General features: G+C 62.3%; 146 protein-coding genes, 1 tRNA gene and 3 pseudogenes (1 of these 150 only partly in view). 93 read left to right on the top strand and 57 right to left on the bottom strand.

The genetic code is table 11. The features are described 5' to 3' along the window. Positions 1–169: 169 nt before the first annotated feature. From MKI86_RS21115 to pdxR, 3 genes are all read right to left on the bottom strand, one after another. A complete protein-coding gene (locus tag MKI86_RS21115) occupies positions 170–763 on the bottom strand; it encodes a general stress protein (RefSeq protein WP_241605013.1) in 594 nt (197 codons plus the stop codon). Between the two features lie 21 nt (positions 764–784). Continuing rightward, positions 785–1,102, bottom strand: a complete 318-nt coding sequence (locus MKI86_RS21110) for a PepSY domain-containing protein (protein ID WP_241605010.1) — start codon at positions 1,100–1,102, stop codon at positions 785–787. Positions 1,103–1,503: 401 nt separating this feature from the next. Further along, positions 1,504–3,030, bottom strand: coding sequence for a MocR-like pyridoxine biosynthesis transcription factor PdxR (gene pdxR / locus MKI86_RS21105; RefSeq protein WP_241605008.1), 1,527 nt, complete (start codon positions 3,028–3,030; stop codon positions 1,504–1,506). A 205-nt stretch (positions 3,031–3,235) separates the two neighbouring features. On the opposite strand from pdxR, the gene bcsN reads away from it, so the two are divergent. The 6 genes from bcsN (at position 3,236) to MKI86_RS21075 (ending at position 14,486) form a co-directional block, all read left to right on the top strand. Next, positions 3,236–4,195: a cellulose biosynthesis protein BcsN gene (gene bcsN / locus MKI86_RS21100; RefSeq protein WP_241605006.1), complete on the top strand. Its 960-nt coding sequence runs from the start codon at positions 3,236–3,238 to the stop codon at positions 4,193–4,195. Between the two features lie 81 nt (positions 4,196–4,276). Continuing rightward, positions 4,277–6,445, top strand: a complete 2,169-nt coding sequence (bcsA, locus tag MKI86_RS21095) for a UDP-forming cellulose synthase catalytic subunit (protein ID WP_241605004.1) — start codon at positions 4,277–4,279, stop codon at positions 6,443–6,445. After that, positions 6,442–8,790 carry a cellulose biosynthesis cyclic di-GMP-binding regulatory protein BcsB gene (locus tag MKI86_RS21090; RefSeq protein ID WP_241605003.1) on the top strand — a complete coding sequence of 783 codons (2,349 nt, stop codon included), beginning with the start codon at positions 6,442–6,444 and terminating at the stop codon, positions 8,788–8,790. Before bcsA ends, MKI86_RS21090 begins: the two co-directional genes overlap by 4 nt. A 155-nt stretch (positions 8,791–8,945) precedes the next feature. Next, a complete protein-coding gene (locus MKI86_RS21085; RefSeq protein WP_241605001.1) occupies positions 8,946–11,111 on the top strand; it encodes a cellulose synthase in 2,166 nt (721 codons plus the stop codon). Between the two features lie 144 nt (positions 11,112–11,255). Further along, entirely contained in the window at positions 11,256–12,536 is a 1,281-nt protein-coding gene (locus MKI86_RS21080) for an efflux RND transporter periplasmic adaptor subunit (protein WP_241604998.1), read from the top strand. A gap of 9 nt (positions 12,537–12,545) precedes the next feature. Beyond that, entirely contained in the window at positions 12,546–14,486 is a 1,941-nt protein-coding gene (locus MKI86_RS21075; protein WP_241604996.1) for a MacB family efflux pump subunit, read from the top strand. A 12-nt stretch (positions 14,487–14,498) separates the two neighbouring features. Here the strand turns inward: MKI86_RS21075 and MKI86_RS21070 are convergent, their stop codons facing one another. Then, positions 14,499–15,824 (bottom strand): MFS transporter, encoded by a 1,326-nt coding sequence (locus MKI86_RS21070; RefSeq protein WP_241604994.1) that lies wholly within the window; start codon positions 15,822–15,824, stop codon positions 14,499–14,501. Positions 15,825–16,088: 264 nt separating this feature from the next. Here MKI86_RS21070 and cyoA point away from each other — a divergent pair, with 264 nt between their 5' ends. The 7 genes from cyoA (at position 16,089) to greA (ending at position 23,253) form a co-directional block, all read left to right on the top strand. After that, complete coding sequence (cyoA, locus tag MKI86_RS21065; protein WP_241604992.1) at positions 16,089–17,225, top strand: ubiquinol oxidase subunit II; 1,137 nt, start codon at positions 16,089–16,091, stop codon at positions 17,223–17,225. Positions 17,226–17,326: 101 nt separating this feature from the next. Beyond that, on the top strand, positions 17,327–19,330 hold the full coding sequence (gene cyoB, locus MKI86_RS21060) for a cytochrome o ubiquinol oxidase subunit I (protein WP_241604990.1): 2,004 nt from the start codon (positions 17,327–17,329) through the stop codon (positions 19,328–19,330). Positions 19,331–19,333: 3 nt separating this feature from the next. Continuing rightward, positions 19,334–19,954 (top strand): cytochrome o ubiquinol oxidase subunit III, encoded by a 621-nt coding sequence (gene cyoC / locus MKI86_RS21055; RefSeq protein ID WP_241604988.1) that lies wholly within the window; start codon positions 19,334–19,336, stop codon positions 19,952–19,954. Further along, the gene (gene cyoD / locus MKI86_RS21050) at positions 19,951–20,343 is read left to right on the top strand and encodes a cytochrome o ubiquinol oxidase subunit IV (protein WP_241604986.1); all 393 of its coding nucleotides are present in this window, start codon (positions 19,951–19,953) and stop codon (positions 20,341–20,343) included. The genes cyoC and cyoD overlap by 4 nt, the downstream gene beginning before the upstream one ends. 14 nt (positions 20,344–20,357) lie before the next feature. Beyond that, positions 20,358–21,098, top strand: a complete 741-nt coding sequence (locus MKI86_RS21045; RefSeq protein ID WP_241604984.1) for an SURF1 family protein — start codon at positions 20,358–20,360, stop codon at positions 21,096–21,098. A gap of 129 nt (positions 21,099–21,227) precedes the next feature. Further along, complete coding sequence (locus MKI86_RS21040) at positions 21,228–22,685, top strand: CYTH and CHAD domain-containing protein (RefSeq protein WP_241604982.1); 1,458 nt, start codon at positions 21,228–21,230, stop codon at positions 22,683–22,685. Positions 22,686–22,770: 85 nt separating this feature from the next. After that, a complete protein-coding gene (gene greA / locus MKI86_RS21035; protein ID WP_241604980.1) occupies positions 22,771–23,253 on the top strand; it encodes a transcription elongation factor GreA in 483 nt (160 codons plus the stop codon). A gap of 37 nt (positions 23,254–23,290) precedes the next feature. On the opposite strand, the gene MKI86_RS21030 is transcribed toward greA, so the two are convergent. Together MKI86_RS21030 and MKI86_RS21025 are read right to left on the bottom strand one after the other, a co-directional pair. Further along, positions 23,291–24,529: a saccharopine dehydrogenase family protein gene (locus tag MKI86_RS21030; protein ID WP_241604978.1), complete on the bottom strand. Its 1,239-nt coding sequence runs from the start codon at positions 24,527–24,529 to the stop codon at positions 23,291–23,293. A gap of 37 nt (positions 24,530–24,566) precedes the next feature. Next, the gene (locus MKI86_RS21025) at positions 24,567–25,667 is read right to left on the bottom strand and encodes a carboxynorspermidine decarboxylase (RefSeq protein WP_241604976.1); all 1,101 of its coding nucleotides are present in this window, start codon (positions 25,665–25,667) and stop codon (positions 24,567–24,569) included. A 523-nt stretch (positions 25,668–26,190) separates the two neighbouring features. Here MKI86_RS21025 and MKI86_RS21020 point away from each other — a divergent pair. Together MKI86_RS21020 and MKI86_RS21015 are read left to right on the top strand one after the other, a co-directional pair. Then, a complete protein-coding gene (locus MKI86_RS21020; RefSeq protein ID WP_241604974.1) occupies positions 26,191–28,419 on the top strand; it encodes a heavy metal translocating P-type ATPase in 2,229 nt (742 codons plus the stop codon). Next, positions 28,419–28,985, top strand: a complete 567-nt coding sequence (locus MKI86_RS21015; RefSeq protein WP_241604972.1) for an SCO family protein — start codon at positions 28,419–28,421, stop codon at positions 28,983–28,985. Before MKI86_RS21020 ends, MKI86_RS21015 begins: the two co-directional genes overlap by 1 nt. Before the next feature lie 46 nt (positions 28,986–29,031). On the opposite strand, the gene MKI86_RS21010 is transcribed toward MKI86_RS21015, so the two are convergent. Next, positions 29,032–29,448 carry a MerR family transcriptional regulator gene (locus MKI86_RS21010; RefSeq protein WP_241604970.1) on the bottom strand — a complete coding sequence of 139 codons (417 nt, stop codon included), beginning with the start codon at positions 29,446–29,448 and terminating at the stop codon, positions 29,032–29,034. A 344-nt stretch (positions 29,449–29,792) separates the two neighbouring features. Here MKI86_RS21010 and MKI86_RS21005 point away from each other — a divergent pair, with 344 nt between their 5' ends. Together MKI86_RS21005 and MKI86_RS21000 are read left to right on the top strand one after the other, a co-directional pair. Further along, the gene (locus MKI86_RS21005; RefSeq protein WP_370880032.1) at positions 29,793–30,836 is read left to right on the top strand and encodes a hypothetical protein; all 1,044 of its coding nucleotides are present in this window, start codon (positions 29,793–29,795) and stop codon (positions 30,834–30,836) included. 16 nt (positions 30,837–30,852) lie between these two features. Further along, on the top strand, positions 30,853–31,602 hold the full coding sequence (locus MKI86_RS21000; RefSeq protein ID WP_241604967.1) for a L,D-transpeptidase family protein: 750 nt from the start codon (positions 30,853–30,855) through the stop codon (positions 31,600–31,602). Between the two features lie 73 nt (positions 31,603–31,675). On the opposite strand, the gene MKI86_RS20995 is transcribed toward MKI86_RS21000, so the two are convergent. After that, positions 31,676–34,237, bottom strand: a complete 2,562-nt coding sequence (locus MKI86_RS20995) for a GcvT family protein (protein ID WP_241604965.1) — start codon at positions 34,235–34,237, stop codon at positions 31,676–31,678. Between the two features lie 286 nt (positions 34,238–34,523). Here MKI86_RS20995 and chrA point away from each other — a divergent pair, with 286 nt between their 5' ends. The 5 genes from chrA to modC all read left to right on the top strand — a co-directional run bounded on the left by chrA (position 34,524) and on the right by modC (position 39,503). Then, positions 34,524–35,933, top strand: coding sequence for a chromate efflux transporter (gene chrA / locus MKI86_RS20990; protein ID WP_241604963.1), 1,410 nt, complete (start codon positions 34,524–34,526; stop codon positions 35,931–35,933). Positions 35,934–36,079: 146 nt separating this feature from the next. Then, complete coding sequence (locus MKI86_RS20985; protein WP_241604961.1) at positions 36,080–36,226, top strand: DUF1127 domain-containing protein; 147 nt, start codon at positions 36,080–36,082, stop codon at positions 36,224–36,226. 528 nt (positions 36,227–36,754) lie between these two features. Beyond that, positions 36,755–37,528: a molybdate ABC transporter substrate-binding protein gene (modA, locus tag MKI86_RS20980; RefSeq protein ID WP_256465754.1), complete on the top strand. Its 774-nt coding sequence runs from the start codon at positions 36,755–36,757 to the stop codon at positions 37,526–37,528. A 203-nt stretch (positions 37,529–37,731) separates the two neighbouring features. After that, positions 37,732–38,433 (top strand): molybdate ABC transporter permease subunit, encoded by a 702-nt coding sequence (gene modB / locus MKI86_RS20975; protein ID WP_241604959.1) that lies wholly within the window; start codon positions 37,732–37,734, stop codon positions 38,431–38,433. After that, the gene (modC, locus tag MKI86_RS20970; RefSeq protein WP_241604957.1) at positions 38,430–39,503 is read left to right on the top strand and encodes a molybdenum ABC transporter ATP-binding protein; all 1,074 of its coding nucleotides are present in this window, start codon (positions 38,430–38,432) and stop codon (positions 39,501–39,503) included. The genes modB and modC overlap by 4 nt, the downstream gene beginning before the upstream one ends. A gap of 3 nt (positions 39,504–39,506) precedes the next feature. On the opposite strand, the gene MKI86_RS20965 is transcribed toward modC, so the two are convergent. Beyond that, positions 39,507–39,866, bottom strand: a complete 360-nt coding sequence (locus tag MKI86_RS20965; RefSeq protein WP_241604955.1) for a winged helix-turn-helix domain-containing protein — start codon at positions 39,864–39,866, stop codon at positions 39,507–39,509. Between the two features lie 59 nt (positions 39,867–39,925). After that, positions 39,926–41,263, bottom strand: coding sequence for an omega-aminotransferase AptA (gene aptA, locus MKI86_RS20960; RefSeq protein WP_241604953.1), 1,338 nt, complete (start codon positions 41,261–41,263; stop codon positions 39,926–39,928). Between the two features lie 238 nt (positions 41,264–41,501). Between aptA and MKI86_RS20955 the strand changes: the two genes are divergently transcribed. Further along, positions 41,502–42,050 (top strand): cupin domain-containing protein, encoded by a 549-nt coding sequence (locus tag MKI86_RS20955; protein WP_241604951.1) that lies wholly within the window; start codon positions 41,502–41,504, stop codon positions 42,048–42,050. A gap of 44 nt (positions 42,051–42,094) precedes the next feature. Here MKI86_RS20955 and MKI86_RS20950 read toward each other — a convergent pair whose 3' ends face one another. The 4 genes from MKI86_RS20950 to MKI86_RS20935 all read right to left on the bottom strand — a co-directional run bounded on the left by MKI86_RS20950 (position 42,095) and on the right by MKI86_RS20935 (position 43,455). Beyond that, positions 42,095–42,283, bottom strand: coding sequence for a YegP family protein (locus MKI86_RS20950; RefSeq protein WP_134649001.1), 189 nt, complete (start codon positions 42,281–42,283; stop codon positions 42,095–42,097). Positions 42,284–42,418: 135 nt separating this feature from the next. Then, positions 42,419–42,907: a hypothetical protein gene (locus tag MKI86_RS20945; protein ID WP_241604949.1), complete on the bottom strand. Its 489-nt coding sequence runs from the start codon at positions 42,905–42,907 to the stop codon at positions 42,419–42,421. Next, complete coding sequence (locus tag MKI86_RS20940; RefSeq protein ID WP_241604947.1) at positions 42,904–43,191, bottom strand: hypothetical protein; 288 nt, start codon at positions 43,189–43,191, stop codon at positions 42,904–42,906. Before MKI86_RS20940 ends, MKI86_RS20945 begins: the two co-directional genes overlap by 4 nt. Before the next feature lie 190 nt (positions 43,192–43,381). After that, positions 43,382–43,455 (bottom strand) — tRNA-Gln (locus tag MKI86_RS20935). Positions 43,456–43,730: 275 nt separating this feature from the next. Here MKI86_RS20935 and MKI86_RS20930 point away from each other — a divergent pair. The 3 genes from MKI86_RS20930 to MKI86_RS20920 are packed head-to-tail and all read left to right on the top strand — an operon-like array spanning position 43,731 to position 46,374. Then, positions 43,731–45,278: a Ppx/GppA phosphatase family protein gene (locus tag MKI86_RS20930; RefSeq protein ID WP_241604945.1), complete on the top strand. Its 1,548-nt coding sequence runs from the start codon at positions 43,731–43,733 to the stop codon at positions 45,276–45,278. After that, positions 45,275–45,991 (top strand): RlmE family RNA methyltransferase, encoded by a 717-nt coding sequence (locus tag MKI86_RS20925; RefSeq protein WP_241604943.1) that lies wholly within the window; start codon positions 45,275–45,277, stop codon positions 45,989–45,991. Before MKI86_RS20930 ends, MKI86_RS20925 begins: the two co-directional genes overlap by 4 nt. Next, positions 45,991–46,374 (top strand): VOC family protein, encoded by a 384-nt coding sequence (locus tag MKI86_RS20920; protein ID WP_241604941.1) that lies wholly within the window; start codon positions 45,991–45,993, stop codon positions 46,372–46,374. The genes MKI86_RS20925 and MKI86_RS20920 overlap by 1 nt, the downstream gene beginning before the upstream one ends. Before the next feature lie 5 nt (positions 46,375–46,379). On the opposite strand, the gene MKI86_RS20915 is transcribed toward MKI86_RS20920, so the two are convergent. Continuing rightward, positions 46,380–47,789, bottom strand: a complete 1,410-nt coding sequence (locus tag MKI86_RS20915; protein ID WP_241604940.1) for a DHA2 family efflux MFS transporter permease subunit — start codon at positions 47,787–47,789, stop codon at positions 46,380–46,382. A gap of 239 nt (positions 47,790–48,028) precedes the next feature. On the opposite strand from MKI86_RS20915, the gene MKI86_RS20910 reads away from it, so the two are divergent. The 4 genes from MKI86_RS20910 to MKI86_RS20895 all read left to right on the top strand — a co-directional run bounded on the left by MKI86_RS20910 (position 48,029) and on the right by MKI86_RS20895 (position 51,727). Continuing rightward, entirely contained in the window at positions 48,029–49,030 is a 1,002-nt protein-coding gene (locus MKI86_RS20910) for an MBL fold metallo-hydrolase (protein WP_241604937.1), read from the top strand. A gap of 181 nt (positions 49,031–49,211) precedes the next feature. Next, positions 49,212–50,708: an IMP dehydrogenase gene (guaB, locus tag MKI86_RS20905; RefSeq protein ID WP_241604935.1), complete on the top strand. Its 1,497-nt coding sequence runs from the start codon at positions 49,212–49,214 to the stop codon at positions 50,706–50,708. Between the two features lie 141 nt (positions 50,709–50,849). Further along, complete coding sequence (locus MKI86_RS20900; RefSeq protein WP_370880031.1) at positions 50,850–51,209, top strand: hypothetical protein; 360 nt, start codon at positions 50,850–50,852, stop codon at positions 51,207–51,209. Between the two features lie 98 nt (positions 51,210–51,307). Further along, positions 51,308–51,727 (top strand): MAPEG family protein, encoded by a 420-nt coding sequence (locus tag MKI86_RS20895; RefSeq protein ID WP_241604933.1) that lies wholly within the window; start codon positions 51,308–51,310, stop codon positions 51,725–51,727. A 31-nt stretch (positions 51,728–51,758) separates the two neighbouring features. Here MKI86_RS20895 and MKI86_RS20890 read toward each other — a convergent pair whose 3' ends face one another. Both MKI86_RS20890 and MKI86_RS20885 read right to left on the bottom strand, forming a co-directional pair. Next, complete coding sequence (locus MKI86_RS20890; protein ID WP_241604931.1) at positions 51,759–52,331, bottom strand: GNAT family N-acetyltransferase; 573 nt, start codon at positions 52,329–52,331, stop codon at positions 51,759–51,761. Continuing rightward, positions 52,325–53,278, bottom strand: coding sequence for a LysR substrate-binding domain-containing protein (locus MKI86_RS20885; protein WP_241604929.1), 954 nt, complete (start codon positions 53,276–53,278; stop codon positions 52,325–52,327). The genes MKI86_RS20890 and MKI86_RS20885 overlap by 7 nt, the downstream gene beginning before the upstream one ends. A 275-nt stretch (positions 53,279–53,553) precedes the next feature. Between MKI86_RS20885 and MKI86_RS20880 the strand changes: the two genes are divergently transcribed. Next, on the top strand, positions 53,554–53,850 hold the full coding sequence (locus MKI86_RS20880) for a YjiS-like domain-containing protein (RefSeq protein ID WP_241604926.1): 297 nt from the start codon (positions 53,554–53,556) through the stop codon (positions 53,848–53,850). A 266-nt stretch (positions 53,851–54,116) separates the two neighbouring features. Further along, positions 54,117–56,366 carry a methyl-accepting chemotaxis protein gene (locus MKI86_RS20875; protein WP_241604925.1) on the top strand — a complete coding sequence of 750 codons (2,250 nt, stop codon included), beginning with the start codon at positions 54,117–54,119 and terminating at the stop codon, positions 56,364–56,366. Between the two features lie 74 nt (positions 56,367–56,440). Here MKI86_RS20875 and MKI86_RS20870 read toward each other — a convergent pair whose 3' ends face one another. From MKI86_RS20870 to MKI86_RS20845, 6 genes are all read right to left on the bottom strand, one after another. Further along, positions 56,441–57,283 (bottom strand): DUF937 domain-containing protein, encoded by an 843-nt coding sequence (locus MKI86_RS20870; protein ID WP_241604923.1) that lies wholly within the window; start codon positions 57,281–57,283, stop codon positions 56,441–56,443. Positions 57,284–57,368: 85 nt separating this feature from the next. Further along, positions 57,369–58,742 carry a glutamate--cysteine ligase gene (locus MKI86_RS20865; protein ID WP_241604921.1) on the bottom strand — a complete coding sequence of 458 codons (1,374 nt, stop codon included), beginning with the start codon at positions 58,740–58,742 and terminating at the stop codon, positions 57,369–57,371. 136 nt (positions 58,743–58,878) lie between these two features. Next, on the bottom strand, positions 58,879–59,616 hold the full coding sequence (locus tag MKI86_RS20860) for a 16S rRNA (uracil(1498)-N(3))-methyltransferase (RefSeq protein ID WP_241604919.1): 738 nt from the start codon (positions 59,614–59,616) through the stop codon (positions 58,879–58,881). Positions 59,617–59,626: 10 nt separating this feature from the next. Next, on the bottom strand, positions 59,627–61,129 hold the full coding sequence (locus MKI86_RS20855; protein WP_241604917.1) for an inorganic phosphate transporter: 1,503 nt from the start codon (positions 61,127–61,129) through the stop codon (positions 59,627–59,629). Between the two features lie 71 nt (positions 61,130–61,200). Continuing rightward, a complete protein-coding gene (locus tag MKI86_RS20850; RefSeq protein WP_241605033.1) occupies positions 61,201–61,713 on the bottom strand; it encodes an NUDIX hydrolase in 513 nt (170 codons plus the stop codon). Positions 61,714–61,796: 83 nt separating this feature from the next. Next, complete coding sequence (locus MKI86_RS20845) at positions 61,797–62,591, bottom strand: FadR/GntR family transcriptional regulator (protein ID WP_241605031.1); 795 nt, start codon at positions 62,589–62,591, stop codon at positions 61,797–61,799. A gap of 141 nt (positions 62,592–62,732) precedes the next feature. Between MKI86_RS20845 and MKI86_RS20840 the strand changes: the two genes are divergently transcribed. Next, positions 62,733–64,010 (top strand): DUF3422 family protein, encoded by a 1,278-nt coding sequence (locus tag MKI86_RS20840; RefSeq protein WP_241604915.1) that lies wholly within the window; start codon positions 62,733–62,735, stop codon positions 64,008–64,010. Positions 64,011–64,025: 15 nt separating this feature from the next. On the opposite strand, the gene MKI86_RS20835 is transcribed toward MKI86_RS20840, so the two are convergent. After that, positions 64,026–64,535, bottom strand: coding sequence for a hypothetical protein (locus MKI86_RS20835; RefSeq protein WP_241604913.1), 510 nt, complete (start codon positions 64,533–64,535; stop codon positions 64,026–64,028). A 15-nt stretch (positions 64,536–64,550) separates the two neighbouring features. Beyond that, positions 64,551–65,447: a LysR family transcriptional regulator gene (locus tag MKI86_RS20830; RefSeq protein ID WP_241604911.1), complete on the bottom strand. Its 897-nt coding sequence runs from the start codon at positions 65,445–65,447 to the stop codon at positions 64,551–64,553. 106 nt (positions 65,448–65,553) lie between these two features. Here MKI86_RS20830 and MKI86_RS20825 point away from each other — a divergent pair, with 106 nt between their 5' ends. Genes MKI86_RS20825 through glcF form a run of 3 tightly spaced genes read left to right on the top strand, consistent with a single transcriptional unit; the run spans position 65,554 to position 69,524 of the window. Continuing rightward, on the top strand, positions 65,554–66,990 hold the full coding sequence (locus MKI86_RS20825) for an FAD-linked oxidase C-terminal domain-containing protein (RefSeq protein ID WP_241604909.1): 1,437 nt from the start codon (positions 65,554–65,556) through the stop codon (positions 66,988–66,990). After that, the gene (locus tag MKI86_RS20820) at positions 66,987–68,186 is read left to right on the top strand and encodes an FAD-binding protein (RefSeq protein ID WP_256465753.1); all 1,200 of its coding nucleotides are present in this window, start codon (positions 66,987–66,989) and stop codon (positions 68,184–68,186) included. The genes MKI86_RS20825 and MKI86_RS20820 overlap by 4 nt, the downstream gene beginning before the upstream one ends. 15 nt (positions 68,187–68,201) lie before the next feature. Further along, on the top strand, positions 68,202–69,524 hold the full coding sequence (glcF, locus tag MKI86_RS20815; RefSeq protein ID WP_241604907.1) for a glycolate oxidase subunit GlcF: 1,323 nt from the start codon (positions 68,202–68,204) through the stop codon (positions 69,522–69,524). Positions 69,525–69,560: 36 nt separating this feature from the next. Here glcF and MKI86_RS20810 read toward each other — a convergent pair whose 3' ends face one another. Together MKI86_RS20810 and MKI86_RS20805 are read right to left on the bottom strand one after the other, a co-directional pair. Beyond that, positions 69,561–70,265, bottom strand: a complete 705-nt coding sequence (locus tag MKI86_RS20810; protein ID WP_241604906.1) for a L,D-transpeptidase — start codon at positions 70,263–70,265, stop codon at positions 69,561–69,563. Positions 70,266–70,457: 192 nt separating this feature from the next. Then, complete coding sequence (locus MKI86_RS20805; protein ID WP_241604904.1) at positions 70,458–71,198, bottom strand: L,D-transpeptidase; 741 nt, start codon at positions 71,196–71,198, stop codon at positions 70,458–70,460. Positions 71,199–71,409: 211 nt separating this feature from the next. Between MKI86_RS20805 and MKI86_RS20800 the strand changes: the two genes are divergently transcribed. Together MKI86_RS20800 and MKI86_RS20795 are read left to right on the top strand one after the other, a co-directional pair. Beyond that, the gene (locus tag MKI86_RS20800; protein WP_241604902.1) at positions 71,410–72,039 is read left to right on the top strand and encodes a DNA-3-methyladenine glycosylase I; all 630 of its coding nucleotides are present in this window, start codon (positions 71,410–71,412) and stop codon (positions 72,037–72,039) included. A gap of 157 nt (positions 72,040–72,196) precedes the next feature. Then, on the top strand, positions 72,197–72,430 hold the full coding sequence (locus MKI86_RS20795) for a hypothetical protein (RefSeq protein WP_241604900.1): 234 nt from the start codon (positions 72,197–72,199) through the stop codon (positions 72,428–72,430). 111 nt (positions 72,431–72,541) lie between these two features. Here the strand turns inward: MKI86_RS20795 and copM are convergent, their stop codons facing one another. The 3 genes from copM to MKI86_RS20780 form a co-directional block, all read right to left on the bottom strand. Continuing rightward, positions 72,542–72,910, bottom strand: coding sequence for a CopM family metallochaperone (gene copM / locus MKI86_RS20790; RefSeq protein WP_241604898.1), 369 nt, complete (start codon positions 72,908–72,910; stop codon positions 72,542–72,544). 70 nt (positions 72,911–72,980) lie between these two features. Continuing rightward, positions 72,981–73,295, bottom strand: a complete 315-nt coding sequence (locus MKI86_RS20785) for a hypothetical protein (RefSeq protein ID WP_241604896.1) — start codon at positions 73,293–73,295, stop codon at positions 72,981–72,983. A 39-nt stretch (positions 73,296–73,334) separates the two neighbouring features. Next, positions 73,335–73,772 carry a hypothetical protein gene (locus MKI86_RS20780; RefSeq protein ID WP_241604895.1) on the bottom strand — a complete coding sequence of 146 codons (438 nt, stop codon included), beginning with the start codon at positions 73,770–73,772 and terminating at the stop codon, positions 73,335–73,337. Between the two features lie 288 nt (positions 73,773–74,060). Here MKI86_RS20780 and hisS point away from each other — a divergent pair, with 288 nt between their 5' ends. The 6 genes from hisS (at position 74,061) to MKI86_RS20750 (ending at position 82,786) form a co-directional block, all read left to right on the top strand. After that, a complete protein-coding gene (hisS, locus tag MKI86_RS20775) occupies positions 74,061–75,650 on the top strand; it encodes a histidine--tRNA ligase (protein ID WP_241604893.1) in 1,590 nt (529 codons plus the stop codon). 205 nt (positions 75,651–75,855) lie between these two features. Further along, positions 75,856–76,989, top strand: coding sequence for an ATP phosphoribosyltransferase regulatory subunit (locus MKI86_RS20770; RefSeq protein WP_241604891.1), 1,134 nt, complete (start codon positions 75,856–75,858; stop codon positions 76,987–76,989). After that, complete coding sequence (gene hisG, locus MKI86_RS20765; protein WP_241604889.1) at positions 76,986–77,681, top strand: ATP phosphoribosyltransferase; 696 nt, start codon at positions 76,986–76,988, stop codon at positions 77,679–77,681. The genes MKI86_RS20770 and hisG overlap by 4 nt, the downstream gene beginning before the upstream one ends. 102 nt (positions 77,682–77,783) lie before the next feature. Further along, on the top strand, positions 77,784–78,491 hold the full coding sequence (locus MKI86_RS20760) for a glutathione binding-like protein (protein WP_241604886.1): 708 nt from the start codon (positions 77,784–77,786) through the stop codon (positions 78,489–78,491). A gap of 91 nt (positions 78,492–78,582) precedes the next feature. Then, entirely contained in the window at positions 78,583–79,800 is a 1,218-nt protein-coding gene (locus MKI86_RS20755) for an NAD(P)/FAD-dependent oxidoreductase (RefSeq protein ID WP_241604884.1), read from the top strand. 187 nt (positions 79,801–79,987) lie between these two features. Then, a complete protein-coding gene (locus MKI86_RS20750) occupies positions 79,988–82,786 on the top strand; it encodes a bifunctional diguanylate cyclase/phosphodiesterase (RefSeq protein WP_241604882.1) in 2,799 nt (932 codons plus the stop codon). Positions 82,787–82,794: 8 nt separating this feature from the next. Here MKI86_RS20750 and MKI86_RS20745 read toward each other — a convergent pair whose 3' ends face one another. The 3 genes from MKI86_RS20745 to groES all read right to left on the bottom strand — a co-directional run bounded on the left by MKI86_RS20745 (position 82,795) and on the right by groES (position 85,721). Next, positions 82,795–83,241, bottom strand: coding sequence for a hypothetical protein (locus MKI86_RS20745; RefSeq protein ID WP_241604880.1), 447 nt, complete (start codon positions 83,239–83,241; stop codon positions 82,795–82,797). Positions 83,242–83,730: 489 nt separating this feature from the next. Beyond that, positions 83,731–85,371: a chaperonin GroEL gene (gene groL / locus MKI86_RS20740; RefSeq protein ID WP_241604878.1), complete on the bottom strand. Its 1,641-nt coding sequence runs from the start codon at positions 85,369–85,371 to the stop codon at positions 83,731–83,733. A 53-nt stretch (positions 85,372–85,424) separates the two neighbouring features. Further along, positions 85,425–85,721: a co-chaperone GroES gene (gene groES / locus MKI86_RS20735; RefSeq protein WP_134648963.1), complete on the bottom strand. Its 297-nt coding sequence runs from the start codon at positions 85,719–85,721 to the stop codon at positions 85,425–85,427. A gap of 318 nt (positions 85,722–86,039) precedes the next feature. On the opposite strand from groES, the gene MKI86_RS20730 reads away from it, so the two are divergent. The 6 genes from MKI86_RS20730 (at position 86,040) to MKI86_RS20705 (ending at position 92,806) form a co-directional block, all read left to right on the top strand. Then, positions 86,040–86,888: a TIGR01459 family HAD-type hydrolase gene (locus tag MKI86_RS20730; protein WP_241604876.1), complete on the top strand. Its 849-nt coding sequence runs from the start codon at positions 86,040–86,042 to the stop codon at positions 86,886–86,888. Positions 86,889–86,907: 19 nt separating this feature from the next. Next, the gene (locus MKI86_RS20725; RefSeq protein WP_241604874.1) at positions 86,908–87,888 is read left to right on the top strand and encodes a bifunctional riboflavin kinase/FAD synthetase; all 981 of its coding nucleotides are present in this window, start codon (positions 86,908–86,910) and stop codon (positions 87,886–87,888) included. Then, positions 87,830–88,249, top strand: coding sequence for a hypothetical protein (locus tag MKI86_RS20720; protein ID WP_241604872.1), 420 nt, complete (start codon positions 87,830–87,832; stop codon positions 88,247–88,249). Before MKI86_RS20725 ends, MKI86_RS20720 begins: the two co-directional genes overlap by 59 nt. 297 nt (positions 88,250–88,546) lie before the next feature. Then, positions 88,547–91,525 carry an isoleucine--tRNA ligase gene (gene ileS / locus MKI86_RS20715; protein ID WP_241604870.1) on the top strand — a complete coding sequence of 993 codons (2,979 nt, stop codon included), beginning with the start codon at positions 88,547–88,549 and terminating at the stop codon, positions 91,523–91,525. A 176-nt stretch (positions 91,526–91,701) separates the two neighbouring features. Beyond that, positions 91,702–92,316 carry a hypothetical protein gene (locus MKI86_RS20710; protein WP_241604868.1) on the top strand — a complete coding sequence of 205 codons (615 nt, stop codon included), beginning with the start codon at positions 91,702–91,704 and terminating at the stop codon, positions 92,314–92,316. Between the two features lie 4 nt (positions 92,317–92,320). Beyond that, positions 92,321–92,806 (top strand): GNAT family N-acetyltransferase, encoded by a 486-nt coding sequence (locus MKI86_RS20705; RefSeq protein WP_241604866.1) that lies wholly within the window; start codon positions 92,321–92,323, stop codon positions 92,804–92,806. 7 nt (positions 92,807–92,813) lie between these two features. Here MKI86_RS20705 and MKI86_RS20700 read toward each other — a convergent pair whose 3' ends face one another. Together MKI86_RS20700 and MKI86_RS20695 are read right to left on the bottom strand one after the other, a co-directional pair. Beyond that, the gene (locus MKI86_RS20700) at positions 92,814–93,116 is read right to left on the bottom strand and encodes a hypothetical protein (protein ID WP_241604863.1); all 303 of its coding nucleotides are present in this window, start codon (positions 93,114–93,116) and stop codon (positions 92,814–92,816) included. Positions 93,117–93,121: 5 nt separating this feature from the next. After that, complete coding sequence (locus MKI86_RS20695) at positions 93,122–93,565, bottom strand: nucleoside deaminase (protein ID WP_241604862.1); 444 nt, start codon at positions 93,563–93,565, stop codon at positions 93,122–93,124. Positions 93,566–93,634: 69 nt separating this feature from the next. Here MKI86_RS20695 and MKI86_RS20690 point away from each other — a divergent pair, with 69 nt between their 5' ends. The 3 genes from MKI86_RS20690 to MKI86_RS20680 are packed head-to-tail and all read left to right on the top strand — an operon-like array spanning position 93,635 to position 96,964. After that, positions 93,635–95,500, top strand: coding sequence for a pseudouridine synthase (locus MKI86_RS20690; RefSeq protein WP_241604861.1), 1,866 nt, complete (start codon positions 93,635–93,637; stop codon positions 95,498–95,500). A 6-nt stretch (positions 95,501–95,506) separates the two neighbouring features. Next, entirely contained in the window at positions 95,507–96,067 is a 561-nt protein-coding gene (gene rsmD, locus MKI86_RS20685) for a 16S rRNA (guanine(966)-N(2))-methyltransferase RsmD (protein WP_241604860.1), read from the top strand. Between the two features lie 27 nt (positions 96,068–96,094). Continuing rightward, positions 96,095–96,964: a patatin-like phospholipase family protein gene (locus MKI86_RS20680; protein WP_241604859.1), complete on the top strand. Its 870-nt coding sequence runs from the start codon at positions 96,095–96,097 to the stop codon at positions 96,962–96,964. Positions 96,965–96,984: 20 nt separating this feature from the next. Here the strand turns inward: MKI86_RS20680 and MKI86_RS20675 are convergent, their stop codons facing one another. Further along, positions 96,985–98,769 (bottom strand): monovalent cation:proton antiporter-2 (CPA2) family protein, encoded by a 1,785-nt coding sequence (locus tag MKI86_RS20675; RefSeq protein ID WP_241604858.1) that lies wholly within the window; start codon positions 98,767–98,769, stop codon positions 96,985–96,987. 108 nt (positions 98,770–98,877) lie between these two features. Between MKI86_RS20675 and MKI86_RS20670 the strand changes: the two genes are divergently transcribed. The 6 genes from MKI86_RS20670 to lpxK all read left to right on the top strand — a co-directional run bounded on the left by MKI86_RS20670 (position 98,878) and on the right by lpxK (position 104,653). Further along, entirely contained in the window at positions 98,878–100,224 is a 1,347-nt protein-coding gene (locus MKI86_RS20670; RefSeq protein WP_241604857.1) for a TldD/PmbA family protein, read from the top strand. Between the two features lie 4 nt (positions 100,225–100,228). Continuing rightward, positions 100,229–101,032, top strand: coding sequence for a 3'(2'),5'-bisphosphate nucleotidase CysQ (locus tag MKI86_RS20665; protein ID WP_241604856.1), 804 nt, complete (start codon positions 100,229–100,231; stop codon positions 101,030–101,032). Between the two features lie 59 nt (positions 101,033–101,091). Beyond that, positions 101,092–101,328, top strand: a complete 237-nt coding sequence (locus tag MKI86_RS20660) for a DUF4170 domain-containing protein (RefSeq protein ID WP_241604855.1) — start codon at positions 101,092–101,094, stop codon at positions 101,326–101,328. A 107-nt stretch (positions 101,329–101,435) separates the two neighbouring features. Then, a complete protein-coding gene (gene waaA / locus MKI86_RS20655) occupies positions 101,436–102,752 on the top strand; it encodes a lipid IV(A) 3-deoxy-D-manno-octulosonic acid transferase (protein WP_241604854.1) in 1,317 nt (438 codons plus the stop codon). 11 nt (positions 102,753–102,763) lie between these two features. After that, positions 102,764–103,495, top strand: a complete 732-nt coding sequence (locus tag MKI86_RS20650; RefSeq protein ID WP_241604853.1) for an HAD family hydrolase — start codon at positions 102,764–102,766, stop codon at positions 103,493–103,495. A 111-nt stretch (positions 103,496–103,606) separates the two neighbouring features. Beyond that, a complete protein-coding gene (gene lpxK, locus MKI86_RS20645) occupies positions 103,607–104,653 on the top strand; it encodes a tetraacyldisaccharide 4'-kinase (protein ID WP_241604852.1) in 1,047 nt (348 codons plus the stop codon). Here the strand turns inward: lpxK and MKI86_RS20640 are convergent. Next, on the bottom strand, positions 104,650–104,886 hold the full coding sequence (locus tag MKI86_RS20640) for a DUF2093 domain-containing protein (protein WP_241604851.1): 237 nt from the start codon (positions 104,884–104,886) through the stop codon (positions 104,650–104,652). The two genes, lpxK and MKI86_RS20640, sit on opposite strands and share 4 nt — an antisense overlap. A 125-nt stretch (positions 104,887–105,011) precedes the next feature. After that, a complete protein-coding gene (gene mutL, locus MKI86_RS20635; protein ID WP_241604850.1) occupies positions 105,012–106,808 on the bottom strand; it encodes a DNA mismatch repair endonuclease MutL in 1,797 nt (598 codons plus the stop codon). A 267-nt stretch (positions 106,809–107,075) separates the two neighbouring features. On the opposite strand from mutL, the gene MKI86_RS20630 reads away from it, so the two are divergent. The 3 genes from MKI86_RS20630 (at position 107,076) to MKI86_RS20620 (ending at position 110,747) form a co-directional block, all read left to right on the top strand. Continuing rightward, entirely contained in the window at positions 107,076–108,818 is a 1,743-nt protein-coding gene (locus MKI86_RS20630) for a response regulator (protein WP_241604849.1), read from the top strand. Between the two features lie 141 nt (positions 108,819–108,959). Further along, positions 108,960–110,315: a putative bifunctional diguanylate cyclase/phosphodiesterase gene (locus tag MKI86_RS20625; RefSeq protein WP_241604848.1), complete on the top strand. Its 1,356-nt coding sequence runs from the start codon at positions 108,960–108,962 to the stop codon at positions 110,313–110,315. A gap of 96 nt (positions 110,316–110,411) precedes the next feature. After that, positions 110,412–110,747, top strand: coding sequence for a PilZ domain-containing protein (locus MKI86_RS20620; protein ID WP_241604847.1), 336 nt, complete (start codon positions 110,412–110,414; stop codon positions 110,745–110,747). A gap of 69 nt (positions 110,748–110,816) precedes the next feature. On the opposite strand, the gene MKI86_RS20615 is transcribed toward MKI86_RS20620, so the two are convergent. The 5 genes from MKI86_RS20615 to MKI86_RS20595 all read right to left on the bottom strand — a co-directional run bounded on the left by MKI86_RS20615 (position 110,817) and on the right by MKI86_RS20595 (position 114,958). Continuing rightward, positions 110,817–111,479, bottom strand: a complete 663-nt coding sequence (locus MKI86_RS20615) for a PRC-barrel domain-containing protein (RefSeq protein WP_241604846.1) — start codon at positions 111,477–111,479, stop codon at positions 110,817–110,819. Between the two features lie 206 nt (positions 111,480–111,685). Further along, positions 111,686–112,570, bottom strand: a complete 885-nt coding sequence (locus tag MKI86_RS20610; RefSeq protein WP_241604845.1) for an SMP-30/gluconolactonase/LRE family protein — start codon at positions 112,568–112,570, stop codon at positions 111,686–111,688. Beyond that, positions 112,567–113,205, bottom strand: coding sequence for a 2-dehydro-3-deoxy-6-phosphogalactonate aldolase (locus tag MKI86_RS20605; protein WP_241604844.1), 639 nt, complete (start codon positions 113,203–113,205; stop codon positions 112,567–112,569). The genes MKI86_RS20610 and MKI86_RS20605 overlap by 4 nt, the downstream gene beginning before the upstream one ends. Before the next feature lie 53 nt (positions 113,206–113,258). Further along, the gene (locus tag MKI86_RS20600) at positions 113,259–114,194 is read right to left on the bottom strand and encodes a 2-dehydro-3-deoxygalactonokinase (RefSeq protein WP_241604842.1); all 936 of its coding nucleotides are present in this window, start codon (positions 114,192–114,194) and stop codon (positions 113,259–113,261) included. Then, on the bottom strand, positions 114,194–114,958 hold the full coding sequence (locus MKI86_RS20595; protein ID WP_241604840.1) for an SDR family NAD(P)-dependent oxidoreductase: 765 nt from the start codon (positions 114,956–114,958) through the stop codon (positions 114,194–114,196). The genes MKI86_RS20600 and MKI86_RS20595 overlap by 1 nt, the downstream gene beginning before the upstream one ends. A gap of 97 nt (positions 114,959–115,055) precedes the next feature. Here MKI86_RS20595 and MKI86_RS20590 point away from each other — a divergent pair, with 97 nt between their 5' ends. From MKI86_RS20590 to MKI86_RS20565, 6 genes are all read left to right on the top strand, one after another. Then, complete coding sequence (locus MKI86_RS20590; protein ID WP_241604838.1) at positions 115,056–115,847, top strand: IclR family transcriptional regulator; 792 nt, start codon at positions 115,056–115,058, stop codon at positions 115,845–115,847. A gap of 260 nt (positions 115,848–116,107) precedes the next feature. Further along, positions 116,108–116,845, top strand: a complete 738-nt coding sequence (locus MKI86_RS20585; RefSeq protein WP_241604837.1) for a helix-turn-helix transcriptional regulator — start codon at positions 116,108–116,110, stop codon at positions 116,843–116,845. An 84-nt stretch (positions 116,846–116,929) separates the two neighbouring features. Then, positions 116,930–117,673, top strand: a complete 744-nt coding sequence (locus tag MKI86_RS20580; RefSeq protein ID WP_241604835.1) for a LuxR family transcriptional regulator — start codon at positions 116,930–116,932, stop codon at positions 117,671–117,673. Positions 117,674–117,796: 123 nt separating this feature from the next. After that, complete coding sequence (gene apbC, locus MKI86_RS20575) at positions 117,797–118,978, top strand: iron-sulfur cluster carrier protein ApbC (RefSeq protein WP_241604833.1); 1,182 nt, start codon at positions 117,797–117,799, stop codon at positions 118,976–118,978. A gap of 180 nt (positions 118,979–119,158) precedes the next feature. Then, complete coding sequence (locus MKI86_RS20570) at positions 119,159–120,142, top strand: magnesium transporter CorA family protein (protein ID WP_370880030.1); 984 nt, start codon at positions 119,159–119,161, stop codon at positions 120,140–120,142. A gap of 14 nt (positions 120,143–120,156) precedes the next feature. Beyond that, positions 120,157–122,058 (top strand): potassium transporter Kup, encoded by a 1,902-nt coding sequence (locus MKI86_RS20565; RefSeq protein WP_241604831.1) that lies wholly within the window; start codon positions 120,157–120,159, stop codon positions 122,056–122,058. Positions 122,059–122,274: 216 nt separating this feature from the next. Here MKI86_RS20565 and MKI86_RS20560 read toward each other — a convergent pair whose 3' ends face one another. Further along, positions 122,275–123,915, bottom strand: a complete 1,641-nt coding sequence (locus MKI86_RS20560; protein ID WP_241604828.1) for a recombinase family protein — start codon at positions 123,913–123,915, stop codon at positions 122,275–122,277. Between the two features lie 275 nt (positions 123,916–124,190). Between MKI86_RS20560 and MKI86_RS23975 the strand changes: the two are divergent. The 5 genes and pseudogenes from MKI86_RS23975 to MKI86_RS20540 form a co-directional block, all read left to right on the top strand. Beyond that, positions 124,191–124,745: pseudogene (locus MKI86_RS23975) on the top strand (flagellin N-terminal helical domain-containing protein); the annotation flags it as partial. Between the two features lie 936 nt (positions 124,746–125,681). Further along, a pseudogene (locus tag MKI86_RS23970) lies at positions 125,682–125,957 on the top strand (flagellin); the annotation flags it as partial. A gap of 309 nt (positions 125,958–126,266) precedes the next feature. Continuing rightward, positions 126,267–126,632 carry a hypothetical protein gene (locus tag MKI86_RS20550; RefSeq protein WP_241604824.1) on the top strand — a complete coding sequence of 122 codons (366 nt, stop codon included), beginning with the start codon at positions 126,267–126,269 and terminating at the stop codon, positions 126,630–126,632. Between the two features lie 72 nt (positions 126,633–126,704). Next, positions 126,705–127,031 (top strand): hypothetical protein, encoded by a 327-nt coding sequence (locus MKI86_RS20545; protein ID WP_241604822.1) that lies wholly within the window; start codon positions 126,705–126,707, stop codon positions 127,029–127,031. After that, positions 127,028–128,128 (top strand): ImmA/IrrE family metallo-endopeptidase, encoded by a 1,101-nt coding sequence (locus tag MKI86_RS20540; RefSeq protein WP_241604821.1) that lies wholly within the window; start codon positions 127,028–127,030, stop codon positions 128,126–128,128. Before MKI86_RS20545 ends, MKI86_RS20540 begins: the two co-directional genes overlap by 4 nt. A gap of 5 nt (positions 128,129–128,133) precedes the next feature. Here the strand turns inward: MKI86_RS20540 and MKI86_RS20535 are convergent, their stop codons facing one another. After that, on the bottom strand, positions 128,134–129,051 hold the full coding sequence (locus MKI86_RS20535) for an alpha-glutamyl/putrescinyl thymine pyrophosphorylase clade 3 protein (protein WP_256465755.1): 918 nt from the start codon (positions 129,049–129,051) through the stop codon (positions 128,134–128,136). Between the two features lies 1 nt (position 129,052). Continuing rightward, a complete protein-coding gene (locus tag MKI86_RS20530; RefSeq protein ID WP_241604817.1) occupies positions 129,053–130,042 on the bottom strand; it encodes a thymidylate synthase in 990 nt (329 codons plus the stop codon). 428 nt (positions 130,043–130,470) lie between these two features. Between MKI86_RS20530 and MKI86_RS20525 the strand changes: the two genes are divergently transcribed. Next, a complete protein-coding gene (locus MKI86_RS20525; RefSeq protein ID WP_241604815.1) occupies positions 130,471–130,917 on the top strand; it encodes a DUF6641 family protein in 447 nt (148 codons plus the stop codon). Between the two features lie 327 nt (positions 130,918–131,244). Further along, entirely contained in the window at positions 131,245–132,039 is a 795-nt protein-coding gene (locus MKI86_RS20520; RefSeq protein ID WP_241604812.1) for a DUF2958 domain-containing protein, read from the top strand. A gap of 29 nt (positions 132,040–132,068) precedes the next feature. On the opposite strand, the gene MKI86_RS20515 is transcribed toward MKI86_RS20520, so the two are convergent. Beyond that, complete coding sequence (locus MKI86_RS20515) at positions 132,069–133,466, bottom strand: hypothetical protein (protein WP_241604810.1); 1,398 nt, start codon at positions 133,464–133,466, stop codon at positions 132,069–132,071. A gap of 94 nt (positions 133,467–133,560) precedes the next feature. Here MKI86_RS20515 and MKI86_RS20510 point away from each other — a divergent pair, with 94 nt between their 5' ends. From MKI86_RS20510 to MKI86_RS20495, 4 genes are all read left to right on the top strand, one after another. Continuing rightward, entirely contained in the window at positions 133,561–133,836 is a 276-nt protein-coding gene (locus MKI86_RS20510) for a DUF6626 family protein (RefSeq protein ID WP_241604809.1), read from the top strand. 70 nt (positions 133,837–133,906) lie between these two features. Continuing rightward, on the top strand, positions 133,907–134,923 hold the full coding sequence (locus tag MKI86_RS20505) for an ABC transporter substrate-binding protein (protein WP_241605027.1): 1,017 nt from the start codon (positions 133,907–133,909) through the stop codon (positions 134,921–134,923). 410 nt (positions 134,924–135,333) lie between these two features. Then, entirely contained in the window at positions 135,334–135,873 is a 540-nt protein-coding gene (locus tag MKI86_RS20500; RefSeq protein ID WP_241604807.1) for a hypothetical protein, read from the top strand. Positions 135,874–135,893: 20 nt separating this feature from the next. Next, a complete protein-coding gene (locus tag MKI86_RS20495) occupies positions 135,894–137,276 on the top strand; it encodes an ImmA/IrrE family metallo-endopeptidase (RefSeq protein WP_241604805.1) in 1,383 nt (460 codons plus the stop codon). 390 nt (positions 137,277–137,666) lie between these two features. Here the strand turns inward: MKI86_RS20495 and MKI86_RS20490 are convergent, their stop codons facing one another. Next, positions 137,667–138,998: a hypothetical protein gene (locus MKI86_RS20490; protein WP_241604803.1), complete on the bottom strand. Its 1,332-nt coding sequence runs from the start codon at positions 138,996–138,998 to the stop codon at positions 137,667–137,669. Between the two features lie 132 nt (positions 138,999–139,130). Here MKI86_RS20490 and MKI86_RS20485 point away from each other — a divergent pair, with 132 nt between their 5' ends. Continuing rightward, the gene (locus MKI86_RS20485; protein WP_241604800.1) at positions 139,131–141,683 is read left to right on the top strand and encodes a hypothetical protein; all 2,553 of its coding nucleotides are present in this window, start codon (positions 139,131–139,133) and stop codon (positions 141,681–141,683) included. A gap of 41 nt (positions 141,684–141,724) precedes the next feature. Here the strand turns inward: MKI86_RS20485 and MKI86_RS20480 are convergent, their stop codons facing one another. Then, positions 141,725–142,294 (bottom strand): tyrosine-type recombinase/integrase, encoded by a 570-nt coding sequence (locus MKI86_RS20480; protein ID WP_241604798.1) that lies wholly within the window; start codon positions 142,292–142,294, stop codon positions 141,725–141,727. Between the two features lie 350 nt (positions 142,295–142,644). Here MKI86_RS20480 and MKI86_RS20475 point away from each other — a divergent pair, with 350 nt between their 5' ends. Both MKI86_RS20475 and MKI86_RS20470 read left to right on the top strand, forming a co-directional pair. Continuing rightward, positions 142,645–143,637 carry an SIR2 family protein gene (locus tag MKI86_RS20475; RefSeq protein ID WP_241604796.1) on the top strand — a complete coding sequence of 331 codons (993 nt, stop codon included), beginning with the start codon at positions 142,645–142,647 and terminating at the stop codon, positions 143,635–143,637. Further along, a complete protein-coding gene (locus MKI86_RS20470) occupies positions 143,630–145,471 on the top strand; it encodes an ATP-binding protein (RefSeq protein ID WP_241604794.1) in 1,842 nt (613 codons plus the stop codon). The genes MKI86_RS20475 and MKI86_RS20470 overlap by 8 nt, the downstream gene beginning before the upstream one ends. Before the next feature lie 84 nt (positions 145,472–145,555). Here MKI86_RS20470 and MKI86_RS20465 read toward each other — a convergent pair. Both MKI86_RS20465 and MKI86_RS20460 read right to left on the bottom strand, forming a co-directional pair. Beyond that, positions 145,556–146,397, bottom strand: a pseudogene (locus MKI86_RS20465) (ABC transporter permease). Positions 146,398–146,499: 102 nt separating this feature from the next. Beyond that, positions 146,500–148,404: a recombinase family protein gene (locus MKI86_RS20460; RefSeq protein WP_241604790.1), complete on the bottom strand. Its 1,905-nt coding sequence runs from the start codon at positions 148,402–148,404 to the stop codon at positions 146,500–146,502. A 313-nt stretch (positions 148,405–148,717) separates the two neighbouring features. Here MKI86_RS20460 and MKI86_RS20455 point away from each other — a divergent pair, with 313 nt between their 5' ends. The 6 genes from MKI86_RS20455 to MKI86_RS20430 all read left to right on the top strand — a co-directional run bounded on the left by MKI86_RS20455 (position 148,718) and on the right by MKI86_RS20430 (position 152,849). After that, positions 148,718–149,839 carry a cell wall hydrolase gene (locus MKI86_RS20455; protein ID WP_241605026.1) on the top strand — a complete coding sequence of 374 codons (1,122 nt, stop codon included), beginning with the start codon at positions 148,718–148,720 and terminating at the stop codon, positions 149,837–149,839. 265 nt (positions 149,840–150,104) lie between these two features. Next, complete coding sequence (locus MKI86_RS20450) at positions 150,105–150,500, top strand: AtpZ/AtpI family protein (protein WP_241604788.1); 396 nt, start codon at positions 150,105–150,107, stop codon at positions 150,498–150,500. A gap of 61 nt (positions 150,501–150,561) precedes the next feature. After that, positions 150,562–151,314, top strand: a complete 753-nt coding sequence (locus MKI86_RS20445) for a F0F1 ATP synthase subunit A (protein ID WP_241604786.1) — start codon at positions 150,562–150,564, stop codon at positions 151,312–151,314. Positions 151,315–151,381: 67 nt separating this feature from the next. Then, on the top strand, positions 151,382–151,609 hold the full coding sequence (locus MKI86_RS20440) for a F0F1 ATP synthase subunit C (RefSeq protein WP_241604784.1): 228 nt from the start codon (positions 151,382–151,384) through the stop codon (positions 151,607–151,609). 90 nt (positions 151,610–151,699) lie between these two features. Beyond that, entirely contained in the window at positions 151,700–152,353 is a 654-nt protein-coding gene (locus MKI86_RS20435) for a F0F1 ATP synthase subunit B (RefSeq protein WP_241604782.1), read from the top strand. A gap of 10 nt (positions 152,354–152,363) precedes the next feature. Then, positions 152,364–152,849 carry a F0F1 ATP synthase subunit B gene (locus tag MKI86_RS20430; protein WP_241604780.1) on the top strand — a complete coding sequence of 162 codons (486 nt, stop codon included), beginning with the start codon at positions 152,364–152,366 and terminating at the stop codon, positions 152,847–152,849. Positions 152,850–153,051: 202 nt separating this feature from the next. On the opposite strand, the gene rnhB is transcribed toward MKI86_RS20430, so the two are convergent. Then, a complete protein-coding gene (rnhB, locus tag MKI86_RS20425) occupies positions 153,052–153,702 on the bottom strand; it encodes a ribonuclease HII (protein WP_241604777.1) in 651 nt (216 codons plus the stop codon). A 267-nt stretch (positions 153,703–153,969) separates the two neighbouring features. Continuing rightward, positions 153,970–155,127 (bottom strand): PA0069 family radical SAM protein, encoded by a 1,158-nt coding sequence (locus tag MKI86_RS20420; RefSeq protein WP_241604775.1) that lies wholly within the window; start codon positions 155,125–155,127, stop codon positions 153,970–153,972. 171 nt (positions 155,128–155,298) lie between these two features. On the opposite strand from MKI86_RS20420, the gene MKI86_RS20415 reads away from it, so the two are divergent. Continuing rightward, on the top strand, positions 155,299–155,835 hold the full coding sequence (locus MKI86_RS20415; RefSeq protein WP_241604773.1) for a glycosyltransferase family protein: 537 nt from the start codon (positions 155,299–155,301) through the stop codon (positions 155,833–155,835). 6 nt (positions 155,836–155,841) lie between these two features. Here MKI86_RS20415 and moaB read toward each other — a convergent pair whose 3' ends face one another. The 4 genes from moaB to MKI86_RS20395 form a co-directional block, all read right to left on the bottom strand. Then, a complete protein-coding gene (gene moaB / locus MKI86_RS20410) occupies positions 155,842–156,390 on the bottom strand; it encodes a molybdenum cofactor biosynthesis protein B (RefSeq protein ID WP_241604771.1) in 549 nt (182 codons plus the stop codon). Beyond that, a complete protein-coding gene (locus MKI86_RS20405) occupies positions 156,377–157,273 on the bottom strand; it encodes a 4-(cytidine 5'-diphospho)-2-C-methyl-D-erythritol kinase (protein WP_241604769.1) in 897 nt (298 codons plus the stop codon). The genes moaB and MKI86_RS20405 overlap by 14 nt, the downstream gene beginning before the upstream one ends. Positions 157,274–157,277: 4 nt before the next feature. Beyond that, positions 157,278–159,131 carry a tetratricopeptide repeat protein gene (locus MKI86_RS20400; protein ID WP_241604767.1) on the bottom strand — a complete coding sequence of 618 codons (1,854 nt, stop codon included), beginning with the start codon at positions 159,129–159,131 and terminating at the stop codon, positions 157,278–157,280. Positions 159,132–159,296: 165 nt separating this feature from the next. Beyond that, positions 159,297–160,313 carry a polyprenyl synthetase family protein gene (locus tag MKI86_RS20395; RefSeq protein WP_241604765.1) on the bottom strand — a complete coding sequence of 339 codons (1,017 nt, stop codon included), beginning with the start codon at positions 160,311–160,313 and terminating at the stop codon, positions 159,297–159,299. 107 nt (positions 160,314–160,420) lie between these two features. On the opposite strand from MKI86_RS20395, the gene MKI86_RS20390 reads away from it, so the two are divergent. From MKI86_RS20390 to MKI86_RS20375, 4 genes are all read left to right on the top strand, one after another. Then, on the top strand, positions 160,421–160,642 hold the full coding sequence (locus MKI86_RS20390) for a putative signal transducing protein (RefSeq protein ID WP_241604763.1): 222 nt from the start codon (positions 160,421–160,423) through the stop codon (positions 160,640–160,642). Further along, a complete protein-coding gene (locus tag MKI86_RS20385) occupies positions 160,639–161,445 on the top strand; it encodes a tRNA1(Val) (adenine(37)-N6)-methyltransferase (protein ID WP_241604761.1) in 807 nt (268 codons plus the stop codon). Before MKI86_RS20390 ends, MKI86_RS20385 begins: the two co-directional genes overlap by 4 nt. A 76-nt stretch (positions 161,446–161,521) precedes the next feature. Beyond that, positions 161,522–162,397, top strand: a complete 876-nt coding sequence (locus tag MKI86_RS20380) for a S49 family peptidase (RefSeq protein ID WP_241604759.1) — start codon at positions 161,522–161,524, stop codon at positions 162,395–162,397. 26 nt (positions 162,398–162,423) lie between these two features. Beyond that, a protein-coding gene (locus tag MKI86_RS20375; protein WP_241604757.1) for a hypothetical protein crosses the window boundary here: on the top strand, positions 162,424–162,608 show its 5' portion. The gene runs 7 nt beyond the window's last position; the window shows 185 of its 192 coding nt (coding positions 1–185); its start codon is at positions 162,424–162,426; its stop codon lies off the right edge, out of view.

The following is a 162,608-nucleotide window of genomic DNA, read 5'->3' as shown; positions in this document are numbered from 1 at the left end:
AGGCCGCAGGTTCAAATCCTGCCCCCGCAACCAAATCAAAAAGCCCCGCAGGCGTAAGCCGCGGGGCTTTCTCGTTTTTAAAGCACAAGAGCGAACCACAAGACCGCGGCGTCGTCCTCGCTCGACGCTAAAAGGGGAGGGCGGGATGCCCCAACCCCTTTTTTTCGAGTTAACGCCTGTAGCGCAGGCGTTCCTGCTCGATTTCAGCCGGACCATAAGGGTCGAGGGTGTCGTCGAAGCGGGTCCAGCCACTCTCTGCATAGGCCGCGCGCCGCTGGTCGGGATCGACAAGGTTCGAGTTCCGGAGAATGGCTTCAGCTTCGCTGTAGAGACTTTCGTCGACCTTCGCCGTCACCAATGTGCCGCCGCGGCGTACGCCTTCAGCATAGACATGCGCATGGTCTTCGGGAACGCCCGAGTCGGTGAGTGCACCGATAAGGCCGCCCGCCGCGCCGCCGGCGACCGCGCCTGCAACTGCGCCCGCGGCAGTGGCGGCGAGCCAGCCGGCCGCGACCACAGGGCCGACACCGGGGATGGCCATGACGCCGAGCCCGGTCAGAAGGCCGCCGACGCCACCGACGGCAGCACCGATGCCCGCGCCGGCTCCGGCACCTTCAGCCGCATTGCTTTCCCGGTTATGGCGTTCGTCGGCATTGTTGGAAACGATGCTGATGTCGCTGGAGGGCACGCCGCGTGCCTCAAGGGCGCTGACGGCAGCGCTTGCATCGGAATAGTCGTCGAAAAGTCCTGTAACGGTTTTCATGGAAATCTCCTGAATGTGTGATTAGTTGGCGACGATGTTGCCCTGATAGTCGAGGGCCACGCCGACGGCCTTGCCGTCCTTCATCGCCTTGGCCTGCCAGACACCCTTGTCGTCCAGCATCAGGCCGGTGATGTCGGCATAGCCGGCTTCGGACAGACGTTCCTTGGCCTGCTCCTCCGTGAAGCTGTTCGCACCCTCGACAGGAGCAGTCGCGTTCTTGGTGTCGGGCGTGGCGACGGCAGGCGTATCGCCATCCGTGGCGGGAGCGGTGGTCGTCTGGGCAAAGGCGCCAAGTGCGGATGCGCCCATAAAGGCGGCGGCTAGGAGAATTTTTTTCATGATCGTATTCCTCGTTGGAGCCTGAGAGCAGGCCCCTAAGGAACACGCTGCGGGTCGCATGGTTCCGAGGTGCGAGAAATAGAAATAGCGACTCCAGGCATGGAACGGCGAGTAAATCAGTGCGTTACATGCGCATATCGCGTGTATTCTCGTGCGTCATTGGAGATTTTAATGGGACGTGGTCTTCTTTTCTGGCTTTTGGGCATTCCTCTTCCCATCGTCATCCTGCTCGTCCTCTTCTTGAGTTAAACAAAAACAGACAAGGCATCCGTAGTGTGCTTGAGGCATTGCTCGCCAGGTGCGCTGCTTCTGTCGCGGGCCTCACCGCCGGTGCGCCCGGCTTGTTGATGGCCGCTCGTAGCGCGTCACGTTTACCGGCACGTAACCGCGCGCTGCTCCCGCTAAAGGACAGCCTTCGGGGAACTCGCCGAAAGGCCGTTTCGTTGGCTGGCCTCCTGAAGCGCATGCGCCAGTTTTCGGACAGCACGCTCGATCTCATAAGGGGTGTAGGCGGCAAAACCCATGAGGAAGCCGGGTTTTCCGCCCGCGCCGGCATGAAGGGTCGAAAGGCCGAGAAGCGCGATTTCCACCCGCTTTGCCGCGTCCACCACCGCTTGTTCGGGCAGGTCGCAGGTCAGCACACAGGGCATCTGCAAGCCTCCGATGGGCACCTGCGGTTCGATGAAGTCCGAAAGATGCCGTCGGACGAGTGTGGTCAGCACGTCCAGCCGCTCTGTATAGAGGCTGCGCATCGCGCGGACATGCGCGCCGAAATGCCCGGCTTCCATGAAGCGCGCCAGCGTCAGTTGCGTTAGGGAGGCGGTGTGACCGTCCAGCAGGGTGCGCGCTACAGTCATCGGTTTGACGAGCTGGTGCGGCAGGACGACATAACCGATCCGCAGGCCCGGAAAGAGCGCTTTCGTGAAGGTCCCGACATAGATGGTGCGGTCGTGCGGGTCGAGACCCTGTACGCAGGCGGTTGGCTTGCCGGCATAGCGGAACTCGCTGTCGTAATCGTCCTCGATGATCCATGCCTGGTGCCGCGCGGCCCATTCGATCAAGGCGAGGCGGCGATCCAGCGAAAGTGTCGCCCCTGTCGGGAACTGGTGGGACGGCGTGAGGAACGCCGCTTTCGCCTTGCGTGGCGCGGCGAGGATGTCATCGACAACGATACCCTGACGGTCCACGCGAATGGGAATGCAGTCCAGGCCGGCAGCATTGAACGCCTTCCGCGCGCCGTAATAGGCGGGATCTTCGATGAAAATACGCTCTCCGGGGTCAAGGAGCACGGTCGCGCACAGGGCCATGGCCTGTTGCGAGCTGGTCAGTACCAGCACACGGTCGGCCGTGGCGCGTGCACCACGCTCCAGATTGACGTGGTCGGCAATGGCGCGGCGCAGCGGTTCGGCCCCCTGCGGATCGCCATGCAGCAGAGCCTGCGTGCCGGTCTCCTTCAGCACCTGCCGCTCCAGCCGTTCCCAGAGTGCGAGGGGAAAGCTGCGCGTTTCCGGTACGCCGTGCGCGAAAGGTCTTGGCGAAAGCGTTTCCGCCACGCCCCCGTCGCGGAACATGGCGGCACCGCGCTTGCTGAGACTTGGCGCCTGGTTGCGAGGGCAAGTGTCTCGCCGTGTTATGTGACGCCCGGCCGAGAAATCCGTTATCTGCGCGACGAAGCTTCCACTTCCCACGCGCCGATCAATGAAGCCTTCCGCATGCAGCTGGGCATAGGCGGCTTCGATGGTATCGCGGGAAACGCCAAGCGATTTGGCGAGCGCGCGTGAGGCCGGCAGCGGCTTGCCGGCCCCCAAAGCTCCATCGAGGATCAACTGGCGGATGGCGCGCTGGATGCGCGCGTGCAGTGGCATCGCCGCGTGTGCGGGATGAGCGAGCGAGGCCTTTACCGATTCCAGTTGCGAATGCTTGAACAAATGGTCTGCGCTTCTCTCATCAAATGACAAAGGTATCAGGCCATTTGCTTGTCGGGAGTCAAGCCACTGAGCGCAATCGACCTTTTGAGATCATGCAAATCCCCCACCTCGAAGATGCGGTGTCCGCCGTGATGACGCGGCCCGCTCTGGCATGACATTAGATCTTGGGATTTCTATTTGCGGCGCGGCGAAATATGACTAGGGCATGGATGATTCGGCGGCGATTCTGATTTCCCGTCGTGGTGGCCAGCTGCTTCGTGCAGCATCGCTGCTGACGGCCCTTGCTGCGCTGGCCGGCGCCGGTTGCGCAGCGCGTCCGGGCGCGGGTGTGGACTCGATGTCGACCACGGTTCCCGCGACGAGCGCGCTTGTGCTGCCCGCACCGGGCACGCTTTCGATCGTCAGCGTCATTCAGCGCCAGTATACCAATGCCATCGAACAACAGATTGCGCTTTCGACGACCGCCGCCTCATCCGGTCAGAATTTCCTGAGCATCCAGGCCTTCGGCCCGGCGGAAACGGTGGCGCGGCCTGCCGGCGCGCTCGCCTTCAAGCCCGTGCAGCACGGTGCGATCCGCGGCGAAATCCGCAAGTATTTTCCCGGCCGCCAGCTCGTGATCTCCGCCAATTTCGTGCGGAACAGCTATGGTCCCTTTGGCTATGCCTATGGTCGGGGCGCGGGCAACGACGGTTGCCTCTACGGATGGCAGCAGATTCGCTCCGATGTGGCCGATCGCGACAGGCTGCGCGAGCTCGGCATGCTCCAGATCCGTCTGCGCGTTTGCCAGTCGGGCGCCTCTGAGAAGGAACTGGTCGAGCTGATGTACGGCTATACGGTCGTCGGCGGGTTCGCTGGTGCCGCCTGGAACCCCTACGGCAGGCCAGCTCCGGTTGACAGCCAGATCGGCGGCGGCGAGCCGGTGCGGCCGGTTTTCGAGGAGCCGAAGACGGCGGCGGTCACGCAGAACGTCAATCGTGCGGTCGTGACGCGGCGGCCCGTGACGGAAACGCCCGTGCGCGAGACGCAGGCGGCGGTGGACACCGGCGGGAATGCGGTTGTCGTTCCCTCGCCGTCGGGCGGCGCAACCGTTTCGGGCGGCGAAGCCGTCGTCGTGCCGTCGCCTGTCTGTGCGACGGGAGAGGCGGGCGCGGTGAGCTGCAATTGATGTCGGTTGAGCCCTAATTTCTCCTTAACCGTCTTGCGGGTAGTGTCTCGCGATCGCGCCATGACGGCGAAGGGTGGGTAAATGAGACATAGCGGTACCGTCGTATTGTGGGCATGTGTGTCCGCTCTCGTGATTCTCGTAATCACGCTTCCCATCAATCTCCAGACCCAGCTCGTCGCCAGCATAGCCGTCGTGACCTTCATGGCGGTGATCAAGGTTCTGCGCGCCGAGGGCATCTGGCGACTGATCGCACTCGCCTTCGGCACGGCCATCGTCCTGCGCTACGTCTACTGGCGCACCACCAGCACGCTGCCCCCTCTCAACCAGCTGGAAAACTTCATTCCCGGTTTTCTGCTCTATCTCGCCGAAATGTACAGCGTGATGATGCTGGCGCTCAGCCTGTTCGTGGTCGCGCTGCCGTTGCCTTCGCGCAAGGGCAGTGTCACGCCGCTTGAAAGGCTGCCAAGCGTCGATGTGTTTGTGCCCAGCTACAACGAGGATATCGGCCTTCTCGCCAACACGCTGGCTGCTGCCAAGGCGATGGACTACCCGGCCGACAAGATGACGATCTGGCTGCTGGATGACGGCGGCACGGAACAGAAGCGCAATGCGGCGGCTGTCGTGGAGGCGCAGGTCGCGACGGCGCGTCACGCCGAGTTGCAGGCGCTGTGCCGCGATCTTGGCGTCAATTACCTTACGCGCGCGCGCAACGAGCACGCCAAGGCCGGCAACATGAACAACGGCATGCTCCATTCGAAGGGCGAGTTGATCGCGATTTTCGATGCGGACCACGCGCCGGCCCGGGACTTTTTGCGCGAGACTGTCGGCTATTTCGCAGACGATCCGAAACTGTTCCTTGTCCAGACGCCTCACTTCTTCCTCAATCCCGACCCGCTGGAGCGCAACCTGCGCACCTTCGAGAAGATGCCGAGCGAGAACGAGATGTTCTACGGCATCATCCAGCGCGGCCTCGACAAATGGAATGCCTCCTTCTTCTGCGGTTCGGCGGCGGTCCTGCGGCGCACCGCGCTCAATGAGGCGGGCGGCTTCAGCGGTCTGTCGATCACCGAGGACTGCGAGACGGCGCTGGCGCTGCATTCGCGCGGCTGGAACAGCGTCTATGTTGACAAACCGCTGATCGCCGGGCTCCAGCCCGCAACCTTCGCCAGCTTCATCGGCCAGCGCAGCCGGTGGGCGCAGGGCATGATGCAGATCCTGCGCTTCCGCTTTCCGCTCTTCAAGAGCGGTCTCTCGCTGCCGCAACGCCTTTGCTACATGTCGTCCATGCTGTTCTGGCTGTTTCCGTTCCCGCGCACGATCTTCCTGTTCGCGCCGCTTTTCTACCTCTTCTTCGACCTGGAGATTTTCACGGCATCAGGCGGCGAGTTCCTTGGCTATACACTCGCCTACATGCTCGTGAACCTGATGATGCAGAACTATCTCTACGGCTCGTTCCGTTGGCCATGGATTTCGGAACTGTATGAATATGTGCAGAGCGTGCATCTGCTGCCCGCCGTGGTTTCCGTGATGCTCAACCCCACGAAACCGACCTTCAAGGTGACGGCGAAGGACGAGTCGATCGCGGTGGCGCGGCTTTCGGAGATCAGCCGGCCGTTCTTCGTCATCTTCGCCGTGCTGTTCGTTGCGTTCCTCATGAGCATCTACCGGTTCTATGCCGAGCCCTACAAGGCTGATGTCACGTTCGTCGTCGGCGCCTGGAACCTGCTCAACCTGCTGATTGCCGGCTGTGCGCTCGGCGTCGTCTCCGAGCGCAGCGAAAAGGCGGCAAGCCGGCGCGTTACCGTCAAGCGCCGTTGTACCTTTCTCAGCGACGGCCGCGAATATCCTGCCACGCTCGAAAACGTTTCGGCGAACGGCGCGCGCGTGCAGGTCTTCGGCCTTGAGGATCACATTGCGACGGGCGCCGAGGGTGCCCTGCAGTTCAAGCCCTATGGCGGGGATCACGAGGAAGCGCTGCCGGTTGAAATCCGCAACACCGAAACGGCCGGCAATGTCATGGTGATCGGCTGCCGGTTCACGCCGCAGGACGCCCGGCACCATTCGCTCGTCGCCGACCTCATCTTCGCCAATTCCAACCAGTGGAGCGATTTCCAGGTGTCGCGCCGCTACAATCCCGGCATCTTCCGCGGCACGCTTTGGTTCCTCGGGATTGCCGCCTATCAGACGAGCCGGGGGCTGATCTACTTCGCGCGCAGCCTGGGTGGGCGCAAGGGGGAGGCGACGTCGTGAGGTTCGCTCCAGCAGCGGCCGTGGGGCTCGGCCTGTTTCTCGCGCTTTCGGCTTCCACGGCTTTCGCGCAGGAGGCCGCGGTTCCCTTCGACATGACGGGCGAACGCGGTCCGACCGCCGATCAGAAACCGTCCGAAGGCAACAGCGGTACGGCCACGCCAACGACGACACAGGTTGAACAGAAACCGGTCGTGAAGCCGCCCGCGCGGCGTTACATCGTCTCTGCCCCGTCGCTGATGCTGGAAGGCGAGGTCGCCAGCCGCTCTTTCCCGATCTACCTCACAAAAGATGAGGCGGCAGGTGCCGATGCGCTCAACCTCGGCTATTCCAACGCCGTTGTCGTCGCGCCGGAGGCTTCCCGTCTGACGGTCGTGATCAATGACGTGCCCGTCGGAGAAATGCCCGTGCAATCCGCCGAGGGCACGAAGGAGGTGCGGCTCAACCTGCCGGCCGGCCTGCTGCGTCCCGGTATCAACCGCGTCACGTTCAACGCGACACACCGCCACCGGACCGATTGCACCATCCGCTCGACCTATGATCTCTGGACGGCGGTCGATCCGGCGCGCACGTTCCTGACGCTACCGGACGCCCCGACGAGCCGCTTGCAGACCATGGATGATATTCCGGCCATTGGCGTCGGGCCGGCCGGCCAGACGAAGTTCATCATGGTCCTGCCGGAAATGGGCCAGCCTGCTGCCACGAACGCGCTGATGCGCCTCAGCCAGGGCCTCGCCATGATGGCGAAGATGCCCAACCAGACCTTCGATGTCGTCGACACGATGCCGGCGACACTCGGCGCCGGCGAACTGGCGGTGGTGTTGGGCACGGCCGGCGATCTTGCGCCGATCCTGCCGCGCCTGCCCGCGACGGCCGCAAGCTCCGCCGTCGCGACCTTTGTGGATGCGCCGGCGGGGAACGGAAAGGTCCTCGCCGTCAGCGGTCCCGACTGGCCGTCCATCGAAAGTGCCGTGGAAGGCATCGTCTCGCCCATCGACCGGCCGCTCGGGGTTATGCGTGAGGCGCTGAGCGTTCGCCAGCGCAACGCCGCCGAAATGCCGCTCGTTTCTGGCGAGACCACACTGACGCTTGCTGCGCTCGGCGTGCGCACCGGCGAATTCAGCGGCCGCCGTTTCCGCACGGGCTTCGATATCGGCATTCCCTCGGATTTTTATGCCGATGCCTATGGTGAGGCGACGCTTCTGCTCGATGCCGCATATGCGCCCGATGTGCTGCCCGGCAGCCATTTCGATGTTTATGTCAACGGCAACCTCGCCTCCACGGTGCCGTTCAACAGCCGGAACGGCGGCATCTTCCGTCACCTTCCCATTCGCGTGACGATGCGGCACCTGCGGCCCGGCCCCAATCGTATCGATATCGAGGCGATCCTCCTGACGGAGGCCGACGCCGTCTGCGCGCCAGGCGCCAGCGCGCTGCAGGAGCCACGTTTTGCGCTATTCGATTCCTCCGAACTGCGCGTGCCGAACTTCGCCCGTATCGGGCAGATGCCCAGCCTTGCCGCCCTGTCGGGAACCGCGTTCCCCTATAACGGTCAGACCGATCCGGCGGCACTCTATCTCGACCGGCTGGATTCCGACACGCTTTCGACGGGGGCAACATTTCTAGGCCGGCTTGCCGTGTCGGGCGGCCGGGCCTTGCAGGTTCGCCCCGAATCCTCGGCGCTTGCCATCGGCGATCGCAATGCCATCCTGATCGGCACGCTGTCGCAGCTTCCGCCGCTCGTGCTCAGCCAGACGCATATCGCCGCCGAGAGTGCCTCGACCTGGGGCGCGCCCGTGGCGGGCGACAACCAGCGGGCTGGCACGCAGGAAGCCATCGACGAATGGCAGTCACGCGTGCGCGGCGGGGCGTGGCGCAGTCAGGTGGCGGCGTTCCAGACCTGGCTGCAGGAAACTTTCGACATCTCGTTTTCGTCGCTCCGGTTGTTGCCTGGCGAAGAGCAGGAGGTGGTGCCCGACGATAGCGCCCAGTTCCTCATCGCCCAGGGTGACAGCCCGGACCATACGGCGACGTGGACCGTGCTTTCGGCACCGACCGGTGCGAGCCTCAAGGCCGGCATGGCGGCAGTGGCGCAGGATGCCCGCTGGCAGCAGCTGGATGGATACGCGACGCTGGACGACAAGGCCTCCGACAGCCTCGACACGCGTCAGGTCAGCCGCGCCCGGTTTGTGCCCACGCAGCCATGGAGCTTTTCGAACATGCGCCTGATCGCGGCGAACTGGCTGTCCTCCAATATCCTGTCCTATGCGTTGGCGTTCTGCGGCCTCTCTCTGCTCCTCGGCATGGCGACCTGGGGTCTGTTGCGTCGGTTCGGACGGCAATCGTGATCGGTATGTTTACCGTCGGTTAACCCTACTGGGCTTTTATCGGTGCGAGTTGGCTCTTTATGGCGGACACGGAGACGTTGCCGCCGTTCATGACGCATGGTGTCGTCACGGGTAAGCCGGAGCCGGATGTGGAAAATGACCGAAGGAAATTCGGGATGAAGTCGATCCTGATGGCGCTCGTCCTTATTTCCGCCGGCGCGGCAAGCGTCGCCGGCTTGTCATTCCGGCTGCCCGGCGATCAGCCGCAGGATGTGCTGCGCATGGCCGCGGGTGGAGACACGCGCGGAAAGGCGGAAAAGAGCCCCCGCGTGGAACTCGCGCAAGCCAACGGCGGCGCGCAGCACGTTCCGGCCAACCAGAACACGACGGCGGACCAGCCAACCGATACGACGCAGGCCAAACCTGCGGTAGACGAGAGCGCCCTGCGCTACTTCGCGTCCCGCGGCGACACGGTCCGGCTGAACGCCGAGATCGCCCGCCTGCGCTCCCTCTACCCGACCTGGACTCCGCCGGAAAATCCGCTCGCCATTCCCGAGAACGAGGACAAGCAGCTTGAGGCGATGTGGGCGCTCTACAGCCAGTCCCGTTATGCCGATGTCCGTGCGGCGATCGCCAGTCGTCAGAAGGAAGATCCCCAGTGGACGCCGCCCGCCGACCTCGTTGAGCGTCTCGATATCGCCGAGAAGCGGACAGCGCTGATTGCTGCTTCCAATGCGGGCAACAGTCAGGAAGTCGTGCGTCTTGGTGCAGAGACGCCAAGCCTGCTGACCTGTAGCGATGCGGATGTGCTCTGGCGCGTTGCCGAAGCCTTCGTGAAGGTCGATCGGGTGCCGCGCGCCAAGGATGCCTTCGGCTACATGCTCGACAATTGCACGGATGGACCGATCCGGCTTGCGACCGTGCAGAAAGCGGCCGCCGTGCTTGGCTATGCCGACATGCAGGACCTGCTGGCGCGCGAGCGGATTGCCGCGGACGGCGCCAAGGAATTCGATACGCTGCGTCCCGATCTCGCGCGCCGTTTCGTCAGCGAAGGCGACAATGAGCCGAAGCTGACCGTCGCGCCGGAATATCTGAAGATTGTCGAGAAGCTTCTGACCGATGACGGTCTCGCGTCCGATGCGCTGCTGCTTGGCTGGTATCATCTTCGCCGCGACGAGAATGCGCTGGCCGAGCCGTTCTTCCGCAAGGCGCGCTCGATCGAGGATTCCGCCTCGGCCGCCCAGGGCCTGTCGCTCATCTTGCTGGCCCGCAAGCAGCCGGCGGAAGCGGAGGACGTGATGTATGCCTGGCGCACCAGCTCCGACCAGGCGATGGAAACCTATCTTGCCGCCACTGCCAACCTGATGGCGCTCGATCCGATACCGACCCTCGACGCCACGGTGCTCAACCGCATCGCTCAGGTGACGGTGGAGGAAAAGCATCCCGAGACAGGCGAGCAGTTCGGCTGGTACGCGCTCGCGATGGACCAGCCACGCACGGCGGAGGAGTGGTTCTCGCAGGTTCTGCGCTGGAAGGCGGACTACGAGCCTGCTGCCTACGGTCTGGGTGTGGCGCGTCTTCGTCTTGAGGACAAGGCAGGTCTTGCGGCAGTCAAGCAGGCTTGGGCGAACCGTTCGCAACGCATTGCCCGGCTGGGCGAGGCCGATACAGGCAACGACGCGGCACCCCTTCGCCGCGAGCGGGAGCAGCGCCCGGTGGCTGTCGACCGACGCGTGCCTGAACGCGAAGTCGTGGCCGAGGCGCGTCCGGCGCTTGTCGAGGACGTCTCAACGAGGACACAGCGCACCGGCCGTACGACGGCACGCAGCACGGCAAGCGCAGAATGCCGCGCGACACGCGATCCCGCGGGCCTTCCGCCGGCCCGCGCCCTGTCGCTGGGCTGGTGCCTGATGGAAAAGAACCGCCCCATGGAGGCCGCGCAGGCCTTTGAAGTGGCGCTGGGCGGACAGGGCTCGGTGCGCAGCGATGCGGCCTATGGCCAGAGCCTTGCCTATCTCCGTGCCGGCCTGACCAGCGATGCCGCGGTCGCCGCCACCAAGGCAAAGCTCGAGCAACGGCGCGGCGCCGAACTCCAGTCTGCCATCCTTGCCGACCGTGCCGTTGCCAGCTTCCGTGCGCAACGCTACCGCGAGACGCTGGCCTATCTCGATCAGCGTCGGCAGGTCCAGGCCGAGCCGGCCGACCTGATGGTCATGCGCGCCTATGCCTACAAGAATCTCGGCATGCGGGGAGACGCCTATCGTCTCTTCGAGGCACTTGGCGAGACGGGCCGGCAGGATGCAATCCGTGCGCTGGCGGAATTGCGCGACGAGCGTCGCTAAGTTCGGCCCGGCCAGCGCCTGAAGGCATACTTACAGGAAACATTACGAAAATATAATGATCCCAAAGGGTTCTCCTTTCGGAGCATCGGTGCCACATGTCTTTGTAAGGGACATGGAGGCACGGCCTCGACCATTGGAAGACGGATGAGCAAGAGCGCACGACCGAAAGAGGATGCAAGGGCCGCCGATGATGCGGGCCGGACCAATGTGACATTCATGCCAGGCGCGGTGCCGCCGCGGCGGCGCAAACGCTCGCGGACATGGCTGTGGCTGGGGCTTGCCGTCCTTCTCGCCGGCGCCGGTTATTACGGCTGGCGGACTTACACGCCGGCCGAGACGGCAGCCGCCGTCGTTACCGAGGCCGTGGTGCGTGGCGATATCGAGAATGCGGTCACCGCCGTCGGTACGCTGGAAGCGGTCAAGTCCGTCGATGCTGGCGCGCAGGTCTCCGGCCAGCTGAAGGCGCTGCATGTCGCCATTGGCGACAAGGTCGACAAGGATACGCTCCTTGCCGAGATCGATCCCGCGACCATCGAGAACCGCATGGAGATCAACCGTGCGGAGCTTGCCAATCTTCAGGCCCAGCTCGAATCCAAGAAAGCGCAGCTCACCTTCAGGCAGGCCAATATCGCCCGCCAGCGCAATCTCGTGGCCGGCAGCGCCGCCGCTCAGCAGGCGCTCGATCAGGCCGTAGCCGATCTGGCAGCCGCCGAGGCGGACGTGAATGCGACCGAGGCGCAGATCCGCAAGCAGCAGGCGACGATCGCCGGCGACGACGTGGACCTCAGCTACACCAAGATCTATGCGCCGATGGCCGGCACCGTCGTTTCCAACCCGGTGAAGGAAGGCCAGACGCTGAACGCCGCCCAGTCGGCACCCACCATCGTCACCATCGCGGACCTCTCGACCATGACGGTGCGCGCCGAGGTCTCGGAGGCCGATGTCGGCCGCCTGAAGGTCGGCATGGAGGCCTATTTCACGCTGCTCGGCCAGCCCGGCAAGCGTTTCACCGGCACGCTCCGCCAGATCGAGCCGACGCCGACCGTCGAGAACAATGTCGTCCTCTACAATGCGCTGTTCGACGTGCCGAACCCGGACGGCGAGTTGATGACGTCCATGAGCGCGCAGGTCTTCTTCGTGCAGGCGGCTGCCCGCGATGTGCTGATCGTGCCGAACGGTGCGGTGAGCATGAAGCGCGCCGAAGGCGGCGGCAAGCCGCAGGCGCAGGTGACCGTCGTCAAGGCCAACGGCGCGACGGAGACCCGTTCCGTCGAAACAGGCATCCGCAACCGCGTCAGCGTCGAGATCAAGAGCGGGCTGGAAGAGGGCGAACGCGTCGTCGTATCCCCGACGTCCGAAGGCGGCTCGGCCCGTGGCGGCAGGGGCGGACAGGGTCGCGGCATGCGCATGCCGTCGATGTTCTGAGGTGCTGACATGGCACCGCTGATCTCGCTTCAGGACGTCACCAAGACCTATTTCAACGACGGCTTCGCCGTGGAGGTGCTGCACGGCGTCTCGCTGGATATCGAGGCCGGCGAGTTCGTCGCGATCATCGGTCAGTCCGGTTCCGGCAAGTCGACGCTGATGAATATCCTCGGCTGTCTCGATCAACCGACGAGCGGCGATTACCGCATCGACGGCGAGCCGGTTTCCGACATCGACAGCGACGACCTCGCGGCGCTCCGACGCCGCACCTTCGGCTTCGTCTTCCAGAGCTACAACCTCATCCCGACGGCAAGCGCCCTGGAGAATGTCGAGGTCCCCGCGATCTATGCCGGACTTCCCGCGCGTGATCGACAGGAGCGCGCGGAAAGGCTGCTCGGCTCGCTAAAGCTCGGCGACCGGCTGGATCATCGCCCCAACCAGCTTTCAGGCGGCCAGCAGCAGCGTGTTTCGATTGCGCGCGCGCTGATGAACGGCGGCCGCGTCATTCTCGCTGACGAGCCGACCGGCGCGCTCGACAGCCAGAGCGGCGAAGAGGTCATGGCGCTCTTGCGCAAGATGCACGAGGACGGCCACACGGTCATCCTGATCACCCACTCGCGCGAGGTGGCGGAGGCCGCCGACCGGTTGATCGAGATTCGTGACGGCACCATCATCTCGGACCACGCGCGAAAGCCGCGATCCGCGTCATCTGCTGCCGCCGGCCTGCAGAAGGCGGTGCGCGACGGATCGGCCGCGATTGCCGATCTCTCCGAAGCCGTGAAGATGGCCTTCCGGGCCCTGCACGCCAACCTGTTCCGTACCGTGCTGACATTGCTCGGCATTGTCATCGGCGTCGGATCGGTCGTGGCGATGCTGGCCATTGGTACGGGCGCACAGAACTCCGTGCTCGACCGTATCTCCGCGATGGGATCGGACCTGCTCCTTGTCCGTCCCAGCATGGCCAACTTTCGGGGTGGTGGAAGCGCGCCGGTGACCCTTATCCCGGCGGATGCCGACGCCATCCTCGAGGTGCCGAACGTCGCCTTCGCGGTGCCGGAAATGACGAGCACGCTCACCGTGCGCTACGGCAATGTCGATTACCAGACCACCGCAAACGGCACGGTGCCGGCCTTTCCGCGCGCGAAATCCTGGGCGGTGGCGTCGGGCGAATTCATCAATGCCGAGGATATGAATACCTATGCCCCGGTGGCCGTGCTCGGCCAGACGGTTGCGAAGACGCTGTTTACCAACGGCGAAAACCCGCTTGGCCAATATGTGCTCGTGAACAAGATCCCGTTCCAGGTCATTGGCGTCATGGCGGAAATGGGCGCGACCGCCGGCGGCAACGATCAAGACGACGTGATGCTGGTGCCGCTGTCGACCGGCAGCATGCGGCTCTTCGGACAGCGCAACGTGCGCACCATCACCGTGCAGGTGCAGGACGCCACCGCCATCGATCAGACACAGGACACCATCCAGGCGCTGCTCGACGAGCGCCACAAGGCGCAGGATACGCAGATCACCAACATGTCCTCGGTGCGCGAGGCCTTCACCGAGACGTCGAACACGATGAAGCTGTTCCTGGGCTCGGTTGCGGCGATCTCGCTGCTCGTTGGCGGTATCGGGGTGATGAACATCATGCTTGTGAGCGTGCGCGAGCGTACCCGCGAGATCGGCGTGCGTATGGCCACGGGCGCGCGTCAGCGCGATATCCTGTTGCAGTTCCTCATCGAGGCGCTGGTGGTCTCGGCGATCGGCGGCGCCATCGGTGTCGTGCTGGGCCTGTCCATCGGCGGCATCGCACAGGCTTTCGGCATGCCGGTGAGCTTCACGGTCGGGCCGGTCGCGCTCGCCTTTGCCTGCTCGTTCCTGACCGGGCTGGTCTTCGGTTATCTGCCGGCCCGTAACGCATCGCGCTTGCAGCCGGCAGTCGCGCTGAGCGCAGACTGATGTCATCCGGCCTCAGTTCCGGTCTAGCGCCCTTGTCAGCGTGAGGGCTGCAATGGTGCAGATCGCGCCTGAGATCAGGTAACCGCCGATGAAGATGATGCCGAAGCTGCTGGCGAGACCAAGCGCCACCAGCGGTGCAAAACCCGCGCCGACCAGCCAGGCGAGGTCGGAGGTGAGGGCGGCACCGGTATAGCGGTAGGGCTGCGAGAAGCGTGAGGATACGGCGCCGGAGGACTGGCCGAAGCTCAGCCCCAGAATGAAGAAACCGATCAGGATGAAGGCATCCTGCCCCTTGCCACCGGCATCCAGCAGGAAGGGCGCCGAGAACGAGAAGATCGCGATCAGGATCGCACCGGCCATCAGCTGGTTGCGCCGGCCGATCCGATCGGCAAGCAGGCCCGACAGCACGATGCCGACGGCGCCGAGTGCTGCACCCGCAACCTGCACCCACAGAAACTGTGCCGCCGACTGCCCGCCCGTCAAAGTGACCCAGGAGAGCGGGAAGATGGTGACGAGGTGGAACATCGCAAAGCTTGCCAACGGCACGAAGGCGCCGAGAACGACGTCGGTGCTGTGCTTGCTCAGCATTTCGAACACCGGCCGCGCCTGCAGCTCCTGCGCTTCCATCGCCGCGCCGAATTCCTTGCTGGCGACGATGCGCAGCCGCGCGAAGAGTGCCACCACGTTGATCGCGAAGGCGACTAAGAACGGATAGCGCCAGCCCCAGGAGATGAAGTCCTCCTGCGAGAGCGTGCTGACGAAATAGCCGAACAGGACGCTGGCCAGCGCAAAGCCGATGGGCGCGCCGAGCTGCGGGATCATGGCGTACCAGCCGCGCCGGCTTTCCGGGGCGCTGAGATTGAGCAGCGAGGCGAGACCGTCCCATGCTCCGCCGAGCGCGAAACCTTGCCCCAGGCGGAAGAGCGCCAGCAGGGCGACGGCCCAGTAGCCGATCGTGTCATACCCCGGCAGGAAGGCGATGGACGCCGTCGAGCCGCCGAGGATGACGAGCGCGGTCGTCAGCTTCGTGCCGCGGCCGTAATTGCGATCGATCCACATGAAGACGAAGGAGCCGATCGGGCGGGCGAGGAAGGCCAGCGGGAACAGCGCGAAGGACATCAGCGTCGCGACCACCGGATTGGGCGCGAAGGGGAAGATCAGCTTGGGAAAGACCAGGATAGACCCGAGGCCGTAGACGAAGAAGTCGAAGAACTCGGAGGTTCGGCCGATGACCACGCCGATGGCGACGCTGCCGGGCGACAGCGGCTTGTCGTCCTCGTGCATGCGGCGCGCGTCGCGCTCCATACCGGACGAGGTGGGATTGATGGCCGAACTCATGAACTCCTCCGTGTGGATTTGCGTCATGTGGTTAGAATGTTGATCAATCGGTGGCCGATGGCAAGGACTACCTTGCGAATGAGTCATTGGTCGCCAAATTGACAGAGGGCATTTCTATTGCGCTAGTACAATCGCGCATCGACAGATAGTCCCTTATTGACTACCCTCCTGCGACAGAATGCTGCGCTGCGACGATGGACCTCATTTCCAAAGCCGCCTGTGCGCGATTATTGCCGACTAGACAGAACGCAAGTTGAGGCCGAAATGCCGAAGCAATTCAGTTTAGCCAGTCGATTCACCGTCTTTGCCCTTATGCTCGCCACTTTGAGTGGTTGCGATCTCGTGGTCATGTCTCCATCAGGTGATATTGCGGCGCAGCAAAGAGATCTGATCGTCATCTCGACGATCCTGATGCTGGTGATCATCATTCCCGTGATTTTTCTCACGCTGTTTTTCGCCTGGCGATACCGCCAGTCGAACACGGCCGCCACATATGATCCGGAATGGCACCATTCCACCGGCCTGGAAGTGGTGATCTGGTCGGCGCCGCTCGCCATCATCATCGCGCTCGGGGCGATCACCTGGGTCAGCACCCACAAGCTCGATCCCTACCGTCCGCTCGATCGCATCGACGCGGCGCGGCCGGTGACGGAAGAGATGAAGCCGATCACCGTAGAGGTGGTCGCGCTCGACTGGAAATGGCTGTTCTTCTATCCGGATTACGGCATCGCCACCGTCAACGAGATGGCGGCCCCCGTCGATGTGCCGATCAACTTCAAGCTCACGGCCTCGTCCGTGATGAATTCGTTCTACATCCCGGCGCTTGCCGGCATGATCTATACGATGCCGGGCATGGAGACGAAGCTGCACGCGGTCATCAACAAGCCGGGCGAGTATGACGGCCTCTCGTCCAATTTCAGCGGCGATGGCTTTTCGCATATGCGCTTCAAGTTCCACGGCGTCGACCAGGCCGGCTTCGATGCCTGGGTCGCCCGCGTCAAGCAGAACGGAACCGCGCTCAACCGCGACGCTTACCTGAAGCTCGAAAAGCCGAGCGCGAAGGAACCCGTTCGCTACTTCGCCACGGTCGAAAACGGTCTCTACGAGGCCGTGCTCAACATGTGCGTGCGCGAAGGCCAGATGTGCATGAAGGACATGATGCACATCGACATGATGGGCGGCGGCGGCAAGGACAGCCACGACAACAAGGAACGCCTCCGGCACGACGACCGCTTCGTCAGTGACGCGCGCCCGAAGGCCGACATCCCGGTCGAGCAGCTGCTTGCGTCCCTTGAGCAGGATATCTGCCGCACCGAGCCGGGCGAAGCCCTGACGCTGGATGCGGACGGCAAGCTGCCGGCGACCGAGTTCATGAAGTACAGCCCGCGCGCGACGCAGTAGCGCCCGCGCCTTCCGGAACCGGCTCCCGCGGTTCCGGCGCATCTGTAGAAACCCATGGCCTGCCAGTCCCGGGCCGCAGTCTGTAAAGTTTGGACCACCCCATGTTTGGTGACATCAGCCTCACGCAATTCATCTTCGGCCGGCTTACCTGGGAAGCGATCCCCTATCATGAGCCGATCCTTGTCGTGACCTTTGCGGTCGTGGCGCTCGGCGGCCTCGCCATCCTCGGCCTGATCACGAAGTTCAAGCTCTGGGGCTATCTCTGGCACGAGTGGTTCACCAGCGTCGATCACAAGAAGATCGGCATCATGTACATCATCCTTGCCATCATCATGCTGCTGCGCGGCTTTGCCGACGCCATCATGATGCGCATCCAGCAGGCAATCGCCTTCAATGGCAACGAGGGCTATCTCAATCCACATCACTACGACCAGATCTTCACCGCCCATGGCGTGATCATGATCTTCTTCGTGGCGATGCCTTTCGTCACCGGCTTCATGAACTATGTCGTGCCGCTTCAGATCGGCGCGCGCGACGTCTCGTTCCCGTTCCTCAACAATTTCTCCTTCTGGATGACGACGGCCGGCGCCGTCATCATCATGATGTCGCTGTTCGTGGGCGAGTTCGCCCGCACCGGCTGGCTCGCCTATCCGCCGCTGTCGGGCGCGGATTACAGTCCGGGCGTCGGCGTCGATTATTACATATGGGGCCTTCAGGTGGCGGGCGTGGGGACCACGCTTTCAGGCATCAACCTCATTGCGACCATCGTGAAGATGCGCGCGCCCGGCATGACCTTCATGAAGATGCCGATCTTCACCTGGACGTCGCTCTGCACCAACATCCTGATCGTCGCCACCTTCCCGATCCTCACCGCCACGCTCGCGTTGCTTTCGCTCGACCGCTACGTCGATACGAACTTCTTCACGAATGACCTCGGCGGCAATCCGATGATGTATATCAACCTCATCTGGATCTGGGGCCATCCGGAAGTCTACATCCTCGTCCTGCCGGCCTTCGGCATTTTCTCAGAGGTGGTCGCCACCTTCAGCGGCAAGCGCCTCTTCGGCTATGCCTCGATGGTCTACGCCACCTGCGTCATCATGATCCTGTCCTATCTCGTGTGGCTGCACCACTTCTTCACGATGGGCTCGGGCGCGTCGGTGAACGCCTTCTTCGGCATCACCACCATGATCATCTCGATCCCGACGGGGGCGAAGATGTTCAACTGGCTCTTCACCATGTATCGCGGGCGCATCCGCTACGAAGTGCCGATGCTGTGGACGATCGGCTTCATGGTGACCTTCGTCATCGGCGGCATGACGGGCGTGATGCTCGCGATTCCGCCGGCCGATTTCGTGCTGCACAACTCGCTCTTCCTCATCGCCCATTTCCACAACGTCATCATCGGCGGCGTGCTGTTCGGCCTGATGGCGGGGGTCGTCTACTGGTTCCCGAAGGCCTTCGGCTACAAGCTCGATCCCTTCTGGGGCAAGATGAGCTTCTGGTTCTGGCAGATCGGCTTCTTCTTCGCCTTCATGCCGCTCTATGTGCTCGGCCTGATGGGTGTCACGCGCCGCGTCAGCCAGTTTGAGGACCCGTCGCTGCAGATATGGTTCATCATCGCCGCCTTCGGTGCTGCGCTGATCGCCATCGGCATCGCCTCCTTCATCATCCAGCTCGTCGTCAGCTACCTGAAGCGCGACCAGTTGCGCTGCGACACCGGCGATCCGTGGAACGGCCGCACCCTGGAATGGTCGACGTCCTCGCCGCCGCCGGACTACAACTTCGCCTTCACGCCGGTCGTGCACGATCATGACAGCTGGTACGACATGAAGAACCGCGGCTACGAGCGCCCGCTTGAAGGCTTCAAGCCGATCCACATGCCGAAGAACACCGGCACGGGCATCATCCTATCCGGCATCAGCATTGTGCTGGCCTTCGCTCTGATCTGGTACATCTGGTGGCTGGCGGCTGTCTCCTTCATCACGCTCATCGCGGTGTCGATCGCCCATACGTTCAACTACGACCGCGACTTCTTCATCCCCGCCGAGACCGTGACGGCGACGGAAGATGCGCGCACGAAACTGCTTGCAGAACGGACCTGAGCCATGAGCGCGACCCAAGTCCAAGAGACCGAAAAGCCGCAGTTCTATCTGACGGACGACCATCACCCGGAAAACAGCACCAATCTGGGTTTCTGGCTCTACCTGATGAGCGACTGCCTCATCTTCGCCGTGCTGTTTGCCACGCACGGCGTGCTCGGCCGCAACTATGCGGCCGGCCCGTCGCCGGCCGATCTGTTCGACCTCAACCTCGTCGCCATCAACACGGCGCTGCTGCTCTTCTCCTCCATCACCTATGGCTTCGCCATGCTGCAGATGGAGCGTGGCGCCAAGATGGAAACGCTCGTCTGGCTCGGCATTACCGGCGTCTTCGGCGCGGCCTTCCTGGCGGTGGAAATCTACGAGTTCCACCATCTCATCGCGGAAGGCGCGGGCCCGACCCGCTCGGCCTTCCTGTCGTCCTTCTTCACGCTGGTGGGTACGCACGGCCTGCACGTCACCTTCGGCATCATCTGGCTGATCACGCTGATGGTGCAGGTGTCGAAACGTGGCCTGATCCCGGAAAACCGTCGCCGGCTGATGTGCCTGTCGATGTTCTGGCACTTCCTCGACGTCATCTGGATCGGCGTCTTCTCCTTCGTCTATCTGTTGGGAGTCCTCGGATGAGCTCGAATCATGAAAGCGCTTCTGACGTGCACCACGCCCACAGCCACGGTCACGAGGCCGCCCACGGGTCCTTCAAGAGCTATGTGACCGGCTTCATCCTGTCCGTCATCCTGACGGCCATCCCCTTCTGGCTGGTCATGGGGGGTGTGCTCGATAGCAAGCTCCTGACCGCCGTTCTCGTCATGGGCATCGGTGTCGTGCAGATCTTCGTGCACATGATCTATTTCCTGCACATGAACACGCGCTCCGAGGGCGGCTGGACGATGATGGCGCTGATCTTCACGCTCGTCATCGTCGGCATCGCGATTGCGGGCTCCCTCTGGGTCATGCATCATCTCAACACGAACATGATGCCCATGACCCACGAGATGATGAAGAACATGCCCTGACGGGCGGAGCCGACATGAAGACGGATGAGGAAGGGCTGCAGGACGGCGGGCAACCATCGCCCCGCGCCCGCAGAGTTCTCACGGCATTCCTCCTGCTGCTCGTCGCCGTGTTCGTGGGGCTCGGGTCCTGGCAGGTGCAGCGGCTCTTCTGGAAGCTCGATCTGATCGCTCGGGTGGATGCCCGCGTGCATGCCGATCCGGTGCCGGCCCCGGCCGGCCCGGTCGATGCGGCCGCGGACGAATATCGCCATGTCACTGCCACCGGTCTTCTCGAACACGACAAGACCGTGCTCGTACAGGCCGTCACGGAGCGCGGCGCGGGTTTTTGGGTGGTGACGCCGCTGCGGACAGATGGCGGCGGTCCGACGATCCTCATCAATCGCGGCTTCGTACCTGCCGACCGCAGCGGCGAGGATGCGCGTCTCGCCAGCGCGCTGGCTGCCGGTCCGGTCACGGTCACGGGCCTGCTGCGGATCACCGAGCCGGGCGGCGGTTTCCTGCGCGCCAATGATCCCGCGGGCGACCGCTGGTTCTCGCGAGACGTTGCCGCCATCGCCGCGGCCAAGGGGCTCCGGAATGTCGCGCCCTATTTCATCGATGCGGATGCAACGCCAAATCCGGGCGGTCTTCCAGTCGGCGGCCTGACCGTCGTGACCTTCCGCAACAGCCATCTCGTTTATGCGCTGACCTGGTATGCGCTGGCGCTCATGAGCGTGGTCGCGGCCTACAGCGTCCACCGTCGTCGCTTCGTCTAAAAACTCCGCTACATCTGCCTGCAGAATCAGTCGCCGGCTTGCCGGCGGTGGTTGAATGTGTCGCTTGCCTTGCAGGGTCGAAGGGAAGATCCTGCTGATGGCTCTGGCGTGGGATGATGGGAGCAAACTTTGGGACAGGATGTCGAACTGAAGCTCGATCTCGCCGGTGAGGAGATCGTCGATCTCGTGGCGGCCGGTCTTGTGTCCGGTGAGCCCGTCGTGCTTGCGCGGCATGTTGTCTATTACGATACGCCGGATCGCGCCCTGCGCGCCGCCGGCTTTTCGCTTCGCATCCGCAAGGATGCGGAAGGGTATGTCCAGATCGCCAAGGCTGTCGGTGGCGGTATCGCAAGTGTCTTTGCCCGCCCGAAATGGGAGCGAAACGTCGAGAACGATACACCCGTTCTCGATGACACCACGCCGATCCGGGCGTTTCTTGGCCGGCGCGCCGATGAGATCCAGCCTGTCTTTGAAGTCGCAACCGAGCGTCGCCGCTGGTCCGTCCTCTGGGAAGGGACGCGCATCGAGATGGCTCTCGACCGGGGCAGTATCGTGGCCGGCGACCGGAAGGCGCCTATCGCCGAGATCAAGTTGAAGCTGGAGGACGGAAAACCGGATGGCCTCTTCTCCTTTGCCCGACGGTTGGGCGCGGTCATGCCGCTGCGGCTGGGTGTGCTGAGCAAGGCGGAGCGCGGCTACGGGCTGACGGCGTCCCCGGCGCGCGCGGTGAAGGCCGATCCGGTCGCGCTTGTTGCCGACATGAGCGTTTCCGCCGCCTTCCGCACCATCGCGCATGCCTGCATCAGGCAGTTTCGCATGAACGAGGACCTGATGGAGGACGGGGGAGAAGACGCGGTGCATCAGGCGCGTGTCGCCCTGCGGCGGCTGCGCTCTGCGTTCTCCGTGTTCAATCTATTGCTGGAGGGCGAGACCGGCGCGCGCCTGGCCGATGAGGTTAAATGGCTGGCGGGCGTGCTCGGCAGCGTGCGCGATCTCGACGTGCTGGTGGCCCGCTGCAAGGATGATGCGTTGCGCGCACGGCTGGCAGAGGCGAGGGCGACCGCGTTCCGTGAAGCCGCCGCCACTCTCGCCGGACCGCGTGCCCGCGCACTGATGCTGGACGTTGAAGAGTGGCTGGTTTGCGGTTCCTGGCAAACGCAACGTCGCACACGCGAAATTCGCACGCAGCCGCTAGCGGATTTCGCCGCCGGTGCGCTCGATCGGCTGCGGCGCAAGGTCAAGAAGGGTGGCCGCGATCTGGCCGACGTGGACGACGAGGCCCGTCATGCCGTGCGCAAGGATGCCAAGAAGCTTCGCTATGCCGCAGGTTTCTTCGCCGCCTTGTTTGATCGAAAGCGCCAGAAGCGGCGGTATGGCCGCTTCATCGATGCGTTGGAAGCCTTGCAGGATCGTCTGGGCGTGCTGAATGACACGGCCGATATGCCGGAGGTTCTCGCTCGCCTCGGCTTTGACGAGAAAGCGCTTACGGCCTTCACCAAGACGGAACCGCAAAGCTCGGCGGGTATGCTCGCCGCAGCGGCGGAAGCGCATGAGGCGCTGATCGATACCAAGCGCTTCTGGCGCTAGACAGGCGATGGATTGCACGCATTGCTTTGCAAAGTAGCCCGCACTTCCCTACATATTGGCGTTGGTCGTCAAACGGAGTTCAGGCGTGAGCGTCGCATTCGTCAAGGAAGAGAGCGCGGAAACCGCAGCGGAAACCCAGCTGCCGGATCGGCCCATCTCACCGCATCAGAACCTCGTGACGGAAACGGGTCTGAAGGCGCTCGAAGCGCAGTTGCAGGCGGCGCGCGAGGCTTTCGAGACGGCCAATGCGCTCGAGGATGTGAACGAACGCCGCCGCCAGACAGCCGGCCCCTTGCGCGACCTTCGGTATCTTGTCGAACGGCTGCGCACCGCCCAGCTCGTGCCGGCGCCGACGGCAAACGATGTCGTCGCCTTCGGCAGTACCGTGACTTTCAGCCGGGATGACGGGCGCGTGCAGACCTACCGTATCGTCGGCGAGGATGAGGCCGACCCGAAGGCGGGTTCGATTTCCTATGTCTCGCCCGTCGCGCGCAAGCTGATGGGCAAGGCGGTCGGCGATGTCGTCACGGTGGGCGAGCAGGAACTCGAGATCGAGACGATCGCCTGAAACCAAAAAGGGCCGGCTTGCGCCGGCCCCTTGAGGCTTAGAAGCTGACGGCGCGGTCGCCGTCTTCGTCCTGGATGCGCGTCGGCAGGCCGATGCGGTTCAGGAGGTTGATGAACGGCTTTGGCGGCAGTTCTTCCACATTGGCCATCTTCTTCACGTCCCACTCGCCGGTTGCGACGAGCATCGCGGCGGCGACGGGCGGCACGCCGGCGGTGTAGGAAATGCCCTGCGAACCGACTTCCTCATAGGCTTCCTTGTGATCGGCCACGTTGTAGATGAAGACGGTCTTTTCCTTGCCGTCCTTCAGGCCCTTCACATAGTCGCCGATGCAGGTCTTGCCTTCGTAGCCGGGCGCCAGCGACGCCGGATCGGGCAGCACGGCCTTGACGACCTTGAGCGGCACGACTTCCTGGCCTTCGGCCGTCTTGACCGGCTGCTCGGAAAGCAAGCCGAGGTTCTTCAGCACTGTGAACACGTTGATGTAGTGATCGCCGAAGCCCATCCAGAAGCGGACATTGGCCCCGTCCATGTTCTTGGCAAGCGAATGCACTTCGTCATGGCCGCACAGATAGGCGCGGCGCGTACCGACGACCGGCAGGTCGTAATCCTTGCCGATTTCGAACATCTTGTTCGTCTGCCACTGGCCGTTCTGCCAGGAGTAGACGACGCCGGTAAATTCGCGGAAGTTGATTTCCGGATCGAAGTTCGTGGCGAAATACTTGCCATGGCTGCCGGCATTGATGTCAACGATGTCGACGTCCGTCACCTTGTCGAGATATTCGTCCTTGGCGAGCTTGGCATAGGCGTTGACGACGCCCGGGTCGAAGCCGGCGCCGAGGATGGCGGTGATGCCCTTTTCCTCGCATTCGGCGGCACGCTTCCACTCGTAGTTACCGTACCACGGCGGCGTCTCGCAGATTTTGCCCGGCTCTTCGTGAATCGCGGTGTCGATATAGGCGACGCCGGTATCCATGCAGGCGCGCAGCACCGACATGTTGAGGAAGGCGGTGCCGACATTGATGACGATCTGCGCCTTTGTCGAGGTGATCAGCGCCTTGGTGGCTTCGATGTCCAGCGCGTCGAGCGCATGGCCTTCGAGAACGCCCGGCTGCTTCATCGCGTTCTTCTCATGAACGGACGCGATGATCTTGTCGCACTTCGCCTTGGTGCGCGAAGCGATATGGATGTCGCCGAGCACGTCGTTGTTCTGAGCGCATTTGTGCGCCACGACCTGTGCAACGCCGCCGGCGCCGATGATGAGCACGTTTTTCTTCATGTCCCGGAATAGCTCCTTCTGGGTTTGATGAGGGGATTTAGGAAAGGCTTGCTTCGTAGTCCGCATAGTCGAATTCGCGGACGGTGCGGATGCTGCCATCCAGTTCACGGATGGCAATCGCCGGCATTTTCACGCCGTTGAACCAGTTCTTCTTGACCATTGTGTAGCCGGCCGCATCCTGAACGGAGATGCGGTCGCCGACCTTCAGGCGGTTCTCGAAGTTGAACTCGCCGAAGATATCGCCGGCCAGGCACGACTTGCCGCAGACCATGTAGCGGTGCGGTCCGGTGTTGGGCGAAAGCTTGGCATTCTCGCGGTAGATCAGCAGGTCCAGCATATGCGCCTCGATCGATGAGTCGACGATGGCGAGGTCCTTGCCGTTGTTGAGGATATCGAGCACCGTCACTTCCAGAGAGGTCGATTTGGTGATCGAGGCCTCGCCGGGCTCGAGATAGACCTGCACGCCATATTCGCCGGCAAATCGCTTCAGCCGCTCGGCGAATTTTTCGAGCGGATAGTTCTCGCCGGTAAAGTGGATGCCGCCGCCGAGGCTTACCCATTCGGCCTTCTTCAGGAGCGGTGCGAACTTCTCCTCGATCGTGCCCAGCATGCGGTCGAACAGGTCGAAATCACCGTTTTCACAGTTGTTGTGGATCATGAAGCCGGAGACGCGGTCCATAACAGGTTCGACCTTTTTCACGTCCCATTCGCCGAGGCGCGAGAAGGGGCGGGCAGGGTCGGCAAGGTCGAAGCTCGATGAGGAGATGCCGGGATTGAGACGCAGGCCCCGCACGATGCCGGCCGCCTTGTCGGAGAACCGGTCGAGCTGGCCGATCGAGTTGAAGATGATCTTGTCGGCGTGGCTAATCACCTCGTCAATCTCGTAATCGGCATAGGCCACGGAGTAGGCGTGGGTTTCCTTGCCGAACCGCTCGTGCCCCAGACGCACTTCATTCAGCGACGAGGAGGTCGTGCCGTCCATGTAGTCGCACATGAAATCGAAGACCGACCAGGTGGCGAAGCACTTCAGCGCCAGCAGCGCCTTCGCGCCGGACAGTTCGCGCACCCGCGCGATCTTTTCCATGTTGGCGAGAAGCTTCGACTTGTCGATCAGATAATACGGCGTTGTAAGGGACATGCGGGACCTGTCTTGTGCGGTGGATGGCCGCCGGCTGAGACCGGCAACGCGACGAAAACGCGAAGAGGGAGGCGCAAACCGTCCGCTTCGTGTGGCTCAGGAAAGGGAAAAGCCGCTGTTACGGTATCGTCGTGCGGACACGGCGATGTGACAGCGCCTTGGCGCTGTTGCCCCGGTCGCGATACCTGGCGAGAAAGAGATTGGGCAGGCGTGACGTCTTCACCGGGCGCAACGATGCGGCCGGCGTAACGGCATAAAAGCCAGACCGTGCCCCATGGGCACTGATCGAAAAGCGTTCTTCCGTTCGGGGGGCATCCGAGCCCATCCCCGATTGGAAGAGGGCGTGCCAAGACATGGCGTCCTCCCCAACCAGCAGATGAAACCTGCAACAAGTGGCGCTCTCTAGCACAGGGCGGCCGGAAATATCAATGTGGCTTCGGTTGCGATTTTTTCGATTTCGCTCTTGCACCTCTAGTCGCTAGAGGTCGTAGACCATCCTCACGACAATGAAGAGGATTGTATGATGTCCGATATGAAAGAGACGCGGTTCCGGGTCGAAGGCATGGATTGCGCGTCCTGCGCCAGCAAGATCGATACGGCGGTGCGCCGCATGCCGGGCGTGTCCGACGTGTCGGTGTCCGTCACCGCAGGCACGATGCGGGTGCAGCACGATCCGTCGAGTGACCTCGACGCGATCCGCAGGAAGGTGTCGGGCCTTGGCTACGTCGTGACGCCCGGTGCCGCCCTGGCGGGGGACAAGCCCGCACCGGAACACGCACATGGGCCGAACTGCGATCATGCGCATGCGCACGAGCATGATCATGGACACAGCCATGACGTGAAGGCTGCCGCCATAGAAGGCCTGCACGGCCATGATCACGGCCCTTCGGAAGGTCCCTGGTGGAAGGGCAAGAAGGGTAGGCTGACCATTCTCGCCGGCGGCGCGCTTGTGGTCGCTTACGGCATCGGCCATCTCTTCCCCGCCATCGCATCCTACGCCTTTCTCATCGCCATGATCGTCGGCCTGGTGCCGATCGGGCGGCGCGCCATCATGGCGGCCCTTGCCGGCACGCCCTTCTCCATCGAAATGCTGATGACCATTGCCGCGATCGGTGCCGTTGCCATCAATGCGACGGAAGAGGCCGCGATGGTCGTCTTCCTCTTCCTCGTCGGGGAGCTTCTGGAAGGTGTGGCCGCCGGCAAGGCGCGTGACAGCATCCGTTCGCTTTCGACCCTCGTGCCGAAGACGGCGCTGCTGGAGGAGGACGGCCGCACCAAGGAAGTGCCGGCCGAGTCGCTTCCCGTCGGGGCGGTTATCCTCGTTCGCCCGGGCGACCGGATTTCTGCCGACGGCACGATCATCGAAGGCGAAAGCGCCATCGACGAGGCGCCGGTGACAGGCGAGAGCACGCCGGTCCGCAAGGAGGCCGGTGATGCGGTCTTCGCCGGCACGGTGAACGGCGATGCGGCATTGCGCATCCGTGTGACGGCGGCAGCCGCCGACAACACGATTGCCCGCGTCATCAAGCTGGTCGAGGAAGCTCAGGAATCCAAGGCGCCGACCGAGCGCTTCATCGATCGCTTCTCGAAATATTACACGCCCGGCGTCGTCGTGGTCGCCGCGCTCGTCGCGATCATCCCGCCGCTCGCCTTCGGCGGCATCTGGAGCGAGTGGGTCTACAAGGGGCTCGCCGTGCTGCTGATCGGTTGCCCCTGCGCGCTCGTCATCTCGACGCCGGCGGCTATCGCTGCGGCCCTGTCCGCCGGTGCCCGCCGCGGCCTGCTCATGAAGGGTGGCGCCGTGCTGGAAGGGCTGGGAAAGCTGACCGCCATCGCCTTCGACAAGACCGGAACGCTGACCGAGGGAAAGCCCGTCGTCACCAATGTCGTTGCCTTCTCGTCGCCGGCCGAAGAGGTGCTGCGCCTCGCCGCAGCTCTGGAGGCAGGCTCCAGCCATCCGCTGGCGCTCGCCATCCTCGCGAAGGCCGCCGAGGACGGCATCGTGCTCCCGGTCGCCACGGGCTCGCATGCGCTGGGCGGCAAGGGCGTCGCCGCGACGGTCGAGGGCAGGGACGTCTTCCTCGGTTCGCCGAAGGCTGCTGCGGAGCGCGTCGCTTTGTCCGCAGAGGTACAGGCTGCGACCACGGCACTCAACGATGACGGCAAGACTGTCTCCATGCTGATCGTCGATGGTGTGCTGGCCGGTGCCATCGCCATGCGCGACGAGCCGCGCGCGGATGCCGCTGCCGGCCTGAAAGCCCTGAAGGACCTCGGCATCAAGACGATCATGCTGACGGGTGATAATGCCCGCACGGCCAGGGCCGTCGGCAGCCAGCTCGGCATCGAGGTGCGCGCCGAACTGATGCCGGAAGACAAGCAGCGCATCGTTGGCGAGCTTCAGCGCGAAGGCTTCGTCGTCGGCAAGATCGGTGACGGCATCAACGACGCGCCGGCGCTCGCCGCCGCCGATGTCGGCATCGCCATGGGCGGTGGAACGGACGTTGCATTGGAAACCGCCGATGCCGCCATCCTGCATGGCCGCGTCGGTGACGTCGCGCTGATGACGGACCTCTCGAAGCGCACCATGCGCAACATCGTCGAGAACATCGTGCTCTCGCTCGGCCTCAAGGGTGTCTTCCTCGTCACGACCATCGTCGGCATCACCGGCCTGTGGCCCGCAATCCTCGCCGATACCGGTGCAACCGTGTTGGTCACGCTTAATGCGCTGCGTCTCCTCAGGCCGATCAAGTGATGCGGCGCAGGAAAATCCTTGGCCTCTGCGTGCTGGCCGCGATCGTCGGTGCGACGGTCGCGGCGCAGATGCCGACCGCCGGTCCATCGAAAGAACGGACCTTCACATTGATAAACGTCGACGGAACGCCGTTCGGTTCCGCCGACCTTGCCGGCAAGCCCTATCTCGTCTTCTTCGGCTTCACCCATTGCCCGGATGTCTGCCCGACGGCGCTGTTCGAGCTCAGCGGTCTCCTGAAAGACATCGGCCCGGCGGCGGATCGCATCACGCCGCTCTTTGTGTCGATCGATCCCGAGCGCGATACGGCGGAACTCCTGAAGCTCTACATGACGTCCTTCGATCCCCGTATCGTCGCGTTGCGGGGCGATGCGGCTCAGACGAAGCAGGCGGCGGAAGCGTTTTCGGCCACATACAGGAAGGTGGAAACGGTGTCCGACAGCTACACGATGGATCACACCGCCGGGCTGTTCCTTGTCCGCGCGGACGGGCGTCTTCAGGGCATGCTCGACATGCACGAGCCGCGCGCGGTCCAGCTCCAGAAACTGAAGCTGCTGGCCGAGACCTAAAGCATGTCCAGCCAAAGCGGTATCGCTTCGGCTTCGGATAATGCGGCTAGTCGTGCTCGTCGTGGCAAAGCTCGTGGTTGGCCAGCGCGCGGATGACGTAGCAGTCGCGCACCTGATCGGAATGGCAATGGCTTGTGATGCGCACCAACTCGGCTTCCAGCTTCTGGAGCCGTGCGATCTTGCGGCGCACGGCGGAAAGCTGTTCGGCGGCGATGCGGTCGGCATCGTGGCAGGGGCGCTCGGGATGCTGGCTGAGATCGATCAGCTCACGGATGGCGTCGAGGGTGAGGCCGAGGTCGCGCGCATGGCGGATGAAGGCGAGCCGGTCGCGTTCGTCGTTGGAGTAACGCCGCTGGTTGCCTTCGGAACGTTCGGCAGGCGCGATCAGGCCCATCTGCTCATAGTAGCGGATCGTCGGAACTTTGACGCCCGTTGCCCTGGAAAGATCGCCGATGGTCAGCATCGTTTCGCCTCGTCGCGTGCATTTGCTCACAGATGGACGCGAAGGGCGCGAAAATCAAGTTTTCCGGCTTTCCGTGCCATGCGGACAGCGCGCGGCAAGGTTCTGACGTTTTTTTGTACGTGCCGTGATCGTTGGACGAAAGAATGCCGCAAATCTGGGGTTGAAGCTCTGATGGCGAGAGGGTTTAAGCTCCTGCCAAACAAGGCCGGCCCTCAGCGTCGACCGCGGCATGAGGCCGCAAAAGCAACAAGATTAACGAAGTTCTAAGCAATCGCTTGGACTCTAGACGAAACCGGCGCCGCGCGATTGCGGCGCGTCGAACTTCCAACAACCGAAACAGACCCATGTTTGTGCTTCGCCCACGCTCCGATACCAAATCCGCCCGTCCGCGCCTTTCGCTGCTCGCGCGTCTCGCCGCCGCAACGGTTGCCGGTGGCCTGCTTGCCGGCTGCATGGCCATGGACGTCGCCTCGCTCGCGGAAGCGCCCAAGCTTTCCAACAAGGTGAAGGCGGAAATGTCGAAGAAGAAGATGCGGCCGGAAAGCCCCGTGCTCGTGCGCATCTTCAAACAGGAAAGCGAGCTGGAGGTCTGGAAGGTCGACGCCAGCGGCAAATACGCGCTGTTCAAGACCTACCCGATGTGCCGCTGGTCCGGCAAGCTCGGCCCCAAGATGAAGAGCGGCGACCGCCAAGCGCCCGAGGGTTTCTACCATGTCTCGGCCGGCATGCTGAATCCGAACTCGCAATATTACGTATCGTTCAATCTCGGCTATCCGAACCGCCTGGAATCGGCGCTCGGCTATACCGGCGAGGCGCTGATGGTGCATGGCGCCTGCTCGTCGTCAGGCTGCTACGCCATGACGGACCAGGGTGTCGGCGAGATCTACGCCATCGTGCAGAAAGCGCTGGAAGGCGGTCAGCAGCGTTTCCAGGTGCAGGCCTTCCCCTTCCGCATGACGACGGAGAATATGGCTAAGCATCGCGGCGACCCGAACATGCCCTTCTGGCGCACACTGAAGGAAGGCTACGACGCCTTTGCTTTCACGCGCCAGCAGCCGAAGGTTTCCGTCTGCAGCGGACGCTATGTCTTCAACCGCGAATTCGTGAATGGCGAGCCGAGCGATCCGCTCGCCCAATGCCCGGCCACCACCGATGGCGTACAAAATGACGTGATCGCGAAAATCGGTGCGGAACAAAAGAAGCTGGATGCGGCTTTCGCCGCTGCCACACCGGTTTCGAGCTTCGCCTATGTGGACGGCGGCATGCATCCCAGCTTCCGCTCGCTTCTGAAGCAGCAGGGCGCGAAGGGCATGGCATCACGCATCTCTCGCACCAAGTATCCGGTGAGCCGGCCCGATGCCGCGCTTGCCGATCCCTATGACAAGTAAGGTGTGAGGGCGTCTGTTGACATTTGAAAGCGTAACCCGCCGGTCTTTCCTCCTGGGCAGTGCCGGACTGGCGACGACGGTGCTGGCCGGCTGCACCACGGCGCGCGAAAGGGTCGAGGTCAGGCCTGAGCCCGTCGTCGATAACAGCATCTATGCGGCCATGTACGGGCCGAAGGATGACGAGCAGTTCCCGTTGCCCGCCATTCCCTACCAGAAGATCGATCCGCGCTTCTATCGCCAGATGGTGCCCAACCCGACCGGCGAGCGTCCCGGCGTGATCGTCGTCGATACGGCGAACCACTTCCTCTACCTGACCTATGAGAACGGACAGGCCATGCGCTATGGGGTGGGTCTTGGCCGCGCCGGTTTCGAATGGGCAGGCCGCGGCGTCATCCAGTACAAGCGCGAGTGGCCGCGCTGGACACCCCCGGACGAGATGATCGCGCGCCAGCCGGAATTGGAGCCCTACAGCGCCCGCAACGGCGGCATGGAGCCGGGCCTCAAGAACCCGCTCGGCGCCCGTGCGCTCTACATCTTCCGCGACAAGCAGGACACGCTTTACCGCATCCACGGCTCGCCGGAGTGGTGGACGATCGGCAAGTCCGTCTCCTCAGGCTGTGTGCGCATGATCAACCAGGATGTGGTCGATCTTTTCAATCGCGTGCAGAGCGGCACGCCGATCGTCGTGTTGGGTGCCGCCGCGCCCGCCATGGCGGCGGTCGATCAGCCGATGCCTGTCTATGATGAGGCCACGCCGGTTTACTGAAATTCGCCTGGCGCAATAAAAAAGGGCGTGCCCGCAACTGCAGGCACGCCCTTTTGCTTTTCCGCGAAGCCGCTTAGGTGCGGGGCTTCAGGTTTTCGGGGTCATAGAGCGGCTTGTAGCCGATGCTGACCACCTCGACCGGGTAGGTCTCGTCGAAATACGAGATGTTGAGCTTGCGGCCTTCCTGGCAATAAGCATGCGGCAGGTAGGCCAGCGCGATGTTCTTGCCGATGGTCGGGCCGAAGGCGATCGACGTCGTGTAGGAGCGGCGGCCGAGCTCGTCGATCAGCACTTCGCCGGTTTCCGGATCCATGACCGGCAGGTTGCCGAGCGGATAGCGCTTCACACCGTTTTTGTCCGTATTCTCGGTCATGACCAGCGTGCAGAGCATGGCGGGCTGATGGTCGCGCGCCTTGTACTCCAGATGCTTTGCCTTGCCGCGGAAATCCGCTTCCTTGACCTTCGGACGGGCCAGATCGGCCTCGATGAGGTTGTACTGGGTCAGGAGGTCGGCGTTCTGGAGACGCAGGCTCTTTTCCATACGGCGCGAGTTGGCGTAGGTCTCGACGCCGACGGCCATGGCGCCGGTGGAGCGCAGCGCATCCCATACGGCCAGACCGTCCTCGTACTTCATGTGCAGTTCCCAGCCCTGCTCGCCGACATAGGAGATGCGGAAGGCGGTGACATGCTTGCCGGCAATCTCGATCGGCTTGATGGCCGCGAACGGGAAGTTCTCGATATCAAGGCCGGCCGGATCCGCGACGACCTTCTTGAGGTTTTCGCGGGCATTCGGCCCCCAGATGCCGATGGTGATGTACTTTTCCGAGGTATCGGTGATGGTGACATCAAGGCCGCGATCTTCGGCAACGCGCTTCATATAGTGGAAGTCGCGCGGGCCGGCATCGGCGCCGTTCACGAGCCGGCAGCGGTCGGCCATGCGGAAGACCGTGAAGTCGGCGCGCACCATGCCCTCGTCGTCGAGGAAGTGGGTGTAGATGCCCTTGCCGATATTGCCGTCACCGCCAACCTTGGCGGCGCAGAGCCATTCGAGAAGCTCGACGTGATCGGGGCCCTCGATATCCACCATGTGGAAGTGCGAGAGATTGATGATGCCGCAATCCTCGCTCAGCGCGAGATGCTCGGCGTTGGAAACACGCCAGAAGTGGCGGCTGTCCCACTCGTTCTCACGCACCGGAACGCGGTCGCCATACTTTTCCAGCAGATGCTCGTTGGCCTTGTAGCCATGCGCACGCTCCCAGCCGCCGAGTTCCATGAAGTAGCCGCCAAGCTCCACTTCGCGCTCGTAGAAAGGCGAGCGCTTGACGCCGCGGCTGGAGGCGTAGGGCTCACGGTTGTGTACGGCAGGGAAATAAATCTTCTGCGCGGCCTCGAAGGTGCGGTTCTCGATAAACTTCTCTTCCAGCTGGTGCGGGTAGAAGCGCGAATAATCGATCGAGTTGTGGTCGATCTCCGTGCGTCCATCCGTCATCCAGTCGGCGATCAGCTTGCCGTAGCCGGGGCCGTCCTTGACCCAGATGGCGACGCAGTACCAGAGGCCGCGCACCTTCTGGCTTTCGCCGCAGGACGGGCCGCCGGCGGCCGAGACCTGGAGGAGGCCGTTGAAGGAATGGCTTTCATTGTAGCCGAGTTCGCCGAGGATCGGCGTCAGTTCCATTGCCTTTTCGAGCGGCTCGAGGATCTGCTCCATGTCGAGATCGCGCTGCGAGGGCGAAAGGCGGGCTTCGTTCTTCTCGAGAATGTCGCGCGGGTGGCAAAGCCGCGGATTGGTGGTTTCGTAGTAACCCCACTCGATCTGGCCGCCTTCCGTGGTCTTCGGGTCGCCGGTGTCGCGCATATAGGCCGAGTTGCCCTGGTCACGCAGCAGCGGGTAGCCGATTTCCTTGCCGGTGCCTTCGAATTCGTTGTACGGGCCGAAGAAGGTCAGCGGATGGTCGACCGGCATGACCGGAAGGTCCTCGCCGACCATTTCGGCGATCAGGCGGCCCCAGATACCGGCGCAGACGATGACATGGTCTGCCATGATGGTGCCACGATGGGTGACGACACCCTTGATGCGTCCGCCCTCGACGATCAGCGACTTTGCCGGCGTGTTCGCGAAGGCCTGCAGCTTGCCGGTCTTTTCGGCGGCATCGACCAGCTTGCCGGCAACGGTCTGCGAGCGCGGGATGACGAGGCCGGCATCCGGGTCGAACATGCCGCCCTGCACCTGGTCTTCCTCGATCAGCGGGAACTTTTCCTTGATCTCGGCGGGCGACACGTAGTGCGCTCGCGTGCCGAACGCCTTGGCGGAGGAAAGCTTACGCTTGATCTCTTCCATCCAGGCATCGTCGCCCGTTCGCGCGACTTCGAGACCGCCGATGCGGGCGTAGTGGCCCATCTTTTCGAAGAAGTCGATGGAATACTGTGTCGTCCAGACCGAGAGGTAGTCGTGGCTGGTCGTGTAGCAGAAGTCCGAGGCATGCGCCGTCGACCCGATGTCGGTCGGGATGCCCGACTTGTCGATACCCACGATATCGTCCCATCCGCGCTCGATGAGATGATGGGCGATGGACGCACCCACGATGCCACCCAAACCGATGATGACGACCTTCGCCTTTTGCGGAAATTCTGCCATTTGCTGGACCCCGATGAGAAATTTGAGGCTGATTTTAGGGCCTCGTTCTGCGCCATTGCAGCCTGTCTGCGACGGCGCCGCGACCAGTTCCGACAGTCGCCGGAATGGCAGTACGACCCTAGCCGATCGTCCCGCCGACGCAACGCAATTCATGGTGTCAGGCGTTGGTCGAGTTTTGTTCGGGCGCGCTTTTCTTTGGAAAACCATGCCGGTGCCGGGCATGTCACATTTGCTATACATCGGCAGGCTAGAGCGCGGATGCGCATAGACGGGGAGGGGCAAAAATTTGGCAGGCGATACGGCGGCCCGGACGGGCGCTCCGTCCAGCGACCACACGCACGGTGTTCCCATCGGCGAGGCGATCAGGGTCTGGGCTCGGGTGGCTGCGCTCAGTTTCGGCGGCCCGGCCGGACAGATCGCCGTCATGCACCGCATCGTCGTGGAGGAGAAGCGCTGGATCGGCGAGAGCCGTTTTCTGCACGCGCTGAACTACTGCATGCTACTGCCGGGGCCAGAGGCGCAGCAGCTTGCCGTCTATATCGGCTGGCTGATGCACCGCACGCTGGGGGGCCTGATCGCCGGCCTGCTGTTCATCCTTCCCGGTTTCCTCTCCATTCTGGCGCTGAGCTATGTCTATGTCGTCTTTGGCGATGCGAGCGTGGTGGAGGGGCTGTTCTTCGGCCTCAAGGCGGCGGTACTCGCCATCGTCGTGCAGGCGGTTTTCCGCATCGGCAGCCGTGCCCTGGTCAAGCCGGCAATGATCGCGATTGCCGGCGCGGCCTTCATCGCCATCTTCGCCTTCAAGGTGCCGTTTCCGCTTATCGTCGCTGCCGCTGCCTTCATCGGTTATCTCGGCTCGAAGTCCGGGATGCGGCTTTTCCGCGTGACCGCCGGCCATGCTGCCACGCGCGGCGCGGTGCTGCAGGACCGTGATTCGCTGCTGGGCGAGGCGACGCCGGCCCATGCCCGGCCTGATCTCCGTTGGTCGCTGAAGATATCGGCCGTGATTCTCTGTCTGTGGCTCGGCCCCGTCGCGCTGATCTGGGTCGTTGCCGGTGGCGAGAATGTCTTCACGCATATCGGCGTCTTCTTCAGCAAGATGGCGGTCGTGACCTTCGGCGGCGCCTATGCCGCGCTGGCCTATGTCGCGCAGGAGGCCGTACAGCACTATGGCTGGCTGCAGCCCGGCGAAATGCTGGACGGGCTGGGCATGGCGGAAACGACGCCCGGGCCGCTCATCATGGTGCTGCAATTCGTCGGCTTCCTCGCCGCGTATCGCGATCCGGGTGGCCTGAGCCCGATGGTGGCGGCGACATTTGGCGCGATCCTCACCACCTGGGTCACCTTCGTGCCGTGTTTTCTCTGGATTTTCCTGGGCGCCCCGTTCATCGAGAAGCTGCGCGGCAATGCGGCGCTGTCCGGTGCCATGTCCGCCATTACGGCCGCAGTGGTCGGTGTCATCCTGAACCTGGCGGTCTGGCTTGCCGTGCACACCCTCTTTCGAGCCGTAACCGTGCTGTCGGCCGGGCCGTTGCATATCGAGGTGCCGGTGCCGTCAACGCTCATTCTGCCATCGGCCTTTCTTGCTGCTGCGGCAGCTTTCGCGCTCTTCAAGCTCAAACGCTCCGTGCCGATGACGCTTGGCCTGTCTGCCTTTGCCGGGATTGGCTGGATCCTGCTCGCTGGCGGCGGCTGACCTGGTTTAACCCATGCGCTGATTGCATGGGTGGCGTGCGGCCTTTGCGCTGTACCGCAGTGCAGCATTGCGGTAAAACATACCCATCGAAAGACGCGGCGCCACGGATCGGTGCCGAACAGAGAGCCTCACGAAAGGGGATCATCATGAACATGGCACGTTCCTTCAGCAATTGGCGCAAATATCGTCAGACCGTCACCGAACTCGGCCGCATGACCGAGCGGGAACTCAACGATCTCGGTATCGCACGCTCGGATATCAAGCAGGTCGCCCGCAGCGCTGTCGGCCTCTGATCGAGAGGCCGCACGACGGCAGGAATTTGGAAACGCCCGCTCTCGAGCGGGCGTTTTTGCGTTGCGAAGACCACAGGCAGAAACGGGTCTGCCAAGGCACCTTCAGTCATTCGATAAGCGCATAGCGCATGGCTGCTTTGCAAAACGATGCCTATGAAATCATCAGGAATCGGATATAGTCATACCTATCGAAGCAACGTACCTCCTCCCACGAAGCTTCGATGTTTGCAGAAGGCCTACTCCTCCTCCCAAGGCCGACTGCGGGAATGGCGACACTCCTCCTCCCAGTCGCCATTCGGTTCTATCGGAAAGCCTGCCGCACCTCCTCCCGCGGCAGGCTTTTCCATTTCTGGCCCCGGCAACGCCGCTCCCTTTCTTTTCCCCGGATTTTCCTACGCTTCCCTCTGCCGGCCTTCTGCCCGCGTCGGCACCATTGTGTTCTCGAAAATATAACGCTAGCAAAATTGCAGGCAGCGATATATTCACCGAGATATCACGCTGCCGGAAGGTGGAAATGGGAGAACAGGAATGAACCGTCGTCTGCTTTTGAAATTCGTCGTCGCTGCCTTTGCCGCGCTGCCGCTTGCCATGCCGGCCGCGGCCGCCGAAAAGGTCACGGTCTTTGCCGCCGCCAGCCTCAAGAACGCGCTGGATGCGGCGAACGCCGCCTGGCAGGCGGAAAGCGGCAATGAGACGGCCGTCTCCTATGCCGCAAGCTCGGCACTCGCCAAGCAGATCGAAGCGGCAGCTCCCGCCGATCTCTTCATCTCGGCCGATCTTGCCTGGATGGATTATGTGGCCGAGAAAAAACTCATCAAGGATGACACCCGCTCCAACCTGCTCGGCAACCGCATCGTGCTCGTGGTGCCGAAGGACAAGGCGGAAGCGGTCGATATCAAGGAAGGTTTCGACCTGGCCGGCCTCGTGGGCGACGGCAAGCTTGCCATGGGCGCGGTCGACAGTGTTCCGGCCGGTAAATACGGCAAGGCCGCGCTCGAAAAGCTCGGCGTCTGGTCGTCCGTCGAGGGCAAGGTCGCAGGAGCCGAAAGCGTGCGCGCCGCGCTTGCGCTCGTGTCACGCGGCGAGGCGCCCTACGGTATCGTCTACGAAACGGATGCCGCCGCCGATCCGGGCGTTGCCGTCGTCGGAACCTTCCCGGAAGAAAGCCACCCGCCGATCATCTACCCCGTCGCCATCCTCTCGGAATCCCGGAGCCCGGCGGCGGCCGCCTATCTCGACTTCCTGAAGTCCGAAAAGGCCGCGCCGTTCTTTACCCAGCAGGGTTTTACCATCCTGAAGTAGGGTGAGCCCATTCCGTAGGCCAAGGCACGTGTTCCCGGTTGTCTAGTGGAGGTTTGCTCACCGCTTCGGGCTGCCCCTCATCCCGCTGCCGCGACCTTCTCCATGTAAGCGGGGAGAAGGTGCCGGCACGCGGATGATGGGCTTTCGCAACGCCGGGCTGGAAACTAGGGTCTCGGTCATCGAATTTTGCAAAGGAAAATGCCGTGGACTGGCTAGCGCTCAGCGCCGAGGAATGGACCGCCATCCGGCTGAGCCTTCGGGTTTCGTCGGTGGCGGTGCTCGTGAGCCTGCCGCTCGGCATTCTGGTGGCGCTGGCGCTGGCGCGCGGCCGCTTCTGGGGCAAATCGCTGCTGAACGGCGTCGTGCACCTGCCGCTCATCCTGCCGCCGGTCGTGACCGGCTTCATCCTGCTCATCCTGTTCGGCCGGCGCGGCCCGGTCGGATCCTTCCTCGATGACTGGTTCGGCATTGTCCTGTCCTTCCGCTGGACGGGTGCGGCGCTCGCCTGCGGCGTCATGGGCTTTCCGCTGATGGTGCGCTCCATCCGGCTCTCCATCGAGGCGGTCGACCGCAAGCTGGAGGAGGCGGCCGGAACGCTGGGGGCAAGTCCGCTCTGGGTTTTTCTGACGGTTACGTTGCCGCTCATCCTGCCCGGTGTGCTGGCCGGCATGATCCTCGCCTTCGCCAAGGCGATGGGCGAGTTTGGCGCCACCATCACCTTCGTTTCCAATATTCCCGGTGAAACGCAGACCCTGTCGGCTGCCATCTATACCTTCACGCAGGTGCCGGGCGGCGATCAGGGCGCGATGCGTCTTACGCTCGTTGCCATCGCCATTTCCATGGTGGCGCTGCTGGCGTCGGAAGTCCTCGCCCAGCGCATCGGCCGCAAGGTGCACCTCGAATGAGCCTCGTCGTCGATATCCGCCACCGTCTCGGCGAATTTTCGCTCGAGGCCGCCTTCTCCTCCGATGGCGGCGTGACGGCACTGTTCGGGCGTTCCGGCTCGGGCAAGACCTCGCTTATCCGCATCATCGCCGGGCTGGCGCGCCCTGCGGACGGCCGCGTCCAGCTCGATGACGACGTGCTGGTCGATACTGCCGGCCGCCGCTTCGTGCCGCCCCATCGCCGCCGTTTCGGTTATGTCTTTCAGGAAGCGCGCCTGTTCCCGCATCTGACGGTGCGCCGGAACCTCGATTACGGCCGCTGGTTCGCGCCGAAGGGCGCACGAACGGAACACCCGGATCGCATCATCGATCTGCTCGGCATCGCAAACCTGCTCGACCGTCAACCTTCCAATCTCTCGGGCGGCGAAAAACAGCGTGTCGCCATCGGCCGTGCGCTTCTGTCTTCTCCGCGACTTCTGCTGATGGATGAGCCGCTCGCGGCCCTCGACGAGGAGCGCAAGGCGGAAATCCTGCCCTATCTCGAGCGCCTGCGCGACGAGGTCGGCATTCCCATCGTCTATGTCAGCCACTCCGTCGCCGAGGTCGCCCGTCTTGCCGACAAGGTGGTGCTGATGGCCGCAGGACGCATCGAGGCCATTGGCCCCGCGTCGGACGTGCTGGGCGGCCCGCGCCTTGCCTCAACCATGGAGCGCCGCGAAGCCGGCAGCGTGCTGACAGGTCGTGTCGAGGCGCAGGACGCGGCCCACGGCCTCGCCACCATCCGCCTCGAAGGCGGCGCGGCACTGCTGGTGCCCGGCGCAAAGGTCTTGCCCGGCGAGGCGGTGCGCCTGCGCATTCCCGCGCGCGATGTCATGGTGGCGACGGTGCGCCCTGAAGGACTGAGCGCGTTGAACATCCTTGAAGGCACCGTGGAAGCGATCGAGCCGGACGGGGAGGGCATGGCCAGCCTGCGCATCGCCTGCGGCGGCGATCATGTCCGCGCTCGCATCACCGCGCTTTCGGTCGAACGCCTTGGCCTCACCCCCGGCCTGCCGGTTCATGCGGTCATCAAGACGGTGGCGTTGGAGTAGCCGTCACTCCGCCAGGTTGCCAATGATCCAGTCGATATCGTCGGAGAGGGCGGCCTGAGCCTTCTCTTCCATGGCGTGATAATGCGCGATCAGCGCCTCGCCGAACGGTGTCACCACCGCGCCGCCGCCCTGCTTGCCGCCGCGCTGTGATTCGACCACGGGTTCGCGAAACAGCCGGTTCATCTCGTCCACCAGAAGCCACGCGCGCCGATAGGACATGTCCATCGCCCGGCCCCCGGCGGAAATCGAGCCGGTTTCCCTGATATGCGTGAGAAGCGCAATCTTGCCACGCCCGATGCGACCCTCCGGCTCGAACTGGAGGCGGAAGATGAGTTTCGGTTCGCGCTTGCCGGCTGCTGACATGAAAAGGGCCCGTGCTGATGACGGGCCCAGATATAACAGCGTTTCTCGCGCTGGAAAGTTTATGCTGCGCGGTTCAACGCCTCGCCGAGGATCGAGACGATATCCTCGAAATGCTTCTTTTCGGCAATCAGCGGCGGCGAGAAGGCGATGATGTCGCCGGTCACGCGGATCAGCAGGCCCTTTTCGAAGCAATCGACGAAGACATCATAGGCGCGTGCGCCCGGTGCGCCGTCGCGCGAAGCAAGCTCGATGCCGGCGATGAGGCCGATCGTGCGAATGTCGATGATATGCGGCAGGCCCTTCAGCGAATGCATCGCCGCGTGCCAGTCGTCCTGAAGCTCCGCACCGCGAGTGAACAGGTCCTCGTCACGGTAGATGTCGAGCGTGGCGATACCGGCGGCGCAAGCGGCCGGGTGGCCGGAATAGGTGTAGCCATGGAAAAGTTCGATGGCATTTTCCGGGCCGTGCATCAGCGCATCGTGCACCTTGCGGCTCGAGAACACCGCACCCATCGGGATCGCGCCGTTGGTAAGGCCCTTGGCCGTGGTCACGAGGTCGGGCGTCACGCCGAAATAGTCAGTAGCGAAGGCCGCGCCCAGACGGCCGAAGCCGGTGATGACCTCGTCGAAGATCAGCAGGATACCGTGCTTGTCGCAGATCGCCCGCAGCTTTTCGAGATAGCCCTTCGGCGGGATCAGCACGCCGGTCGAGCCGGCGACCGGCTCGACGATGCAGGCGGCGATGGTTTCCGCGCCATGCAGTGCGACGAGGCGCTCGAGGTCCTCTGCAAGCTCCGCGCCGTGCTCCGGCTGGCCCTTCACATAGGCGTTCCTGGAGAGATCATGTGTGTGGCGCAGATGATCGGCGCCGGCAAGCTGCGGAAAGACGCGGCGGTTGTTGACGATGCCGCCCACCGAAATGCCACCGAAGCCGACGCCGTGATAGCCGCGCTCGCGGCCGATCAGGCGCGTGCGCGTGCCCTGGCCGATGGCGCGCTGGTAGGCAATGGCGATCTTGAGCGCCGTATCGACCGATTCCGAGCCCGAGCCGGTATAGAACACGCGGTCGAGCTTGGCGCCTTGCGGGCCGGGCGCGATTTCCGCGAGGCGCTCGGCAAAATCGAACGCAATCGGATGGCCCATCTGGAAGGAGGGTGCGAAATCCATCTGCATCAACTGGCGCTCGACGGCTGAGGCGATCTGCCGGCGGCCATGCCCGGCGTTGACGCACCACAGGCCCGCGGTGCCGTCCAGAACCTGCCTGCCGTCGCTACTGGTGTAATACATTCCTTCGGCAGCGGCGAGCAGGCGCGGGGCGGCCTTGAACTGCCGGTTGGCGGTAAACGGCATCCAGTAGCTGTCCAGCACCGGCGCATTGGGTTTGTTGTGCACGTTCATGGCGAAGTCCTCCAGGGCGGTTCCGGCAAGGAGCGTGGCGGTTCGTGGCCGGAACTGCGTGAAACGAAAGGGTAGAACTTTCCGCAACGCGAAAAGCGGAAATGCTCTGGCTGGAGGATTGTCGTCATGATTTGCAAGGCCGAACAAGTCCTTTTCTTGTTGACGCCAAGCGATTGAAAAGAAAGGATACGGAGAAGGAAAGTTTCGCTATTTCGAACATCTAGAACAGGCAGATGCCATGTCGGTCGATATCGGGGGCAGGCTGCGCTATCTGCGCATCGCTCACAACCTCTCCCAGCGCGAACTCGCCAAGCGCGCCGGCGTCACCAATTCCACCATCTCGTTGATCGAATCGAACGCCTCCAACCCGTCCGTCGGCGCCCTGAAACGCATTCTCGACGGCATCCCCATCGGCCTTGCCGAGTTCTTCGCCTTCGAACCGGACCGGCCGAAAAAGGCCTTCTACCGCGCGGACGAGCTGACGGAGATCGGTAAGGGTGGCATTTCCTACCGGCAGCTGGGCGACAACCTGTTCGGCCGCAGCCTGCAGATACTGAAGGAGTGTTATCAGCCCGGCGCCGATACGGGAAAGGTACCGCTAGTGCATGATGGCGAGGAGGGCGGCATCGTGCTGTCGGGCCGCCTCGAAGTGACCGTGGACGACGAGCGGCGCATCCTCGGGCCGGGCGATGCCTATTACTTCGAAAGCCGCCGCCCGCATCGCTTCCGCTGCGTCGGCCCGGTGCCTTGCGAGGTCATCAGCGCCTGCACGCCTCCGACCTTCTGAACAACAAAAAGCCCGCCGGTGGCAGGCTTTCTGAAGACGGCCGATCAGGCCTTGGGGGCGGTGTTGTCTTCCACCGGCGCGTCGGGGCCATTCTTCTTGATCGAATCGATGGCGTTCTGTGCGCTGGCCTTGCTGGAGTAGCCCTCCGTGGAGAACATCACTTCGCTGTTGTACTTGAAGCGAACACGAAACTCGCCGGCCTTGTCCTTGTAGATCTCAAACTTGTGCGCCATGGGCTTCCCTCTACGCAGTTGTGAATCAAGCAACCACAACGTGCCAGCCGCCGCCTGCGCTGACAAGAGGCCCATCCGTGCCGGTCCACCTGTTTATTAGAGATAAAGCAAGAAGAACGCCTCGTCTCGGCAGCGTTAAGGCCGAATGCTGGGAAGATCGGCGATTATCGAGGCGGGGTCGCAGGAGAGGCGGGTGACTTCATTGCCCTTCACGTCATTCGTGAAGGCATCCGTCGAATTGTAGACGCGGATTTGCGCGTCGCGGATGCGGTCGTCGAGGCGCTTATCCTGCGTCACGACGAAGGCATAGACGTAGTCGCCGCGCGCATAGCCCAGTGCCATGGTGAGATCCGTGGGGTGATCGACGTCGGTGTCCTTGGTCGAAAACCAGGTCGAATCGGTTTCGAAATACAGCTCCGCGGGCTGTGTTCCCACCACATAGGTATAATAGGCTTCCTTCTTGCCTGGATGCTGCGCGGGCTCGGCGATGCGGCAGAATTCCGCTCGGGCATCGCGTTCCGGGATGGCGCAGGCGAACTGCGTCTGCCAGGGCGGAACGCAGTTCGCCAGCGCGGGCGATGCCAGCAGCAAGGTTGCGGCCACAACCCAGGCGCGCCGCATCACGCGGCCTTTTTCTTTCGCAGCGAGAAAAAGGTGAGCGCAGCGGCACCCAGCCCGTAAAGGGCCCATTCGACAGGCAGAAGGTCCGCCGTTTCGCTGCGGATCGGCAGGTAGGCGACGGTGCCGGGCCGTGTCTCGAGGCCCGCCTTGCCCTCTGCCTTGGCCTGAGCGATCTCCTGGGGAGAAACTTCCCATTCCGCGCCGCTCCACTTGTCATACGCCATCTTTCCGGCCCCGACGACAACACCCACGACGGCGGCAATGACAAGGTTCTTGACTGTCGACATGCTTGATTTCCCTCATGATTCCGCAGGGAAAATAGCCACGACCCGCCGCGCCGGCAAGGCCAATATGACGTGGCCTGCCACTCCATAGAAGGAACGGCACAAGAAGGTCGCCATGACCGTTATGCCCAATACGGGCGTTTCCCGACCGGCTGGACGAAGTTTTTGGATGTGTGGTTTTCGGAAGAAAAATTGGCTGGGGAACCTGGATTCGAACCAAGATTAACGGAGTCAGAGTCCGTCGTTCTACCGTTGAACTATTCCCCAGCGTGGCTGTTCCCGGCTTGGCCGGCGCCTGTGAGGCGGGCTTATAAACAAAAGATGGCGAGATGCAAATGGTTTTTTCGGGAAAATCGCGTTCGCGCTGTCGGGGCATGGACGATGGGCGCGCGCCGTCGCGCGCATGATCTGCCGGACTGTCGTCGTGGCGTCACAAAAAGAATTTGGCGAACGGGGCGGGCGCTGGTAATGTCGACCCAACGAAGATCGAGAGAGCGCCTGCTTGCAGCTTCAAGGCTTTGCGCGGCGCCATAGGCAGTAACGTGAACGACCCCGACAGCGGCGAAAAGCCGTCCGTTTCCGGGGCGCGAGTTGCGGGAGAAGCGGGGCGACCGAAGCGGTCGCGCCGTCGAAAGGGAAAGCAGAAGGGCGCGACAGCTCCCTCTGTCGCTTCCCTGTCCGCAGGCCAGGTGGACGGTTCGACCGGATCCGCTGAGCGCCCCCAGTCCGCCCCCAATGGCAGCAGCAATGCGCGCCGCAACAAGCGCCGCAGGCACGGTAAGGTCGCCGGCGGCGCAAATGTGCGCCCGCTTGTCCCGGTAGGACAGAGCGAATCGCCGGATCCCGACCAGCGCCATGCCGAGGGCCGGCGAAACCGTCGCAAGAACCGTGGAAAGAAGGCGTCTGCGCGCGTCTCTCAGCCCGTTTCCGATAGCGCCGTCGCGCAGCCGGCCGCGCAAGCCTTCATCGAGCAACGCCCTGCCACCACGCACGAGCCGCGGCGCGATACGGCTTTTGCAACCCGTGGCGGCGAGCGTGACGGCTTCGAGATGCCGCTTTATGCGGCCCTCGACCTCGGCACCAACAATTGCCGGCTTCTCATTGCCCAGCCCACGCGGCCCGGGCAGTTCCGCGTCGTCGATGCCTTCTCGCGCATCGTGCGGCTCGGGGAGGGGCTCGGAGCGAGCGGCCGGCTTTCCGAAGAGGCGATGGATCGCTCCGTCGAGGCGCTCAAGGTCTGCGCCGCCAAGCTGAAGAGCCGCAACATCCGCCGCGCGCGCCTCATCGCCACCGAAGCATGCCGTTCGGCCGAAAACGGCGAGGCCTTCCTCGTCCGGGTGAAGGAAGAAACCGGCCTCGATCTTGAAATCATCAACCGCGAGACCGAAGCGCGGCTTGCGGTGTCGGGCTGCTCGTCGCTCGTCGGGCGTGAGGCGAAGTCCGTCGTGCTCTTCGATATCGGCGGCGGTTCGTCGGAAATCGCCGTCATCCGCATCGGCGACAACCGGTCGAGCCGGCTTGCCAACCACATCACCCACTGGACCTCGCTGCCCGTCGGTGTCGTCACGCTCTCCGAGCGTCATGGCGGGCGGGACGTGACGCCGGAAAGCTTCCAGGGCATGGTCTCGGAGGTCGAGGGCATGCTGGCGAATTTCGATTGCCCCGGCGATATCGTGCATGCGCCGGAGGATTTCCATCTCATCGGCACCTCGGGCACCGTAACGACGCTGGCCGGCGTGCATCTCGACCTGCCGCGTTACGATCGCCGCCGTGTGGATGGCGTTTGGCTCTCGGACGACGAGGTCTCTGCCATGCAGGCGCGGCTGCTGTCCTGGGATTTCAACGCGCGCGCCGCCAATCCCTGCATCGGGCCCGACAGGGCCGATCTCGTTCTCGCGGGCTGCGCGATCCTTGAGGCGATCCGCAAGCGTTGGCCGTCGCGGCGCATGCGCGTGGCCGACCGCGGCTTGCGGGAAGGCCTGCTCACCGACATGATGGCCGACGACGGCGTGTGGCGCCGCGGCCGCCACCGCCGCAATCACCGCGCCGGCCCGCGCAATCCGGCAAAGCCCGAAGGACAGGCATCATGACAAAGCCCCCTATCGGCCGAAAGATCGGCCAGAAGGTCAAGAAGGGCAAACTGAAAGCCTCTTCGCGGCGCTGGCTGGAGCGCCATATCAACGATCCCTATGTGCAGCGCGCCAAGCTGGAGGGTTATCGCGCCCGCGCGGCCTTCAAGCTGCTGGAGATCGACGAAAAGCACAACATTCTCGGTGGCGCCCGGCGCATCATCGACCTTGGCGCTGCGCCTGGCAGCTGGTCGCAGATCGCCGCCAAGGTGACGAATTCCACCGATGCCGATCCGCGCGTCGCCGCCATCGACTTCCTGGAGATGGACCCGCTGCCGGGCGTGCGCATCCTGCAAATGGACTTTCTCGATCCCGATGCCCCGCGGCAGCTTATCGAGGCGGTCGGCGGCACGCCGAACCTCGTCATATCGGACATGGCGGCCCCGACAACCGGCCACCGCCAGACGGACCATCTGCGCACCATGCATCTTTGCGAAGTCGCCGCCTATTTCGCCGTTGAGGTGCTGGCAGAGGGCGGTCACTTCCTCGCCAAGACGTTCCAGGGTGGCACGGAGCGCGACCTGCTCAACATGCTCAAGCAGAATTTCCGGCAGGTTATCCATGTAAAGCCTGGGGCTTCCCGCGCCGAATCGGTGGAGATGTTCCTGCTCGCCAAGGGCTTCAAGGGCCGCAAGGCGTCCGAAACAACCGATGCGGCCGAAGCGGACGCCTGATGCTGCTCTACACCACCGTCGGCACGAACGATCTTGAGCGGGCCGGCCGCTTCTACGATGCCATCCTGCCGCTCATCGGCTATGGCAGGCAGAAGCAGGCACCGGGCGAGATCGGCTATGCGGCTGATGGCGATGTGCGCTGCCGCTTCTGGGTGGTGGAGCCGTTCAACCGTGAACCGGCAACCTATGGCAACGGCGCCACAATCGCATTCGAGGCGCCGGACCGGGCCTCGGTGGATGCCTTCCATGCGGCGGCGCTTGCTCAGGGCGGCGTGGACGAGGGCGCACCGGGCCTTCGGCCGTTCCATGCCAGCTTCTATGCGGCCTTCGTGCGCGATCCTGACGGCAACAAGCTCGTTGCCGTCTGCGAAAAGCCTGTCTGAGCGGCCTACTTCACGCCAACCGTTTCCTCTTCCGCCGCCTTCAGCTTGTGGCCTGAAACCGATTCGCCGGCATTCTTCGCCATGGAGATAAAGGGCAGGACCGCCAGCAGCGTCAGCCCGGCAATGATCATGAAGGCAATCTGGAAGTCGCCAAGTTCGAGCGGCGAGCCGGTGAGTGTCGTCTCTATTTCCAGAATGGCGCCGGCTACCGCCACGCCCATGGCGAGGCTGATCTGCTGGATGACCGCGCTCATCGACGTGGCCTTGCTCGCGTCCGCATCGGCGATGTCGGCGAAGGAGAGCGCATTGACGCTGGTGAAGAACAGCGAGCGCGCGAGGCCCGCCACCAGCAGCACACCCGCCATGAACCAGAACGGGGTGGCCGGTGTGAACAGGCCGTTGGCGAAGGTCAGCGCCGCGCCGCAGATGCTGGCGACGATGAGCGTGGTGCGGAAGCCGGCATAGGTCAGTACGCGCTTTGCCATGAACTTCGTTGTGATCGCGCCGATCGCGCCGGTGAAGGTGACGAGGCCGGATTCGAAGGGCGTGAGCCCGAAACCCACCTGCAGCATCAGCGGCATGAGGAAGGGCACGGCACCGACGGAGATGCGAAACAGCGTACCCCCAATGGCGGCGGCGCGAAACGCGCTATCGCGGAAGAGCCTGAGGTCGAGCAACGGCGCGGGATGATGGCGCGCATGGCGCACATAGAGCACGCCGCAGACGATGCCGGCGATGGTGGCGGCGATGCCGATGACGGGCGGCAGGGCGGGCAGGCTGACCACGGAAAGGCCGAAGATCGTGCCGGATGCCGCGACGGCGCTGAGCAGGAAGCCGATCCAGTCGAGCGGCGGCGGCGGTGTCGCCTCGGTCTCCGGCAGATAGATGCCCGAAAGCACATAGCCGACGATGCCGACCGGCAGGTTGATCAGGAAGATCCAGTGCCAGGTGAAATAGGTGGTGATGAAGCCGCCGAGCGGCGGGCCGGCAAGCGGCCCCACCAGCGCGGGGATGGTGAGCAGCGCCATAGCCGACACCAGTTCGGAGCGCGATGTGCTGCGCACCAGAACGAGGCGCGCCACCGGCGTCATCATCGCCCCGCCCATGCCCTGAAGGAAGCGCGCGACCACGAAGGACAGCAGGCTGCCGGACATCGCGCAGAAGATGGAGCCTGCAACGAACACCAGGATCGCCAGACGGAAGACTCGCTTGGCCCCGAACCGGTCCGCCATCCACCCGCTCAGGGGAATGAAGGTCGCAAGCGACACCATATAGGCGGTGAGCGCGAGCTTGAGCGTGATCGGCCCCACGCCGAGATCGGCGGCGATGGCCGGCAGCGAGGTGGAGATGACGGTGGAATCCATCTGCTCCATGAAAAGCGCGACGGCAAGGATAAGCGGAACGATACGGTTCATCGGCATGTCGCGTGCGAGGTCCCGGGCGGACCCGGAGGGCAGGGCTGCGGCTTGGCATATGCAGCTGCAAGCCGAAACATTCGGCAATATCTGCGCCTCGTACTGCGTTCTGTCAAACTGTGAGCTGCGGCGTTTGGGCATCACAAGCGCGTGATAGGACGGGACCGCAATGTGTGAGCGCCCTAGTTTACGCCATGGCATTCTTGCCCAGCCCCTTCATGCATGAAAGAGGAACAACCATGGGAAATCCTTCGACCATCTCGCGCCGGACGCTTTTCCTGGCCGCAGGTGTGGGTACGCTTGCCGCGCCCGTACTGCTCGGCCGGGCAGCTGCAATCGCGCAGACCCAGACCGCAGAAGAGGCGACCGACATGCGTGTGAGTCCGCTCCAGGCGCGCAGCCTCAAGCTCGGCAGCTTCCGTATCCTGACGGTGCGCGACGGGATACGTTCCTCGGGCGCACCCAATGAGACCTTCGGCACCGATCAGTCCGCCGACTCGGTCGGCAAGCTGCTCACCGAAAACTTCCTGCCCGCCGACAGCTTCGTCAACAGCTTCACCCCGGCGCTGGTGGATACCGGCTCCGAGGTGGTGCTCTTCGACACCGGCATGGGCGAGGGCGGGCGCGAGGCCGGCATGGGCCGCCTTATGGAGGGCCTGAAATATGCTGGCTACACGCCCGATCAGGTGTCGGTGGTCGTCATCACCCATATGCACGGCGACCATATCGGCGGGCTTCTGGAGGGCGGCAAGCCGGCATTCCCCAATGCGCGTTATGTCACGGGCCGCACCGAATACGATTTCTGGGTCAATCCGGAGCGGATGGGTACGCCGGCCGAACAGGGCCATCAGGGCGTGCTCGCGAAGGTGCAGCCTCTGGCCGAAAAGCTCACCTTCATCGAAAACGAGGGCGAGGTCGTGCCCGGGATCACCGGCCTCGATGCCTTCGGCCATTCGCCGGGCCACATGATCTTCCGCGTGGAATCGGAGGGCAAGGCGCTGATGCTCACCGCCGATACGGCCAATCATTATGTGCTTTCGTTGCAGCGGCCGACCTGGGAGGTCCGCTTCGACATGGACAAGGCGGCAGCGGCCGCGACCCGCAAGAAGGTCTTCGATATGATCGCGACCGACCGGCTTCCCTTCATCGGCTATCACATGCCGTTTCCGGCGGTTGGCTTCGTGGAGACTGCGGGCGAGGGCTATCGCTTCGTACCGGCGAGCTACCAGTTCGACATCTGAGCGACACCTTCGGGATGCGCGCAGTGCCCGGAAGCGATTCCGGGCATTTTGCTATTTGCAATCCGTCATGAACGTGTTACCAGCCCTCGCCAACTTCCAAGAATTTCTTGCAAGCGACCGAGGCGGACAACTCCCAATGTTCACCTTGGTGCGTAAGCTTTACCCTGAAGGAACTTGGCCCATGGCGCGCATCATTGAAACGGCAACCGGTCTCGAAGCCCTGACCTTCGACGACGTTCTCCTGCAACCCGGTCACTCCGAGGTCATGCCGGGTCAGACGAACATCGCCACCCGCATTGCCCACGATTTCGATCTCAACCTGCCCATCCTCTCCTCCGCGATGGATACCGTCACGGAAAGCCGTCTCGCAATTGCCATGGCGCAGGCCGGTGGCCTCGGTGTCATCCACCGCAACCTCACGCCTGCCGAGCAGGCCGAGGAAGTCCGCCAGGTCAAGAAGTTTGAAAGCGGAATGGTCGTCAATCCGGTCACGATCGGCCCAGATGCCACGCTGGCCGAGGCGCTTTCGCTGATGAAGACGCACGGCATTTCCGGCATCCCGGTCGTCGAGAACGGCGGCAACGGCAAGGCCGGACGCCTCGTCGGCATCCTGACGAACCGCGACGTGCGCTTCGCTTCCGATCCGGCACAGAAGATCTACGAGCTGATGACCCGTGAAAACCTCATCACGGTCAAGGAAACGGTCGACCAGCAGGAAGCCAAGCGCCTCCTGCACCGCCATCGCATCGAGAAGCTGCTTGTGATCGATGGCGATGGCCGCTGCGTCGGCCTCATCACCGTCAAGGACATGGAAAAGTCGCAGCTCAACCCGAATGCCTCGAAGGACTCGCAGGGCCGCCTGCGCGCCGCCGCCGCCATTTCCGTCGGCGATGATGGCTTCGAACGCGCCGAGCGGCTGATCGATGCCGGCATCGACCTCATCGTCGTCGATACCGCCCACGGCCACTCGCAGCGCGTTCTCGACGCCGTTGGCCGCGTCAAGAAGCTCTCCAATTCCGTACGCATCATGGCCGGCAATGTCGCGACCGCCGACGGTACCAAGGCGCTGATCGATGTCGGCGCGGATGCCGTCAAGGTCGGTATCGGCCCGGGCTCGATCTGCACCACGCGCATCGTCGCCGGCGTCGGCGTACCGCAGCTCGCGGCCATCATGTCCTCGGTCGAGGCCGCGCAGGCAGCCGGTATCCCGGTCATTGCCGATGGCGGCATCAAGTTCTCCGGCGACCTTGCCAAGGCTATCGCCGCCGGCGCCTCCGCCGTCATGGTCGGCTCGCTGCTGGCCGGCACGGATGAAAGCCCGGGCGAAGTGTTCCTTTACCAGGGCCGCTCCTTCAAGGCTTATCGCGGCATGGGCTCGGTCGGCGCCATGGCGCGCGGCTCGGCGGACCGCTACTTCCAGGCGGAAGTGCGCGATACGCTGAAGCTGGTGCCCGAGGGCATCGAAGGCCAGGTGCCCTACAAGGGCCCGGTCTCGGGCGTATTGCACCAGCTCGCCGGTGGCCTGAAGGCTTCCATGGGCTATGTCGGCGGCAAAGACCTGAAGGAATATCAGGAGCGCGCGACCTTCGTGCGCATCTCGGGTGCGGGCCTGCGCGAAAGCCACGCGCATGACGTGACGATCACCCGCGAAAGCCCGAACTACCCGGGCGCCGTCTGATCCCGCCCGCTCAGGTGACAGAATAAAATGCCCGGCTTTGCCGGGCATTTTCGTGTTTGGACGCCCGCTCTCCCATTTCGTTCCTGCGAGTATGTGCATAGAGTGAAATAGCGGCAATTTCGCCGTTATCCGGGGGACATCATGAAAACTATTCTGGCTGGCGTGCTTTTCGGGCTTGCGCTGGTTGCGCCCGTCCAAGCGCAGACCGTCAATGCCGGCACCTACAATGTCGAGGGCACGAACCTCGATGGTTCGGCTTATAATGGCACGGCAACGATCACGCTGACGAGCGAGACGACCTGCGCCATCGAATGGAACACCGGTGCCGTCACTTCGAACGGCATCTGTATGCTCTACGACAACGCATTTGCCGCCGCCTATGTGTTGGAAGACGCGGTCGGGCTCATCGTCTACCAGGTGAAGGCCGACGGTTCGCTCGAAGGCGCCTGGACGATCAGCGGCAAGGACGGGTCCGGTTCGGAAATCCTGACACCCCAGTAAGACGATGCCTTCGGCTTGTCGGATCGGCCGCTGCGGGTTGAGGCCTTGGCCATAACCGCCTATGAACGCGGGACGAAACGACAAGCCGAAGGATTTTCATGTCTCCCACGGAAGCCACGATCTGGCCGATGATCGCGCATGTCGCGCTCGTCTTCGCATTGTATTTCCTGCTTTCCGCGCGGCGCATACGGGCTGTCCGCAGCGGTACGGCCCGAGCAGAGCAGTTCCGCGAGAACCGGGAAGAGCCGGCCGAAAGCCTCACCGTCAGGAATGCCATCGCCAACCAGTTCGAGTTGCCTGTCCTCTTTTACGCGGTCAGCATTCTTCTCTACCTGGTCGATGCCGACAATCCGGTGACGGTTGCCGGCGGCTGGCTCTTCGTGGTCCTGCGCTATGCCCATGCCTGGGTGCATGTCACGAACAACCGCCTGCGCTATCGTCGGCCGCTGTTCATTGCCGGTTTTTTCGTGCTGATGGCTCTCTGGGCCTGGCTCGGAGTCTGGCTCGCCTTCACCTGACACAGGCGGCGCCGGTAACGGCGCCGCATTTTCAGGCGTTCACATCCAGCCGCATCGCGCATCGCGTGTCGCGCGAAAGCCCGTCGGCATCCTCGCGGTCCATGAGGTCAGTCAGGCGCGGGGAGAATTCGCCATCCTCCAGAATGCGGAAGCCGAGCCGCTCGTAGAACGGGCAGTTCCACGGAATGGTGCGAAAGGTCGTGAGCGTCACCGCCTCGAGGCCGCGCGCGGCGGCATTTTCGATAGCGTGTTCGATCAGCTTGCGGCCAAGGCCGAACCCCTGGTGGAGATGGCTCACCGATATCTCGCAGATATGAAGGTCCTCGTCGGCGACTTCTGCGCTCAGGAAGCCGAGCGGTCGGCCGCTGCCGTCCGCCGCCACCCAGTTGGTGCCGGCGGCGGTGAGCCTGCGATGCGTTTCAGCACTCTGCACATCGCCGACCGACAGCCATGAGAAAGCCTCGATCAGCCGGAAGGCCTGCGCGGCCGACCGTTCGATCTGGCAGAGCGTTTCCGCCTCGTCGTTGCGGGCCAGCCGGATTGTTACACCGGTCGGCCCGTTCTTGACGAGAGGGGCGCCGTCAAGCGGGAGCTGCGTTACCATCCGGGCAGGATCTGCCCCGGCCGATGCCGCGGAAGGCGCGGAAACACTTTGACTTCGGCATCCGTGAGGTCGTCGGCAGCCGCCAGCGGCGTGATGTTGTCGAGGCAGGCGGTAATATGGCTGGTAATGGCGTTGGAAAGAGACGGCGACAGGCCCGGCCGGCGCATGATGCCGATCTGGACCGGCGCCAGAGACGGAAAGCCGTCGGCCTGCGTCAGCACCTTCATGCCGGGTCGCAATGCCGATTCCGGCAGAACGGACACCGCCATGCCGGCCATGACGGCGGCGGCGACGACAGTCGAAGACCAGCTCGTGAACAGGACCTGATAATCACGCCCCACCGAATCCAGCGCCCCGCAGGCGATCTGCCGCCACTGGCAGTCGCGCCGGCCCACGGCTAGCGGCACTGGTGCGTTTTCCGGCAGCGGATGGTTCGCCGACATGACCCAGCAGAGCGGCTCTGTCCGCACGACATCGGAGTGGCGCTGGCGCGGGTTGTGGGTGACGAGCGCGATATCGAGTTCGCCCTTCGCCATCTTCTCGGCCAGATCCACCGAGGGCTCGCAGACGATGTAGAGCTCGACATTCGGATGCGTCTTGGCGAACCGCATGATGATCTCGGGCATGTAGCGGTCGGCATAGTCGTCCGGCGTGCCGATGCGCAGCATGCCTTCGAGCCGGTTGTCGTCGAAGGCGGCGATGGCCTCGTTGTTGAGGCGCAGCATGCGCCGGGCGTAGTTGAGCAGGCGCTCGCCCTCTGCCGTCAGCCGGTTGCCGCGGCCGTCCTTCATGAAGAGCTGCTTGCCGATGCGCTCCTCGAGGCGACGCATCTGCATGGAGACGGCCGACTGGGTCTTGAACACCCGCTCGGCGGCGCGTGTGAAGCTGCCGGTGTCTGCAATCGAGACGAAGGTCTGCAACTGGTCAATGTCGAGCGGAGCGGACATGGGTCTTACTCATCAGATTGTTTGATTGATACTATTAGAAACATTCGTTGGACTGATCAATGGGATTCTGCGAAAAAGCAATTGTTGAACGATTGCTCCGTCCGCCGGGCCTTCGTTCGGCAGGATATGCAGCTCGCTTCGACCTCCCGCGGGCGTTCCTGATGAGACCGAGACCCTGAACCGCCGTCCGATCCCTGCGGATGGCGAACGATCATTGGCGTCCTGCGAAACCCCATCGAAGACGATGGAACGCTGCGCCGGAAAGGAGAAGTGCCATGCGCATGATCGACCGTAATTTTGAAATAGAGACGAGAGCAGCACGCCGTCCGGCCTCGACCTTCGTGGCAAGTGTCCGTACCGTTGCATCCGGATTTTTCCGCGCCTGGCGCAATCGCCGCATGGTCAACCGGCTCAACGAACTCGAGGATCACCAGCTCCTGGATATGGGGCTGCGCCGCAGCGATGTGAGTGCGGTACGGGCCGCTTCGTTCTTCTCCGATGCCGGCCTTCATCTGACGCTTGCCTCGCGCGAACGCGCCCGCCGTCACCTGCGCGCCGGTCGATCGGACTGATTCTCCCGGGCACGCCCACTATCGCGAGGGCGCCGCCAGACTTCCCCGCAGGGTGAGAGCCAATAACCCTGCTGCTTGCCCGGCGTGCAACTCCCAAGGTTCGCGCCGGGCTTTTTTCATGCCGCCGGCCCGCAATTGGCTTTACCTGACGTAAACCACACTTGGGTAGCGTTTTCGCGGCAGTCGTGGAGCGCTCCACGGGCATGATGCCGCCTGCCTTCCGGATGAACCGGGTCACCGCCTCGTTTTCTATTGGACGGATCGTCATGCGGATTTCCCGGAAACTGCCCCTGGCCGCAGCCGTGCTCACGCTGCTTTCCATCGGCGCCGCAAGCGCGGTCTCGCTCATCGTCAGCGCCGAGACGGTGACGGACCAGGTCATGCAGAAGCTGGAGGCGACGGCGGACGGCCGGCGCAATGAAGCCCGCGCCTATCTTGAAGGCATGAAGCTCGATCTCATCAGCATGTCCAGCGCCATGCCGACCACGCAGGCCTTCTACGGGTTTGCCGGCGCGTGGAGCGCGCTTGGCACGGAGCCTTCGAAGGAACTGCACAAACGCTACATCACCGACAATCCGAACCCGCCTTCCCAGCGCTATCTTCTCGATACCGCCAAGAAGGATAATTTCGACCGCTCGCACAAGCAGTATCACGCGACTTTCCGCAAGCATCTCGAATCGCTCGGCTACGCGGATATCTACATGATCGACCCCAAGGGCAACGTGCTCTATTCTGTGGCCAAGGCCGAGGATTTCGGTACAAACCTCGTTGACGGTCCCTTCAAGAACAGCGGCCTCGCAAGAGCCTTCACGCAGGCCATGGCGCTGAAGGAGCCGGGGTCGGCCGTCTTTTCCGACTTCGCCGAATATGCGGCCCTCGGCGGCGCGCCGGCAGCGTTTCTGGCAGCGCCCATCACCATGAATGGCCGCACGCTCGGCATCATGGCGATCCGTGTGCCCAACGCCAAGCTCGACACGATCTTCGCCAACAGCAAGGGCCTCGGCGAAACAGGGGAAACGGTACTCGTTCGCGCTGACGGCACAGTGCTTACGGATGCCCCCCGCACGCCCGAATACGATGCACTGAAGGTGCGTCTCGACATGACGAACCTGCCCGTCGGCAGTGAAACCCATGGCACGATCACCGATGCGGCCGGCACCGAACTCTTTGCCGCTACCGCGCCGCTCTCCTTCGGCAGTGCCGAATGGTCCGTCGTGGCGAAGATCAGCCGGGCGGAAGCGACCGCCGGCCTCATGCGCGGCACGCTCATCGTGCTCGGCGTCACCGCCGCCATCATCGCGCTTGCCATCCTTGCGGCCACGATCTTCTCGCGCGCCCTGACGCGTCCCATCCACCAGCTCGTCAAGGCTATGACGGCGCTTGCCGCCGGCAACACCCAGATCAACCTGCCCAAGGAAGGCCGCGCCGACGAGATCGGCGACATGGTCCGCTCCGTCGCTGTCTTCCGCACGGCCGCGCTCGAAAAGGACGCACTCGAGCGGTCTACCGCCGAAGCGCGCGCCTCTTCCGCCCGCGAACAGGCGGCGCAGGAAGCGGCCAAGGCCGCACAGCAACGCGAGGTTCAGGAAGCGGTCGCGACGCTCGGGGCGGCGCTTGAGCGCCTGTCGGCCGGCGACCTCTCAACCGTCATCGACCGCGCGTTCGCGGACGGACTGGATGAGCTGCGCGCCGATTTCAACACGTCCGTCCGCCGCCTTGCGGAAACCATTGCCGCCGTCTCCTCCAGCGCCCGCTCGATCGACAGCAAGGTCGTGCATGTCGATGCCGCCGCCCGCGACATTGCGGAGCGCACCGAAAGCCAGGTGGCGGCGCTGGAGCGCACGTCCGGCGCCGTGGGCCAGATGATGGAGGCCATTCGCAATTCCACCGAGCGCGCCGACGAAGCTTCGCGCATGGCGACGGACGCCAAGCGCAGCACGAATCTTTCGAGCGGCGTCGTCACCGACGCGGTGGCCGCCATGGAGCGGATCGAGGGCGCATCGCGCGAAATCTCTTCCATCATCAACGTCATCGACGAAATCGCCTTCCAGACGAACCTGCTGGCGCTCAATGCCGGCGTGGAAGCAGCCCGCGCCGGCGAGGCCGGCAAGGGTTTCGCCGTCGTGGCGCAGGAGGTGCGTGAACTCGCCCAGCGCTCGGCCAATGCCGCGAAGGACATCAAGGCGCTTATCACCAAATCCGGTACCGAAGTCGCCAAGGGCGTGGATCTCGTGCAGCAGGCCGGGTCGGCCCTTTCGGGCATTGCCGAGCAGGTCACCCGTATCAGCGATCATATCCATTCGATCGCCGCTGCGGCCAACCAGCAGTCATCCAGCCTCGGCGATATCAGCCGCTCGATGAACGAGATGGAGCAGGTCACGGCACAGAACCGTCAGGCGGTTTCCGAGACGGCGGCCGGCATGTCCGGCCTGGCCGGCGACACGCGCGCTCTGGCCGCCATCGTCGAACGCTTCAACCTGCCCACAGATGCGGCCCGGACGCGGGCTGCGGCGTAGAGTTTACAGGCGATGCGTGAAAGTCGGTGAGGGGCGGCACCTGCCGTGCTCCATCTTCGCCAACTCTACGCTGTTCAGGCCTTGCTGCTCTCGCTGCCCATGCCGTTGCGCATCGTCTCGAAGATCGCCTCGACGTTGCGCTGGTAGTCCTTCTGCATTTCCAGCCCGGTATCGAACATCGTGCCGACGAGGGACTTGAGCGCATCGGCGGGGGCGGCCTCCGGTTCTTGCGGTTTTTCGCCTGCCGCGGATTGACCCGCCATGCCGGCCATCATGTCCTGGAAGGCCTTCGCGAAAGGATTGTCGGTGAAGGGATTGGCGGCCGCCGCCTCCTTCTTCGTGCCGAAGAACTCCTGCGCGGCCTGCGTGAAGGGATTGTCGAAGGGGTTGGCCGGCGCGGGCTTCTTCGCAAGGCCCGAGGCCTCTGCCCACTGCTGCATCATGTCGGCAAAGGGATTGGCGGATGGACCGCCGGTCTGCGCGCCGGGAAAAAACGGGGCGAAGGATTGCTTGAAGAGGCCGCCCATCAGCGTGCTGGCCATGACGGGCAGCATCTGCTTGTAGATTTCCTGGCCGATGCCGGTCATCTGCGCGGCCTGTGCGGCGATGGCGCGCGACACGTCCTTGTTGCCGAAGAGATGGCCGAGGATACCGTTGCCCTCGGCAAGGCCCTGCGGCGTAAAGGCCTTGGAGACATCCTCGAAATATTTGGCGTGCTCGCCCGTGGTCAGCGCCTTCATGAAGGCGGCCATGTCATAGGGGTTGGCGGCATTGCGCTTGAAGCCCTCGGAAAAGGCCGGCATCAGGGCGGCGACGGCTTTCGCCGCCTGCTCCTGCGCAAGTCCGAACTGCCGCGCCATGATCTCCACGGCATTGCCGTTCTGGGCCTGCATCATCATGTCGTAGAGCGATTGCATCGGCGAGACCCTTCCCCTGACAGGCGTGTATGCACCTGCAGTATAATGGGAATTTCCGCCGCGCAAACCGCTTTCTGGCGTGATGTCAGTATTGGTATTCGCTGAAAACCGGTTCGACCGAGCCGTTCCAGCGGCCGTTGTAGAGCGCCAGCATGTCTTCTGCGAGTGTCGCCTTCTTGGCCAGCACTTCGTCGAGCGGCGCAAGGAATACGCTTTCGTCGACGCCATCGCTGTTCAGGCGGGCGCGCGCGACTAGTCCCTGGCGGGCGATGGAGAGGACCTCGCGGGCGACATTGAAGAGCGGCTTGCCACGAAACTCGACGTGAAGCCCTTGCGCCGGCACTGTGTCGCGCAGCGCGGAGACTTCCTCGAAGGTCCAGTTGCGGGTCAGCGCCTCGGCGGCGTCGAGCGCGCCGTCATCATAGAGAAGCCCCACCCAGAAAGCGGGCAGCGCACAGATGCGACGCCACGGGCCGCCATCGGCGCCGCGCATTTCCAGGAAGCGCTTGAGGCGCACATCGGGGAACAGCGTGGAAAGATGGTTCGTCCAGTCGCCGAAATTCGGCTCGTAATCCGCGACTTCGCCCTTCAGCGCACCAGCCATGAACTGGCGGAAGGTGACATGTGTGCAGTCGTGATATTTGCCATCGCGGACGATGAAATACATCGGCACGTCGAGCGCCCACGCCACGTAATCCTCGAAGCCGAAATCCGGCGAGAAGGCGAAGGGAATGAGGCCGGCGCGGTTGTTGTCCGTGTCGCGCCAGATATTGCCGCGCCAGGACAAGAGCCCGTTCGGCTTGCCCTCGGTGAAGGGCGAGGAGGCGAAGAGCGCGGTGGCGAGCGATTGCAGCTTCAGCGACACCTGCATCTTGCGGCGCATGTCGGCTTCGGAGGAAAAATCGAGGTTCACCTGGATCGTGCAGGTGCGGTACATCATGTCGAGGCCCTGGCTGCCGACCTTCGGCATGTAGCGCGTCATGATGTCGTAGCGGCTTTTGGGCATGCGGGGCGTTTCGGCAAACGACCATTTCGGGCTGCCGCCCATGCCGAGAAAGCGAATGCCGAGCGGCTCGGCGATCTCGCGCAGCGTGGCGAGATGCTGGTTGGATTCCTTGCAGGTCTGGTGCAGGTTTTCGAGAGGCGCGCCCGACAGTTCGAACTGGCCGCCCGGTTCCAGCGAGATCGCACCCATGCCCGAGGGTTCCGCAAGGCCGATGATGTTGCCGGCATCGATGATCGGCTCCCAGCCGGTCTTGGCCTGCATGCCGTTGAGCAGTGCGGAAATGCTCGCATCGCCAAAGTAGGGGACTGGGCTGTTGTCGGCCGTAAAGAAGACGAATTTCTCGTGCTCGGTGCCGATGCGGAACTTCTCCTTCGGCTTGTTGCCGGCGGCGAGATAGTCCGCCATTTCCGCGACATTGCGGATCGGCGTCTGGTCGGTGGTGTCACGGGCCATGGGCGTCTTCTTCTGAACGGGTATGCCCGGCAGAACCGCAGGGCCTTGGGAGGGTGCTTGAACCGGAATTAAATGCGGTGCAAGCAAATTCCTTTCAAGGCAGATTCAAAAAAACCCATTCGACTTTTGGGGAAAATCATTCCCAGTCGCCGATGGCTGCCTGGATCACGGCCATCGCCGCCACGGCCGCGGTATCGGCACGCAGAATACGCGGGCCGAGCGGAATGGGCGTCACGAAATCCAGCCCGCGCAGGAGCGTGCGCTCCTCGTCGGAAAACCCGCCTTCAGGGCCCACCAGCAGGGCCAGCTTGCGCTCCGTGATATCGCGCAGCACCGGCAACGGGTTCTGGCTGCCATGCCCTTCGTCGCAGAAGATGATACGACGATCACGCGACCAGTCTGAGAGCAGGTCGTCCAGCTTGCGGGGCGCGGCAACGGTCGGGACGGCCAGGATGCCGCATTGCTCGGCGGCTTCCACGGCGTTCGCCTCAAGCCGTTCGAGATTGGTGATCTTGCCCTGTACGTGTTGGGTCATCACCGGCTGTAGCACGCCGGCGCCCATTTCCACGGCCTTCTGCACGAGGTAGTCCAGCCGCCCGACCTTGAGCGGCGCGAACAGGTATTGCAGGTCGGAAGGGGCGGGCTGCGCCCGCGTCTGTTCGACCGGCGTAAGCATGAGACGCTTGCGGGTGGGAAAGGACAGGGTAGCACGCCATTCGCCGTCCCGGCCGTTGAACAGCAGCACCGCTCCCTCTTCGCCCATGCGCAGCACGTTCGTCAGGTAGTGGAAGTGATCCTTGGAGGCTTCGAAAGGCTGGTCTGCCGCGAGCGCATCGTCCACGAAGAGGCGCTGCATCCGGTAATTGGCGCGCATGGTCGGTCTCTCAGCTGAACACGGCGTTGAGGGCGAGGAAGACGAGGGCGGACAGCATCGCCGAGATCGGCAGCGTCACGATCCAGGCCGAAACGATCGTCATGAAGTGGGAGCGCCGCACGAGATAGCGCCGGCGCGTCTCTTCGGGATTGGCCGACGGCTCCTCGGGTGCGATGCCGTTGCCGCGGCTGCGGATATACTCGATACGGCGCCTCGAATTGCGGGTGTACCATTCACGAAACAGGCCGACGCCGAACACCGCCCCAACGGCGATATGTGTCGAGGAGACGGGAATGGCGAAGGCCGATGCCGTCAGCACCGCCACGGCCGACGACAACGCCACGCAGAAGGCGCGCATCGGATTGAGCTTGGTGATCTCGCTGCCGACGATACGGATGAGGCGCGGACCGAAAAGCAGAAGGCCAAGCGAGATGCCGAAGGCGCCGATGACCATCACCCAGAGCGGAATGCCGGCATTCGCCGAGCCACTGCTTTCACGCAACGCCACGACGACGCCGTAAAGCGGACCGACCGCATTCGACACGTCGTTGGCCCCGTGGGCAAAGGACAGCAATGCCGCCGAACAGATCAGCGGCAGACGAAACAGCGTGCGCAGAGATTGGTTGCGATTGTCCAGTCCTTCCGCATGCCGGCGCACGATCGGTCGTGTGACAAAGTAGGTCAGCACGCCCACAGCCAGGCCGACAAGCAGGGCTTTGCCGAATGGCACATGATAGAAGCCATTGGTGCCGCCGGTAGCGAGAAACGCGGAGAAAGCCCCAGCCATGATTGCGACGAGAACCGGGACCCAGGTCTTTGCCGCCGCGATCTTGTCGTCGCGGTAGATGATCGTTTCCTTGATAAAGAACAGGAACAGCGCTGCAATCACGCCGCCCAGAATCGGTGAGACGGTCCAGCTGATGACGATGAGACCCATCGCCTCCCACTGAACACTGTGCAGGCCGCTTGCCGCTGCACCCGCACCGATGACACCGCCGATGATGGCGTGCGTGGTGGAGATCGGTGCATTGGCGAGTGTCGCGATGTTGATCCAGATCGCGGCCGAGACGAGCGAGGCCATCATTGCCCAGGCAAAGACCTCGGAGCTGGGGAAGTTCGCGCGATCAAGGATGCCGGATGCGACGGTCTCGGCAACGCCGCGACCGGCCAGGAGCGCACCCGCGATCTCGAAGACGGCTGCAATCGCCAGAGCGCCGCCCATGCTTATCGCACGGGCGCCCACCGCGGCCCCCACATTGTTCGTCACATCGTTCGCGCCGATGTTCATCGCCATATAGGCGGCCAGCGCGGCCGTGACGGCGATGACGAGAACCCCGGGCGTACCGGTGGCAAATGTATTGGCGATGGCCATCGTCAGGAGCAGGAAGACCAGTGAAATGCCCGCACCCGTCCAGGAGCGCAGCACAAAGTGCGTTGCCTGTTCGGTGAGGGTGAGTTTTTCCAGGTCCTTGTCCAGCGTCGGCTTGCGAAGCTGGACTTGAGAATTGGCCATTCATGCTGCTCCAGTTTTGCCGAGAGGCAGTAACGCCTCATGGCATAGGCGGCAATATGGCGGAGGCTGTGTCAGGCGCCGGTCGTGCCGTTTTTCGCGATCGGGGGAAGCCCGGAGAGGATTTTCTGCTCGAAGGCGAGGAAGAGCTTCTTCAGGCCCGGCTCCTGAACGCGGTTTGCCGCTTCGGCACAATCGACCCATTCGGCGCGTCGCTGGTTCTTTTCCGGGAAGTTCTTGCAGATGTCGTCCACCGCCAGCGCGAAGACGCGCACCCGGCAATCGACTTTCAGCCCTTCCGGCAGGCCCTTCATGTAATGATAGTCGCCGATCGCCTCCTCGGCGATCACACCCTTGACGCCGGCCTCTTCCCAGGCCTCACGCGCCGCTGCTGCGGCGGCGCTCTTGCCGTCCATCGGCCAGCCCTTGGGAATGACCCAGCGACCGGTGTCGCGGCTGGTGATGATGAGGACTTCGACCGCCGAACGTTTCTTCTTCAGCCGGTAGCACAGCGCGCCATACTGTTCCCGGACGGGCCTGCGGAACATGAGTTGGAAGTCGCTCGCAATGCGGTTGAGAATGTTCAAGGTCTTTTTCATTCCTCTCGTCGGGACGTGCGTGTTGAGTCGCTTTGTGACATATCTTGCTTGCGCGCAGATTGCAGCGCAAGTCAGGCTTTTGCGGGAAGATTGCGCTTTTGCATGCGCAGCTGGGAAATACGTTGCCATTCTCCGCTGCGTTCGGCTTCGCGGATAGCGACGGCAATATAGTCCATATGCGCCTGAGCGGCATTTCGCGCCGCATTTCCGTCACGGGCCATGATGGCGGCGTAGATCGCCTCGTGCTGCGCGAGAAGGTGTTCGCGGGCTTCCTGCGAGGAGAAAACGAGATGGCGGTGGAAAAAGATCCCCTGCGCCAGCAACCGGTAGCAGGAGCGCAGCGTGTGCAGCAGCACGATGTTGTGCGCGGCTTCGCCGATGGCGTTGTGCAACTCGACATCCGTCTCGAGTTCCGCATCAAAGGAGCCGCCGGCATGAGCCTCCCGCATCGCCTCCATGATGCGGGTCAGCATCTGCCGGTCGTAGTCCGTCGCGCGGCGGGCGGCGAGTTCGGCGGTAATACCTTCCAGCTCGCGCCGGTACTCGATGTAGTCGCCGGTCGCGCGCTGGTGACGGGCGATGAGGTCCACGACAGCCGGCGAGAAGACCTGACCTATGATATCGGCGACATAGGTGCCGCCGCCGTGCTGGCTGACGAGCAGGCCGCGGATTTCCAGCTCCTTCAGCGCCTCGCGCAGGATCGGTCGGGAAATGTCGAGGCGCTTGGAAAGCTCGCGCTCGCCCGGCAGCCGGTCGCCGTCGCGCAGCACGCCTTCCAGCAGCAAAAGCTCGATCTGCCGGACCACCTCGTCGGCGGTGCGGTCATGGCTGATGGGGGCAAAGAGGTCGAAAGCGGTTTCGGTCACGGCGCGATAGTACCAACCTGCATGGAAACTGGTCAACAAACTTGTCCAATCCCTGTTCGTGGCCTGCGTCAATGCGTCTCATCACCGTTGCCCTGACATTTGTTAAGAAAGATCTGTTGCACGTGAGGGGAAGGTGCAGACATGGCAAAGGGCAGCTTCGCCTTTCCGCAGGCGACAATGCGCGCGCAGGCTCTCGGAGAAATCCATGCACGGCCATATGCGCTGGTGCCGTCGCCGCGCGTCATTTTTCAGCTCGCGTTCCTGACCGAGGGTGGCTCAGCCGTCGACCATGCCGTTATGGGTGAATTGTCGCGCTCGCGCGGTGTGTCGCCGCCCGGCCGCGATTCCAACCACCACGCGCTGAGCTGGGGGCAGGGCACGCTGCGCTGGGAGCGGCATACCGAATTCTCCACCTATTTCTGGGATGCGCCCGCGCCTGAGATCTTCGGTGGCGAGGTGCCCGTCCATCCGTTCGGCGACAGCTTCTCACCGCCTGGCACGCTGATATCGGGCATCCGACTTGAAATCCGGCCGGATTCGCCCGAAAGCCGGGCAGCGATAGCAACCTTCGACCCGACCAGTCTCTGTTATAGCGAGATCAAGAACGGCCAGGGTGTCATCGTCACGGATTTTCGCCAGAACGGCGACGGGCTGACGCCGATCCTCGTCATCGACAAGGGCATGACCGAAGCGGGGCGCGGCGCGCTTGTGCAGCGCCTGCTCGATATCGAGACCTACCGAACGCTCGCCATGATGGGCCTGCCGCTTGCCCAGTCGCTATCCCCGGAAATCCGTCGCATCGAGGACGGGCTCACGGGCATCACCAATGCGATGAAGCAGCACGCCCGCGACAAGGCCGACGCGCTACTTTCCGAGATCACTCGGCTTGCCGCGGAACTGGAGGCGAATGCCGCGCTCAGCCTCTACCGGTTCGGCGCCAGCCGCGCCTATTACGGTATCGTACAGGAGCGCATCCGCACGCTGGCCGAAACCGCCGTGCCCGGCTACGAGACGCTCGGCTTCTTCCTGGAGCGGCGTCTGGCGCCGGCCATGCGGACCTGTCAGTCCGTCGAGGAGCGGCAGGCCAACCTGTCGCGCAAGCTCGCCCGCGCCACCGCGCTGCTGCGCAGCTGGATCGACGTGGAACTGGAACAGCTCAATACCTCGCTGCTGAACTCCATGGATCGCCGCGCGCGGTTGCAGCTTCGCCTGCAGCAGACCGTCGAGGGCCTCTCGGTGGCGGCGATTTCCTATTACGTCGTCGGTCTCTTCGGCTATGTCGCGAAGGCGGCGCACGGGCTTGGTGTGCCGGTGAAGCCGGAAACGGCGACCGGCATCGCGGTGCCTTTCGTCATCATTGGCATGTGGCTTCTCGTCCGCGCGATCCGCAACCGGCATGCCGAAGAAGACAAGCACTGAGGCGATTGCCCCAGTTCAGGTGGATAGGTCGCACATATAGCGCGGCACACCATCGACGACGGAAAAGCCGGTCTGCCAGCCCAGGTCTGACTCGTCCTGCGCGGTCAGTTTTGTCTGCGCTGCGTCGCCCCGCGCCTTGAAGGTCTCTTCCGCCTGCTTCGCCGCGCCTGCGGGAAAAATCACGGCGTGGGAGCTGAAGCCGCTTTCGAGCGCGGTGATGAAGATCTCGATTTCCTGCACCGGTACACCGCGCCAGGTGCCGCCGTTCACCGGCAGGGCGATGTGCAGATATTCGTCGACGGGCGCGACAGTCGGCTGGCCAAAGACCGTCTCGTAACCGGCCGGAATGGCGATGTCGCCTTCCGTGCGGGCGAATGCGTAGCTCGATTGAAGCAGCGCCGCGAGACCGTCGCTGTAGTCGCAAGCGTCATCGAAGCCTTCGAGCAGCGGATCGAGCGACGCGGCGAGCGCCGGGGAGGCCACGAGCCCGCAGGCAATTGCGAGCATGCTCAGTCTGCCGGCCATGTCTTCCTCCTGTCGTCAATGTTCCCAATAGGGCGCGGGTCCATAAAGCTCGGCGAGATAATCGATGAACAGCCGCACCTTGACCGGAAGGAACTGCCGACTGGGATAGACGGCGGACAGCACCACGTTGCGCGAGCCTTCGTATTGCGGCAGCACCTGCACGAGGCTGCCATCCTTCAGAGCCGGTCCCACATCCCAGCTTGAGCGCAGCGCGATCCCCATGCCGGAAAACACCGCCTCGCGGACAACTTCGCTGGAGTTCGTATAGAGCGGTCCCTGCGGACGGAAGCTGACGCTGCCTTCCGGTCCTTCAAGGCGCCAGAGATCCTGCGTGTGCGGCGGCAGGCAGACATGGGCGGCGAGGTCGGCAAGTGTCGCAGGCATGCCGTGCCGGGCAATGTAATCGGGGGAGGCACACAGCACGCGCCGGACCGGTGCAAGCCGCCGGGCGACCAGCGAGGAGTCGGAGAGTTCCCCGATGCGGATCGCCAGATCGAAACCGTCACCGACAATGTCGGAGAAGTCGTCGGTCAGCACGAGATTGACGATGAGTTCCGGATAGGCATCCATGAAGCCCTTCAGATGCGGCGCAATATGGAGGCGGCCGAAGGATGTCGGCGCGGAAAGACGCAGCGTGCCCCGCACCGCGCCCGACCGGCCGGATACGAAGGCTTCCGCCTCCTCGATGCCGGCGAGAATGCCGACGATACGCTCGTAGAAGCCCTGTCCGGCCTCCGTCAGCGAGATCTGGCGCGTGGTGCGCTGGAAGAGGCGGGTGCCGAGGCGTTCTTCCAGTCTTTTCACGCGCTTGGAAACAACGGCTGGGGATAGACCCAATGCTCGCCCCGCTGCGGACATACTTCCCATGGAGATGACGCGGGAGAAGATTTCGAGATCGCCGAGATTGGTCATTCCGTCGCGCCCATTGTTTCCGTAGCGGATAAAATGCTTATCATTTGCACCGGCCGATAGAAAGTGGTAAAGAAAACAGACCACTTGTGGATTGGGGAGGCGAAATATGGATCAGATCGCGTTTCTGGAGCCGCGCCCGGCGGTTCTTTCGCGCCGCCGCGAAATCGTCGCCGATCTCCTCGATCTCCTGCCGGAAGGCTGTCTCGTGCATGAGCCGCGCGAGCTCGTTCCCTTCGAGACGGACGCCTTCGTGTCCTATCGCCGTCTGCCGCTCGCGGTCGCCCTTCCCGAGACCACGCAACAGGTCGCCGCGGTACTGAAGTACTGTCACCGTTACGGCGTTCCGGTCGTGCCGCGCGGGGCGGGCACCTCGCTTGCCGGCGGTGCGATTCCGCAGGAGGATGCCGTCGTCATCGGCCTTTCCAAGATGTCGCGCATCCTGGAGGTCGATTTCGCCAACCGCACTGCAACCGTCCAGGCCGGCGTCACCAATCTTGCCATATCCGATGCCGTTTCCGCCGACGGCTATTTCTACGCGCCCGATCCGAGCTCGCAGCTCGCCTGCACCATCGGCGGCAATATCGGCATGAATTCCGGCGGCGCACATTGCCTGAAATACGGCGTGACCACCAACAATCTCCTCGGCGTCAAGCTCGTGCTGATCGACGGCACGATCATCGATCTCGGCGGCAAGGCGCTCGATGCTGGCGGCCTTGATCTTCTCGCCGTTGTCTGCGGTAGCGAAGGCCAGCTCGGCATCGTCACCGAGGCGACCGTGCGCCTCATTGCCCGGCCGGAAGGCGCGCGTCCGGTGCTCTTCGGCTTCGACACGTCGGAGGAGGCCGGCGCCTGCGTGGCCGATGTCATCGGTGCAGGCATCATCCCCGTTGCCATCGAATTCATGGATAAGCCTGCCATCGAAATCTGCGAAGCATTCGCGCAGGCCGGCTACCCAATGGATGTCGAGGCGCTTCTCATCGTCGAGGTCGAGGGTTCCGAGGCGGAAATGGACGCCATGCTGGCCAGCATCATCGAGATCGCCGGCCGTCACGGCGTGAAGGTCGTCAAGGAATGCCAGTCAGCAACCGAGGCGGCGCTCATCTGGAAGGGCCGCAAGTCGGCCTTCGGCGCGACGGGCCGCATTGCCGATTATATCTGCATGGATGGGACCGTGCCGCTCGGCCAGCTGCCGCATGTCCTGCGCGGCACGGCAGAGATCGTGGCGAAATACGGTCTGCGCGTCGCCAATGTCTTCCACGCCGGCGATGGCAACATGCACCCGCTCATTCTCTTCAACGCCAACGACCCGGAGGATGCTGCGCGGGCGGAAGCCGCCGGCAATGAAATTCTGAAGCTTTGCGTCGATGCCGGCGGCTGCCTCACCGGCGAGCACGGTGTCGGCATCGAAAAGCGCGACCTGATGCGCCACCAGTACAGCGAGGTGGACCTCGCCCAGCAGATGGCCGTCCGTGCTGCCTTCGATCCGCAATGGCTGCTCAATCCTTCCAAGGTCTTCCCACTCGAAGGGCGCCCTGCTGCATGACACCGATCCATGAACCGCTCTCCGAAGAGGCCGCAGCACGCCTCGTCATGATCGCCGGCCTATCCGCGACGCCCTTTTCCATTTCCGGTGGCGGCACGCGCAGCCTGCTGCCGGCGGCCGATGGTGCCGAGCAGCTGTCGACGCGCGGCCTCAATGGCATCGTGGCTTACAATCCGGCCGAGATGACGATGACGGTGCGGGCGGGAACACCGCTTGAAAAAGTCGAAGCCGCCCTTGCCGAAAACCGCCAGATGCTGGCGTTCGAGCCCGTCGACCTGCGCGGCTTGCTCGGTTCGTCCGGCATTCCCACCATCGGTGGCGTCTTTGCGACCAATGCGTCCGGCCCGCGCCGCTTCGTGGCGGGTGCGGCGCGCGACAGCCTGCTCGGCGTGCGCTTCGTCAATGGCAAGGGCGAGATCGTGAAGGCCGGCGGCCGCGTGATGAAGAACGTCACGGGTCTCGATCTCGCAAAGCTGCTTGCCGGATCGCACGGTTCCCTGGCGCTCCTGACGGAAGTCACCTTCCGCGTCCTGCCGATGCCGGAAACCGCCGTCACCATCGTTGTCTCCAACCTCAACGATGCCGAAGCCACGGCGGCCATGGCAACCGCCATGGCCCTGCCAGTCGAAGTCTCCGGTGCCGCGCATCTGCCGGAAAGCGTGCGCGGCCGGTTTGTCAGCGGCGCGTTGCCTGACGGGGCGGCGACCGTGCTGCGTCTTGAAGGCCTTGCCGCTTCCGTTTCGGTGCGGGCACAGAAGCTTGCCGACGCCATGGCCGGCTTCGGTGCGGTCTCGCAATGCGATGCCGGTCTGACGCAACGCCTCTGGCGCGAAATCCGCGATGCCACGCCCTATGCAGATGGTACGTCGCGGCCGCTCTGGCGTGTCTCGGTCGCGCCCACCGCCGGCCAGCAGCTGGTGGCGGCCCTGCGTCTCGAAGCCGGCGTCGATGCCTTCTACGATTGGCAGGGCGGTCTTGTCTGGCTGCGCATGGAGAGCGACCCGGAAGCGGCATTGCTGCGTCGCTATATCAAGGCGGTCGGCGGCGGCCATGCAACGCTGCTTCGCGCCCGCCCGGACGTGCTGGCTGCAACGGAAATCTTCCAGCCGCAAACCGATGCGGTCACCGCCATCCAGACCGCCGTGAAGGCAAGTTTTGATCCGGCCGGGCTTTTCAGATCCCGCATGACCGGCTGACAGGAACACCCGCCAATGCAAACCAATTTCACCGCCGAACAGCTTGCCGATCCGCATGTCGCGACATCGGAGAAGATCCTGCGCAAATGCGTGCATTGCGGCTTCTGCACGGCCACCTGTCCGACCTATGTGACGCTCGGCAATGAGCTGGATAGTCCGCGCGGGCGCATCTATCTCATCAAGGACATGCTGGAAAACGGTCGTCCGGCGGATGCCGAGGTGGTCACCCATATCGATCGCTGCCTCTCCTGCCTTGCCTGCACGACCACCTGTCCCTCCGGCGTGGACTATATGCATCTCGTCGATCACGCGCGCATGCATATCGAGGAGACCTACAGGCGGCCGTTCTGGAACCGCCTGACGCGCAACATCCTCGCGGCAACGCTGCCCTATCCCTCGCGCTTTCGCATCGCTCTGCGGGCGGCGGCGCTTGGCCGGCCTTTTGCCGGATTTTTCAAGCGCTTCAAGGCCTTCGAGCCCTTCGGCGCGATGCTGGATCTGGCGCCGAAGACATTGCCGAAGGCCTCCGCCAGCTCGAAGCCGGGCACATATGACGCCGCCGGCCAGCGTCGCGGGCGGGTGGCGATCCTGTCCGGCTGTGCCCAGCCGGTGCTGAAGCCCGGCATCAATGAAGCCACGATCCGGCTTCTGACCCGGCTCGGCGTCGAGGTCGTGGCGCCAGCCGGCGAGGTGTGCTGCGGCTCGCTCGTCCATCATATGGGCCGGGAGGCACAGGCGCTGGAGGCCGCACGGCGCAATGTCGATGTCTGGCTTGAGGAAGTGGAGAAGGGCGGGCTCGACGCCATCATCATCACCGCATCCGGTTGCGGCACGACGATCAAGGATTATGGATTCATGCTGCGGCTCGACCCGGTTTATGCGGGGAAGGCGGCGCGCGTTTCGGCCCTTGCCAAGGACGTGACGGAATATCTCGCGACCCTCGACCTGCCGCAGCAGGAGGGCAAGGGGCTGACGGTCGCCTATCACTCGGCCTGCTCCATGCAGCATGGCCAGAAGATCACGATGGCGCCGAAGACCCTGTTGAAGAAGGCGGGCTTTACGGTGCGCGATCCGGCAGAGGGCCATCTCTGCTGCGGCTCGGCCGGTACCTACAATATCCTTCAGCCGGAAATCTCGGCCAAGCTGAAGGCGCGCAAGGTGAAGAACATCGAGGCGACGAAGCCCGACCTCATCGCGACCGGCAACATCGGCTGCATCACACAGATCGCGACCGGAACCGCCGTGCCGATCCTGCATACGGTGGAATTGCTCGAATGGGCCTATGGGGGCGAGAAGCCTGTGGCGATATCGAACCTTTCGACGAAAATGCCGGCCTGAAGCCGGCATTCCCTGATACCAGCAGGTCTTGGCAGATTAGCCGCCGAAGCCGAAGAGCGTGCCGAAGAAATCCACGCCGCGATCGTTGTAGTTGACGGCGCCCTGCCTGTTGCCGGGACCGACGACGACGACCTTGGTGCCGACATCAGCGCGGGCGTAGAGATGCTCCACGTCCTTGTTCATCATGCGAATACAGCCCGACGACATGTTCTGACCGATCGTCCAGGGCTGGTTCGTGCCGTGGATGCGGAAGATCGTGTCGCGGCCGCCCTGATAGAGATAGAGGGCGCGCGCGCCGAGCGGGTTGTCCTCGCCGCCGGCCTGCACGACGGGCAGGATGCGGCCCTTCTTGGCCTCGCGACGGCGCATTTCGGCGGGAGGCGTCCAGCTCGGCCATTCGGCCTTGCGTCCCACCTTCACAACGCCCGACCAGCCGAAGCCATCGCGCCCGACGCCGATGCCGTAGCGCGTCGCCCGGTTCTTGCCCTCGACATAGTAGAGGAACTTGTTGTTCGTATCGACGATGACGGTGCCCGGCGCCTGGTCGGTGACGAAGCGGACCTTGGTGCGCTTGTACTTCTGGGCGACCTGCTTCTTGCTCTGCTGCACAAGCACGACGTCGCGCGCGGCGCCCGTCTGGTTTTCCTGCCGTGCGCCGGGAAAGGCGCTGGCGGTTGTCGCCGGCATGACCGCCGTGACGGCGACGGCGGCCGCCAGCAAGATCGATGCGTATTTCCGCATGTTGAATTCCCTCTCAATCCTCAATTCCGCAAGGCTAGCCGAGTCCTGATCAAATTCAAGTCAGCCTGCCGGAAGCAGGACGGTTGCGAGGGCGGATTTGTTCGAATTCTTTCGGAAGATGCAGCGTAAAAGGAAAACATCTCCGGCAGCGGGGCGGCCGGAGATGTTCGAATTGCTTGTCGTCGTTCGGTGTCAGATCACGATGACCTTGGTGCCGACCTTCACACGCTCGTAGAGATCGACGACATCTTCGTTGCGCATGCGGATGCAGCCGGAGGAGACCGCATAACCGATCGTCCAGGGCGCATTCGTGCCGTGGATGCGGTAGAGCGTTGAGCCGAGATACATGGCACGCGAGCCGAGCGGATTTTCCGGTCCGCCATCCATAGAGGCAGGCAGGTAATGGCCCTTTGCGGCCTCGCGCGCCACCATTTCCTTGGGCGGCGTCCAGCGCGGCCATTCGGCCTTGCGGGTCACGGTGTGCGTACCGGCCCATTCGAAGCCGGGCTTGCCGACGCCCACGCCGTAGCGGCGGGCCTTGCCATCGCCCATCACGAGATAGAGGAATCGGTTGTTGGTATCGATGACGATCGTGCCGGCCTTGTGCTTGCTGTCGTAGGAAACGATCTGCGGCAGATACATCGGATCGAGCTTGGAGCGGACCGGCCGCTGTGCCTGGCCGGTTGCCGACACCTGCTCAACGCGGGCGACGCCGTCGCGGCGGATGACGCGACGCTGCTCCACCCGCTGACGCTGGATGATGCGGCGCGTGTTTGCGGCGGGCTGCGCGCCTTCGCCCGTCAGCTGCATCAGCCACGGTGCGGTCAGGTCCGGGCTGACGATAACGGGCGGGCGGCTGCCGTACCGGTCATTGGCATGGGCAACCGTCGTGGTGCTCAGCAAGGCTGCTGCTAGAAGGGTTCGTATCAACATCGGACGTACTCGCTACTGATCGTCGCCGGTCTGCGCCGCCCCAATGCGGCGCCGGTTCGCCAAAATGCTTGCACCGTCAGATGAAGCGAATGGTAAACGCCCATTCATTAAACATGCACGATGCCGATAAAGCGTTGAGTAGGGTTATTGCCCGCTTTCCAAAGGTGGTTGATGAGTGGTAAACGCGAACAAACAGGAAACGGAGACGGTGATGACGGAACGCGGATTGACGGTGGGCGAGGACGGGAAGACGCGGTGCGCCTGGCACGGCAACCTCGACGACTACCGCCGTTACCATGACGCGGAATGGGGCCAGCCCGTCACGAGCGATATCCGTCTCTTCGAAAAGATCTGCCTGGAAGGATTCCAGTCGGGCCTGTCCTGGCTCACCATCCTGCGCAAGCGGGAAGGGTTTCGCGCTGCCTTCGCCGGCTTCGATTTCGACCGCGTTGCGGCGTTCGGCGAGGAGGATATCGCGCGCTGCGTCGCCGATACCGGCATCGTGCGCCATCGCGGCAAGATCGTCTCGACCATCAACAATGCACGCCGCGCGCAGGCGATGCGCGACGAGTTCGGCACACTCGCCCGCTATTTCTGGAGCTTCGAGCCCGGTCCGGATGAGCGCCCCGCAAGGGTGGACTGGGCGACGATTTCCGCCAATCCCACCACGCCGACATCCGTGCGCCTTTCGAAAGATCTCAAGAAGCGCGGCTGGACCTTCGTCGGTCCGACGACCGTCTATGCCTTCATGCAGGCCATGGGGCTCGTCAACGACCACGTTGAAGGTTGTTGTTGCCGGGCAGACGTAGAACTTAAGAGAAATGCGCTCATACGGCCATAAATCCGGGCTTGCCGTTACAAACAGCTATTTGATTTTGCGACGAATCATGTAGCTTAGGGTTGAGCGGCGAATTCATACATCAACAAGTCTGGGGCGACGTGTACACGTATGGTCGCGCGGTGCCGCTTTATGCTGAATGATTTGGCATGGGGGATTTATGGCGCCAAACCTATCTGCAATCGACGATACCCGGCTGGAACTCTGGGCCTGTGACAAGGCGCAGGAGATCATGTTGCGTGAGGGTTTTCGTCTCATCCGGTCCGCGCGCAGCGGCTCCAACACCGAACTGCGCGAAACGAGCCTGATGATGGCCCGCGCGATCGCCGCCTCGCTTGTCGAGGCCTCGGCGACCAGCCGGCCGCCGGCCGCCGGCCGGCGAGTGAGCGATTGAAGACCCGCCGGTTCCGGCGGGTTTTTCGTTTGGGGGACGCGTTCGCCGCACAGATGGCAATACGAAAGAGCCCCGCCTTGCGGCGGGGCTCCCGGTCGGCTGTTATGCGGCTTACTGGGCGTTCTTCGCCAGCCACTCTTCCATCATCTTGATCTCGCCCTCCTGGGCGGTGATGATCTCCTCCGCGAGCTTGCGGATAGCCGGGTCCTTGCCGTGCTCCAGCTCGATTTTCGCCATGCCGATAGCGCCCTGGTGATGGGCGATCATGCCGCGCACGAAATCCACGTCGGCATTGCCGGAGAACGGGATGTCCATGCCCTTGTGCATCTTCGCATTGGCATCGATGAAGGCTTGCGTGGATGCGCTGCCCGAAGGCTCGGCCACCATCTGATGGCCCGAGTGATCGGCCTCCTGTGCGATGGCCGGCAGGGAGAAGGCGAGCGCGAGGGCAGCGCCAAGAAACAGAGTCTTTGCGTTCATTGTCTTTTCCAGTTCTGAAAACGGTTGATGAGCGGACGCGAGGCGCGTCCGCATTGTCATGCAATCGTGTTCAGGCTCGGGGAGGGGGATCGAGCGGCGACAGCGCACGGCCCGCAAGGCGCGGCTCGGCGCTGGAAATGCGCGCGGAGATATCGAGCCGTCGGTTGGTTGGTAAAAGTGTGCCGGCTTCTATCGCAAAACACGCAGCACACGCTACGGGATGGGCGGCCGGCTTGGTTTTTCCGTGTTCGCCGGAGCCGTGATCATGCATGTGCACGGCCTGCGCTGCCGGCATGCGGGCCGCATGCAGCGTCCCGGCCATCGCCGGCACCCAGCCGGCGAGCACGGCGCCCAGAATGGCGAATATGAGGAAAATCTTCCGCATGCACCAGAGATAGGCGCGTGCTGCGCAAAAGGAAAGGCCTCAGTTCAACAGGGTCGGCATGGTCACAGTCGTTTCGAGACAGCGCCGCGCGGTGGCAAAGGTGCCGACGATCACGCCGCCGTTCGCCTTGATTTCCGAATGACCGAAGCAGAATACCGGACGGTAGAGCCCCGCCTTGGGGCGGATCGACGTGCCGAAACTGATATCGGTCGCGACGGTGGCGGCTTCCTCGAGTGCCAGCAGAACCTTGTGCCAATCGGCGGGATCATAGGGCTGGATGATGTCGAGGATGCCACAGGTCTGGCCAGCCACACCATGGAAGGCGGCGGTCTGCGGCCCGATCCACAGAATTCCCGTCGCGAGGTCCGCGCTCCAGGATTCGCAGACGAACATGTCGTCCAGTTGATCCGCCTTGATGCCGATGAAGTCTGCGACGGACGAGCGTTGCGCGAGGGAGATTGTCGATTTCGATGCCATTGCGTCGGTCCGGGCTGGTGTAGTCGCCGTCCGAGGGGACATGCACGTGGCGACAAACCACACCCAGCCCTTCGTATGGTCGCCGTCTTTTGAAAATTTTCGTTCACCGGCAGCAACGGCTGCGCGAATGAGCGTTCGCTTTCATACGCCCAGCCGCAGCCGAAATCTACTAAAAGGAGAGCTGCCGGTTTCAGCTCGATCAAAAGGGCATGTCTTTGCGCCCTTGCCGCTTCCGGCCCAATCCGCTAGGGAAACCGCAACGGAAATACAGGAATTTCGGCCGTCCCGATGAGCGAAAAGCAGAAAAAACCGCAGAAGCTGAAAGCCCGCCTGCCGCGCGGCTTTGTCGACCGCGAGGCTGCGGATATCCGCGCCGTCAACGAGATGACCGCGAAGATTCGCGAGGTCTATGAGCGCTATGGTTTCGATCCCGTCGAAACGCCGCTCTTTGAATATACCGATGCGCTCGGCAAGTTCCTGCCCGACAGCGACCGCCCGAACGAGGGCGTCTTCTCGCTGCAGGACGACGATGAGCAGTGGATGAGCCTGCGCTACGACCTTACGGCGCCGCTTGCCCGCCATGTCGCGGAGAATTTCAACGAGATCCAGCTGCCCTACCGCACCTATCGTGCCGGTTATGTCTTCCGCAACGAGAAGCCCGGCCCGGGCCGCTTCCGCCAGTTCATGCAGTTCGATGCCGATACGGTCGGCGCCGCCGGTGTCCAGGCGGATGCCGAAATGTGCATGATGATGGCCGACACGATGGAAGCCCTCGGCATCAAGCGCGGCGACTACCTCATCCGCGTCAACAACCGCAAGGTTCTCGACGGTGTGCTGGAAGCGATCGGCCTGGGTGGTGATGACAAGGCAGGCGCACGCCTGACCGTTCTGCGCGCCATCGACAAGCTCGACAAATTCGGCCCCGAGGGCGTGAAGCTTCTGCTCGGCCCCGGCCGCAAGGATGAGTCCGGCGACTTCACCAAGGGCGCCGGTCTTAGCGAAGAGCAGATTGGAATTGTTTTTTCGCTGTTCGAGCGTGAAGTAACCGATGTGACCGGTCCTATAGGCGGTGACATATCCACCATTAAGGTGACCTATGGTGATGTTAAGAGTTTTAAGCCATCCGGAGTAAGGCTAGCAGCGATAGGCGCAATGGACCTTTCCGGAAAGTTCAACGAAGGCCAAGCCGAGCTCAGCGCAATGACAACCCTGTTTAATAGTGCAGGTTATGGTCCTGATCGTATCAAGATCGATCCATCCTGCGTCCGCGGCCTCGAATACTATACCGGCCCCGTCTTCGAGGCCGAGTTGCAGTTTGCCGTTACCAACGAGAAGGGCGAGAAGGTCGTCTTCGGGTCCGTCGGCGGCGGTGGTCGTTACGATGGTCTCGTGTCGCGCTTCATGGGCCAGCCGGTTCCGGCCACGGGCTTCTCCATCGGCGTTTCGCGCCTGATGACGGCGCTGAAGAACCTCGGCAAGCTCGGGCAGGACGACGTCGTGGCCCCCGTCCTCGTCACCGTCATGGACGGCGATGTCGAGAGCATGGGCCGCTACCAGCGCTTCACCCAGGAACTGCGCAATGCCGGCATTCGCGCCGAAATGTACCAGGGCAACTGGAAGAAGTTCGGCAACCAGCTGAAATATGCCGACCGCCGCAACGCCCCCGTCGCCATCATCCAGGGTGGCGATGAGCGCGCCGAGGGCGTGGTGCAGATCAAGGACCTGATCGAAGGCAAGCGCCTCTCCGGTGAAATCGAGGACAACACGTCCTGGCGCGAGGCGCGCGTCGCGCAGATTTCCGTGCCGGAAAGCGAACTCGTGGCGAAGGTCCGTGAAATCCTCGAGGCGCAGGCCGAAGATCGGGCACGGACCAGCTGATAGCGATGCGCGCGTCCTTCCACCCCCCTCTGGCCTGCCGGCCATCTCCCTCGCAAGGGGGAAGATTGGCAAGGTGCGAACGCATCACCCGGATAGAGATGTCAGGGACAGGCGAGACGGTCCAACAATTCGATCTCCTCCCCTGTGGGGGAGATGGCCGGCAGGCCAGAGGGGGCTATGCCGCCCCGCGGCCGGAGCTTTTCCCATGCCACTGATCAATCTCCCCGCCTTCGCCCCCGATCTGATCTCCGATCTCGAAGCCCTCGGCACCGAGCGCGTCGACACGCCGGTCATCCAGCCGGCCGAACCCTTCCTCGACATGGCGGGCGAGGATCTGCGCCGGCGCATCTTCATGACGGAGAGCGAGACGGGCAAGAGCCTGTGCCTGCGCCCGGAATTCACCATTCCCGTTTGCCTGCGCCATATTGAGACGGCGACCGGTACGCCGAGGCGCTATGCCTATCTCGGCGAGGTCTTCCGCCAGCGCCGCGAGGGATCGAACGAGTTCTATCAGGCTGGTATCGAGGATCTTGGCGAGCCCGATGTGGCGCGCGCCGATGCCCGTGCGGTCAGCGATGCCATTGCCGTGCTGGCAAACCGTCTGCCGGGCGTGTCACTGTCCGTGGTGCTGGGCGACCAGTCGGTGTTCGAGGCGGTGGTTGCCGCCTGCGGTCTGCCGGCCGGCTGGCAAAAGCGGCTTGTCCACGCCTTCGGCAACCAGACGCAGTTGCAACGGCTGATGGACACGCTGTCCAATCCCGCCCCGTCAGGCATTTTCGGCCCGGAAGTCGAACGCCTTGCCATTCTCGGCAAACTCGACGACGAGACGACGCTGATCGCCCATATCGACGAGACGATGGAAGCGACCGGCTATTCCACAAATGCCAGCCGCAGCCCCGCTGATATCGCGCGCCGCCTGCGGGAGAAAATGGAGCTGGCGAACACCCGCCTCGATGAGCGCACGCTTGCACTGCTCAGGGAATTCCTGGCGTTGGAACTGAGCCTTGCGGATGCGCCACAGGCGCTCGCCGCCTTCGCGCAGAAGGCCGGCCTGTCGCTTGGAGAAGCGCTCACCCGTTTCGAAAGCCGCGTTGCCGCTTTGCGCGAGGCCGGCATGCACCCGTCCGCCGTGACCTATCGCGCCGCCTTCGGCCGCCCGCTCGACTATTATACCGGCCTTGTCTTCGAGATCACGCCTGAGGGCGATCCGCTCGTTCTTGCCGGTGGGGGCCGCTTCGACCGGTTGCTCACGCTGCTCGGCGCCAAGGAGCGTATTCCCGCCGTCGGCTTTTCGCTGTGGCTCGATCGCATCGCAAGCGTGAAGGAAGCTGCGGCATGACCATCACCATCGGTCTTCCCTCCAAGGGGCGCATGAAGGAGGATTCGTCCGCCGTTCTCGCCCGCGCCGGTTTTTCCGTCATCGCCGTCGGCAATGACCGGTCCTATCGCGGCCGGGTCGAAGGCCGCGACGATATCGAGATCGCCTTTCTCTCCGCCTCGGAAATCTCGCGTGAGATTGCCAATGGTACGGTCGACTTCGGCGTGACTGGCGAGGATCTGGTGCGTGAGGGGCTGGCGGAGGCCGATGCCCGCGTCGAGTTCTGCGCTCGCCTGGGCTTCGGCCATGCCGATGTCGTCGTCGCCGTGCCGGAAATCTGGCTCGATGTCGATACCATGGCCGATCTCGGCGATGTCGCCGCCGATTTCCGCGCCCGCCACGGCCGCCGCCTGACGATCGCCACCAAATACTGGCGACTGACGCAGCAGTTCTTTTCCGGCAATCACGGCATCCAGCTCTATCGCATCGTCGAAAGTCTGGGCGCCACGGAAGGCGCACCCGCCTCCGGCTCTGCCGACATCATCGTCGACATTACCTCGACCGGGTCGACGCTGGTCGCCAACCACCTCAAGATCCTGTCCGATGGCGTGATCCTGAAATCGGAAGCCTGCCTCGTGCGCGCCCGCAAGCCCGAGCATGAAGGCAATCCGGTCGTGGCTGAGATCATCAACGCGGTGCGTGGGGTGCTCTGACTGCAGGGACTATCCGGCTTCCACCGGAATTTTGTAGAGGCCACCCTGACATCGCCCGTCCACCTGTCCTATCTATGAGCTCCCGTGTCCAAGGAGCCGTTCATGTCCGACCTTTCCGCCTTCCCGATCACCAAGAAGTGGCCCGCCAAGAACCCCGATGTCATCCAGCTCTATTCGCTGCCCACGCCGAATGGTGTGAAGGTCTCGATCGCGCTTGAGGAACTCGGCCTCCCATATGAAGCCCACCGCATCGAGTTCGGTTCTGACGGTGTGAAATCGCCTGAGTTCATCTCGCTCAACCCGAATGGCCGCATTCCCGCGATCATCGATCCGAACGGCCCCGGCGGCAAGCCGATCGGCCTGTTCGAATCCGGCGCCATCCTCGTCTATCTCGCCGAGAAGACCGGCAAGCTCATCCCGGCTGATGTCGCCGGACGCTATGAAACGCTGTGCTGGGTGATGTTCCAGATGGCCGGCGTTGGCCCGATGCTGGGGCAGTTCGGCCACTTCTTCAAATATGCCGCCGACAAGGTCGCCAACAACTCCTATCCGATGGAGCGCTACCGCGACGAGTCCAAGCGCCTGCTTTCGGTTCTGGAAGACCGCCTCAAGGACCGTCAGTGGATCATGGGCGACGAATACACCATCGCTGATATCACCACATTCCCCTGGGTGCGCGGCGCCGATATCTTCTACGGCGGCCGCGAAGCGCTCGACTATGCGGGTTTCCCGGCGGTCGGTGCGTGGGTCGAGCGTTGCGTTGCCCGCCCCGCCTCCGCAAAGGGCCTCGAAATCCCGGCAAGCGTCTGACGCAAACGGAAAATCCGGTGGCGTGACGCCTGTTGACGCCACCGGGTACGCCGGGCTACCTCTCGGAAAACAAGAGCGGGACGGAAACATCGTGACGGGAAGACTGGTTGTTGTGGGCGGCGGTCAGGCCGCCTTTGCGCTCGTTGCCAAACTGCGTGCGCTGAAGGACGAGCGGCCGATCACCATCGTCGCGGCCGAGGCCAGCCATCCCTACCAACGCCCACCGCTCTCCAAGAAATACCTGCTGGGCGAAGCGGACCTGTCGCGCCTCATGTTCCGCCCCGAGACCTGGTATCCGGAAAACAATGTCGAAATCCGCCTGTCGACCGAGGTGACGGCGATCGATCGTGCAGCCAAGACAGTGGCGCTCAGCGATGGCACGACGCTGCATTACGCTTTTCTCGCGCTCGCCACCGGCGCCACGCCGCGTCGCCTGCCCGCCGAGATCGGCGGCGATCTGGTCGGCGTTTTCACCGTGCGCGACTATCGCGACGCGGACCGTCTCGGTCTGGAAATGCAGGAAGGTCGCCGGGCGCTCGTCGTTGGCGGCGGTTATATCGGTCTTGAAGCGGCCGCCGTCGCGCGGGGCAGGGGGCTGCATGTCACGGTGATCGAAATGGCCGAGCGCATCCTTGCCCGCGTTGCATCGCCCGCGACGGCCACGATCCTCAAGGCTATTCATCACGCCCGCGGTGTGGATGTGCGGGAGAAGACCGGCCTGGTGCGCCTTCTTGGCGAAAACGGCCGCGTCACCGGCGCGGAGTTGACCGACGGCTTCGTGCTGCCGGTCGATGTGGTGATCGCCGGTATCGGCGTGACGGCGAACGACCAGCTCGCGCGCGAGGCCGGCCTGGAGGTGGCGAACGGCATCGTGGTGGATCAACACGCCCGTACCTCCGATCCTGCCATCTTCGCCATGGGCGACTGCACCGTACTGCCCTTCGAAGGAAGTCGCGTGCGGCTGGAATCCGTTCAGAACGCGGTCGATCAGGCCGAGGCGGCAGCCGCAGTCATCGCCGGCGGCGACGAGCCCTATCAGCCGAAACCGTGGTTCTGGTCGGATCAGTATGATGTGAAGCTCCAGATCGCCGGCTTCTGCGCGGGCTTCGACGATACATTCGTTCGCCCCGGTCAGCGCGAGGGCAGCGTTTCCGTCTGGTACTTCCGGCAGGGACGGCTGATCGCGGTCGATGCCGTCAACGATGCCAAGGCCTATGTCGTCGGCAAGAAGCTGATCGAGATGGGGCGTACCCCGGAGCGCGCAACGCTGGAAGATCCGGCTGCGGACCTCAAGGCGCTGACTCTCTAGGCTTATTAGCGCCCGTGGTTGTGTGCTGCGCACGTCGCCGTCGCACCTGGTTGCATATTTTCGAAATCCGTTAAGTATGACGGCACATGGAACCCGGCAGCAGGCTTCCGTAACGTGAGGATTTATCGATTCTTCAGGATTGACGGCGTTTTTGGCGATCACATAGCCCCACCCGGTAACCGTCTTCATGCTGTATATCCTGACCTGCCTGACCGTTGAGCACGACCTTCGTCTCGTCCTGCTCGCCGCACTCATCTGCTTTCTGTCCTGTTATGCCGCGGTTGTCCTCACGCAGCGCGCCCTCGTTTGCGGTGGAATGGCACGGGTTCTCTGGCTCGGTGCGGCCGGCGCTTCCAGCGGTTTCGGCATCTGGGCAACTCACTTCATCGCCATGCTGGCCTACGATCCCGGCATGGATATGGGCTTCCTCATGGAGCCGACGCTTGTTTCGCTGGGCGTCGCCATATTCGTCACCGCCGCGGGGCTCGGCGTGGCGACCTATGCCTCGGGCCGCAGTGCGGTTCTGGCGGGTGGCCTGCTGCTTGCCGCGGGCGTGACCTCCATGCACTATATCGGCATGTCGGCGGTGGAACTGCCGGGCACGCTTTTCTTCGACAAGACCTATGTCGCGGCTTCGGTCGTGAGCGCCGCCCTCTTCAGCACGCTGGGGCTAATCTGCTGCCTGCGCCCCGCACCGCGTGCGCGGGATCGCGCGCTTGCCACCGGCCTGATGGCGCTCGCCGTCGTGTCGCTGCATTTCACCGCCATGGCCGCCGTGCGCATCGAACCGGGTCCGATGCCGGTGAGCGGCGAGACGATGCTGTCGACAAGCGTCATGGTGCCCCTCATCGCGACCGTTGCCTTCTCGCTGCTCATCGCGGGGCTGACAGCTGCCGTCTTTGCCCGCCAAGCCGAGATGACCGCGAACGAGAACGCACGCCGCTTCTCCATGCTTCTGCAGGGCGTGAAGGATTATGCCATCTACATGCTCGACGCAGAAGGCCGGGTGGCGAACTGGAACGATGGCGCCGAACGCAAGATGGGTTTCGCGGCCGCAGAGATCGTCGGCCAGCACTTCTCGCGCTTTTATGGCGCGGAAGATCGTGCGGCGGACGAGCCGGAGCGCGCCATGCGCATTGCGCGCGAGCAGGGAAAGTTCGAGACCGAGGGCTGGTGCCACCGCAAGGATGGATCCCGTTTCTGGGCTAACACGGTGATGGACCCGATCCATGACGCGAGCGGTGCCCTTGTCGGCTATGCCAACATCACCAAGGACATCACGCAGGACAAGGCGGATGCCGATCGTCTGGCCGAGGTAACGAAGAACCTCGATCTGGCGCTGGAGAACATGTCGCAGGGGCTTTGCCTGTTCGACAAGGAGGAGCGACTTCTGCTGGCCAACCGGCGTTACAGCGAAATCTTCGGCTTTCCCGAGGGTGGCATCAAGCCTGGCATGACCCTTCGCGAGATCATCGACCTCGGCGTGGCAGTCGTCCTCTCCGACCCCGAGGAACGGCAGGCCAAGGCGCGGGATATCTATGCGCGCCGACGCGCCGCGATCCAGGCGCGGGAGGTCGATGCCATTGTCGAGAAATTCTCCAGTGGCGTGTCCGTACAGCTCTATCACCGCACCCTGCCGGATGGTTCGTGGGTCGCGACCTATGAGGATGTGTCCGAACGCCTGCGTTCGGAGGCGCAGATTTCCTTCCTGGCGCGTCACGACAGTCTGACGGGGCTGCCCAACCGCGCGAGCTTCAACGACCGGCTCGAGGCCGACCTGCTTTCCGCCCGCCGCTCCGGTGGCAAGGTCGCGGTCATTGCCATCGACCTCGACAAGTTCAAGGAGATCAACGATACGCGCGGCCATGCCGCGGGAGACGAAGTGCTGGCCACCCTGTCGCGCCGTATGCAGGCCTGCCTTGCGGCCGACGAGACGATCGCCCGGTTCGGCGGCGACGAGTTTGCCGCCTCCAAGCGCTTCGAGGACATGGCGGAGCTTACCGGCTTCGTCCAGCGTCTCGAAACCTGCCTTGCCGAGGAGATCCACATCGATGGCTATGATATCCGGCCGGGCGCCAGCTTCGGCATCGCCATCTACCCGCAGGATGCCGACAACGTCGGGGCATTGCTGAACAACGCCGACCTTGCCATGTACAGGGCGAAGGAGGCGCTGACGCAGACCGTATGCTTCTACGAAGTGTCGATGGACGAGGCCGCCCGTCGCCGTCGCCTGATTGCGAACGATCTGTGGCAGGCTGTGGGGCGCAACGAACTGGAGCTGCACTATCAGGTGCAGAAAGCCGTCGATACGGGTCAGACGCTCGGTTACGAGGTTCTGCTGCGTTGGCACCATCCGGTGCGCGGAACCATCCCGCCGTCGGATTTCATTCCGATCGCCGAGGAATGCGGCGCCATCCTGCCGATCGGCGAATGGGTGCTGCGCGAAGCCTGCCGCGAGGCCGTCAGCTGGGATAGTTCGCACAAGATCGCGGTCAATCTCTCGCCGGTCCAGCTCGGCAATGCGGATGTCGCAGACCTCGTGCACCGAGTGCTGCAGGAAACGGGCCTGGACCCGCGCCGACTGGAGCTGGAGATCACGGAATCGACCATCATCGGCGACAAGGAACGGGCGTTGGAAACGCTGCGCCGCATCAAGGCATTCGGCGTTACGATTGCCATCGACGACTTCGGAACCGGCTATTCGTCGCTGGAAACGCTGCGTGCCTTCCCCTTCGACAAGATCAAGCTCGACCGCAGTTTCATGAGCGAGGTGGAATCGAGCCCGGAGGCCAAGGCGATTATCCGCGCCATCCTGGCGCTGGGCCATACGCTGCGTGTTCCGGTGCTGGCGGAGGGCGTGGAGACGCGCAACCAGCTCGACATCCTGCTCGACGAGGGCTGCGACGAAGCGCAAGGTTATTTCCTCGGGCGGCCGATGCCGATAGAGCGCATTCGCGCGGCACGGCAGGCGAGTGAAGCGGCGTAGGACGCCGCTTACTGCCGCTTGAAGCGCCGGCCCGCGAGGTCGATCTGGAAACGGGGGAAGATGAAGACGCCGATGATCGTGCCGGCGTACTTCTCTTCCAGGCCCGTCGATTCGCCGACGCAGAACACCGGCTGGCGCGGCGCGCCATCCAGATGAATGGTCGTGGAAAAGCAGAAGGAAGACGAGGAGGCGGCCGCCTGCTCGAAAAGCTCCAGCACGCGCGTGCGATCCAGCGGCTCATAGCACCGGATGAGGTTGAGCAGCCCGCAGGTGCGCTGTGTCATGCCATGCGCCAGCGTGGCCTTCTCGCCGAGCGTGAAGAGACCGTTGGAAAGATCGCCCGTCCAGCGCTCCGTCACGCAATATTGGGTGAGAAGCTCATTATCCGTCTCATCGAATTCCATCGAGCCCGGCAGAAAGGGCGACGAGAGATCAGTCTTGATTATCTTGAACACCTACGACCTCAGGCAGTTGCTCGAATTTGAACGACATGTCGCGGGCGCTTGCGCCTCATGACACGCTAAAAATGTGCACCGGCCGAGCTCCCGAAGCTGGCCGCCACACGTCTCTATGAACTGAACTGCATCCGGTTCCGGTTGTGCATATCGGGTCGGATGTACGCGGAGAAGACCGTCGCTGCCTCTCCGTCAAGGCCATGGCGGTTCCATTAAATACCGTGGGGATGATCGCGGGCGGATTGCCGGCAGCAATGATGCCGGGTTTTCAGCGCCTCAGGCCCCCCTGTGAATCTTTAAAGCTCACTTGGGGCGTCTTTATAGTTGGTTTTTCAACGCCATCAACGGCTTTTTGAAAATTATTGTACGGTTGGAAAAATTCTTCTTCCGGAAACGTTGCAGGCCGGTTACCGCAAAACAAAAAGGGCGGTCCGAAGACCGCCCTTTCCCAACTGAACCGGATGGCTCAGATGTGAAGGCTTTCGCCTATCACATCATGTCCATGCCGCCCATGCCGCCCATGCCGCCAGGCATGCCGGCCGGAGCGTCCTTCTTCGGCAGTTCGGCGATCATGGCTTCCGTCGTGATCAGCAGCGAGGCAACCGAAGCTGCGTTCTGCAGAGCCGTGCGGACAACCTTGACCGGATCGACGATGCCAAGCGCGATCAGGTCGCCGTATTCGCCGGTCTGGGCGTTGTAGCCGTAGTTGTCTTCGTTCTTCTCGAGGATCTTGCCGACGACGATGGAGGCTTCGTCACCTGCGTTGTCCGCGATCTGGCGAACCAGAGCCTGGAGGGCGCGGCGGATGATGTTGACGCCGGCTTCCTGGTCTGCGTTCTCACCCTTGACGGTGATTTTTGTGGAAGAACGGAGCAGGGCAACGCCACCGCCTGGTACGATGCCTTCCTGAACGGCAGCGCGCGTCGCGTTGAGGGCGTCGTCGATGCGGTCCTTCTTTTCCTTCACTTCGACTTCCGTCGAACCGCCGACGCGGATGACGGCAACGCCGCCAGCGAGCTTGGCAAGACGTTCCTGCAGCTTCTCGCGGTCGTAGTCGGAGGTGGTTTCTTCGATCTGGGCCTTGATCTGCGCAACGCGGCCTTCGATTTCAGCCTTCTGGCCGGCACCGTCGACGATCGTCGTGTTTTCCTTGGAGATCGAAACCTTCTTCGAACGGCCGAGCATGTCGAGCGTTACGTTTTCGAGCTTGATGCCGAGGTCTTCGGAGATGACCGTGCCGCCCGTCAGGATGGCGATGTCTTCCAGCATGGCCTTGCGGCGGTCGCCGAAGCCCGGAGCCTTGACGGCAGCGATCTTGAGGCCGCCACGCAGCTTGTTGACGACGAGCGTAGCAAGGGCTTCGCCTTCGACGTCTTCAGCGATGATGACCAGCGGCTTGCCGGTCTGGACGACAGCTTCGAGAACCGGGAGCATGGCCTGGAGGTTCGAAAGCTTCTTCTCGTGGAGGAGAATGTAAGCGTCTTCGAGATCGGCGACCATCTTTTCCGGGTTGGTCACGAAGTAGGGCGACAGGTAGCCGCGGTCGAACTGCATGCCTTCGACGACTTCGAGTTCGGTTTCGGCGGTCTTGGCTTCTTCAACCGTGATGACGCCTTCGTTGCCGACCTTCTGCATGGCTTCAGCAATGTCGAGACCGACCTGCTTGTCGCCGTTTGCGGAGATCGTGCCGACCTGGGCAACTTCTTCCGAGGTGTTGATCTTCTTGGCCTTGGCCTGGAGATCCTTGACGACTTCCGTGACGGCGAGATCGATACCGCGCTTGAGGTCCATCGGGTTCATGCCGGCAGCAACGGCCTTGTGGCCTTCGCGAACGATAGCCTGCGCAAGAACGGTTGCGGTCGTGGTGCCGTCGCCGGCGATGTCGTTGGTCTTGGAAGCGACTTCGCGAACGAGCTGGGCGCCCATGTTCTCGAACTTGTCGTCCAGTTCGATTTCCTTGGCGACGGAAACGCCGTCCTTGGTGATGCGCGGAGCGCCGAAGGACTTGTCGATGACGACGTTACGACCCTTCGGGCCAAGCGTTACCTTGACTGCGTCTGCGAGGATATCGACGCCGCGCAGCATCTTTTCGCGCGCGGTGCGGCCGAATTTGACTTCTTTGGCTGCCATTGTGAGGACTCCTGAGTAGATATCAGCGAATTGCGGAACGGGTTACCGGCTGATCAGCCGATGATGCCCATGATGTCGGCTTCCTTCATGATCAGAAGGTCTTCGCCGTCGAGCTTGACTTCGGTGCCCGACCACTTGCCGAACAGGACGCGGTCGCCAGCCTTGACATCCAGCGGAATAACCTTGCCGGACTCGTCACGAGCGCCGGTGCCGACAGCGACGATTTCGCCTTCCTGCGGCTTTTCCTTGGCGGTATCCGGAATGATGATGCCGCCCTTGGTCTTGGCTTCGGATTCGACGCGACGAACGACGACGCGGTCGTGAAGCGGGCGGAAGGTGGTGCTTGCCATTGTCTAATCCCTCGATCAAATGACATTGCGAACCCAGAGCGGGTCCGATGGATTATTGTTAGCACTCATCGTTGGAGAGTGCTAGCGGCTTCGAGATAAGGGGGGCTTTCTCTCGAGTCAAGAACTGCCTTCGGAAAATTCTTTACCGTTGGCGGTTGCCGCGGCCGGCAGATGGGAACGTCCTGCCACGCCATCAAGGCGGTCGTGTGAATTTTCGCAACTTTGCCTGTGGATGCGCCAAAATTGCAGGGAGAGGCTTGTTTTCTTGGCGTCGCTTTGCGATGTCACGCGGGCCTGATCTCGATACGGAACTCCCCCATGTCCCACCGCATCCAATCCATCCGCGACATCGCCGCGCACTACGACGTGATGCTCTGCGACGTCTGGGGCGTGTTGCACAACGGGGTAGAGGCCTTCTCCTATGCATCGGAAGCGCTCGCAGAAGCCCGTGCGGCCGGCATGACCGTCGTGCTCATCACCAATTCGCCGCGCCCCCATCCTGGCGTGAAGGTGCAGATCCGTGGGCTGGGCGTCGGTGACGACGCCTATGACCGCATCGTCACCTCCGGCGACGTCACCCGGGCGCTGATCGCCAACGGGCCCGAGAAGGTCTATTTCATCGGCGCCGAGAAGGACCTGCCGCTGCTCGATGGTCTCGACGTGGAACCGGTCGGCATGGACGAAGCCGGTATCGTCGTCTGCGCGGGCCTGCGCGAGGACGAGAAGGAAACCGTCGAGGACTACCGCGAGGAACTCACTGCACTCGCCGCCCGCAAGCTGCCTTTCATTTGCGCCAACCCGGACCTCGTCGTCGAGCGCGGCCACAGGCTCATCGCCTGCGCCGGTGCCCTCGCCAAGGTCTATGAGGAACTCGGCTGCACGACGGAGATCGCCGGCAAGCCGCACCGCCCGATCTACGACAAGGCGATCGCCGAGGCGCGCGACGTGCGCGGCGACTTCGATCTGTCGCGCGTCATCGCCGTCGGCGACGGCATGCCGACCGACGTGCGCGGGGCCGAGGCCTATGGCCTAGATGTGCTCTACATATCCGGCGGTATCCACGCCCAGCATTATGTCGAAGGCGGCCGCACCGACGAGGTGAAGCTCGCTGCCTTCCTGGATCAGGAACAGGCCCACCCGAAATGGTGGATGCCCCGGCTGCAGTGACGGGACGGAGACGGTCGTCATGACGGTATTTCACAGGAACGAGACGAAACAGCTGCTGCCGGAGCACCTGCGCGGCGGCGTCATCGCGATCGGCAATTTCGACGGCGTGCATCGTGGCCATCAGGCCGTGCTGCAAAGAGCGCTGGACATTGCCAAGAGCCGCGGCGTCCCCGCTCTGGTTCTGACCTTCGAGCCGCATCCGCGCACGATCTTCCGGCCGGATACGCCCGTCTTCCGGCTGACGCCTGCCCCCCTCAAAGCCCGTATCCTGGAAGGCATGGGCTTTTCCGCCGTCATCGAATACCCGTTCGACCGCACCTTCTCGGAAATGTCGGCGCATGATTTCATTGGCGCTGTCCTCCTCGAATGGCTGCACGCCTCGGAAGTCGTCACCGGCTTCGATTTCCATTTCGGCAAGGGCAGGGAAGGCGGCCCCGCCTTCCTGATGGCGGCCGGACAGGACAACGGTTTCGGCGTCACACTGGTCGATGCCTTCCGCGACGAGAACGCCTCGGTCATCTCCTCCAGCGTTATCCGGTCTCTGCTCGGCGAGGGCACGGTTACCGAAGCCGCCGGCCTGCTCGGCTATCGATATACGGTCGAGGCCGAGGTCATCGACGGCAAGAAGCTCGGCCGCACCCTTGGCTACCCCACCGCCAACATGGCGCTTCCGCCGGAAGTGGAACTGCGCAACGGTATCTATGCCGTGCGCTTCCGCCGTCCCGACGGCAGTCTGCATGACGGCGTCGCGAGCTTCGGCCGCCGCCCGACCGTCACGTCGAACGGTGCGCCGCTGCTCGAAACTTTCCTTTTCGATTTTTCCGGCGATCTCTACGGCGAAATCTCCGCCGTCTCCTTCTTCGGCCATCTGCGTGACGAACTGAAATTCGATGGTCTCGACGCGCTCGTCGTGCAGATGAAGCGCGACGAAGAGGAAGCGCGTGCGCTTCTTTCAGGCGTGCGACCGCTCGGCGAGATCGACCAGCGCCTCTGTTTCTGACGCGCGGAAGAGTGGCGAGCCCAGCCCCCTCTATCTCTTCCGCTCGCAGGGTTTTGCCGCATCCGGCGACACCGTTGTCAGCGTAGTGCCGCAGCAGCACGTCGTTGCCGTCTATGGCGGTGGCGGCACTTTTGAGGCCGAAGGACTTTCCCAAGCCTTCGGCGGGGCCGCAATCTTCAGAAACGATGCGACGGGCGCCATCTTCGCCGGTGTCTGTGGCACGCGCAACGCCTCGCGCTTCCGCCGCGAGATGCGGGAGCATATGGATGTCGTGCTCAGGCGGGTGGCGCCGGATGCGCGGCTCGTCGTCTGGAGTGCCGAAGGCAAGCGCCCGCCGCAGCGCCGGGACGACGAACGCTGACGACCATCATTCTTGTACCAGCACGCCTGCGTGGCCGTCGCACCGGATCGCGATGAAGAGGTTTGCGATATGTCTTTTCAAACCGCCGAAAACCCCGTAAGACCGCGCGCATGATGCTCCACCGGCTGACCATCGATCTGCGAATTAGTGGCCCGGCCTTCCGCGCGCTCTGAGCGAGGCCGGAAGGTCCGGGATTTCGGGTGTTCGTGAAACGCCCCCGCCGTCATTGCCGGTGCATTGACCGATATTCCCTCCGCATGCGCACGATGCGCGCGAACAAAGACGATAGCCATATCCATGACCGATACGCCTGAAAAAGTCGATTATTCGTCCACCCTCAACCTGCCGCAGACGGATTTTCCGATGCGCGCCGGCCTGCCGCAGAAGGAGCCGGAAACGGTGGCCCGCTGGCAGCAGATGAACCTCTACAAGAAGCTGCGTGCCTCCGCCGCCGGCCGCGAGAAATTCGTGCTGCACGATGGCCCGCCCTATGCCAACGGCAATATCCATATCGGCCACGCGCTGAACAAGATTCTCAAGGACGTCATCACCCGCTCGTTTCAGATGCGCGGCTACGATGCCAACTACGTGCCCGGCTGGGACTGCCACGGCCTTCCCATCGAATGGAAGATCGAGGAAAAGTACCGCGAGAAGGGCAAGAACAAGGACGAGGTTCCGGTCAACGAATTCCGCCAGGAATGCCGTGACTTCGCGAGCGGCTGGATCAAGATCCAGTCGGACGAGTTCAAGCGTCTCGGCATCGAGGGCGACTTCGAAAATCCCTATACGACCATGGCCTTCCATGCCGAAGCCCGCATCGCCGGCGAGCTGTTGAAGATCGCCAAGTCCGGTCAGCTCTATCGCGGCTCCAAGCCCGTCATGTGGTCGGTCGTCGAGCGCACCGCGCTGGCCGAAGCCGAAGTCGAATATGCCGATGTCGAGAGCGACACGATCTGGGTGAAGTTCCCAGTGGTTGGAGCGGACACGTCAGCTCGCTATTCTCGCGTTGCTTCGGAGGTTGAGGCTGACCGAATTGCAGATGGCATCGCGTCGGTTATAAACAACGTTGAGGAGCTGGTTGAGGATAAGGTCTCTGTCGTCATCTGGACGACCACGCCCTGGACGATCCCCGGCAACCGCGCCATCTCGTTCTCGTCGCGCTTCCCTTACGGCCTCTACGAGGTGGAAAGCGCCACAAACGATTTCGGCCCGCAGCCGGGCGAGAAGCTGATCTTTGCCACCCGACTGGCCGATGATTGCGCCGCCAAGGCCAAGGTGACGCTGAAGTTCCTCCGCGATGTCGCGCCGGAAGAGCTCTCGGCGATCGTGACCGCCCATCCGCTGGCGCCGCTCGGCTACACCTTCCCGGTCCCGCTGCTCGACGGCGACCATGTCACCGACGATGCCGGCACGGGCTTCGTGCACACGGCACCCGGCCACGGCCGCGAGGACTTTGATGCCTGGACGGCCGAGGCCCGCAACCTCGAGGCGCGCGGCATCTCCTCCAAGATCCCCTTCACCGTCGACGACGCGGGCTTCTACACTGCCGATGCCCCCGGCTTCGAAGGTGCGCGCGTCATGGATGACAACGGCAAGAAGGGCGACGCCAACGACCGCGTCATCAAGGCGCTGATCGCTGAGAACAACCTCTTCGCCCGCGGCCGCCTGAAGCACTCCTATCCGCATTCCTGGCGCTCCAAGAAGCCGGTCATCTTCCGCAACACGCCGCAGTGGTTTGTCTATATGGACAAGGAACTCGGCGACGGCACGACGCTTCGCTCGCGTTCGCTTGCAGCAATCGACCAGACCCGCTTCGTGCCGGCCTCCGGCCAGAACCGCCTGCGCGGCATGATCGAAGGCCGCCCGGACTGGGTTCTGTCGCGCCAGCGCGCCTGGGGCGTGCCGATTGCCGTCTTCGCCGACGAACAGGGCGAAGTGCTCGTCGATGACGCCGTCAACGCCCGCATCCTCGAGGCCTTCGAACAGGAAGGCGCCGATGCCTGGTTCGCAGAGGGCGCGCGCGAGCGCTTCCTTGGCAATCGTGCGGGAGAAGGCTGGACGCAGGTCATGGACATCCTCGATGTCTGGTTCGACTCGGGCTCGACCCACACCTTCACGCTGGAGGACCGCCCGGACCTGAAATGGCCGGCCGACGTCTATCTCGAAGGCTCCGACCAGCATCGCGGCTGGTTCCATTCGTCGCTGCTCGAAAGCTGCGCGACGCGCGGCCGCGCGCCCTACAACGCCGTCGTCACCCATGGCTTCACCATGGACGAGAAGGGTGAAAAGCAGTCGAAGTCGAAGGGCAACGTCGTCTCGCCGCAGGACGTGATGAAGGAATCGGGCGCCGATATCCTGCGTCTCTGGGTCATGACCACCGACTACTGGGAAGACCAGCGCCTCGGCAAGACGATCATCCAGACCAATATCGACGCCTACCGCAAGCTGCGCAACACGGTGCGCTGGATGCTGGGAACGCTGGCGCACGACAACGGCGAGGAGATCGCCTATGCCGACATGCCGGAGCTGGAAAAGCTCATGCTGCACCGGCTGGCGGAACTGGATGCGCTCGTGCGGTCGGGCTACGACGCCTTCGATTTCAAGAAGATCACCCGCGCGCTCATCGATTTCTCGAATGTCGAGCTGTCGGCCTTCTATTTCGACGTGCGCAAGGATGCGCTCTACTGTGATGCCCCGTCCTCGCTGAAGCGCCGGGCCGCACTTGCAGTCATTCGCAAGCTGTTCGATTGCCTCGTCACCTGGCTCGCCCCGATGCTGCCCTTCACGATGGAGGAGGCCTGGCTCTCGCGCAAGCCGGATGCCGTCTCGGTGCATCTGGAGCAGTTCCCGGACGTGCCGGCCGAATGGCGCAACGATGCGCTCGAGGCCAAGTGGGAGAAGATCCGTGCTGTGCGTTCGGTCGTTACCGGCGCGCTGGAAATCGAGCGTCGCGAGAAGCGCATCGGCGCCTCGCTGGAGGCCGCTCCGGTCGTCCACATCGCCGATCCCGAGCTTCTGGCTGCCCTTGAAGGCCAGGATTTCGCGGAAATCTGCATCACCTCGGCCATCACGCTCGTTACCGGCGAAGGCCCGGCGGAGGCCTTCCGCCTTGCGGATGTCGCCAAGGTCTCGGTGGAGCCGAAGCTGGCAGAAGGGCAGAAATGCGCCCGTTCCTGGCGTATTACGACGGATGTCGGTTCCGACCCGGAATATCCTGATGTGTCGGCCCGCGATGCGGCGGCGCTGCGCGAAATCGGTTTCCGCCGCGCGGCATAAGCGCCCGCTCTGTTGACGGCCGGTTCTTTCCGGCCGTCGATTTGCCGGCATGAATTGCACTTCGGCGCCTCATCCGGTAATGCTGCCTGAAAATGGTCGGATTGTTCCGCCATGGCACGGCGGACTTTTGCCGTGGAATGAGTTTTCTGCGTACCGGCTCTGCTGGAAGGGTATTCATGGGAATGACGCGAAATATTCGGGTACGGACCGGCCTGTTCGGCCTTCTCGGCGGCAGCCTCCTTCTGACCGGTTGCATGGGCCCGACCTACGGCACCGACAAGACAGCCGGCGAGCAGCTGATCGACGACCTCGGCAATGCCGTGATGATCCAGCCGGAGAACAAGGACGCAAAGACGGTCCGCTATCAGCCGCGCGGCGGCCTTGTCGTGCCGAAGGACAAGACGGCGCTGGCCAATCCGCAGCAGTCGGTCGCGTCCAAGGAAAACCCCGAATGGCTGGAAAATCCGGAAGACATGCGCGAGCGCCTTCGCGCCGAGGCCGATGAGAACCTCAACAATCCCGGCTACCGTTCGCCGCTTGTCAGCCAGAATTCCAATGCCCAGCAGATGGGCACGGCGCAGCAGACTCAGGCCTACCGCGAGGCACGCCGCCTGCAGATGGGTGCCTATTCCGACCAGCGCCGCTACCTGAGCGATCCGCCGACCGAATATCGCAAGCTTCCCGAGGAAGCCCAGGCCGATCTCGGCGAGCCGGAAAAGCAGAAGGAACGTCGTCGCAAGAAGGAAGCGAAGGCCGCCAAGCAGAGTGGTTCCAAGTGGTGGCCGTTCTGACATCATGACCGGCTACCGAATCCGGCCGGCGACGGTCGATGACGCCGCCGTCATCCTGCGCTTCATCCGCGAGCTCGCGGACTACGAAAATGCCCTGTCCGAAGTCGCCGCGACCGAAGAAAGCGTCGCGGTCTCTCTGTTCGGCGAGGGGTCTGTGAGTTGCGCGGCCATCTGCGAGACGCCAGACGGCGAACCGGCCGGTTCCGCCGTCTGGTTCAAGACCTACTCCACCTGGCAATCGAAGAACGGCCTCTATCTCGAGGACCTCTATGTGACGCCCGCCCATCGCGGTGCCGGTGTCGGCAAGATGCTGTTGCGCTACCTTGCGCGCGTTGCCATCGAACAGGATTGCAGCCGTTTCGAATGGAGCGTGCTCGACTGGAACGAGCCGGCCATCCGCGTCTACGACGCCATCGGCGCCGAGCCGCAGAAGGAATGGCTGCGCTATCGCCTGACGGGCGACCGGCTGAAACGCTTCGCCGAAGGGTGAGACCCGGTCAGCCTCCGCGCCGGGCAAGCAGGACCAGATGAAGCATATGCGCGCCGACAAAGGCGACGCAAAGAGGCAGGATCGCCACGATCATTCCGCCGCTCATGGCGACAAAGGCGAGCACCAAGACTGCCAGCGTCGGCGTGAAGGCGAGTGCGGCGTTGCGCGGCAGCGACCAGTTCGGCTTGCCCTCGCGGTTCCACTGCATGGTCAGTCGTTCAGCACCCGGCGCGATGCGGCGCGCGGCAAGAAAGGACATGGCGGCCATCACGATGACGGTTGCGACAATGGCAGCGGTGGCGGGTGACATCGTTCTCAGCGCCTTTCCAGAAAGAAGTCCTTCAAGATCTCCGCGGCTTCCAGACCGCTGATGCCGGAATAGACCTCCGGGGCATGATGGCAGGTGGGCTGTGCGAAGAAGCGCACGCCATTTTCGACGCCGCCGCCCTTCGGGTCTTCTGCGCCATAATAGAGGCGGCGGATGCGGGCGAAGGAGATGGCGGCCGCACACAATGTGCAGGGTTCGAGCGTCACATAGAGGTCGGCGCCCGTCAGCCGCTCCTGGCCGAGTTTGCGGGCGGCCTCGCGGATGACGGCGACTTCGGCATGGGCGGTCACATCGTTGTCGGCGCGCGTGCGATTGCCCGCCTGAGCCACGATGGCGCCATCCATGACGAGCACGGCGCCGACGGGCACTTCACCGCGTTTGCCGGCGGCGCGGGCCTCGACCAGCGCGATCTCCATGAAGCGATTTGTCATAGCGGAACGAATTCCTCTTAACCCGGGGCGTCTGACCTGATACGACACGCGAAAACGCAGGCAACACAAATGACATTCAAAGACAAGCCAAAACGGCCGGGCGCGAAGCCCGCGGGCCGCGATACCAAGCCGCGTGGCGCCGCATCGGCGGCCGCGGGCAAGAAATCCTTCGGCGGCAAGCCGGCAGGCAAGAAGCCTTTTGACGGCAAGTCGGCCCCGCGCGACGGCAAGCCTTCCCGTGCCGCCAAGCCGGCACCCGCCGCGCCGGCCGGTGCCGAACTCGCGCCCGAACGCATTTCCAAGCTGCTCGCCCGTGCAGGCGTGGCTTCCCGCCGCGATATCGAGCGCATGATCATGGAAGGCCGCGTCAGCGTGAACGGCAAGGTGCTGGAGACCCCGGTCCTTAATGCCAGCTTCGCCGACCGCATCGAGGTGGATGGCGTGCCGGTGCGCGGCATCGAGCGCACGCGCCTGTGGCTCTACCACAAGCCTGCCGGCCTCGTGACGACCAATGCCGACCCGGAAGGGCGCCCGACCGTCTTCGACAATCTGCCGGAAGAGCTTCCGCGCGTCATGTCCATCGGCCGCCTCGACATCAACACCGAAGGCCTGCTGCTGCTCACCAATGACGGTGGTCTCGCCCGCATGCTCGAACTGCCGACGACCGGCTGGCTGCGCCGCTACCGCGTGCGCGCCCACGGCAAGATCGAACAGGCCGATCTCGACAAGCTGAAGGAAGGCATTGCCGTCGATGGCGTGCTTTACGGCTCGATCGATGCGACGCTCGACAAGGCGCAGGGCTCCAATGTCTGGCTGACGCTCGGCCTGCGCGAAGGCAAGAACCGCGAAGTCAAGAACGTGCTCGGCGCGCTCGGCCTCGACGTCAACCGGCTGATCCGCATCTCCTACGGGCCGTTCCAGCTCGGCGAGCTGCCGGAAGGCCATGCTCAGGAAATCCGTGGCCGCACGCTGCGTGACCAGCTCGGCCCGCGCCTGATCGAGGAATCCGGGGCGAATTTCGATGCGCCGCTCTTCGATCATAAGGCAGAGGATGCCGATGAGAAGCCGGTGAAGCCCCGCGAGGAGGCGTCCGCCTGGAGCGAGCGTCCGGCGGAGCGCCGTGAGAAGCCCGCCGGCCGCCGTGATGGTGACCGTCGTGAGCAGGCCCGCGCCCGGCTGGATACCAAGCGCGATGACCGTTTTGGCGACAAGCCGCGCGTTGGCCCGCGCGATCGGGATCGCGATGGCGATCGTTTCGAAAGCAAGCCGAAGCGCGAACCCGCAAACCGCGGCCGCAAGTCCAACGTCTGGATGGCGCCCGGCGCCCGTCCGGTCGCCGAGAAAGCGGCTGGCGCTGAAGAGGGCGTGAAGCGTGAACCGCGCGCTCGTCCCGAAGGGGCGCCCAAGTCCAAGCGCTACGGCCGTACGGCCGAGGGCGCGCCGACCCGTTCGTCCAAGAAGTTTGACCCGGATCGCAAGGGTTCCGACAGCAGGGGTCCGGCCCGCGGCCGTCCCGGTGATGACCGCGTGGAAAAGCCCCGCATCCTGAAGACGCGCGACGAGGATGGCGAATGGATCCGCGCCTCCGAGCCGGAGGCCGGTGGTCGTGACGATGGCGGCCGTGGCGGCTTCGGACGCACACGCTCCGGCGCAGGCGACGATCGTGCCCCCCGCGATTTTGGTGATCGCAAGCCGCGTTCTCAGGGCGAGCGCTCCTTCGGCGACCGTCCGGCCCGGGGTGAACGTTCCTTTGGCGACCGCAAGCCGCGCGCAGAGGGTGAACGCTCGTTCTCCGATCGTCCGCCGCGTCGCGACGGCGGCAAGCCCTTCGGCGGCAAGCCCGGCGGCAAGTCGTTTGGCGGAAAGCCGAGCGGCGGCAAACCCGGTGGTGGACGCCCCGCAGGCGGCGGTCGGCCGCGCGGCAAGGGCAAGTAAGCCGCCGTGCGGATCGTCGGCGGAGAATTTCGCGGTCGTTCGCTTGCAACGCCGAAGTCGGACGATATCCGTCCGACTTCGGACCGCACGCGCGAAAGCCTGTTCAACATCCTCTCACACGCGTATCCCGAGGCGCTTGACGGAACGCGCGTGCTCGATCTCTTCGCGGGCACCGGCGCCGTCGGCTTCGAGGCGCTGTCTCGCGGCGCGCGCGCCGTGCTCTTCGTCGAGCAGGGCGTGGAGGGCAGGGGACTGCTGCACGCCAACACGGAATCGCTCGGCGTGATCGGCCGCGCCAAGATCTTCCGACGCGACGCCACCTCGCTCGGCGGCGTCGGCACGATGGAGCCGTTCGATTTCCTCTTCGCCGATCCGCCCTATGCGAAGGGTCTTGGCGAGCGTGCGCTCGATGCCGCCGCACGCGGCGGCTGGCTCGTCGACGGCGCCCTTGCGATCCTTGAGGAGCGCGCCGATATTCAACCCGCCGCCGTCGATGGTTTCGAGCTTCTCGAAGTCAGAACGTTCGGCGAAACGCGCATGCACTTCTATCGTTACTGGCCCGGCTGAGCGATGCCGGCCGCGGAGACCTGAGCGATGACCGATGCCCTCGTTTCCCCGATCACGCCACGCCCCGCCGGCCCGACCGTCGCCATCGCGCTTGGCGGCGGCGGCGCGCGCGGACTTGCCCATATCCACGTCATCGAAGTGCTCGACGAGTTCGGCATCCGTCCGGTGCTGATCTCGGGCGCGTCGATCGGCGCGATCATCGGAGCGGCCATGGCTTCCGGCATGTCGGGCCGTGAGATCCGCGAGCATACGCTGGCCACCATCGGCAGACCCGGCCAGATCATGAACCGCCTCTGGAGCCTGCGGCCGTCCGGCTTTTCGCAGATGGTCTCCGGCGGTTTCAAGTTCGGGCAGTTCAATCTGGAACGCATGCTGAAGGCATTCCTGCCCGACGGTGTCCCGGAAACCTTCGAAGCGCTTGATATCCCGATGAAGATTATCGTGTCGGACTATTACGCCCAGCGCGAATGCGTCTGCGAGAGCGGCCCGCTGTTTCCCGCGCTTGCCGCATCCGCCGCCTTGCCCGCCGTCTTCCGTCCTGTCGTTATCGACGGCCGGGTGATGATGGACGGCGGCCTGTGCAACCCGATCCCGTTCGATCATCTCGCGGGCCGGGCCGATATCACCATCGGCGTCGATGTGATCGGCCAGCCGCCGGCCGGCACGGCCGAACTGCCGAACAGCGTTGACAGCCTCTACGGCGCCACGCAGCTGACCATGCGGTCCATCGTCACGCTGAAGCTCGAAAAGGGCGCGCCCGACATTTTCCTTCAGCCGGACGTCGGCCGCTTCCGCGTGCTGGATTTCGCCAAGGCAGCGGAGGTGCTGAAAGCATCGGAGGGTATCCGCGACGTCCTCAGACGCGCGCTTGACAAAAAACTCTCCCGTACGCACTGAAGCCGCCGAGTCGACAGCGCTCAGACGTCCTCGTCCGTATCGGCCATCTGGTTCTTCGGCCGCACGAGCGGTTCCGGCTTCACTGGTGCGGAATGCAGCATGTGCCGCCCCGCGGCCAGTCCTTCCACCGCCTGAAGTTCCAGCCGCGCCACGTCGCGGCGGCGGATATCGTCGCTGATGGCCACGGCATCGTCGGGCTCGACACCGAGCTCTTCAAGTGTCTCGCGGCCGAAGACAAGCGCGGATTCGAATGTTTCGCGCACGTCGTGCTGCACGCCGCGGGCACGCAGCGAAAGCGTGTGCACGCGGTCATAGGAGCGCACGAAGACGGTGGCGTTCGGGTATTCCGACTGAACGAGATCGACAATGCGGTCCGTGGTGGTCTTGCCGTGCGTGCAGACGGCGACGATCTTCGCCCGTTCGATGCCGGCGGCGCGCAGCACATCCTTTCGCGTGCCGTCGCCGAAATAGATGCGGAAGCCGAAATTCGCGGCCTGTCGCACGCGGTCCGTCGAATGGTCGATGACCGTCACCTCGCGGCCGCCGGCCAGCAGGATCTGCGCGGCGATCTGGCCGAAGCGCGAAAAGCCGATCATCAGCACGTCGGCGCCGGCGCCTTCGAAATCCTCCTCCATCTCCTCTTCCGGATCCTCTACCAGCAGGAAGCGGGAGAGCGCGGCGGCAATCGGCGTCAATGCCATCGACATGGTCACGACGGCAATCAGTAGTGAGGCGAGCCCGCCGGAGAAGATGCCGGCCGCAGCTGACGCCGTGAAAAGCACGAAGCCGAATTCACCGCCCTGCGGCAGCACGAGCGCGATGCGCACCGCATCATTGTGCGAGGAACCTGTGAAGCGGCAGAGGCCATAGATGACGAGGCCCTTCACCAGCATGACGGCAGGTGTCGCGATCAGGATCGTCAGCCAGCTGGAGAAGATCACGTCGAGATGCAGCGACAGGCCGACCGCCATGAAGAAGAGGCCGAGCAGAATTCCGCGGAAGGGCTCCACATCCGCTTGCAATTCGTGGCGATAGGAGGAATCGGCGAGCAGCACGCCGGCCAGGAACGCACCCATGGCCATGGAAAGCCCGGCCATCTGCAACAGCATGGCGGCGGCCAGAACCACGAACAGCGCCGCCGCAATCATGGCCTCGCGCGCGCCGGTGCGCGCGATGATCTGGAACAGCGGGTTGAGCAGGTAGCGACCAGCGACCAGCAGGGCGGCAATCGCTCCGACCGCGACCATGAAATCATGGAAGGCGCTTGTCGTGTCCTCCGGCGCCTGTTCGGCCAGCAGCGGTATCAGCGCCAGCAGCGGCACGATGGCAAGGTCCTGCAAAAGAAGCAGCGAAAAGGCGCGCTGGCCGTAGCGCGTGTTCGTGTCGCCCCGCTCATCGAGGATCTGCATGGCGAAGGCGGTGGAGGACAGCGCAAGCCCGAAACCGATGATCAGCGCGCCGTCCCACTCCTCCAGCCCGAAGAGCAGCACAAACCCCGCCAGGACGAGCCCCGTCACCACCACCTGTGCGATGCCAAGCCCGAAAATATCATGGCGCATCGACCACAGGCGCGAGGGCTTCAGCTCCAGCCCGATCAGGAAGAGCAGGAACACGACGCCGAGTTCGGCGACACCCAGCAGCTCCTCGCCATCGCGGATCTGGTGCAGGATGGGGCCGATCACCACACCCGCCGCGAGATAGCCGAGAATGGTGCCAAGCCCAAGTCGCTTGAAGATCGGCGCGGCAAGAAGCGCCCCGCCGAGCATCATCAGGACCTCGTTGTACGAGCTGTGCGTATATTGCATGCGGAAGGCTTTCTCTGCGGGATGGCGGCTGCACGGCAAAAAAGGAACGACCTCCCTTGATGCCTGTGTCGGCGCACAATAAATGGGGCATCAAAGAAAGGCCAAGTCATGTCACAGACAATCGATTCCGCAAGCCTTCTCGGGCGCGCCGGTGAACTTATCGACCGCGCCATTCAAGCGGGGGCGGATGCGGCCGATGCCGTCGTCGTCCGTGGCCGGTCCTCCTCGGTCAGCGTGCGCCTCGGCAAGGTCGAGGGCACGGAGGCTTCCGAAAGCGACGATTTCTCCTTGCGCGTCTTCGTTGGAAAACGCGTCGCCAGCGTCTCGGCCAATCCGGGCTTCGACCTGAAGGTGCTCGCGGAGCGCGCCGTGGCCATGGCCAAGGCCTCACCGGAAGATCCCTTTGCGTCGCTCGCCGCCGAAGGCGACCTTGCCAAGGCGTGGCCGGACCTCGAACTCTTCGATCCGACCGAGGTCTCCGCCGACCAGCTCACCGAAGCTGCCCTTGCCGCCGAGGCCGCAGCGCTTTCCGTATCCGGCATCACCAATTCCGGCGGGGCCGGCGCATCCGCCGGCATGGGCGGCCTTGTGCTTGCCACCTCGCACGGCTTTTCCGGCGCCTACAGCGCCAGCCGCTTCGGCCGTTCCGTCAGCGTCATCGCGGGCGAAGGCACGAAGATGGAGCGCGACTACGATTTCGACTCTTCCCTGTATTTTGCGGAACTGCGCGATGCCGAGGATATCGGCCGCGAGGCTGCCGCCCGTGCGGTGCGCCGGCTGAACCCGCGCCAAGTGCCGACGGCAAAGAACGTGACGGTGATATACGATCCGCGCGTGGCGCGCGGCATTGCCGGCCATATCGCCGGTGCGATCAACGGCGCCTCCGTCGCCCGCAAGACCAGCTTCCTGCGCGATCGCATGGGCAAGCAGGTCCTGAAGGCGGGGCTTTCCGTCACCGACGACCCGCTCATCGTGCGGGGCTCCTCATCGCGTCCGTTCGATGGCGAGGGCGTCACGGGCAAGCGTCTTGCGATGATCGAGGATGGTGTGCTGCAGCACTGGTTCCTCTCGACCTCCACGGCGAACGAACTTGGCCTGAAGACAAACGGCCGCGGCGTGCGCGGCGGAACCTCCGTCAGTCCGGCTTCCACGAACCTTGCTCTGGAGCCGGGAGATATATCCCCGGAGGAACTGATCCGCTCGGTCGGCAACGGTTTCTATGTCACGGAGCTGATCGGCCAAGGCGTCAACATGGTGACGGGCGAATACAGCCGCGGCGCCTCCGGCTACTGGATCGAAAACGGCGAACTGACCTTTGCCGTCTCCGAGGTGACGATCGCCTCCAATCTGGTCGACATGTTCATGCGCATCACGCCGGCAAACGACATCGACCGTTCGTTCGGGGTGGCCGCGCCGACGCTTGCCATAGAGGGCATGACGCTTGCGGGAACGTGACCCGATGCACCCCGCTGGAGATTGGGCCGCCGATCTCGACCTCCTCGTGGGGGCCGCGCGGCTGGCCGGCGCCAAGGCGCTGGAATTCTTCCGCAAGGGCCCGGAGGTCTGGTGGAAGAACGGCGGCCGCTCGCCGGTGAGTGCTGCCGATTTCGCGGCAAACGATATCCTCAAGACGGAACTGCTTGGTGCCCGCCCCAATTACGGCTGGCTGTCGGAGGAGACCGACGACGACGCGGCGCGGCTCGGCTGCGAGACCGTCTTCGTCATCGACCCCATCGATGGCACGCGCGCCTTCATCGCCGGCAAGGATATCTGGTGCGTCAGCGCCGCCGTCGTGCATGGCGGACGCCCGGTGGCGGGCGTTCTCTTCGCGCCCGCGCTCGACGAACTGTTTACGGCATCGGCCAGCGGATCCGTGCTGAAGAATAGTGCGCCCATTGCCGTGACTGGGCCGGACGACACACGTGCGATGCGCGTCGCCGCCCCCGAGGACATGGTGCGCGACATCGATCGCCGGCGGATCGGGGACATGAGCCGTATCGCCCATGTACCGTCGCTTGCCTATCGTCTTGCCATGGTGGCGGACGGGCGGATCGATGCGACGCTCGTGAAGCGCAATTCGCACGACTGGGATCTGGCCGCCGCCGATATCATCCTTGCGCAGGCCGGCGGGGCGCTCGTGTCGCTGGACGGTGAGCCTCTCGTCTACAACCGCCCGGCTGTCAGCCACGACACGCTGTGCGCGGCCGGGTTGTCCCGGCTTCCCGCACTTGTGGAGGCCGCACGCGACCTCTCCGACCATTGACCTTTTATGCGGAATACCGCAAACCGTGAGCCGAATTCGGCATAATAAAGAGAGAAGACATGACCGATACGAACGAACCCAAACAGCTCCTTCATCTCGTTTTTGGCGGCGAACTGAAGACCCTCGACGACCTTCAGTTCCGCGACCTCAATAGCCTCGATATTGTCGGGATCTACCCCGATTATGCGAGCGCGCTCGTCGCCTGGAAATCCAAGGCCCAGCAGACCGTGGACAATGCGCACATGCGCTACTTCATCGTGCACATGCACCGTCTTCTGGACCCGCGCAACGGCTGAGCCGTCGTCACCGCCCCAGTCCCGCGCGGCCTGACCGCGCCGGACAGAAAGACCGGACCCTTCATGACCCTCCACAACCCGAAAGCCCGAACGAAGGTGCCTTGCCGATGAGCAGCCGGCTCGCCCGTCTCACGCTTTCGATTTACCGCTGGGGAGGCGTCGCGCTCTACCCGGTCATCGGTCCCTATCTGGCCGTGCGCGCCGCCAAGGGCAAGGAAGAGCGCGCGCGTCGCCGCGAGCGCTATGGCGTAGCCGCCGTGCCGCGTCCCGCCGGCCCGCTGGTCTGGTTCCATGCCGCAAGCGTCGGCGAGACCAACTCGATTATTCCGCTCATCAAGGAAGTGCGCCGCCGCGGCATCGCCGTGGTGCTGACGACGGGCACCGTCACGTCCGCGAAGGTCGTTCAGGACCGGCTCGGTTCCGATGTCATCCACCAGTATGTGCCGCTCGACCTGAAGCCTGCGGTCAGCCGCTTCCTCGAATATTGGCACCCCGATCTCGCCATCATGGCGGAGTCGGAGATCTGGCCGATGACCATTCTGGAATTGAGCCAGCGCCATATCCCTCAGGTGCTGGTGAACGGCCGTATCTCGGATCGTTCCTTCCCGCGCTGGCAGCGCCGCCAGGCCTTCGCCGAGGCGCTGTTCGAAAATTTCGCGCTGGTCATCGCCCAGTCGGATGTCGATGCGGAGCGGTTTAGCGCGCTCGGCGCGCTGCCGGTGACGGTATCCGGCAATCTCAAGGTCGATACCGATGCGCCGCCGGCCGATGCCGATGCGCTCGCGACCTATCTCGGCCAGATCGAAGGTCGCCGGACCTGGGCGGCGATCTCGACCTTCGAGGGCGAGGAAGCCGCCGCCGGCAACGTGCACCGCGCCCTGAAGGAGCGCACGCCCGGCCTGCTCACCATTATCGTGCCGCGCCATCCCGAGCGCAGCGATGCCGTCGCGGATATGCTGATGTCGCGCGGCCTCAAGGTCGTGAGGCGCACTTCCGGCGAGCCGCTGACGCCGGAGACGGATATCTTCCTCGGCGACACGATCGGCGAAATGGGGCTCTACCTGCGCATGACCGAGGTCGCCTTTGTCGGGCGTTCGCTCTTTGCGGAAGGCGGGCAGAATCCTCTGGAGCCGGCCATGCTCGGCTGCGCGATCCTGTCGGGCGGCAATGTGCAGAATTTCCGCGAGACCTATCAGCAGCTCGCCCGCAATGGCAGCGCCAAGATGGTGCGCGATGTCGAGATGCTGGCCAAGGGCGTGCATTATCTCCTCAACAATGAGGAAATGCGCCGGCAGATGATCGATGCAGGCCAGGAGACGGTGCAGGAAATGCGCGGCGCGCTGCGCGCCACCGTCAAGGGGCTCGAACCCTATATCAATCCCCTCACCGTGAAGGCGCGGCTACACCCGCGCCAGTCCTCCTGAAAGGACGCGACATGACGAAGGCCGAAGCGATCTCCGGTATCCTCTTCGACAAGGACGGCACGTTGCTCGACTATGCCAAGAGCTGGGTTCCCGTGAACTACGAGCTTGGCCGCATCGCCGCCAAGGGCGACGAAGACCTTGCCCGCAAGCTGCTCGTCGCCGGCGGCATGGATCCGGACACAGGCCATGTCACCCCCGACAGCCTGCTGGCGGCCGGCAACACAGTGGAAATCGCCGAGGGCTTTGTCGCGGCGGGCGCGCCGTTCACGGTGGAAACGCTCACCACCCATTTCGACGGGCTTTTCGCCAATTCGGCGCAGCTGGCCGTCGCCGTCACCGACCTTGCGGCCTTCTTCGCCACCATGCATGCGCGCGGCTACCGGCTGGGCGTCGCCTCGTCCGACAACGAGGCCTCCATCCGCGCGACGGCCAAGCGCTTCGGTTTCGACGGCTACCTGCACTATGTCGCAGGCTATGACAGCGGCTTCGGCGTCAAGCCGGAACCGGGCATGGTGCTGGGCTTCTGCGCAGCGACAGGGCTGGAACCGCATCAGGTCGCCGTGGTCGGTGACAACAACCACGATCTCCATATGGGGCGCAGCGCCGGTGCCGGTATTACTGTCGCGGTGCTCACTGGAACGGGCTCGCGGCAATCGCTGTCGGAGGCATCAGACTATTGCCTCAACGACATCACCGAACTGGTGCCACTGTTTTCCGGCGCCGCCGCGCGTCCGGTGGCTTGAGCGCTATCCTCCGCGCTTCGCGGCCCCGGTCACAGGCCCGATGGTTGATTTTCACACCGTTCTCGCGTTTCTTGTGCCGACGAACGGGCAGGGGTGCCTGCGGGGGATGAAATGGTAAGTGAAGCGCCGCCGTTCTGGTGGACGAAGCCCGACTGGCGAGCCCGGGCGCTCTGGCCCATCTCGCGCCTTTACGGGCTGATCGCGGGACGGCGCATGCGCAGCGGTCGCCGGGCGCAAGTGCCCGTTCCCGTCATCTGCGTCGGCAATTTCACGGTGGGCGGCGCCGGCAAGACGCCGACGGCCATCGCCATTGCCCGTGCCGCCAAGGCGCGGGGCCTGAAGCCCGGCTTTCTGTCACGCGGCTATGGCGGTTCGCTCGATGTCACCACTGTCGTCGATCCTCATCACCACCGGGCCCGTGCCGTAGGTGATGAGCCGCTGCTGCTCGCCCGCGAGGCGCTGACGGTCATCTCCCGAAAGCGCATCAAGGGTGCGCTCAAGCTGGTGGAGGAGGGGGCCGACCTCATCATCATGGACGACGGTTTCCAGAGCGCGCGCCTGGCTTTCGATTACGCGCTCGTCGTCATCGATACCCGCCGCGGCATCGGAAACGGCCATCTCGTTCCGGGAGGGCCGGTGCGTGCACCGCTCGACGAGCAGATGCGGCAGGCCAGCGCCCTGCTCGCGATCGGCGATGGTACGGCAGCCGACCGGCTGATCCGCCAGGCCGCCCGCGCCGGAAAGGCGATCCATCCGGCAACGCTGGTAACCGTCGGCGCCGGCGATCTCGCAGGGCAGGCCGTCATGGCCTGGTCCGGTATTGCCGACAACGAGAAGTTCTTCCGGACCGTGCGCGAGACCGGCGCGCAGCTCCAGATCACGCGCTCCTTCCCCGATCATCATTTCCTCGCCGAGGACGAGGTCGCCGAGCTCCTTGAGCAGGCCGCAGAACTGGGGTGCGGGCTCGTCACCACGGCCAAGGACAGCGTGCGGCTCGGCGGCGGGCACGGCCGGTCTGAGGAGTTGCAGGAAAAGAGCCGGGTGATCGAGGTGGAAATCCGGTTCGACGACCCCAAGGGCCCGGACGCGATCATCGATGCGGCGATCGCCAATGCGCGGCAGCGCAAGCTGCAGCGCCCGGCCGGAGCGAAACCCTAGCGCTTCTGCGTCGGCAGGGCGCCGGCACGCTTTTCGGCGTCGAGCGAGGCTGCGCAGCTGATATAGGCTTCCTGCCGCGCGACGCTCCAGTAGCGCAGTTCCTCGACCGGAATCGTCTCACCCGTCATCGCGCAGATGACGTGCGAACCCGGCATCAGGATCTGGAAATCGCCATCCAGGTAGCGGATCTTCGCTTCCCGACTGCCGTTGCGGCCTTCAAAACGGTTCATCATCGATTTCAGTATCCGTATCACTGCTGGCAATTCCGCTTCGGCAAACGATTCGTATCCGGAATTACGTCAAGAAAGCTTCATGGTGCATATCGCGGCGAGGGCCAAATTTCCAGCGCTTTCGCCGTTCAGCTGCGTCCGAAAAGTCGCTCGATATCCGACAGCTTCAGTTCGATATAGGTTGGTCGGCCGTGATTGCACTGGCCAGAGCCGGGTGTCGCCTCCATCTGCCGCAGCAGCGCGTTCATCTCTTCCGGCCGCATGCGCCGCCCGGAGCGCACCGAACCGTGGCACGCCATGGTCGCGGCGAGATATTCGAGTTTTTCCTTGAGGCCGTTTGCCGTGTCCCATTCGGCAAGTTCGTCCGCCAGCTGACGGATGAGGCCGGCCGCATCCATCTCGCCGAGCATGGCGGGCGTTTCGCGCACTGCAATCGCGCCCGGTCCGAAGCGCTCGATGCCGAGCCCGAGTGTCGCGAACTCTTCGGCATGGGCCACCAGCCGATCGCAATCGTCTTCCGGCAGATCGATGATCTCGGGGATGAGCAGCGCCTGCGCGGGCACGGCGCGGGAATGCAGCGCATTGCGCATGGCTTCGAAGACCAGCCGTTCATGCGCTGCGTGCTGGTCCACGATGACGAGGCCATCCTGCGTCTGCGCGACAATATAGTTCTCGTGCAGCTGCGCGCGCGCCGCGCCGAGCGGATGCTGCTGCGGCGCGTCGTCCGGCACCGGCTGCTGTGCCGTAAAGACCGGCTCGCTGCGCGCAGACGGTGTTGCGAATTCGGCAAAGCCGGCCTGCTCCGCGCGCAGCGGCATCGATGCTGCCGGCTCGAACGGGCGATAAGGCGAGGCAGCAGGCGTCCAGGGCGTGGCGGGCCGTTGCGCTTCCGGCCGGAAGGCGCGCATCAGGCCGCTGGCGCCGGTCGTGGCCGCCCGGTCGCCCTCGCGCCCGAGCGCCTCGCGGATCGCGCCGATGACAAGCCCGCGCACCAGCCCCGGATCGCGGAAACGCACGTCGGATTTCGCCGGGTGCACATTGACATCCACCAGGGCCGGGTCGATCTCGATGGAAAGCACCGCGACCGGGTAGCGCCCGTGCGGGATGGTTTCCGCATAGGCCGCCCGCAGCGCCGACCAGAGAAGCTTGTCCTGCACGGGACGGCCGTTGACGAAGGCGAACTGGTGCAGGCTGTTGCCGCGGTTGAAGGTCGGCACGCCCGCAAAGCCCGTCAGCCGCACGCCCTCCCGCTCCGCGTCGATCTCGATGGCATTGTCGCGGAAATCCCGGCCGAGCACCTGCGCTATGCGCGCGAGGCGATCCGTCCCGGTCGCGGGAAATTCCTGCGTCGTCCGGTCGGAGCCTGATAGCACGAAGCGCACATGCGGGAAGGCGATGGCCATGCGCCGCACGACATCCGAAATGGCGGAGGCTTCGGCCTTCTCGCTCTTCATGAATTTCAGCCGCGCCGGCGTGGCGAAGAAGAGGTCACGCACCTCCACCACGGTGCCGCGATTGGCCGCCGCCGGCCGCACCGGCTCGACCTTGCCGCCGGTTACGCTGATTTCGGCGCCCTCGCTGGCCTCCGCCGTGCGGCTGAGCAGTGAAAGGCGCGCGACCGAGCCGATAGAGGGCAAGGCCTCGCCGCGAAAGCCAAGGGTGCGGATATCGAGCAGATCCGTGTCGAGCTTGGAGGTGCAGTGGCGCCGGATCGCGAGTTCCAGCTCGCCGGGCGCCATGCCGCTGCCATTGTCGGTAACGCGCAGCAGCGTCTTTCCGCCGCCCGCAGTGGCAATCTCGATGCGCGTCGCACCGGCGTCCAGCGCGTTCTCGATCAGCTCCTTGGCGGCGCTCGCGGGGCGCTCGATCACCTCGCCGGCTGCAATCTGGTTGATGAGGGTTTCGGAAAGCTGCCTGATGGTCATGGCGCCATTTTCGCGGATTCGCGCGGTCCCCGCCAGTGGTCTTGGCGGCTTATCCCGTCTTGCGCGTCCTTAAGGCACGCCCACGAGATTTAATCAGGCTTTAATAAAATGCTGCGAACGTGCTGTTTGGCTTGTATGAGCACAAGCTTGCCGGTCGCCCGGCGGACGATTTCAGCGTGGCTGGCCGCTGTCATTCCCATGTCCAAGAGCGCGTGAAGCGCCGATCAGCATGTTAGCGGGAATGCCAGACAGGCAGGGGTGGCCAATATGAATGATGTAGCGCCGTCAGACGCGCACATCCGGCTGGGAATGTTCGAGGCTGCGTGCGATATCCTCGCCGCGGCCGTGATCGTGTACGACAAGAACGATTGCCTCGTTTTCGCCAGCCGTCAGGCCCTTCGCTACTTTCCCATTCCCGTCGAAATGCTCATCCCCGGCACCCGCCTCCGCGATGTGCTGGGCGCGATCTTCGACAGCGGCATGCGTTATGGCATCACGCCGGATCAGCGCCACAAGGCGATCAACCGCGAGGAATGGATCTCGACCCGCATTTCCGCCCACTGGCGCGAACAGCACGACGCCGTCGAGCGCGTCGGCCGCGACCGCTGGATCCATTTCCGCAAGCGCCGCCTGCCGAGCGGTTACAGCGTCAGCACCTTCATCGATGTCTCAGAGCAGAAGAAGCAGGAAGAGCAATGGCGCCTTGACCTCGAGCGTATCGCGCTGACCGAGGATATCCTGGAAACCTTGCCGTTCCCGGTCGTGATCAAGGATCGCAACCTGACCTACATCGCGGCGAACAAGGCATTCTGCGCGATCTATGGGGCGAGCGCCGAAACCATCGTCGGGCGCTCGTCCTGGGCCTTTGCCGATCCGGAAACCGCCGAACGGATCGAGCAGGGTGATCGCACGGTCTTGGAGACCGGCGAACCGACCAGCCTTGCCGAGCACATCATTCGCGCCGACGGTTCCGATCTCTACACCATCACACACAAGTACCGCATCGGGGCTCCCGAGCATCAGGTCGTTATCACCGTCATGCAGGACGTCACCGCCTATGCACAGAACCGGGTTGCCGATCCCGCTTCGACTGACGCGGTCCTGCGCGTGACCGGCGGCTTCATCGAGGCGCAGAACTGCTTCGATCCCGTTCGCGAGGCGGAACACCGGCTGTTGCTCGACCAACTGGATGCCGATGAGTTGCGGACGATTGCCGGAAAGCGCGTGCTTGTCGTCACGGCCAATCCGCATATCGAGGATATTCTCGTCGCAGCGCTCAAGGCGCGCGGCGCGGAATGCTGTGCCGTCCACAGCGTACCGGAACATCACGCCTTCCTCGCCGCTGCCGCTGCCGGCGGATTGAGCCTCGACTATATCGTCATCGACAGGAACCTGCCGGCGCGCGAGGCCATCGCCGAGAATGACTACGGCATTGAAACGCGCCTCATCACACCCGACGATATCGGCCCCGATTTCATGCGGACCCTTGTTGATAGCCACGAGCTTTTGTCGGAGGATGCCTCCCCGCTCGGCGAGATCGTCGTCACGCCGTCAACTTTCGCCGACGACTGGTATATCGCGACCGACATCACGACGATGCTGCCGGGCGCGGTCGGTGACGTCGAGGTGCTGGTGGCGGAAGACAACCAGATCAACCAGTTCGTCTTTTCACAGATCCTCGAGGGCATGGGCGTCTCGCACCGCATCGCCGAGAACGGCGAAGAAGCGGTCATGCTGTGGCGCAAGCATCAGCCACGCCTCGTGCTGATGGATATCTCTATGCCGCTGATGAACGGAATCGATGCGGCGAAGGAGATCCGGGAGGCGGAAAAGCTGACAGGCACCCGCACACCCATCGTTGCGGTTACCGCCCAGGCGCTGAACGTCGACATGCAGAAATGCATGGATGCCGGCATGGACGATTACATCACCAAACCGGTAAGCCCCGACATGATCGAGGCCATCTATCGGCGCTATGTCAGCCGGATTTCGGAAAAATCCGTCGCATAGATCAGGAAAGGACGGGTCAACCCCCCATATTTAGGGAGGCTGGAGGGCAGGACTGACGATCACGCGCTATGCATTTGTTAACGCTCATGCCGCATCGTGAGGCAGTCTTCGGAGGTCGGGTGCAAGTACGGGTAATCATTAATGAAGTCTGCTGATCACGCGGCGCTGGATGTTTCCCAGACTGACCTCCATGCCATGGCCTATACCGACCCGTTGACCGGGTTGGGCAATCTCTACCGACTGCGTGACAAGGTTCGCCAGATCGCCAAGGAGCGCGAGGAGGACCCCGCGCCGTTCGCCATCGGCATCACCAATCTCGACGGCTTCAAGCCCATCAACGATCTGTTCGGCCCCCGGGCCGGCGACGAGATTCTCTGCCAGGTCGCCCATCGCCTGAGGGCCTGCATCCCGGATGGGGCGACCGTCACGCGCCATGGCGGAGACGAATTCGCCTTCGTGCTGCCGCTCGTCTTCGAACGCAAGGGTGCGGAGAAGATCGGCCAGATGCTGCGTGAGGTCCTGTCGGCGCCATTCGATCTGGGCGACCGCAACGTGCGCCTGTCCGCTTCCTTCGGTTTTGCGATCTATCCCTTCGCCGGTGAAGACTTTACCGAACTCCTGAAAAGTGCCGACACTGCGCTTTATCGCTCCAAGCGTCGCGGGCGCGGGCAGATCACGGTCTATTCCCAGGAGATCGCCCAGGAGATGAAACGGGCGACGCAGCTTGAGCAGGCGCTGCGCAACGCCATCATCGCCAACGAGGTTGATGTGCATTTCCAGCCGATCGTCAGCCTGCGCGATGATACGGTGGTCGGCTTCGAGGCGCTGGCGCGCTGGTGCGATGCCGATCTAGGCTATGTATCGCCAGCGGTCTTCGTGCCGCTTGCCGAGGAACGTGGTTTCATCGATGCGCTGTCCGACACGCTGCTGCGCAAGGCAGCCGAAGCGGCCCTTTCCTGGCCGAAGGAACTCTTTCTGTCCTTCAACCTCTCTTCCGCCCAGCTGATGGACCCGAAGACCGCCTTCAACACGCTGGCGATTCTCAATCGCGTGGGGCTCGATCCGCGCCGGTTGGAGCTGGAGATCACAGAGACCGCCGTCATGACGGATGCGGATACGGCCCAGAAGATTGTCTGCGAGCTGCGCGCAGCGGGCGTTCGCATCTCGCTGGACGATTTCGGCACGGGCCAGTCCAGCCTCGGGCGCCTGCGCGATTTCACCTTCGACAAGGTGAAGATCGACCGCGCCTTCGTCTCGCGTATTTCCAACGACAAGGCGTCCGAGCACATCATCAAGGCTATTGTCACCATGTGCGAGGGTCTTGATCTGGCCGTCGTTGCCGAAGGTATCGAGGATTTCTCCGAGGCGCTGAAGCTGAAAGCGCTCGGCTGCGGCATGGGGCAGGGCTATTTCTACGGAAAGCCGGCGGATGCCGTGGCGACGATGCGCTACCTCGCCGATCGCTACGTAACCGTCGAGGGCCGCGCGGCATCCTGAGTGTACGTTTACCGATTCTCAACGCTATCCATTAGCCGGGTGGCAAATGTTTTTCACTACCCTGCGTTTATCTCGGCAACGATGGGGGTGTGCTGAATGACGACGATCAAGGATATGCCCGTTCGGGCAAGCAATCGTTCCAGCGTGCGGCTTTTCGCGACGGTAAAGATCATGCATCAGACGACGCGCGCGCGTGTCGTCGATCTGTCGGCCAGCGGCATGGCCTTCGATATCGAAAAGCCCATTCAGGTCATGCCGGGGCAGCTCGTGACGGTCGAAAGTGAGGAGCTTGGTCGTCTCAGCGGCACAGTGCGCTGGTATTCAAACGGGCGGTTGGGAATCCAGTACAAACTGTCGACCAACGCGCTTGCACAGATCACCTCCTATTTCCGTTTCTTCCACGAGGAGGTGCGTCCGGTCCTGCGCCGCTGACGCGCCATTTTCGCGGACAAAAAGCCCGGTGGCTCAAGGCCACCGGGCTTGTATCGTTTAGCCTGATGCTTATTCAGCCGGCTGGGTCGTGGTGGGCAGCGTGCCCGAGGTCGACGACGTGGTCGAATTGTCGACCGGCTGGTTGGCCTGACGCTCGGAGACCTGCTGCGCCTTGGTCTTGAATTCCGGCGCTGCCTGCAGGCTTTCTGCTGTTTCGGTCGTGGTCAGCTTGACGTCGTCCGAATCCGGGACCTGCGTAATCGCGATCTTCTCGAACGGAACGGCAACCCACTTTTCGCCGATGCCCAGGAAGCCGCCGACGCCGATCACCGCAGCGTCAATACCGCCGCTCTTTTCCATGATCAGGTCGGAAATCTTGCCGATGCTTTCATCGGCGCTGTTGTAGACAGCCTGGCCGATATAGGTGTTGGCGCTGATCTGCTGGTCGGACTGGGCCGTCAGATAGTCACCACCGGCAGCTGCCGGAGCCTGGGCCGTATCTTCGGTCGCGGTAGCCGGCGTTTCGGCCATGTTCTGGTCAGTCGTTGCACCCGGTGTCGCAGCGGTGTCGCCGGGGGTGGTGCCCGTGGCGTCATCGTTGGTCATGCCGGGCTGTTCCATCGTCTGGCCGGCTGCGGGCTGGTTGGTGTCCTGTGCATATGCCGCAGGAGCCAGGGCTGCGCCAAGGAAAAGTGCACCAGCGGCAACGGAGGTAAGAAGTTTCTTGCTCATGATAAACCTGCCTTTCGTCTCGTTGGTATCAAGGCGCGGCGGTCTTGAAGTATCCTCCGCACCGGCTGATGCACACACAACGGTGACTCCGAGTTTTGGTTCCGAGAAAATTTGCCTCATTTTTGATGTCCGCCATGCAAAAGGAGCGGCTCTCGCCCGTTCACGTCCGGGCAGCCGCTCCCTTGTATCGACGGTAAGGGCCGGGTTCAGAGCGCGAAGCGCGGCTCGAAACGACCGTTGACCGCAACGCCCAGTTCGAAGGTCTGGCCGGCATGCGGGTCGTCGCTGCGGGCAGCTGCATCCATGCCCTGCCATGCCGATGTCACCAGCAGGCGGTCGGCCTTGGCACCGATGAAGGCGGGGCAGCTCGACTGCGAGGCGGGCACCAGATGCCGCGCGATCTTGTTGCCGTCGGGCGTGTAAACCTCCACGGCATTGGAGCCCCATCGCGCGTTCCAGATCAGGCCTTCGGCATCGCAGACCGCCCCGTCAACGCCGCCGGGCGTTGTGGACTCGTCGCTCAGCACTTCCGGCTGTCCGCTCGGCAGGCCGGTGGCGGGATCGAGCGTGACGCGCGTGAGGTGGTTCAAATCCGTATCGGTGAAGTAACCGATGCTGCCATCCGGCGAGAAGCAGATGGCGTTCGGAATGGTGATGTCGGAATAGAGCTTTGTCACCCGCTCGCCCGCGACATGGTAGATTGCACCGGCGTGCTTTTCGGCCTTGCGTCCCATGGTGCCGATCCACAGTGCGCCGGACGGATGCACGCGCCCGTCGTTGGAGCGGTTGCCCGGCTTGTCTTCCAGTTGCGCAAAGGGGCTGATCTTGCCGTCAGCCACCGTGCGGATGAAGAGGCCCTCGTCGGATGCGATCAGCTGCCGCTCGGCATCGACGACGGCAAGCACGCTGCCAAGGAAGGGCAGGTCGTGCACGGTTTTCTTCATGGTGGCGAGCTGCAGTTCATGCAGCTTCTGCCCGATGATGTCGAACCAGAAGGCGGTGTCGGTCACGGGATCGTAGGTCGGGCCTTCGCCCAGCTCGCTGTTGACGTCGCACAGGACGCGGCCGGTAAATGCGTGAGTGTCTGTCATCGTTTTCCTCCGTAAACGGCGTCATAGGCATCGAGCGTCGCCTTGGCGCGTGCACGCACCGCGTTGCCGTCCATGCCCACCTTGTAGAGGCTGGAACCGAGGCCGAAGTTGCGGATGCCGATGCCGGCATAATCGCCGAAATTCTGGTCGGAGACACCACCCACGGCGGCGATTTCCAGTTCCGGCGGCAGGATGGCGCGGATCGCCTGGATGCCTGACGGGCCGAGCACGCTGGCGGGGAAGAATTTCAGCCCCGTTGCGCCGGCCCTTGCAGCGGCGAGCGCTTCGGTCGGCGTGAAGACGCCCGGCATCGTGACCATGCCTTTGGCGGCGGCCGTCGAAATGACATCCGGCTCGACATTCGGGCTCACCATAAGGCGCCCGCCGACATCGGCAAGGCGCTTCACGTCCTCCACTGTCAGCACCGTACCGGCACCGATGAGGCAGCCCTCCGGTGCCATCTTCACGGCGATTTCGATGGACTTGAAAGGCTCCGGCGAGTTCAGGGGGATTTCGATGGCCGTGAATCCGGTCTCGATCAGCGCGCCCACGACATCCTCCGTCTCGTGCGGCTTCAGTCCGCGCAGGATGGCGATTAACGGATATTTCATCGGCGGGAAGGGGATGCGGCTCATTGTTGCGACTTTCTTCGGGGCGTTCCAGCCAACGGCGTTGGCTGCGTTGATGACTAAAGCGACCAGAGGGCCTTTGCGCCGACGGCAAGGCCGGTACGCACAGCCGTGTCGGCATCGATAACGGTGGGGGAGAGGCCGGCGGCGGCCAGCGCCTGTCCGTAGAGTGTGCCGAGCGAGCCGGACGCGACGAGCATGACGGGCGTATCCTTCGCCGCCAGCGACAGGGCACCGGCGATTTCGAGGCCGATCAGCGTACCGGAGAGGCGCGCTTTCGCATCCTCCGGTGAAAGCCCGGCAATCAGCGAGCCGGCCCTCACCGAAAACAGCTGGCTCGTGGCAAGCGCCGGATTGGCGACCATGCGCGTGACGGCCGCCCGGAAGGCCGTGTTGTCAGGAGCAATCGCGCCTGCATCGGCAATGGCATGGCTGAGGATCGTGTTCTTCGCGACGGCGTCGAACAGTTCGCCCGTCATGAAAGTCGAGAAGCCCTCCACCTTACCGCCTGAGAGCCGCACCCACTTGCTGTGCGTGCCGGGCATGCAGACGAGATGATTGCCGCTCCCGAGGTCGGCGGCCGCGCCGAGAAGCTGGGTTTCCTCGCCGCGTATGACGTCGGGCGCCGTCGCATCGCGCTGTGCGAGACCGGGCAGGATGCGGATATCGGCCTCGACACCGGGAACCCGAACAGCAGCCGCTGGAATGGCGGAAAGGGCGGCCGGCGTATCGAGATAGCCTGCCTCCACCCATCCCTGCTTTGCGCCGGCCATGCCGCAGATCAGCACAGGCAGGCCCTCGGGCGCGGAAATGGCGGCGAGGTGGCTTTGCAGCACCTCGGCAAAGCCGGTGCGCGCGGCAGTCGTCATGCCTTCGCCGCTGCGGCGTTCGGCGAGTGCGGCTCCATCACGGCCGACGAGCCAGAGACGGAAGCTGGACGTTCCCCAGTCCACGGCCACGTAGGCGGCGTCGGTGGGGGAAGCGGTGTGGGTCATCAGAGCATGCCTCCATCGGCAATGAGCGTTTGTGCGGTGATGGCGGCGGATGCATCCGATGCCAGGAAAAGACAGGGGCCTACCATATCCTCGGCAACGAGGGAGCGCTTCAGGCATTGCCGTTCGATGCCGGCGGCAGCATCGGCCTCGTCGACCCAAAGCCGCTTCTGCCGTTCGGTCAGCACCATGCCGGGCAGGATGGCGTTGACGCGGATATTGTTTGGTCCGAGCTTGCCTGCGAGCGATTTCGTCAGGCCGATGATGCCGGCCTTTGCCGTGGCATAGGCGGGCAGTTCCCCCATATTGAGCAGGTAGGCGATCGAGGAGAAGTTGACGATCGCCCCGCCACCGCCCTTGCGCATGGCCGGCACAACCGCCTGGGCGGCAAAGAACTGGTGGCGCAGGTTCACGGCCTGGTTCTCATCCCATCCGTCTGGCTCGATGTCCTCAAGCCCTTGCCGGTCGTCGCGCGCGGCATTGTTGACGAGCACACGGATGCCGCCGAGAACGGAGATCGCCTCGTCGACCGCGCCGCGCAGGGCGGGGATGTCGCGCAGGTCCGCCTTGATGAAGTGAGGCCGGTGGGCGGTCGTATCGGTCAGTTGCGCGACCACGGCGCGGCTTTCGGTTTCAGCAATGTCGAGGAAGGCAACGCGGGCGCCCTCGGCACAAAAGGCCGCAACCAGCGCCGCCCCGATTCCCGACCCGCCGCCGGTGATCAGAACGCCCTGTCCCGCCAGGTCCGGATAACGGCCCGCCATCATGTCCTCCCAATTATTCCATTATTTGGAACTGAGTTTGATTATTCGGAATTATTTCGTTAGGCTCTCGCACTGTCAAGAGAAGAGCGGAGCAGCGCAGATGGTGATGGAGCGGAACGATGAGGCGGTTGGCACCGGCACGCTGGGCAAGGCGATGATGGTGCTTGAGGCCGTGGCACTCGCCGACCGGCCGATGCGCTTTACGGATGTGCTGGCAATCAGCGGTCAGCCGCGCGGCACGCTACACCGCCAGCTGTCCCATCTGGTGCACGAGGGCCTGCTGGAGCTTCGTGACGACCACGTTTATGTGCCGGGCCTGCGCCTCTTGAAGCTTGCCTCGGCGAGCTGGGCGCGCAACGAGTTCCGCGCGGTGGCCGCGCCCTTTCTGGAGGCACTGCACGGGGAGACGGGCGAAACGGTCCATCTCGGTGTGCTGCGCGGCCGCGAGATCATCTATCTCGATAAGGTGGAAAGCCGTCAGGCGGTGCGGATGAACTCGCAGATCGGCAATGCCTCGCCGGTCTATTGCACGGGTGTCGGCAAGGCTGCGCTCTCCACGCTCGACCCCGCCGCGCTGGACGTGATTCTGTCGGGCATCGAGTTCCAGCGCTTCACGCCGCAGACGATTGTCGACCGGGCAACGCTGCTTGGCGAGCTGGAGGCCGTGCGGCGCAGCGGCGTGGCCTTCGATCGGGAAGAGCACGAGCCCGGCATCCGCTGCGTGGCCGCACCGGTCTGCGATGCCGCGCGCTCGCTGGTCGCCGGCGTTTCCGTAACGGGGCCGGCCTATCGGGTGGGGCAGGAGAAGCTGGACGCCTGGGTTCCGCTGGTGCGAAGGGCGGCCGATGCGATCAAGAGTGAGTTGGACGCGCGGCTTGGCCCACAACGCTGACGCGATATCTGATGTACGTAACCGCACAAACCTTATCTTATCACCGCATTTTACGGTAAATTAGAAAATCGCGCTGGACGCGAGCGGAGGGGGTCATTAGCTTCATCGGTGACGCGCCTGCGGGCTGCGTCGCTCATCGCGGCTTGAGGCGCGGTTCATCGGAAATACTTGCATTGGGATACGGGGGTTCCTGAAGCAAGCAGTGTATCGTGTCGGCGGGCTCTGCCGCACTTTCGCATGCGTGCTGAAGGAAGGTGACTATGGCGGATCGACTTCATACGGATTCTGCGAAGCTCCAGCAGCGATGGGATTCTGTCCCGTCGGCGATGGGATCGGAATCGGATATCGCCGATACCTTGCTCGCCATTGCACAGCGTCATGGTCTCAACGGCTACATCCTGATCAATGTGCCGTCGGAAGCGCCAACGAATTTCTCCTCCCATGTTCTCATGACGTCCTGGCCCAAGGACATGCTGCAGGCCTATGACAATGCGGGCCTCATTTTCGGCAGTCCTGTCATCGAGCATCTGCGACAGAGCACGACCCCCTTTTCGTATGACGCCGAACGCACCAACCGCCGCCGCTCGGATGGCAAGTCTGAGATCGCCATGCAGCTGTTCGACGGCCACGGCCTGACACGCGGCGCTTATTTTCCGGCGCACAATTCCGCCGGCCTGCGCGGGGCGCTCGCCTTCGGCGGAACGCGGGCAGCGTTGCGACCGAACGAGATGGCGGAGCTGAACGCGGTCGCCAATCTCGTGTTCACCCAGGTTCTCGAACTGCGGGCACGCCGGCGCCAGAACGTGTCCTTGTCACGCCGCGAGATCGAATGCCTTTCCTGGGCCTCGGCGGGCAAGACGAGCGTGGAGATGTCGGAAATACTCGGTCTCTCGGAGTATACCGTGAACCATTATCTGAACCGCGCGACGCGCAAGCTCGATGCGGTCAACCGGGTCCAGGCCGTCGTCAAGGCGATCAGGGCCGGTCTTTTGAACTGATGGGAAGAAACCTTGTGACTGTCTGGAATGTGCGTGGTCCCGCTCCAACTGCTCAAGGGGAAAAATAAACAGTGCGGGGCAACAATGACTGCTGACGAAAAAAGCAGCGAGGAATACCAGGTAAACGACGACGCCGCCGAGATTGCCGGGCTGGCCACCCAGTTCGACATCGTTCGCTATATGCGACGGCGGTGCGAGCAGTATGGTCTGAAATATTTCATCGTGTTCAATCTGCCGGGTTTCGAGGCGGAAAAGCTTTCGGCCTATTCCATCGTCAGCAACTGGCCCCAGGAAGTTCTCGCCAAATACGATGCCATGCGGATGGTTCGCCACAGCGCGGGCATCCGTAAGCTGCGGCTGACCACGGTGCCCTTCTCCTACGACATGCGCGAATGGCTCGGTGAGGCGAGCGCCAATCCGGAATTCGGCGACCTTCTCGAAATGATGACTGATCACGGCATGCTGGTCGGCCACTTCTTCCCGGTGCACGATGCACTCGGCAATCGGGGTGCGGTCGTCTGGGGTGGCGACAATCTCTCCCTCAAGCGGGAAGACCGCCTGATGCTGCAGATGATCTCCGTGCACCTCTTCAACCGGCTTGCCGAAATCGGCTCGGCCTGGAAGACCGGTCAGGTCGTCCTGACCGAACGCGAAGTCCAGTGCCTGAGCTGGACCGCCGCCGGCAAGACGAGCCTGGAGATCGCGGAAATCTTGGGATTGTCGGAGCACACCGTCAATCATTATCTCAATCAGGTCACCCGCAAACTCGAAGCGGTCAACCGCACCCAGGCGGTTGTGAAGGCGATCCGCCGCGGTCTCATTACCTGACGCCGTCATTTTTGCCGCAGGCCTGCTGCCTCCCGTCGCAGACAAAGTCGTTGGCGGCAGCCGCTGCGTGCACTATCTACGGACAAGGCCGGCGATAGCACGGCGGGGTCTCAAGAGGATGTCATGACGGATGTGAGCAAGGAACAGGTGCTGGAACGGCTGCGTACGGTGCGCGGCCCGGATATGGACGGCAACATCGTCGATATGGGCCTCGTTTCAGATGTCTTCATCTCGGATGGCAAGGCGTATTTCTCGATCACCGTGCCGGCCGAGCGCGCCCGTGAACTCGATCCCATGCGTGCCGCCGCCGAGCGGGTCGTGAAGGAAATCCCCGGCATCAAGGCCGCCATGGTCGCGCTGACGGCGGACAAGCGGGCCGCATCCGGCCCTGCGGCCGCCCGTGCGCCGACCCCGCCTCCGCCGGGCCGGGGCGCTGCACATGATCACGCCGGCCACGCGCACGCCGCGCCGGGGCAACCCCAACAGCGCGCCAAGTCCGGCATTCCGGGCGTCGGTGCCATCATTGCGGTCGCCTCCGGCAAGGGCGGCGTCGGAAAATCGACCACATCGGTCAACCTGGCGCTCGCGCTGAAGGCCAACGGACTGCGTGTCGGCATTCTCGATGCCGATATCTACGGCCCCTCCATGCCGCGGCTGCTGAAGATTTCCGGCCGCCCGCAGCAGATCGAGGGCCGGATCATCAAGCCGATGGAAAACTACGGCATCAAGGTCATGTCCATGGGCTTCCTCGTCGATGAGGACGTGGCGATGATCTGGCGCGGTCCGATGATTCAGTCCGCACTCATGCAGATGCTGCGGGAGGTCGCGTGGGGCGAGCTCGACGTGCTCGTCGTCGACATGCCGCCCGGTACGGGCGATGCCCAGCTGACCATGGCGCAGCAGGTGCCGCTGGCCGGTGCCGTCATCGTCTCCACGCCGCAGGATCTTGCGCTCATCGATGCGCGCAAGGGCCTCAACATGTTCTCGAAAGTCGAGGTGCCGGTGCTCGGCATCGTCGAGAACATGAGCTACTTCATCGCGCCGGACACCGGCAACCGCTACGATATTTTCGGCCACGGCGGCGCGCGCAAGGAGGCTGAGCGCATCGGCGTTCCCTTCCTCGGCGAGGTTCCATTGACCATGGATATCCGCGAGACCTCCGATGCCGGAACGCCGGTCGTGGTTTCCAATCCGGAGGGCGCGGCCGCGAAGACCTATCGCGCGATTGCGACCCGCGTCTGGCAGGAGCTCGAGGCCGTGCAGGGCAAGGGTACGCGCGGCGCTCCCGCCATCGTATTCGAATAGCGCCTGGCCGCCGCTCTCGATCGCTGGACACCATGAACAAGGCTTTCTCCCGCAGCCGCCGGATGCGCGCACGGGGAGGGGGCCTTGATTTTTATGTTGCGCTGCGCAATATCCCCAGCCTGCCGCGCGGCGGTATGTAACAGGAGTGTGTGCGATGGTCCGTTTCGGAGCCATTCGCCGGTGATCACCGTCTTCCGTCCCGATGGCGCGGCGCAAGCCCTGCCCGCTGAAACCGATTCCGCCGCCGCGGAGGCTCTTGCCGGCGCCGTTTGGGTGGATCTGGTCGAGCCGACCCGCGCGGACGAGGCTCTGGCCGAGCGAATGCTCGGCCTCGAAATCCCGACGCGCGACGAACTCAAGGACATCGAGCCCTCAAGCCGCCTCTATACGGATGGCGGTGCCGCCTACATGACGGCCTCGCTGATGGTGAAGGCCGAAAGTGACCTGCCGTTTCTCACCGACGTCGCCTTCATCCTGACGCCGGAACGGCTGCTGACTGTCCGCTACGCCGACCCGCGCTCCTTCGAGATATTCCGAACCGCCATGCGCCGCATTCCCGGCGGCTGTTCTTCGCCGACGGTCATGGTCACGCGCCTGCTCGAAACCATCGTGGATCGCACTGCCGAAATTCTCGAGATCGCCGTGACGCGGGCCGACAAGCTTTCGCTGGAAGTCTTCGGAGACAAGCGGCATCTTTCACGCCGGCCGCCGCGCTATCTTGAGGATCGGGTGGTGCAGGTCTCCGCGTTGCACCGGCTCATCGCCAAGACGCGTGACAGCCTCTTGTCGCTGTCGCGCGTCCTGACCTTCCTGCATGGTCTGCCGGCGCTGCAATCCGATCGCGACAGTCTGGAACTCTGCCGAACGGTGACGCGGGATGTGCAGTCGCTGTCCGAGCACGCCAATTTCGTCGCCGGTAACATCACCTTCCTGCTGGACGCCTCGCTCGGTCTCATCAATCTCGAGCAGAACGCCATCATCAAGATCTTCTCGATCGCCTCGGTGGTGTTGTTGCCGCCGACGCTCATCGCCTCCATCTACGGTATGAACTTTGAGTTCATGCCCGAACTGCATGTTGCCTACGGCTATCCGCTCACCCTTGTGGCGATGGTCCTGTCGGCGATCCTTCCGTTTTTCTTTTTCCGCTGGAAAGGCTGGCTTTGACGCCTGATCGCCCCATGCACGCAAATACAGGCAGCGCAGCGCATCCCGAAAGCCGCCCGCGCGCAATGTTTCTTCTGGCGCTCGGCTCGGTCGGCGTCGTCTACGGCGATATCGGCACCAGCCCGCTCTATGCCTTCCGCGAAGCGCTGCGCCCGGTGTCCGGCGACGGCCTCGTGCGCGAGGAGGTCATAGGCCTCATCTCGCTGATGATCTGGACGCTGACGATCATCGTCACCATCAAATACGTGCTCTTTCTGCTGCGTGCCGACAACCACGGCGAAGGCGGCACCCTGTCGCTGCTGGCGCTGCTGATGAAGACGGCCGGCAGGCACGCGCCCATTCTCTTTTTCATGGGAGCGGCCGGTGCGGCGCTCTTCATTGGCGACGCCATGATAACGCCGGCGCTTTCGGTGCTGTCCGCCGTCGAGGGCCTGACGCTCGTCACGCCGGCTTTCGGCGATTATGTCGTGCCGATATCTGTTGTCATCCTTGTGCTGCTTTTTGCCGTGCAATCGCTCGGCACCGCTGCCGTATCGAGGTTCTTCGGGCCGATCACCGCCATATGGTTCGTCGTGCTGGGCCTTGGTGGCATTACGCATATTTCCGACGATCTCGGTATTCTTGCGGCTTTCAATCCCTATTACGCTGTGCATTTCATGGCGACGGAAGGCTATCTCGGCCTCGTCGTGCTGGGCGCGGTGTTCCTGACGGTCACCGGGGCGGAAGCGCTTTATGCCGATCTCGGCCATTTCGGCCGCCGGCCGATCCAGTGGGCCTGGTTCTGCCTGGTCTTCCCCGCGTTGACCCTGAACTATCTCGGGCAGGGCGCGCTGGTGCTGGCCCGCCCGGAGACGGTTTCCAACCCGTTCTTCCTGATGTTCCCGAACTGGGCGCTGCTGCCGGTGGTCATCCTCGCCACGGCTGCCACGATCATCGCCAGCCAGGCGGTCATCACCGGCGCGTTCTCGCTCACCCGTCAGGCCATCCATCTCGGCTTCCTGCCGCGCATGGAAATCTTCCACACATCCGAGACGCAGACCGGCCAGATCTATCTGCCCGCCGTCAACACGGTCCTGCTGCTCGGCGTCATGCTGCTGGTCTTCCTCTTCGGCTCCTCCGAATCGCTCGCCACCGCCTATGGCATCTCCGTCACCGGTGCGATGGTCGTGACGACAGTGCTCGCCTTCGAATTCCTGCGCGCGCGCTGGCACTGGAAGCCTCTCACGGCCGTCCTGGTACTTCTGCCGCTCTTCCTGCTGGAATTGACCTTCCTCGGCGCGAACCTGCTCAAGATCCATGACGGCGGCTATGTCCCCGTCGCCATCGCCGCCGGCGTGGTGGTGATCATGTGGACATGGACCCGCGGCACGCGCATCCTGCGCGAGAAGACGCGCCGCATCGAGGTGCCGATGTCGGCTTTCGTGAAGTCGCTGGAAAAGCACAGCACGCATTCGCCCGTGCAGGTGCCGGGCACGGCAATCTTCCTGACGAGCGATCCCGACTTCGCGCCCGCAGCCCTGCTGCACAACATCAAGCACAACCATGTCCTGCACGAGCAGAACTTCGTGCTGACCATCACGACGGCCAACAAGCCGCGCGTGGCCCCGGCCGACCGCTTTACCGTGGAGCGCATCTCCGAGCGCTTCTCACGCATCGAGATGCGCTTCGGTTTCATGGAAACGCAGAACGTGTCGCAGGCGCTCGGCGTGATGCGCAAGGCTGGGCACAAGTTCGACATCATGTCGACGTCGTTCTACCTCGGCCGCCGCAAGCTGGTGCCCGATGCGCAGTCCGGCATGCCCATGTGGCAGGACCGCCTGTTCATCGCCCTCGCCGACCTCGCGACAGACCCCTCCGACTACTTCCGCCTGCCCACGAATCGGGTGGTGGAACTTGGCTCGCACGTCGTGATCTGAGCCGTCGGCCGGCCGTTTTCTCACGCTCCTGACAAAAACGTGAAGAGGAGGCCTGCGCCTGCCCTTCGCGCATGTATGAGCATTAACCAACCATCAAGCAAGATGTGTGCTTTGTACGCTTGTATGATAACCGTACATTATTCAATAATTACAATTGCTTGTCTCTATTATTCGAAATATGAAAGTTCGCTGGAGCGAACTTTTCGCCCACTACAGTTACGCGGTGAGTGCGCGGAACCGCCCGCCGATACGCCCATTCCGAATGCGATATGCGGAAACTCCGTTGGCAATGATGATGATTGCGAAATGGTCGTTGCTGTCGAAGACGATTTCCGTGATGAATTCCCGGATCGCGGCATGCACCTCGGATCGAAGACTATAGCGGGTTGTCTCGTCAGTCGTTTTTGCCCATCTCCTGCGCAACATGGCAATGCGACTGCATGTGTCGATGGGATCATTGTGCCGATGCGTGAGCCTTTGCCGTTCCGCGTGCTGATGCCGAAGCTGAGCTTCAATGGCTTGCCGTTCCGCCTGCCTAACTTTGAGCAGTGTTAGAATGGCATCCAGCGGCTGATTGTCATCCTCGACAGCCTGCGCAAGCCGCTGCTCCTTTCTGTGCAATTCCTCCAGTTGCAGGGTGAGGGCAGCAATCGCCTCCTCGACTTCCTTTTCTGCACCGTCAAAACGCTTGCCGCGCAGCGTTTCCGCCAGATTGATCTCGCTGACATGATCGAGAACCGCCGCCTCGAATGGCTCATACCGGAAATGCCGCTTGCCATCCTTGCAGCGATGGCCGCGCACATAATTCGCACAGACGAGATAGCGGTCGTTCTCGTTGCCTTTGACCCGGCTGATTTTCATCGTCATCGGCCCGCCACAATGCGTGCAGTGGCAAAGCCCGGTGAAGAGATTGGCGAAGGTGTTGCCCTTGCGTCCGGGCCGGCCGGGATTGCAGCGCATCGCCTGAACGCGGAGAAACAAATCTTTGTCGATGGCAGCAGGAAAATAGTCGGCTATCGGATCGCCATCCGGCACCCGTTTGCCATCAATGATCCTGTGCGGCTGGAATGTGCCGATGACATCCTGCCGGGTGAGCAGCGCTTTGATAATGCTCTGATACCAGCCGTCCTTACTCTTGAAGGCGGAAACGCCGTCCGCATTGAGCTTCCGGGCAATCGCCGTCGCACCGAGCCCGCGTGCCGCCATCTCGTAGATTGCCTTCACTGTCTCGGCATGCTGATTCAGCGTGAACGCGTATCGGTGTGCATCTATCCGCTCGGCGTCGATCCATGCAGGCGTGATGCTGGTGATATGGCCCTTACCTTCACGCGCCTGCTCCCTCTTTCTCTTTGCCACCGCACGGATGCGCTCGCTCTTTGTCTGGCTCTCCTCATGTCCTCGCGACATGACCGCAAGGCCGATGATCAATTTCGTCCAGTCGCCATTGAGGCCGCTTCGGCTGTAGACCTGCCGATCTTCGCCCAAGGTCACGATGACGATGCCGGCATTGATGATCGCCATGAACAGGGTCAGAGCATCCGGCACGGCCTCACGCGAAAGCCGATCAAGGCTTTCGATCAGCAGATAACTGCCTTTGGGGATTTGCCCGTTCTCGACCATGGCCAAGAACCGACCAAGCGCGCCGGTCTTGAAGTTGCGGCCCTTCCATGCGCTGACGCCCAGGTCCTGCAAGCTATTGTCTAGAAGCAGAGAGTGTTCGTCCGCAAAGGCTTTCGACCGCTCAAGCTGCCGGCGCAGGCTGTCGCCACGAACCTGCTTGCGGGTGCTCATACGCACATAAGAATAGGCCCGCACCTGTTGGGGTCGAAATTGATCGCCGGAAAAGTCGTCCTGCATAGCGGCCTCCTTTGCTGGATCGCTAGCACCAGAGGCGGTGAGGATCGAGCGCGTGGGGTGCCGAGTGCAAAATGCTGCATCAGCTTGAGGCTACGGCTTGCAGGAGGGGCATGTGTGGATCGGGACAAAGCCGAAGCAAATCACCACGGCTTTCGGTGAGAGTTTTGGAACCGTGGTGGTTAACAAGTCGTTAATGGCCGTTGGGTGCAATGCAACTTAAGCGGAAGCTGCTCCGGCTGACGGAAGGGCCGAGATGACCGCAGGCGGCACCGCACATGACCAGCATCCTCACGAACACTGCCGCAACGGCCGCTCTGCAAGCCCTGCGCATGATCGGCAGCAACATGGCCGAGACACAGCGGCAGGTCAGTTCCGCTCTACGGGTGCAGGTCGCAGCTGATAATGCAGCCTACTGGTCGATTTCCACGACGATGCGGTCCGACAACATCGCACTGTCCGCCGTCGTGGATGCACTTGGGCTCGCAGCAGCCAAGATCGATGTCGCCTATGCCGGCATGGAAGCCGTTTCGGATGTCCTTGCCGAGTTCAAGGCAAAGCTGGTTGCCGCCAAGGAAGACGGCGTGGACAAAGCCAAAATCCAAACCGAGCTTGATCAGTTGAAAGCCCAGGTTGTCGGCATCGCCACCTCGGCCAGCTTCAACGGTGTCAACTGGCTGAACACCGACATCGCTGACATCAACGACAGCGACTTGAACAAGGCCTCTCTTACATCGTCGTTCATCCGATCCGGTGGCAGCGTGTCAGTCGGCACGACCGGTTTTCATCTCTCGGAGACTGCGCTGTTCAACGCCAATGGCGGCGGCATCTTGCAGGCGGACACTCGGAAGATGAAGACGCTGGGCGGCATCCGGGAATACGACACCTACATGGACACGTTCGGCGTGATCCATATGGACAGGGAGAACGGCGAGCAAGGATATTACGGGCAGGTCAAATTCGACTTCAGCGGACCACTCGCCTTTGGCCCCACCGACACGATCAGCTTCGATATCACGGTCGATGCGGACGATCCGAGCGCTCTTGCACCGCCACACCATCCCGGCAAGACCACGCATATCGTCATCGACCGGGCTTTGGTCGATACGTGGCTACCCGGCGCGAATGGCGTGATCTCCGACTTCGAGCAATATACCTCGGTTCTCTACCGTGCTTTGACGGCCGCGAATTCCGGTGCAACAGCTATAGGGGAAGCCAGCCCTACGGGCGGCAAAATTCCCAACCGGATCGTGATTTCCACTCGCGAGGCTTCCGGCCTTGATGGCTCCTATGTCAAAATCGAAAATCTGGTCTCGACCTTCGGCGCGACGGGCAATCTCCCTATGGGCGAAGGTACGGGGAAACCAGGTTCGGACATGAAGCTGACGTTCCAGCCGTTCGAAGTCTACCCGGACGGAGACAACCGCGACGGCGTGAAGGTCGGCTTTCAGTTCAGCGTGAATGGGGGAGCGCCGACCACCCATTCGTTCGACCGCGCCTACGTCAACGCGCTTCTGGGAAAAGCCAACGGCAAGATCGAAACGGCCGCCGAAATGGTGACGCTGCTGCAATCGCTGCTCGGCACGGATTGGCCTGATGTCATTGTCGAGGAAACCGGCGCCAACACCATCTCCCTGCGCACCGACAAGACTATCGACCGCCTCAACGGCTTCCAGACCCGGATCGGCTTTACAGAGATCGCCGTCAGCATCGAGCCGCTGGCCGAACTGAACTTCCTCGATATCGACATTGTAGCCAACCCCGATATGCTTGGCGTCTATCTCGGCTATATCGAGACCGTATCTGCCGATGTGATCGGTGCCGGCGCAACGCTCGGCGCGCTGAAGACCCGCATCGACATGCAGACCACGTTCACACGTAGGCTTATAGACAGCGTCGACAAGGGCATCGGCCGGCTGGTGGACGCGGATATGAATGAAGCCTCGACCAGGCTCAAGGCGATCCAGACGCAAAAGCAACTTGCGCTTCAGTCCATGTCCATCGCTAACACCAGCGCCGAGAATATCATGCAGTTGTTCCGGTGAAACTTTTTGAGCGGCTTTTCCGCTTTGCGCCAATAGGAGACATGAAGTTTTTTTAAAGCACACGGCTGTTTTGGGGCCGGCCGCGGACTGTCCGCTTTTCGATTACTGTTGGCGATAAGCTGCCATTCAGCATTCGGTCTGTAGGGGTTGTGACGAAATTGAGATTGAGCCGGAAGAAAACTCGGCCGGTTGCAAGACAAAGCCACGGCTTATGCACAACCTTTATTTTCCAGCAAGCTTGTTTGTTCCCCTGGAACTTGAATCAATCTCAGACTCAGTGTCTTCTCAAATCAACTTCTGGGAGTAGAGATGCAGTCCGACTCGTTTCAACATCGCGTGTGGCAGTGGGTTGTCGCGTGCTTCCCAAAATCCGCGCACCTCAACGTGCGAGAGCGAAATCATCGATTTCTTGAAGAAGCGCTCGAGCTCGCCCAGGCGAACGCCTGCAGTAAGGAAGAAGCCCACCAACTCGTAGAATATGTGTTCGGCAGACCGCCAGGCGAAGTCCGCCAGGAGGTCGGCGGGGTGATGGTGACTTTGGCGGCCCTTTGCAACGCCGCCGAGGTGAGCATGGACGACGCAGGAGAACACGAGCTCGACAGGAACTGGGCACGCATCGATCGCATCCGCGCGAAGCAGGCGGCCAAACCTCAGGAGTCAGCCCTTCCCCAATGACCAGCACTGTACCCGAGCAGCGTGGCGCAAGCCTCGCCACCCAGTATTGCGCAAGCGGACGCTGACTCGCGAATGCAGATTTCGTATGCGACGGCCGACTTGAAGCATTGTTGCCTGAACCGGGACGTAGCGGAGCAACGGTTCGGAAGAACCTATGCCGACCGACTGGTCACCGAGCTCGCGGATGCGGAGGCTTTCGAGAATGTCCAGGAATGGTATGAGATTCTTGGGGGAAACGTGACCATCAATGACGATGACAGCTTTGAAGTCGCTATTGGTTTGCGTTACACGGCCACCTTTGTGAGCGTAGATCAGAACGTCGTCATGACGGGTGCTGGACGGATTGACTGGGCCAGTGTTGAATTTGTGAAGCTCACAGCCATATCGGAAGTACCATGATTGACGAGCACGCCACAGCCAACTGGTTTTCGAAACCCGGCGACTCGATCCGTGCGATCATGCAGCGACGAAACATCTCCGCGCATGATCTCGCCGAGCGCTTCGAGGATGGGCTTGATGCTGTCCGGAGCCTCATAGACGGGTCGCGGCAGATCGACGAGTCCACAGCGTCGACGCTTTCGGCAATGCTGGGAGCTTCGGCGAAATTCTGGCTGAAGCGACAGGAGAACTTCGATACGGCGGTCGATCGTGCCGTCGCTCAAGTTCGACAGAGCGGGCATGAGGACCTGCTACTGCGCCTGCCTGCCCCCGGGCAGAAGGCACGCGGCAAGCTGTCTTCTGAACGCCGCGCTGCCGAAATTCGCAGGAGATTGGTGTTCTATAACGTCCCGGACGCAGAATCCTGGAGGGGTCGCTATGGCCGCCTAGTCGGAGAAACGGACTATCGTACCTCGAAGACATACGCATCGAAGGAAGATGCGACTCTTCTTTGGCTCAGGCGCGGCGAACTCGAAGCCGAAATGATCCAGACCCGCGTCTGGAACTCAGAAAATCTGATGGATCGGCTGCAGGAGATCCGCAAGCTGTCCTTGATCCGTCATCCTCAGCTCTTTCTTCCCAAACTGAGGACGCTGTGCGCGGAGGCCGGCGTGGCACTCGTTGTAGTCAAGGCACCCGATGGATGCCGCGCCAGTGGCGCAATACGAATGGTGGACCCGGACAAGGTGATGCTGCTGCTGAGTTTCCGCTACAAGCGTGATGATCAGTTCTGGTTCACGGTTTTCCACGAGATCGGACATCTCGTGCTCCACAAGGCGAACACCTTTGTCGACGACGATGCCCTGCCCGGCGACGTCGATCGGGAGAACGAAGCTAACGAGTTTGCGGCCGAATGCGTGATTCCCCCCCTCCGGGAGTCCGAATTCGAACGCGTCAGGCCGAAGCGAGAGGACATCGTTCGGTTTAGCGTGTCGATCGGCGTCGCGCCGGGCCTCACTGTCGGTCAGATGCAGCATCGTGGAATGCTGGAGCCCGACAAACTGAACTATCTCAAGCGCACATGGGACTGGAGCCAGATCAACCCGGCCACAGTCTAGGATCGCTATCCTTTGAAATGGACGAATGCGGTCGGGCTCTTCTGCCAATTGCACAAGGCATCTTCCATCACGGCCATTCCCACGTGCAGGCTGGCATCCAATTCATCCACCCAGCTCTGAAGCTGCGCCTCCGTTGCGGCGCCAGTGTGTGAACCTGTGAACAGGAGGCGTGCGCCGGAAGCCGGACCCGTGGCGCCCTTGAAGTAGGCCGATCCCGGCTCGATGGGAGCGATCCCGTACCGACCGATCAATGCGAGGTAGTCGAACTTCGCAAGGCGCCCAAAGGTCTTTACGTTCATGCTTCGGTACAGAGCATCGAAGATCGTCCCGGGATTGTTGCCCGCCTGCTGGATCTTCGTCGCGAAGAACGCCTGGTGTCCTGCGAGGCCTATCCAGCCGAGGTAGCTGAGCAGAACGTCGCTGAAGCTCCTGTTGGAGTCCGGCCGCAGACTCTCGTACTTCCGATGATTGCCGAACTTTCCGTCGATGCTCGTCCAGTTGGCGGCGAGCCATGAAATCATTGCGTGGGGGTTGTTTGAGACAGTCTGCCAGTCCCACACCCCAGCCCCGAGGCGGCCGTATACCTGCTGCAGTCGAAGCCATCCGGAAGACGCAGGTCGAGCGAAATGCGTCATAAGGAACACAAGCCATGCGGCCTCTTCTACGTTGCCGTTCTGCACATGATATGCAACCGCGCGCTCGGCATCGAACGTGCCCGAATTGGGATCTGCCTTCCTTGCCGGGACGGGCTTTTCCTGTACTCGCCTGTAGTAATCTTCGCGTCTCAGGCTTGCGACGAACTGCATTGCGAGTGTGTCGCGCGCTATGTTCCTAGCGGCACCTGGAAGATTACGGACGTTGGCCGAGTAGGTATGAAGAGCGCTTGATATCTGCGCATGTTGTTGTTGCCTCGTCGGCCACATTTCAGGCTGCTCCATTCGTTTTGGCATCTCGCAGGACTCGGGTCTTCAGCCTTCGCTCGAGATAAGTTCGATAAACCTCGTCGTGAAACTCGGCCTTCAACTCGTCGAGACCTTCGAACCCTGGTGCATCCCGCCGTTTAGTCGCCCAGAAAACCTGGAGAAGGCGAATGATGTCAGCCCAGTACGGTTCTCTGGCGAAGTCTGCGGCCCGAATTATCTTTTCTGCCCGGATCTCCCCCTCAGCTTGCAACAGGGCGTCGGTAATCGAGAATGCGTCTCCGGAAGGCATCGGGGGCATTTGCACTGTCTTTTGATGTCCTTCATTCACATAGTGCTTCATCGCTTCGATCGAGCCGTCGTAAACGTGCATGCTGGTGGCGTAGTGAATGTAATCGCCCGGATTGAGGTCAAGGCGAGTGGCCATCATCTCCTGGAGCATGGTGAAGCAGAACACGTCATGCGGCAGGCCCTTGTACGCGTCGTTCGACCGCATCGTGGCGGACATGTGAAGACGGCCGTCGCGTGCTACGAATTGCAGTGCAGTCGTGCACGGAATCTCCTCGTGATGGACTGCGATGTCCGCAGCATCGTAAAGCTGGATCACGGCGCGCTTGGAGGTGGATTTCTCTTTCAGAAGCCTAGTGACATTCTCAAGCTGGTTGATGCTTCCGCGCATCGCATGAATCCGCGGGCCGTAGGCGCCAGCGAGGATGCCATCTTCGGCATCCTTGGCGTAATCCGGGATGTATTCCTTGATGAACTCCAGAGTATTGAGGCCCCCGAGATACCAGAGCAACTCCCCCAAGGCGCTGAACGGCTTGCCACGGTCCTGTGATCGACTGATCCGAGCTCTAGGGTTAGTCATTCGGAAGGACACCCCAAGCTTTTCTCGCATTTCGCCGCGGGTGCCGACGTTCGCGGCTCCCTCCGCGAGAAGGATCGGGTACAGTTCGATCAGTATCTCATCAATGCCTTCACCGCATAGGTACATGCCGCCCCCCGAATCTGCCGCTGCGGTACATCTTATGATCGGATATCGGCAAGTAAAATACTACCGGAGCGGGCTTCTGGCTTTTCTTGCGCCTTGGGCAAGCGGCTCAGGAACCGAAGGAGATGCCCCCCGGGCGTAACGGCGCAGCAGTTCGGCCCCGACATATTAGCCGATAAGGCAGCGAGGCGGACCCTACTTGTTGGGGGTTGCGCCCTCATGAAGAGGCGTCACATGAGCGACCGGTTTTGAAAGTCAACTGGCGCAGTGGGATGACCGGAATGGAGGCGCAAAGCTGTAGCTTTTTCATGCTACCGCTAATGACCGGTCTGGGCCGAATGCGGAGATATCCTTGAGAAATCTTCGCTCGCCCTTTTGGCAGACGGCTGTATCTCGAGAACACGTTCAACGGTTTCGGAAAGGATCGCAGCATGTCCCACCTCAAGGCCCTCAAGCTCGCCAGCGCAGTCCCAGTTCGCTCTGCTGCTGATCCGGCGCAGCGCGCACGCGAGAAGATGATCGCCGTACTGGCCGAGCAGAAGCAGATGGCGGAGGCTAAGATCGCCGGTCAGACGTTCACGCCCATGCATGTCGTGCGCAAGAAGAATGCGGAAGGCGTCCGCGTCGAGGTCGAAATGGCCAAGCGCGTGCGTCAGGGCTGGTTCACCGATGCCAACGGCAAGGTGTTCTTCAGTATCCGCTACGCCGGCAAGCCCATCGAGTTTGCCAAAGACAAGAACGCCATCGAGGCCGGCGAACTTTCCGCACTGCCGACGATCATCGAGACGCTCATTGAAGCCGTTCGCGCTGGTGAGCTCGATACGCAACTGACCGCCGCCGCCGCCGAGCGCGGTCAGATGCTGCGCAAGCCGAAGTAAACCGCGCAGTTTTCTCACGGCAAGCATCCGAAGGGCATGGGATCCATATGGATCCCATGCCCTTCGTGCATTTCGGCACTTGCCGGAATGCAGTCAAAGAGCGCCAACGACGCGCGTTCGGGGCCGGGCGCAGCCAAGATGCGCTTTTGCCCTACGCCGCACTCGTTGACGCCCCTATGCGTCTCCCCGGAAGCGCGTCCGCCTCGGTGCATGCCCTGTTACGTCAGCACCCGTCGCTAGCGCCGCGGATATGCTCCGCCCGCAATCTCTGCTCGCCCTCCCTGTCGTTTGGAACTTCTCTCCCGCCGACACAACAGCGAGGACCATATGCAGGACGAGCAGCGGCAGGACGGCCAACACGGCAGCGACCACAATTCCAAGCGCATCGAGCAAGCGCGGATCGACCTCGCCTTGCTGTTCACGACCGATCTGTATGTCGGCTCTAAGCGCCTCCACGAGATGAAGCGCAAGGGCACGACGCTGAACCTGCAATTCGATATCGATGGTGACATGCGCTGGCGGAGCTACAACTCGGCGCTGTCCTGGCGGATCACGATGCTGCTGGCACTGACCGAAACCAGGACCGTGACCATCCACGAAATGGACCAGCCGGGGCGTTACCGACGCATGTTTCCGGCTACATTGCTTCGCCGCCTGCAATGGCACGCGAAGCCGAAGGCAGACTTCCCGCCCGTCGCCCGGTTCTACGATCCCCATGGCAAAGCAGTTCTGCTGGTGACAAGAAGCCGGTTCTGCGGGCATGCGGTTGATGCGCTTCACAATCTCACAGAAGGCGGGCCGGTGTTCCAGCCGCTCTGGATATCAGACATCATGGCCCTGCGTCCGATGCTCGATATCGGGCTGGTGAGAGACGATACGTTTTCCGCATCCATGCCGATCAGCACCTATCTGGAAGCCGCCGGGATACATGGGCAGATCGTGGACGAGGCGGAACTGTTGAGCATGTCGCTCAACGGCTCTGTCGCGCCTCTTCCCGTGCCGCCCTCATCGCGCAGCGTTGCAGCGATCTTCCAGCAAGAATGCCATCACAATCCCGCGCTTGCGAAGCTGCAAGGGAGGTCGATCTACGAAGATTATGCTTTGGGTGCTGGAGGTTCTTAAGGGCCGAAAAGTTCTGGGGACGAACTTTTTCAATGTATCGTACCGTTCCCCTGATCGCCACTCGCTTGCTTCGTGGCCCGACTGCTGTGTAGGCGCTCGGCGAGGCCGACAACGTTTCCCGCGTATCTGGATGTCTTCGTTGCTGTATCTGCCGTGTGCAGCAAGCTGTTGGAGCTGTCTTGGAATGAAAGAGCGCACTTCGAGGCCAGATCATCCGTCCAGTTAGTATCTTGTAAAGGGTTCTTATACCTTACAGCCACTGCACCATCAGACCAGTCAATAACGCCTTCATCTTCAACACAACTCGCATGAGATGAAATTTCCCTCAAGGACCACTCTTTGCTCTCATTCAACGTGAAATGATCATCACGGTTCTCATTCGCACTCAGAAGCGACATCGTACCGTCGATATCATCGTGAGCCGTATCAAGAGAGGTGTTCAGATTTCGACTGGAGGTCAACGTGTTTACCACTGCATTGCCGCTCTTTAGCTTCTTAGTTGTCTTTCCCTTTGGGCCGAGTGCGAAACGCAGTGACTGGAATCCAGCATGCTTTTGGCAAAGCCATTCCGCATAAGCCTTGATGTCCGCATCTGGCCACCACTTTCGGGCTGACAGGTCATATTCGTATTCAGTGGCACCACCTACAGGACCGCTATCTTTGTAGTCGTCCTCAATGCGAAACTTCAGCGCGTATTGGATGAGCTTTTTCAGGTTGAGGCCGACGCGGCGCTTATCTGCAAGCGGCTTGATTAAGACCTGATAGGATGCTCCGTATCCGCTGTTTCGCAGGGCGTCGTTCACCTCATTTATTGTAAGCTGCTCCAATCGGATGATCGCGTGAAAATGCGGACGCCAGATCGTGGTGTCATCGTAGTAGACGAGTGGAACCCCGAGGTCTTTGACTGCAATGCGCGTGTTACGGCCGAATTGCTCAATGTCATCGTAGACCATACGATCTATCTCCCACCAGCCGACGAGTTCGAAGTTGTCCCATCGGCAGTCCTTCCGCCGCTGCTTCGCAACGATGTTGCGCAGACGCGTCTTGGTGGTTTCGTAGATTTCATCGACCTCACTCAGGCTGGTTGCCAGCGGCAAAAGGATCGTCGCGAACGCCAACTGATCATTGCCAACGCATGCAAATCGTTCCCGTGTGGCCTGCTTGATCTGCTTTGAACGCTCGACCGAAAAACACCTCGGACACAGTGGCACGCCGCAATAACGCATATAGTCGGCATCGGGATCCTCGATCTTTCCGCAGCCCATCATTTTCACTTTTAGCGGATGACCATCGCCAAGCGCCGTCATAACAACAGTTCGCTGCTGCTCGTACCCTTCAGTCAGCCAGCGGAAACGCTTCCTGTCCTTCCGGCTAACAAGCCCTGCATCCCACATAGCGTTCCTTAACTTCCACATCGCGCTCGTCATTAAAATCTCCTTCTGAAAATGCCTGCTATTTATCCAGCAATTTTAACACCGCGGCCTCTGAAGAATAAATATTTAAAACAAGGAGATAGAAGCGATGACAGTGAAGGAGATCTATGAGGTGATGGCCGCGGCAGGACTTGCGAATTCGCAGATGGAGTTCTCCCAAATCTGGCTGGGCCGCAGCCCGCGCTATTACTCGCACCTGATCGCCACACAGCGGGAGCCCGGTCTAGCCACGCTTTGCGGGGTGGCATGGCGACTGGATCGGATGCCCCTGAGCGGGAAGCCTGTCCTGCTAGAACTCAAGCAACAGCTTGTCGACGAAATCAACCGTCGGGCGATCACTGACATTCGTCGGCATCGATCTTAACGTTTAGCCAAGGGGCAGCGAATACAATCTGTGCGTTTATCGCATCCGCATATCAGGAATCCCAATGAACATGCATATCTCCGGCAACGAGCCTGCCATCGCTGGCCTGCTAGCACTCGCCGCGACCTTTCTTGCATCTCCCGCTTATTCGTTAGATAAGGTTCGCTTCGGCACGGATTGGCTCGCTGAAGCCGATCACGGAGGTTTCTATCAGGCTGTCGCCGACGGCACGTATGCCCGCTATGGCCTCGATGTCGAAATCGTCCAAGGTGGCCCTGGTACACAGAACCGCGCCCTTTTGCTCGCCGGCAAGGTCGACTTCTACCTTGGTACACAGCAAGAGCAGCTTGTCGGCATCGAGCAGGGCATTCCGCTAGTTGATGTCGCTGCCTTCTACCAGAAGAATGCTCAGGTTATTGTAGCTCACCCGGATAGCGGGATCGAGAAGTTCGGAGATCTCGCCAAGCTCGAAACCATCTTCATGACGCAGGGAGGGTTCGGGGCATATTTTGAATGGATGAAGGCCAATTACGCTGGTTTCCGCGACGAGCAGTTCCGGCCCTATACGTACAGCCCAGCTCCCTTCCTCGCGAACAAGCAATCCGCGCAACAGGGTCTGATCACGGCCGAGCCTTTCCAAATCAAGGAGCAGACCGGCGTAGAACCCATGATTTTCCTGCTCGCAGATGCCGGTTATAAGCCCTATGCGACGACGATCACGGTTCAGCAAAACCTCATCGAAACAAATCCTGACCTCGTGCAGCGGTTTGTCGATGCGTCGATTGAAGGTTGGTACAACTATCTATACCGAGACAACTCGGCCGCCAACGCGCTGATCAAGACAACGAACCCCGAGATGACGGATGGCCAGATCGAATACGCCATCGACAAGATCAACAAATATGGCATCGTTGATAGTGGCGATGCACTGGACAAGGGCATCGGATGCCTGACCGCTGAGCGTTACAAGTGGCTTGCCGACGAGTTGGTTAAGGTGAAGCTTTTGAAGGCGGATACCGACTACACTAAGGCTTTTGATACGCGCTTCTCGTGTACGGGCGTGGGGCTCTCCTTGAAGAAGTCCTAGCGGATCGGAAATAGCCGCAAAAATCGGTCGCAAAGAGCTACGTTTTGCGACCGAAATGGGGTGGGAAGCAGAATGGCAGGTTTCGGCGGCTACGTCCAGAAAGCTGACTTCAATGGGGGGACGAGCTTCGGCGGCAACCGCAGTCATTTCGGACATTAAGGGCGGCAAGGTACGACCCAAAAGCGGCCGTTCCTAGCCATTTAAATCTATCAAGTCGAGCGTTGACGGCGGAGTGCAGCGCAATTTGTGCCCACGAGAGCGCGTAGCAGACGTAAAGGCGCACCGAATGAGCGCCAACGCTCAACAAAAGAACTTGCCTAGCCGTCCGATTGAATCGGGATTTTCGATTGCCGACATGGACAGACCTGAATCTTTGAGATAGTAGCGCATCACAATCATTGGTAGATTCCATGGCATCGGCGCATCTAGAAGATTCTTTCACTCCTTTTCGAACAAAATTTCATCCTCCGAAGCCGCCACGTCCCGGTCTCGTGAAGAATGAGGGTGAGGTGGTGCAGTTGACCGAGGAGAACGGCCTGGAACTTTGGGTAACCGGTATTGTTGTTCATCCGTCAATGCAAACGGTCGTGCCGAAGATGGACAACGCGATGAAAAGCGACACGAGGCTGTGGGCAATCCGTGAAGCAGACGTAGTGCACGCTCATGAGTTTTGCGACTTTGGAAAGTCTCTTGAGACGGGAGTGATCAAGCATACCAATTTGACGGGTGGTGCCCCTGCATACTGCGCTGGGGAATTGCTTTTTGTCGATGAGAGCACCATTGTTGTGAACGGATGCTCTGGCAGGTACGGGCCGACAAGCGAAGAGGAAATGGTGCAGGCAGCAAAATCGTTCAGAAATTCGGGTTATAATGTCTGGTCGCAAGGTTTTGACGAAGAGGCGGATAGACCGGTCCCATTCTTTACGTTAGACCCTCAGTGGGTGGATTAGCACGTGTGTCGGTTATTCAGATGAACGATATTTTCGGTGAGGGCGCTAGCGGAGCAACGGCAGAGGAATTTGCTGCGACAAGCACGAATGTATATGTCCGTAGTCAGGTTCAGATAGCGCTTTGCAAGCCTGAGGCTAAAGGAAGGAAGCTGTCCGCTGTTGAAGCGTTGCGTGCCTACGGTATCGAGACGTTGCGTGCCGTTGCATCGGAAGGTTATGCGCCTCTCGTAACATCCCGGGATGAGCCTGCGAACACGCTTAAGCGTCGCCGTCTTGAGCTTGGCCTAGACATAAAAGACGTTGCGAAGGCTAGCGGGCTCGATGTGGAAGTAATCAAAAATATTGAGACATCGGGTCGGCCGTCAAAAATACGCGATATTGAAAAGCTGTCTGTATCTCTGGCGCTCGACGAAAGGATCGTCGGATTTTCCAAAGTAGTCGGCGATCCAGAGCTAGGTGTTCGTCTTCGCGAACTACGGAGTAATCAGGACACTACACGGTTCGACCCCTCATCCGTACTGAAGCTTGCAGAAGCTGGCTGGATAATCGCACGCCATAATGAGATCGAGCGGATGCTCAAGATCGATCTACATCCGATAGTCTCTAAAGGTTTATTGCAGACGTCCGACTACCGGTACAAGACTGCGGAGCGTGGCTATGAACTAGCAGAGAGAGTGCGTGAGGCTCTCGGTTTGACAGTCGAAGAGCCGGTTGCCAGCGTTCGTGATCTTATCGAGCGCACGCTTGGAATTCCTCTAGTCCAAGACAAGTTGACCTCACGTTTTGCGGGCGCGACGATTGCGAATGGGTCCAACCGAGGCATTGTCGTTAACGAAGAGGGGCAGAATGAGAAGGTTCCTGTCCGGCGGATGACTCTCGCCCATGAAATCGGCCATTTGGTCGGAGACCCTGATGATCAGCTCAACAGATTGCGTGTGGACACCTATGACACGCTAAATAGTAACGCTGCAAACGTTACTGATCCTGTCGAACGGCGAGCCAACGGGTTTGCCGTCGCTTTTCTTGCGCCTCCTTCAGCGGTTAAAGCTATCGCCAGAACATATGACGTTCCGGGTCGCATTGTGGAAGAGATCGTCAACACGTTTGGGATTAGCAAAACAGCCGCTTCGAACCATCTGGTTAATGTCACTGGCATGGAAGTCTCAAGGCATGATCTGCGGTTCGTCAAGGAAACGACTGATTGGACCCCGAGCGAGAATCTTACACTGGACTATTTCCCGATTCAGGGCACCCCTCTTCGCAAGAGAGGGAGGTTTGCATCGCTCGTTGTCAAGGCACAGCAGGGTGGTCATATCAGCAAAGACACCGCCGCTAGCTGGCTAAACACTGATATCGATAGCTACATGACTGGTAGTCAGACTATCCTCGATCTCCAAGGATAGGTGCGTATGGTGTGCTGAGCCCATGATCGCGATGCCTGCCCTTATACCCAGAAGCGATCATCGCGAGAGCCTGGTGGCGATGACGCAAATGGGATCGGAAGTGGTCGATGGGTTTGGACGGCGTCCTATGACAGCTACATCAACCTCGGTACCGAGAACCGGATAGTCAGCAAGCGGCCCCGGCTCTGTCGTTCGCCATGCCCAGAGCGAACGGCAGGTTTCGGGCGGCGCCGGAACCAATCCGAACGGCAAAAATCAAGGTCGGAAGCTGCTACTCCCTTGGTACAAAGCCCCCCAGTTTTTATCCGATTTTGCGCCTGACTTTCACGACATCGCAGAAATGGGGTTTTTACAACGGTCACAATGACCGGTTGGCAAGCACCATCCCACTCAGTTTCGCACCTCGGCGAACACGTTCAGCAAAGCAGTGCATTTTTGCAGCAAGTCCCTCGCGGCAGTCGTGCCTTTCGAGTCGCGTTCTTCGAATATCTTTTCGATAGCCACCTTCGCAGCACGTACATATACGGGGACGCAATCATGTAATTCGATAGCGTCGTAGCTCTTATGCAATTCCGCAAAGGCGCGGATGTAGGCATGGACATTGTGGTTCATCAGCATGAATGTACTGTCGTTATCCAGCAGCGAAGAGCCATTCGAGCCTGAGCATAGCTCGCTCACTCTCACCTTCTCGCCAATCGCAGTGTGTGCCGGGCAAGGAATGATTTCTGCGGCATGCGTCATGCCTGCCCGCTTAATCGAGATTGGTTTGGTTTGATCCTCGCACAGCATGTTGAGCGTGCGGGTATCGGTCGCCTTTCCGATGGCAGGCATGGACGTGGTAGCAATTCCAACGCCGTATTTGTCGAAACGGAAGGATGAGCAAAACTGGAAATTCGCGGCCGCCTTGAACGGGCTGGAGGTATCGAAGGAAATACAGATATCGGCGTTAACTTGGCGAATGCAGCGCAACATGGTCGTGAAGATATAGGCCGTGTCCAGCGTTGAAATCCCGAGGAAATGTATCCATTTGGCCTTCTGCAACAGGCCGTCGTCGTACATGTCGAGCAGGCGTGCCATGGTAAGCGAGAACGCGCTTTGATGCGCGCCCGCAAAAGCCCATCCTTCCAGTGGGTAGCCCTTCACAGCGTCGTACCAAACCTTGCTTTCGCGTTCGGTGCGACCTTGGAGAACGTTGAGCAGGTTGGTTTTTCCGGGAACACGGTTCTGGACAAAGTAGTCGAGGTTGAGCAGCGATTGCGTGAGACAGGTATTGTAGTCGAGCGATAGGCCGTTGGCTGCGCTCATCGCTGTAATTTGTCCCTGCGTGTCGAGACGAGCGGTGTGCACCGCGACATTGCCCGGAGATATGCCGCCGGTTGGAAAATCCAGCGACATGGAGAAATCCGTATGGTCTTCCATCCAGCGCAACATACGCTCGCAAGTGGCATCGCCGGTAAACTTGATGGTGCCTTCCTGTATCTGGAAACCGCCGCTGTCACCGATAACCGTTGTTCTGTCTCGGTCCCTCTGGCTCACGATGCTGATCTGTTGTGCCGCGCCATCGGTACGCGCTGCCTGGCCCGCGCTGTAGAGGGCGTAAGGGTAGTGGAAAAGCGTGCTCGCCGGGTCGAGGAAATTCAGGTCTTTCTCTGCAAATGAGAAGTTGCGTTTGAGGTGTTGCGAGTGGCCGATTTTCGCAAAATTCGAGCTGATGGCGGGCATGTAAACGGCATACGGGGATTTCGTGGGAAGCATTGAATAACCTTAAATTTCCTGCTCGCTCATGACGCTGTGATTTCTTAACGACTGCACCGTTTGATTGTGCCGGACTTAAATCAGCGCGAGCATCAATCAATGGGCAAAGCCGTTAAGAAAGAACCAATCGTTTCCACGCTTGAGCAGTATCAAAGCCAGTTTCGATCCGCCGTTCAGGCGGCTACGGCTTTTGAGAAGCATGAAGGCCAAGGCCAAAAGCTGCTGTACATTGCCTTGGAGCAGATTTTCGCCTTTGGTGAAGAAATTCGTGGTGACATGCAGGCGTTTGAGGCATTTCTCGCTGCAAACGGAGAGAGCCTTAATAAAGTCACCAAGGCCAATCCGTACAATGCTCTGGTGGGGATGGCCTTCTCGGCTACCCGCAGCAAAAGTTGGTGCAGTGAGCGTGCCAATGTGTTGCTCTACGCTTCGGAAACTGCTGGCGACACGCCGCTTGTCGATTGGCTTGAAAATGGTGGTGGTGTCTCAGGGCGATATGCCGAAGCTGTGCAGCATTTTGCACGGCCGGCGGCGGGCAAGGCAGCAAGCTTGCGGTCTTCACGGCTTGCATCGATCACCAGCCGATTGCAGCAGGCGCGTGTTGTCACAGGGGCGCTGCCGGGTGTCACACTCGCGAACGGCTTTCACCGTTCCTTGCTGTTTTCTGAAGGCGGTCAGACCTTCCTTGTCCATGTTCGCGATGAAGACGACCAGAAGATCATCGAGAAATATCTGCTGGAAGTCGCCGGCAATGCGACGCCAAGTAATCATCCGCTGGCCGACCGCCAGCTCTATCCGCTGTTCCGTGCTATCGACCTGATCTTGGGAACCTGCATTCCTTCCCACAAAGGGACCGGATTGATTGCGATCTGGAATGAGGCCGAAGACAATGGAGCCGTGACGAAGCTGCGTTTACTTTCGAGCGCTCACAGTTTCACAAATGCGACCGTCACGCTCAAGGCAGCTCTGCCGGAGTTGGATGGGCAAGGATATCTGATCCTCGATTCGGAGGACGCGGAAATGTTCCGCGAGCGCTTTGCTGATGATCATTCGTGGCGTGTGGAAGCGGGTGACGAAGGTATCGTCATTGTGGACGATGCAAAATCGCAGACCCGGCTGAAGCTTCGCCCTATCGTCGACTACGCGGATGCTAAGCTGCGCCAAGGCAAGAAGCTCGGCCGTAGAACCCGGCATTTCGTCGCGACGTGTGACGGTATGAAGGCGTCGGCTAAAAATCTGGAAACGGCGGCGAACCTTTCCAAAATGCGTAACAAGGATCGTCTGACTGACGTTGTGAAACCCAAGCGCTTCAAGTGGCTATATCCGTTCCAGCCGGAAGACCTGTTGGAAGAGCCTCCCAAAAAGGGGATGCTAGAGGTTGGCGTGGTAGATGTCGCTGCCTACTCCATGCTGAGCTATCCTTTCCTTAGCCATGCCGAGATGGTTGAGCCCATCGACCCGCAAATGGAGCTTTCGTTTGTCGATATCGCTGCTTTCTTGAAAGTCGCATCGGCATACGGGGAAGACCTGAACGGCTATATCGCTGACAGCGACGTACGGGATGCCGCTTTCTGTATCGATCATACCTTTGGTGATGGTGATCGGTTCGAATACGTTTCGCCCATGGTGCTCGGTGTCTCCATGGCCCGCACGCAGGTTTGTGAGGATTTCACCGCTGCGCCTGTCATGCCGCAGGCTCCTGCCACGTCACGTCCCCGCGACTATTCGCTGATCGAGGCGAACCGCACAAAGAAGACGAACTTCCCGGCTATCCCGTCTTCGAGTGGCCGGGTCTTCGGTGCCTTCATCACCAGCTTTATGCCTGACGATGCCGAACTCAAAGCCGCCCGAAAGTTCAATTTCGAATGGCAACTGGAGTGGTGGCGGCGGATGACGGATATTCCCGTTCATGTCATCGCGTCGAACTGGGCCGACGAGGAGATTGCGGCAAGCACGGAGCTTGGCCGGCTTTCGGAGTATGGCGGCAGCATCACCCGCGTTGGCCCTCGCATTCTGATCGAGAACCGCATCGACTGCCTTAAACAGTTATATGCGAGCGATTTCGATTGGGGCATCATCATGGACGACGATGCCGTGCTGATGCAGGCAGAAAACCACAACAGCAGCTATCGGCTTTTTGCGGAAATGGCTGCCAACGGCATATCTATATACAATGGCGTTGATCTCTTCGCCCCGATCTACGGACGGAAGGCACCATTCAACGACGAGCTAAATGGCCCCGGCAACCCATATGCCGATAACCATGTATTCAAGACGAGCACGGACCTCAAAGGCAGCATGATCGTCGTGCGGAATTTCGTAAAGGAAGGAAAGGCGCCGTTGCTGCCGGACCCGAACTTCCGATGCCATGGCGAGGACACGTACCTTACGCTCAAGGCCGTTTCGATGGGCTACTCGCCCATGACATCATGGAACATGGTGCTGGAAGAGCTAGCCGGCGACAGTACCTTTGCCACCACCGATGACGACCGGACTGAAAAGATGCGGGAGGGGCATGAACGGCTGGTCTCGGAGTTCGGTCATCTCGGCTTGCGCATGAAGCCCAACTCACACGCCCTCGACAAGCGAGAGTTTGAAAAGCAGTCCCTAGGCGGAAAGCCGAAGCAGGTTTCGGTCCCGAAACCACGCTAAAAAGTTCGGGCACCGAACTTCTGGTGTCTCGCGAGCGGCGGTCAGAGCAAATCAACCGCCGCTTTCATCATGTCGTCGCGTACGTCGATATAGCGTTGCGTTGTTGTCAGGTTGCGATGGCCCGCCAAGGTCATGATGACCTTCGGGCTGACACCTGAATGTGCGAGCCGGGTGATGAACCAGCGTCGGCCGCTATGTGAGGTCGCACCGTCGAGGCCGGCGCTCCGGTAAAGCTGTCCTATCAACTGGCAGAGCGTGTTCGCGGAAAATGCCGTGCGCTTCTGTGTCAGCAGCAACGGCATATCGGCGTTACGGTCTTCGGACCATTCGTCCCGATGTTTTTCGATCTCCCGGCGCAGCTTGTCGTTCAGGAACACGACACGCGCATGCCCGCCCTTGGTGAATTCCGCGCTGAGCCGCAGTTGCTCGCGGACCTCGCCTTCCCCGTCGATCACATCGCGCACCGTCAGCGTGGCGATTTCCCCGACGCGCAATCCGGCGAGGTGCGATAGCATGAGAGCGAGCCTGTTGCGTCCGGCGTGCTTCGTCTGCGCAACCACGGCCAGTAGCCGTTTGAATTCGGTATCCGTCAAAACCCGAGCCTGTTTCATCAGAACCTCACGAAAGGCAGCGTTCCCATGCCTTTCGTTATGTTGCCGATGAGCGCGCAGGGCGAGCGTCGATTGCGCGGCCGGAATTACTCTGCGGGTTCAATGGCTAAGGGTCGTTTCGAGCCGAAACCTCAGAAAATGTGTGTTTTGTGATGTTTGCTTTGCGCCGTCCATTCGGCCTTACAGACCCACATCTCTCTTGTGGTAAAGGATCAAATGGCTGAGGCCTTTCGCTTTGGCGGCGGGCCATCTAGTGTATCTAGGATTGTCGATTCTTCTTGCCTTAGAGATGGTTTGCTATGGTGCAATCCCATATAATCAGTAGCAGCGATGATGAAACGGCGAAGATCTTGGCGCCCTACATCCAATCTGGCAACCTTAACTTCCTCATCGGCTCCGGTGCTTCCTTACCAGCGATCAAAACTGCTGGTGACATCGAGAAGAAACTCGACACGTTGATTAGTGACGGAAAAACTGCGGAAGCAGATTACGAGATGATCGGCTTCATTGAGGCAATCGGGAAGACCTATCGGCAACTGCACGATGAGGCGATTTATCCAGAAGAGCTTGATGAGACCTTAAACAACTATCGTAGCTTCATTTCCGCAATAGATCAGATTCTATTCTTTCGGAAAAACGAGATATTGCCTAGGCAGGCCACAATATTTTCGACTAATTACGATATGTTTGTGGAGTTTGCAGCGAGTAATTTACCTAATATCATCATCAATGATGGCTTCGACCGATCTTCGGGGCGGTCTGAAAATTTTGCATTCGCGCCGGAGAAATATTTCGACAGAACCTATCGGGCGAGCTCACTCTATGCCCGACGGGTCGAGATCCCAACCATCAACCTCATTAAGCCTCATGGGTCGCTGAACTGGACGAAGAGGGGTTCGAACCTCGTATATAACGCAAGCGCTGTTCAGCCTCTTACGCCGGCCGAAAAGGCGAATCCAGCTAAGGTTTCTGAGTATCTCAGCAAGCATTTTCTAATTATGCCGAACTTCAGAAAATTTCATGAGACCCTTATGGAAAGGGTGTACTATGACTTGCTGCGGCTTTTCTCGAAGTCGATGGAGCAGGAGAATGCCACTTTGATGGCATTTGGGTTCTCGTTTAGTGACGAGCATATCCTAGACATAACGAAAAGAGCGCTCAGAAACCCGACGTCGCAGCTAATCACCTTTGCTTACAGCCACGACGACATTGCTCTTTATCAAGCCAAATTCGCCAAGCATCGAAACGTTAGCGTGATCGGGCCACCTGCGGGGACCAACATCAATTTCCCACGTTTGAACAACATCCTCGCCGCGGTCCTGCCGGAGATCACGAATGGCTAATCGGCCAGATCGCCTTCAGAAGGAGGCCGTGCTTCGGGTAGGTGAGGTATCGGCTGTGACGGGACGCAAGGTTTTTATCTCCGTTGACCGCGACAAAAATCTCTCGGAGCTTTTTTTTGATGGCGATGTGATCAGGAACATCGGTGTCGGGAGCTACGTTGATATTCGAAAGGGTTTCCTCAGCCTTATTGGAAAGGTTGAGGGCGAGAATGCCCAGACAGAGGACAAGCGGCCCAGCCAGTTGGCATATATGAACGGCCGGCGGTTTCTGTCCGTTTCACTAGTAGGTTTCCTCGACCGGAAGGGCGAGTTCTTTGGAGGCACTAAGGAGCTACCACTGGTTGGAAACGAGGCGTTCCTTCTTACCAAAGAGAAGGTACACCAAGTCCACAATCTCTTGAAAAATGGTGGGGTGGCACTGGAAATCGCGCGGTCTGAATACGAGGGATTTGACATCTCGCTCCCTGTTGACGGGCTGATGAACAGCCACATTGCCATTTTTGGAAATACCGGAAGCGGCAAGTCGAACACGCTCGCGATGATCTATCAGGAGTTCATCGCAAACATGCGAGCTCGTAACGCCTCTGCGTTTGAAGCGAACTGCCGTATTGTCCTGTTTGATTTCAACAATGAATACATCAGAGACAATTGCCTTACCCAGCACAAGCGAGTGTTCAATTTGAGCACGAGAAATGACAACGGAGATAAAATCCCACTCGGGGCAGGGGGCTTCAACGACATTGAGATCGTCAGCATCCTCGCGGACGCGACAGAGAAGACACAGAAGCCGTTTTTGAAGCGAGTTCTCAAGCTCCAGCAGCACGTAAATGAAGCAAATGTTCCAGCCCAATACCTGCGCGCCGTCGTGCAGCGGCAAGTGACCCAGATTTTACAGATGTCGGATAAGATCCGGGCCGATCTTCTACTCGATTATCTCAGGCAGGTGCTACCTGACAGAAACGCGGATGGCGAGGCCATTGAAATCGCCGAGGACCTGGAATGGCACAACAATCAGTCAGAGTTCCGCCTTCGTGGGCAGCAGGTCTATCTCAGATCGACGCCAGATCGGATCACAGAAACGATAGCCTATCAGGCCGTAGATCTGCTTGAACTCGCGGAAGATGACATCAAGAACTTGATAGTTCTCTGCTACGTCCAATTGATCTCGGACGTCCTGGCAAATCGCGCTCAGAACGAGCACATCGCGCCGGCCATCAATAAACTCAGAAGCAAACAAGCCGACATTCGGAAAATATTCGATCCCGCACCGACCGCCAACCTTTTCACGTCGAACGTCCTCGTGTTCGCACTAAGCGACGTCAATCTGGAGATGAAGAAGACAGTTCCCCTGCTAGTCGCCAAGAAAATCTACGAGGATCACAAGCGGGTCGGCGGTAGTCGCTCACTGAATATTGTGATTGATGAAGCCCATAATATTCTGTCGCGGGAATCTTTTCGGGAATCCGAGAGTTGGAAGGACTACCGCTTGGAGACGTTCGAAGAGATCATCAAGGAGGGCCGCAAGTTCGGGGTGTTCGTCACAATTTCAAGTCAAAGACCGAATGATATTTCCCATACCATCACCTCGCAGGCTCACAACTATTTTATCCACCGACTCATCAATCAGAAGGACCTGCAATCGATCGCGAGCGCGGTGTCCTACATCGATAAGCTCACGGAAGAATCCATTCCAACGTTACCGACCGGTACATGCATATTTAGCGGTATGGCTGGACAAATGCCGCTCAAGTTAGCAGTGAAGCCGCTCGATGATCTTTTGCGGCCCAAAAGCGAAACGGCGGAATTCAACGACCTAGTACCGGCCGCTGACTGAGCTAGGAGAGCCGCGCGGCGTGGGAAGTTGGCCTATCTGTAAGCCGAAATTACTGAAACCACAAAGTGGTCAACCCTGCTTGGATCACCCTTTTGAGGTGATTTCGCTTTCGTGCCAATGGCGAAGAGCAAGCTCCGATAGACGCTTTATTACAGCAAAGATGACGGCCCCCAAGACGGCGAGCAAAACCAATGCGGCGAAGACGCGCGGCGTGTTCAACTGGCTTTGCGCTTCCAGTAACCGAAAGGCCAGCCCGGCATTGGCGCCGGCTTGCCCGACAGAAAACTCCCCACGACGGCTCCGACAAGCGCAAGTCCCCCACCGATTTTGAGCCCCGCGAAGAAATGGGGCAATGCAGTTGGAGCGCTCAAATAGCGGATCGTCTGCCATCGGGACGCGCCGTAGGTGCGGAGCAAATCGGCATGATGGCGCTCGGCGCTTTTCAGACCCTGCAGCGTGTTCAGCATAATCGGGAAGAAGGCGACGACGAACGCGCAAATCAACTGTGCAGTTTCAGGTGTTGGTACGTAGATCAGGATCAGCGGAGCAATCGCAACTATGGGCGTTACTTGCAGCGTCACCGTGATGGGATAGAAAAGCGCCTCGATCCAGCGGGCTTGCGCTAGAGACAGGGCGATGCTGCCGCCGCCAACGACCGCACATAGCAGAGCAAGCAAGGTGGTCTTCGTCGTGATTCCCAGCGCCGGCCCCAATTTGGGCCAGTCGGATATCAAGGTGGTGATGACTTTATCGGGTCCGGGAAGGATGTATGGCGGCACCTCCGAAAGCCATACATATGCGGCCCAAAAAGCGACCATTGCGCCAGCGCCAAGCAGTGGAATGGCGACACGGGAGGCCAACTCACTCAGGGGTGCCTTTGATTGGTTCGTTTTCTTTCTCGCGGCTCCCAAGTCTGCCCCTTCCATGCGGCGTTCGTGCTCCGCATACTGAGGGAGGGTTTCCCGGAACTTGCGGGAATGCAACTTGCAATAACCACGGAGAATAACCACGGAGAATGGAGCGTCTGTCTATTGCTTCGACCGCTTTCGCTCTTCCATCTCCGCAAGCCATGCCTTTGCACGAGCTTGCCGCTCGGCTTTCAGGCGCTGCACCGTTGGATCATCGAGACGCGGGTTCGCAGCAGCTTCCCGATTTGATGGGGAGCGTTGATTGCGAGCGATCATATACTTCTTAATCCTATCTTGTGCTGTCTCCAGCACCCGTCGGCCTGCTTCGTCGGTCGGATTGGAAATATGGCTGGTGAAGTGATCGAGGGTCATCGCGCCGGCCTTGGGGCCTACAAGGCCGCTCGATATTAGGTCTGTGGTGCTCTCCAGCTTTCCGTCTTTGAAATGATAGGCAAATAGGCCGTTCTCGAAGACGAGCGATGCAACGTGCTTTTGAGCATCGAATAAGAAGTGCGAGAACAAATAGCGTAGGGCTGCATTGACTTGGCTACGGCTGCGAAAGACCTCAATGTCGTCCATCATCGGCCATTGCCTGCGGTTCTCTTGGATGATCCGGTCGATATCGCTGAAATCCGACATCGCCCCCAGCATGATGTCGCGTTCCTGTTTTGCCTGTTTGAGCACCTTTTCGGTATCGGTCTTTTCAACCTGCAATTTGTCCAGCGCTTTATGGAGCACGCTTGCAGAGGCAGCCGATACCATCTGCATCTGTCCTACAAGGTTTTCTTCCTTGCATTCGATTTCTGCCAGCGCGCCATGTGATCTCCGTATCGCCTCCTCAATGGCCGCCAATTCTGTGTTTTTGGTCTTATGACCCACGAAGTCGGAAATGCCGAATTCGCGTACCGTGTCGAGGACCACGCGTTCAAGACTTTCATAGTCAAAGTACTTCGCCGGCACGGAGCAGCCGACTCCGCGCCAACTGTTATAGCAACGCAGGATCGGCTTCTGTTTGCCCGGTGGGCCTGAATAATTGATGCTCATGTTGCCGAAGCAATGTTCACAGGTACACATGCCGTTGAACAGATTGGTGAAGCGGTTGCCCTTTCGACCTTTCACGATCCGGCGGGTGCGGTGACGTTGCGCAATATGGAAGTCTTCTTCCGAGATGACGGCAGGGAAATAGTTTGGGATAGGGGCAGCGATCTGTTCCTTCCCCTCACCAACTTTCAGGATCGGTATGAATGTGCCGTAAGCGGCGTGGTTGTCGAGAATGCGGCCAACGCCTGTTTGATGCCAGCCAGTGCTTTTTTTGCGATAGGTGGGGAGCTTGAGCCGGTTGAGTTCCTTGGTGATCGTCATCTGGCCGCAGCCGTCTTTCGCCAAGGCGAAGATCTTGCGGATCGTGTCGGCATGTTCGTTCAATTCATATTGGGTAACGCCATCCCTGTCCTTGTACTGGCTGATCCATGCGGGAACGTTCGTCGTGAATTTGGCTTTTCCTTCAAGGGCGAGAGCGCGGCGCTTTTGAATGGCCGATTTCGAGAGGTTCGACTTGCGCTGGCTTTCTCCATGGGCGCGTGCCTGAATTGAGATGATACGGATTAGCTCGGTCCAGTCTTCGCGAAGGCTTTCAGCGGAATACACATTATTGTCATCGAGCGTGACCACGTTCACGCCGCTTGTGAGAATCGAGGTCAATATGACCTGCGCGTCCATTGGGTGCTGACGAGACAGGCGGTCGAGAGATTCAACCAACAGAACCGAACCGCGAACGACTTGCCCTGACGATATCATGTCGAGAAAGCGGCCAAGCGCGCCTTTATATACGTTTGCACCGCTCCAGCCTGACCGGCCGATATCCTCAAGCGCTTCATCGAGCTTCAGCCCATGCCGGGCCGCATACGCCTCAGACAATGCGATCTGACGACCGGGGCCATCGCCCAATGCCTGCTTGCTGGAGCTAATACGGATGTAAGAGTAGGCGACCGTATCCTCGGTAAACTTCATTTCGTATTCTTCCATTAAATCACCATTAACCATGACGCGCCTATGGTTAATGGACACAGGGTAGCGATGAGGAATTAAGCTTGCGCTAAGCGTACAAAACGCACAGCCATCAAGGTTAATGCTTCATTTTACCCTGACAGCGAGCCGTTTCGGGCCCGTGCCTCGGCGCGGCTTGGCTCCCATACAAAAATATCCGGGCAGAAAGGCACGCCGGTCGTTCATCGGCGCGGTCGCCCGTACATGCGTGCGGAGTAGTCAGTTGCGTAAGCGTAACATTCGTCATGCCGGGGCAGGCCGCTTCTTCGACTATCTGAAGCGGGAATGGAAAATGCCCCTGGTCCTGGCCGCAGGCCTCGTCGCCAGCGTGCCGACCCAGGCCGCGCATACCGACCTTGCCACCTATCTGGCGGGGCTCAACCGCAAGGGCGGCAATCAGAACATGGTGCTCACCCGTTCGCCCGCCGGTTCGGTGCATGAAATCGAAATTTCCTTTGCGGATGCGATGATCACCGGCGGCATCGAGAGCGGGGCAGGGGTTGAACTGCCCGGCGGCGCCAAGGCTGCGCTGCGCAGCGAGCACAAGGGCCAGGGCGGAATTCCCGACGAGGACCGCATCAACCGCCGCGACAAGAAGGGCCGTATCGTCGCAGTGGTGCCCGTGAGCCCGCCGAAGGATTTCACCGCCGGTTCCATTCTGGAGCGTACGTCCTCGCTCCTGTCGCCGGTCTTCAATGATGGTCAGCGCATGATCTTCGCGCGAGCCGACATTCGCGGCAAGGAAATCCAGATCGCTACGGCCTTCTACAAGAAGACGCCGGCGCGCAAGACTCCGGGCGTCTCCCCGGTCATCGCCGATCTCGTCACCAGCGACAAGGCCGACATCCTCGCGACCGCCTATGCCCGCGTCGAGCCGGATTATGCGCGGGAATCGCCCTTCGATTCGATCCTGAAGCCGAAGGCCGAGGCTGGCCGATTCATTCCGGAAATCGCACCGGAGGATCATGCCTGGGCCGCGACTGCGCTGCCGCCGGGCGTGTTCACCGAGAAGGAACAGAAGTGCCTGGCCGAGGGCATTTATTTCGAAGCGCGCGGCGAGGAGCTGAAAGGCCAGGCCGCCGTCGCCCAGGTCATTCTCAACCGCGTGCGAAACCCAGCCTATCCCGACACGATCTGCGGCGTGGTCTACCAGAACCAGAACTGGCGAAACCGCTGCCAGTTCTCCTTCGCCTGCGACGGTATCCCCGATCTCATCCTGTCGCCCTGGCACTGGAAGACGGCCAAGGAAATCGCCATGGCGGTAACGGCCGGCAAGATCTGGATCGATGAGGTCGGTTCCTCGACCCACTACCACGCGACCTACGTCAAGCCGCCGTGGGGCCGCACCATGCAGCGCGTGGCAAAGATCGGCAAGCACATCTTCTACCGCACCTATGGCGGTGGCTGGAGCTGAGCCAGTCGGCGGCTGTGGTGAGTCCGCGCCACAGCGCCGGCGATTCCCGGGGCAGAGAGTCGCGCTTCCCGTTCAGTTCCGATCAATGTATTGATTTTATTATATATATTTGCAGTGGCGCAAAGCTCCGCCACGCCTTGACTATGCCGGCACCTAAAACTATGTTGCGGCCGACTTCGAAAGGGGTCGGATATGGCTTGAATCCTAGCCTTCAATATGTCCGCATTGGGGCGAACGCCTCATCGGAAGCAAGCAGGAGGATGCCATGGCCGACGATCAAAAGGGAAGTCTGGAAGACCGGCTGAAGCGGCTCGACGCGGAACTCGCGGAGAAGCGCAAGTCAGACGGGGCGGAAGAAGCCGCCGAGGCGAGGGCAGCAGCAAGCCGTTCAGGCTATGCGGTCGCCATGAAGCTCTCGAGCGAGTTCGTCGCTGCCGTGATTGTCGGGGCGCTTCTGGGCTATCTTTTGGACCATTTTGCGGGTACAGGGCCGTGGGGAATGATCGTATTCCTCCTTCTCGGCTTCGGTGCCGGCGTTCTGAACGTCATGCGCGCCGCCGGCATGGTGGCTTCGCCCCATCCGGTCGACAGGCTGGCCGGGCGTGAGCCCGGCAAGGTCGGCGGCGGACGGGACGAGACCGATAAGAAGGACGGCGTCTGACGACGCGGTTCGCATAGTGGGTGACTTCCGTCGCAAGGCGGGCAAGCGAGAGAGATAAGCGGTGTCCAACGATCCGACCCATCAGTTCCTGGTCAACAAGATTGTTCCGATCGAAATCGGCGGTATCGATTTCTCGTTCACCAATGCCTCGCTGTTTATGGTCGCCACCGTCGCGGCCGGCATCGGCTTCCTCTATTTCACCACCGGCCAGCGCGGCCTGGTTCCGAGCCGCATGCAGTCGGTTTCGGAAATGTCCTACGAGTTCATCGCCTCGATGCTGAGGGAAGGCGCGGGCAGCCACGGGATGAAGTTCTTCCCGTTCGTGTTCTCGCTCTTCATGTTCGTGCTGACGGCAAACATGCTCGGCATGGTGCCGTACTTCTTCACCGTCACGAGCCAGATCATTGTCACCTTCGCGCTGGCAATGCTCGTCATCGGCACGGTCGTGGTCTACGGCTTCTACAAGCACGGCTTCGGCTTCCTCAAGCTGTTCGTGCCGTCGGGTGTTCCCGGTGCGCTTCTTCCGCTGGTCGTCTCGATCGAGGTCATCTCGTTCCTCTCGCGTCCGATCAGCCTCTCGATCCGTCTTTTCGCAAACATGCTGGCGGGTCACATCACGCTGAAGGTCTTTGCAGGCTTCGTCACCTCGCTTAGCGCGCTCGGCGCCGTCGGCGTCGCCGGTGCGATCCTGCCCCTTCTTATGACCGTCGCCCTGACCGGTCTCGAATTCCTCGTGTCGTTCCTGCAGGCCTATGTCTTCGCAGTTCTGACATGCATGTACCTCAACGATGCCGTGCATCCGGGTGGTCACTAGGGAATAAAGTCGTCGGTGCCTCCGGGCGCCGCTCACAAGCCGCAACAACCCATTCAAGGAGTTCAACATGGAAGCGGAAGCAGCAAAGTACATCGGCGCAGGTCTTGCCACGTTCGGTCTCGCCGGCACGGCTCTCGGCCTCGGCAACATCTTCGGCAGCTACCTGTCCGGCGCTCTGCGCAACCCGTCTGCTGCTGACAGCCAGTTCGGCCGTCTCGTATTCGGCTTCGCCGTTACGGAAGCTCTGGGCATCTTCTCGCTGCTCATCGCTCTCCTTCTCCTCTTCGCCGTTTGATATCGGCTGAGGACTGGACCATGGCCCCGCAAGGGCCGTGGTCCATCGTACGTTCCGTACATGATCTGAGAGTGCCCCCTGGAGGTCAGCATGTCTGTGACCTTGGCATCGGCCGAGTCCACCCCCTTCGAAATCGCCCAGGCGGAAACTCCTGCGGATACGCATGAGACCCCTGCGGATGCGCATGCGGCTCAGCCGGCAGGCGAAGTGCACACCGAAACGGGTGTTGCCCATGGCGGCGAGCACGCTTCCGGCGTCTTCCCCCCGTTCGACCAGACAACGTTTGCATCGCAGCTTCTGTGGCTCGCGATCACGTTCGGTCTTTTCTACCTTCTCATGTCGAAGGTCGTCATTCCGCGCATCGGCGGCATTCTGGAGACGCGGCACGACCGCATCGCACAGGATCTCGACGAAGCGTCCCGCCTGAAGGCGGAAGCCGACGCTGCGATCGCTTCCTACGAACAGGAACTCGCCGCTGCCCGCGCCAAGGGCAACGCAATCGCCTCGACCGCCCGCGACGAAGCCAAGGCCAAGGCCGACGCCGAGCGCGCCAAGATCGAAGCCTCGCTGCAGGACAAGATCGCCGGTGCGGAAACGCGCATCGCCGAAATCAAGGCCAAGGCGCTTGCCGATGTCGGCACGATTGCCGAGGAAACGACCGCAGCCGTCGTCGAACAGCTGATCGGCGCCAAGGCCACCAAGGCCGAAATCGCTTCGGCCGTGAAGTCGGCAGCGGGCGAATAAGGAGGATACCATGGCATTCGACGCAACATTCTATGCCTTTGTCGGCCTCCTGCTGTTCCTGGCCCTGATTGCCTATCTCAAGGTTCCGGGCATGATGGCCAAGGGTCTCGACGCCCGTGCCGAGAAGATCCAGAACGAGCTGGCGGAAGCCAAGCGCCTTCGTGAGGAGGCCCAGCACCTGCTCGCCGAATACCAGCGCAAGCGCAAGGATGCCGAGGCGGAAGCTGCAAGCATCGTCGCCGCCGCTGAACGCGAAGCGAGCGCCCTGACCGCCGAGGCCAAGCAGAAGACCGAGGAATACGTCACCCGCCGCACGGCGCTCTCCGAGCAGAAGATCAAGCAGGCGGAAGTCGACGCGATCAACGCCGTGCGCGCCGCAGCCGTCGATCTCGCTGTTGCGGCCGCCGAGAAGGTCATCGCCGCCAAGGCAGATGCCGCAACCGGCAAGTCGCTCTTCGACAACGCGATCAGCGAAGTGAAGAGCCGCCTCAACTGAGGTCGCCATTCTCGATGAATTGAAAAAGGCCGGAGCGATCCGGCCTTTTTTGCGTCCGGCGTATACCGAACATTGGTCTGTGCTGAGTGTTCGACGCTGGCGATCAGACACGATACTTTGGTGCCTCTGCCGGTTGGCAGCCAGCGTACGCGCTTTGATATCCAGCGTGGAACTGGTGATCTGCATGGTGCCAAGGGGCGGATCAGTCCTTGCGCAGCGGGCGAAAGCTCATGCGGTGGAGGCGGCAGGGACCGATGGACTCGATAGCGGTGCGGTGCACCTGGGTAGCATAACCGGCATGCACGGCAAAGCCGTATCCTGGATAGGTTTCCTCCGCGCGCGCCATCATCCGGTCCCTCATCACCTTGGCGACGATCGAGGCCGCCGAAATCGAAACGGAGAGCGCGTCGCCCTTGATGACGGCCCGGCCCTCGCAGGCTAGGCCCGGCGGCACGTCACGGCCGTCCGTCAGGACGAGCCTCGGCGCCACTTCGAGACCCGCGACGGCGCGGCGCATGGCATCGAGGCTCGCCTTGCGAATGTCGATCGTATCGATGCGCCGCGAGGAACTTGACGCGACGGATACGAAGGCCGTTTCCATGATGCGGGCAAACAGCATTTCCCGCTTCGCCGCGCTCAATTGCTTGGAATCGTGAAGACCATCGGGAATGTTATCAGGGTCGAGCACGACCGCCGCCGCGACCACGGGCCCGGCCAAAGGGCCGCGCCCGGCCTCGTCAGTCCCTGCGACCGGCCAGAGGCCGCGTTTTCTGGCCGCCATCTCCATCGAGAAGTCGGGCCCTTCGGGCATATCGAAAAGAAGGCGGGAATCGGAGGATGCGGGACGGGACATGCGGCGAACCTCGCACATCCGTCCGATTCCCTGCAAGTCCCCCGGCAGGAGGCGGATGCCGGAGGGGCAACCGGTGCGCCCGGGGATTGGCGGACCGGAAGAGGATAGCGCCTTTCACGAGCCGGCCGGCCCAAGGAACTGCGCAGAACTTTCAAATCACTGTCGCGGCCTTGCCGGTGATGCCGGCCACGGCTCCGTTTCCGTAACGCATGCCGCTTTGCCGGCACGCCACACTGGGGAACGTGGTCAAACCTCACCCACCGACTTTCAGAGCAAGGACAACTGCACGCCGCTGCCCGAGGGCGGAATGAACTGGTCGCCGGACAGGTTCCGACGCGTTCGCGTCAGTTCCAGCCGCTTGCTGGCCATCTCGAAGCGTCGGGCGATCTGCCAGGCATAGGGGCCGGCACCCTTCATGCGCTTGCCGAATTCCGCGTCGTAATCCTTGCCGTCACGCATGGAGCGCACGAGGGACATGACATGGCGATAGCGGTCCGGATAGTTGCGCAGCAGCCACTCACGGAAGAGGGGGCTCACTTCCAGCGGCAGGCGCAGCAGCACATAGCTCGCTTCCATCGCCCCGGCCGCCTTGCCCGAATCGAGCACCTTTTCGATCTCGTGATCATTGAGGCCGGGAATGATCGGCGCCATCATGACGGCGGTGGGGATACCGGCATCGGAGAGTGCGCGGATCGCCTCCAGCCGGCGTGACGGGGTGGCTGCCCGCGGCTCCATGGTGCGGGCAAGCTTCCGGTCGAGTGTCGTCACCGACATGCCGACCCAGGCCAGGCCGCGGGCGGCCATGCGGGAGAGAATATCCATATCGCGCATGACGAGCGCCGATTTGGTGACGATCGAGACAGGATGGTTGGCCTTGTCGAGCACTTCGAGAATCTGGCGCATGATACGCCATTCCTTCTCGATAGGCTGGTAGGGATCGGTATTGGTGCCGATTGCGATGACACGCGGCTTGTAGCCGGGCTTGGACAATTCGCGTTCGAGCAGCTTGGGCGCATCCGGCTTGGCGAAGAGCTTCGCTTCGAAATCGAGGCCGGCGGACAGGCCCATGAAGGCATGAGTCGGCCTGGCGAAGCAGTAGATGCAGCCATGCTCGCAGCCGCGATAGGGATTGATCGAGCGGTCGAAGGGAATATCCGGCGATTCGTTGCGGGTGATGATGGTACGCGGCTTCTCGACCTGGACCTCGGTGCGGAACGGCGGAAGCTCCTCCAGCGTCTGCCAGCCGTCGTCGAAGCTTTCGCGCGTCACGGGCTCGAAACGGCCGGTGAAGTTGAGCCCGGCGCCCCGGCCGCGTCGGCGGTCTCCATCGATGCGCATGCCCGTATCAGCCAGCAGTGCTTCGGCAACATCCTTCGCATGGCCGGGCGCTAGGGCACCCTGCCTCAGGTTTGCAACATCGTTCATGGCTATCTCCGGCGGGACCGTCTCGCCCCGGTTCAATGACTATATTCCTATAATCGAAATGAGAACAATGCAAGAACAAATTTGTTCCGGCTAACCATGTCGCCTAACCATGCGGCAATGCGACGGTCTTGCGGCGGTGGCAATTCATGCTGCGATGCGGTAGTAGGATGTATGCTGACGATCATCATCGAATGCCGGGACAACGAGGCCGAGCTTGCTCAGACGCTTTCGGCGCTTGTTCCGGGTGCTGTCGAGGGAATCGTGCGGGAGGTCATCGTGCTCGATCACGGCTCGCGCGATGGTTCCGCCCGTGTGGCGGATGCAGCCGGTTGCCGGTTTCTCACCAGCTGGGACATGAAGGATGTCGTGCGCGCGGCGCGCGGCGACTGGCTGCTCCTTCTGGAGCCTGGCGCACGCCCGATGACCGGGTGGGTCGATGCCATCGCCGATCATGTCTCGGTCAGTGCCGGCCCGGCGCGGTTCACCGGCTCGCGCAATCACCGTCGCCCATTCCTGAAACGCTTCGGGCGCCGCCTTTCGCCACTCGAGCAGGGCTATCTTGTCAGCAAACGGCAGGCTGCGGCCGCAGTGCGCACCGGCATGTCCCTCTCCGACATCGCTAAGGGTACGAAGACCTTTTCCCTCGTCGCCGAGATCGTGCCCGCCTGGGCGATCAGGGCGATGCGCGCGCAGCTCGTGGCCGGTTGAGGCGGCTCAGCCGGCCGAGCGCTTCAGGTGCTCGTCGAGACGCGGCATGATTTCCACGAAATTGCAGGGCATGTGCCTGTAGTCGAGTTGTGCCTTGAGAATGCCGTCCCAGGCATCCTTGCAGGCGCCGGGCGAGCCGGGCAGCACGAAGATGAAGGTGGCGTTGGTGACACCGCCCGTCGCGCGCGACTGGATCGTGGAGGTGCCGATCTTGTCATAGGAGATGCGGTGGAAGACCTCCGAAAAGCCGTCCATGCGTTTCTCGAAGATCGGCTCCAGTGCCTCCGGCGTCACATCGCGGCCCGTGAAGCCCGTGCCACCGGTGGTGATGACAACGTCGACCGCATCGTCGCGCGTCCAGGCCTCGACCTGCGCGCGAATGGTGGCGATATCGTCCGGCACGATCGCGCGGGCAACGAGCCTGTGGCCGGCGTCGGCGATGCGCGCGACCAGCGTATCCCCGGAACGGTCTGTCTCTGGTGTGCGGGTATCCGAGACGGTCAGCACCGCGATGCCGACCGGGATGAACGGTCTCGTCTCGTCAAGGCGTGCCATCGTGTCCCTCCAGCGTGCGGGTGGCGGTGATGAACCAGTCGGGGTGTTGCTGCCTCAGCGAAGCCGCCGCCGCCTCGGCCATTGCGTCCGAAGCGTATAGCGCGAAGCAGGAGGCGCCGGAACCGGACATCCGCACGACGCGTGCATCCGTCGCGGCAAGATCGTTGGCCAGTTCCCCGATCTGCGGGCAGAGCCGGCGGGCAGGCGGCTCCAGATCGTTGCGCAGGCCGGCAATGGCATCCAGCCAGTCTTCCGGCATATCTTGAAGCGCCAGCGGCCCGTTCCGCTTGGAGGCGAGCGCGCGAAACACGGCTGGCGTCGAGACACCCACGAGAGGGTTGGCGAGCACCATGAAGAGCGCGGGAAGCGCTACGGGCGTGATATCCTCGCCGATGCCGCGTGCCAGCAACGGACGGCCGGCGAGGCACATGGGCACATCCGCGCCGAGCCCGATGGCGATGGCGTCGAGCCGGTCGCCGGGCAGATGCGCGTGCCACAGGGCAAGCAGGCCGCGCAGTGTAGCGGCCGCATCCGCCGAGCCGCCGCCGATGCCGGAGGCAATGGGAAGGTTCTTTTCCAGATGAATATGCACGGGCGGGGCGGATTGCCCCGTCTGTTCCAGCGCCGCACGCAGCCGGTCACGCGCGCGGGTGACGAGATTGTCACCCTCTGCTGCCAGCGTGCCGGAAAAGCGGCCGGACAGCGTGAAGCGGTCCTCACCGGCCGGCGACAGCGCGATGCAGTCGCCGAAGGCTGTGAAGGTTACGAGGCTGTCGAGGAGATGGTAGCCATCCTCGCGCTCGCCGACGACGTGCAGCGCGAGGTTTATCTTGGCGGGCGCCGGTTCGACAACGGCAAAGCCCGAAAGGGTGTCGCCGGGCATGCGGTCAGGACTTGCGGTCCGCGGCTTTTTCTTCCGGCGCGATTTTCTGCGCGGGCTTGTCTTCCTTCGCTTGGGCCGAGGCCGGGTCGGAAGGCTTGATATCGGCGAGACCGTTTTCGATCTTGTCCTTGATCTTGACGATCTCCGCGTCTTCCGGCTTCAGCCCGAGCGCGCGGTTCCACTGGAAGGTCGCTTCCAGTTTGCGGCCGACGCGCCAGTAGGCATCGCCGAGGTGATCGTTGACGGTGGGATCGCCGGCCTTGAGCTCCGCCGCGCGCTCCAGTTCCGCAACGGCGTCGTCGAAGCGGCCGAGACGGTAATAGGCCCAGCCAAGCGAATCGACGATATAGCCGTCATCAGGCTTGAGGCTCACTGCCTTGCGGATCATGTCCAGGCCCTCATCGAGGTTCCGGTTCATGTCCACCCAGGAATAGCCGAGATAGTTCAGCACCTGCGGCTGGTCAGGGTTCAGTTCCAGCGACTTGCGGAAATTCGGCTCGGCCTTGTCCCATTCCTTCAGACGCTCATAGGCGATGCCGCGCTGGAAGAAGACGCTCCAGTGGTTGCGGGTCGGAACAGGACCGATGACACCGACGGCCTTGTCGTAGAGAGTGGCCATGGCGCGATAGTCCTTGGCGTCGGACAGCACACTGCCGAGCGCGAGATAGCTGCGCAGGTCGGCCGGATCGGCATCGATCAGCTCCTGAAGGTGCTTCTTGGCTTCGTCCACCTTGCCGGTGTCGGCAAGGTTGAGGCCGAGCTGCAATTCGGAAATGCGGCGCATCGGCGATTTCTCGGGCACGGCCCGGTAATAATCGATGGCGATATCTGGCTTCTTCTGGTTTTCGGCAATACCGCCGAGAAGAACCAGAACGTCGTCGCTGTCGGGGTCGAGCGCGCGGGCGGCCTGGAGATAGAGCGCGACGATGTCTTCCGCCCCGTCGCGGTTCAGTGCGCCGCCGATGGAAAAGAGCACGGCGGCAGCGCCCTGGGCGGCGGTGCGGACCTGCTGCTCCTGCTTCTCGCCGGCCTCGATGCTCTGGCGCAGAGCCTTCAGCGGCGCGTAGCTCGTAACAAAATTGTCACCCACCGAGATCGCGTCGAGCGCCTTCTGCTTGTTGCCGTCGCGGGCCTCAAGGCGGGCCAGCGCCATGACGGCGCGAATGAAGGTGTCGGGTGCAGCGCCAGCGCCGTTGCGGTCGAGGATCGCCTCGTTGAGGCGTGCGCGCGCCGTCGCCTTGTCGCCTGCGGCTGCGGCCAGCGCGCCGGCATGGTAGTTCTTGAAGATGGCGAGCCATTCCGGCCCCTGCATGCCCGTGACGAGCTTGAGCGCCTCCTTCGGCTTGCCGTCGCCGAACTTGGCCCAGGCGAGCAGGAGGTCGTTCATCATGCGGTCGAGATCGTTCGGCCCCTTATAGGCGAGGATCTTTTCCGCCGACTTGTATTCACGTTTGCGGATCGCCTCCATGCCGCGCACGGTCGAGGTGATGCGCTCGACGGACGGGTCGTTTTTCAGCGTGTCGGCAAGCTTCACGCCCTCGGCGAAGTCGCCGCTCATCAGCTGTGTGATCATCAGGCGCTGCTTGACGTCGGTGTTCGTCGGGTCGAACTGGAGCGCGATCTTGTAGAGCTTGACGGCGGTGGCGTAGTCCTTGTCGAAATCCGCGGTGCGGGCCGCCAGGAAGGCGCCGGAGAAGGTGTTGACGCTCAGCGGATCGAACGGCGTCTCATCGGCCGCCTCGGCAGCGGGCTTGTCCTGCGCATAGGCGGCGGACGGACCGGCCAGGGGACCGGCGAGCGTGATGCTGGCAGCAATCGCCACGCCGGAAAGAAGCCGAAGGAGGAGGAAATGCCGCATCAAAATGCCTTTCACCGGAAGGTATGAAGGTCGCCCCGGCACCCAGCGCGGCACGTCCTGCCACGATGGCGCCCAAATCAGTCATGGACTCATGACGGCAGAGAATGGCTTTTTTGGCGCGGCGCGGCAAGATAATCCTGCCACGCCGGATTTGGCGGAATGCCGTCAGCTGACGCGGGCGATGGAGAAGTCGATGACTTCGAGCAGCGCATCCTTCCAGGGGCTTGCCGGAAGGGGGGCAAGCGCATCGCGGGCGATCATGCCGTAATGCTGCGCGCGGGCAATCGTGTCCGTCAGACCGCCATAGCGGGTGATGAGGCCGAGCGCCCGCTCCAGATTGGCATCGTCGCTCTTGCCGCCCTCGATCGTCTCGCGCCAGAACGCACGGTCCTCGGCCGTGCCGCGGCGCCAGGCCAGAATGACCGGCAGCGTGATCTTGCCCTCGCGGAAATCGTCGCCGGTGTTCTTGCCCAGGTCGGCCGCCTTGCCGCCGTAGTCGAGCGCGTCATCGACCAGCTGGAAGGCGAGGCCGAGATTCATGCCGTAGGACTTCAGCGCATTGCGCTCGGCCTTGCCGGTATTGGCGATGATCGGGCCCACTTCGGAAGCGGCGGCAAAGAGGGCGGCCGTCTTGGCGCGAATGACTTCGAGATAGTCGTCCTCCGTCGTCTCCATGTTCTTGGCGACGGACAGCTGCAGAACCTCGCCCTCGGCGATCACTGTGGCGGCGGTCGACAGCACGTCGAGCGCTTCCAGCGAGCCGACCTCGACCATCATCTTGAAAGCCTGGCCGAGAAGGAAGTCGCCGACGAGCACGCTCGCCTGGTTCCCCCAGATCATGCGGGCGGTGGATTTTCCGCGGCGCAGGTCGCTCTCATCGACCACGTCGTCATGCAGCAGCGTGGCGGTGTGCATGAACTCGACGCTGGTCGCGAGCTTGATGTGATGGTCGCCGCCATAGCCGAACATGGAGGCTGCCGCGAGCGTCAGCATGGGACGCAGGCGCTTGCCGCCGGACGAGATGAGGTGGTTTGCAACCTCGGGAATCATCTGCACGTCGGAACCGGCTTTCGACAGGATGAGCTGGTTCACCCGTTCCATGTCGGCTTTTGTAAGGTCGACGAGCGGCTTCACCGATGCCTGTTTGTTTTTGCCTTCTTCAAGCGGTATCACGACGCCCAAATGCCCGGACTCCTGTTCATTTTTGTTGAAAGACAATAGAAAGCGGGGCCTCATGCGGCAAGAGGCGAATTGTCCCGCCTCCGGAATTAAGGCTGGAAAAGACCCGAATGATCGAACTGATCCGCACCAACGACGCCGTTCTGCTCTCCTTCGCGGAAAGCCTCATGAAGGAGGCGGGTATCCACTGCCTGATCGCCGATCAGGGAATGAGCATTCTCGAAGGCTCGCTTGGCATGCTGCCGCGCCGTTTCCTCGTCGAAAGCGACCGGGAGGACGAGGCGCGCGGCATCCTCAGGGATGCAGGGCTTGCCGCGGAGCTGCGCCCGTGACCAAGGCGTCTCCCGAGCCGGAAAAGCCGGTCACGGAAACCGTCGACGCCTTCCATTACGGCCGCTTCCACGTCGTCCAGCCGAAGGGCGTCGGCCATCGTTCGGGCATGGATGCGATGCTGCTGGCGTCGCTGGTCAGCGGCGATGGGCCAATGCGCGTTGCCGATCTCGGCGCCGGTGCAGGAGCCGCCGGCCTTGCCGTAGTGGCCCGCATCGAGAAGGCTGAGGTCCTGCTCGTCGAGCGCTCCCCGCTCATGGCCGCCTTCGCGCGCAAGTCGCTGGCGCTTGAAGACAACGCACCATTTGCCGACCGCGTCCGCGTGCTCGAGGCGGATGTGACGCTCACCGGCCGGGCTCGTGTGGCTGCCGGCCTGGCCGATGACGATCACGATCACGTTATCATGAACCCGCCCTTCAACGACTCCTCAGACCGGAAAGCGCCCGACGCGCTGAAGGCGGCGGCGCACGCCATGGAGGACGATCTGTTCGAGCGGTGGATCCGCACGGCCGGCGCCATCCTCAGGCCCGGCGGACAGCTTTCGCTGATCGCCCGGCCGCAATCCATCGCTGAGATCATCGCCGCCTGCGGCCGGCGTTTCGGCGGGGTCGAGATCACGCCCATCCATCCCCGCATCGGGGAAAACGCGCTACGCATTCTGGTGACCGCGATCAAGGGCTCTCGCGCCCGCCTGAACCTGCGCATGCCGCTCGTCATGCACGATGGGCCGGGCCATGCCTTCAGTGCGTTCGTCAACGATCTGAACAACGGCCGGGCCAGTTATCCGCGTCTGTCGCGACCCTGAATTTTCCGGCGCGCCATTGCGTTTTGCCGTCCCGTGCATACATCAGCCGGACGAAAGAACAGGAGACACGACCCGCATGGCCGGATTTTTGAAGAGGCTGGTGCCGAAGAAGTTCCGCAAGGAGGGCGTCGTCGTTCCCGTCGTGCGGCTGCATGGCGCGATCATGGCCGGCGGCAGCCAGTTCCGGCCGGCGCTGAATCTCGCGGGTGCCGCACCGGCCCTCGAAAGGGCCTTTGCCTACAAGGATGCGCCGGCCGTCGCGATTTCCATCAATTCGCCCGGCGGCTCGCCGGTGCAGTCGCGCCTGATCTTCCAGCGCATTCGCGACCTCGCGGTTGAAAAGAACAAGCCCGTCCTGGTCTTCGTGGAGGATGTGGCGGCCTCGGGCGGCTATATGATCGCGCTCGCCGGCGATGAGATTTTCGCCGACCCCACCTCCATCGTCGGTTCAATCGGCGTCGTTTCGGGTGGTTTCGGCTTTCCGGAGATGCTCAAGAAGATCGGCGTGGAGCGGCGCGTCTACACCGCTGGCTCCAACAAGGCGATCCTCGACCCGTTCCAGCCGGAGCGCGAAAGCGATGTCGAATATCTGAAGTCGCTGCAGGTCGAGATCCATCAGGTCTTCATCGACATGGTGAAGGCGCGGCGCGGCACACGGCTTGCGGATGACCCCGATCTCTTCTCCGGCCTGTTCTGGACGGGCGGTCGCGGCCGCGCGCTCGGGCTCGTCGACGGGCTGTCCGACATGCGCTCCGAACTCAAGCGCCGCTACGGCCCGAAGACGCGACTGGAACTCGTTTCCACCCCGAAGGGATTGTTCGGACGAAAGACGCCCGGCGTCGGGGGGCTTTCCCTCGACATGGCAGACCGTATAGGGTCGGCCGGTGTTTCGGCCGTGGCCGAGCTTGCGGAAGAAAAGGCGCTGTGGGGCCGCTTCGGCCTGCCGGGATAAGGCGTCGTAGAACAACGGGGGAGGGCATGGCCCAGATTATCTTTCTGCTTCTGGTCGTTGGCCTTGCCTGGTTCGGCTATCGCAAGTTCGTGTCGGATGCCGAGCGCCTGAGCCGGGTGCGCCGCCGCACCGAAGAGGAGCGTCGCACCGGCGCGACCGGCACGCTGGTCAAGGATCCGGAAACGGGCGAGTACCGCGTGCGCCGCGACGA

Source organism: Shinella sedimenti, from assembly GCF_022601905.1.
In the GTDB taxonomy this organism is placed as follows: domain Bacteria; phylum Pseudomonadota; class Alphaproteobacteria; order Rhizobiales; family Rhizobiaceae; genus Shinella; species Shinella sedimenti.
The sequence above is the reverse complement of the archived record's forward strand: the minus strand, read 5'-3'. Positions and strand labels throughout refer to the sequence as shown.

Excerpts from the sequence above, each read along its gene's own strand:
- bcsN (WP_241605006.1), top strand. The coding sequence starts at position 3,236 with ATGGATGATTCGGCGGCGATTCTGATTTCCCGTCGTGGTGGCCAGCTG.
- MKI86_RS20955 (WP_241604951.1), top strand. The coding sequence starts at position 41,502 with ATGTCGGTCGATATCGGGGGCAGGCTGCGCTATCTGCGCATCGCTCAC.
- cyoA (WP_241604992.1), top strand. The coding sequence starts at position 16,089 with ATGCCGAAGCAATTCAGTTTAGCCAGTCGATTCACCGTCTTTGCCCTT.
- guaB (WP_241604935.1), top strand. The coding sequence starts at position 49,212 with ATGGCGCGCATCATTGAAACGGCAACCGGTCTCGAAGCCCTGACCTTC.
- MKI86_RS20620 (WP_241604847.1), top strand. The coding sequence starts at position 110,412 with ATGACGACGATCAAGGATATGCCCGTTCGGGCAAGCAATCGTTCCAGC.
- MKI86_RS21030 (WP_241604978.1), bottom strand. The coding sequence starts at position 24,529 with ATGAAGAAAAACGTGCTCATCATCGGCGCCGGCGGCGTTGCACAGGTC.
- MKI86_RS20590 (WP_241604838.1), top strand. The coding sequence starts at position 115,056 with ATGGTGATGGAGCGGAACGATGAGGCGGTTGGCACCGGCACGCTGGGC.
- cyoD (WP_241604986.1), top strand. The coding sequence starts at position 19,951 with ATGAGCTCGAATCATGAAAGCGCTTCTGACGTGCACCACGCCCACAGC.
- MKI86_RS20500 (WP_241604807.1), top strand. The coding sequence starts at position 135,334 with ATGGCATCGGCGCATCTAGAAGATTCTTTCACTCCTTTTCGAACAAAA.
- MKI86_RS20400 (WP_241604767.1), bottom strand. The coding sequence starts at position 159,131 with ATGCGGCATTTCCTCCTCCTTCGGCTTCTTTCCGGCGTGGCGATTGCT.
- MKI86_RS20875 (WP_241604925.1), top strand. The coding sequence starts at position 54,117 with ATGCGGATTTCCCGGAAACTGCCCCTGGCCGCAGCCGTGCTCACGCTG.
- MKI86_RS20665 (WP_241604856.1), top strand. The coding sequence starts at position 100,229 with ATGCACCCCGCTGGAGATTGGGCCGCCGATCTCGACCTCCTCGTGGGG.
- MKI86_RS20695 (WP_241604862.1), bottom strand. The coding sequence starts at position 93,565 with ATGACAAATCGCTTCATGGAGATCGCGCTGGTCGAGGCCCGCGCCGCC.
- MKI86_RS20805 (WP_241604904.1), bottom strand. The coding sequence starts at position 71,198 with ATGTTGATACGAACCCTTCTAGCAGCAGCCTTGCTGAGCACCACGACG.
- MKI86_RS20545 (WP_241604822.1), top strand. The coding sequence starts at position 126,705 with ATGCAGATTTCGTATGCGACGGCCGACTTGAAGCATTGTTGCCTGAAC.
- MKI86_RS20660 (WP_241604855.1), top strand. The coding sequence starts at position 101,092 with ATGACCGATACGAACGAACCCAAACAGCTCCTTCATCTCGTTTTTGGC.
- MKI86_RS20380 (WP_241604759.1), top strand. The coding sequence starts at position 161,522 with ATGGCCGGATTTTTGAAGAGGCTGGTGCCGAAGAAGTTCCGCAAGGAG.
- MKI86_RS20725 (WP_241604874.1), top strand. The coding sequence starts at position 86,908 with ATGACGGTATTTCACAGGAACGAGACGAAACAGCTGCTGCCGGAGCAC.
- MKI86_RS20625 (WP_241604848.1), top strand. The coding sequence starts at position 108,960 with ATGAAGTCTGCTGATCACGCGGCGCTGGATGTTTCCCAGACTGACCTC.
- MKI86_RS20600 (WP_241604842.1), bottom strand. The coding sequence starts at position 114,194 with ATGACCCACACCGCTTCCCCCACCGACGCCGCCTACGTGGCCGTGGAC.
- modC (WP_241604957.1), top strand. The coding sequence starts at position 38,430 with ATGAGCCTCGTCGTCGATATCCGCCACCGTCTCGGCGAATTTTCGCTC.
- MKI86_RS20795 (WP_241604900.1), top strand. The coding sequence starts at position 72,197 with ATGGCGCCAAACCTATCTGCAATCGACGATACCCGGCTGGAACTCTGG.
- MKI86_RS20450 (WP_241604788.1), top strand. The coding sequence starts at position 150,105 with ATGGCCGACGATCAAAAGGGAAGTCTGGAAGACCGGCTGAAGCGGCTC.
- MKI86_RS20965 (WP_241604955.1), bottom strand. The coding sequence starts at position 39,866 with ATGTCAGCAGCCGGCAAGCGCGAACCGAAACTCATCTTCCGCCTCCAG.
- MKI86_RS20505 (WP_241605027.1), top strand. The coding sequence starts at position 133,907 with ATGCATATCTCCGGCAACGAGCCTGCCATCGCTGGCCTGCTAGCACTC.
- MKI86_RS20420 (WP_241604775.1), bottom strand. The coding sequence starts at position 155,127 with ATGAACGATGTTGCAAACCTGAGGCAGGGTGCCCTAGCGCCCGGCCAT.
- MKI86_RS20605 (WP_241604844.1), bottom strand. The coding sequence starts at position 113,205 with ATGAGCCGCATCCCCTTCCCGCCGATGAAATATCCGTTAATCGCCATC.
- MKI86_RS20870 (WP_241604923.1), bottom strand. The coding sequence starts at position 57,283 with ATGCAATCGCTCTACGACATGATGATGCAGGCCCAGAACGGCAATGCC.
- MKI86_RS20520 (WP_241604812.1), top strand. The coding sequence starts at position 131,245 with ATGCAGGACGAGCAGCGGCAGGACGGCCAACACGGCAGCGACCACAAT.
- rnhB (WP_241604777.1), bottom strand. The coding sequence starts at position 153,702 with ATGTCCCGTCCCGCATCCTCCGATTCCCGCCTTCTTTTCGATATGCCC.
- MKI86_RS20800 (WP_241604902.1), top strand. The coding sequence starts at position 71,410 with ATGACGGAACGCGGATTGACGGTGGGCGAGGACGGGAAGACGCGGTGC.
- lpxK (WP_241604852.1), top strand. The coding sequence starts at position 103,607 with ATGGTAAGTGAAGCGCCGCCGTTCTGGTGGACGAAGCCCGACTGGCGA.
- apbC (WP_241604833.1), top strand. The coding sequence starts at position 117,797 with ATGACGGATGTGAGCAAGGAACAGGTGCTGGAACGGCTGCGTACGGTG.
- MKI86_RS20890 (WP_241604931.1), bottom strand. The coding sequence starts at position 52,331 with ATGGTAACGCAGCTCCCGCTTGACGGCGCCCCTCTCGTCAAGAACGGG.
- moaB (WP_241604771.1), bottom strand. The coding sequence starts at position 156,390 with ATGGCACGCCTTGACGAGACGAGACCGTTCATCCCGGTCGGCATCGCG.
- MKI86_RS21045 (WP_241604984.1), top strand. The coding sequence starts at position 20,358 with ATGAAGACGGATGAGGAAGGGCTGCAGGACGGCGGGCAACCATCGCCC.
- hisS (WP_241604893.1), top strand. The coding sequence starts at position 74,061 with ATGAGCGAAAAGCAGAAAAAACCGCAGAAGCTGAAAGCCCGCCTGCCG.
- MKI86_RS20860 (WP_241604919.1), bottom strand. The coding sequence starts at position 59,616 with ATGCGCGCCAATTACCGGATGCAGCGCCTCTTCGTGGACGATGCGCTC.
- MKI86_RS21085 (WP_241605001.1), top strand. The coding sequence starts at position 8,946 with ATGAAGTCGATCCTGATGGCGCTCGTCCTTATTTCCGCCGGCGCGGCA.
- aptA (WP_241604953.1), bottom strand. The coding sequence starts at position 41,263 with ATGAACGTGCACAACAAACCCAATGCGCCGGTGCTGGACAGCTACTGG.
- MKI86_RS20820 (WP_256465753.1), top strand. The coding sequence starts at position 66,987 with ATGACACCGATCCATGAACCGCTCTCCGAAGAGGCCGCAGCACGCCTC.
- MKI86_RS20430 (WP_241604780.1), top strand. The coding sequence starts at position 152,364 with ATGGCATTCGACGCAACATTCTATGCCTTTGTCGGCCTCCTGCTGTTC.
- glcF (WP_241604907.1), top strand. The coding sequence starts at position 68,202 with ATGCAAACCAATTTCACCGCCGAACAGCTTGCCGATCCGCATGTCGCG.
- MKI86_RS20830 (WP_241604911.1), bottom strand. The coding sequence starts at position 65,447 with ATGACCAATCTCGGCGATCTCGAAATCTTCTCCCGCGTCATCTCCATG.
- MKI86_RS20925 (WP_241604943.1), top strand. The coding sequence starts at position 45,275 with ATGACAAAGCCCCCTATCGGCCGAAAGATCGGCCAGAAGGTCAAGAAG.
- MKI86_RS20540 (WP_241604821.1), top strand. The coding sequence starts at position 127,028 with ATGATTGACGAGCACGCCACAGCCAACTGGTTTTCGAAACCCGGCGAC.
- MKI86_RS20490 (WP_241604803.1), bottom strand. The coding sequence starts at position 138,998 with ATGCCCGCCATCAGCTCGAATTTTGCGAAAATCGGCCACTCGCAACAC.
- MKI86_RS20550 (WP_241604824.1), top strand. The coding sequence starts at position 126,267 with ATGCAGTCCGACTCGTTTCAACATCGCGTGTGGCAGTGGGTTGTCGCG.
- MKI86_RS20640 (WP_241604851.1), bottom strand. The coding sequence starts at position 104,886 with ATGATGAACCGTTTTGAAGGCCGCAACGGCAGTCGGGAAGCGAAGATC.
- MKI86_RS20705 (WP_241604866.1), top strand. The coding sequence starts at position 92,321 with ATGACCGGCTACCGAATCCGGCCGGCGACGGTCGATGACGCCGCCGTC.
- MKI86_RS20610 (WP_241604845.1), bottom strand. The coding sequence starts at position 112,570 with ATGACAGACACTCACGCATTTACCGGCCGCGTCCTGTGCGACGTCAAC.
- MKI86_RS20460 (WP_241604790.1), bottom strand. The coding sequence starts at position 148,404 with ATGGAAGAATACGAAATGAAGTTTACCGAGGATACGGTCGCCTACTCT.
- MKI86_RS20920 (WP_241604941.1), top strand. The coding sequence starts at position 45,991 with ATGCTGCTCTACACCACCGTCGGCACGAACGATCTTGAGCGGGCCGGC.
- MKI86_RS20480 (WP_241604798.1), bottom strand. The coding sequence starts at position 142,294 with ATGAAACAGGCTCGGGTTTTGACGGATACCGAATTCAAACGGCTACTG.
- hisG (WP_241604889.1), top strand. The coding sequence starts at position 76,986 with ATGACCATCACCATCGGTCTTCCCTCCAAGGGGCGCATGAAGGAGGAT.
- MKI86_RS20950 (WP_134649001.1), bottom strand. The coding sequence starts at position 42,283 with ATGGCGCACAAGTTTGAGATCTACAAGGACAAGGCCGGCGAGTTTCGT.
- MKI86_RS21020 (WP_241604974.1), top strand. The coding sequence starts at position 26,191 with ATGTCCGATATGAAAGAGACGCGGTTCCGGGTCGAAGGCATGGATTGC.
- MKI86_RS20700 (WP_241604863.1), bottom strand. The coding sequence starts at position 93,116 with ATGTCACCCGCCACCGCTGCCATTGTCGCAACCGTCATCGTGATGGCC.
- MKI86_RS20675 (WP_241604858.1), bottom strand. The coding sequence starts at position 98,769 with ATGCAATATACGCACAGCTCGTACAACGAGGTCCTGATGATGCTCGGC.
- MKI86_RS20495 (WP_241604805.1), top strand. The coding sequence starts at position 135,894 with ATGAACGATATTTTCGGTGAGGGCGCTAGCGGAGCAACGGCAGAGGAA.
- MKI86_RS20835 (WP_241604913.1), bottom strand. The coding sequence starts at position 64,535 with ATGGCCGGCAGACTGAGCATGCTCGCAATTGCCTGCGGGCTCGTGGCC.
- MKI86_RS20770 (WP_241604891.1), top strand. The coding sequence starts at position 75,856 with ATGCCACTGATCAATCTCCCCGCCTTCGCCCCCGATCTGATCTCCGAT.
- MKI86_RS20915 (WP_241604940.1), bottom strand. The coding sequence starts at position 47,789 with ATGAACCGTATCGTTCCGCTTATCCTTGCCGTCGCGCTTTTCATGGAG.
- MKI86_RS20810 (WP_241604906.1), bottom strand. The coding sequence starts at position 70,265 with ATGCGGAAATACGCATCGATCTTGCTGGCGGCCGCCGTCGCCGTCACG.
- bcsA (WP_241605004.1), top strand. The coding sequence starts at position 4,277 with ATGAGACATAGCGGTACCGTCGTATTGTGGGCATGTGTGTCCGCTCTC.
- MKI86_RS20595 (WP_241604840.1), bottom strand. The coding sequence starts at position 114,958 with ATGATGGCGGGCCGTTATCCGGACCTGGCGGGACAGGGCGTTCTGATC.
- MKI86_RS20580 (WP_241604835.1), top strand. The coding sequence starts at position 116,930 with ATGACTGCTGACGAAAAAAGCAGCGAGGAATACCAGGTAAACGACGAC.
- modA (WP_256465754.1), top strand. The coding sequence starts at position 36,755 with ATGAACCGTCGTCTGCTTTTGAAATTCGTCGTCGCTGCCTTTGCCGCG.
- MKI86_RS21075 (WP_241604996.1), top strand. The coding sequence starts at position 12,546 with ATGGCACCGCTGATCTCGCTTCAGGACGTCACCAAGACCTATTTCAAC.
- MKI86_RS20730 (WP_241604876.1), top strand. The coding sequence starts at position 86,040 with ATGTCCCACCGCATCCAATCCATCCGCGACATCGCCGCGCACTACGAC.
- MKI86_RS20940 (WP_241604947.1), bottom strand. The coding sequence starts at position 43,191 with ATGTCGACAGTCAAGAACCTTGTCATTGCCGCCGTCGTGGGTGTTGTC.
- MKI86_RS20680 (WP_241604859.1), top strand. The coding sequence starts at position 96,095 with ATGACCGATGCCCTCGTTTCCCCGATCACGCCACGCCCCGCCGGCCCG.
- ileS (WP_241604870.1), top strand. The coding sequence starts at position 88,547 with ATGACCGATACGCCTGAAAAAGTCGATTATTCGTCCACCCTCAACCTG.
- MKI86_RS20780 (WP_241604895.1), bottom strand. The coding sequence starts at position 73,772 with ATGGCATCGAAATCGACAATCTCCCTCGCGCAACGCTCGTCCGTCGCA.
- MKI86_RS20750 (WP_241604882.1), top strand. The coding sequence starts at position 79,988 with ATGCTGTATATCCTGACCTGCCTGACCGTTGAGCACGACCTTCGTCTC.
- MKI86_RS20910 (WP_241604937.1), top strand. The coding sequence starts at position 48,029 with ATGGGAAATCCTTCGACCATCTCGCGCCGGACGCTTTTCCTGGCCGCA.
- MKI86_RS20510 (WP_241604809.1), top strand. The coding sequence starts at position 133,561 with ATGACAGTGAAGGAGATCTATGAGGTGATGGCCGCGGCAGGACTTGCG.
- MKI86_RS20900 (WP_370880031.1), top strand. The coding sequence starts at position 50,850 with ATGAAAACTATTCTGGCTGGCGTGCTTTTCGGGCTTGCGCTGGTTGCG.
- MKI86_RS20565 (WP_241604831.1), top strand. The coding sequence starts at position 120,157 with ATGCACGCAAATACAGGCAGCGCAGCGCATCCCGAAAGCCGCCCGCGC.
- MKI86_RS20415 (WP_241604773.1), top strand. The coding sequence starts at position 155,299 with ATGCTGACGATCATCATCGAATGCCGGGACAACGAGGCCGAGCTTGCT.
- MKI86_RS20525 (WP_241604815.1), top strand. The coding sequence starts at position 130,471 with ATGTCCCACCTCAAGGCCCTCAAGCTCGCCAGCGCAGTCCCAGTTCGC.
- MKI86_RS20650 (WP_241604853.1), top strand. The coding sequence starts at position 102,764 with ATGACGAAGGCCGAAGCGATCTCCGGTATCCTCTTCGACAAGGACGGC.
- MKI86_RS21070 (WP_241604994.1), bottom strand. The coding sequence starts at position 15,824 with ATGAGTTCGGCCATCAATCCCACCTCGTCCGGTATGGAGCGCGACGCG.
- MKI86_RS21110 (WP_241605010.1), bottom strand. The coding sequence starts at position 1,102 with ATGAAAAAAATTCTCCTAGCCGCCGCCTTTATGGGCGCATCCGCACTT.
- MKI86_RS20530 (WP_241604817.1), bottom strand. The coding sequence starts at position 130,042 with ATGTACCTATGCGGTGAAGGCATTGATGAGATACTGATCGAACTGTAC.
- MKI86_RS20760 (WP_241604886.1), top strand. The coding sequence starts at position 77,784 with ATGTCCGACCTTTCCGCCTTCCCGATCACCAAGAAGTGGCCCGCCAAG.
- MKI86_RS20455 (WP_241605026.1), top strand. The coding sequence starts at position 148,718 with ATGCCCCTGGTCCTGGCCGCAGGCCTCGTCGCCAGCGTGCCGACCCAG.
- waaA (WP_241604854.1), top strand. The coding sequence starts at position 101,436 with ATGAGCAGCCGGCTCGCCCGTCTCACGCTTTCGATTTACCGCTGGGGA.
- MKI86_RS20785 (WP_241604896.1), bottom strand. The coding sequence starts at position 73,295 with ATGCGGAAGATTTTCCTCATATTCGCCATTCTGGGCGCCGTGCTCGCC.
- MKI86_RS20440 (WP_241604784.1), top strand. The coding sequence starts at position 151,382 with ATGGAAGCGGAAGCAGCAAAGTACATCGGCGCAGGTCTTGCCACGTTC.
- MKI86_RS21010 (WP_241604970.1), bottom strand. The coding sequence starts at position 29,448 with ATGCTGACCATCGGCGATCTTTCCAGGGCAACGGGCGTCAAAGTTCCG.
- MKI86_RS20630 (WP_241604849.1), top strand. The coding sequence starts at position 107,076 with ATGAATGATGTAGCGCCGTCAGACGCGCACATCCGGCTGGGAATGTTC.
- MKI86_RS21015 (WP_241604972.1), top strand. The coding sequence starts at position 28,419 with ATGCGGCGCAGGAAAATCCTTGGCCTCTGCGTGCTGGCCGCGATCGTC.
- MKI86_RS20470 (WP_241604794.1), top strand. The coding sequence starts at position 143,630 with ATGGCTAATCGGCCAGATCGCCTTCAGAAGGAGGCCGTGCTTCGGGTA.
- MKI86_RS20710 (WP_241604868.1), top strand. The coding sequence starts at position 91,702 with ATGGGAATGACGCGAAATATTCGGGTACGGACCGGCCTGTTCGGCCTT.
- MKI86_RS20405 (WP_241604769.1), bottom strand. The coding sequence starts at position 157,273 with ATGCCCGGCGACACCCTTTCGGGCTTTGCCGTTGTCGAACCGGCGCCC.
- cyoC (WP_241604988.1), top strand. The coding sequence starts at position 19,334 with ATGAGCGCGACCCAAGTCCAAGAGACCGAAAAGCCGCAGTTCTATCTG.
- MKI86_RS21080 (WP_241604998.1), top strand. The coding sequence starts at position 11,256 with ATGAGCAAGAGCGCACGACCGAAAGAGGATGCAAGGGCCGCCGATGAT.
- MKI86_RS20670 (WP_241604857.1), top strand. The coding sequence starts at position 98,878 with ATGTCACAGACAATCGATTCCGCAAGCCTTCTCGGGCGCGCCGGTGAA.
- MKI86_RS20825 (WP_241604909.1), top strand. The coding sequence starts at position 65,554 with ATGGATCAGATCGCGTTTCTGGAGCCGCGCCCGGCGGTTCTTTCGCGC.
- MKI86_RS20485 (WP_241604800.1), top strand. The coding sequence starts at position 139,131 with ATGGGCAAAGCCGTTAAGAAAGAACCAATCGTTTCCACGCTTGAGCAG.
- MKI86_RS20560 (WP_241604828.1), bottom strand. The coding sequence starts at position 123,915 with ATGCAGGACGACTTTTCCGGCGATCAATTTCGACCCCAACAGGTGCGG.
- MKI86_RS20840 (WP_241604915.1), top strand. The coding sequence starts at position 62,733 with ATGGCAAAGGGCAGCTTCGCCTTTCCGCAGGCGACAATGCGCGCGCAG.
- MKI86_RS20885 (WP_241604929.1), bottom strand. The coding sequence starts at position 53,278 with ATGTCCGCTCCGCTCGACATTGACCAGTTGCAGACCTTCGTCTCGATT.
- MKI86_RS20690 (WP_241604861.1), top strand. The coding sequence starts at position 93,635 with ATGACATTCAAAGACAAGCCAAAACGGCCGGGCGCGAAGCCCGCGGGC.
- MKI86_RS21025 (WP_241604976.1), bottom strand. The coding sequence starts at position 25,667 with ATGTCCCTTACAACGCCGTATTATCTGATCGACAAGTCGAAGCTTCTC.
- MKI86_RS20995 (WP_241604965.1), bottom strand. The coding sequence starts at position 34,237 with ATGGCAGAATTTCCGCAAAAGGCGAAGGTCGTCATCATCGGTTTGGGT.
- cyoB (WP_241604990.1), top strand. The coding sequence starts at position 17,327 with ATGTTTGGTGACATCAGCCTCACGCAATTCATCTTCGGCCGGCTTACC.
- MKI86_RS21115 (WP_241605013.1), bottom strand. The coding sequence starts at position 763 with ATGAAAACCGTTACAGGACTTTTCGACGACTATTCCGATGCAAGCGCT.
- copM (WP_241604898.1), bottom strand. The coding sequence starts at position 72,910 with ATGAACGCAAAGACTCTGTTTCTTGGCGCTGCCCTCGCGCTCGCCTTC.
- MKI86_RS20855 (WP_241604917.1), bottom strand. The coding sequence starts at position 61,129 with ATGGCCAATTCTCAAGTCCAGCTTCGCAAGCCGACGCTGGACAAGGAC.
- MKI86_RS20515 (WP_241604810.1), bottom strand. The coding sequence starts at position 133,466 with ATGACGAGCGCGATGTGGAAGTTAAGGAACGCTATGTGGGATGCAGGG.
- MKI86_RS20390 (WP_241604763.1), top strand. The coding sequence starts at position 160,421 with ATGATCGAACTGATCCGCACCAACGACGCCGTTCTGCTCTCCTTCGCG.
- MKI86_RS20880 (WP_241604926.1), top strand. The coding sequence starts at position 53,554 with ATGCGCATGATCGACCGTAATTTTGAAATAGAGACGAGAGCAGCACGC.
- MKI86_RS20985 (WP_241604961.1), top strand. The coding sequence starts at position 36,080 with ATGAACATGGCACGTTCCTTCAGCAATTGGCGCAAATATCGTCAGACC.
- MKI86_RS20615 (WP_241604846.1), bottom strand. The coding sequence starts at position 111,479 with ATGAGCAAGAAACTTCTTACCTCCGTTGCCGCTGGTGCACTTTTCCTT.
- groL (WP_241604878.1), bottom strand. The coding sequence starts at position 85,371 with ATGGCAGCCAAAGAAGTCAAATTCGGCCGCACCGCGCGCGAAAAGATG.
- MKI86_RS20895 (WP_241604933.1), top strand. The coding sequence starts at position 51,308 with ATGTCTCCCACGGAAGCCACGATCTGGCCGATGATCGCGCATGTCGCG.
- MKI86_RS20535 (WP_256465755.1), bottom strand. The coding sequence starts at position 129,051 with ATGTGGCCGACGAGGCAACAACAACATGCGCAGATATCAAGCGCTCTT.
- MKI86_RS20865 (WP_241604921.1), bottom strand. The coding sequence starts at position 58,742 with ATGGCCCGTGACACCACCGACCAGACGCCGATCCGCAATGTCGCGGAA.
- groES (WP_134648963.1), bottom strand. The coding sequence starts at position 85,721 with ATGGCAAGCACCACCTTCCGCCCGCTTCACGACCGCGTCGTCGTTCGT.
- MKI86_RS20585 (WP_241604837.1), top strand. The coding sequence starts at position 116,108 with ATGGCGGATCGACTTCATACGGATTCTGCGAAGCTCCAGCAGCGATGG.
- mutL (WP_241604850.1), bottom strand. The coding sequence starts at position 106,808 with ATGACCATCAGGCAGCTTTCCGAAACCCTCATCAACCAGATTGCAGCC.
- MKI86_RS21005 (WP_370880032.1), top strand. The coding sequence starts at position 29,793 with ATGTTTGTGCTTCGCCCACGCTCCGATACCAAATCCGCCCGTCCGCGC.
- MKI86_RS20435 (WP_241604782.1), top strand. The coding sequence starts at position 151,700 with ATGTCTGTGACCTTGGCATCGGCCGAGTCCACCCCCTTCGAAATCGCC.